This window comes from Chryseolinea sp. H1M3-3, from assembly GCF_029360725.1.
Lineage (GTDB): Bacteria > Bacteroidota > Bacteroidia > Cytophagales > Cyclobacteriaceae > Chryseolinea.
This window is the reverse complement of sequence record NZ_JARKMY010000002.1, coordinates 576714-807399: the sequence shown is the minus strand read 5'-3', so window position 1 is coordinate 807399 and position 230686 is coordinate 576714. Positions and strand designations below refer to the sequence as shown.

Genomic DNA, 230686 nt, shown 5'->3' with positions numbered 1-230686 from the left:
ACTTTAATAGAAGATTGGCGGTATTCCCTGCTATTTTTAAAAGCAACTACTCCCAATATCGACACTGCGGTTATTAGAAGACCAAACAGAAAGCCAATAATAAGTTTGAAGGAGAACATTTACTAAGTCAGCGCTGGTTATTGCTTTGCATACCGTTAAAAATACAGCCGATCGATATTCTCATTCAATGACGTTTATCAGTTTCTGGTTTTTTTTAGTCAGTATCACACGTTTTTATCATCATAGACGCGCAGGTGCCGTACCATTACAACCGGACCGTACTTTACCGCCGAAAGTCACCTACAAAAGGATATTATCGCTACTTAGGAAAAATCAGCAAAGGTTTAGTTGTATCAAATGAAACCTCAGCTGACTTGCTTGACAGGAATAATCGTTCGTACCAGTCACGATTTTGATTTGTAAAAAGTACTACGACGGAGGGTTTGAAGCGACTTGCTGCTTTTTTCAAATGTTCGTCAAGGGTATCTTCAATATTCAATTTCTGAAAATAGAATTTAATACCTGGCGACTCATGAGCCCGCGCGATCTTTTTCAACTTATCCTGGGTTTCATTTACCTGATAAAGATAGTCATAGTGCAAAACGGAAATTTTGGCTTTTATCGTTCCCGCAAACTTTTTTATAGTTTTTAATTCCGTTCTCAGATTATTCAAGTCTGTGGAGTACAGCAAGTGAGAAATGGATGCTTTGCGATAATTTTTAGGAACTGCAAAAACCGGAATCGGCGAATGTGTTAAGACTGAAGAAGTATGCGTACCAAAAATCCTTCGAAGCCTTCCTGCGCCCTGTGTACCAATGCAAATAAAGTCAGCTTTGATTTTTTTTGCATAAGCAATGATTAGCTCACCCACCGGTGAACCCACCTGCGCAACACAGTCGTATTTTCCCGGACGTACTCCAATTTGTTTATAAACATCTTTTACAAAGCGGGTTAATTTGGCTTTGGCCGCTTCCACCTCTGATCTCTCAAATTGTTCATACTGGCTAGTGTTCCACCGTGTGGGCCTTTGCAATTCAATCACATGAAAAAATATGAGAGATGATTTATTTTGAGAAGCCAATTGGATGGCGAACTTCATTCCAGCCTTCGAGTTAGCTGATAGGTCTGTTGTAACAAGGATCTTAGTCACGCCTTTTAGATTTAAGATTATCAAAAATAAATTTCTTGTGTTCCTGTTAGCATGATATTGGTAAGCTCAAAATATGAGTTTTGTCATATTTCCTGAAAGGTTTATTTCAGTTTTTCGGGCAGCAGTTTCCACAAACAAAAGACAGACATGGATACGGCTTTGTTCGGCAACGGCGAAATCTTAATGAAATTAACAGATGAAGTTTCAGAAAGTTTAGATAACCACAACTAGTTCCAGCACCTGATTTTCAATAACGTAGCAATCGCTCAAGCTTTTGTTGATTCAGAACGCGGATCCCTTTTCCAGACATTTCAATCAGACTTTCATCTTTAAAGTCAGAGAGTGTTCGATTTAACGATTCAAGTGCGGTTCCAACAATGTTCGCCATGTCTTTTCTCGCGACGCTGATAATTGCATCCTCCCGTAATTTCAATGCATTTTCATTCATCTTGATCAATGCACTGGCTACACGTTGCCGGATGGATTGATATGCTAAGTCGAGTAACCTTTTCTCCATTTCTTCCAAATTATTGGAAAGCATCGTGATGAATTTGCGGGCTACATCCTTGCTTGAATATATCAATGTGAGAAAATCCGTTTTCGGTACCAGCGAGACACGAACGTCCTCCAGTGCTACCGCGCTTTCGTTATAAGGTTTGTCTTCTAATAACGGAACATAACCTAAGAATTCGCCTTCATTATAAAAACCTGTGATGAGCTCTTTACCCTCGTAATTGACTTTGTACGTTTTTATTTTACCTTGTTCGATGAAATACAAATCATTAGGGATTTGTCCTTCCATAAAAATAATGTCCTTTTTCTTAAAGGCGCGAACAGGTCTATTCTCCGATAATTTTTTAAACTCCTTCAATTCCCTTGCCTTGTTAAAGAACGTCTGAAGATCCTGCGGTTTTTTAGTGAAGGTTGTTTTTAAGAGTTCATTTTTTTTCAGCCGCATTTCAATTACTCTTAAGAGTTCCACATCATCAAAAGGTTTGGTGATGTAGTCATCAGCGCCTAAGCTCATCCCTTTACGAAAATCTGACAGATCGGCTTTTGCCGTAAGAAAAATAAAGGGAATATAAGCCGTGTCGGGACTACTATTTAAAATATGCGCCACGCCATAACCATCCAGTTCCGGCATCATGATATCGCATAATATCAGATCTGGCGGGTCCTGTTTCACCTGATCAATTCCCGACTTTCCATTGGATTTGTGTACAACATGATATCCAGCCAATTGAAGAATGGTGGAAATATTTTCAGCCATCTCTGGGTTATCTTCAATCAGTAAAATCTTTGGAACCAGACCCGCTGTAGTATTACGATCCATAACTCGTGTCATTTTCTATCTCCGAAAAGTATGTTACTAAATATTCTATATAAACAATTCGCTCAATAGCCTTCCCTACGCAACATCAGCGGATTGATTTTTTATAAAAAAGAAAAATAGAATCATCCTATTACATTTGTGGCATTAGCGGTATTGGCTCTTTTTCTTTCTCTCTTTTCTTCGCGATAACACACTCTGTCGTCAACATCATCATGGCAACGGACGCCGCATTTTCGAGTGCAAGCCTTCCCACTTTTGTTGGATCGATGATTCCAGCTTGTAAAAGGTTCTCAAATGTTTCTGTTTTGAAATTGAAGCCGTAATCTCCTTTACCATCTTTTACCCGCTGCAGAATCTCGTTGGCATCTAACCCAGCGTTAACAGCTAATTGCTTGATAGGCTCCTCAAGGGATTTCCTGACGATAAATATTCCAATTTTCTCTTCTTCATTGTCAGCAACAAGCGACTCCAAGGCTGCCATGCATCGCAAAAAAGTAATCCCGCCGCCAGGTATAATTCCTTCTGCCATGGCCGCGCGTGTAGCATTCAGTGCATCTTCTACACGGTCTTTTTTTTCCGTCATTTCCATTTCCGTTGCAGCACCGACATAAATAATTGCGACACCACCAGCAAGTTTGCCTAATCTTTCCTGCAATTTTTCTTTGTCGTAGTCGGAAGTTGTCTTTTCGATTTCAGCGCGGATTTGTTTGATCCTTATCGCGATATTTTCTTTGTCGCCAGAACCATTGATAATGGTTGTGTTATCCTTATTGATAATGATTTTTTCACACCGACCAAGTTGCTCGACTTGCGCTGACTCCAGTTTATATCCGCGTTCTTCAGCGATAACCGTTCCACCGGTAAGGATGGCGATATCTTCAAGAAGATCCTTTCGCCTGTCTCCAAAGCCTGGAGCTTTAACCGCTGCAACTTTTAAAACACCCCGGAGATTGTTTACGACAAGCGTCGCTAAAATATCGGCTTCAACATCTTCCGAGATTATTAACAAAGGAGCGCTTGCCTGCGAAACTTTTTCCAGCAACGGCAGCAAATCTTTAATACCTGAAATTTTCTTATCGTGAATAAGTATAAAGGGATGTTCGAAGACGACTTCCATTTTCTCTGGCTCCGTAGCAAAATAGGGTGATAAATAACCACGGTCAAACCGAAGCCCTTCCACAGTCTCAATAGTCGTCTCCATGCCTTTAGCGTCTTCAATGGTAATGACACTTTCTTTGCCAGCTTTGCTCATGGCATCGGCTATGAGTTTGCCTATTTCATTGTCGTTATTAGCAGATATAGACGCGACCTGTTCAATCTTTGCGCGGTCATCGCCTATTGCAATAGATTGACGTTTCATATCCTCTACAACAACTCTAACTGCCTTCGTAATTCCCCGGCGTACCTCCATAGGATTGATGCCCGCTTCGATACGCTTGAGGCCAATATTCACCATAGCCTGCGCCAACAATGTTGCTGTTGTAGTTCCGTCACCGGCTGCTTCAGAAGTCTTTACAGCTGCCTGTCGAAGCATCTTTGCACCCAGATCCTCGATCGGATCATCCAACTCAACTTGCTTTGCCACGGTAACTCCATCATTGCAAACTTGTGGATCGCCGTTAAGCTTTTCAAATATTACGGTGCGCCCTTTGGGGCCTAACGTAATGACTACCGCCTGCGCCAACGCATTCATTCCCTCCCTTAACTTTCTGCGAGCCTCTATATCAAAATCAATAATCTTACTCATGATTTTGGTATTTATTTCTTGATAAATTCAAAAACACGCTTCTTAAAAATTCTAATAAGCATCTGAATCTCATATATCTCCATGAGTAGTCTACGATGTGCTTCTCTAAAATTCTCTTCTTCCTGAAGGGACGTGCTTTTAATAACTGAAGCTAGTGCGCGTTCGTGACTTTTGATTTCTAGCCTGACCTTGTCAAGTTTCTCACCATAAATTTTGATAAGATCTTTTTCCAAGAACGCCAGATCCAGCGGTGGGCATGTTTCAACCAGTTCTTTTTTGTGCAAAAGCTTATAGTAAAAAGCCATTTCATCTGTCCAGAAACTGATCTCACTCAGCCATGTTAGGCTCTCTGCATGCAACGACTCAAGGCTTGCGTCCAACAAGTACTCGGTCTTGGGGTAGGTTAATAATTCCATAGGCTCAGAGGTTATTTTTTGTATTCGCTGTGGCTTTCACCAAATATTATCTCAATCAATAATTGAATGCTAAAGTATACACGTTAACAAACGGAGTATATGACTAAAGTCAATGCTACATGTGATTTTGAACAGGGAATCGTTGCCTAATCGGTACTTGAGGATTACCTATGGTGTTCGTGGTCATTCGGCCTTATCATAAACCTCCAAGGCAAGCGGAAGACTTGTAGTGACTCCTTTTAGCCCACACACTGTTAACGTAATAAGAATCGTGTCTTTAATTTCCTCCCGCGATGCACCGGCCTTCTTTGCCATCGGCACATGAAAAAAGACAGCCGTTGTATCTCCTAATGCAGCTTTTATTCCTATGTATATGAGTTGTTTTGTTTTGTCATTCAAGCCCGTTGTATGCTTCAGGGCCTCGACCAGTCCGTCAAAAGCTTTTGCAACTTCCGGAGCTTCGCGGTAAAAAGTTTCTATGGGATTTGTTTGTTGTTTCATGGGGGTAAGAAGGTTAAAGTTTTGATTTCTCGTGACCAAATGACCGCATGCTATGTACCGGCGGTCATTTGTTTTCGGCGCCAACTGATACTTTGAAGTATGCCTCCAAAACCCATGCACGCCAATAAGAACATCACCAACGGACCAACAAAAGGTGTTAAAGATGCCAGCTTAAGCACTATAAAAATTCCAAAAGCTGCCAGAATTATTTTGCGGGAGCTCCAGGATGAATTATAATTTGTGTTATTGATCCAATGTGCGATCAGCAGGGCTACAATTACGGTGGCAAGAATAATTACCGTAATAAAGGTTATCATCAATAAAATACCCACTGGTAATCCAACAATGGTTATGAAACACACGATGACCGCTACCGGTACCACGATCAGGAATAAAAATCCAAGCCCCAATGACTTTAAAGAAGCATTCTTAATAATGTTAGCGGCTTTGCTGAAGGTTACTTTAAAAAGATACTGAATAAGGATTATCATAATCAACGCAGTACCTAAGTACCAGAGTCCCATCAGTAGTGAGCCAAAGCCCAGGTAATGCCATTTACCAGTCTCCATCTTGAGCGAGGAATCAAAAGTAGCCTTACCGTTGCGAACGGCATTTCCAAAATCAAGCGATTCAGCGCTGTTCCAATACCTGACATCGTCGTTAAATTGCGCCTGCGATCCTAACTGAATCTCGCGGGCTGCAAGGATTGAAGCCCCGGCAACTGTTCCGTTCATGATTAACGTGCCGCCCCTGCAATCTATATCTTTGCCTGCTTTTCCATTCAAGGTTAACGTTCCTGATGCACTTTTGATTTGACCGTTAACATCGCCGTCGAGAACAACTTCGCCACCGGCAATGTATAGATCTCCTAATATCGATACACCCTTTTCTATAGTAATATTCGAGCCCGCCGCTACCACATCGCCTTCCACATTCTTTGAAAGTCTTACCGTACCTCCGGCGCAACGCACATCATCTTTTACATACCCGTTTATCATGACCGTTCCACCGGCCACCATAATATCCTGGGTGATGGTATCATTAATCGTGACAGTGCCGCCGGTAACAATAAGATCTCCATCAATGGGTGCATTAACAGTAACGTTACTTCCGGCAACGTAAAGATCGTTGGGGACTTTCTCATTGATAATAACATTCTCGCCCGATCGCATTTGACAAAATGCATGAACTGCTGAAAGCAGTATACAAGCTAAACTAAGTAATGCTGTAAGTTTCATAATAGTTGGATGTGGATTGCTAAGCTTTATTGATAAGTTTTATGTCGGACTGTTTACTGAAACAACTGTGGAATCTTCAGCTTTCACGTTGAGTTCCTTCATCCACACATGTAAATAGTTTAGAACGGCATTTAAATCGGGACTGATTCCGTTTTGGATGTAAGCACCTGAAGTAGCCATACCCAGCATCACACACTGAGGCAACGAAAGCCCATACAATAATCCGAGACAATAACCTGCATTCAAATTGTCTCCACCACCCGTCAGTACCTGGGGTTTTCTGACCAACCTATTTTCCAATTCAATGGTATCATTCCGATAATACACAATTGTCTGATCTCTGGTGTGCACCAAGAGGTAATCAATATTCATAGCTTTATGGATATAAGCACCCGCATCGATGACGCGTGGAATTTTACTTTTAGCATCTAATAAATTTATATCCACTCCATTGATTGCAGCCCATATTTTAAGTGTTTCGCTTTCGTTAATACTCAGGGTCACTTTTCCATATGGAGAAAAACAGCTCATCAAGTCGAGTACTTCATCAATTTCCTGCGTTGATTTTTGCGCAGGATCACAGAGATCAAAATAAAATAAGAAGTCTCTCCGCCCGGATGGCTTAATAATATCGTGCAAGATGCCATCCCATATATCGCTGGCGTGTGGAAGGTTAACCCAATCTACAAACGCAAGCAACTGACTTGCCTGAACTGTCTTTTCAATTTTTTCGAGTCCCCATGTTTTCTTGATGGACGGCCAGTCGTAATCATTAAAAGCACTTAAATCTGATAGTATAATTTCTCCATCTTCAAATTCAATGATATCACGCCTCCCTGGATTCATTACATTAATGATGTGGGTATGTCTTGTTAATTCTGAAAACGCCGGGTGTATTTCAGGAATACCAAAGGATCCTGCACAAACGGTGGATACGCCGAGGTGACTCAATGTGTCGGCGAGGTTAGGTGCATTTCCTCCCGGCTTTATTCTTTCGGTTATAAGTTCTATTTCGTTTAGACAGCCAGCATTCATTGAAGCTACTCGCTTAGAGAATTCTGCTTGGGTTTTAAAATAAACCTTTCCACCATTCTCTTTTTTTCTCACCGCTCGTTTTAACGTTTCGACAAAACCGTCAAATCCTACAAAAGCATGGCTATCGAATGAAGCATCTTTGCGTTGTTGAAGTTCACGGATTAAATCAGAAAGTAAGTTGATGGATGGATTCATGTGCTACACCATGTATTGTATGCATTAAAAGTAAACGATGCGCGAGCCGAGAGAACTGATAAAGGTTATTAAAACGAACTGATGTTTATCAGTATAATCCTGCCATCTAGAAGAATTAAGATTCTGGAACACCTTAAAGTTGTCATTGCGAAATTTACAGGAGTTGGATTTAAGGCAATTCAATCACAACGTTTAACACGCGTAAACCTGGAAGAACTTGATGCTACGGAGGTTAATATGAAAGCTTAGAAGCTCTGTGGTACTTGAATGACAAATGTTGTGCCTTCGCCGGACTTACTTGTAAAAGAAATCTTCCCAGACATTAATTCAACATAACGTTTAACGATGGTAAGACCCAAGCCAGTACCCTGAATGCTTCCTGTATTATGCGCGCGAAAAAATTTGGAGAAGAGAAGCTGCTGTTCTTCTTCGGGAATTCCGATTCCGAAATCCTGCACTTTTACTGTTATGAAACCGTCTTTGTTTTCACAATGTACGTGAACATCGGCAGAGGAATATTTGAGTGAATTTGAAATCAAATTCACCATGATATAATAAAGCTTTTTTTGATCGAGGGAGACTTGGATTTCTCCTTGGTGTGATAGATTTACTCGTTGCTCTTTTTTCTGTAGTAAACTAACGTCTTCGATGACATCGTTCATAAAAACCTTAAGGTCAAAATTATCACATTCCACTTCCACTTTACCTTGTTCCAATTTATCGAGCGATAAAAAGTCATTTAAGATTGATCGAAGGCTGTTCACTGAATTTTTTATTCTTAACAGGTGCTTTTCAATTTTTTCATCTTTTTCACTATCAATATATTTTGAAATGAGTGCTGTGCTGGAAAGCACCACGCTCAAAGGCGTTCTGAATTCATGCGACGCCATCGACACAAACCTGGATTTCAATTCATTCAGTTCTTGTTCCCGTCCTAACGCAGCATTTAAATCGTTAGTGCGTTGATGCACGCGAAGCTCAAGCTCTTCCTGCATCATGCGTTGATCATGTATGTCGTTGCATGAACCTACATAACCTGTAAAGGTATGATCCGCCAAGTAAGTTGGTTTTACTACTTTCCGAATCCATCGATATTGGCCATCGTGCCGGCGCAATCTGAATTCCATTTCGAAGGGTTGTCTCGCATCACAAGCTTTATTGTAGTTAACAATACATTCTTCCATGTCTTCAGGGTGTACGCCTGTTAACCAACCTGTACCTAGTTCTTCCTCGAGCTGCCGGCCCGTAAACTGCAACCATGTTTTATTAACATAGGAACACATTTTGTTGATACCGGAAACACATATCATTACGGGAGCATTATCTGCCATATTGCGAAACCATTCTTCCCTTTCGTCAATAATTTTTTTTGCCTTTACCCGCTCCGTAATATCCGTTATAAACGCTACAGCTAACTTTTCTCCATCCAATTCGTAATGCGCTAGGCTTATTTCAACAGGGAAAGATTCTTCGTTTTTTTTTCGCGCATACAACTCCAAACCAAGGCCCATTGGCCTGGTCTTTGGTTTATGAAAGTATCCCTCGCGATGGTGAATATGCTTATGACTTAGGTGAATGGGTATTAGCACTTCGACTGTTTTACCTATTAATTCGGCGGGTTCGTAGCCGAAAAGCTTATCGGCACACGGATTCGACAGCTCAATATTACCTTTGTCATTGACTACCAGTATACCAATAGTAGCACTTTCAAAAAGTATTTTGAAGCCGGCTTCACTTTCTAAAGAAATGGCCTGCTGTTCTGACATATCAACGGAATCTTATTTGAATTTAATGAAAAATCTGAGGTGTTGGAACTTCATTGTCGACTACACGGAAAAAATTATGGTATAATAACAACAATCACTATTTATTGAATCAAACGTCATTGAGGTTAAACAATCAAAATTCTTACTTCGGTTGTTCTCTTTTGTAGTTTGCGAACTACAATATGTCATCCATTAATAACAAAAATGTTTATGAAACTACCAGAAATAAGCATGAACAACCTTGGATCGTTTTTGGGTTCCATCCATCCGCTCAATGTTGAGATTTCAAACGCCAAACTGGGCAAACCAGGGGAGGTACCTTTCCCTGATAAAAATCCTGAAATTATCCCTCCGGGGCCTCCGCCCATAACGTGGCCAAAAAAAGAACCGGAGATCCAACCCGAAAGAGAACCATTAACGATTCCTCCAACGGCTCCGCCAGAAGTACCCAAGCCACCACAAAGTGAAAGTGGCACCTTACATTTCTACAACTGGTTGTCTGCTAATAGAGGTTAATCAAGAAACTTGTTGTTCAGGTTCCTATTACAATATTTCGAAATAATTCTAGCTGAATAAGATATAAGCTACTACGAGTGTTATTAAAATGTTAAATGTCTGGGCAATAAGAAAACCATACAAAGGTCTCTTGCTGTTTTCATTAAAGATGTCGGAGAATTTCGTTTCCAAACCAATGCTTGTAAAAGCAAGTACAAACCATAGTGTCTGAATGCTTTTTAAACTTTCTTTCACTGTACTGACAGTTTCCTCATTTAAGACGAAAGAAAAAAGCATTGAGGCCAATATGAATCCAAGCACGAATTTGGGGAATCGTTCCCATATTAAGCCGAGCGTTGGTCTTTCAGCGCGTTGATTGTTTTTTCCATCGTGACTGTACGTCCAGTAGATGCTAATTGCAAAGGCAGCTAATCCCAACAATACATTCTGCGAAAATTTTACGATTGTACTTATCTTCAGGGCAGTGTCGCCCACCAACGAACCAGACGCGACCACCGCACCCGTTGTATCAATACTACCACCAAGCCAGGCACCTGTTACTGCCTCCGGAAAATTAAATTGCTTAGCGATGTACGGCATCACAATCATCATCGGGATTGCTGTAATTAATACAAGAGAGATCACATAAGATAACTTTTTAGTGTCTCCCTTAATTGCGCCTGCTGTTGCAATGGCCGCCGACACACCACAGATGGACACCGCACTGGAAATCATCATTGATAATTCTTCGTCTATTTTTAGCTTTTTACAAACCCAAAACGCAAAGTACCATACACTTATTACCACCACTAACGCTTGAATCAATCCTAAACCACCCGCCTTTAGAATGTCGGAAAATATCACGCCCGTTCCCAGCAACACCAATCCTATTTTCACAAATAATTCGGCAGATAAAGACTCGCGTAGCCGTGTCGGTAAATTAAATACATTGCTCACGAGCAACCCAATGGACAAGCTGAATATAACGGACTCGAGATTTAATGCCTTAATTTCACTATTGCCAGATATCACCAGCGCGATGAATGTTAGTATAAAGATGAGAGGAAATGTGGCAATGGCACTCTTAACCGATTTATTGATCAAATAAGCGGCAGCCAAAACCATCGCATAAAGGAACAAGAACTGTATAAATGCCTTACCTAAATTTCCAGATGACAAAACCTTTTGGAATAATTCATCGGGGGTGTTCCAAGAAAAGGAAGGCACAGGAACCAATATGCCGGCGAGAGAAATCAAGATGATTAAAAAACCCAGCACCACTACCGCCCAATCCTCATGAATGGAAAATCTTTTCTCACTTTCTACATCTATTGTTTTAGACATTCGCCTTTTGGTCTACGTTAATGGTATCTCCAGAACAACAAATATAAATAGTTCGAAGATAAATTATGAACAGGGCGCGACGCCATTGCTAAGTAATTACGTTTGATGAACAGTAGCAAATAAGTCACAAATTTCACTTTGACGTGCACAATTTTCTACGTTTTAGATATGATGAAGGTAATTATAAATTATGTCAAAGGAGAATTATCTCATTTCGGTGTTGGTACAAAATTTGGCATGGTAAGACAAACAAACCATTGCACCATGGAAAACAAGGAAGAAAAAAAACGTGGTCCAAAAGATCGGGACTATGTGAATAAATCAGAAAAGCATGAGGTAAAATACGAACCTAAGCGTAAGACGCCTGCAAAAAAATTCGGAGACAAAAATTAATGGCTTTAATCTCTCCGATAAGAAACCCGATGCACACCATCGGGTTTCTCTTTTTTCCGGCGCTGTACAGCCCGACGGGAAACATAAACTTTAAGTATAGCTCGTAACCAACACCAATGGTGTATGGAATTATTAGAGCGTTAAATAGCGCTAGCGTTGGTAATAGTATTGTGAATATTTTTACCTATTACGGTGGTGATGTATTGATTTGATTCTACAAGTTTAAATCAGGCACATATACGAAACGTTAGTGCATGGTTGCTTCCATTCTCTTAATTCCATCAAAATCTTCTCCAAATACAAGCTTTAATTTTAGACTGAGGGATAATCATGCTTTTCTTTGCGAGCATTTTATGAATTAAAACTTGTCACGCTTTTTGCAATTGCACTTTCAAACAATCAATTTTTTTAAAGTCACAGTACTTTTTGGATTTTTATTTAGAAACGATGTCGAAAAAAATAACGTTAGTTGAGGACGATAAAGATGCGGCGACGATGCTAACAAAAATGCTTTCTAATGCGGGATACACCGTTAACTCTTTGAACGAAGGCACTTCGCTTGTAGAAAAGGATACCACCATACCGGACATGTTTATACTTGACAATTTCATGCCGACTATCCATGGCGTTGCATTGTGTAAATATTTAAAGTTACAAGAGAGAACTAAGGCTGTTCCAGTCATTATTATTTCAGCAAATCAACAGTTAAAAAATAAAGCCACCGAAGCAGGGGCAACTTTATTTTTAGGGAAGCCTTTTCATAGCAGTGATTTGTTGCGAGTGGTGGAGGAGGTTTTTTCGGCAAATGGGAAGTAAGCTCAGTCCGATTCTACGATAATGTCAACAAAAAAAATGAAGGTTGCCCTTGGACAACCTCTGCACTTACCCTAACTACACTAATCATAAAATGATCAGTTTTTTAGGTTTTTTAAAGAGCAATTATTTTAGATGCTAACAACTCCTCTAACGCTTTTTCAACATCTTCTTGAGGCGCTTTACAAATTTTGTTTCGGCAAACGTAGACGATTGTACGCCCCTTTACCCTTTTATTTTTTAGCAACGGGAGATTTTCATCATCGCCTCCAAGAAAAATTGCTGTCGGCAGATAATGACGCTGGACTTGTTTGCTTTTACTACTTGCCTCCTTACCAACAATCGCTACTTCATAGGGTTTAGATGTTATCATGCCCAAAATAGTGGCCCAATTTGCGAAAAATGGGCCATTGCTTTCAAGGTTGCTAGCTATACTATTCAACATGCCATGGCTCATGTCGATGTAAGTTGACTCCAGGTAATACTCGCCCAGCAAATACAGAACTTCGGCCATCACTGAATTTGACGATGGCATCACATTATCGGTTAGTTCCATCTTTCTAGCGATAAGATTTTCGGACAAGTCAGAGGTGTAAAAAAACAGGCCACTTTGTTTGTCTCGAAAGTGATCAACCGCATATGACGCCATGGACCGGGCTTGGTCAAGCCAATGAATATCAAAGGTAGCCTCATAGAGTTTAATATATGCACGAGCCAATAATGCATAATCATCCAGAAAGGCTTCGGTACCGGGCTTTCCCCCATTGTAACTTCGCCATAACTGTCCATTGGCACGGATCATATTTTGTTCGATAAAGCGTGCATTTTTTAAGGCGATTTCCAAATAGCCATCGTTTCCGAAAGCAAAAAAAGCATCGAGATATCCTTTCAGCATCATCGCATTCCAGGAAAGCAAAATTTTCTTGTCTGTGGAGGGTCGTACACGTTTATTTCGTAAAGCCCGAAGCTGATTTTTAGTTTGTGATAATGCCTTATCAAAGGCCTCCTTGCTTAGACTTTTCGCTGTTGCGAATTCATTCCTTGTCAACGTCGTAAATAGAATATTCTTACCTCCCTCCCAGTTTCCGCTATCCGTTACATGATAGAAATCCGTCACTAACGCCGTAGCCTTTTGATCCAGGGCCTGCGTTATTTCTTTTTTAGTCCAAACATAAAATTTACCCTCCTCGCCTTCGCTGTCAGCATTAATAGAGGCATAAAATCCACCCTCCGCCGATGTCAATTCGTTTTTTATAAATAATAATGTTTCATCTACAATTTCCGCATACTCAGGATTTTTAGTTACCTGGTATGCATGGGAATAGAGGCTTACCAGTTGGGCATTATCATAAAGCATTTTTTCAAAATGAGGCACCCTCCAGTTGGAGTCCGTGCAATAGCGTGAAAATCCGCCGCCAATATGGTCGTATAATCCTCCTTTGCCCATCTGTGTCAACGTCGTGGTGACCATTTGAAGCGCTTCCTTTTTACCGGTCAAAAAATTAAATTGTAGTAAGAATTCCCAAACAACGGGAAGTGGAAACTTTTGAGAACCTTTCAGCCCACCCATGTCAAAATCAAAGTCGGACTGCCATTTTGAAAAAAGCTTGCTATACAATTCTGAATCTGATATTCCATCCGCGGCTTTGAAATTGCGCGCAACATCCTCCTGTAAAGTTCTGGTTAGTTCGGCGGCTTGTTTTGTTACACTATTGTACTGCTTTTTGTAAGCTTCGGAGACTTGTTGAAGTATAGTAGTCCATTGTTGTTTCGGAAAATATGTAGCTGCATAGAACGGTTTGCCATCCGGCAACGCGAATGCATTTAACGGCCAGCCACTATTACCCGAAATAAGCTGGGCTGCTTCCAAATATATCTGGTCAATATCGGGTCGTTCTTCTCTGTCAATTTTAATAGCGACGAAATTCTGATTCATTATTCGCGCCACGGCCGTATCCATAAAAGATTCTTCCTCCATGACATGGCACCAGTGGCATGAGGAATACCCAATGCTAATAATCAAAGGTTTGTTTTCCGCTCTTGCTTTCTCCAATGCTTCACTCCCCCACTCATACCAATCAACAGGGTTATCAGCGTGTTCTTGAAGGTAAGGACTGGATGCGTTGGCCAGACGATTTAGGCTCCCGTTACTTTCCTTTACTCGCTTATCACAATTGATCAGGAGTAGCATTAACAGTAAGGGCACCAATAATCTTCTTTTTTTCTTCATTAATGTTCTCTCCTAAATTTGCCTATTCCTGGGCCAGCGCCAAGTCCTTTTTAGGTGATGGATTAATCCCCGAAGAAAAAATCCGCATTTTATCATCATTAATTCCGACCAGAATTTTTAGCTCATTATTGACGCTAATGGGTTGTATATCCTTCACGTTGTATGGCACTGAAAAACCACTTTCGTAATGCTTCACGCATTTGAATTCCAATCCGCCCATTCCTTTCATAAAAAGTCCTGGGGAAGCATCTGCTGGCGTGGTCTCTACTTCTGTATCAAATTTATTTCCTGCAAGTAAGATATCTTTCCGGCCATCTTTATCAAAATCCCTAACGATGATTCCGTTCACCGCAGAGAGTTGCGCCTCTGTTGGAAGTTTTTTTATTACAAGCCTGCCCTTTTCGTTGATGAGGAGTATGCTGGAAAAAATGCGTGCCTGATAATGCATGGCATTTTCAATATCTTTTCCCAAAATCGTCGGCAGATCGGATTGCGCGAAAGAAAGATACGTGGGAAATTTTTCAGAGATAACGGGCATCTGCTGCGTTGAGCATTCTTTACCGCGGATAGGGACTAAAGAATTATCCTTATAATAACGCGCCAGGAAAATATCGTTTGTACCGTTCCCATCAAAGTCTTTCGCGAAAACCTGAAATGGTTTTTCAACACTGGCCTGGAACTTATAATTTTCCCCAATATTTCCAAGGATTAAATCCTGGTCGCCATCATCATCCAGATCGTCTGCGATTACTTTACTCCACCAGCCTTCAGTATTTTCTAATCCCATTTCAGTTGAAACGTCTTCAAATTTACCTTGGTTAAATTGAAAAACTTTTATGGGCATCCATTCACCTACCACTACCAGTTCCATTTTTCCATCGCCATTCAAGTCTACCGCTGTAGCAGAATGTACCATGCCTACTTCGCTCAATGCGGAGGAAACTTCCTGGGTTACGTCTTTAAACTTTCCTTTTTCATTCAATAACAAGTAACTTTTTGGAGGCTTCGGATAGGTGCCCGCCACTACTTGTCCGCCCCTGAACAAGTCGAGATCGCCATCGCCATCAAAATCCAAAGGAACAACGCAGGACCCACTGCTGGCAGTCTTGGGTAATGATTCCTTTTTAAAATTTCCTTTTCCATCGTTCATGTATAATCTGTCAGCGTACATATCCGATCCCTGAGAAAATTCACTACCTCCACTGACCACGTATAAATCAAGATCACCATCAGCATCTGCGTCAAAAAAAGTCGAACCCATATCTTCGAATGCTTTGTCACTTTCAAAAACTGTGTTTGCCTTCAGTTCAAATTTGCCATGCTTCTGCACATACAATTTAGCGGGTTGGCCAGCGGCACCTCCGACAAAAAAATCAGCTGCGTTATCATGGTTAACATCTCCAGTAGAAATAAACGGGCCGCTTTTCGAAAACATGTGCGGCAGCAGAATCTGTTCTCTGTATTCATTAAAGTTATTTTCCTTATGGACAAAAGGAATGACAGTCAATTGATTCGTTTGATCATTAAATAAAGTAGGTGGAGGTGTGATATCGCTTCCCTTACTTTGTGCTTCATCATATTTAACTTCTACTGTTTGATTGGCTTGAACAACCTTTATTATATTTTCTTTTCCATCATTCCAAAGCACCCTTACACTATCAATCTGTTTAATGTCTTTCAAACCAAAATGAACAATCGGTTCATTAGAGGACAGGTATCCTCGGACCACTTTATTTTCGAAGTATTGGATCTCACCATTGGAATACAAGGTGACTTTAGTCCCGATTCCATCCCTATTTCCATTCGGACCATTTAATTTTATTTTTAAATAATTGCTGTGCGACGCGGATGTGTTTTCATAAATAAAAGCTTCGTCATCGAGATTGTTGATAACCAAATCTAAATCGCCATCATTATCCAAGTCGCCCACAGACGCACCGTTTGAAAAACTCGGGGTATCGAAGCCCCATGAATCGCTTACATTTTCAAACTTCAAATCACCTTTATTCTTAAAGAGATAATTCTTTACCTTAATAGGACTATATACCTCAATAAATTCTTTAAAGCCTTTCTCCAGCATGTCTTGCGGTGACTTGTACTTGTGCATGTTGCTTCTGATGTATTGCGTCAGTTTTTCCTTGGCATCTCCATCAAAAACATCGCGTTTGTAACCGTTAGCAACAAATATGTCGCGCTTACCATCATTGTCAAAGTCGGATATCAAAGTGGACCAGCTCCATTCCGTTTTAGCCACGCCCGACATTTGTGATATCTCACTAAAAAAAAGGCCACCTTGATTCAGATGCAATGCATTGTGCATATACTGTTTGTGCATTCCGCTTTTTACGATGGCATTAAATCCTTCCACATCCATCGAGGGCATGGAAACCTTTGATCTTCTATAATCTTCCGGCAGCATTTCACTCACCATAATATCTTCCCAACCGTCGTTGTTGATATCGGCAACGTCTGTTCCCATAGAATACATGGAGATGTGATTTGTAGCTTGTTTTATCTGCTCTTTAAAAGTTCCGTTCTTCTGATTGATATACATGTAATCACCTTCCGCAAAATCGTTGGCAACGAAAATATCTGTATAACCATCATTGTTAAGATCAGCAGTAACCAGGCTTAGCGCATATCCGAAGTTGCTGGTGATCCCAGCCTTTAAACCAATTTCTGTGTACCTGCCTTTTTCATTTAGGTACAACTTATCACGGCTTTGGCTTGGAGAAAGTTTCTTTTGCCTTACCATTTGTGTCAGGGGAAGATCAAAAGAATCGGGACGATTAGTGACGTACAGATCAAGATCATTATCATTGTCCATATCAAAGAACGATGCATGGATGGAATAACCTGGTTCGTCCAGTCCATATTTACGTCCTTCCTCCTTAAATGTGAGGTCACCCTGGTTCACATAAAGAAGGTTTCTGCGTTGTTCTTCGGTATCTTGCCAACCGCCTTTGCACACATAAATGTCCAACAAACCATCACTGTTAATGTCTACCATAGTGACACCGTTGTTCCACTTTCCATTTCCTTCAACACCGGCTTCTCTGGTGATGTCTTTAAACTTTAAGTTACCTTGATTCAAATAAAGTTTATTGGAAACTTCATTGCCCGTGAAGTAAATATCCGGGAGGCCGTCATTATTAATATCCCCGATGCCAACACCCCCACCGTTGTATACATATGCAAAAACGTCAAAAAAGTTATCAGCATTTTCATTCACAATATTTCGAAACGTTACGCCGCTATGGCTGGAGGTAACGCTTTTAAAAACAGGTTGACTGACAACTGTTTGATCTTCAATTGGAGCCACTTCTTTTTTGTCGCCGCACCCGTAAAGTATGGCTGATAAGAAAAAAAGCTGATAAGAAATTTTTTTAACTAATTTTCTCATAAGAACAAATAAGTGCATTTCGGTTTAATTATAGCTGAGGCTCGTGTTATCCGCTCCCGTATGCTTCAAGTATTTTTTCCATACGGCCGAGGCAACCTTACGGCCAAGATTCAAGCCCTCCACATTATCAGAACGAATGTGGTATCCGCCCAATACCCTGGATAGGCCCGCCATGTTCGCAGTTTCGGTAAAGGTGGGAAATTTCAAGACAACGGTATCGCCAATGTTTTCAGGCTCAGTAAGCAGCCCCGGCACAATTTTTACTTCCTCTCCAAACTGATCATTTCCTGTGAATAAACGTAAAGCTTCAGAACAAGCGGCGCTTACACAACTATGCCCCGAAACATAACTTGGGAAAGGAGGGCATAAGAACGTATCGGGTGAATATGGGCGCCAGTCTGAGCCTTTCATTTCTACCATTCCAACGTCAGGTCCACCCCATCCTTTAATCAATTGTCCTTTATAATAATCGTGTACCAACGCATAAGGTCTTGCAAAGTCGTAATGCATCTTAGCATCCCAGGCAGCTATAAATGCATCCATTGCCGCTACCTCGATTAAAAAATACATTTTGACATCATCATCTAAACTATGATTGTCACGTACGGAAACGTTTTGAGCAAAAATGAACCAGTGACCTGCCTGTTGGACCGATTTAGGGCCGTCGCGCATAAATTCAACGAGTGCTTTTTGTTCGTCTGACAAGTTAGCTTGTAGTTCAACCACTTCCTTAATTTCATCTGCTAATGTTTGTGATCCGACAGCGGGTGGAGGACCCGGCCTGTACTGACTCGCCGACGCTAACGCAACAGGAGTTACTTTTCCCCAATGGGGTGTGAGGCAACCCGGCGCAAATTTTCCCCCTTTTCCATCCGAGAAATATTTTGGTTGCCACTTGCCAATTTCTTTTAAATGATCGGCATTGTTGACTGGAGTATATCCAGTGTAATCACTATAAGCCGCCGCGTTAGAATTGGAAGTGGTATCTTTTTGATTCGATCCATCGAAAGACCTGGACGCAATCACAGTTTTTGCCGCGAGGTTCCCAATACCAATAGCTGTTGAGGGATCTTCTGAATTGTCATCTGGGTCCAACCCAAATTCAATCATTTTTTTTCGTAACAATGTAGAGTCAGAGAAGTAATAATGCTGCATCGCCCGGTAAGCCGCATAGCTTATGGCAATCTCTTTATTCTGCAAAGTGTGCTCTACTGGAGGGCGCCGTTCGATCGAAGTCAAATATAGAGGAGTGGCCTTTTCATCATACCTGCTCCAAGCGTCAAAAACTGATATCCATATCAATGCTAAAATCCTGGAGGTTACGGTAGGTCTTGGTCTAAAATTCTCTGTATCGTTGGCTGTGCATTCGAGGGAAATTTTACCCCATTTGTAGGCCATGTTGTTTTTGCCGGTGGGATCATTTGGCAAGATTGACGTCTTATTCTGAGGAACAGAGCAGCCGGTTATGCAAAATAGCACCAGACAAAAAACACGAAATAGCTTCATCTTTTTAAAATTGAATCGCTAATGCAAATCACGTTGCATTTCTTGTAATCTGCTATTGCAGAGGAGAGGTTATTTTTACAAACAAGGTAGCCGAAAGATTCCGGCTACCTCTGTTTGAATGATTAATTGTCTAAAAAATCCACCTAATAGCCACTATTTTGCGGATAACCACCTTGAGTTCTATCAATTTGTGCCTGCGGAATCGGCCTATGAATATGATGATCCTTTATATTGGCTGCTCCTAGCGGATTATAGGCTTTTACATATTCGACTAATTTCCCCGTCCTTGCCAAATCAAACCACCTAAGCTGTTCAGCGTCCAACTCCAGTGCACGTTCGACTAGAATTCTATCAAGAGTAACATCACCAGCTGATATTTGCATTTCCGCGATTTTTCCCGGTTTTGCAGCCCTTGTTCTAACCACGTTTATATCATCCGCCGCGCCACTAAGGTTATTGCCATGGAAGCGAGCTTCGGCACGAAGTAAGTAGGCGTCTGCCAATCTCATAACAAACCAATCCCGTGAACCTTGCTCATATTGAATGGATGGCCTTTTGGGGTCAAAGAATTTAGCGATTGTTGGGAATAAACGTTCGTTGTAGAAGAAGGCGTCAGCAGGATAGTAGTCCGGATCGGTAGTAGGAAGGGTGCTAGCCGGATAAGATGCTTTCTGCCTTGTAATCACAGTGTATCTTACTTTTAACTTTTCATCACCCAACCATTTAGCATCTTGCCCAGGACCTGGAATAAAAAGGGCCGTGTCGCCAACTGCAAACCTTCGCTTGCCTTTGTCTGCAACAGTAACAAGACTGCCATCGGCCTTTCTAGCGCCCTTGTCTACGTGGATTTGTTTCCATACCGGAATGTTATTAGGGTTATTGCTAATCCAAACGTGCTTATAGGTGTCTTCATACCGCTGATCATTGGGACGAGCTTCAGCCCAAAGGTCGATTAAGTGATCAGTCGGCCTGAAACGTTTAAAAGGTCGACCATTGGCAATATCCCGTATCATTCCTGGCTGAATATCATACTCCATTCCGAAATATAAGTGGCCACGGTTACCCGCGTTTGGAATGGTTGGGTTAATGTACCCCGGAAGATTACCAGTACCTCCGTTTAATATAAGGTCAGTAGAATACTGGACAGCCCATATCACTTCACTGTTTACTTGTTTGTCTTGATTCCATAAATCTTTATGGGAAGGGACCAATGCAAAATTGTAATCTGCGATTACATTCGTCAATAATGTTTCTGCTTGATCAAAATCACCTGATTGTCCGAACTGCTGATAACCTCTTGTCAAATACACTTTTCCTAAAAGGAACTGTGCTGCAGGTTTTGTAACTCTGCCATAATTGGCTTGGGTATTGGGCAAATTTGCAATAGCAAATTCAAGATCGGGAATAATTCCTTCCGCATAAATAGTAGCTTGTTCCGTCTTGTTAGCAGTTACCTCAGCTCCGATAGTTTCCTCCAACGAAAAGTGGACATCACCCCAGGTTTGCACCAAATAGAAGTAATAGAATGCGCGTAAAAAGCGCACTTCAGCCAAACGTTGCGTTTTTACAGCTTCCGACATATCGGTCACGGCAGTAGAACGATTTATTACAGCATTCGCTTGGTTGATACCTTGATATAAAAATGTCCACTGCTGCAATAGTATATCTACCCCAGAATTTAACGTATTGTCGTAAAAGTTAAAACCTTTATAACCGCCATCGGCCCCATTAGTATGAGTATCAGTTCCGAAAACAGATAATGTATAAGCGCGTTCATTGCTATAAATTTCACGCAGGAAAAAATAGGTAGCATCAACCGCATCTTCTAACCCAGCGGCAGTTGTATAATAACTGGAAGCCGCAACACCGGCAATTAAGTCTTCATCCAGATAGTCTTTACATGACTGCGCGCTAAACGCTACTAGGGCCAGCGCCATTAATATTGATTTTGTTATTTTCATTTTCATGATCATTTCGTTTAGGTATTAGCCTTGATTAGAAGGAAATGTTTATACCGCCCAAAAACAGTCGACTAGATGGCATTTCGCCAGAAGTAACATTACCCGCTCTTTCAGGATCAAACAGCTTGTATTTGGACCATGTCGCCAAATTTTGTGCTGTAACGAAAACTCTAAGTTTTGTCATTTTCAGTTTCTCTGAAATGTTGGATGGTAGTGTGTAACCCAACGTAACGTTCCGAAGCTTTACAAAACCTCCATCAACATAGTTAAGGGATGATCCGTAAGTAATACTTTCCTGATTTTTATTAGGTCTAGGGTACGCGTTTGTAGGATTATCAATCGTCCAATAGTCAACCATAAGATTGTTATACCTAGCCTGCATAGTAGCCTGCCCGTTGTTAAACTCGCTGTTGATCATAAACCCAAGTCTATAGTAAAAGAAGAAGGAAAAATCAATACCCTTGTACTCAAATTTATTGTTCAAACCACCGTATGCTTTTGGTACATCGTTGCCCAATATTTTTCTGTCATTGGTTAGATCGATCCTGCCATCACCATTAACGTCTTCCACTTTTATCTCACCGGGAAACTGGCCATATGCTGCGGCCTGATCTTTTTCCTCGACTTGCCAGATTCCTAATTTATTATAGTCATAGAAGACCCTAACAGGTTGTCCAATAAACCAGCCATTCCCCCTATCATCAACAAGTTCTCCATTGGCACCTCTTAAGGCCAGATCAACAATTTTTTCCTTTAAAGTTCCAAAGTTAAAATCCGCTGTCCATTTCAAACTATTTGGCCTGTCAACAATGGTAGAATAAAGTGTCACTTCCAAACCGTCGGTTTCCGTACCACCGATATTTTGCAAAATGAAAGCATATCCCGATGTTGGCGGGAGCTGTCGGTTCAATAACAGGGAAGTACCGGTAGTTGTGTGATAAACGTCCACAAAGCCGGTTAGCCGACCATTAAAGAAACCAAAATCAATTCCCGCATCCAGCGATTCCGAATACTCCCAACTGAGGTTAGGGTTAGCAATCAGATCAAGCCTGAAACCTTTAGCATCGGTGTCATTCCAATCATAGAACGTGTTTGTCAAAGTTCCTTGTGTTTGATAAGGAGCCACAGCGGTATTTCCTACTTTACCATACGATGCTCTCAATTTTAGTTCGCTTACAAAATTGACACCCGACATAAATCCTTCGTCTTTAATTCTCCAACCTGCTGAAACACCGGGGAAGCCATTCCATTTATTTCCTTCCGCAAGTCGGGAAGAACCATCCCACCGCATGCTGGCTTGAAACAAGTATTTACCCTTAAAAGAATAATTGACACGGGCCATATAGGAAAGCAGTTGATATTCTGCAGCATTGGTACCATATGATGTAACGGTTCCTAAATCCAACCTATTCCACAGCGCTGACTCATAAGGAAGATTTTGGGCCCCTACAGAACTTGTCTGAAATTTTTGTTCCGCCGCACTTTGTAACAACGTAACGCCTATGTTGTGCTCTCCAGCAGACTTGTTGTAGGTAAGCAAATTCTCCAATGTATAGCCGGACTGTTCAAACTTTTCCAACGATGCGAAAGGTGTTCCATTTTTTCTCGTATTCGTGAATTGACCTTCAAAAATTCCGCGCTGGAAGTAATATTGATCTTGACCCAGTAAAAATTTATACGTTAAACCCTTCATGATGTTAACGTCAAGATATACGGAAGAAAAGACACGAGTAGTCTTCCTTTCGTCCACACGTTTGCCTGGAACCAGTTCGTTTAGCGGATTGGACCGGATTCCATCCGATATTGGCAAGAAGATAAGTTTACCTTCTGAATCATAAGGAAGTCCCAGCGGCGTTTGGTTTACGGCCTCGGAAATTACAGAGCCTGAACCCCAATTGTTTGTAACGTTAGAATAAATGGACGACACGCCAACCTTAAACCTCTTGCTTATTTCTTGATCAACGTTTATACGTCCTGTGTATCGCTTATAGTCTGTTCCCTCGATAAGACCATCTTCCTGAAAATTATTAAAGGCAAGAAATACTCTTGTCTTTTCAGAACCGCCAGATATACTGAGCTGGTTATTTAACTGAGAACCGTTTTGATAGATCAAGTCTTGCCAATCCGTTGACAATCCGTTTTGGACCGAATTCAATTCAACCGGATCATTAAACACAACGGCATCGTCAGGAATGACAGAACCTACATCACCCCAAGCAGTCCGTCCCGACTGGCCACTGCCGTTAACTCTGTTGGCCTCACGTTTTAAATCTGCAAACTGCGCCCCATTCATCATCGGGATCGTTCTCCACGGCTGCGTTATACCATATGTAGTTGTAAAATTAACGTTGGTAACACCTGGCTGCCCTCGCTTGGTTGTTACAAGAATTACACCATTAGAACCTCTGGATCCATACACAGCTTGAGATGCAGCATCCTTTAGCACTTCAACAGACTCAATATCCGCTGTATTAAAATCAGAAATTGTTGCTTGACCGGCTGTCATCGGAATACCATCAATAACCCAAAGCGGCTCGTTTGAAGCTGTGAGCGACCTTCTTCCACGAACGGTAACAGTAGGAGCTTGTCCGGGTCGTCCACCATTTTGTAAAACGTCCACACCGGCAATTTGCCCTTTAATGGCATCCATAGCATTACCAGTAGGAATCTTTGATATGGCTTCGCCGGACACAGTAGAAATAGATGAAGTAACATCTCTTTTCTCTTGTGTACCATAGCCAACGACAACTACTTCAGTAAGCTCTTGGACGTCAGCCGCCATTGTTACGTTAATGGTAGACCTGTTGTTTATTGGTTGCTCTTGAACAGTGTAACCGATGAAAGAAAATACAAGTGTTCCTGCACCATCGTTGCCCGAAAGACTGAGGCGGTAGACGCCTTCCGCATCTGTGGTTGTTCCATTGGAAGTACCTTTAACAATGACGTTGACGCCCGGCATGCCTTCGCCAGCCTCGTCGACCACTTTACCGGTGATCGTTGATGCTTGAAAATAATTGGTGGGAGTAAAATTTCGGGAATAGCTGCACAATGGTAGACTGCACATTGCTATACCCCATAAAAAAAGGAGTAGTAGTTTTCTCATAGGAGGTTGGGTTTAATGGGTATTTAATTTGGGTAGCGTTGGAATTTCTGGGTAAAGTTTTCAAATCATGCTTTTCGGGTTTAGTGTTTAAACTAACGTTACAATCCATGCGCAATCGATTGCGCACATTAAGTAAAATTATGGCCTGTCTACCATTTAGTATCCTGTACTGTTATGTGAGGGGTTAAACAGTGACCTAACGATCTGGTTTGCAATAGTTTACAGCGGTATATGTGCGATCATGCAACCGATTGAGAAACTTAAAATACTGTTTGAGCTATCGATTTCCCGAAATTATCATTCGGCCGCCCATAACTTCACAGGACCTATCAGCCCTGCCGGTCGCGGTTGCCAATGCGATGCATCGAATTGATTATTCTTTCTGTTTTCGGCTTTGCGGGCAGGAAAGTTAATGTTGTAAAACTTTTTCCAAAATACATGGCGCCGGTCTAAGTCAATGATTCGGTTAGCCATGCCGTTGCATACTCTGATCTCAAGTTCATTTTCTTTATTTAAGATGCTATCTGCTATTGTCACCTGAAAGGAAGGTCCGATCAAACTGCCAACCTCTTTACCGTTGATAAATACCTCAGCGCTTTCCGCTACATCACCTAAGTCCAACAGCCAGGCTTTCGCTTTTTTCTTTGGCTTGGAAAATTTAACAGAATAACTTCCACATCCGGAGAATACTTTATAGGCAGGATTATTTAATTCGGTCCATGAACCCAAGGATGATATTGTGGTTGGTGGAATACTGGGCCCACCATCAGTAGGCTTTAGTGTCCAGTCTCCTTTTATTATGAAGGGCTCGCCAATAATCCTAACATAAGGGTAACCCGCCCCTGTTATTTCTTCATCAGCGACTTCTATAAAGATAGTTTCATGTGGCTTCAATTGGACCAATACTTCAAACTTCCCATTACCGACTCTTGATTTACCGATTCCCACAGCACCCGTCATGGGGTTGTAAAGCTTAACCTCTTGCCCTTGTTTTTCTAATGTTATCCAACCTTCAAAAGCATTGTCCCTGTTTGAAATGAAATATAGAATTGTATTGCGTAATGTATGTTTCCTTAAGAATTGCAATCCGTGTTGTACCAATGCTTCTTTTCTAATATTTGCCTTGCGTAAATTTTTTTCAAGATCAGTTCCAATTATCACCTTACCTTTTCCATACACGGTCTCTCCAAGTTCATGCGTTGTCTGAAGCTTGGCTTTTAATTCATTAAAAGTTTTGCGGTTTTCTTCCAGCTTATTATAACCACTAATATCGTCGGGAAGACCTCCTATCATAATTACAGTCGCGCCATCTTCTGCTAAAGAAAGTATTTTAGAAAATGTACCGAGTGGAATGTATTTGCAATAAGGAAGTACAATAGTCTTGTAGATTGTGTTTCCTTTTGTCACCAGGTTTTGTCCTTGTACTTTTGTCGCCGAAATTTGTTTGTCGGAAATATAATCATAAGTATATCCTTGCGTCAGCATTGTTTCGGCGACTGACTTAAAAACCGTTTTTTCAAATTGCGCGCCTACCCCATCAAAATGTTCGATCATTTCGGGGCCTCTCGTCGCAAATCGATCATAAATAGGATAGTACAATAATATATCGTTGTCAGGAGTCGAGTTTTGTAAAAACGATTGCGTGCGCTCGACATATTTATTCAACGTGGAAAAATGGTTCCATAATGGGTTCCGAGGGTTAAGATGAACTGCTGCGTAGAACAACCACCCCGGCCAAGGCTCACCTGGAGGAGAATAAGCAGTACCGTGATAAAAAATGTGATTCACACCATTGATTAGGAAACGGTCAACGACTGTCTTTATATCTGCAAGATTTGATTCAAAATGTTCGTCTAACCACGTTGCCGATTCGGAGGAAATCAATTTCTTTCCGGTAACATTCCCTGCGGAAGATGCCATTTTAATTCTCAAAGCTTCTACCCCTTCAATTTCGGGTATATCTACCGTTGCATACAGGTCGAGTATATTGGCTGGCGATCCATGCGCCTGGTTTCTAACAACAGCGTCATTTGCATGCGCCCACTTTTTCCACTGACTTGTAAAATTCTCCAACACCAATTCAGAAATGGTCTCCCGATAATCGCTTAACACCCTGCTGTTTTGATCAGAAGAAGCGTGCCCAAACAACGCTGGGATATGCACCTTTAAATCATAACCTCTTCTCGTTCTGAATTCTTCAAAAAGCTGCGGCGTCCAATCAGCAGTGCCGCGTGCATCGTCTACTTCATATGAATCGTTAAAAAAAGCGCGCAAGGATCTAATATCATGTCCTTGGAAGGCATTGTCAAAGTGCGTCAAATAGTTTTTCAAAGCTGCGCCGGAAAAGTGGTCAATTACATTCCCCTCGCCACCTGGCCCAGCACGTTCTACCATCTTGCCATGCCATCCAGCGAATACAGCGTAAAGCTTCCAATGCTCGTCTGGAGCTGTCCATGCGAGCTCACCATTACTATCAACTTTGCTCGTAAGATCAATAGTCTTACCGCTTTCGCTGAAAGCCATTAGAGTTTGCAATGGAATTGGCTTCTCAAATTTTACCTGGTCGAGTGCCAGTGCCTGTAAATTTTTATTCGCGGCTATCGGTTCGACTAACTGACTGATTTGAATTTCCTCCCTTTTAAAAACCGGCGGTTCCTTCACCGTGCCTTTCGCACGTTCACTGGCGATGGTGCTGTCATGAACTTCATAAATTTGATTACCGACAGCTCTCAGATAAGGTTGTTGTATGCAAACGATCTTTTCGTTCAATCTTTGACCAGCCTGAACGTTGTATGTCTTAAATTCCAGATTTCGGCAAGCATCGGCTTCTGTAACCCAAGGACCCCCAAAAGGCCAACCCGTCCCGGTCGCCATATCAATTCCCATATCAAGTCGTTCTGCTTCTTTCAAGGTATACAGCAAAAGCTCAATCCAGTCGGCAGATAAATAATTTACAAACTGTTTCTCAGTTCCTTGTACACCGTATATAGGCGTTATCTCTAGTCCACCGAGTCCAGCTTTTTTATAGGCCTCCATCTCCGCCGTGATCCCTTGTTTAGTAACCGCACTCCCATGCCACCACCAACGTGTCCAGGGTTTCGTTTCCCGATGGACAGCCGGCCATGCTGTTTGCTGATGCTGAGAAAACAAATCTGTGAATAGAAATACAAAAACAATAGAAAGAATGATTTTTTGAGACTTCATAAGAACCTTCATTAATAGAATAGATTTGATGTCAACTTGGAGGCTCCTAAACGGGCGGCACGACGTGGTCATAGCCATAGTTTGTAATGCCATTTATTCCATTCTAAATACCTCCTTTAACGGTACGGATATGGGAGAAAAGTCGGTATTCGTCTCCATAATATCCGCCATATATCGCCACCATCGCTGAACAATTTCATTTCTTGCCAGGTCTTGGGATCCCGCTTTTGTTTCTGTTTTTTGAACCGCAAAGAGCGTGTTCGTTTCTCCATCCAGAAATATAGAATAATCCGAAATCCCTGCCTCTTTTAATAACTGCTTTAGATCTGGCCAGATTGCATTGTGCCGTTTTTCATATTCGCTGACGAAACCAGGCTTCAGTTTCATTTTAAAAGCTATTCGCTCCATACACATTGTAAAGGCGTTAAAGCTATTGATTAAAAAATAAAATGCAATCCTGTATTATCAGTCGCTTTCGAGCTAGGGCTTCCTCAACTTTTTAATTCTTGCTTGCAAAGAAGGTATTGGTTCGTGCGCCACGCGCCGCACCATCTCTTCATACTTTTCCTTCAACATTGGAAACTGGATCCCTAAATCATGAAGACCTTGCAGCGAGTTTACCCTTACGATTTTGCTCTCATTTGGATTTTGGACCCAGTAGGATAAAACAGACCAGACCACTTTCAACTCTTCTTCATTTAGTGGTAGTCTCGATACCAACAGCGCTAGATGCCATTTAAGTTCTTTGTTAACCGCGCTTTTCAACAAACTCAACAATTGACTTTTATGAGGAATCAGAAATTCGCGATGCACAAGTGTTATTTTCTCAATGGCGTCAGCAACCCGCATAACGAGTATTCTTTCATGATGCCATAACAACGAAAACAACGCATCAAAACTGACTTGATCATGAATCGATACGGCAACATCATTGCTTTTTGCGATAGAACGTATGTCTTTCCCAAGCAGAAGTTTTGCATAATCCGTCATGAGATGCTATCAATTGAAGATTGAAAATCGATAAACTAAAAAATATGGTAATCAAATTTAAGTAGACTTGAGGACATAAAAGAAGTATCTTTAAATCAATTCAAAGTGCCATCCTGTAACAAACTCAACATGACAAATTTTTCTGTAACGGCGACATACACCGATCTCTATCAAATTTCCATGGCGCAAGTCTATTACCTGTCGGGTAAACACAAAGATGAAGCTGTATTCGATTACTTTTTTAGGAAAATTCCCTTCAACGGTGGCTATACGGTGTTTGCAGGTTTAGGGGATTTGTTATCCGTATTACAGGACTTACATTTTTCACAACAGGATCTCAGTTATTTAAAAGAAGTAGTTGGTATCGACGCACAATTTGCAGAACATCTTAAGGATTTTAAATTCCAGGGTAAGATTTATGCCATGAGAGAAGGGGAAATTGTGTTTCCGAATGAGCCGGTGCTAAGGGTGGAAGGAAGTATCCTGGAAGCGCAACTGATCGAAACCCTTTTACTCAACATTCTTAATTTTCAATCTCTGATTGCTACCAAGGCCGCGCGTATCCGGACAGTGGCGGGTGATAGAATTTTAAGTGACTTTGGTCTAAGACGTGCGCAGGGTTTCGGCGGATATAGCGCTACCCGGGCAGCGATCGTCGGCGGATTCAACTCAACAAGTAACGTAATGGCTGCACGTGATTATAACATTCCTGCGGTAGGAACCATGGCGCATTCTTTTGTTCAAAGCTATGATGAAGAGTTAACCGCTTTCCGCGACTTTGCCATTCACAGACCAAACCAATGTGTTCTTCTCGTAGACACCTATAATACACTTAAGTCGGGAATTCCAAATGCAATCACAGTTGCAAAGGAAATGTCCCTGCGCTCGCAAAAAATCGCTGGTATTAGACTGGATAGTGGCGACCTTGCATACCTTTCAAAGCAGGCCAGGCGGATGTTGGATGAAGCTGGTTTGCACGACGTAAAGATCACCGCATCGAACCAACTGGATGAATATGTTATTAAGAGTCTCTTAGATCAACATGCTCCCATTGACGCTTTTGGTGTAGGCACAAGTCTTGTAACGGGTCCGCCAGACGCAGCTTTAGATGGAGTTTATAAACTTGCATTTGCACATGGCAAGCCAAGGATCAAGTTGTCCGAAAACCTGAAAAAAATCACTTTACCTGACAAAAAGCAGGTATTTAGAATAAAGAATAGTGCTGGAAATTTTTTCGGGGCTGACGTCATTGCTACACAACAAGAGAGCAAGCCACAAGTTATGTATCACCCTGCCGAACCAGACAAATCACTTCAGCTAAAAGGATTTGAACAAGAGGCCCTTTTACATAAAGTGATGGAGGATGGGAAAATCACGGATACTTTGCCGTCGTTATCTACTATTGCATGTTATTGTCATCAGCGACTGGCGATGCTCCCAGATGAGCATAAACGATTTGAGTATCCGCACATATACAAGATAGGTATTAGTGAGAAACTCAGAGATGAAAGGAATCAATTAAAAAATCAATACAAAAAGTAACCATGTTTGCACTCATTCTGGTAGACATTCAAAACGACTTTGTACCTGGCGGACAGCTACCCGTTCCGTTAGGAGATGAAATCATCCCCCTGGTAAATGACCTGCAGGATTCTTTTGATCTTGTTGTGGCAACACAAGATTGGCATCCGAGCAATCATAAAAGCTTCGCGAGCAATCATCCTGGAAAAAAAACATTTGAAAAGATTGTGTTGCATGGATTGGAGCAAGTGTTGTGGCCGAATCACTGTATCCAGGGATCTGGAGGTGCTGGGTTACACAGTAGGTTAAATCTAAATAAGGTTGAAGCCATTTTTAGGAAAGGTATGGACGCAGAAATAGACAGTTACTCGGCTTTCTATGACAATGGTTACAAAAAATCCACAGGCTTGGCGGGGTATCTTCGCGAGCGCAAAGTGCAAAAGGTTTTTGTTTGTGGCCTTGCAGCAGACTATTGTGTTTTCTTTACGGCAAAAGATTCATTGAAAGAAAATTTTGAAACCTACATAATAGAAGATGCCACGCGCGCAATTGATCCTAACGGTTATGTTAAAGCAAAAAATGAAATTCTATCTTCAGGCGGTCAAATTATAAAAAGTGAGATGCTTCACCGGCATTTATGAATCTTCGCGTTAGGTCGATTACATTCTGACCATCAAATAGTTACTAAGTGTTAATGCTACACCTGGGGTTTTTCGTGATGATAAAAATCTAGGTGGTACCTAACAAACGTCATGGAGATTCGTTTAAAAAGTGATTTTGTTTGTATACTGAATAATAAATCAAAGCCGCTCTTATGAAAACCAATAACGATTTACAAAAACAAGTACCAGTTGCTGAAAGTGTGGTAGAAAATAACCTTGTAAAAAAGGCAACGGAACCTATCACATCCGTTATCCCTTCCATAAATCGATTTATTGATGACATAAGAACGGGTTATCGTTCTGGTAGCCGCCTCGATGTACAATTCGACTGGACTACAGGCAGAATGGCAATTTCACATAGTTTATAGGCTGGACAAAAAATATGGTCAGGTTGTACCTGATCATATTTTAATTTCACGATTTCGCGGCATTAAATTTTTTAATCCTCCCTTATTTACTTCCTGAATATTTTGACAGCAATTCGCTGATTTGCTCGTCCCCGTTTACCGCATGGGAAGGCATAGGATGTCCGTCATCAAAAACGCGCAGGACTGGAGTTGGTTCTGTCTTAACAAAAGACTCATCAATCACACCATTTAAATCAGTTACCTCCTTTATTGACAGGTTTAAATGTTTAGCCAGAAATTGGTACGCACCTTTTCTTTTGTTTATTCCATAGTCATGGCCTTCGTCACGCAAATGAACATTCTCGACATAATTTTCCCGACCATACAGCCTGTAAATGTTTTTTATGTATGGGAATTCAACTTCAGGGGTGTTTTTTGTCCAATCCTTTCCATCAGAAATCAAAAGCATTGGACGAGGTGCGGCAAGTGCGGCAATTTCAACATTACTAGTTTGATGATCCTGGCTTTTATGAATTGGCATTCCACTTTCGCACGAACATCCGCCGAAAAAATGCGCGGATACCATCACAACAGGAACCGAAACTTTAACCCTGTTGTCCAAAGCGGTGAGTAAAAAAGTTTGTGTTCCACCGCCAGACTCGCCTGTGACGCCAATTCGTTCAGGATCAATTCCTGGAATGGTGAGCAAAAAATCAATTGCGCGGATACTATTAATCGTTTGCAAAGTCAACGCTTGGGGGTGCTTATGCTCGCATTGCTTGGAATCACCGTAACCAATCATGTCGTACGTGAATACGATCGCTCCCATTTTCGCGAACATTGCGCAGCGCCTCTGTACATTTTCCTGAAACCTGGGATCCTTGCCATGCCCATGAGGTGAAAGGATGCCAGCATAGGATGCCGCACTCTTTAATGGTTTGTATAAATTGCCGGTAACAAAAAATCCGGGCAAGCTTTCAAAGGCGATATTCTCAACGGTATATCCATCGTATACCCGTTTGCTATGTGCTATTACATTTAACGGTGAAACTATACGCGCCTTAGGAAGGTTCATACCTTTTATAATTCCCTCACGTATTTGAGAAGCTCTTTTTTTCCAACTGTCCAAATCGTGATATGCTTTAGCAAATTCTTCCAATGATTGCCGTCCTTCAGCCTCGGTGAAATAATTTCCTCGGCAGAGCATGGTGGTATCAACCAATTGACTAAATGCCTTGTCTGAAACACTCGTCAAAAAAAACGCTAGTAAAATACATTGCTTGAATGAAAGTTCAGGCTTTTTCATACTTCGAGGTTTAAAGATCCTATGGTTAATATGGCTGATGCCCATTTACAGCAAACAAGTTAGCGCTATTTGTTATTTTTTGAATCTGCGAATGAAGATTTTATCATCAAGGAATAATGTTGGTTCGTCGCTTAAAAAGTAATGATGTTGCTTTCACTCTCACCTAACCAAACTTTATATCATCTCTTTGGAAATACTTATTGTTCGAAATTAAGGCAGTGTTCTCTGTTTTCGGACGACTGTCATATGTCGTATCCGTGAATATGGCGTAAATACGTGATAGTCGTCCCTATAAATTTCTGGTAACATTTTCGCATAGGGCTATACGCCAGTAATCCAACTTGTGAGCGAGATAAGAAAGCGCAGTTATGTGTAACCCATTACCACAATTAAAGTAAATATTATATGTTGAGCAAAATTACAATCTTGTTGAGTGTCTTATATCTATTCATAGGCTCCCCGACTTTAGCGCAAGCGACAACCGGCAGAAATATTGATGACCACCTTCTCATCAAAGACGCGCAAAGGGCGTTAGGAGCGAAAGAGGAGAACATTGAAGGGACACCTTATCTGGACGACTCTTTTACACAAGGTGAAGTCTATTTCGCCAAAGGTAAACCAACAGTTGTACCAGTCAGGTACAATATCTACAAGGATTGGGTGGAGTATCAACAGAATAATCAAACATACATATTGGATCCGAATGAGCGGATTAAAAAAATAAAACTTGGTGAACGCATCCTCATCGTCGAAAGTTTTGAATCGCGTGGCAAAACTAAACAAGGATATTTTATATTGATTGATAGCGGAAAAGTGATGCTGCTATCTAAAAAAACAGTTACCTACAGAGAAAGAACGGAAGCTAAAGCTTTGGAAGCGGGAGCTACACCTGCCAAGTATACCCAAGGCCCCGATCGGTTTTTTTTCAAGGTCGAAAATGGCCAGGTGCAAAGCGTGGAAAATGTTAAATCTGTGATAGCCGCTCTTCCTAATAATCACGACGAGTTAAATCGTTTTGTAAAGGAAGAAAAAATTTCAGTCCGCAAGGAAAAAGATCTTGTCAGACTTATTAAGTATTATAACTCTTTATAGCAAACAGCATACGATCCGTATGACATTCTGCTTATCGGATTACTCCAATTATTCGGAATGGAAATAATAGAACGGCACTAACAAGTTTAAATATCACATCAAGTGTAAGTCCAACAATTTTAAAGGGAAGTAAAATTAGCCAGAATAGTGGAAGCAGGAAAATCATTAGCAAGGCCAAGGGCCAACACAAAACGAAAAGAATGCACCACAAAAAAATAGCAATTAAAGTCTTCATTAGAAATATTTTTCTTCTTCCATTCAAACTACAAACCAATCTAAAAAGTGTCAAATTCCTTATAGGTATGAATCCTTTAAGGAATGGGCGATTCATTCCTGAACACCACAATGTTCAATATTGTACATTGCAACACTGGCGGGCTACTTTAAACTTACACCTGGTTCACTAAAAATTCTGTGGTTAGCTTAGCTTTATAATACCAAAGGTCATCGACATGAGGATAATCCTGGAAGTAGTCGATATTTTTTTCTTTGTATTTCACGTGAGTCTTATTCTCTTTAATCTTTTTGGATGGACCTCAAAACGATTGCGAGGGTGGAATCTTGTGACCCTATCCATAACGGCTTTTTCGTGGTTCATCCTCGGATTTTTTTACGGTTTTGGATATTGTTTTTTAACAGATTGGCATTGGCAAGTCCGTGATGAACTCGGATATGTACCGGCATCAGATTCGTATATACATTTTCTATTGACTACTCTCCTCCCTCTTTCCATTTCAGAACAGATAGTCGATTGGCTGACCTTAATTCTGTTCGTGCTAGCGTTCCTTATGAGCATCATTACCAACCTGCGTGAAAAGAATCATAAAGCTGACATCCATCCTTAATAAAGTATGATAAAAACGATGCCCTTGAATGACTAAAATCAAGGTGGCCGTATAGGCATTGTTTTACTTTTACGTCGTAACAAAATTTTAATTATGGAAACGATAGTAAACTACGATGTGAAACTGACAACCTGGCCTGAAAAAACTTTCGTCACAAAGAGAGGCCGGATAAAGTTTGATGAGCTCTCGACGTTTTTCGGCGAAGCTTATGGAGCCCTATATGCAGTAATTCAAAAGTTGGGATTGACACCAGATGGGATGCCTTATGCAATTTATTATGATATTGATGAATTTAGCAAAGAGACTGATGTGGCAGCGGCAGTAGCTGTACAAGGAAAAGTCCCTGAAATAAAAGGATTCGATAAAGTAGTACTTCCTACCTCTAAAGTTTTGTCCACCACACATTATGGGGCATATGAAAATATGGCATCAGCTTACGACGCGCTTGATAAATACGTCAGACAAAATTCCCTCAAAAAAGAAATGGTGCTTGAGGAATATTTTTCAGATCCGGTACAAGAAAAGGATTCAAGCAAGTGGAAGACAAACATCCATTTTGTTGTCCGGTGATGCACTTATGGTTTGAAGGTCACTTCCTTAGGAATTCAAATATCGTGAGCAGGGTTAGAGCTATGGCCCTGCAGCGAAGGATCTGCCGTTTTAAAAGTGTACGCATGGGCATTACGTTAACCTGCAACAGATCCTTCGTTCGCGCTGGCCAGCACGCATCCACCGCTCAGTAAATTAGATTGAAGGAAACCTGATATAAATCATATTTACGATTAACCATTATCACTTAAAGACATCAGCTATCGTGGTAATATTGCTCACAAAATTTCAAACGCATGGAAAAAACACTTCAAAATAAAGTCGCATTTGTAACCGGAGCTGCCTTTGGTATCGGTAGGGCTACCGCAATTGCGTTTGCCAGCCGTGGAGCAAATGTTGTTATCGCAGATTGGATCGAGGACGACACAACATTAAACGAGATAAAAAAAATCGGTGGCGCTGCCATTTTTCTGAAGTGTGATGTATCGAAGGCGAGTGATATTGAAAGAACGTTAAATGAGTCTTTAAATAAATTTGGCAAAATCGATTTCGCCGTAAACAATGCTGGTATTGAAGGACAAAATGCACTTACGCATGAATGCACAGAACAAAATTGGGATAAGACGATTAACATCAATCTGAAAGGCCTTTGGCTTTGCATGAAAACAGAGTTGCCAATTATGCTTAAACAAGGTAGTGGGGCTATTGTAAACGTCGCGTCTGTGGCGGGATTGATTGGATTTCCCGGATTGCCTGCCTACGTGGTAAGTAAGCATGGTGTCGTTGGGTTAACTAAAACAGCCGCCTTGGAATATGCAAAGCAAGGTATTCGCATTAATGCAGTTTGCCCAGGAGTAATTAAAACTGAAATGGTTGATAGGGTGACAGGCAAAGATAAACTAGTGGAAAAACAATTTGAGGATATGGAGCCCGTTGGTCGCATGGGCACACCTGAAGAAGTCGCTGAAGCGATCGTTTGGCTTTGCTCGGATGCCGCCTCTTTTATTACAGGACACGCACTAAACGTCGATGGTGGCTGGTTAGCGAAGTAACAGTTGTTGTTATCACTGCCGAAGCAGATCACTAAGCAAATTGCTGAGCAACCCTTCGCTTCTCTGATGTTCCTTTGACGGCAACCATTGTGAGTATTGCTGATATTAACAGCGATCCCGCCATGAAAATGTAGGATGCCCCAAATCCACCGGTGGTAGCATTTAAATACCCCACCACATAAGACCCAATAAAAGACCCAAGTGCACCAAAACTGTTTATTATAGCCATGGCGCCCGCAGTTACATTCGAAGGCAAGATTTCAGGAATGATAGCGAAGAATGGTCCATACGGGGCGTACATCGCTGCACCTGCGATGGTCAATAAAATGAATGAAAACCAAAAATCATCTGTTCCCAACAAATATGATCCATAAAATGCCACGGCACCGACGAGCAGCAACGGCCAAACAAACGCTTTTCGGTTCAACGTCTTGTCGGAGAAATACGAAGCACTAAGCATTCCGATTATAGCGAATAAGTATGGAATGGAGGCTAACCATCCAGTGTCTACGATATTCATATTGGGCGCTGCTTTAATAATTGAAGGCAGCCACATCACAAATCCATACACTCCAATGCTCCACAAAGCATACTGCAGGCACAATAAAATAACAACCTTTGATTTGAAAGCCTCACCATAATTTTTTACAGGTTTAATACCTTGCTGTTCTTTTACCATTTGAGTCTCTAACGCCTGCTTATCCTCCGGTGACAACCATGCGGCATCTTTTGGTTTATCATCAACCAGACGCCACCAAAAGAAAGCCCAAATAATAGCAGGTGCGCCTTCGATAATAAACATCCATCTCCAACCTACCGAATTGATTAAGTAGCCTGATAAAATTGACATCCATAGTATAGTCGCCGGGTTGCCGAGAATAAGAAAAGTGTTTGCACGAGAGCGTTCAGCTTTTGTAAACCATCTGCTGAGTAAAATCAACATAGCAGGCATAACAGCACTTTCTACAACGCCCAGCATAAACCGTATAACAATTAGATAATTGATATTGCTAATCATACCGGTGGCCATAGCCAAGGCACCCCAGAGAATGAGCGACCAGAAGATTAGTTTCTTAGCGCTTTTATTCGCAGCATACAATGCACCTGGAATTTGAAAAAAGAAATAGCCAAGGAAAAAGAGCGAACCTAATAAGGAAGAAGTGGCAGCCGTGATATTTAAGTCTTTCTCCATACCACCTGCAACCCCAAAACTAAAGTTCGCCCGATCCAGATAAGCAAGGCTGTAAGTGATAAATGCAATTGGTATCAGGCGGTACCAGCGTGAAGGTGCAATAGTTTTTTCCATGTAATAGTAATTGTTGCTTTGCAAAAGAACCAACATGAGCTGCCCTCCGGGCAGACCATTGCAGCAATGTAATTTATCTATGCAACTTCTGCTAATCCTTTTTTATAAGTGCATAAGCTACCTGTCTATTCTAAGAAGAAGGTCATGAATTTCGTCACAAAAAAAACCGGCCGTCAATTAGACGGCCGGATACCAAACAGTTCCCCAATCTAACTCTATAAAGAATTATAGTAACGGATAAGTTTCAATAGCTCGGCTTCCTTCTTTGGACTAATTTTTTCTTGTCTTGCATACTGACTAAGTTCCTCCTGCTTATCAGGAAAAGTTGAAATCAGCTCTTTAAGATTTCCAACTTGTCTTAGTTCCCCGTCTCCGATCTTGTAAAAATAGGCATCAGACATTCGCGAATATTTCGCGGGTTGATCACCACCGTCAAGCGCTCTGCCTTTTAGTGCCTGCTGAAATTTTATCATTTTTTTGGAGAGCAACATAACTTTGCCACTATCAAGAACTGAGAGGAATCCATATTTTGTTTTGCCATTAAGTTCGTACTTCTCGACGACAAAAGTATTCTCACCGAGATGCACTTTTTTAATTTTATTGGAGGGATCCAACGCCAACGCTTTTCCATTTTGTTGGTACTCCATTAAGTCCTGATAAATATTATATCGTACCGGGACTTTGGTGTTCGCAACTTTGTTCGCTTCACCAAAGAAAATTTCTCCATCCACATATTTATCATCTAAATATGGAGAGCCTTCGATCTTAGGCGCTTCTGCTTGCTGAGCATTAGACGTAAAAAATACGAATAGTGCGAAAATGAAAGTGAAACAACTTTTGGTTAACATAGCTTTGTGTTTTGATTATATGATTACTATTGATTTATAATAGGGTTACAAAATTTGTTGGAACAATTTTACAACCCCGCAATAGCGTAAATCTGCACAGGTGAAGGTTCGGCACGTAGGACGAAGCATGCACTAGCTAATATGCTACCAATTTTTTTTGTGCTATAACAACTGCGTTTATAGGCAGTTTCCGCACATCTTGAAATTTAACGTGTTCGATAATAAAACAATCTTGCTTCAAAATCGCACAACGTCAATTACTAGCGCAGAATAGAGATGCATAGTATAGCGACATAGTTGCAAGAAATCGATTATTTTTTTTCAGAAGAAAATATGAAATAAAAAAAATCCCCTAGATAAGGGGATACTAAATAAGCAACCAACGGAGGTCTATTGTTCTTTGGGGCATACTGGTGTTGATAACAACAATTGGTAAAACTCAAGGTCAAGCCACTTCGAAAATTTATAGCCTGCATGTTTTATCCGTCCGCAAAATTCAAAACCGGACGATTCGTGCAATTGCTTGCTGGGGTTATTGAGTGAATCAATTCCGGCTATCAAGGTATGATATTCTTTATTCTTAGCGTCCTTGATGATTTCATTTAAGACAATTCTTCCATATCCTTTGCCGCGATGATCTTTATGCACATACAACGAGTGCTCAACTGTATATTTGTACGCAGGCCATGACCTGAAGGTGCCGTAACTTCCAAATGCCACCAATGTTTCGCCTTCGTCAACCAGACCAATCACTGGAAAATTATTCTTGCTTTTTACATCAAACCACGGCCCCATACTTTCCAATGGACGAGGTACATAATCGTAAAGCGCCGTGGAATTGACAATGGCTTCGTTCAGAATATCCAGAATAAGTTGAGAATGGCCTTTGTTGCATGTAATGATTTTCATAATGGATCTTATCACTTCGGTACACCAACCTATAAAAAAAGCAAATGGTCAGATATCTGATGTTTGTCTTTTTTCAGTTTCCATACACCACACCCCTTGCTTATTTGGTTAAGATCATTCGCTTGGTATCGGCGACTTTGCCGTCAACAATTAATGCGTACAAATACATACCTTGTCCGAGTTCATCGCCAGTTATGGTAATGGATGTTTCACCCCGACCACGAACCTCAAACGCTTTCAATTGCCTTCCTTCCATATTATAGACAATGACCTTTGCGTTTTGAGCACTTTCCGGAAGACTCATTTTTATTTCGGTATCGACAGTGAAAGGGTTAGGATTATTTTGAAACAGGCGGACATCATCCTTTGATAAAACATCTTCGGTGTTTACACCATATTTTTTCAAGTGATCAGCTAATGTTTGGATCATCTGTTGTTGGTCTTCTACAACCTTTTCCTGAGCTTCCATTTTTTCAGTTAACTCTTGCACAGCCTTTACCAGGGGAACAACAAATTCAGCGTAACGTATGCTATAATGGTCGTTTTCATTTTTGGGTGCTTCCACCCCGGCGAATGTATAGCCAGTTTTTTTAACCAACGATTCAACCTCTTGCGCAACAAATCCTGTTTGGCGTACAACTTTTTGTCGTGACTTAGCTCTTTGTGAGCGGAGACTATCGGGTACCCGTAAGAATTTATCGAATGCATTATAATCAACTGCATAGCTCACAGGCCGGAGTTGCCGAATAAACTCAAGCCCGGATACATCTTCTTTAATATCCCGTTTGAAACGGCCATCAGATAAGGTTGCCCATGAAACCTGACCACCAATGCTGGTTACCGACGAGTTTCCTATCCTGACCTGGTTTGAAGCCGTCACTGTACTTCCCGCACCAATTGCAGTCGTGTTTTCAAAGTTAGAACCGTCAGTCATTCCAGAACCTGTGCCTACCGCTACATTGTTCGAACCGCTTCCGAATCGTAAGGCGCCTGCACCAACAGCAGTGTTCCACCAACCACTGGTGTATTCTGACATCGCGTCTGAACCGATAGCCGTGTTTTGCACCCCTAGTGCTATTCGCTGAGCTGCATTGTTACCCATGGCTACATTACCCCCTCCCCTTCCGTTGTTACCCAAAGCCAAATATCCCACAGCTGTGTTACCACCTCCACGGTTGGAAACTAATGCGCTTGCCCCAACCGCCGTATTCTTATTTCCATATTGGAGAGCCACCCCTACTAAAGCATTCGCCCCAACCGCTGTGTTGTCGTATCCCCCTTTATTAAAATGAGCATTCACACCTATCGCGGTATTGGAACTACTGGACACAAACGAAATGAAATCGACTACCACGTAGGTATTTGTAGCAGCGGGATTTTTGGTTCCTGTAACCCTGATTTTGACAGTATGTCTGCCTTCACTAAGGGCTTCAAACTGGTATCCGTAAAACTCCTTGATGTGCTGTTCACTCTCATAAAGATCGAACAGCTTTTCGGGCTGACTGTCAACTGTGACGCCCATAATACCATGATGAGGTGCCGTGCTTACTGTCAACCGGAAATCATTTCCAGTGAAAGAAATTGTTGCATAAGCGGATGTTGTGTTTGAAAAAGAACAAGTTCTATTATAATAGAGATCTGTGGTACCTGATCCATGTGCCCAATTACCACTGTAACTGAATTGGTAATCAGATGTGCCTTGCAACGCGTCGTCGATATCTTGCTGACCTACGGGCAAAGGTCCGGACTGCGAATAAGCCGCAAATGATGAACATAAAATCGTTGAAATAACCAGAAGAATTTTTTTCATAACATTTTAGAATTTGAAAGCCTGACCTGCAACGAACTTAGAGGCAAGTTTTAGGAATTGTGTGGACAGGAATACAAACCTGGTGTACTCTGGTCCGCGTGGACACGAATGCACACAATGCGGACAATAGCCAAGAGGATAAGACTAATTCTAGAAGAAGGTAGAGCAGGCTAATTATGATAGAACCGGCACGGGAGCTGCGTTGTGATCTTTAAACAAAGTTATACCCCGTCGCCAAGCTTCCGTTTTGATTCCATCCAGCATGAGGAACAACAGAGCTAATACATCACAACAGGCGATGGGGTAAACTTTTATTAAAACAAACTTATAGTAAATGGGAGAAAACGGCGTGTGCTGTAGTCCGAAATGTGTGTTATATAGTCCAAACCATTTAAAAAACATGGATTTGGGATAGTCATTTTATTATTATCACAACTTTCTAACTGCGTGGCATGCTTTGATCCAGGCCTGAGTGCTCGTTCTGATAATGCGATGGAGAGACTCCAAAAAGTTTTTGAAAACATTTCGAAAAGTAATACCGGTCGTTGAAGCCTACACTATAGGCCACTTCATTCACTTGTAGCTGGCCTTTTGTCAAAAGTACAGCGGCATGTTTTAAACGAATAGTTTTTACAAATTCATTTACAGGCAAATCTGTTAATGCTTTTACTTTCGCATACAAATAAGATCTTCCGACTCCGAGTTCCTGGCATATAAAATCGGAATTGAAGCTTGTATTGGAAATATTCTGTTCGACTACGTTCAATAAATTCTTCATAAACTTTTCGTCCAACGAAGTAATGGTCATCTCTTTGGGTTCCAAATGAATATCGGTTGAGAAACGCTTCTTTGTACTTTGCATTCGCTCGATTAAATTCTTAACCCGGAGTAGCAGAATTTTTTCATGGAAAGGTTTTGTAATATAATCATCGGCACCTTCCTCAAGCCCTTTGAGTCTTGCATCCATACTTGCCCGTGCTGTCAAAAGGATTACCGGAATGTGACTGATGTGCGGATTCTGTTTTACCTCCCGCAGGAATTGATAACCATCCATAACCGGCATCATCATATCGCTAATGATCACATCCGGCTGAACCCTATACGCCAGCTTCAATGCCTCTTCACCGTTTGACGAAGACAGAACGTTGTATTCTGGTGAAAGAAGTTTGGAAATGAAGAGCCTCATGTCTTCATCGTCGTCGAGAATTAAAATAGTTCTCGCATGGTTTTGATTCAAAGTTGTTATCGATGGAGATTTGCCTACCGTATCATCTTTTATACCGAAGTTGGCGGTTGGCACGGGCAGTTGAAGAGAACCTGTCTGTAAGTTTTCCTTTTTTACCTCCAAAGAATTTGTTTGCACTGGTAACATCACCATGAACCAGGTACCTTCATTTTCTTCTGACCTTACCTCGATTTTTCCACCATGAAGTTCTACCAGACTCTTGGTTAGGGAAAGTCCAATACCTGTTCCATCGGAATAACTTTTCGTCCGGTAGAATCTCGTAAACAAATTCGGAAGTTCAGCCTTTGGTATTCCTTTACCCGTATTGAAAATTTCAATTTGCAACATGTTGCTGACGCCTTGTTCGCTATCTTGAAATATATCGATTGTCACAGAAATGCGTCCTTCGGGCGGAGTGACTTTAAAGGCATTGGACAATAGATTGTATAGTATCTTTTCAACTTTATCATGGTCAAAATTGAAATAGTACTGAGGTTCAGGCGAATAAAACTCTACCGAAATATTTTTTATGTTAGCCAAGTAGTTAAAAGAGGAGATAATTTCCTTAATAAAAGCTATGAAATCACCTTCCACAGTTTCTAAAGTCAGGTTACCAGCTTCTAACTTTGAAAAATCCATGATCTGGTCCACCAGCCGTAAGAGTCTTTTCGAATTCCGGTGGATCATTAACAAGCTTTCGTTCTCGTTCGCGACTTTACTTTCCATCAATCTGCCAATCGGTCCTATGATAAGCATCAGCGGTGTTCGAAATTCGTGTGAAATATTTGCAAAGAAATTAATCTTGGTCTGATCCGCTTCGTGCAATTGTGCAGCTTGTTTTTGGATTTCACTATTTTGCTGCTCAAGCAATTTCGTTTTACTTTCAATCACGGCTACGCGTTCCTGGGCTAATTTTTCAAACAACAATTTTTGTCTGCGTAACCCAGCAACCCGCATCCAATGCCACAAATAAAGCAGCCCCACACAAGCGACTACAGCCAACACAATAAACCAGGTGGTCTGCCAGATTGGTGGTATAATGTGGATTTTTAAAATTCTACCCTGATCACCGCCCACTGCGGTATTCCGCGCTGTCCTTATCTTCAACGTATAGTCACCGGGAGGGAGGTTTGAAAACGATAAAAAGCGGTTTGATGCATTGGCATAAATCCAATCATCGTTAAAACCTTCTAACATGTACGCGAAAATTTCCCGTTTTGGATTTCTAAGATTTAGCGCGGAAAAGTCGAACGAAATATTTTTTACTTTATATGAAAGCTCTATTGTTTCAAGTTCATTTACAGGTTTTTTCAAAATCACACTTCCATCGTACGACTCACCTGGGGAAATTGATTTATCAAATATTTTTACATCGGTTATAAAAATCCGAGGCGGATCTTTTTGAAACGATAAGTCACCCGGTTTAAAAACATCATATCCCTGACCGCTGCCGAAATACAATGTGCCATGACTTAAGAGTACAGCGTTCGGATTAAATTCCATGTGTTCCAGTCCATCATCTTCTGTATAGTTTATAAAAATTTTTTGTTGATCAAATTTGGATATACCTGACTTCGAACTGATCCATATATTTCCTTTTTCGTCCTGAATGATTGCCCGAATCGTGTTGCTTGGCAAATTTTGCTCTCCTTTTACAATCCAGTTTATTTTCCCGGTTTCCAAATCAAGGATATTTAATCCACCATCGCCGGTACCGATCCATAATTTCTTTTCGTTGTCTTCAAAAATAACGGAGACAAAATCGCTGCTGAGTCCCAGTTGAGGGGTAGTTTCCTGCGCATAAATTTTAGATTGAACACTATCTCCACTAATGCCAGTAAGGCGAATCAAGCCGGAATGAACCGTACCAATCCAAAGCTGATCTTTTTCCGCATCTACATGTAACGCCTGAACAAAATGTTCCTTTGTAGAATACTTTTCATATTTTTTCAATTCGCCATTGTCGGCATCAATGTTGTATAGTCCGCCCTGCCAGGTGCTCACCCACGTTAGACCACTGGTGTTTTTCGAAAATGATGTAAAGGCTGACCGTGAAGGATAGTTTGTTTCTTCATAGGTGTTTTTAAAATTCAATGGATTCACCCGTAGACGAACAACACCTTTGCCGGTTGCGACAAAAAGCCATTGGTCATTAATTAATTTTAAGTCCCAAATGTGATTCAGAAGCTTATTATCGGCATTAATCTTCAGGGCTCGATTATTTTTTTCATCTAACAAATACAAACCATCACGCCATGTTCCAATCCACAAATACTGACCTTGTCTTTCAAAAGCCATAACATTATCAGCATTAGGATCCTTAATCTTACGGAGCCTACGATGTGAAATTTTCTTTTCAACATGTTTGCCAATACCCTTGTAAGTTCCCAGCCAAGTGATATTCTGCCTATCGACAAAAACACTAAAAACCTGCCCCGAAAATTCGCAGATCGACTCAGGGCATTTAGCTATTGACCGTTTTTTGAGATTCAGCAGCCTGACGCCAAAATCCGTGGCTATCCATGTATTCCCATCCGCTGCGAAGACGGCATCGTAAATAGTACAATGTTCGACTTCTTTTATCCCTAACGGCGTAAATGAATCTGAACCTTGATCATATTGAAATACACCCCTTGTTACCGTTGCAATAAAAAAATCACCGTCTACAGGATCTGTAAACATAAACGGAATCACCAATTTTTTCGGGAGGTTATCGCCAACAGCATAGCGCTTAAAATTTATTTTCTTAGGGCTGATATTCGCGGCGTTAAGATTAAGCGCATTTAGACCCTCGTTCCATGTTGATATCCAAAGCAAATTATTTTTGTCGATCAGCAGGTCACTAATATCATCGGACAACAATCCCGTACCATCTGATTTTAAAAAGTGCTGAAATGTTTTTGAGGGAATATCAAATAGGTCGATTCCATGCTTGGAGAGGGCGATCCATAAGTTGCCCTGATTATCCTCAACGATGCTATTGACAATATTTCCATTGATGGATTCTCTATCGGCTGGATCATTTTTAAAGTTTACAAAAAGATCTTTTGCTTTGTTGTATGATAAAAGGCCACCACGTGTACCAACAAATAAATCACCATGCCTTGTAAAATATATCTTGGTGATGATAGAAGACCCCACCATCTTTGGATTGGCTTCATATAATTTTAGGTTGTAACCATCGTACCGATATAACCCTTCATTAGTTCCGATCCACAAAAAGCCCAAACTGTCCTGTTTAATATCGTTAACCTGGATTCCTGAGAGGGCCTCCAGGTCTGTCGCTGGATTTATGGTTGAAACCTGCGCCCATGTGGTATTAATAAAAATGACGCAAAACACGAAAGCGGATAGTAATTTCATTGCAGCCAATTGACAAGTTAATGTTACGCGGTTATTCAATGACTGGCAATACGTATTAAGAATATTTTTTCTTCAGAACGTCCAGACTTAAATTTACGATAACGGAATGATCGCATTTGTCCGAAATTGGAATGCGAAGTACAGTCTACCAGCAAGATCCCATTGTAGTTTTGCTACTACAAAATGAGTATCATAGATGTTCACGAATGTTATTGGCGAACTTTACTACGGGCCACCTATCTTAGTTATCTCCCAAAATAAACTTTTCTCATAGCGAAATTAAATTCTTTGGAAAGCCTATCGAAGGCGCATTAATATCGTCAACCACACATCAACAATATTGCTGTAGTCTCCTGGTTACCCGGTTAATGTAAAAATGAAAGTTAATCTTCGATCCGGTTATTGGGGTCGTCGAACATTTCATCAAAATTATCTTAGCTATCGCTATTAAATTGTATTGATGAACATGTAAGCATTAATTTTCATAACATCAAATGACTTTATGCCGACTTTGGATAAAGAAAACACAAAGCGCAGGATACCAAAACATTTAGCGAGTCTTAACTTAAAACCATTAACCAAAGTTTAACTTTCGATTGCTAAAATCAGTGCAACTTAAAAAAATGAGAACGACAATAGAAACAAAACATACGCAGCGTGTTTCATACCGGATTACCGGCGTGTTGTTATTACTTATATCGATAAATGTGTCTGCACAAAATATTCATTCTGACATTCTTGAAAAGAAATGGAAAGCTTTATGGGTCTCGGTGCCAGGAGAACCAGATGAGGACTATGGTGTTTATAAATTTCGAAAAGTGATTGAGCTTAAATCTAAACCATCTTCATTTATTGTTCATGTTTCTGCGGATAACCGGTATAAACTTTACGTTAATGATCAGGAAGTGTCTCATGGCCCAGCACGCGGTGATCTATTTCATTATAATTTTGAAACCATTGACTTGGCGCCATATTTAATAGAAGGCAAAAATGTTATTGGTGCATTGGTATGGAATTTCGGAAATGAGCGTGCGGAAGCGCAAATCTCCTATCGCACGGCCTTCATTTTACAAGGAAATACTTCCGCTGAGGAAATAGTCAATACAAATAAAAGCTGGAAATGTATTCGAGACGATAGCTACGAACCGTTAAGGCCTCAACTGATTTACACTTTTTACGTGTCAGGACCAGGAGAAAAAATTGATTTTAACAAACATGTAACCGGGTGGAATTCTTTAACATTTCAGGATACCTCTTGGAAAAGTGCGAATGAAATTTTTGCCGGTCTACCCAAAGGAGTTTTTGAATGGACCAATGGTTGGATGCTGGTACCCCGGTCCATTCCACCCATGGAGCTAACGCCTCAACGATTAGCAAGTACCCGTATGGCTACTGGAATTACTGTCCCAAAAATATTTCCTGCTCAAGCATCATCGCTAACAATTCCAGCCAACAAAAAAGTCACGCTTTTACTGGATCAAGGTTTCCTTACCAACGCCTACCCCGTGCTACAATTCAGCAAAGGAAAAAATGCGTTAATTGATATCCGTTATGCTGAGGCGCTTTATGTAATTGAAAACTCCTCAGATTGGAGAGCGGAGCAACAAAAAGGAAACCGGAATGAAATTACAGGCAAACGTTTTGTTGGCGTGAAAGATCAATTGATTAGTAGTGGCGCCAGTCATCAAAAATTTACATCGTTGGCTTGGAGAACTTTTCGTTACCTCGAACTCGCAATTGAGACCAAAAATGAGCCACTGATCATCGACGATTCACATGCAGTGTTTACAGGTTATCCATTTGAATTTAACGCGCAATTTGAAGCCAAGAATCCGGAGTTGAACAAAATATTGGAAGTCGGATGGAGAACGGCACGTCTATGCGCTGTTGAAACTTACATGGATTGTCCTTACTACGAGCAGTTACAATACATCGGTGATACGCGCATCCAAGCCTTAGTCTCTTTATTCAATAGCGGCGATGATGCCCTGGTGAAAAATGCTCTTCGTCAATTGGATAACTCACGCATGGCGGAAGGCATTACATTAAGTCGTTATCCATCTGCAAATGCCCAGGAGATTCCCACGTTCTCACTCTATTGGATTGGAATGCTCCATGACTATTGGCGGTATCGTCCAGACCACGAATTTGTAAAAAACAAGTTAGCAAGTGCCCGGCAGATACTGCATTTTTTTAACCAATATCAGCAGTCGGATGGATCGTTGAAGAAAGCACCTTATTGGGAATTTACAGATTGGGCGCAAGGTGAAGGTTGGGACAGAGGGGTAGCTCCTATTGGCAAGAATGGTAATTCTGCGGCCTTGGATATTCAACTTTGCTGGGCTTATCAGCTTGCTGCTGAATTGGAGGAAGCTTTGGGCATGAAGGAATTTGCTGAAAAATATCATGCCGCAGCTGAACAATTAAAACAAACTATCAAGTCAAAATACTGGTCTTCCAATCACCTATTTGCTGATACGCCGGAACAAACTTTGTACTCTCAACACGCAAATACATTGGCAATTCTGGCAGAGGTAATTTCAGGGGATGAAGCCACTCAATTAGCAAAGAAAATTTTGTCTGATACGTCACTCACTCAAGCAACGATCTATTTCAAATATTATGTACATCAAGCCATAGCTAAAGTTGGCCTTGGTGATAGCTACTTAAACTTGTTGGGCGACTGGCGTGCTCAATTAAGTAACGGCCTGACTACATGGGCGGAGATTTCGGATCATAACAATAGTCGATCAGACTGTCATGCATGGGGCTCCAGTCCGAACATAGAATTTTTCAGGATCATCCTTGGTATCGATAGTGATTCACCTGGATTTTCGAAAGTAAAGATCAAACCACACTTGGGCAGTCTATCTCAGGCGAAAGGAAAAATGCCACATCCGAATGGTCAGATTGCTGTCAATTACTTCCAGGTAAAAGGAAAATGGAAAGCTGAAATTACATTGCCTGAAAAAACGCTTGGTACCTTTTATTGGCAAGACAAAACATACCCTTTGTCCTCTGGTAAAACAACTTTGGATCTCTGATAGTCGATTGCAGTTACTTTTTGAGATCAGCGTAACTTATCAACTGTATTCCTTTGTTTTTGATAGCCTCTTTTACTCTTGGATCCGTCCATGCATCCGTTACACCTTGCCGATCCACAGCGACATTTTCATAACCGATATGGGAAATCGCTCGAAGTTCCGGCGTGTCAATTCCCGGATGATCAACAAACAAATAAGTCTCTCCTGCTTTTAATTCATCGAGCATTTTAATAAAGCTTTGCACTTTTTGTTCTGAAGTTTCCTTTGCTCCTGAATAACTGACGTACTTAACATCATATTCGCTAGGGTCTATGTCTATCTTGTATTCTTTTGCTAATTTTTTGGCTATGGCTTTAACATCTGGATTCATATTATAACATCCCATGTGTGAAGAAATGTGCGTTATACGCGGAATTTTTTTTATGGCGAGTTCAATCTGCGCACGGATTTCTCTTTCAATATCTTCAAGTGAAAATTTATTCTCCGTCAGTGCCTGGCCGGGATAATTCTTATTTGGGTATATAAAAGGATAGAAATATCCGTCTGCATCTGTAAGGCTTGGACTATGCGACACCGGACGGTATTTTACATTATCCCATTCGCTGGTCAATGCAATATGAATCCCTACATCGGCTTTTGGATTTTCTTTCAACAGTCGTACTGCCTCCGGAAACCAAGGTGACGGAACGATAATCTCAATTGAGGTTTGTACACCGTCTTTGTAACATTTAATAAGCGCTTCGTTTCCCGAATGACTAAACCCCATATCATCTCCTCTAACGATAAGCCTCGGCCCTGGTTTTTGTTGTGCTTCCGCAGTAATTGCTAACAGGAAAATAATAATTGAGCTAAGGATTTTTTTCATGGAGGATGGTTTAATTTGGTTATGCTTCTGTTTTTTAAGATGATTAGCTTAAGCCTGCTTCATTTGTCCCCGGATGAATGGAGGGTATTTTCTTCAAACTCTTATAGCGATATTCACTAGGCGTTATCTTCATAACTTTTTTAAACTGTTTGTGGAAATTCGAAAGATTATTGAATCCACTTGCAAAACAAACCCGTGTTACGTCCAGGTTCCCTTCCATTAATAACTCGCACGCATAGGCTATCCGCATTTCGGTCAGGTATTGAAAATAACTTTTACGTGTCCGTGTTTTAAAATATCTGCAGAATGCGGCAGGACTATGATTTGTAAGCGACGCTACTTGGTGAAGCGAAATGGGTTCTCGAAAGTGCTCAATTGTATAGTGATAAACTTTATTAATCTTCTGAGAAGATTTTTCATGCACATCACTAAAATAATTCGCTGCATTCAGTTCGATGAATTCGTCAGAACGGGCGAGTAAATCAAGGATGGCCAATAGTTCCAAAATAGACGCCGTAGTATTTATACTGTTGATCTTCTCCAGCTTTGCCGCAACGTCATTTCGTGTTTTCCCGAAAAATTTCAGCCCGATCCTTGCACGATGAAGAAGCTTTTGAATGTGAACAAATTCTCTTAATTCAAAAAAATGTTCACCTAAAAAATCTTCATGAAACTGAATGACTATTGACTCTGGATTTTCTTGAGGATGATCCAGATAATGTCGCCGGTCACGTTGCCGGGTATGTGGTAAATTCTTTCCCAACAATAACAACTCGCCCTCTTCAATGGTCCTGATGCTGTTACCGATAAAGTTGGTCCCTTTTCCCTTAATGCAATACAGGAGTTCAATCTCTGGATGATAGTGCCAAGGATTGTTCCAGGCAATATCATCCCCTTTAATTACAATGGATTTCTCCATTGGTGGAATGATCTTAAGCAATTGAGGCCTCTGAGAAAGCTGCTTAACCATATGTTCTAAATAAACATTTTATAACTTATCTGATTAAAGATATGCAAAAATAGCATTGATATTAAGCAAATCAGTGGATGCAATCGCTTGAACCTTCGCGTAACATTGTAAAAAATAAATCCAACATGGTTTTAGGCATCAGCAGTTTTACCTATGGATGGTCGGCTGGCGTAAATGGAAGTCATGCCCATTTAACTGAACATGATCTGGTGGCTCAAACTGTAGCCTTTGGTTTGAAATGTTTACAACTCGGCGATAATTTTCCGCTTCATAAAATTCCTGCGGAAAGATTATCCAGTCTCGCCACCTCCATTCACGACAATGGTATCCGGCTGGAAGTGGGAGCCCGTCGCTTAACAGAAGATCACCTGCATCGGTATATTGAAATCGCTGAGTATTTCAAATCGCCTTTACTTCGATTTGTTGTTGACGGGGATAATTATGAACCGGATGATAAAACTATCACCTCGATTTTAAGAAACGCGTTACCTGATCTGAAAAAACAAAAGATCACATTAGGCATTGAAAATCACGATCGATTCAGAGCAAAGGAACTAAGGGAAATCATGGACACGATTTCAGATGATCACATTGGTATCTGCCTGGACACAGTAAATTCAATTGGCGCTGGAGAGGGACTTCATGAAGTTACCGAATGGCTCGCACCCTTTACGGTAAATCTGCATATCAAAGATTTTACGATTCGTCGATTTGCTCATAACATGGGATTCACAGTTACAGGTACCCCTGCAGGAAAAGGAATGTTAGATCTTCCGTTCCTCATGGAAAAGCTGGAAAAATTTAGCAATTGCCAAAGTGCCATCCTTGAGCAGTGGGTTACACCCGAATCTAAATTGGAAGAAACAATTAAAAAAGAAAGGCAATGGGCAGATGAAAGCATTCGATACTTAAAGGATCAAATCTATTTTAAAACGAACACTTAATGGGAATAATATGGCAATGCAAACAGTAGCTTTAGTTGGTGCTGGCGGAAAAATGGGATGCCGCCTTACCGATAACTTAAAAAATTCGTCTTACAAAATGCATTACATCGAAGTAAGTTCAGTCGGTATAGATCGCTTGGAAAAACGGGGGATAAAGGTCTCTAATGCTGATGATATCATTCCAACTGCAGATATTGTAATTCTCGCTGTACCTGACATTTACATTGGCAAGGTCGCATCCGAAATGCTTTCCAAGTTTAAGCCTGGCGCGATTGTCGTTACACTGGACCCTGCTGCTGCAGTAGGTGGGCACTTGCCAACAAGAGCCGATATTTCTTACTTCGTTTCGCATCCGACGCATCCCTCGGTTTTCAATTATGAAGAAGATCCAAAAAAACATTTTGACTACTTTGGTGGAATCACCGCGCGCCAGGCAATTGTATGCGCACTCATGCAGGGACCTGAAGAGCATTATAATATGGGAGAAACGTTGGCTACCACAATGTATGCACCGGTAACCAGGGCGCATAGAATCACCGTTGAACAAATGGCGCTTTTGGAACCTGGTTTAGCCGAGACCTTCCTTGGTGCTGTTATGTTTACGATGCGAGAGGCAATGGACGAAGTGATCAGAAAAGGTGTTCCAAAAGATGCGGTGTTTGATTTCTTTATGGGACATATCAACATCGATCTGGCACTTTGTTTTGATCAAATTCCTGGTGGTGTTTTTTCAGACGCTTGTTATAAAGCCATCCAAATCGGTAAACCACTTATCTTCAAAGAAGATTGGAAAAAAGTCCTTGAGCCCGATCACGTCAAGTACCAAATTGAAGTGATGACAAAAATTCCAAAGACATAAGTAGTAATTCCGGTTGAACGGATAAAATATCTCGTAAAACAAAACACGAATTTCAAAAATTTATCAGTATGAAAGGTTTCAAAATTTTAATATCTACGTTGATCATCAGTATATTTTCAAATATGGTATTTGCACAGCTCCAGGTAAGTCCGAACAAAAGATTCCTCCAAACCGCTGATGGAAAACCATTCTTTTGGCTTGGCGATACAGCGTGGGAGTTGTTTCACCGGCTAAACCGCGAAGAAGCGACGATGTATCTTAAAAATCGAGCCGATAAGGGATTTACTGTTATCCAGGCCGTTGTGCTGGCAGAATTGGATGGGCTTCACGACCCCAATCCTTATGGTGAAAGACCGTTGGAGAATGACGATCCTACAAAACCGCGTGAAGCATATTTTCAACATGTTGATTTTATTGTTCGGAAGGCAGCGGAATTCAATCTGTACATTGGCATGCTTCCAACCTGGGGAGATAAAGTTTTCAAAGCACATTGGGGAGTAGGGCCCGAAATATTTACTGTCGAGAACGCGAGGGTATATGGAAAATGGTTGGGCAATCGCTATCAAAATGACAAAAATATTGTCTGGCTTTTAGGAGGTGATCGCAATCCAAGAAATGAGAATGACATAGCGCTCTGGAGAGCCATGGCCGCTGGTATCGAAGAAGCCGTTGGGAAAAATAATGCATTGATGTCTTTTCACCCGCAACCTAACGGGATTCAGGATGGTGGTACAGCCAAATGGTTTCATAACGACGATTGGCTTGACTTCAACATGTTTCAAACAGGACATTGTAGAGATCTGAGCTTATGGGAGAGAATGGCGTATGCATATAATCTCAAGCCCGTGAAACCCGTGGTCGATGGTGAACCGATTTACGAAGACCACCCTGTGTGCTTTAACGTTCAGGACCTTGGTACATCCAGCGCCTATGATGTGCGAAAGGCCGCTTACTTTGATGTATTCGCCGGAGCTTTTGGTCATACCTACGGGTGCCATGATATATGGCAGATGTATGCGCCAAACCGTGCCCCTCTTAACGGCCCTGGCCGGCCATGGTACATCGCGCTCGACCTTCCCGGGGCAGGTCAAATGAAGTATGTCAGAGCACTCATCGAATCGCGCCCGATGTTTGACAGAATCCCGGACCAATCTTTAATAACGGATGCCCTGGGCGCCCATGACCATGTCCAGGCGACGCGCGGCAATGACTATATTTTTGTATACAGTTCTCAAGGAAAAAAATTCACCGTCAACACCAATAAAATATCTGGAAAGGAGATCAACTCTTATTGGTACAATCCCCGCAATGGTGAAGTGAAAAATAATAACAAGTCGGTTAAAAATGCCCAACAGGAGTTTACACCACCGTCAACCGGATATGGACAGGATTGGGTATTAATTATTGACGATGCATCAAAAAATTATGCACCACCGGTTACTAAAAAATAACCCATGAATAGAAATCTTCGATTTGCAGTAATCGGAACAGGCTTCTGGGCAAATTATCAAATTCCTGCATGGATGGAACTTGAAGGCGTGGAACTCGTTGCATTATACAATCGTACCAAACCAAAGGCAGAAGCACTGGCGCATAAATTCAAGGTACCGCGTGTATATGAATACATCGAGGACCTTTTAAAAAACGAAAAACTTGATTTTGTTGATATCATCACCGATGTTGATACGCACGCACCTTTTACAGAAATGGCTGCCAAAAAAAACATCGCCGTAATTTGCCAAAAACCTATGGCATCCAAACTTCACATCGCCAGGCAGATGGTAGACGTGTGTAAGCAAACAAAAACACCTTTTTATATTCATGAGAACTGGCGATGGCAGGCTCCCATACGGAAATTCAAAGAAATTCTAGATTCAAACATCATTGGAAAACCTTTCAAGGCGCGAGTGACATTTTGTTCCCGTTTTCCAGTATTCGACAACCAGCCTTTTTTAGCAGAGTTAAATGAATTCATTTTAACAGATATTGGATCTCACATATTAGATGTATGCCGTTTTCTTTTCGGGGAAGCGCGTACCTTACAGTGCCATACTTCAACAGTTAATTCCAAAATCAAAGGAGAAGACGTGGCAAATGTTTTTATGAAAATGCATAACGGAATGACTTGTTATGCAGAGATGTCGTATGCGTCTATTCTTGAGTATGAACCATTCCCGCAGACGTTCATCTTGGTAGAAGGTGCTCAAGGATCTATTCATCTTACCAAAGAGTATGAGCTCCATGTCACTACGCAAAGCGGTACTGACGTAGTCACTGCCAACCCGACGTTATATTCCTGGGTAGATCCGAAAAATGCGATGGTCCATTCAAGTATTGTCGATTGCAACCGTAATTTATTAAATGCTTTAACGGGTAAGGCACACGCCGAAACAACGGGGGAAGATAATTTCGAAACCGTAAGGTTAGTACATGCTTCGTATGCTTCGGCAAAAACGGATTCTATCATAGATCTTCAAACATTCTGATGGCTTCCCTCCTGCTTGACGATATCTCAAAACAATTTCCCGGCGTAAAAGCGTTGAGTAACGTATCAATGGAAATTCAGGCGGGTGAAATCCATGCCTTGTGCGGAGAAAATGGTGCCGGCAAAAGCACGTTGATGAATATACTTTCGGGCAATCTTCAGCCCGACGGCGGACGGATTTTATTGAACGATAAAGAAGTGTTGTTGCACAACCCGCAGGAAGCATTTGAAAATGGCATTGCCATCGTATACCAGCACCTGAGTTTGGTCGATAGCCTTAGCGTTGCCGAGAACATTTTCGCCAACCTCCAACCCAGAAACCGGTACGGGATAATTCAATTTAATACGTTGTATGAAAAGACCAATGCGCTTTTGCGGAAGCTAAAATTGTTTGATATAAACCCAAGAACATTGGTGGCTAAACTTTCTCCAGCCGAAAAGCAGATGGTAGAGATTGCCAAGGCGTTGTCAAAGGATCCATCGATCCTGATTTTGGACGAGCCGACAGCTTCTCTCACGGACAGAGAAACAAAAACATTGTTTGAAATTATTCAAACGCTAAAAACTAATGGCGTTTCCATCATTTACATCTCGCATCGGCTGAATGAAATATTTCTGCTATCAGATCGCGTTAGCATATTAAAAGATGGTCAATACCAGGGAACATTCGATTCGAAAGGCCTCACTAAAGAAACGTTGATTAACAAAATGGTAGGCCGTGAACTGAAGATCTTAAAAACATCCAGCTCGAAAAATGACAAAGTCCTATTAGAAGTTAAAAATATTAGCGGAGCGAAATTCAAGGACATTTCGCTGGTCGTTCACCAAGGTGAAATCGTCGGCCTAGCAGGTTTAATGGGTGCGGGACGAACCGAAATTGCACGCGCTGTCTTTGGTATGGACGAAATAAAATCAGGCGAAGTTCGGTTACGCAACAAGCCATTTCATCCGAGACATCCTGCCGCAGCTATTCGAGACGGCGTGGGATATGTCACTGAGGAGAGAAAAAACCTAGGGCTGTTTCCAGGCATGAGCATTCAGGATAATGTTGTTGCCGCCGGTCTAAACCGGATCATGCCTTCAGGATATTATAACACTGAAAAAGTAAAGCAGCTTGCCACAACAGCCAAAGAAAAACTTGGTGTTGTTTCATATACTCTCAAACAACCAGTGATCAATTTAAGTGGCGGCAATCAACAAAAAGTAATGCTGGCCAAATGGTTGCTCACAAATCCTGATGTTCTGATTGTCGATGAACCAACACACGGCATAGACGTTGGGGCAAAGTCTGAAATCTATCAGATTTTAAAATCTCTTGCTGAAGAAGGAAAAGGTATTCTCATAATATCCAGCGAGCTTCCAGAACTTATCGGATTGTGCGACAAAATTATTGTCATCAAAAATGGAAAGGTCGCAGGGGAGCTTTCCGGAGATAAAAAGACGGAGGAACAAATAATAAAGTTGGCGACCTGATATAATTACAAACAATATTTAGGAGGAGGGTAATCACTCCCGAAAAACAAAATACTAAAATGATTCAAAAAATACTTGAAGAGCGTGTATACTCGCTTGGTATTCTACTGGTGATTACAGCGTTGATTACGAGTGCCGTTTTTCCGGGTACTTTTCCTACATTCGAAAATTTCAGCCAGATCTTGCTTAATCTATCAATCGACACGATCGTCGCCGTTGGCATGATGTTGCTATTGATTTCAGGTGCCTTTGATTTATCGGTAGGTTCCATTGTTGCTTTTACAGGATGCCTCACAGCATATCTCATGCATTTTTTCAATATACCTGTACCCATTGCGTTAGCTGCTGGTCTTGCAAGTGCTTTTCTGATCGGATGGGTTAATGGCTATCTCATTGCGTATCAAAATATAAATCCAATGATTCAAACGCTGGCAATGATGGGAATAGTAAGGGGTTGCGCGCTGCTGGTGAGTGGGTCAGGAATTCAAAATCTTCCTTATTGGTTTAATGCCATCGGCCAATCTAAATTGCTGGGTGTTCAAATGCCCATCTGGTACATGCTCGCTACGGTTTTTGCGTTTACATTCCTTTTCAACAAAACAATTTTCTTTCGTCGGTACTATTACATCGGAGGAAATGAAAAAGCTGCTGACTTATCTGGCATACAGGTAAAGAAAATGAAAATGACCGGGTTTATAATTACTGCCGTGCTGGCCGGGTTTGCCGGAATACTTTTATCCTCGCGGCTCGGCGCTGCACTACCCACCATGGGTCGCGGTCTTGAATTGCGCGTCATTACTGCAGTCATTCTTGGCGGTGCGACATTAAGCGGAGGGTTTGGTAAAATTCCTGGCGCGTTACTCGGTGCGCTTTTCATGGGATTAATCTCAAACATCATGGTCATCGCGCGCGTGTCGGGATACTGGCAAGACATAATCCTGGGACTGATTCTCATCGGGACACTTTGGGTAGATAAGTATCTTCAAAAAGAATACGCAGGAGTTGTTTGACGTTACTGTAATGAAATTTTTTACCTTACTTTCTATGAATGAAAAACAACGCTATATCGAAATGCTGGTGCGACGGATTTTTATTGGCGCTATCATAGTTTTGTTTGGAAGCTGTGAGCTGCCACCCAGAAATGAAAACATAACCCGACATGACCTTGGGACAGATTTTGACTCCGTTGACATAGTTAACGAAGAATATGTGATGATCACCACGGCGGTGACAATGCCAATGTACGTAAACCATGATCAGGCCGCGTTTAAACGGTGGGGAAAAAAGATGAATGTGAAAGTATCCATTCTTGGGCCCGCTGATTGGGATGTACCTGCTCAAATAAATACTATCGAGGAGGTAATCGGAACACATCCTACTGGCTTGCTAATTAACGGAACAGATCCTGCAATAGCTCAGGTTATAAATAAGGCTGTAGCAGCAGGTATACCAACCGTTGTTTATGATTCTGATATTCCAAACTCAAAGCGTCATGCATTCCTCGGAACTGATTGGTATGAGATCGGAAAGATGCAAGGCGAAGAAATGGTTAAGCTCATTGCAGGAAAAGGAAAAGTCGCCTACATGGGCATATTAGGACTCACGAATATGGAACAAGGCTTTCTGGGTTTGCTCGATGTTCTTAAAAAATATCCAGAAATAGAGGTAGTGGGAAAATATGATGACAAAGCGAACGTGGAAGAAGCCGCCCGAATAACTTCAGATATTCTTGCAGCACATCCGGACATAGCCGGGATCTGTGGTTTCGATTCCAATTCCGGGCCGGGAATAGCCTTAGCCGTTCGTGAAGCTGGAAAAACAGGAAAAATAAAAATCACAACCGTAGATTGGGAACCAGAACATCTACAGCTATTGAAGGATGGTGTTATTCAAATGCTGGCAGGACAAAAACGTGAACTGTTCACGTGGTACGGCGCTCAATTCTTGTATGATATGGTGCACCGGACAAACCCGCTGGCTCAAAATGATGCAAAGGCGGGCATCACCAGCGTTCCTTATATCATTAATACCGGGTTACTTAAAATAACGCCGGAAAATGTAGATCAGTTTATCAAACGTTAATTTTGAATATGATAAGTTCAACCTCCACTACTACCGCGCTCCGCGAACTCCAGACACTTAAAGCAGGTGTATTTTCACTTGGATATCTGAACGGATTCATTCGTCACATCCACTATGGCGATATCGAAGTTGTTCGTAGTGTATACATGGCGTTGCGTGATCAAAACTGGAATACTTTTGAACACACCATTGAAAATGAAATAATTGATGATCAGGGAGATCATTTCACAATCGAATACGATTGCTATTATGAGGTGCAAGAACAAAGAATATTTTCCTGGCACGTGTTGATTACTGGTTTGGCAAATAGTGTGGTAACCTTTGAAGTTCAAGGTAAGGCAATCACCGATGTATTGAAGAACCGCGCAGGTATTTGCGTTTTACATCCCATAAAACATACAGCAGGTAATCCATGCGAGTTGCTGCATCCAGACGGATCACGGATTAAGAAATTTTTTCCCACTACGATCTCTGCGGACAATCCTTTTAAAAATTTGAAAGGTTTTCGCTGGCGCTGCCAGTATGAATGGTATGTCCTAGAATTTGAAGGAGACATCTTTGAAACCGAAGATCAGCGTAATTGGTCCGATGCTTCCTATAAAACATTTTGCACGCCGCTGGACAAACCTTTTCCCGTTCAACTCAAAGCAGGCGACAACGTGCACCAAAAAATAACCTTCAAAGCAGAATCCGAATTATTGCCTATCCCCAATTTAAACAAGCCGGTGGAAATTATCGCCTTGGAGCGAAAGTCAAAACTACCTGCAATCGGTATTGCTGCCTCAACCGAAGTTGAGGTGCTTTCAGAGGAAATGCTGCAATTACTTCATGCCTTGAGATTAAGTCATTATCGTATAGAAGTGCGGCCTTCAGCCCCAGATTGGATTGAAAAATTTACACTGGATTGCCAAAATGCTACTGCCCTGAAGTTACCGCTTGAAATAGGTTTACACATAGCTGACATAAAAGAGTTAGGTCAGTTTTATCAAATGGTAAATCAACTCAAAGCCAGTGTGAAACAAATCATCTTGCTAAGTACAGATCAGCCAGCTACCGATCCGACACTCGTTCGCGAATTCACATCCATAAAAAACCATCTTCCTTCCACACTGATTGGCGCCGGTACGGATCACAACTTTCGTGAATTAAACTGCAATAGATTTGATGGGAATCTTCTTGACTTCATCAGCTACAGCATTGATCCGCAAGAGCACGCCACCGACGATTTGACGATAATCGAAAATATTGGCGCACAATCAGACACAGTTGAGTCCGCCCGTGCCTTATATGGACAAAGAAAGGCTGTGCATGTATCGTCACTAACTTTGCGCAAACGATTCAATCCTGCCGCGACCGTCAGCAAAGACAAATTCTTGTCTAATGATAAAAAAGCTGATCCCCGGCAACAAACACCTTTTACAGCAGCCTTTACGTTGGGAAGTATAAAAACACTGGCCCATGCAGATGCTAACTCGGTTACTTATTATCAGACAGTAGGAAGACAGGGGGTAATTTCTTCTGCAGGAAAAAAGTATCCGGTCTATGATGTTTTGAAAGAGATCTTATCAGACGAAAAACAAGAGATAGTTCATACCGAAAGCAATAATCCTTTGTATTGCGATGGCCTGCTATTAAAAAGCCAAAACAGTTTCAAACTTATTCTTGTGAATTACACCGATTCACCACAAAGAGTAATTTTTAGAAAAGACGAGTTCTTACTAACACCTTACGAAATTAAAGTTCAACATATTCACTGAAGGCAAGAGATAGGTCTAAGACATCAGTGTAATTTAAAAATTACCGTACTAGACTTTCTCCTTCCTAAACCAAATAGGCGCTGCCACAAACCAAAGGAAAGTCCCAGCAGTCATTAGCTTTTTGTGTAGATCCAATTCAATCGTTCCATTAAACACAAGGATGGATGGAACAATTGTAAGGCCTAATGCAATTATAGCAAGAACAGACATGAGCATTTTCATACGGCAGCTTCGGTTAATATTTTTCGTTGTAATGACTTACTCAGAGCGACGTACAAAATGATAGCGACGAACCATCCGGGCAACCCCAGGAAAAATATTTCTACACCCGCGAACATATTGAGGCCTAAACAAAATGCAAGCGTCAATGTCCAAGTAAGTGCAGCGGCAATGTTAAACTCCGTACCCGCGCGCCATGCATAGTCAGGCAAAAAACCAATTCGTTTCGCCAAATAGAAATCAGCAAAAATAATTGCTCCCATGGGCATGAGGATCAATCCATACAACGCTACAAAATCCAGTAGTCTCATTACCAATGCCGGAAAACAAGCCGCAATGGTTGTAACCAATCCAACCACGAGGGTAACTTTCCATGTCGTTGTTTTGGGCATCATTGCTTGTATAGCTAAGCCTGCTCTGTAGATAGTTGGATTCGCCGTAGTCCATCCGGCGATCACTACACACGCCGCTCCGGCAAAACCCGCGGCATAAAACGAAACGGGGCCAGGAGCAAATTCTCCTGTATTTTTTTGAAGGTATACAGCATAAAGGATTCCAGAAGCCATCCAAGCCAGAAAGTGTCCAACAAACATACCCGAGGCAGACGTAAATCCATGCGTCCACTTTTTAGCATAACGTAGTATCGACATGTCTGCCATACCGATGTGCATGGCCATGTTACAGAACCATGCGAAGAACATTACATGCCAGAAAGTAAATTTATCCTGGCCTTCGAGGGGAATCCCTGTCCAAATTACGCTCTTGGCAACTCCCCAAAAATCACCCGGCGACGTGACCCCGAGTTCGGGTAGCACAGCCAACGCTGAAGCCAAAAAAACACCAATCATCCACGGGGCCGCAACATTGGCGAATCTGGCAATGCGCTCATATCCTAGAATAGCAACAAGCGTAATTACTGTCCCTACAGCAAAGACCGTTAGTACCCATCCTATGCTGGTCGGGTACATATCGGTAAGTTTGGGCATTGGAAAATTAAATGGGATGCCAATTGCAGTCGCTGACACAGCAATCATTGAACCCGCCAAAAAGCAAAACATGAGGCCGTTCACCAAATTATAGATGCGCGTCAGATTAATACCGCAGATCTTCTCTAGTTGATAGTATAAGGTAAGCCTGACTTTCGTAGCAATGGGCGCACAAAGGAACGCCCAGCTTAGAACTGCAAGGAAATTGCCCACGAGCAAACCACCTACGAGGTCAGCGGCACCGACACCATGCGCTACAAACAGCGGCCCGATGACATATTCTGTGCCTGCAGTGTGTTCTCCGGCATACATGCCAATAAAACTTCCGGATGATTTAAGAGCTGAAGCAGGAATGGGCTCGCGCTCATATTCATTAACTTCCGCTAACTGCTGCTTTAAAGTTTTGGCCATAGGTAAATAATGGAAAATTAAGCTTCTAAGCCAAACTTTGGTGTCCTGTGGTTATACGCACGCATGTGTGCATGACAACACAGGACACCCCTTCGTGTATTAATATATTACTTGTTTATTGGTTAGGTACCTCCAGCCGGGGCCGCTTGTCTTTTTTAAGATGAGCGGTCAGGAGGTCCTTTCTTTATACTGAAGTCCGAAACTTCAGTTTTTTTTTGATCTTTCCCCAAACCTTCAAACATTGAACAGACAAGCCGCTACGCTGATATTTGATATTGGCAAAACCACTAAAAAGGTTCTGCTCTTCGATATAGATTTTCATGTGTTGGAGGAGGAAACCACAACCTTCAGTGAAATAAATGATGATGATAACTTCCCATCCGAAGACTTACCTGCGCTTAGTCAATGGGTAATTGAGAGATTGAATCATTTTCTAAGGCATCCGAAATACCTTATTACACATATTAATTTTTCAGCTTACGGCGCCAGCCTGGTACACATTTCAAAAACCGGTGATCCTATAAAATTCTTTTATAATTATCTTAAGCCTTTTCCAGAAGATTGTAAACGAGATTTTTTAGCAAAGTATAACACGGAGGACGACCTGTCCATAAATACAGCATCTCCCTTTCTTGGATTATTGAATTCAGGGCTTCAACTGTATTGGTTAAAATGCAAAAAGCCGGCACTTTTTTCAACTATTGAAACATCCTTGCACTTTCCTCAATACTTTACTTACCTGTTGACTAAAAAGAAGTTTTCAGAAGTAACGAGCATAGGTTGTCATACACTGCTCTGGGATTTTAAAAAACAAGGCTATCATCACTGGGTCAAGGCCGAACATTTACAGGAACTGTTTCCTGTTATTCACCACGCAGACCATACCACTGATTATGTTCAAAACGGTATGCATATAAAAGTTGGAGTGGGTGTTCACGACAGCTCAGCTGCATTGATGCCATATCTGGTTGTGATGAAGGAGAAGTTTCTTTTGTTATCAACCGGCACCTGGAATATTTGCTTCAATCCGTTTAACGATCAGTTACTTACCCATCGTGAATTGACGCAGGATTGTTTGTGTTATCTGACATTCGAGGGTAAACCAGTGAAAGCTTCCCGGATTTTTCTAGGTCATGAACACGAACTTCAGCAAAAAGCGCTGGCAGCACATTATAACCTTGACAAGGATTATTATAAGAATATCGCCTTCAATCCAGAATGTTATTCCCGCTTAAGAAATGCTAATTCGTTTGTAGACTTTCAGCCGCTGGGAATGGAGGGAACAGGGCCGGAGTTACATTCCTCGAACCTTTCCATTGATTATTCAAGGTTTAAAGATTTTGAAGAGGCTCAACATCAGTTGGTAAGTCAACTCGTACGGTGGCAAAAGATTTCAATCGATTTGATTGACCCGAACGGCCAGATACAAAATGTCATTGTAGTAGGAGGATTCACAAAAAGTAAATTATTTCTGGAAATCATGAAAAGGGAGCTTCCTGAAAGAAAAATATTAATTTCTGACCACCCTCGTGCAACAGCGCTCGGAGCCGCCTGGCTTGTAACCGGAAAAAATGCCTATGCGGGCAAAACGGCGCAGGTAAATGTAAATGCCGTCTAGTTTTTTAGGAAAATATAACTCTCTGATGTTTAGTGAAAACGATAGCACCGGCACTTGCAATCGTTAGAACAAGTTTGAATACCCAAAAAGTTTTTCCTATATTTTTGTTTTTAAAGGATCTTCTTTGACCCGGTTGTAACACCAAATTAAACCTAAGCTTATGTTTGAAGGATTTTTAACGATTGATGAAGGATCAAAAATTCCGAAGTATCAACAAGTCGTTGATACAATTGTATCAGATATTGAACTGGGAATTGTAAAGGTGGGCGACAAAATACCATCTATTAATGAGACCAGTGAAGAATATTATTTATCGCGCGACACTGTTGAAAAGGCGTATAAGATTTTACGCAAGCGAGGAATTATCACTGCTGTCCGGGGTAAAGGGTTTTATGTTTCGAGTACAGGCAAAAATGAAGAGCGAAGGGTTTTATTGATGTTCAACAAACTAAGCGATCATAAAAAAACTATCTACAACTCTTTCGTAAAGAATGTCGGAGAAGGATTTACGGTTGACTTGCAGGTGCATAATGCAGATAGCCGTACGTTGGAGAAAATAATTATTGAAAGCCTAGGGCGTTACGATTATTACGTGCTCATGCCCCACTTACGTCATGAAACAGAAAGTGTTAAAGCGGCCATCAATAAAATCCCTAAGGAACGTTTGATTTTATTAAACAAAGATATGGAGGGAATTGACGGAGACTACGGCTGTGTCTTTGAAGATTTTGAACTCGATATTCATCAAGCGCTTTACACGGGTATTGATAAGATAAAAAGATACAATAAACTTGTTTTAGTGTTCCCTACCGACAATTATTACTGTGCAGGTATATCCCAGGGGTTTGTGAATTTTTGTGAAGCTGAAGGTTTCAACTATGAAATCATTGAACGCGTGGGACAACGTGAATTAAGTGAGGGTGAATTATATATCGTTATCGAAGAGGTTGATTTGGTGGAGTTGATAAAAAAATCAAATGCACAAAATCTAAAACTTGGAGAGGATATCGGAACCATTACTTACAACGATACTCCGTTTAAAGAAATCCTGGCGGGAGGTATTACAGTACTCAGTACTGATTTTAATAAAATGGGCGAAACTCTTGCCGATATGATTAAGAACAGAAAGCGGACCAAAATTAAAAATCCGTTTACCCTTATTATTAGAAATTCGATCTAAAGAATTCAACGCTGGTAGTGGTTCCAAGAAGCCACTACCTCGTTTAAATGCGCGACCGGGATCCATTGCTTGCAGCGCAATGGTTTGTTAATCACTTTTGAACAAAGTCAATTTCCTAGCTGCGCCTCCCTACTATTTACAACTTGATCTGCCGCGGATTTCAAATCCCTTGCGTATCTTTGCAGCTTATTTTGTTTACAACATGATTGCTGCTAATAATCTTTCGCTCCAGTTTGGGAAAAGAGTCTTATTTGATGACGTAAATATCAAATTTACCGGCGGTAACTGCTATGGAGTTATCGGTGCCAATGGAGCCGGAAAGTCAACCTTTCTTAAAATTTTGTCCGGCGAAGTCGATCCTACCCGAGGTTCAATCAGCATCGAACCGGGAAAACGCATGGCAGTTCTTCGCCAAAATCACCACGAATTTGATGAAGCGCCTGTATTGGATACTGTCATGATGGGGCACTCCAAACTTTGGAGTATAATGAAAGACAAAGATGCCATTTACGAAAAGGCTGATTTCTCGGAGGCCGATGGAATTCGCGCTTCTGAGTTGGAAGCTGAATTTGCTGAAATGAATGGTTGGAATGCTCAATCTGATGCCGCAGCCCTTCTTAGCGGATTAGGCATTGATGAAGAAGAACATTTTAAGCTTGTAAAAGAATTAAATGGTAACCAAAAAGTCCGGGTGCTTTTGGCCCAAGCGATATTTGGTAATCCCGATATCTTAATCTTGGATGAGCCTACCAACGATCTTGACATCCATACAATCACCTGGCTTGAAGACTTCTTACTTGAATTTAAGAATACCGTTATTGTCGTATCTCACGATCGTCACTTCTTAGATACAGTATGTACGCACATTGTTGATATCGATTTTAGCGCCATCAAATTATTTACAGGTAATTATTCTTTTTGGTATCAATCCAGTCAGCTAGCACTTTCTCAACGTTCGTCTTCCAATAAAAAAGCAGAGGAAAAAAAGAAAGAGCTTCAAGAATTCATTGCTCGTTTTAGTGCAAATGCGTCCAAATCGCGTCAGGCGACAAGTCGTAGAAAGTTGCTTGAAAAAATTAACGTGGATGATATCCAGCCTTCTACGCGCCGGTATCCTGCCATTATATTTCAACAAAAACGAACGGCTGGAGACCAGATTCTGCATGTAGAAAATCTGGGATATTCCCTGAATGGAAATACGCTGTTTAAGAATCTAGACTTTTTTGTCAACAAAGGGGATAAAATTGCTTTTCTGAGCAAAGACAGCCTGGCGATAACGTCGCTGTTCCAAATTTTGGTTAATGAAATCAAACCAGAGAAGGGAACTTTTAAATTTGGTCAAACTATTACGACTGCTTATTTGCCTAACAATAACGAGCAATACTTCAAGTCGAATGACAACTTGATTGACTGGCTCAGGCAATTCGCGGAAGACGAAAATAAAGACGAGGTCTACATCCGCGGTTTCCTTGGAAAAATGCTTTTCTCAGGAGAAGAAGTTTTTAAAAAATGCAATGTTTTATCGGGTGGCGAAAAAGTTCGCTGCATGGTGTCAAGAATGATGTTAGCCGGAGGCAATGTGCTGATTCTTGACGAACCAACGAATCATTTGGATTTGGAATCGATCACCGCGTTTAACAATGCTTTAAAAGATTTTCCTGGTACAGTGCTCTTCACCTCGCACGATCATGAGTTCACCCAAACTGTTGCCAACAGGATTATTGAAATTACACCAAACGGCTTCATCGATAAGCTTATGTCGTACGACGAATATATTACCAGTGAGAAAGTATCAGAGCAGAAAGTGTTGCTTTACGCCTAATTATTTTGTGGTTGCAGTGAGTGACAATCCTTCACTGCAACCATAATAGATTTTGCGGAATGAATTGTTACTTATCTTCTCCTTCAGCTGCTTGTCCCGCCCGCGCATAAACGTACCTCGTCGACGGAGATGTTCCCTCTTTGGATTGCATAGTCAATATGCCATTTCTAATAGTGATATTGTATTCACTTAAGTTTGGCGTATTAACCGCTGAGGATGTCTCACTTTTTTGCTGACTTTCTAGATACAATACGGAATGATTTTCATTCAAGCGGTACGACCCATTATCTTCGTCCTCTGCCTGCAACTTATAAGTTCCGTCTTCATTAAACTCTATTGAAGATTGACGCTCAGCGTTAGGGTTGGCAGTGATTTCCCGGCTACCGGCATAAACTTTCTGCAGCTGCCATTTACCGACGATGCTCTCGATTGCCTTTTGCGGCCCTTCGGTGGATTGTTGAGCTGAAACTTTGAAAACAAGTAACCCCAAAATAAAAGGCAGAATAAAAAGGGACTTTTTGACTATCATAAAAGTATGTTAAGATGTTTGTAGTTATACAGGCGTAAAAATCATGCCTTGTTTTTTAAAAGCGAAATTGGAATTTCCAGCGCATATCTGTGGAGCATTAGTATCACTCACTTGCGTAATGATTCCACATGATGAAGATAAATTTTACCCTTGAATGTGGAGCTTGAGCCCCTCTACCAGAATTTCCTCAATGAGTTTCCCACCTCGCATTCGCAGAATTCGCTGGGTTCGTTGTGCCAGTTCAAGATTATGGGTTACAAGCACTAGTGTAGTACCTTTCTCTTTATTCATTCCAAAAAGTAATTCCGTAATGTGGGTTGCGTTTTCCTCATCAAGGTTTCCGGTGGGCTCATCTGCAAAAAGAATTTTGGGATCCGTAATGAAGGCTCGCGCCATGGCTACTCGCTGTTGCTCTCCGCCCGACAATTGTGACGGATAATGATGAAGTCTATCAGAAAGTCCTACGCGGGCTAAAAGATCCTTCGCTTTTTGATTAACATTTCGTTCACCTCTTAATTCAAGAGGAACCATCACATTTTCCACCGCCGTCAAAGTTGAGAGCAACTGAAAATTCTGGAAAACAAAACCTACATATTGATTACGGACATAAGCCCTGTCGTCTTCACTCATGGCATTAAGCTTAAAGCCCATTAACGAAACAACACCAGACGTGGCGGTATCGAGACCAGCGCAAAGCCCTAATAAGGTAGTTTTACCGCTCCCGGAAGGCCCGATGATAGCGAGCGAATCACCTTGTTCAACAGTGAATGAAACATTATCCAGCACGATAAGCTCTTTATCGGCGGAACGATATATTTTTGTTAGGCTTTCAGCTTGCAGAATTGGAGTTGACATGGTTTTTGTTTGAATCAATACTTTGGTGAAGACGTTAATACATCAAAAATGTTTCTGAGTTGGATAAAAGACGAAATTCATTGTTTCTATGGGGATAAAAACGCTTGTTATTGCTTTTCTTTTAAGTCTTTTCAGCTATGATCCGGCTCCAAAAGTAATTCTTTTTTATGGGGATAGCCTTACGGCGGGGTACGGTTTATCGCCGGAAGAAGCTTTTCCCGCCCTGGTGGAAAAAAAATTAAACCAACAAAAGAAAGTTGCGAGAGTGATAAATGCGGGACTCAGCGGTGAAACATCGGCGGGTGGTCTCAATCGCCTGGATTGGGTTATTCGCCAACCAATCGATGTTTTTGTTTTAGAACTCGGTGCCAACGATGGATTACGGGGCTTGCCGCTGGATCAAACAAAGAGGAATTTGCAGCTCATCATCGATAAGGTGAAGGCCAAGTTTCCTAACGTGAAAATCATAATTGCGGGAATGATGGTTCCTCCTAACATGGGACCCGAATACACTGCTAATTTCAGAAAAATATTTCCGGAACTCGCGAAAAAAAATAACGCTACCCTGATTCCATTTTTGTTGCAGGATGTGGCGGGCAACGAAAAGCTAAACCTTAATGATGGCATACACCCAAACCCGGACGGTCACAAAATCGTGGCTGAAAACGTAGTCAAGGTGCTAGAACCGTTGCTCAAATGACTTGCTATTTGATTTTTAGAAGTCCAAAGTCCATGGCATAAATCACAAATTCTGTCGGTGATTTTATGTTTAGTTTTCTTATAATGCTTTTCCGGTGAGTTTGCACGGTGTGTGGGCTTAAGAACAATTTTTCAGCAATAGCCAAGCTGGAATGGCCATGGGCAATTAATTTGAGAATTTCTGTCTCGCGTGTTGTCAGACCCGATGTTTCCATTTCCGGTTCGACTCCGAAACGTTTCTCCATGATAATATCGAGAATTTTATGGCAAAAGAACTTTTCTCCTTTGGCGGTGGATTGAACAGCCATTCCAACTTCCTGGAGGCTGCAGTCTTTCGTAATATAGCCCTTCACTCCTAATTGCAGCGCATCAAGGATAGTTGCTTTGTTATTATCCGCTGATAAAATAAGGACATTGGTCCTTGAAGAAACAGACATCGCGTTTCGGATGTCGTCTAGTGTCACATATCCAGGTATATTATAATCGACAATTAAAAGGTCGGGATGAGTTTTTTCCATCATGATCACGAGTTGTTCCCCGTGTGCCACCTTTCCCACAATTTTAATCTCCTGTTTGTCAAGAAGAAATGATTCTAAACCTGCGGCAGTCAAGGGTTGTTTATCAGCAAGCAAGGCATCAATCTTCATTGTATACTTGGAATAGACTACAAGTCTATTCGTTATTTAGAATTAATCCAAATAATATATTTGCAATGGTGGGGTTTTGACCTTTTCTGTTACCTTTAATTTTTAGACTGTCCTAACAAATTATAGCGATGAAAAAACAAACTTATACCCCAGCCCGCTCGATTACACCGGAAATTGAAGACATGCTCAACAAACAGATCGTGATGGAAGGCAAATCTTCAGCAGCATATCTTTCCATGGCTTCTTGGTGCGATACAAAAGGCTTCGAGGTGTCTGCAGAATTTTTGTACAAACACTCAGAAGAGGAACGCATGCACATGTTAAAACTTTTCCGTTATGTAAATGCAGCCGGTGGCCATGCCCTTCAACCCGAAATTGCCGGTATCAAACACACCTTTGGAACACTTCGGGAAGTATTTGAATCAGTGCTGACCCATGAAATTGAAGTAACAAAGTCCATCAACAACATTGTGGACCAATGCTTACAGATCAAAGATTTTGCAACATTTAACTTCTTACAATGGTATGTTAATGAACAACGTGAAGAAGAAACACTTGCACGCAGAGCTGTTGAAATCTTTGATATTATCGGCGAAGAAGGCGTGGGTCTATGGATGATTGATCAGGAAGTTGGCAAGCTCGAATCGTACGCTGCGCGAATCTCCGGAAAGTTATAAAGGCATTCCGACGTTCATATTTTAGATTGTGGTTTCAGGTTCCTTGGTTTATGAGTGCTTGCTTAGTGAGCCAGGACCTGAAACTACGATCCCATTATTTCTCTCAATATTAGTCTGAACTCATTCAGCATCATAGCCGTGGCGCCCCAGACAACTTCGTCTTCAATTTTGAAGTGAGGAGCTTGCATGCGGTATTGACCGGCGGCGAGGACCTCTGTTATCATAACAGCATCATCCTTTATCAATTCATTTACTGTGCCACTTAAGATCTTTGCAACTTCATAAGAATCCGGGATAAAAACAGGTCTGTACGGAATTGCCGCAACGACTGGCGTTATTAAGAAATTACTGGGTAGAACATGAAATTCAGTTAATCTGCCGAGAACATTAACGTCAGGGCTATACACACCGATTTCTTCATTTGCTTCCCGCAACGCTGTTTGAATAGAATCTTCACCTGGTTCAGTTTTTCCGCCGGGCAAGCTCACTTGTCCACCGTGGGCGCCCGCATACTCAGGTCGTTTTATCAATGGAAATTTGATTTCACCTTGGTCTTCATACAGTAAAATCAATACACTTCCGGATCTTGGCTGCTCATCGGTTTTGAATTTCGGTCGAACCGGGCCAACCGGAGTTGCCCGGAGTGGTTCATGTGCGAGTGCCGAGGGAAGCTCACGTTCCAACCGTTGAATAAGACTATTAATCAATCGCGAATACATGATACGATTTCATTTGCATTTAGATTCAAACGCATGTTTACTAAGTTCTTCGCGTTCCAATGCTTTTGAATAATAATCGCAAGCTTGTTTTGCGTCATTCTTTTTCAGAAACGCATCTCCTAAAAACAAGTTTACTTTTTCGATAAAAGGATCACTCGACTCAGCCCGTTTGAGAAGCCTGATTGCATCGTCATGATTACCAGACATGAGATAATAAACTCCCTTATTCCTGTAAGCCCAACCGTTGTAAGGATCAAGCGTAATGCTCAAGTCGATGTCATTCAGCGCCATTTCCATTTTATTTAATAGTAGGTAAACGTAGCCGCGGTTATTCAAAAAATATGGATCTTTTGGCTGAATAGAAAGTGCCTTAGCCAATAACGCTAGCGCCTCATCATAATTTCCCAGCTCGACTTCAACCATAGCAAGCGCATTCAGTGCGTTTGCTTCCTGTGGATTAATTTCAATGGCATGTTTCAAATAATGGCGTGCGCTGTCATACTGTCTTTTATAGTAATGCACGGTACCAATATTCACAAGAATTTCATTATTGCCTTTATCCAAGTTTTCCGCTTCCCGAAAGGAATGCAACGCGTCATCAAATTTACGCATACGAGTATGAATAAGTCCCTGTAAAAAATAGCCAGCCGCGGTATCTGGCTTATTTTTAAACACCGTCTCCAGATCTTTTAATGCATTGTAATATTCTTTCAACTCATAGGCTGTGTTTGCCCGGTTAAAATAACCATCGATGAAGTTAGGGTTACACCCTACAGCCGTACTATAGTATTCAAGCGCCTCAGCATACTTCATTTGATTGAAGTATAGTGTACCCAAATTATTCCAGGCATCAGCGAAACAAGAATCAAGCTTAATAGCCTCTTTCAAAAAGCGTTCAGCCTGTTCAACATTTTGTTTAGCAACCATGTCGTTACTTTGGATCAGGAAACGCTGCAGCTTTGTCTCCTTGCTATCGAGGCACGAAACGAGCACGATGCCGACTATCCAGTATAATTTTCTCATATCTGTACACGAACAATATCAGTACAATATTGAATGATCAATCGTTCGCGCTGGTAATTTTACCTTTTTATTATGTTTTTATAGAAGTAAATTTTGAGAATTTGAAAGCATTTGATTTATTTGTACCCGTTAAGACAATGAACAAAGTATCCAACATCGGCTTGCACCATCATCATCATGTAAATTGCATGTGTGGCAAGACTATGTTTTGATCTAACTATAAGAGATTTAAAAAAAGGCTTGTCGCGGTTTGTGGCAAGCCTTTTTTATTGCTGACTCTTGCCTAACGGTTGGCAGCTTGATGTCGGTATTAAAGTTAAACTAACTAAAATAAATCCTTGGCAATACAATAGCCAAGGTCAATACGTATGAGTACACTGCTTCGCATAGCAATTCAAAAATCAGGGAGACTACAGGAGGGTTCACTTGCACTTTTAAAGGAGAGTGGACTTTCGTTTAGCAATGGAAAAGATCAACTTAAAACTCAGGCCAGAAATTTTCCTGTTGAAGTACTCTTTCTTCGCGATGATGATATACCACAATACGTTGAAGATAAAGTCGCGGATGTTGGTATCGTTGGAGAGAATATCGTAGCAGAGAAACAAAAGAAAAATGAAATTGTAAAACGGCTTGATTTTGCCAAATGCAGACTCTCCATCGCCGTTCCACGTGCCGAAACGTACGCAGGAATACAATCCTTAAATGGAAAAAATATTGCCACCTCCTACCCCAACATTGTAAAAGCTTTTTTATCGAAGAATAACGTTACAGCAGGAATACATGAAATTAGTGGTTCAGTTGAGATTGCTCCAGGCATAGGGTTAGCAGATGCAATTTGTGACATCGTTAGCACGGGCAGCACACTTTTAAGCAATGGATTAAAAGAGGTTGAAACCGTACTCCAATCGGAAGCTGTCATCGTTGCTAATCCGGAATTAGATCCCGAAAAACAAAAAATTCTTGATAAACTTCTATTCAGGATTGAAGCCGTTAAAAAGGCGAAGAACAATAAGTATATTCTCATGAATTGCCCGGATACAGCCATTGAAAAAATCACGACAGTGATACCTGGTATGAAAAGTCCGACCATTGTACCCCTAGCCCGCAAAGGCTGGAGCTCGCTTCATTCTGTTGTCGACGAAAATGACTTCTGGGAAAAAATAGATCTGCTTCGAGAATGTGGTGCCGAAGGGATTTTAGTGATACCAATTGAGAAAATGATTGTCTGATTTAACAACGCTTCGAACTTCAACTCTTCCCTACATGAAAATATTCAACAATCCTCCTAAAGAAACATGGCCGGAACTTTCACAACGTCCTCAACTGGAGTTGGAATTTTTGGATAGCGCTGTAAGAAATGTTTTGAATCGTGTTAAGAAATCCGGCGATAGCGCATTGAGAGAATTGACGTTACAGTTTGACAAGGTTATTATTGAAAACCTCCGTGTTACAGACGACGAAATACAAGAGGCCATAAAATTAACTTCACAGGAGTTACAAAAATCCATTAAAACAGCGGCATCAAATATTGAAAAATTTCATGCAGCCCAACAAAGAGATTCTGTACCCGTGGAGACAACGCCAGGGGTACTGTGCTGGAGGAAATCTGTCGCTATTGACAAAGTTGGTATTTATATACCGGGAGGTTCTGCCCCACTTTTTTCAACCGTGCTGATGCTTGGTATTCCGGCTAGGCTGGCAGGTTGTAAGGAAGTCGTTTTATGTACGCCGCCAGATGCGTTAGGAAAAATTAATTCGGCCATTTTGTTTGCGGCACAACTTGTCGGTGTAACTAAGATCTTTAAGGTTGGTGGTGCGCAGGCCATTGGCGCTATGGCCTATGGAACCGAAAGTATTCCGAAAGTTTACAAGATCTTTGGTCCCGGAAATCAATACGTAACTAAAGCTAAGCAACTCGTAATGGAAGACGGCGTTGCCATTGATATGCCAGCAGGTCCGTCAGAAGTACTTGTAATGGCTGATGATTCGTCAAACCCCGCTTTTGTCGCTGCCGATCTGTTGTCTCAGGCGGAACATGGAGAAGATAGCCAGGTAATATTGGTTGTCGACAAAGAATCACTTATTGCGCCGATACGAAAAGAAATAGAAAAGCAAATTGCTAATCTTCCTCGTAAGGCAATTGCAGAACGTTCTTTAGTAAATAGTCGCGTCATTTTATTTGAGAATAAAAAAGAAGCCATTGCCTTTGTGAACGAATATGCGCCTGAGCACTTAATCATCAATACTGAAAATATCGACGAAATAGTGTCCGAGATTACAAATGCAGGTTCTGTTTTTTTGGGCAACTATTCCCCGGAAGCTATTGGTGATTACGCGTCAGGAACCAACCACACCCTACCAACCAATGGTTACGCCAAAGCTTTTGCAGGTGTGGCATTAGAGAGTTTCACCAAGTATATCACCTATCAACAGCTAACCCAGCAAGGCATTATGGCGCTTGGCCCAATCGTAGAACAAATGGCTGAAGCTGAACAGCTCATGGGGCATAAGATGGCTGTTAGCGTTAGACTGGAAAGTTTAAGAAATAAGTAAACTCAAAATGACAGTAAAGAAAGCACCGATCATGCGCAATAAACTCCGTGTTGAAGATGTTTTGAAACTGGTACGAAAAAACATCGTGCAGATGAAGCCTTATTCATCAGCACGCGATGAGTTCAAAGGTGAAGCTGAAATCTTTTTAGATGCCAACGAAAATCCATATCCTACTGGTTACAACAGATATCCTGATCCTTTGCAGTGGCGAATAAAAGAGAAGCTGTCACTATTAAAACATGTCCAGCCCGAACAGATTTTTTTAGGCAATGGCAGCGATGAAGGCATTGATCTGGTTATCCGCGCATTTTGCGAGCCTTACAAAGATTCCATCATAATTACAGACCCAACGTACGGCATGTATGCTGTTTGTGCAGCGTTAAATGCTGCACCGCTAATAAAAGTACCTTTAACATCTAATTTTGACTTAGATGTTGAATCGCTTTTAGATGCGGTAACAAACGAAACTAAGGTTATCTTTTTATGTAGTCCTAATAATCCCACTGGAAATTTATTAAGCCGTGAAAAGATTTTGCGAGTGTTAGATCAGTTTCCTGGCATTGTAGTGATAGACGAAGCCTATATTGATTTCACATCGTCTGCTAGTTTCACCGAACTAATAAATTCTTATCCTAATTTGATCGTGCTCCAAACGTTTTCCAAAGCATGGGGTTTGGCGGGATTGCGACTAGGGATGGCGTTCGGAGCCAAAGAGATCATCGGGGTCTTGAATAAAATCAAATATCCATATAACGTAAATATTCAAACGCAGGAGATTGTTTTGAAAGCGTTGGACAATGTCAACGTGAAAGAAAATGCTGTTAGGGAAATCATTGAACAAAGAAAACAATTAGCTCAAGAACTGCTGACACTTTCAATAACAGAGGAAGTATATCCATCAGATTCTAATTTTCTGCTTGTTCGTGTTAAAGATGCTCCTGCGACCTATCAATATTTAATGGAAAGAAAAATAATTGTGCGTGACCGATCTAAAGTAACACTGTGTAAAAATTGCATCCGCATAACAGTAGGTACGCCGCAGGAGAATAGAAACCTTATCACTGCCTTGAAAAACTTATGAAGAAAGTATTGTTTATTGACCGTGATGGTACGCTGATCATCGAGCCATCAGACAATCAGATTGATAGTCTGGAAAAGCTTGAGTTTTTCCCAGGTGTTTTTTCATGGCTGAGTAAGATTGCGTCAGAAACGGATTTTGAATTGGTCATGGTGAGCAACCAGGATGGCTTAGGTACCTCCAGTTTTCCGGAAGAAACTTTTTGGCCAGCCCACAATAAACTCATGAAGACGCTGGAAAATGAAAGCATTAATTTTGCTGCAGTCTTAATTGATCGTTCCTTACCGAGTGAGAATAAAAACACTCGTAAACCCGGGATCGGTATGCTCACGCATTATCAAACTGCGCAGTACGATTTAAAAAATTCATACGTCATTGGGGACCGCGTTACAGATGTGCAGCTTGCAAAAAATCTGGGAACAAAGGCGATACTTATTAATGACGGCACGCTGAGAAAAGACGTCGATGAAAAAGGTCTTGGTAAATATTGCGCTTTAATGACCACAAGTTGGAGGGATATCTATCAGTTACTTTGCAATCCTGCCCGTATCTCATCTGTTGTGCGCGTGACAAAAGAAACCGATATACAGATAGCCATCAACCTTAATGGACAAGGCAAGTCGAGCATCAACACTGGAATTGCTTTCTTCGATCACATGCTCGATCAACTTTCAAGGCATGGTAACCTGGATCTTAACATTCAAGTGAAAGGTGACTTGCATATTGATGAACATCATACTATTGAAGACACCGCACTGGCTTTGGGAGAGGCTTTTCTAAAAGCGTTAGGAGACAAACGCGGTATCGAGCGCTATGGCTTCTGCTTACCTATGGATGATTGCCTTGCACAAGTCGCCATTGATTTCGGAGGGCGTCCCTGGCTCGTTTGGGAAGCAGATTTTAAACGTGAGAAGATTGGGGAAATGCCAACCGAAATGTTTTACCATTTCTTTAAATCATTTTCGGATACCGCGAAATGCAATTTAAATATCAAAGCGGAAGGTACTAACGAACACCATAAGATAGAAGCCATCTTTAAGGCTTTTGCCAAAGCGATAAAAATGGCAGTGAAGAAAGAAGGGAATTTGTTACCATCAACAAAAGGAGTAATTTAATAGGACTGAGATAAGGAGTCCGAATCACTCTATAAAAACATTAGTGCCCAAGTATATTGCGAACCGTCAAACCTTAGCGAGATCTTGAACGAGAATGTTTAGAGTATAAAAATTTGTCGCAATTCATAACACTGACCTATGAAGCTCGCCATTATTAAATATAACGCCGGTAATATCCAATCCGTCTCATTTGCCCTTGAACGTCTCGGCATAGATTTCAATATAACAGATAACCCGGAGGATATTCAAAAAGCCGACAAAGTCCTTTTCCCAGGTGTAGGTGAAGCAAGTACCACCATGAATTACTTGCGGTCGCGAAAGTTAGATCAGCTCATTACGTCCTTAAAACAACCTGTTCTTGGAATTTGCCTAGGCATGCAGTTGATGTGTAAATATTCCGAAGAAAATAACACAACATGTCTGGGGATTTTTGGTGAAACCGTCAAACAATTTATTCCGCAAAGTGATATGAAAGTCCCACACATGGGCTGGAATAATCTATCGCTCACCAACGGCTGGCTTGATCCTGCTATTGAATCGCAGTTTGCTTATTTTGTTCACAGCTACTATGTTCCTGTAAATGAAAATACTTCCGCCATTACAGAATACATCAATCCATTTAGTGCTGCCATGCATCAAAATAACTTCTATGCAGTTCAATTTCATCCTGAGAAATCCGCAGCGACTGGTGAATTGGTATTAAAATCTTTTCTTAAAGTATGACCGGAAATGCGAATTGACCACTTATCGTTTTTAAAAGCATTCGACCAAAACTTATCATTCAGTGAAAATTTTTAGAAAATGAGAATCATTCCTGCCATAGATATCATTGATGGAAAATGTGTCCGCCTTACCCAGGGCGATTACAATCAAAAAAAAATCTACAACGAAAATCCTGTTGACATGGCTAAACAGTTTGAAGATGCAGGATTAAAATATCTTCACCTTGTAGACTTGGATGGCGCAAAAGCAGGTACGGTAGTAAACTGGAATGTAGTCGAGGCTATTTGCACCCAAACTTCTCTCATTGTTGATTTTGGTGGAGGTATTAAAACGGAAGATCAAATAAAGCAGCTTGTTAGTTATGGTGTACAACAAGTAAATCTTGGAAGTATAGCAGTCAAGGATCCCAATCTGGTATCTGAATGGATTGAGAAATTCGGAAACGAAAAAATTATCTTAAGTGCAGATGCAAAAAATGAAATGATCGCTATTAGCGGATGGGTGGAAGATTCCGAAATACTTATCACAGATTTTCTCAGAGATTATATTCATAAGGGTATAGAATATGTTACCTGCACAGACATCAGCACCGATGGAATGTTGACAGGCCCGAATGTAGAGTTGTATACAAAAATACTTCTGACGTTTCCACAACTAAACCTTATTGCAAGCGGCGGCGTCAGTTGCCTGGAAGATTTGCATGATTTAAATCAAATAGGGGTTGACGGCGTGATTGTTGGAAAAGCTATATATGAAGGAAGAGTCGAATTAAAAGAGTTGCGTAATTTTTAATAATGCTTACCAAAAGAATAATTCCCTGCCTGGATATCAAAGATGGCCGTACCGTAAAAGGCGTAAATTTCATTAACATTCGAGATGCTGGCGATCCTGTTGAACTGGGGGCAGCGTACGCAAAGCAAGGAGCTGATGAGCTTGTGTTTCTCGATATTTCCGCAACAAATGAACAACGCAAAACGCTCGCACATTTGGTAAAAGAGATTGCACGGCATATCAACATACCATTCACAGTCGGCGGCGGAATAAGTTCTGTTGCCGATGTCGCCCCGCTTTTAGAAGCAGGCGCAGATAAAGTAAGCGTCAATTCTTCAGCGGTCAAAAATCCAAAGCTTATTGACGAATTATCCAAGTCATTCGGATCACAGTGCATTGTGTTGGCAATTGACGCACGGAAGATCGATAATCAATGGACCGTGCATACGCATGGAGGAAGAAATCCAACGGACAAAAAACTATTTACCTGGGCAAAAGAGGGACAAGAAAGAGGCGCTGGAGAAATTCTCTTTACAAGTATGGATCATGATGGAACGAAAAATGGCTTTGCGAATGATCCGCTCGAAAAGCTTCATCGTTTGTTAACTATCCCTATCGTTGCATCTGGAGGCGCCGGAAACATGGGGCATTTTATTGATGCTTTTCTCCTGGGTAAAGCTGATGCCGCTTTGGCTGCTAGTATTTTTCATTTCGGGGAAATAAAAATTCCCGATCTAAAATTGTTCTTGCATGAGCGGAACATCAATGTACGTTTATGATAATCACAATAATCCAGTCATGACATAAACAGACGCATTTTCTTTTAAGTAACTTGATAACTTTCGGTAATTCCATAAAGAACGGGGACTAAAATTGAATTAACATGCCAGATATAAATATAAATTTTTCAAAATCCGATGGACTTGTTCCATGCATTGTACAGGACGTAGTAACGAACCGGGTATTGATGCTGGGCTTTATGAATGAGGAAGCTTACAACAAAACTATCCGTGAAAAGAAAGTGACTTTTTTTAGCCGAACCAAACAACGCCTTTGGACTAAAGGTGAAACGTCTGGAAATTTTTTAATGGTGTCAGAAATAATGGTTGACTGTGATCAGGATACTTTATTAATAAAAGCTCAGCCAGTCGGTCCGGTATGCCATACAGGGAATGACACATGCTTCAACGAAAAGAATAATACCTGGGACTTAAGTTCGCTTGAAGGCATCATCAAAGACAGAAAGATTAATCCGGTTAAAGGCTCTTACACAACAAGTCTTTTTGAATCGGGAATTAATAAAGTGGCACAAAAAGTTGGCGAAGAAGCTGTTGAATTGGTTATCGAAGCAAAAGACGACAATAAAGAATTATTTCTTAATGAGGCCGCCGATCTTATGTATCATTACCTTGTTTTACTGACACAGAAAGGTCATTCTCTTCACGACGTATTGGCAATTCTGAAAAAGCGACATAATAAGTAACTTATTATGCCAACATGTTCCAGAGAATTTCAACAGGATGAAGTGCTTTTCTTCCTGTTCCATCTTTGATCTGGTGACGGCAGCTGGTTCCCGCTGCAGCGATTATTACATTTTCAGGTTGCTTTCTTACCGTAGGAAAAAGAACGAGTTCACCAATTTTCATCGACAAATCATAATGCTCTCTTTCATAACCGAAAGATCCTGCCATTCCACAGCAGCCGGAGGGTATGAGATGAACCTCGTTATTTCCCAACCTTGTCAGAATTTTTTTAACCGGTACTAAAGATGAAAGGGCTTTTTGCTGACAATGCCCGTGGAGTTTAATCAGTGCTTTCTTTTCCTGGAACAACTTCAAATCAATATTATTATCATCGAGTTCTTTGGCCAGAAACTCTTCAATCATAAAAGTATGCAATGCTATTTTTTTTGCATTGACTTTTTCCTCACCCCGTAACAAGTCCGGATATTCATCACGAAACGTAAGAATGGCTGAAGGCTCTACACCAACTAGTGGGCTATCTGCAGAAATGATATCCTGGTACAAAGCCACATTCTTCTTTGCTAACTTCCGGGCTTCTTCCAGCATTCCCTTTGAAAGAAAACTTCGTCCTGACTCGACATGCGGAACAAATTTTATTGCATAGCCGAGTTTATCCAAAAGTCTGACGGTTAGTATCCCGATTTCCGCTTCGTTGAAATTGAGCAACTCATCAATGAAAATGTAAACAGTTTTCTTTGGATTCTTTACTGTAGGCCGGAAGTGACGTTTAAACCATTTCTCCCAGGTGATATTGGAAATACCTGGCATGCTTCTTTTTTTCGCAAATCCAATAATAGATTTGGCAAGGGGACCGGTCACATTGTTTCCGAATATTGCACGATATCCCCACGGCACTAGTGAAGCGAGCTTCATACCCAATGCAAAATTACCGATTAGTCGCGTTCTAAAAGGGATTCCTTTCTCTTTGTAATATTGGTACTGCCATTCTTGTTTCAGCTTACCCAAATCAACGTTAGACGGACATTCCGATTTGCATCCTTTGCAGCTTAGACAGAGATCCATTACCTCTTTTATTTCTTCGTGTGCAAAAGGGTTTGCTTTGTCAGACCGTGTGATCATTTCACGAAGTATGTTTGCTCGCGCGCGCGTAGTATCCTTCTCATTACGTGTAGCCATATAGCTAGGGCACATCGTTCCTCCACTTATTTCAGATTTCCGACAGTCGCCCGAACCATTACACTGTTCAGCAGTCCGTAAAATTCCATGTGTCTCCGAAAAATCAAGGATGGTATCGAATTCTTTTGTTCCCTGGTCCTTTTCATATCGCAAATAGGTATCCATCGGCGGCGTATCGACGATCTTTCCGGGATTAAATATATTTTTCGGATCCCAAGCTCTCTTTAATCCTTTGATAAGTTCATAATTATGGACACCGATCATTTTAGGAATAAATTCTCCACGCAATCTGCCATCACCATGTTCGCCGGAGAGTGATCCATTATATTTCTTTACAAGCGAAGCAGTCTCCTCCGCCATGGTACGAAATAGCTTTACACCTTTTGTAGTCTTAAGGTCAAGGATGGGTCGCAAATGAATTTCACCTGAGCCGGCATGCGCATAATGCACGCTATACAAGCCGTGCTTTTTCAGTAATGCATTGATATCGGCAATGAAGTCCGGTAAATCATTTACATCCACTGCAGTGTCTTCAATGACCGGAACTGGTTTTTCATCACCTGGAACATTAGAGAGTAACCCTAATCCAGCCTTTCGAAGGTTCCAAACTTTTTTAATGCTGTCACCTCCCACGATCGGGTAAGAATATCCCAAACCTTTGGACTTCAGGTCGGTCACCAATGCCAACGCATCTTCCTCGGCCTTTTCTTCCGTTGCCCTCGTGATTTCCGCTACCAGAATGGCTTGCGGATCACCCTCAACAAAGAATCGATTTTCAACCTGCCCTCTATTTCTTTTAGTAGCTTCAAAGATATAATGGTCCATAAGCTCCACTGCTGAAGGATTATATTGCAGTGCAACGAGGTTAGCACGCAACGATTCATCTATACTGCGGCAATGAATGCAAACCAACTTTTTATGCGGCGGTTCTAACGGAGTCAATTTTATTTTTGCCGAAGTAACAAATGCAAGTGTTCCTTCCGAACCTGCAATAAGGCTACAAAAGTTAAAACGCTCACCTTTCGCATTAAAGGGTTGCATCCTTGCCAACATGTCTATGGCATATCCGGTGTTTCTTCGCGGGATGGAAAATTTTGGAAATTCCCTTTCGATTTCAGCTACGTTTTTACTGTCCGACAGAACCTCAAAGGCATGCGCATACACCTTTGCTTCCAAACTGTTGCCTTTTACTTTACGCTGAAAGGTGTCTTGATCTACAGGACCGAAAATTACTCTGGACCCATCCGAAAGAAATGCATTTACTTCAATCAAATGCTCTCGCGTGCTACCAAAGACAACAGAATTTGAGCCGCACGAATTATTACCAATCATCCCGCCGATCATGGCGCGATTGGCAGTTGAAGTTTCAGGAGCGAAGAAAAAACCAAGTGGCTTGAGGTAATGATTCAAGTCGTCTCTTACAATGCCGGGCTGAACAACAGCCCACCCTTCTTTTTGATTTACTTCGATAACTTTATTAAAATATTTGGATACATCAACCACAATACCAGCGCCCACAACCTGCCCTGCCAACGAGGTTCCCGCCGTTCTGGGAATAAGTGAAGTGCCGTTTCCGTTTGCAAAACGAATCAACCGCTCTATGTCCTTTTCTGATTTAGGAATTGCTACTGCCTGTGGAATTTCGCGGTATGCCGAAGCATCGGTTGCGTATAGTCTGCGGTGGGTTTCGTCACTGAAAAACTCGCCTTCCAGCTCGTTTTCTAAAGATCCAAAATTCATGTGCCAAAACTAACTAAAAGGTGCCTAACTCGTCAATGTTGCCAGCGTTTGTCAATATTTTTTTTTGGAGGGCTTTAAACTAACGATTGAATTAATCTATTGGCACACATGATGGTTTTAAAGGAAATCTCACTCATTCTGATCACTTTGTAAAATGATTTTCCCTTTCATTACCTGATGGAGGCTACAATAGTAATCTGCACCTTCAGTCACAACAAGCGTCCATGAACTACCTGTTTTTAATGGTGCGGAGCTCCAAGTTTTCTTTGATGTTTCAGTAACATCATGATTCATAATGTCTTTGTTCACCCAGAGTATACGATCACCTTTATGAACTTTGATGGTGTCAGGCACAAATTGCATTTGGCGGATTTCAACGACATGAACCGTTTCCTCTTTTTGGGGACTTAACTGAGCGGGAATATCCTCTTCAACGGCATAAGGTTCCTCATTTGAGGCTGAGTCATTCTTTGATGTGTGTGTACAGGAATATAGGAAGAAGATTATGAAGATCTGTAGTATCAGATTCTTCATAATCCATTTCATATTACTTGTACATCTTTTGAACCATTTCTGCATGAGCAAGGTGTGTTTTTAAAGCAGGAACAACATTTTGCAGCAGCGCTTTGAGCTCACCATTCTCACTTTCAGGAATCAATAATCCCTCTACAGCATTGATAACCGCCTTGTGGTATGCAACCTCATTATCGATATAAGCTTTATTGAAGGACTTACCTGTTTTTCCCTGAAGCGCCTTCTTTGTTTGATCCGCATCAGTCAATAACTTCTTACTAACCGAATTTTCTTTTGGAGTAACACCAAGTTTTTTCACAAGATCGGATGCTTGATTAATGACGGCTTTATGGTCGTTCGCCATGGTTTCTGCAAATTTCAGAATGTCAGCGTCTTTAGATTTTTGCTTGGCGATTTCCGCATAGTCGATATCAATCTGATTCGCTACAACGGCAACATGGGCCACCTCTTCATCTGATAATTTCGGATTATCCTGTCCCAATACCGGCGCGAACAAGCCGGTCGATAGCCACAGCGCGGCGGTGAACATTGTGATTTTTTTCATAATAATTTCCAATTAGTTGTTTTATGGAAATTAGATTATGCGTTTACTGATTGGTTACAATAAACGGGTTAAAAATAGTGGGCGCCATTTTATAATTGCTATATCAAAAAAGATTGAAAAAGACAGATCACACCTTATCTTCTGTAATCCATTTTCCCACCATCGGTGCAATGTACCTTTGCATTTGCTGAAGCAAATCATCAATGTTTCCGCTAATCAAAAGCATCTTATAGTTGATGGCCTTCAAAAAGCCTTTAGCGACCATGTTTTGAAGCAACAGGTTTAAAGAATCATAAAAGCCATTAACATTGAGTAAACCAATGGGCTTTTTATGCAGGCCAAGCTGTGCCCATGTTAGCATCTCAAAAAGTTCCTCCAGGGTTCCAAAGCCTCCGGGCAAAGCAATAATACCGTCGCTAAGTTCATGCATTTTCATTTTGCGTTCATGCATGCTGTCTACAATTAGCAGTTCTGTCAGTCCTTCATGCGCAATTTCTTTGGATCTCAAAAAGTTTGGAATTACACCAATAACTTGTCCTCCATGTGCTATCGCCGCATCGGCAACGGCACCCATGAGCCCGACCTTAGCACCTCCGTATATAATTTGAATATTTTGTTGTGCTAGTTTTTCACCAAGTACTTTTGCTTGATCTATAAAAACGCCTTCTGATCCTGTGCTGGAACCACAGAAAATTGTTACTCGCTTCATACGTGTGAATTACCTTGTGTCATTTTCTTAAGCAATCCTAAAAAATTTTCTAACGGAATTTATACGCAGGACCACCGATATACTTTGTTTCCAAAAATTAGCTTTGAATCAAACGTTGTGTAATAAAATCAATTACCTCACTTGAATTAACGGCAACACAAATGTTTATTTTTGGCCGGTTCTTCCAGGGCACTAGTGCGTCACCTTCTTCATGATCGGAATCTCCTAGTGAAGGCCATGTCTTTCCTTTGCTTATGCATGCGGTGGTCTCAACCCTGACAGGACATTGTACCGTTTCAAAGAGATCAGGCTTGAGGCAATAGACTATGGCGCTTGAATCATGAACGTAGGTACCTTCAATTTTATTTGCCTTTACAAAAAAGTCTCTGTAAAACGGAAACGTTGACGCAACGTATGCATTAAGCGGCGTTCTATTTTCTGCGATCTTTTCAAGGACAGAATTATGCATGAACACTTTGTGTGTAACGTCTAAACCAACCATTGTAACCTGCCAATTCGCACCAAGGACAATATCTGCAGCCTCTGGGTCGGATAAAACATTAGCCTCCGCGGCAGGTGTTGCATTACCTGCGCAAAACGCGTTTCCTCCCATCAAGATTATCTCTTTTACAACATCTGCGATAGTCGGATTTAACTCAAGCGCTAATACCAAATTGGTTAACGGCCCGATCGCAATAAGCGTCACTTGCCCCGGATGGGCTAGTATTTGCTGGACAATAAATTCAGCAGCGGAAAGCTCAATAGGTTTCAGTGGACTTTTTGGTACCCATGTATTTCCTTGGCCATCATCGCCATGCACAAAGGGTACACCATATGTAAATGTCCCTTTCAATGGGTTTGCTGCGCCTATGGCAACCGGGATATTTCGGTTAGCGATATGTAACAATCGCAAGGTATTAATGGTAGCCAGTTCCACATCAACATTTCCAAAGACCGTGGTAAGACCAAGTATTTCAAATTCCTTGCTATTCAATGCAAGCTGAATTGCCATGCCATCGTCGACACCAGGGTCGGTGTCAATAATTATTTTTCTTCTATCCATGTGAATTAATCAGGTCTTTGTCCTTATGTCCTATGTTTTTATGAACTCTTGAGAAGATAATACTACATCAAAACCTTAAATCTGAATACACACCTTTAATATTGCAACGACAGGAAAGTTTCCCTTTTAAGGCATCGGGTTTGAACATGGATTTTCCCAATAACATCCTTACACATTCCTGAACACCTTCAGTGATAGATGGATGCGGATGAACACACTCCGACAATTCTTCAATCCCTTTATCCATAAAAATCAATAATGCGATAGCCTGTATCGCACTTGATGCCTGATTGCCGATAATTCTAACGCCGAGAATTTTCATCGGTTCAGAATTGGTCACCATCAATTTAATAAAGCCCTGCGTATTCCTTTTGGCAATTGCTCTTGGTATACAACTGTAATCGAGCGTGACGACTTTGTAATCCGATCCCTTCTCCCTCGCCTGCGTTTCATTTAGGCCAACACCAGCAACTTCAGGATTAAGAAACATGATGGTGCTGATGTTTTCATAAACAAGCTTTTTCTTTGGCTGACCGAAAATTTTTTCAACGGCGTAGCGTCCCTCGAGTTCCCCCACATTTACCAATGATATGTCGGCAGTGATATCGCCAACGGCATAGATATTGGAAATATTTGTTTGCGTATCATTGTCTTCGATCCCACGTTTCGAAATATGGATAGGGATGTCGCTGTTCCACAAACCCTCTAAATTAGGCGTCCGGCCGATAGCGATCAATGCTTTGGCTACATTGAAAGTTGCCTTTGCTCCATCATTGTATTGCAGCTCATATTCTACTCTCCCATTTTTTATTTCCATGCGTATCAGATGGGAGTTACGATGGATAAGAATACCACTGTTTTCCATGTTGCGTTCAATAACACGAACCACATCTTCATCTTCGAATGGAAGAATTCTGGAACCTTTATCTATCAGTGAAACTTTTGTTTTTCCAAAGCCCGAAAAAATCGTCGCATATTCACAACCGATTACTCCCGCTCCAACAATCACCATGCTTTCCGGAAAATCCTCCATGCGTTCAATGCCATCACTGGTCATGACAATTTTTTCATCGATTGGCAAATCGGGGAGATGTCGAGGATGGCTGCCGGTTGCCAGTATAATGTTGTCAGCCCATATTATTTCTTTTAGCCCTTCATCCGGCTCAATTTCGATTTCATTTTGGTTCAGTAGCCGCGCTTTACCTTTTTTGAACGATAGCAGGTTATTGAAATGAGAATCCTTCATTAGCTGCATGTGTTCTTCTAACATGTCTTTTCTTTCCTGTATGGCGGTCAGCACTGCCAACTGCATCTCTTTGTAATTAATGCTCGGTACCTCGATGTTAAATCGTTTTAAGTTTTTTCGAAACGATGCAGTTTCCCGCGACAACTCCCACCACGTTTTGGAAGACAGTGCGCCGTTCGTTACCCCGGCTCCACCGACTTTGTCTTTTTCAATGAGCAATGTTTTTTTCTTGAAATCAAGGGAACGCATCGCAGCAGCATATCCAGAAGGTCCCGCTCCGATTACAACAAGGTCAAATTTCTCCATACAGGTTTAAGGTCGGCGTAAGTAAATTACAATATAAAAGTAAGTTTTGGGTTTTCGTTTGAAGGTTTCAAGCAGCACAAGACAACCGAATACATCCTATCAGTTCATGTACATGAGTGTACCGGAATTTAGCCATGAACTACATTCATCTCCATAATAATTTGGCGACAGAGGTTTTCGAAGCCACTATTGTAACAATGATTACCAAAAGCCGTACAAGCCCTTGATTCAGACAATCATCGAAACTTTACTAGATTTTTGCCAATCATACGTTATGTTTGATATTTTACGAGTAAACTTTTCTTTATCGGCATGGACACCGATTGATTAAAGTCTAATCCCGATACGGTTAAAATTTGATCATGCGTAATTCAATAACTTTGACACTGGAATAATGGAGAATGGCCCTTTGACAAAGTTTTTTCATTCAATTATTCACTGCGGCACTATTTATTCGAAATCTTCCGCAGAAAAACGCGGCATCATTCTATCCAATGCCATCGGTCTCGTGCTGCTAGCCATCAGCCTGTTTCTGTTTAGTATGTATTATCTGTGGTATGGTTGGAATTTGATCACATTTGCCATTCCTGCTGCCGGAATGCTTTGTCTGCTGGTGATACCACTCAACTTGAAGGGTTTTAATGATTCAGCGCGGATTTGGATCAGCCTCATTATCCCCATTTTCGGCACGTTTCTCTCAGTCTATGCTAAAACAATTTATCCCGAATTTCAGCAGGCACTTGATTATTTCACTTTCAGGTTCATCATCTTATCCAGTTGTGTAATTCCCTGGGTCCTTTTTTCATTAAACGAGAAGAAATTCCTGGTGACCTGTTCGCTTATTGGGCTACTGCTACTCATGGCGTATGATCCACTGCACAATGCATTTGGTGTCCCCTATCACCAAGGAAATTTGAAAGCGACCAACTACTACTTTGCCAATGTTGTTATTTTCGTCGTCTATTGGGCGTTGATGGCGCATATCATCTTTCTGAAAAGGCTTTCAGAAAATACGGAGGGAAAAAACATTGAACTTATCAAACAACTCAATACTGCGAATGAAACGCTGCTTTTGAAAAATGCTGAAATTCAGTTAAAGAACGCTGAAATTTTAGAGCAAAGTCATGTCTTGCAAACCAATCAGGACAGACTATGGGATGCTAATCAAATTATTGAGGGACAGCGGAGACTTCTCCTTCAAAAAAATCAATCGTTACAATCAGAATTAATTGAAGCCAATAAGGTCCTAACAGAAACCAACACTGAACTTATAAAGCATAATAATGAATTAAGGCAGTTTTCATTTTCAGTTTCTCATAATTTACGGGGCCCTGTGGCCAGTTTGTTAGGGTTACTCGCCTTGATTGACCCAAAAAGCATTGTCGCGGAAAACGTGGAGATCTTTAAACACATCCAGTCATCGACAGAACAGCTTGACTACATTATAAAGGACCTCATCAAGATCATTGATATACGCCAGGATATCTTCCAAATCAGGCAGAAAATTTCTTTGTACGATGAATTCAAATCTATTCATGACATTCTGGAACACGAGATTTATTCACACCATGTGGCTTTTAGAAATGATTTCAGCAAGTGCGAAGTAATCTATTCGGTTAAGCCGATGATTCATAGCATTCTGTATAACCTGATCAGCAATAGCATCAAATATCGCTCGTTGGATCAGCCCCCTGTCATTGAAATTTCATCGGAAGAACTTGCCGACCAATTTGTGCTTACGGTAAAAGATAATGGGCTGGGTATCGATCTCAACACCCACCGCGACAATGTATTTAAACTTTATCACCGTTTTCACAGGCACGTAGAAGGAAGAGGCTTGGGTCTTTACCTGGTAAAGCTGCAGTGTGAAGCATTGGGTGGCACCGTCTTCGTAGAAAGCGAACTCAATAAATTCACAAAGTTTACGTTGCATTTACCAAAACCCGACAATTTGCAGATGCAATTGTTGTTGGATGAGCCTTATGCTAAGATCGTTTTCGATGCAACGATGAATTCCACTGGGGTGACGTGGCGGGGACCGGTTTCCAGTGAGCAATACCGTCAGGTTTTTTCTAAGGCCCTTGAATTCTTAACCGCGTACAATACCCCTACTTGGATTTCAGATCTGACTGATCAGGGTCACGTCGCCAAGGAAGACCAACTCTGGATGCTCACCACGATCCTGCCAGAGGCCGCCAAAAACGGACTAAAACGTATCGTATTGATTCAACCACTTGAAAGAGATCTGGAAGTACAGGAATACCTGGAGTCAATTGAACTGAATATCAATAAATTTGGTATTCGTTATAAATCCTTCCGAACTGTTCAGGAAACCGTAGAATGGCTGCGTAAGGAGAATCAAGGGACAACTTTATATCAAAATCATGATCGATCAGTTGATAGAGTATGACAAAGCCGCTTTACGGCTTTTAAACGGCTATCATACACCGTGGCTCGACCCCGTCATGCTTCTATTGACCGAAACAATTGCCTGGCTTCCTCTCTTCATTTTTTTATTGTACATCGTCTTTAAAGACTACAAAAAAGAAAGCTGGATTATTCTTGTCGGCATCGGCATTACAATCCTCCTGGCAGACCAAGTCACTGCAAGTATCATGAAGCCTTATTTTGCCAGATTACGACCGTCGAGAGAACCAACCCTGGAAGGGTTAGTCCATCTGGTAGAGGGCTACACAGGTGGTCAGTTTGGATTCGCCTCCAGTCATGCCGCGAATACATTTGGGGTCGCCACGTTTTTCTTCCTCGTCTTTGGTAGTAAAAGGCCATGGATTATTTGGCTATTCGTTTGGGCTGCATTCATGACTTACACGAGAATCTACCTCGGCGTTCATTATCCAGGGGATATTTTAGTCGGGGGTCTTATTGGGATGCTTAGTGGTTGGATTGGATTTAAATCTACCGGGTGGATAAAAAGCTGGAATGAGAAACGGAGGGCAATATCGACAGGGTAGTAAACAGCGTTATTTAACGCTAAGCAATCTTTTGACATATTTGCCAATTATGTCGAACTCCAGGTTAACAACGCTGCCCATTCCAAGTTGATTAAAGTTGGTATGCTGATGGGTATATGGAATTATTGCCACCGTAAATTCAGCGGGTTTTGAATTAAAGCAGGTAAGACTTACGCCGTTCACGGCAATAGAACCTTTCTCTACTGTGACATTCCCTACCCCTTCGTCATATTGAAAGGTATAAAGCCAGCTTCCTTCCATATCCTTGATGGATGTTACGATTGCCGTTTGATCTATGTGACCCTGGACAATATGGCCATCAAATCTTCCATTGTTTAGCATACATCTTTCCAGGTTTACAATATCACCTTCGTGCAACGCACCTAAATTCGTTTTCTGAATGGTTTCGTCAACAGCCACAACCCAATGAAAGTCCCCCTGGGTTTGAACAACCGTTAAGCATGCACCATTGTGAGATACACTTTGATCCACCTTCAATTCATTGCTTATTGCGCTCTCGATTTTGAACATGGTATTACCGCCTTGCTTTTCCAACCCGGCAACACGCCCTACTGTTTCAATAATTCCTGTAAACATATGTGCGTACTAATATTCAACGACGCAAGTAACACAACAATTTAAATTGCACCAATAAAGACTTCCTTTATGTAAGTGTACTCATGATTTGAAATATCATCTGATTTGAAGAGTGTTAAAAAGTTTCCCACTACAGAAGATCGCATAAAAAATGTATCACGCATTGGCTATACTATGATTTTAACATGAGTGAAACTGACGTTGAACCACCAAGTTAGATGCATGTAAGCACCACAAAATTGAATCAGAAATTCGCGAAATTGATATATTAAAACGAATTTAGCTGAATCTTGGGTATGACCATTGACCTTGCGTATTCAGGACATAGCATTCTAGATTATGGAATTTGGAAAAGTAGATTCTCCCGACTTAAACGGCATAGATTTCACCCTTCCACCCGATCCTGTCGAAACCAAACTATTATTAGACAAGCAAAAAAAACTTAATTCAAGAACTGAATTTTTTGTAGGATGTGCGAAGTGGGGTCGTAAAGACTGGATAGGAAAAGTCTATCCGCCAGGAACAAAAGAAGCTGATTTTCTTTCGCTGTATGCCAGGCACTTCAATTGCATTGAGCTGAATGCTACGTTCTATCGGATTCCAACAAAAAGCCAAACCGCTGCATGGGCGTCGAAAGTCGGAAAGGATTTTAAATTCTCCCCAAAATTCACGGATAAGATATCCCATTTGAAGCGTCTCAAGGATGTGAAAGAACTTACCGATCAATTCCTTGAGGGAATCAGTGGATTTAAAGATAACCTGGGTCCAGTATTTTTAATGCCCCATCCAGGAATGGGGCCTAAAACATTGGAGATAACAGAAGCATTCATTCAGTCATTGCCGAAAGACATTGAACTGTTCGTGGAATTTCGTAATCCACAGTGGTATGCTGACACCGACGCTTTCAAGAATCTATTTTCTATGCTCGAAAAAAATAACGCAGGCTCAATCATTACAGATGCGTCGGGCAGAAGAGATTGCGTCCACATGCGGCTTACTACCCCTACTGCATTCATTCGGTTTGTCGGCAACGGACTTCATCCCACTGACTACACGCGGGTGGATGATTGGGTGACGCGAATTAAATCCTGGATGGATCAGGGTATTGAAAAAGTCTATTTTTATATGCACCAACATGAGGAAATACATTCGCCAGAATTATGTAAATATGTAATTGAACAACTTAATAAGCGTTGTGGAACGAACATTCCGGACATAAAATTTGTAGAACAAACCGGTAGCGACGAGGTTATTGAAAAGTTAAGACCAGGAAAAAGTAGATTTAAAAGCTTCAATAGGACCTAAATGCCATTTGGTCGCCATTTTCGTGAGTTGCCCGCATAGTCATAAATGACTATTCCCTTAACATTTTTTGGTACTCGCATTTTCCTGGTGCCCTGTGAAAGAAATCCGGACCCATAGTAAAACTCCACACGCTGCGTTCGACCATCCGTAAATATCATTTCAGCATACGACTCCATGGGCTTTACATCTAAAATCGGCGCGGCTGGAGTCGTCTTCACAAATACCACAGCTGAGTCTCTATTTTGAGTGGCAACGAATAAATCATTTCCTTGTCCTTGAAGATTGACCAGCGCCTTCGCATTCCCAGGAACATAGAAACCACTTTTAGCTGATGGCACAACGGTAAAGTCACCCTTGCCATTCCCCAAAAGAATCATCCCCGTGAAAGCATCATATCGCCCCGCGAAAACTTCGTTACCATAGTCATTCCCTACCATTACAACATCTAAATTCCCATCTTCATCCAGGTCATTCGTAATCATTCCATTAACCGGTGCGATCTGGGTATACATGGGTAATGCAATAAGAGAAAATTTATTATTCCCTAAATTTTGTATATACGATGAAGCCATGTGATTAGCTTCAAGGATTAATGCATCTTTCAAATCTTCAGTCGAAAGAACCTCATCAATCGTTACTTTACTATATTGCTTATAGCGAGCAAATTTATTTCTGAATTTTGGACTTTGTGAATTCAATTCATCCCAAAAATGGATGGGGTATAACTTCTTAACATCTGCGTTCATAGATTCACGCATGTAGCATGCTAAGACAGGATCTACACTTCCGTTCCCATCAAAATCTTTCGCATATATCTTAAGAGGCAAATTTTCTTTTACCTGAAAATTATTGTTTAATCCCAGATTTCCGGCGATGTAGTCAATGTCACCATCGTTGTCAAAATCACCAGCGGTAATACTACTCCACCAGCCTATCCGTTGCTCGATTCCAGTGGATTTAATTCTTACAAGCTTGGCGTTCTCGTTAGTAAAAAATGTTATCGGCATAAATTCCCCGACAACTATTAAGTCAGGCTTGCCATCACCGGTAAAATCGGTCCAAAGTGCATCAGTAACCATTCCTACAGCAGCAAGTTCTGCACAGACATCTTTCGTTACATTCGTAAATTTCCCACGATCATTTCTCAATACATAATTTTCCGGTGGTAAAGGATAGCTGCCGGGCACTACCCTGCCACCCACAAATAAATCCAGATCGCCATCGTGATCATAGTCGGCTGCCCTGACACAACTGCCGCTGCTATTGACCTCTGGAAGTGCTTCTGCATTCAAAGTGAAATTTCCCTTGCCGTTGTTAAGATATAATCTGTCTTGATAGACAAATTGTCTTTGTTCTTCTATACCCCCACTAACGATATACAGGTCCAGGTCACCATCGTTCTCCACATCAAATAATAGCAGTCCTTGATCCTGTTGATACTTACCCGGGGCTTTAGCTGTCGTAAAATCAGATTCAAAGGTTCCGTCTTGGCGCTGTTTATAAACGGTAAAATCATGCCGCGCTGATCCGCCGATTACAAAATCTTCGAGACCATCGTTGTTAATATCGCCGACACAAATTCCTGGTCCAGTTTGGGAAAATTTATGCGGTAATGTTCGCTGAAGATTGAAGTCGATTTTATCATCTTCCTGGTGTATAAAATTAATCTTGAGCTTTGTATTTGCACGTTCGAATAGTGTGGTTGTGGCGACTGTAAATCTTTTTGGCTGTTCATGATTTTGTTGCGCTTTATATTCGATACTTAAGGCTTGATTAGCGTCTACATTTTTGAAATGATTGCGAGAGCCGTCCGGCCACTCAACAGCAATTGAATCGACCTTAGTGTTATTACCTAAACCAAAATGAATTATTTCATCGACGGAAGAAAGAAATCCACGAGAAAGGAATTGCTCATGATATTGGATCCTTCCAGAATCGTAATAGAGCAGCAATTTTGTACCAATAGCCTGTAAGTTATTATTGCTTCCTTTCAATTTTACATTTAAAAAATTATGGTCTTTTTGAGATGATCCGAGCAAATTATTTTCATACACAAAAGCGATATCGTTTATGTTGTTGACCACATAATCAAGATCACCGTCGTTGTCCAAATCGGCAAAAGCCGCACCATTTGAATACGATGGCGTGTCCATGCCCCATGATTTTGTTACATCAGTAAAAGTTAAATCGCCATTGTTTTTAAAGGCATAGTTGGGAATTTTAACTTCAGGAATTGAATCTAAAAGTAAACGTGTGCTGGCAATGTTACCTACATCAGCCCTGTAGTTGGCAAAGTCCTTATCAGTTATATCTTTTGGGAATCCGTTAGTAATAAGAACGTCCTTGTTTCCATCATTATCAAAGTCAGCCATCAACGGCGACCAACTCCACTCTGTTTGAAAAATACCGGCAAGTTGTCCGATCTCACTAAATTTGATCTGCTGATCAAGACCGTTATTAATATGTAGCATGTTGCGAACGTACTGATATTCATATCCGAATTTTTCGTTATTTATATATGTTAAATAACTTTTATTACCAATCGTAGTCTTTTTCCGGGCATTAGTTTCCGGGAGCATGTCCAGTGTAATGATATCGGGGAGTGCATCGTTATTAATATCTGCAGCATCATTGCCCATAGAAAATTGACTTTGATGCCCTATGAAATCCGCTGTCAGATTTTTGAAAGTGCCATTCTTGTTATTGATGTATAAAATATCATTAGACAAGTAATCATTGGATACATAAATATCAGGCCAGCCATCCTTGTTGAGATCTGATATCGCCAGCCCTAGTCCAAATCCTTCAAATAGAATTCCGGCTTCCAACGTGACATCTGTGAAAGTACCATTGCCTTCATTTCTAAATAATCTATCGTTATTAGCAGCAGATCCGTCTGCAATTTTTGGTCGGTAGTTGGTCGGTGCGTTCAACAGCTTTTGATTTTGCAGAACGTATAAATCTAAATCACCATCAAGATCATAGTCGAAGAAAGCTGCCATAACGCTATGGCCATCGTGATCAATTTTGTACTGCCCCGCCATTTCCTTAAATACAGGTTCACCCGCATCATTTAAGCCTTGGTTAACAAAAAGCATGTTTCGTCGATCTTCAGGATTAGGGTTTGTTGTGGCACAGACATATAGATCTTTCCAGCCATCATTATTTATATCGACTACCACTACACCCGAGTTCCAACGACCCGGAACGTTCACATTTGCCCTTTCAGTTACATCATTGAATTTAAATCCGCCTTGATTTAGATAAAGTTTATTGGGAACCTGATTACCGCTAAAGAAAATATCCTGCTTACCATCGTTATTGAAATCGGCAATACCCACACCCCCACCGTTGTAGATGTATTCGTAGGTTAAAATATTAAAGCTGTCAGATTCAACTACGAGGTTATTAAAATAAATGCCCGTGTCGTCAGCATCCTTTAGTTGAAACAATGTATTTGCTTTCTTATTACACTGGGTAAGGAGGGTTGAAAATGTCAGGACGCCTGCAAGAATAAGTGATCTGAATCGCATGGGTAAAAAAATAAGGCCAATTTACATTGGCCTTATTTAAAAGAGTAACGTTGCTAGGATTATTTAGAATCCTGTATTTTGTTTTAATATATCTGGTCCAACCAAGTCTATTTCAGCTTGAGGCAATGGAAGGAATCGATCTTTTGCTTCGAAGCTAGCACCTGCAAATGCGCCTGAAGGCAATTTTGGAGATTCATAAGTTAAGTAGCCTGTGATTACCCTTTCGATGTAGTCAGGTGTACTTGTCGGGGCACCATAAGCACCGCTCCAACGGGCTAGATCGTAAAAACGGTGACCTTCGCCGGAGAGCTCAAGTTTGCGTTCAAATCTGATTGCCTCAAGCGCAGTTGCGTCTTTTGCCCAAGGACCAGGATATTGATTAATTACATAGTTAGCAGCTGGGTTGCCACCTTTCATCACGAAGCCAGCCGGATTTGCTGCTCTCGCACGAACGTAGTTAACAAGTTCTCTTGCTCTTTCTGGGCTACCAACTTCATATTCTGCTTCCGCAGCCATCAATAGAACATCAGCAAAACGAATGATGGTGTAATTGATTGCTGTGTAACCAGGGGTCCATGAAGTGTTATCCTGTAAGCTTCCTTTATCAGTCTTGTAATAAGCATACTTTTTAGTTTGATAAGGTCCAGCGTTAGGCTGGTTACGGATCCAAGCTTTACCAGGGAAGTCCTGCCAGTCAAGATAAGGAATACCTCTGCGGCCGATAGAGTGGTCCAAACGAGGATCAACAGGACCAGCATCAGGCGTAAAGGGGTCGGCCGTTTCCTTTCCCATATCAGTCAGCAATTCATTAGCAGGCAAGTTATAAGCCGGGTCGTATGCGCCTGTTCCATCTTCTAAGAGTGGAAGACCACCTGATGTACGGAAAGAGTTACCCATTTCGAACGTAGGCTGGAAGAAAGAGCAGCAGTTACCAGGACCGTCAGCGCCAGTGTTATATGGCCAGTTCAAGTCAAACTCAGGGTTAGCGTTGTTAACACTCCCTGTGTTAGCTGCAGCCTGATAAGCCCATACTGATTCTTCATTGTTATCATTTGAAGCCTTAAAGATGTCAGCATAGAGCGGTACCAGTCCATAAGTTTTACCATTGGATGTTTTTCCGCTTCCTGTCCCACCGTAAGCAGCTGGAATGATCAATTCAAATAAATCCAAAGCTGCCTGGTATTTGCCTTGGTACATATAGATTTTAGCAAGGTATGAAGCAGCAGCCCATTTGTTTACGCGTCCAACTTGGGCTTGAGTTTCAGGCAGATTGTTATAAGCAAACAACATATCTGCTTCAATCATTGGCCAAAGTGATTTGTCATTTGGTACTTTCTCGATACCAGGTTCAACCCCAGCACCTGCTACGTCGATGTTTTCATCTACATAAGGTGTTTTATCGAAACCACGTGCTAATTCGAAATAAAAGTGCGCGCGGAGGAATTTCGCTTGAGCTTCAACACTCAATTTTTGAGCTGTTTGGGCGTTAGTTTCCCCAGGTGCGAGCGATACCAGCCTAAGTGTACGGTTAGCCCTGGATACACCTTCATAGTTGGCATTATACTTATCTCGAATAACTCCTTGTGAAGGCAGTGCTTCATAACGTTGAATCGGATTAATATCAGAAAAGTCTCCAGGGTCAGTTCCCTTGTTTGCTTCTCCACCACGAATACTTCCCCAAACCCAGTTTGAAGGAGAACCCATACGGTTATCGCGTCCATTTACCTGAGAATAAACCGCTAAAAGAGCGGCTTCAATACCAGGGCCGTTTGAAAGCAATTCTTCATTAAGAGATCCAGGAGCAGGCACCTCCAGAAAACTGTCCGAGCAAGAATACAGTAGGGAAAGGGTCACGAACACTGACCACATCACCTTACTTTTAAGTGTTCTTTTGATGTTATATTTCATAATTGATTTTCTTAAAATGATTTGTTAGAACCCTACGTTTAAGCCAGCTGTGAAGCTTCTCGTGATTGGGTAATTTCCCACGTCAATACCAAAATTAGTATCGGCATTACCACCAACTGAAGGATCCAAACCATCATATCCACTGATTGTAAATAGGTTATTGGTAGCTACGAAAATACGCAGCTTAGTCATCTTAGCTCTGTTCAACACCGCCGTTGGCAAGTTATAACCTAAAGTTAAATTCTGGAAGCGTAAATAAGAACCGTCTTCAACATAGAAAGAGTTCGATTGAGTGTTTGTACTGAAATTTGACGCACTCTCGAAGATAGGAATTGAAGCGCCTCTATTTTCAGGTGTCCACGATCCTTTCACACGCTCGCTGATAGCTGCACCTTGGAAAGAAGGGTAGAAATCAGTAAACCATTTCGATACGTTGAAAATCTTGTTCCCTAACGAAGTGTATAAGTATCCTTCTAAGTCAAATCCTTTGTAACGAAGAATGAATTTGAAACCTCCGGTAAATTTAGGTACCGGGCTTCCAAGATAAGTTCGATCTTGGTCATTGATTATATTATCTCCGTTGAGGTCCTCATATCTGAACCTCCCTAACCCTTTTCCTGATTGTTCGGGAGCAGCATTCACTTCTTCAACAGTTTGGAATAAACCAAGCACTTTGTAACCATAGAATGCAGAAATAGAGTGGTTAAGTTGATTTCTGATTGGGTTAATTCCTCTAAATCCAGGATTTACAGAAGTCAGATAAGTAAGACCAGGGGCCAAACTTGTGATTTCGTTTCTCAACCAGCTACCATTTAATTCAAATTCATATTTCAAATCTTGAGTGAAATTACCTTTTGTTCCCAACATCAGATCGATCCCCTCATTTAACATTGTACCAATGTTAACAGACGGAACGGTAGCCCTATATCCAGCAGTTGCAGTAACTGGCACTTGTATTAGCAAATCTTCAGTTTCCTTTCTCCAGAAGTCTACTATCAAATCCAATTTTCCATCAAAGAACTGACCATCGATACCAATGTTTTTTGTAACACTGGTTTCCCACTTAGCATCTTTGTTTCCGATACGTGTACGGTAGAAACCTGTAGTAGCTTTACTGTTACTTCCGCTGATGTCATATGAAGACTGCGCCACACTTCCGCCGTACAAAAAGTATTGGTTGGAAGGGTCAACATTGTTTGAGTTACCCATTTCGCCGTAACCGCCACGAATCTTCAGGTCGGTAACGAATGGCAGGTTTTGCATAAAGTTTTCGGATGAAATTCTCCATGCAACTGACACAGCAGGAAATACACCATAACGGTTGTTAGCACCAAATCTTGATGATCCGTCGCGGCGTATCACACCACTAATAATATATTTCTCATTGAATGTATACTTCACCTGACCAAATAATGACGAGAAGTTAACACCTAAGAACTGATCGCTGTTTGGCGGGTTTCTTGAATCCAGATTAGACATGTTAACGTAGTCAGGATCCCAAGAAAATGGATTCAAACCGGATTGGCTCATATTCCAACCCTTTCCATTATTTAGTGCTTCTTGGCCAATTAAAATTTCAGCTGAATGTTTGCCAAAAGTCTTCTTGTATGTTGCCGTATTGGTAAATACCCATGCGAAATAATACTGCTGTGACTGGTTGAATCCAAAAGCTGAATTATTTTCAGAGTTTTCATATTGCCAGCGTGTATATCCTTTTTGGAAAGCGCTTCCATAATTTCCTCCGATGCTTGTACGAAGTGTCAAGTCAGGAATAGGATCCCACTCTAAATAGACATTTCCGAAGGCTGCTGTTTGAAAGGCACCATTGTTTTCTTGGCCCTCTCTGTTAGCAACTGGGTTTCTGGGGTTGTTAAAACCCTTTGCAGCAGTACCCGCATAACCACCGAACACATCACGAACCGGAATAATGGATGGCATCCGGAAAGCTTGCAGGATATCATTTTCATCCGCAGCTACGCCTTGTCCATTTCCAGCTCCACCCTGTCCTACAACAGACCTGTAGGTAACTTGAATGCTTTCACCTATTCTCAAATTCTTTAAAACATCAAATTCAGAATTTACCCTGAGTGCGTAGCGCTTAAAGCTATTATTTAGAAGAATACCTTTCTGATCCTGACCACTTAAACCGATATAGAAACGGCTATTTTCACCTGCGCCTGAAAAACCAAGCGTCTGTCTAATAATTGGAGCTGTACGGGTTACTTCTTTGTACCAGTCGGTTCCTTCCTTATTAGCAGCAATAACCTGGTATGCCGAACCATTCCGTGGGTCAACATTATATTTCAATCTTTCAGCTGCCAAATCAACGTTACCACTTACACCTGGAGTACCCCCAACTGATAAATAATCTGGAATGACTGGATTAGCGCCAATTCCAAACTGAGGATGTTTAAAGTCGATGATTTGTTGAAGTGGATCTTTTCCGTTTTGCGTGGCGGTATTGCGTTGAGCCTGCCATGTCCATTCAGCAAAATCGGTAGGGTTCATCATAGGCTGACCGTTTCCAGGGTCTGTAAAACCAAACATACCGTCATAGGTAATATTTAATTTTTGATCCTTCTTGCCTCTTTTTGTTGTGTAAACGATCACACCAGCAGCCGCTCTGGCTCCATAAATTGAAGCGGCAGCCGCATCCTTCAAAACTGTTGTGGTTTCTATGTCATCAGGATTAAGAAAGCTAATGTCGTCTGTGGGTACTCCATCAACGATGTAAAGCGGATTATTACCAGTAAACGCTCCAAATCCACGCACGCGAATCTGGCTGGCAGTTCCCGGCTGTCCATTTGTAATAACGGTAACCCCTGGAACACGGCCCTGTAACATTTGTTCAACGTTACCGGTAGGCACAACAGTTAAGTCCTTCGCCTTCACGGTGGAAACCGATCCAGTTAACTCACGGCGTTTATCAACACCATATCCTGTTACTACGACTTCATCCAAAGAAACTGCATCTGGTGCTAAACTTTCTTCAATGTTTGTTCTACTGCCAACGGATACTTCTTTGGTTGTATAACCAATAAAAGTGAATACTAATACGGCGTCATCTCCCGGAACGGAGATACTAAACTTTCCGTCTGCATCCGAGGCCGTACCTGATGCAGTGCCTTTCACCAGGATGTTCACACCTGGCATCGATTCTCCATTTTCATCTTTAACAGTACCCGTCACCACTCTTTCTTGGGCTAGTACTGCTGATGAAAGCATTAGCAACAGCGCTAATGATAAACTCAACCTCTTGTAGAGTTCTTTCATAGTCATAAGTTTGGGTTAAATAATTTGGTTTATAGTACATACCCAATAAAACTTGGGCTTTTTTAGAAGGTATGTGTGTTCGAATGTAGTGGAATTCTATTTGAAGCTATCCTAAAATCGAGATTTTTTTTTAGGAATCGTCACCGCAAACGTTTTCTGCAAATTTAGTTTACTTATCTGGGGCGGCCCAATTGCAACTAAAAATGCTCAAATTCCGCAATATTATGTTAATTTGGCAGCTTTTTAAAAATGAATCATTACGAAAAATACCCCCTTCACCTGACAAATTCCCTCAGCGGTAAAAAGGAACTGTTTACCCCCGTTAATGCAGGCCACGTTGGAATGTATGTTTGTGGACCTACTGTATACAGTGACGTTCATCTTGGAAACGTTCGCACCTTTCTTTCGTTCGATGTTGTCTTTAGATTCTTACTTCATTTGGGTTATAAAGTCCGGTATGTAAGAAATATTACGGACGTTGGACACCTTGAAAATGACGGTGATGAGGGTGAAGATAAGATTGCAAAAAAAGCTCGACTTGAAAAACTTGAGCCCATGGAGGTTGTGAAACACTATACAGATGATTTTCACGAGGTACTCCGGCAATTTAATCTCCTTCCCCCGAGCATTGAGCCCTCGGCCACCGGGCACATTGTAGAACAAATCGAAATCACAAAAAAGTTAATCGATCAAGGCTTGGCCTATGTGGTTAATGGTTCTGTCTATTTCGATGTTCTAAAATACAATGAACACCATAATTATGGCGTTCTTTCCGGGCGTGTAGTGGAAGAGTTGATGGAAAGCGGGCGCAAGCTCGACAGCCAGGATGAGAAAAAGAATAAAGTAGATTTTGCACTTTGGAAAAAAGCCTCACCTTCTCATATTATGCGTTGGCCTTCACCCTGGAGCATAGGATTTCCAGGGTGGCATATCGAATGTACGGTGATGAGTACCAAATACCTTGGTGAAACTTTTGATATTCATGGCGGTGGCATCGATTTGAAGTTCCCCCATCACGAATGTGAAATAGCACAATCCGTGGGAGCAACTGGCAAACCACCCGTAAAGTATTGGATCCATTCCAATATGCTTACTGTGAACGGTCAGAAAATGAGTAAATCTCTTGGCAATTCATTTCTTCCCAGAGAATTATTTAGCGGTACGCACTCGTTACTTGACAAAGGTTACGGGCCCATGACCGTTAGATTTTTCATGCTTCAATCGCATTATTCCAGTACATTGGATTTTTCGAATGAAGCACTACAAGCTGCAGAAAAAGGTTTTAGAAAACTTTCAAATGCCTTAGTGCTAATTAAAAAGCTCGTTCATCCTGGTGGGTCGATAAAACATACTGCCTTGGATGACGCACTGCTTAAGCTTGTTGATGAACTCTACAAAAATATGTGCGACGATTTTAATACAGCCAAAACTCTGGCGGTGTTATTTGAAATGTCCGCCCGTATTTATGATTTCAAATCGGGTAACACATCATTGAGCGATGTCGGTAGTAATACTTTCGAGGGATTCAAAGAAGGATACATTACATTTATGGAAGCTGTGTTAGGCCTAAAATCCGAAGAAGAGCATAACCAGGAATTGCTTAGTGGTGTGATTCAGGTGCTGATAGACTTGCGTAAAAAGGCCAGAGAAGACAAAAACTATAAGCTCTCAGATAAAATTCGCGACGATTTAAAAGCAATGGGCGTGCAATTGATGGATGGAAAAAAAGGAGAAATGAGCTATACTATTGAGTAAAAAATGACCTCTTGATAAGAAAAATTTTTATACTCCCCATACGTTTATATCAGCTCACACTTTCCCCGCTGATTGGGGCAAACTGCAGGCACACTCCTACATGCTCTCAATATACTATTGAAGCGATTTTGGAATGGGGTGTAATTAAAGGTATTTGGCTGGGTGCGAAAAGAATATCACGCTGCCACCCCTGGGGAACGCACGGTTATGATCCTGTGCCCAAGAAAAAGTCTCCTTAAGAAATAAAAATTCATTTTGAATTGCATGCCAACATCGTGTTTGTGATTAACTCTGCCCGGGCGCCTCTTAAACAAGATTTTTTTGTCATTCATCCGGAATGTGCCAACGCACGCATAATTTTTTAAAATGTTTGCGTAAACAGCGCTATCATCTAAAAAGAAAACAATTACTTTAGTCAAACTTATAAAACTCTATGCCCGATTTTCAAATTAAAAAAACTGCCAAAGCTTATGATGTTTGTATTGTAGGTTCTGGTGCAGGTGGAGGAATGGCTGCTTATGTACTGGCGAACGCTGGAATAAAAGTAGTGCTGCTGGAAGCAGGTCCGCTCTACGACCCTGCAAAAAATGTAACTCAATTAAAGTGGCCATGGGAATCTCCTCGCCGAGGTGCGAGCACTCCTTATAGGCACTTCGGCGATTTCGACGCCGCCTATGGCGGGTGGGAACTAGAAGGCGAACCTTATACCCGAAAAGATGGAACCAAGTTCGATTGGTTTCGCTCGAGGATGGTTGGCGGTCGGACCAATCACTGGGGTAGAATTTCGTTACGTTTTGGCCCAAAGGATTTCAAACACAAAAGCGTAGACGGATTAGGAGATGATTGGCCAATCGCATATGAAGATGTGGCCCCTTTTTATGATAAAGTGGATCAATTGATAGGTGTATTCGGATCCAAAGAAAATATGCCGAACGAGCCTGATGGAATTTTTCTTCCACCTCCGAAACCACGCTTGCACGAGCTCTTTATTAAAGACGCGGGCACTGCCCTAAACATCCCGGTTATACCTTCGCGCTTATCCATACTTACCAAGCCAGTTAATAAAGAAAGAGGTGTGTGTTTCTACTGTTCTCAATGCAATAGGGGCTGTACTGTACACGCAGATTTTTCTTCATCTTCTGTTTTGGTTAAACCAGCGATCGCTACAGGTAATGTAGATATTATTCCAAACGCAATGGTTCGAGAAGTGCTTACCAATAGTGATGGCAAAGCAACCGGTGTTTCTTTCGTCAACAAAGACGACCTCCAGGAATACACTGTGAACGCAAAAGTTGTGATATTGGCCGCCAGTGCTTGTGAATCGGCGCGATTGCTGCTGAATTCAAAATCATCACAGAATCCAAACGGACTAGCCAATGCTAGTGGTGTTGTAGGTAAATATCTTCATGATTCTACCGGTACGGATATGGGCGGAATTCTTCCTAAACTGATAGGAAGGAAAAGATATAACGAAGATGGTGTCGGTGGTATGCATGTATACACACCGTGGTGGCTTGACAACAAGAAATTAAACTTTCCTAGAGGTTATCATATCGAGTATTATGGTGGTATGGGGATGCCAGGATATGGTTTTGGTTTTGGTATGCAAGGTACAAATGGCAAATACCCTGGACGTGATGGCAAAGTAAAAGATGCCGGAGGATATGGCGCTTCCTTAAAAGATGACTACCGCTATTTCTATGGTGCTCATTTTGGTATGTCAGGCCGAGGCGAAGCGGTAGCCAGAGAAGACAATTACTGCGAAATTGATCCAAGCACGGTTGATAAGTATGGTATACCGGTTTTAAGATTCCATTACAAGTGGAGCGATTATGAAGTTCAGCAAGCCAAACATATGAAGGAAACCTTTGCTGAAATTATTACAAAGATGGGAGGCGTTATCACCTGGGGTAATAATGGAACTCCTGAAAACCAATACGGACTGGAAGCACCCGGCCGAATTATTCACGAAGTAGGAACAACACGCATGGGGAATGATCCAAAAAAATCGGTTGTAAACAAATTTAATCAGGCCCATGATTGCAAGAATCTTTTTGTGGTAGACGGTGGCCCGTTTGTTTCGCAAGCTGATAAAAATCCAACGTGGACGATACTCGCTTTATCGATGCGAGCGTCCGAATACATTATCGATGAATTAAAAAAACAAAATCTATAAGCCTGAACTCAAACCTTTTAATTTGAAATTATGGACAGAAGAAAATATTTAAAAACCCTTGCGGTAAGTTCGGTTGGCGCAGCCACCCTTCTCCAGTCGTGCGAAACAAAACCTAAGGTAGAAGCTAAAGAACCGGAGGTTGCATTTACGATTGATCGTACACCAGCAGAACTTGCCCGAGAGAAAAAGCTTCAAAGTGAAAAATTCTTTGATGAGCATGAAATGAAAACCATAACCATCCTCAGCGATATCATTATTCCAAAGGATGAAGTTTCAGGAAGTGCAAGCGAAGCAGGCGTTCCTGCCTTCATTGAATTTATCGTGAAGGATCAGCCGCGCTATCAAACTCCTCTTCGCGGTGGTATTAAGTGGTTGGATATGCAGAGCTTGAAGCGATTTAATACTGACTTTGCATCCAGTAGCTCACAACAACAAATAGAAATCATTGATGATATTGCATTTCCAGAAAAAGCTAAACCGGAGTTACAACAGGGTGTGGCATTTTTTAACACCATGCGCGATCTCACAGCGTGTGGCTTTTTCACCAGTGAAATTGGTATAAAAGATTTGGGGTATGTGGGCAACCGTCCCAACCAGTGGGATGGCGTACCCGAAGATGTCTTGGCGCAATACGGTGTGAAATATGACGAACGAACTTTGGCTGAGAGCGTAAAGTTCGATAGCTAGCCGAAGCCTTTATTGAACGTTAATCGTTATTCAACTGGATAACGATTAACATTTTTTTTAGCCTCGCATCTTGCCCGAATACCGCCACGTTTGCTTCCCATAATCAACATGCGATAGAATAAAAACGAATAACTCACAACCAGATAATTGAATCAGAATGGAAAAGAAAAAAAAATCGAGTTCAGGCTCTATATCCAGAAGGAAATTCATTCGTACAGCCGGACTAACCGCTTCGGCGTTTACAATAGTACCACGCTTTGTCTTAGGAGGCATTGGCCACCGGCCACCGAGTGACATGCTATACGTAGCAGGCATTGGGGTAGGTGGAAAAGGTGAAAGTGACCTTTCAAGTTTTGCGAAAAGCGGCAAGGCTGAAGTAGCATACCTGTGTGATGTTGATGACCGCCGCGCTGCAAAATCGGTTGCTGCTTATCCAAAGGCAAAATACTACAAAGATTTCAGGATCATGCTTGATAAAGAGCATAAACACATTGATGCAGTTTCTGTGTCGACGCCCGACCATAACCACGCCGTCCAAGCCATGGCTGCCATGCAACTTGGAAAACATGTGTACGTGCAAAAACCGTTGACACATGATATCTATGAGGCGCGGATGCTCACCGAAGCTGCAAAAAAATATAAGGTCGTTACCCAAATGGGAAATCAAGGGGCTTCGGGCGATGGCGTACGCCAACTTCGCGAGTGGTACAACGCTGGCACTATCGGCGATGTCCACACGGTATACTGCTGGACCAACAGACCCGTTTGGCCACAGGGAATTGCATGGCCAGACAAGGCTGCGCCAGTACCAAAAGAATTGGATTGGGATTTATGGTTAGGTACAGCGCCAAATAAAGAATACGTGGAAAAGATTGTTCCGTTCAACTGGCGTGGATGGTGGGACTATGGAACCGGTGCCCTCGGCGACATGGCGTGCCACATTGTTGAACCTCCCTTTCGTGTGCTGGGATTGAATTATCCAACAGAAGTGACGGCTAGTGTAGGTAGTGTGTATGTAGATGAATTTAAACGCGGCTACTTTCCCGAAAGCTGCCCTCCTTCCTCTCACATCATATTGACCTTCCCTGCACGGGATGGAAAATCTCCTGTTAAAATGCATTGGATGGACGGTGGAATTCAGCCGGAGCGGCCCGATGAATTGGGAGCAAATGAAGTGATGGGTGATGGCGGCAATGGCGTAATTTTCATAGGTACAAAAGGTAAGATGATGTGTGGTACGTATGGGATGTACCCAAGTCTGTTGCCAACTTCTAAAACACAGGAGGTAAAAGTACCACAAAGTATTAAGCGTGTGCCAGACGGTGCGAACGGACATTATGCTCAGTGGGTTGAAGCCTGCCAGGCAGGATACGGTAAAATGGAAGTCAGTTCACCTTTTGAAATAGCCGGCCCGTTGACTGAAACGATTTTAATGGGAAATCTTGCCATTCGAAGTCATGATATTCGTAAACCGAAAAAAGATAAGCCTACCGAATTTGACTATCCTGGAAGAAATATTAAACTCTTATGGGATGGGGCAAACATGAAGATTACCAATTTCGATGATGCGAATCAATTCGTGAAACGCGAATACAGAAGTGGATGGAAACTAGTTTAAAAGTAAAAACGGGTTGGATCGAAAAAATTAAATCGTATGGCACGAAAAGAAAAGAATAATAAAACGGCAGTAATTTCCCGAAGAAAATTCATTCAGAATGCAGGACTGGCAGCAGCGGGATTTACGATTCTCCCACGGTTTGTATTAGGCGGGAAGGGTTTCGTTCCTCCTAGCGATACGTTATACATAGCCGGTGTAGGCGTTGGCGGAAAAGGCGAAAGTGATCTCACAGGATTCGCCCAAAATCCAAAAGCTAAAATTGCTTTTCTCTGTGATGTGGATGATCGGATGGCTGTCAAATCAAAGACAAATTTTCCACAGGCAAAGTATTACAAAGACTTTCGCGTAATGCTTGATAAGGAAGGTAAAGGAATTGATGCCGTTTCGGTGTCAACCCCCGACCATACCCATGCCGTTGTAGCAATGGCTGCCATGCAACGCAACAAACATGTGTATGTGCAAAAACCGCTTACTCATTCAATCTATGAAGCACGCATGCTTACAGAAGCAGCTAAGAAATACAAAGTGGTAACCCAAATGGGGAATCAATATGCTTCTGCAGATTACGTGCGCGTAGCAAAAGAAATGATCGACGCAGGCTTGATTGGTGATGTTACCAAAGTAACAACATGGACGAACAGACCTGTTTGGCCGCAAGGGGTCCCAACACCCACAGGGACACATCCTGTGCCCCCTGAAGTTGATTGGAATCTATGGCTGGGTCCTGCAAAATACATCGACTACAACCCTGCATACCTTCCCTTTAATTGGAGAGGATGGTGGCCTTTTGGAACGGGTGCCTTAGGCGACATGGCTTGCCATATCATGGATGCTGCTTTCCGAATTCTGCCTATCGACTATCCTACAGAAGTTGAGTGCAGTTCAACAACAGCCTGGGCGGATTTCTTCAAAGAAGCAAACTATCAGGATAGCTGCCCGGCCTCTTCCATTATTCATTTGAAATTTCCACGCAAAGACGGTAAAGGCAATATCAAATTCACCTGGATGGATGGTGGATTACTTCCGGAAAGACCAGAAGAATTGCTTCCTGAAGAACGCATGGGTGAAGGAGGAAATGGGTACATATTCGAAGGAACCAAAGGAAAGCTGATGGGTAATTATTCGATCATGCCAACCTTAATCCCATCCACCCGAATGAAAGAGGTAACACTTCCAACCCCCACGATCCCTCGTGTTATAGGAGGCGAGGCTGGGCATTATACCCAATGGGTGGACGCTTGCCTTAAAGGGTATGGAAAAATGGAGGTTAGTTCTCCTTTTGAATACGCAGGGCCATTTACCGAAGCCGTCTTAATGGGTAATCTAGCGATTCGTAGCTACTCAATGCGCGGCCCTGAAGGAAAAGGTTATCCTGGAAGAAAGAAATTATTGTGGGATGCAAAAAATATGAAGATCACAAACTTTGATGAAGCAAATCAATTTGTGAGAGATCAATACCGTGAAGGATGGACGCTTTAGTTCATCCTCTGTTAATAAGTTTGCTTCTTGGCACTTGTTAATCATCTGAAGCCAGCGTTATTGATTATGCGGGCCAGCAGACACTCTTCTACAAAAAAATAAAGGCCTTGTGGTCGTCTACCACTAGGCCTTTAATTATTCTTGCAAACCTAAACCCTAACCTAAATCGCAAGAAATTCTACTATCCGAGGGTAAAGGTATGGTAGAAGAGACTATCTGCCGACCTAAAACGATTAGCTGGATGGTTTGAATTAGTATCTGGATGATTGGTTTAGTAAGTGGAAGCGTTTTCATTCCACAATAAAAACCATAAAAAAAGTCCTGGCATAACCAGGACTTTTTATATACGAGAAATGCCATCAATTCTGTTTTATTTTCCAATTCCACATTCCGATCCAGCGAATGAGTTCGTTTTCATTCCGTCCGTAAAATCCTTTAGTAAGGGTTTCACGATCTTCGTGTGTTGATGGCGCGAACCACTCAACGGCAACGGAGCCCACCGTACTGTTTACGTAAATTTTAATACATTCACTTTTAAATTTTTTCTTACTCATTTTGTCTTGGTCTTAAAAAATCGCAGGCCTTAAACTACAAGTCCTATTTGGACGAACTTTGATCTTGGATCAAAAAATACTACTTCTATGAAAAAGTAGACCGCGTTCAACCGTTGGTTAATTCGTGCTTCGAACACCAATTCTGTTTAAAAAAGCTTCTTTTTTTCGTTTAGAGACATCCAGCGATATATTGTTATTTAATACGACATAGCCGCCTTCTCCTTTTACATATTTTTTTATTGAATTAATATTGATCAGATATGAGTTATGGATGCGGAAAAAATTATGGTCCGATAACAACTCATCGTATTCTTTCAAAGTCTTGCTAACTAAATACTTTTCTTCTGTGGTAAAAATCTGTGTGTAATTACTTGAAGCTTCACAGTAAAGGATGTCTTTTACATTGACAAAAACTAATCCTTCTAATGTTGGTAAAGCAATTTTAAAGTTTTCTGATGAACCATGTTTCAAGTTTTGAACAAGTTCTGTCAAGCGGCTGGTCATATTGTTACCAACACGCTTTTCTACTTTCCCCACCGCCTTGATTAGTTCATCAATGTCAATGGGCTTCAGCAAATAATCAATCGCGGAAAATTTAAAAGCCTTGATTGCATATTCGGTGTAAGCCGTTGTGAATATCACCTCGAAATTTACCTCCTTCAATTTTGTTAAAAGATCGAAGCCGGTTTCACGCTGCAACTGAATATCAAGAAATACAACTTGTGGAGCATGAACAGCCACAGCCTCTACAGCTTCAGCAATATTCTGGCATAAGGCAACTACTTCGACACCTTTGACGAAATCCTGTAAAAGTAACTGGAGATTTTCCCTGGCTTTTGCCTCATCATCGACAATTATCGCTTTCAACATAGAGGGTCTGTTATCCACGCTCAAACGTAATTAAAGACTGCATTCCAAGTTGTTAAGAAAGCTGTAATTTCTTACATAGCTACCCAAATCTTCACTAACGTGCCCGCCGGCAGTTCATCTTTGAAAAGATCTATAATTTCGAAAGAAGCTTTTTCTTCGAGGTTAATTAGTCTTAACCGTTCTTCTGTCAAAATAGTGCCCATGGATTTGTGCTGAGGAAAATTTTGCTGACGCAGTTTTTGAGCCGTTTCGCGTCCGACGCCGTCATCTTCGATTTCAAAAAGAAGGAAGCCCTGATCCTCATGGACCGCGATACGGAGAGTACCTTTTGTTGGTTTATTATATAGCCCATGAAGAATGGCGTTTTCAACATACGGCTGAATTAACAGGGACGGAATTTCAATGTTATCGATTTCGAGTTCAGGTCCGATAGTAAGTATAAAATCAAATTTGTTTTCAAACCTCAGCAGCTCAAGATTCACATAATGTTTTATAAGTTCAATTTCTTCTGAAAGCTTAACTTTATTACTTACTGAATTTGTTAAAATGCCGCGTATCAATTTTGAGAATGTCGACAAGTAGTTAATTGCATTGAGCCTGTCATTTTTTGCTATAAAATATTGTATCGAATTAAGTGCGTTAAAAACAAAGTGAGGATTCATCACTGACCGTAACGCCATTAATTTCAATTCACCAATTGTTTTGTTCGCCTTTGCAAGTTCTCTTTCCTTCTGAATTCGTTCCGTAACATCTTCTGCAAAAACAGAAACACCTGTAATACCATTTCGACCAATAATTGGACTCAGTGAATAATCCATATATCGGTCGTTGTTTTGTTGCGACTCCTTAAATACTTCTCCACTCAATGCGCGATTATAACGGCTTGCCCATTTTTTTCGGAGGCGTATCAACTCAGAATCAGTCGTGTCATCCTTAATCATCTTTTCGCCTTGCTTCAGCTCAAGACCATAATTAGTTTGGAAATAATTCTTAACTGGCTCATTGAAGGCAATCAATGTATAATCTTTATTCACTGACCATACTAGTAAAGTTGTATTGTTGATCGTCGCATTTAAATTCGCTTCACTTAACATCAACTGCTCATTCAAGTTCCGTTGATATTGAAGTGCCTTTTCCAACACCTGCTCACGGGTCCTCTCTCGGGTAATATCCATCCAGCCGCCTAACGCTCGTACAGCCTTACCGTTGACATCACGAATAATAGTAGCTTGATCCATCATCCACGCATATTTTCCGGTTACTTTTCGAACTCGATAAACGTCAACAAACCTACGAGCACCTGATGTTATGATATAATCAAAATACCGAATGACCCGCTCACGATCCTCCACATGGATAGACGCTTTCCAATCCTCATGTGTATAGTCCTCTTTGCTAAGGCCAAATTCTTCCAACGCGTTACTTCCTGCAAACCAATTTATTCTTCCAGTGGCAAAATCCTGCTCCCACATGGCCGCATTTGACATTTCCGAAATCAGTTTAAACCGAGATCTGTCAATCTCCATCGCACTGTTGGTGCTTTCCAGCTTAACTTGCTTCTGAACAATGTCAGTGATGTCTTTCCATACGCCGATAGCGGTTTTTACTTTGCCACTGGAATTTCTAATAAATTTTAATTTATCCAGCACATGGTAGTACGTCTCATCACGGCCTTTAAACCGGTATTCATGCTGAAAGAAAACAGTTTTCTTATTTTTAATCGCTTCACTAAAACCTTTTACCACGCGCTCTTTATCCTCCGGATGGATCCTCGACAACCAAAAATCAACAGTCACGGGCTCGGGAATTCCAAATTTGGATTTTTGTTCTTGAGATGCGTAACAAGCATATTCATTCCCATGCAATACCCAGGTAACTTCAGATGATAACTCAAAAATTGAGAATATTACCTGTGGATCTATATTCGTTTCCAAAAGATTTAATCCTTTATTCACCGCTTCGACGAAATCGCATGTTAGTTGTTGAGGACAATTACAGCCACGAAATTCTTATGCTTCGAATTTAGCAATAAATAGAATTGGAATATGGAATAAGTCATTGGCATTAAAAAGTTTCAGCTTCCTTGTTAGCGTTTTAAATAATAATCGCGATTATTATCCCATGTCCTCACGGTTCTTTCAGTTCAAAAATTCGAAGCTTCATTACAAAACGCTGGGAAACGGACCGCGGAAGTTAATAATGTTCCATGGGTTTGGACAGGATAATTATAGTTTCCATTCCTTATCCAGCTTGCTTATGGGCCATTATACGGCTTACATATTTGATCTCTATTTCCATGGTCAGAGTACCTGGGGATATGGCGAATCGCCTCTGGAGAAAGGGCATTGGAAGGAAACGATGCAAGAATTTTTAAAAGAAAATCAGATTGAGAAATTTTCAGTTGTCGGGTTCAGCATGGGCGGAAAATTTGCGTTAGCCACCTTGGAAGCTTTTCCGCACAGGATAGAAGAAATAATTTTGTTAGCGCCTGATGGAATTAAAACAAGCTTTTGGTATAGCTTGGCTACATATCCGTTGTTATTTCGAAAATTTTTCAAAAGCATGATCCATCATCCGGAGAGATTTGAGTCGATTTTAAAGACGCTTAATGCTTTAGGATTAGCAGATAAGGGGTTATTGAAATTTGCAGCCTATCAAATGAATTCAGAAGAAAAGCGAAACCGAGTATATCACACATGGGTCGTGTTCCGGCATTTACGTTTTGATATCAATCAACTTGCATCATTAATCAACCATTATAAAATTAGTTTAACAATGATTGTTGGGCAGTACGATAAAGTGATCCAGCCAAAAAATATGGAATCCCTATTAAATAAACTTAATCATTACACCTTCGAGACACCTGCGGTTGGACATACGGGGCTCATTGCCGAGAGTGGCCGGATTTTGTTAAATAAGCTGCGCTGAGACAACGTCAACGGTTTCATCCTGATGTTACGGTACATATGCTTATTATTTGCAAAAATTCTCTCCGATTCCTGTGAAATGCGTGTATTTTTGCGGCTCAATTTAACTCACCCATGATTCAATTTTTTCGTTCAAAAGCCGACAAGCTCTACGCGGTTGGAATGGCACAACCTTTACAAAATTCTGACATCCAAAAGCTTACCTGGCTTTTTAGTGGTGCGGAGCCGCTTGCCGATAAAAATTTGAACGGAAACTTCATCGGCCCACGGAAAGAAATGGTAACACCGTGGAGTACCAACGCAGTTGAGATGACGCAAACAATGGGAATTGCAGGCATTCAGCGAATCGAGGAGTTTAAAATTGTTGGCTCAGCAACTATAAAATATGATCGGATGCTTGAAGTGCTTTACACTTCCCTCAACCAGGAAATCTTTACCATTTTACATGTGCCTGAGCCTATTCTTGAAGTTGATGATCTCGCCGCCTACAGTAAAGCGCAGGGGCTTGCGCTTAGCGCAGAAGAAATTGAATATCTCGAAAACGTTAGCAAACAACTTGGGCGTAAACTTACCGACAGTGAGGTGTTCGGTTTCTCACAAGTAAATTCGGAACATTGCCGGCATAAAATTTTTAATGGAACATTCATTATAGATGGCCAGGAAAAAGAACTCACTCTTTTCCAATTAATAAAAAAGACCGCGAAGGAAAATCCAAACTTGCTCGTTTCAGCTTATAAAGACAACGTTGCTTTTATAAAAGGCCCCACAATTGAACAATTTGCACCTGCCCGGCAGGATATACCGGATTATTTTCAAGTCGAAGACATTGATTCAGTTATTTCAGTAAAAGCCGAGACGCATAATTTTCCCACTACTGTCGAACCTTTTAACGGAGCGGCCACTGGTTCTGGAGGAGAAATCCGTGATAGACTTGCAGGTGGAAAAGGATCTTTGCCGCTGGCAGGAACAGCTGTTTACATAACCTCCTACCCTCGCCTCGAAGGTGAACGGCCGTGGGAAAAAAAATTCAGGGAAAGAAAGTGGTTGTATCAGACACCCGAAGAGATTCTGATTAAAGCTTCCGATGGCGCATCCGACTTTGGTAACAAATTTGGTCAGCCGTTAATCTGCGGCAGCGTTCTTACCTTCGAACATTTTGAAGCCGACAAGAAATTTGGATTTGACAAAGTCATTATGCTGGCAGGCGGTGTTGGATTCGGAAAAGAAAAAGATTCAAAAAAAGAACACTTGAAGTCTGGCGATAAAATTGTCTTGCTCGGTGGAGATAATTATAGAATTGGTATGGGGGGAGGCGCTGTGTCGTCAGTCGCCACAGGTGAATATGGAAATGCGATCGAGCTGAATGCTATTCAACGATCCAATCCTGAAATGCAAAAGCGTGTAATGAATGCAATTCGTGGCATGGTAGAATCGGATGTCAACCTCATCGTATCCATTCATGATCACGGCGCAGGTGGCCATTTGAATTGCCTTTCGGAATTATTGGAAGAGACCGGCGGGGTAGTTCATATTGACAAACTACCCATCGGCGATCCAACTTTATCTGACAAAGAAATCATCAGCAATGAATCTCAGGAGCGGATGGGCTTAGCTATCTCGGAAAAGGACGCCGCTACACTTCAAAAAATCTCTGAACGGGAACGTGCGCCTTTTTATGTTGTGGGAGAAGCGACCGGCGATCACAGACTAATTTTTGAAAAGAAAAATCAAAGTAAAAAACCATTTGATCTTCAGGTAAATCATCTTTTTGGTTCATCCCCAAAAACGGTTATTGTAGACACAACGCAGCCTATACCCTACGCCGCAGTGCACTACGATATCAAAAAACTGCATGATTATGTAAAACATGTTTTACAACTTGAATCAGTAAGCTGTAAAGACTGGCTTACTAACAAAGTTGACCGCTCTGTTTCAGGAAAAGTTGCAACACAACAAACTTGTGGGCCTATTCAACTGCCGTTAAACAACGTAGCCGTTATGGCATTGGATTTCTTAAGCAACAAGGGCATAGCAACAGCGATTGGCCACGCGCCGGCTGCTTCTCTTATCGACCCGGTGGCAGGCAGTAAACTTGCCATTGCAGAATCTCTTACAAATATCGTCTGGTCTCCACTCACCCACGGATTGAAAGGTGTGTCGTTAAGCGCGAACTGGATGTGGCCATCTAAAAACAGCGGAGAAGATGCGAGACTCTATAAGGCGGTGGAGGCTGTAAGCAATTTCGCCATTAACCTCGGTATTAATATTCCAACAGGAAAAGATTCCTTATCGATGACTCAAAAGTATCCCGATGGCGATGTTGTGTATGCTCCCGGAACAGTAATCATTTCTGCTGTTGCAGAAGTCAACAATCTTCGACAAACAGTTTCTCCTGTATTACAGCCGCTCGGCGGCTCAAAAATAATTTATGTCGATCTCTCAGGCGATAGTAAAAAACTTGGTGGAAGCAGCTTTGCGCAAATCCTGAATTTGTTAGGGAATGAAGTTCCTACTATAAAAGATGATGCTTATTTTGTTAAGTCATTTGAGGCGATTCAGAACCTGATCCAAAACGACTTGATTTTGGCTGGACATGATATTTCTGAAGGCGGAATGGTTACTACATTACTGGAGATGTGCTTCGCAAGACCTGATACTGGCTTAACCCTCGATCTTCAGGTACTGGGGGATGATCTGGTTAAAATTCTTTTCAGTGAAAATCCAGGTGTTATCTTCCAAACTTCAAACGAGAATGAAGTCATGGCGTTGCTCACACAACGGGGTGTCAAGGCGCAAATTCTCGGTCATGTTTCTGATGAGCGGAAAATATCAATCCATCATCGCAACGAACTGATCATTTTTGATATTGATGAACTGCGTGACACCTGGTTCAAAACTTCTTACTTGCTAGACGCGAAACAACGCCCCGTAGCACACGCAGAAAAACGTTATCATAACTATAAACATCAAATCCTGAAGTATGCTTTTCCAGCAAGTTTTGATGGAACATTTAAAACCTTCGGCATTGACCCATCACGACGAAAATCATCCGGGCTACGCGCTGCCATTATTCGGGAAAAAGGCGTGAACGGCGACCGTGAAATGGCGTACACACTTTATCTCGCAGGCTTTGACGTAAAAGATGTTCATATGACCGACCTGGTATCTGGCCGTGAAGATCTTACTGATATCAACCTGATTGTATTTGTTGGTGGTTTCTCCAATTCAGATGTGTTAGGATCGGCAAAGGGATGGGCAGGGGCGTTTCTTTATAATCCTAAAGCGAAACAATCGCTCGAGAATTTTTACAATCGAAAAGATACTTTGAGTTTGGGTGTATGTAACGGGTGCCAGTTGATGATGGAACTCGGATTGGTATACCCTGAATGGAAAGACCATCCCCGCATGAACCATAATGGCTCTGAGAAATTTGAGTCAACCTTTATTAATGTCACTATTCCTACCAACAACTCGGTGCTGTTAAAGAGCATGGCCGGAGCAAGGCTAGGCATTTGGGTAGCCCATGGTGAAGGAAGATTCCGTTTGCCATCCGACAAATCTTTATACCAGGTGGCTGCCGAATTTTCCTATGCTGAATATCCTGGTAATCCAAATGATTCTGATTATGCAGTAGCCGCTTTGTGTTCAAAAGATGGCAGGCATTTGGCGATCATGCCGCATTTAGAAAGATCACTCTTCCCCTGGAACTGGCCATACTATCCTTCTGCAAGAACGGCCGATGAAATTTCTCCCTGGATAGAACCGTTTGTCAACGCCAGAGATTGGATAAAAAAACATTTTCAAAATGTCCAACAAAAGGTTAATACCTAATGTTGTACCGGATGATGAATAACCTTATCTTCATCCTAAGTTAAACGAGTCGGACCTATGAAGAAGATCTATCCTGCCTTTGTCACCCTCATTTTATTTACTTCCTGCCTTGGCTATAAGGAGTTGCCTGTGGAGTATGATTATAGCTATAAAGGGAATTTCAAAAAGTATCGAACGTTCGATATCATGAAGCCAGCAGGCCCCGGCGACTCAACCATGACAAATGATGTTATTGAAAAATCTATTGTAGCCCGGATGAAATTTCTCGGTTATAGGCAAAATTCAAATAAGCCACATTTGATTGTCGGTTTTAAAATGTTCGACGACAGTCTTAAATTCAATGGATACATTCAACCTGAAATTGAAGACTGGGTAAGAAATCAAAATGAAAATGTGGATTATGATCCACAAAAATTCAATTTAAACCAAGGTACCCTGCTGATTCAATTCTACGATCGACGTCAGAATCGGTCTATCTGGCAAGGTTACGCAACTACCCAATACGGTTCAATCGATTTCCAGAACAGCCGTCACCTTCGAAACGCGGTAATTTCCATTCTCGACAAATACCGCTTCTGGGCTGAAGGATTTATGGATAACGCAACAGCCACAGTTGAAGAAAAAGACCTCTAAAATTCTTCAAGGGGTTAAAGTTTCTGAAAAATAATTCTACATTTGCATCCCAAATTAAGGGGTCCCGGGTTAACTACGGGACTTTTTGTCCGATGGTGTAACTGGCAACACGCCTGATTTTGATTCAGGAAAGTCCAGGTTCGAGCCCTGGTCGGACAACTTAGATTCAGAATCCCGCTGGAGCGGGATTCTGCGTTAAATGTTGATCCGCAGATTAACGTTTTAACGACCACAGCACCGGTCCTTTACCCATTTAGGGCGGTGACAAAACCAAAAATGGAATAAAACCATGGCTGTTAAAATTTTCAGCGGAAGAGCAACAATTTACCTGGCAGAAAAAATTGCCAACGCTTATGGCGAACCACTTGGCGAGGTAGATTATCAACAATTCAGCGATGGCGAAATGTCTCCTTTTATCGCAGAATCTGTGCGAGGACATGAGGTATTCATCATTCAATCCACCTTTGCACCTGCTGACAACTTATTGGAATTGCTTCTGATGGTTGATGCCGTAAAACGAGCAAGCGCTTCAAGTATTAATGTTGTAATTCCTTATTTCGGTTACGCACGACAAGATCGTAAAGATCGGCCGAGAGTCGCAATTGCCGCCAAACTTATCGCGAACCTTATTTCGGCAGCTGGTGCTACCCGTATCATGGCATGCGATCTACATGCGGATCAGATTCAGGGATTTTTTGATATTCCCGTAGATCACCTGGACGGCTCATATATTTTCGTTCCCTATCTAAAATCCTTGAAGCTTGCTGATATCATGTTTGCTTCTCCGGACGTTGGGGGAATAAAACGAGCCCGGAGCTTTGCTAAATTTTTTGATGCAGAACTGGCTGTGTGCGATAAGTACCGAAAAGAGGCCAACAAGGTGAGCTCCATGCGTTTGATCGGCGAGGTCGAAGGCAAAGATGTAGTATTGGTAGATGACTTGGTTGATACGGCGGGTACAATTTGCAAGGCTGCCGTGCTTTTAAAAGACAAAGGTGCAAAGTCGGTTAGGGCCGTGTGTACCCATCCTGTATTATCTGGAAAGGCCTATGAAAATATTGAGAATTCCGTTCTGGAAGAACTTGCAGTTTCTGATACCATTCCATTGAAACAGCCGAGCAATAAAATAAAAGTGCTTAGTGTTTCAAATTTATATGCCAAAGCAATACGTAAGATTCATGACAATGAATCGATCAGCTCGTTGTTTATCAAACTTTAAGCGTAAATATTTTAACTAAACAATTATATAATTATGAAGACCATTGAGATTATAGGGTATCGAAGAGCAAATCTCGGGAAATCCGGTTCACAAAAACTACGCGACGAAGGGCTGGTTCCTTGCGTGTTGTATGGTGGTAATGAGCAATTGCATTTTTATGCACCAATGATTCTTTTCAGAGAGCTGGTTTATACAAATGAAGCTCACTTTGTTCATTTGAACATAGAAGGCGAAGAAAGTGAAGCTATTCTCCAGGAAGTACAGTTCCACCCGGTAAGCGAAATTATTTTGCACGCCGATTTTTTGAGAGTTAGTGAAAACAGAAAAATCAAAATGAATATTCCGGCACGTCTGGTAGGCCAAGCTCCTGGTGTTGCTAAAGGTGGTGCATTGGTTCAAAAAAGATCTTCATTGAAGGTTTATGCTTTTCCCAAGGACATGCCTGATCATATTGACGTAGATGTTTCAAATCTTGATTTCCATCATGCCATTAAAGTGGGTGATATCAAAGTTGAAAAACTTGAGTTTGTTGATCCTAAGCAAGCCTCAGTTGCCGTAGTAGAAGTACCGCGTGCCGCTAAGATGGCTGCTGAAGAAGCTGCTGCCGCTCCTGCTGAAGGTGCTGCTGCCGCGGCTCCTGCTGCTGGTGATGCTAAAAAAGCTGAAGCGCCAAAGAAAGAAGAAGGCAAGAAATAATCGTAGCCAGACTAAAAATATAAATCCCTCGGCGTTCATGCTGGGGGATTTTGTTTTTTTAAGTGTTGAAGTGTTGGAGTTCGAAGTATGGAGTGACTGCTCACTAGCACCACTTTCAAATCCAACGTACTCCCTACTCCAACACTTCGAATTCAACACTCCAACACTATTAACACGCAAATGAAATACCTCATTACCGGTCTTGGCAATCCTGGCGCACAGTATGAGCTTACGCGACACAATATTGGTTTTCTTGTACTTGATCAGTTGGCCGATAAACAGGGCGCATCATTTAAGGTTGACCGGCTCGCCGAGAAAGCCGAATTCAAGTATAAAGGCAGAAGCATTCATCTTATTAAGCCTAATACGTTCATGAACTTGAGTGGGAAAGCAATTGCTTACTGGCTGCAGGAATTAAAAATTGAAAAAGAAAATCTATTGGTGATTGTTGATGACATTGCATTGCCTTTCGGGAGCTTGCGCTTGAGAACCAAAGGAAGCTCTGCAGGGCACAACGGACTCAAGAATATCGAGCTGTTATTAAATGGACAAAACTATTCGCGACTTCGGTTTGGAGTGGGTGATGCATTTCATAAAGGACAACAAGTGGATTACGTGCTGAGTAACTTTACTCAAACAGAATTTGAAGCAATGCCGCCGCTCATTGAGAAGGCGAATGAAATGATTTTGTCCTTTTGTACCATCGGCGTTGAAAGGACCATGAATCTTTTCAATGATTAATTATCCTAAGTCGCTGCCCCATTCATCCTGAATTTTTTTCCGACCAAGGGCCCGCGAACTAAACCTTTTGAAAGGTCAATAAATCAGTTCCACCACCACCGCCACTTACATGTCTTAGTTCAATTTTAGTATCGTTAATCGAAACTATTTCCCAGTCTTCCGATAACTCTTCGAAATCCGGAGGAGTGGTGAATAAAATATTAAAATCTATATCTGCATAATCAATTGAATCATCCGTTCCGCTATCATCCGTCACAGACCATACGCCCGTATGCGAAACAGATGCTTTTGTTGCCGTCAGCGTGTTGCCTGACTTAAATTCAAAAGTATATCCATCAAAATTGTCGGTTTCATCTTTATCCGTATCGAAAAAATAAGTGATCCGCCATATGCCTGAAGTGGCTGTCTGTTTTACATCCTCCGCCTTGCTTTTGGTGTTATCATCATCACAGCCTCCGAAAACCAGAAGTAAAATCACAAAAACATATTTTGCATTCATCATAAAATTTAGATTTAGTAGATCAAAGGCTAGAAAATTTATGGTGTGGTTTGATTATGTCGTTTCCCCGCGAATAGTTTCTTATGATCAGATAGCAAAAAGACAGCGGCTAAAATTCCAAAAATAAACAAGCCATAATCTTCGACGACGGAAAGTCTGGTAGCAGCAGAAAAACCTACCAGCGACCATAGCAGTGGAATAATAAATACATACCACGGCACCCGTTGAACAGAGAATAACAAAATACCAAAAGTAAATATAGTGGTAGGACAAGGAACGCCAAATGTGGGTGCCTTTGGAAACAAGTGCCCCTGATAATGACCGATCATCCGGTAGATCAGGAGGCTATACAAAACCAATACAACGCCCAGAACATGCGCGGCGCGAGGCATGAATCCTAACTCAATTTGACTACGAATAACACCTACGTAAAAGAAGATCGCACCTTGCAATAGAAATATGGCACCGAAAAAATAAGCTATAGGGTTAATGGTCGCGAAATAGTTGATATGATAAATAAGTCCTGACCACGTCCAAAAAATTGTAAGAATAAAAAACACTATCTGACTTGTTCTTCGTCCTCCCTTTAATGCAAGGATTACGGCTCCTATCGCCAATGCATAAAGCACCAATTGAAAAGGCCAAATAGAAAGATTATACACCTCGAAAATGTGAAAGAATTCATCCACTGTGAACGGAATTTTCATGATGTCTGATTATGGAGGTTTACATCTTCAAGCGACACGCCCGCATTTAGTTAGAATTTAAAGTGCAATGTAAAGGTTGAGGTTAATATGGCCTTAATACTATGATGTTTGTCACCTAAGTGGGTGTTGTTTATCACTCCGAATCTTTTAGCGACCGTGCGGCCACTTATGCCTGGTGTAATCGATAAGAATCAGCGGAAACGATTGGAGGGACAAAAGACCGTGCCGCTGGCCAATCTTGTAGCAATTTTTTATGTTTTTCTCCTTGGAAGAGGTAAATAAATCTTGTTACCTTAAAAGATTAACCTAAACGCAGAGAAAATGATTAAGTATGTACACACCAACATCATCACTGATGATTGGCGGAGACTCGCTGAATTTTACGTCACCGTTTTTGAATGTCAGCCTGTTTACCCGGAACGCGACCTGCAGGGAGAATGGCTTGACCGCGCAACGTCCATCAAGGATTCTCACCTCAAAGGAATTCATTTAAGACTACCTGGATTTGACGAAACGCTCCCTACCCTTGAGATCTTTGAATACGACAGCAACGAAAACGGCTCAGTCCCTAAAACAAATCGTAAAGGCTTCGGGCATATTGCCTTCCATGTAGATGATGTTCAAAAATATCTTAACAAAGTATTACATCATGGCGGCAGCCGCGTAGGTGAAGTCGTGGAAACCGAAGTCTCTAACGTGGGCAAGCTCACTTTTGTGTATGCAAAAGATATTGACGGGAATATTGTAGAGCTTCAACATTGGAGGAAGCAGTGAGTAGCTGGAGCGTGCCCAAGAGTTGGAATAGTATCAGTAATTTTTAAAACAGATAACGTAATAGAAAGTGTGGCGTGAGTACATTACAGAAATGTTGCTCTGAGCAACGTGATAACTACATGAACTTTAGAAAAGCTACAAAGGCCGATGTACCTCATATAGTAAGGATGCTGGCAAACGATCCACTCGGTGCATTACGGGAGGATTTAAAACATTTCAGTATATATGAAAAGGCCTTCGAACTCATTAGCAAAGACGAACACCAGGAACTGATGGTAGCTGAAAGTGATGATGGAGAAGTTATAGGCACTTTTCACCTTACCTTCATCCAATACCTCACCCATCAGGGAAGTATCCGGGCGCAGATCGAATCAGTACGGGTAAGAGAGGATCATCGTGGTAAGGGTATTGGAGAAAAGATGTTTACCTGGGCGATACAACGTGCAAAGGACAAAGGGGCCAACCTAGTACAATTAACCAGCGATAAAAAAAGACCGGATGCCATCAGGTTTTACGAGCGGCTTGGATTTGTTGCTTCCCATGAAGGATTCAAGCTTTTCATTTGATTTCACACAAAATTCAGTTCCGAGTTTACAACGTTTGAGATGCCCTTCGTGTCTATATGTAACTTCTTTGTCCCGAAAACCTATTCGTTATGAAATCATCCGTTTGCCCATTATCGGCAAAGACCGACAAGGCTGTTATCATCTTCCTATTCGTAACCTTAATTACAAGCTGTGTCGATCATAATATTGAATACGATCCCTGCGTCAAGTTCGATATACACGGAACCTACGAATATCCAATTCCATTTCAGTCGGATGCATGGTTTGAGTTAAGATCTCTCGAGGAACGTGTCGACGCTTGCCAGATACCTCAGCAGGTTCTTGACACCATTACGACGGAAGCATTGTTAGAAACGTTGCTCAATTACCCACTGCTTTTTGAATACACCGCATTTGACGTTATGCAAAATGGGTTTGAAAGAATTAAAGGTGAACAAAAGGGTTTCGCTGAATTCTATAGCAGAAAGGATGCCTTTGAAATCGCTCTGGACCGATACACCAAGATGAGCGTACGTTGCGATAATTTTTATCCACCTTTCCTCAACGAAATTAAGACGCCAGCATCAATTTCATTTGCGAATTTCGAATTCGTGATGTTTCAGGATGAATTCATGAACGCATTGGACGAAAAAGAGGTACAAATGTTTTTCGAACGGATCCTTCAGAAGCTCGAATTAAAATACCAATATGGCGAGGAGTATAAAGAATATGGAGTATGGATTTCGTGCGCCATACTCGGAAAAATCATGCTTAAAAACGATTTCCAACCATTCAAAGACTTTTGCGTTAAAGAGCCCTTTATGGAATTCTTTGTTCAGCGTGTTCCCGTCTTCAGACCCGAGAACGTTGATGTCACGGGCGAAATTTTTCAGTATGCCAAACAGTATGCGAAGGTAAAGGGCTAGTGTATAAGAAGCAGGTGATAAGAAGTAAGCGCACAATAGGAAAGTAGGATATTAGCCATGGCCTGATAACGCTTCGTCTATCTGCAACATGAGAACAGTTTGTTCAGCAAGATCCAATAAATGTTCCAATTCGCTATAAGTTACATTGAAGAAAATACATAGGTCACGTGTTGGAATAAAAATATCCCGGCAATCAGGATTTTCCGAACCTTGTAGTTTACATTCAACGACAGCGTCCGCAATATATTCCGTGAAATCATTAAGTTGTTGTTTGCTCAGCAGCAATGATACATTACCGAAAATAAGATGCACCGCGTTGTGACAGCTACACTTCCGTGTGCAACCCAACTTGTTCTGATGATAAATTCTTTCTGAGCACTCCATTATACCTTGTGATTTACAACATAAAATTAGGGATGGGTGTGACCACTATCAATCGCCTTGTGGAGTGAAATGTTATACCTTCGAGAAGGTAGATAAAAGTTGGATTTGGGTCTTTGAGATGATTATCCTTTGATGGTTGGAAAACGACGGTAACGTGAACCAAGCAACAGTATCATCAAGGAAACAATTGTGTCTTCAAACACTAACAATCCGTCGCCAGTATGCGTAAAATATCGCTCACGCATCATTACCTTTTTATGACTAACACGATATACTCCGGAATTGAACTGGTATCATCTAATGCGACATTAATAAGTTACCAATCCACTCAAAATCCCTATTTCTTACTTATTTATAACCTTCCATGATGCTCACCTGTTGCATGTATAAAACCGGGCATAACGCTCCCAACTATGACACGTATCGTAATCATCAGCATGGCTGTTCTATTTTTTAGTTGTACAATGAAGGAACAGCGAGGCGATTCTAAAACCGATTTTTATACATCATCTCTTTTCCATGATGTACAGTTAAAAGCTATTTTTCCCGACTCCAAAACCTTTGCCGACTGTACACCCAAAAGGGACCTAACTGAGATTGTTGCAGATTATGATAAAATGCAAGGTACGCCCGACTTTGACCTTAACGAATTCGTTCACCTTAATTTTGATCTTCCCGTGCGGCCCAAATCAAACTATGCCACCGATACAACCCTATCGATGGAGGAACATCTTACTAGACTATGGCCCGTACTCACGCGGAAGGCAGATGAAGTCGAGCCAAGATCATCCCTTATCCCTTTGCCGTACGATTACGTTGTGCCCGGCGGCCGCTTTTCGGAAATATATTATTGGGATAGCTACTTCACCATCCTCGGATTAAAATCGCAGAAGCGTTACGACCTGATCCAGAATATGGTAAAGAACTTTGCCCACTTGATTGAAACTATCGGCTTTATTCCCAACGGTAACCGGAACTATTATTTAACACGCTCGCAACCACCGTTCTTTTCATTGATTGTAAATGAATTGCAAGACTATGATTCGCTTGCCTCCTCAAACTACCTGGAGGCTATGCTTAAAGAATATCAATTCTGGATGCGCGGTGTCGACTCTGTAAAGCAACCCGGTGATGCCGCGCAACATGTGGTCATGCTCAGCGACGGTACCATCATGAACCGTTATTATGACCAAGGTGAAAGCCCAAGGCCAGAAGCTTACAAAGAAGATTATGCACTTGCTCAAAAACACCCGGGAGCAGAAAAAAGAATTTACAAAGATTTACGATCAGCAGCCGAATCAGGATGGGATTTTAGCAGCCGTTGGTTCCGCGATGGAAAATCCCTTGAGACGATTCACACAACCGACATTGTCCCGGTGGACTTAAACTGCCTGCTCGCCCACTTGGAGAAAATGATCGCGCGCGGATATGCCATCCGTGGCAACAAGAATGCTGGCGATCCATATTTGCAACGCGCCAATGCCAGACGAAGGGCGTTGCTTACCTTCTGCTGGGACACCAATGCCAACATTTTTATGGATTACGATTTTAAAGAAAACAAGCGCACCGGAATTAAATCATTAGCAGCGGTTTATCCACTATTCTTTGAAATGGTCCAACTTGATATTGCTGAAAAAATTTCTTCCTCCCTCCAAAAAGAATTTCTGAAAGAAGGAGGACTGGTCACCACCGTTGCCGATACCGATCAACAGTGGGACGCACCCAACGGCTGGGCGCCGCTGCAATGGATGGCGTATAGGGGATTGAAAAATTATCACCAGGATAACCTTGCCAATGATATCCGGCACCGGTGGCTGCGTCAGAATGAGCGCGTTTATGAAGCGACAGGTAAAATGATGGAAAAATACAACGTAATGGATACTACTTTAATTGCCGGAGGCGGTGAATATCCGAACCAGGACGGTTTTGGCTGGACGAATGGTGTGGCGCTGGCATTCAGGAATGAGGTCGCTTTTTCACTTGAGAAACGAGGAGGGCATTAGGTGTTTGGGTGTTTAACTGTTTGGGTGTTTAGGTGTTAAGGTAAGCTCTGAAGTAAATGTGTGTGTCGTCACAATAACTGCAATGACATTTTTCTTGCCGGCCTGAAGTGTTAACGTACAAGTCTAATATCAATTCCTTTCCTCAATGTATTGTGAATTTCGGCGACCTCGTCGGTGTACTCAATCAATTCTTCAATTACTTCAGGTGGCGCGTCGGAGACAACATTCGTCTCATATTGAAAATTGAAACCCGGTTCTCCTTCCCCACCAAACTCGCCGGTGACAACAACATCTACTTCTGTGACTGAAATATTTCGCTTCTTGGCTTCGCGGTAGATATCATTGCAGAAGCAGGTAGCCAGCGCAAGCAATAATAGCTCTCCCCCATTGACAGATGAGCCATACCCTGAAGATTTAGGTGCAATCTTCACTTCCTGCGAAGCATCATTAGTTTGCACTGTTGTGACGTGTTCATTATACCTGCTGCTGACGGATGCGGATATTTTCATGTGATTGTTAAATAGAAATACCTTTTCAATATAAGAATCCTCGTCATCCATCCCAAATCTCGCTCTGAACATGGTTCAATAGAGGTAACGCAAAAGGAAATGGTAACGTATAGAATAATGGTTTTGATGTATTATTCTACAATGGAAAAAATCATTTACGCTTGGTCGAGTATAACATGCTGAGCGTAGCCGAAAATTTATCTGTGACATTGTCCATTTTTGCAATGTATTGCAGGGCCACAGGATCATTCACATCTTTTAGTCCCACCGAGCATAATCCCTTTATTGTAGCCATGGAATTTCTTATATCATTTGATGTTTTATCGATTAAGATATCACGTTCCTCACAAGCACGTTGCAGTGCATCGCGGTTGTTCTCTAATTCCTGGGTTCTTTCCCTCACCTTCATATCCAGCAGTTGATTGATTTTTTGTTTCTGTCTATTGCTTTTCACCAACATGGTTATCAAAGCAATGAATAACAATGCAACAATGCCGATGAAAACATTGATATACTTTTGACGGAGCATGACTTCCTGGTTTAAAGCGAGAACTGCATTTTGCGCTTCTATCTTAGCTTTGTTTTCTTTTTCAAGGTGTTCGGCTTCGATTTTCATGAGGTTGGTGGCCAGGTCTTCATTAAAAATGCTGTCGCGGAGGGAGATATATTTTGCTTGATAAAAGGATGTCTTTTCAATATTGTTTAATTTTCGGTAAGCCAAAATAAGTCGAAAGTACATATGACTCATTTCATAACTATACAGACTTCCGATTTTCGCTAGCATTTCGGCTTCTCTTAAATAATCTTCTGCAGACTCCAATTCATCAAGATCCGTATGGATCACAATCAGATTGATTAAAGAAATGATGTGATTCCTTTTATATTGAGAGTTCCTTGACAACTCATACGAATGCTGATACCTTGCTTTGGCAAGATTTAGATCGCCCTCTTGTAGTGAAATTAGTCCTAATGTTTGATATCCGGTAATTGGAATATTCTCTGAACAATTTATGCAATCTGAAAGAACTTTGCCGATAACTTTCTGTGCCTCCCGATAATTTTTTTGACGAACTAAACACATACTTTTATTTATCAAAGCGAGGTATAAATCATCGGCTATCCTTCCCGCATCAATTTTTAGTTTGATTGCTCTATCAAAGTAATGTATCGCATTGTCATAGTAATCCAATCCAAGATAAACCAATCCAATATTGGCTAACGCAACACTTATTTCCCATTTATCCTTGTCTTCTTCTCTTAATTCAAGTGAACGAAGGAAAAATTTCAGTGCCTCATCATATTTTGCTCCGTCTAGGTATGCAACACCCAAAGCATTTAGAATGGTCTTCATCTCCGTTCGATAAGCATGCCGGCTCGCAACTGTTAATAATTTTTTCAACAATATCTGTGCTGAATCAAGTTTGCCAATCCTCCTAAGACCTTGTGCATAGACTCTTCCCGTTTTAACAATTCTCATTGAGTCCCCAAACTCCTTCGCATCAGAAAATGCTTCTTTTGCAAAATATAAACCTCCGGCCTGATTAGAATTTAAATATTGCCGTGAAATCTCAAATAGAATATCTATTCTTTCCCCGCCACTGTGATGGGGCAGCAAAGATTTCAACGAATCAATTTTTTGTGTTTGAGAAAAGACATCGACTTGGATTGAAAATAAAACAAGGATTAGCACTACCTTAATTGAGGCATCTAACATTTTCATCGTATATAATTTTGATGGGTAGAAAAGGGCGTTTTACTATTATAAGAAAGCTTATTTATAACATCAGAAACTGCGCCGGATATAACGCCTACCTTTTCCAGGTAATGTCGCGCCTCATCGGCGTCTTGTGCTCCCAACAGGCACAATCCTTTGATCGTTGCAAGAGACCTCTTTAAATCAGAGGTTGCTCTTATCATTACAATATCTCTTTCCTCACATGCACGTTGCAATACATCGCGACTTGATTCGAGTTCTTGCGTTCGTTCTTTTACCCTCCTATCAAGCAACAGGTTGAGCCTTTGTTTTTGACGATTACTTCGGAACAAAACAACGGCTAGGGCAACCAGTAATAAGGCAACAATACCAATAAATACATTCACGTATTTCTGACGGAGGATGACTTCTTCATTGAGGACCAGGACTGCATTTTGAGCTTCGATCTTAGCCTTGTTTTCTTTTTCAAGATGTTCAGCCTGAATTTTCATAAGGTTCGTGGTTAGCTTATGATTGTAAATACTATCCTTGAGAACTACATATTTATTCTGATAGTAATACCCTTTTTTGAAATTTTGAAACTTCGCGTATAATGAATGCAACTGCTCATAAATTTGAAGGATCTCTTCGTTATATGGGGACCCAGACGAAATTAATTTTTCTGCTTCCTGCAAATATTTTTCTGCTTTACTTAGCCCATTAGTAGCCATGCAAATCTTAACTAAGTATTTTATATTTTCCAGTTTATAACGTTCGCTGCCTTTTTTATTAGATAATGAATAAGCCTTTAAAAATTGAACTTCCGCGTGCTTATAATTTTTTTTAAAATACGAAATGTAACCTAAGGTCTGATACGCGATGATCAATGTTTCGTCAATACAATTTCCACCACACGTTTTAAGCCCACGATCGACATAGTGCAATGCTTCATTAAACTTGAATTGAAGTGCATAACACTGGCTCATATTGAGTAAAAGAGCATCTAAATCAGTAGTGTCCTTAATCAGCTTCTTTAAACGCAATGACTCTTTATAGTAATAGAGGGCTCGTTCATAATCATTTAGATGGTGATAAAATAATCCGATGTTGTTTAAGGTCACCGAAACTCCAACCGAATCACCATCTTTCTTTTTTAAATCAAGACATTCAAAATTAAACTCTAAAGCCTTATCATAGCGGCCCATAAAAAAATGAATCAATCCTAACCCGTTCAATATATATTTAACTTCGTCATTGTAATTTTGCCGCTTTGCCACAGCAAGTACCTTTGTGTAAACCATCAATGCTGAATCCATTTTACCTAATCTTCGAAGACCTTGAGAATAGATCCTTCCCGTCTTGACAATTCTGAAGCTGTCGCCTAAGTCTTTTGCTTTAATGAAAGCTATCCGTCCGTAGGCCGCCCCTAACACATTATTAAAATCAAGGCATTCCCGGGAAAGTTGAAATAGTATATCAATCTGTTTACCACCGTCAGCCTCTATCTTCAATAGAGATTTTAACGAGTCAATCTTTTCGTTTTGACAATTAGCAAAGAAAGGAATCAAAACAAGCTGCATAACAAAACATCTTATTGCCCATAGTCTTGCACAATTCGATCTTCTTTCCATATTTACTGCTTTCATCGTTTAATACTTACCTTTTAAATTAGCCATTTTATATCTCCACGCAATGCCTGTCATTTTCACTTCTCGAAAAAAATTTGAACTCGAAATCTCCAAGCGAGCAGCTGAAATCTGTGACCAGATTATTCTCGAAATGGGGGCCGAGTTGCATGATGATTTAATTCAAAAGCTTTCGATCTTCAGACTCTACCTTGATCGCTTGGAACGGTCTGCACATAATCCAGCGGAAACAGAAGCGTTGCTTATCAATATGCGCACGGATTTTGAAAGCGTGATTCAATCGGTGCGGAGAATATCCCGAAAACTTCTTCCCGAACAGACCGTTAATGATTCCCTCAATACAAGTATTGATATGCTTTGTCAGTCGCTCGAAAGGCCGGGTTTTGGAAATATTTACTATGAGTGCACGGGCACAGAGCGAACTATTCCTGATCTGAATCGAATGTATCTCTATCGAATTATTCAAGAACTCATTCATAATGCGTTCAAACATTCCTCTGCCTGGCATGTATGGGTGCGACTAAAATGGAAAAATGAAAACTTGGTTATCGAAGTAGAAGATGACGGTAGCGGGTTTAACAAAATTTCAGAATTTATTGAAAGGCTAAGAAAAAAGAACAATACACTCAAGCTAAGGTCACAAGCTATTGGCGCCTCTATCCAATATCATCATGGCGAAAAGGGATTGCTGGCCAAAGTAGATTATAAATTGTGATTACAAAATTCCATTTCGGTACGCATATGCAATCAACCCTGCAGTATTTAATACACCCATTTTCTTAATGAGACGAATCCGGTAAGTCTCAGCAGTAGAATCTGACATTTTCAACAGCGAGGCAATTTCCTTTGTCGTATAGCCGCTCGCGATAGCTTTTAAAAGATCGCGTTCAGGCAAACTCAAGACAACCGGAGGAACCTGGTCCCATCGGTGAGCATTAGTTTGAATGAGGTTTAGAATTTTTGGTGAAAAATAACTCCCTTTCTCCAAAACCCCGTTGATTGTATTCAGTATCTCTTTATAGCCATCTAACTTATATACAATACCATTAACCCCGGCTTTTAATAAGTTCATCAGCAACTCCGTGCCCTCAAGACCTGTTAGCATAATTACTTTCGGTTGTTGAGATTCTTTCTTCAGAAGTGCAAGAAGACTCAGTCCATTTGTATCTGCAAGACGAAAATCCATCAATACAAAATCAATTTCATTCTTCAACTGCTCTTTGAATTCTCCTGCGTTTGAAGCTTCGCGGATTTCCTTTATGAAATTTTCTTTCTCCAACAACGATCGAAGGCCTTCTCTTATCAAGGCTTCATCTTCTACTAATAAGAAATTTAATTTTGTCATTGCGTTATACTTTTAGAAATCTTCCTTAATGAGTCATGTAAAAGTAGGCAGTAACAACATAAACCTGACAAATTGTTTGTCTGGTTTTCCTGATAAACTAATTAACGATGTTGATAGCGGATGTTTGTTCATTAGCTTTCGAAAAAAACAAAGTAATTGAATGGAAGATAACATTCGTCATATGAAGAGAGGGCTACAAAAAGCCAAACGAATGAATTTTATTTTGATGGTATGTGTCCTACTCGTCTCTTTAATACTACTCATCTATGTAACCAATTCGTGAATATACGGACACCGTTGTCGGCAACTTTGTTAAGTGTTGTTCGAGCCAACTGCAGGGCGTAAAAAAACTTTTCTTTTGTGTGCTATCCCCCCAGAAAAGTTTGCCCTGTCAGTTGGCTTTTTTTAACATAATGATATAATATTTTATCACATTCCATCGAAGTGCCCACATCTAATCACCTGTAGTGTCCTGTTTATTTACAAATCTCATTTTGTTAACTATCGATGAAAGACGAGTTGACGTCATATTTAGTTCACTCCAATATTCAGAAGCCTTAGGATGATCGATTTCCCGCTCACCTAAGGATGAAAGGCCTCTAATCGTAGCAATGGAACTTTGGATACCTTCCGACGCTTTTTTTATGAGAACATCACGTTCATGCCACGCCCGTTGCAAAGTATCTTGATTCATTTCCAGTTCTTTAGTTCTTTCTTTTACTTTTTTATCAAGAAGCGCATTCATCTTTTTTCTCTGGAGATTGTTCTTTGCGAGAAGGATTGTGAGAAGAACAAGTAGAAATGCCGCTCCGCCAAAAGAAACGTTGGCTATTTTTTGTTGATGGATTACTTCATCATTAAGAGCCAAGATTTTGTTTTGTGATTCTATACGGGCTTTGTTTTCTTTTTCAAGATGTTCTGCATGAATTCTCATTAAGTTGTTTGTCATTGCTTCGTTATAAACACTGTCTCTCAATTGGATATATCGGTTCTGATAAAATGACATTCTTTTATAATCGTTGGATTTACTATAAAGAAAAACTAATCGGGCGTAAATCTTAATAAGTTCTAGGTTGTAAGGTGACCCCTCAGAAATTGTTCTCTCAGCATCACGTAAATACCCTTCGGCTTCATTAAATCTATTTTGCTGAATGGATATTTCTGACAATAAGATAATATTATCTAATCTAAGTCTCTCATCCTTCACTTGGTTTGCAAGGGAATAGGATTCTAAAAATTGAGCCTTTGCGTCAATGTTCTTTCCTTCCTTCATCAAAACAATACCCAGGGCGTTGCAAAATAACATTTTCACTTCAGGCGGTAACTCTTGACTACGCCAACTCTTTGCCTGATTTAGATATCGTTTGGCTTCAGCAAGACTGTCTAGATGCGCATAACACAGACTTGTATTAATTAACTCCATTTCATACCCAAAATATCTGTTATTCACTACTCTTATTTTCAATGCATCCTTAAAATAGGTTGCTGCTTTGTGATATTCCTGGAGCTTATAATATACTATGCCAATGTTTCCTAATACTGTCTCTTCAGTTACGCCTTGAGCACCTAAAGGGAATTCAAGTATTTCGAAATAATACTTTAATGCTTGATCGTAAGATGCTTTTACGGTATGACAGACAGCTATGCCATTTAAAATAAACTTGATTTCCTCCACATATTTATTCCCCTTAGCTAAAGGTAAAATCCTCATTAGTAGATTTAATGAAGAATCAATTCTATTTAAATTTCTAAAAGCGTGTGCCTTGAGACGAACCATCTTCACCAGGGTCAAAGTGTCTCCGGAAGAATTAGCAGCTTTTATTCCATCATGTGTATATTTTAAGACCTTATCAAGATCACCACTATCGAAATGCTCATAGACAAGCTTCACTAAAATTTCGGACGTTTGAGGATGGGAACTATGCAACAACGCTTCTAACGAATCGATTGTGCGATTCTGCGCCAATGACTTATTCATCAGCATAAAAGTCAAAATGAAAATGCATTGCGTAATGCGCACAACTAGTGGCTTAAGATTTTTCATTTTCCTCATTTGATATGTAAATATATGCATCTCGTGTAAGGTCTTTTTGGAAATGCTCTCTGTTAGGCGAATACAAAATTGTATTGAGTATACACCCCAATTGGTCCGATGTTAAGTTCATTTTTTGAAGGTACTCCGGCGCTTTGGGATGGTCAATGTCTTTAAGCCCTGCAAAACAAAGTCCTTTCATGGTTGCCACGGAACTTCTAATGTCTGTCGCTGCCTTAGTGATCAGTGCATCCCGTTCCCGCCAGGCGCGCTGTAGTTCGTCTCTGTTAGTTTCCAATTCCCGTGTTCTTTGCCGAACTTTTTCGTCAAGCAACGAATTGATAAATTGTTTTTGCTTGTTACGTTTTGCCAGGATTAATGCAAGGATGGTCACAAGGACAGCAACAACTCCAATAAAAAAATTTACAACCTGCTGGCGAAAAATTACTTCTTCTTTAAGTGTCACTATCTTATTTTGATCCTCCATTTTACTTCTGTGTTCACGCTGAAGGTGAGCCGCTTCAGCTTTCATAAGATTATTAGTCATTTCGTCATTAAATGTGCTGTCCTCCAATGCGAGAAGTCTATCCTGATAGAAGACAATTTTTGAATAATTTTTAGACTTATGATAAAGTTCGGAGAATGTTCTATAGATACCCGCTAATTCTAACTTGTATCGGGAATCCTCGGCGATTAGAATCTCCGCCTTCTTGAGATACTTTTCTGCCATTCGTAAGTCATTCTTGTGAAGATATATTTGTGACAAAGCATCTATATTATCCAATTGATATCTGATGCTATTTCTTTTCACCGATTCTGAATATGACCGTAGAAATTCTGGCTCAGCGTTCAAAAAGTCGTTTTGGTTAAAAAACATAAAACCTAAACCATAATGGGCAGTCATTAGAAAATCAACAGACAAATCTCTACCGCTAAGTAAAAAGGCTTCATCTAAATATGCTTTTGCTTTAACGAAATTCTTGCCATTACTGTAACACAGACTCATATTTACCAAAAGAATATCCCTACCCTCGTTGTTCCCGATTTCTCTTCTTAATCCATTGGCTCTTTCATAAAAAGAAATGGCCTTTTCAAAATTTCCTAGTTTATAATATACAAACCCGATATTTTGTTGTACGATGCTGATGTCATACTTAACACCACGTTTTTCCCGTATCTCTGATGATTCCAAGAGATACCGTAAAGCCTTGTCATAATTACCTTGATAAGCATATAATAAACCAAGGCTATTTGTAATATTCATCCATTCTGTCTCATAACTATTTCTTTTGACGATGGGATAAATTTTATTGTACAACAACAGCGCTGAATCAATAAAGCCTGATCGCCTCAGTAACGACGCATGAATCGCTAAACCACGCGTAAGCTGTAAACTGTCTGATCCCTCCGTTCCCACCGAGATTAATTCATTACTAAGCTTCATCGCATTATCATAGTCATTTGCGACCAGGTACTGATATCCCAACTCCGTTAGAACCTCATAATATTCCTGGCCAATCTTCGATGGGAGCAACTTTCTAAGCGAATCAATTCCATGCGACTGGCTGACTCCCTTATGGTGGGAAAGTATCAACCCAAAAATCACAAAAGCCAAGAAATTTGTAAAACGAATGGAAGAAGTGAACCGATCGAACACAATATAATTTTTCATATTTAGCAAAATGCAACCTGACAAATTAGAATTTTTATTGTGATGAAAGATGTGCCGATATCAATAATTTTCTTTGTGTGTCGGATGATGAAGAAGCTCACTAAATGTCAACTCAGAAATGAATGCGCCAACGTTAAGAAAGTGTGCGTGAACATCTACTAAACTGTAACATCGTGTCTACTTGAACAATTGATTTTTTTAAGTATTGAGGCAAGACGAATTGACGTAATATTTAGTTCACTCCAATATTCAGAGGCTTTAGGATGATCGATTTCCCTCTCACCTAAAGATGAAAGGCCTCTAATCGTAGCAATCGAACTTTGGATACCTTCCGATGCTTTTTTTATGAGAACATCGCGTTCATCCCACGCTCGTTGCAAATTATCTTGATTCATTTCCAATTCTCGGGTTCTTTCTTTGACTTTTTTATCGAGCAGCGCATTCATTTTTCTTCGTTGGTGATTGTTTTTAGCGAGAAGGATTGTGAGAAGAACAAGCAGCACCGCGACTCCTCCAATAGAAACGTTGGCAATCTTTTGTTGATGAATTACTCCTTCATTGAGTGCTAAAATCTTGTTTTGGGATTCTATACGGGCCTTGTTTTCTTTTTCAAGATGGTCTGCATGAATTCTCATCAGATTTGTTGTTAACTGTTCGCTATAGATGCTATCCTTCAATTGTATATATTTCTGCTGGTATAAAGTCATTTTCTCTGTATTGTTAGATTTACTGTAAAGGGAAATTAACTGTGAATAAACCTTAATTAATTCACGGTTATATGGAGAACCCTCGGAAATAATATTTTCAGCATCACCTAAATAAAACTCTGCTTCATTCCAACTATTCTGACGAATGCATATTTCGGACAACAAGATAATGTTGTCCAGCTTCAAACGCTCAGAATTCGTCTCCTTCGCCAGGGAATAGGATATCAAAAAATGTTGCTTTGCCGTAAAAAGACTTTCCTCCTTCATAGAACAAACACCCATTGCATATTGATAACTCAATTCAGTCTCTTTAGAGCATAGAATTTCACAACGTTCCTCAACCTCTCTAAGATATTTTCGAGCTTCAGCGGTGTGACCTATTTGAGCATTACAGAGGCTTATATTAATTAGTAATTGTTCATAAAATGTAAATCGTTTATCTTTTTTTGTTACCCACAAAGCGTCGTCCAAATACTCCAACGCTTTGCGATATTCTTTTAACTTATAATACACGAACCCAATATTTAATAGTCGCACTTCTTCCGTGATGCCGCCCGACCCTGCGGGATATTCTAACATTTCAAAATAATATTTCAAAGCCAAATCATAATGTGCTTGAAGATTGTACGAAATACCTAATCCGTTCAGTATAAATCCTATTTCATCGAAATACCTTTTTTTCTTTGCTATCGGCAAAATGTCATGCAACAAGATCAACGAGGAGTCAATTTGATTTAGTGTTCTAAATATTCTAGCCTTTAACCGCACGGTTTTTACAAGCTTCAGAGTATCTGCAGTGGCCTGAGCGATTTGTAGTGCTTCATTCGCATAGTCGAATGCCGTCAGACTAATCCCTTCCCCGAAATACGCTATAGAAAGATCTATCAATACATCACACCGCTGACCACCAACAGAACTATCTAGCTTTAATTTTAATGAATCTATTTTATGATTTTGAGCGACGACCGAATTATTGAGAGTGAAGGATACGATGACAGCAAATAAAATAAAACGAGTAAGGAATAACGGGGTGGTTTTCATATTAATATTTCAACTTAGAATTAAAGGAGATTTTGAATTTAATTGATCAATATATTATAAAAGCAGAAGCTGTTCCAACGCCGGAATTCTCGGTGGCTAATCCACCGCCTTCTTGAGAAACCTCTCCCCATTATTAAGAGGCCAAAATCGAAAGCCAAGAAATTTGGAAAACGGAAGGAAGAAGTGAACCAATCAAACACAATATAATTTGTCATATTTAGCAAAATGCAACCTGACAAATTAGAATTTTTATTGTGATGAAAGATGTAACATCATCAAGAATTTTCTTTGTCTATCGGATTATGATGAATCTCATTAAATATCGATTCAGAATGAATGCGCCAATGTTAAGAAAGTGTGCGTGAACAGCACGAAGTAAGGCAGGTTACATGCTCAATCACCTTTTATCCTGGAGATCAATTTCTTTGGATGAAAACGACAAAATAGGGATTGATTTTTCCATTCCGTCCTTCTTAAGGAAAGACCGTGAAAGGTGCCCCAAACAAGATTGATAATTTTTCAGGCCACTTATGATCGTGAACTTGCTACCCGTCAATTATCAATGACATCAACACATCGTATAACTTTTTATTAGCAACGGCGCTGTGCTTCAGCAACAACGACCAAAGTCACTAATTACTATAGCCTCCTGAACGGCGAGTTTCTGGAAAACGGTGCAAGTGATTTGTTTATAATAATATCCAACAAGAGAATTCTTAATGCTCATCTAAAGTGATCAAGGGAATTGCGCAGTATGAAAAGCAAAAAAGATTTTATATGTGTCCGACAGATCTAGTACCCTTACTGAAGCCAGTGACTTTAAATAGCAGCAATGCGAGACACAAACCCCTATATAAAAACGTGGACATCTGCAAAGTCGACAGGTGTGTCATACAAAAATGTACATGAATGCATCTTACTTTTTACAAAAGAGTAATTAATTATTGAGCTGCGAATTTTATTATAAGAGACGTTTGAAAAACTGTCTTAAGGTCGTCTTAATAATTCAACAATCCTTCCATACCAGAAAAGTCCTTCGATTTCTCCAAAAAAATACCACTGGGTTAAAATTCCGGAAGCAAGCAGCATAGTTCAGGCTGGTTAACCATAAAATTTTACTTTCATTCGTAAAGGTTATGCTCATTCGCTAATCGTCAAACGCAATTTAAAGTAAAGAATGCGTACAGACGCTGCTTCGGTGAAGCTTTAAACTTCCTTCTTGCTGAGCGCAAGGAAAGTTTAGTCTGAGCGATATTTTGTTGAGGTGTAAGGGATAACATCAAGGATGGAATGGACGATGTGATTATTAGAAAAGATGTGATCAATTAGAAAAGAAATAAGCCCAGGCCCGGAACGCCCTTCATTCCGGGGTTGAGATTGAATTTTTCGGCGGGTGTTTGCAGGGAATAATTCGATGTTATTTACTCCTGTAATTACACAATTTCGAAAAGGTAAAAATTTCTATAAGGAGCAATACGAATAAAACCCATCTGACGTATGAAAACAGACTACGGATAGGCTATACAAAAAGGAAGCCGGAGGTGTTCCACCACCTCCGGCGAAGATCCATTTGCCTGTGGGCAAATGGAAAAATAAATGTTTGTAAAAAACCCCTAAATCTATGAAAAAATCTCAACCGTATGATGTGAGATACCTCCCTCATTTTACGCTATTTAACAAAGAAAATATTCACGTAAAGTTCATGTTGGCACTGGTGCTATTGGCTGCCAGTTCATTTCAGGTTCAGGCCCTCGGACCCATTCCAGCTTTCAGCGTAAGCGGCCGTGTCGTTGATGAAAACGGAGAGGCCGTCCCTGGCGCTAACATCCTGGAAAAGGGTACGACGAATGGAACAACTACAGGTTCAAATGGCGACTATCAATTAAACGTTTCCGATGGCAACGCTACGCTTGTAATTTCATTTATTGGCTATGCCACACAGGAAATAGCGGTTAATAATCAAACAGTAATTAATGTCAGTTTAGTCCTGGATACCCAAGCCTTGAGCGAAGTGGTTGTGGTTGGATACGGCAGTCAGTTAAAAAAAGAAATCACAGGATCCGTCCAGACCGTAACCAGTAAAGACTTGAAAGACATACCTGTTTCCCAGGTAACGCAAAAATTACAAGGACGTTTAGCGGGTGTTCAAATTAACCAAGCAACGGGCAAGCCTGGTCAAGGTATGTCCGTCAGGATTCGTGGGCAGTTGTCTGTTACCGGAGGAAGCGATCCTTTGTTTGTTGTTGACGGCTTTCCTATTACAGGAAACATCGGGTCTATTAATCCAGATGAAATTGAAGATATCACCATTCTAAAGGATGCCGCTTCTACTTCGTTATATGGATCACGGGCCGCGAATGGTGTGGTGTTGATTACTACGAAAAAAGGAAAAAGCGGACAAACAACGGTCAGCTTCAATACCTTCGTCGGTTTTCAAAAAGTCCCAATGAAAGGCCGGATACAAATGATGGATGCGGTTGAATTTGCGCAGTTCAAAAAAGAATATTACGAGGATGCAGGCCAACCTGTCCCCGATGTTTTTCAGGACCCTTCACAATATGAAGGTAAGAACAACGACTGGTATGATGCGTTGTTAAGAACTGCACCGGTTCAAAGCTATAACCTGACCATTGGTTCTCACAGAGATAAAATAAGTACCGCTCTGGTGGCCGGTGTGTTCAATCAGCAAGGAGTGGTGCTGAACAACGAATACAAAAGATACTCGCTTCGCATGAATACTGAGTATGAGATATCTGACAAAGTGAAAGTCGGGTTTAACATAGCGCCATCTTATGTTTTCGATAATACACCAAGGACAGATGGAGATCGGGGAACAGGAATTCTTTTCAACGCATTACATACCTGGCCGATCATGCCCATCTATGATGAGAACGGCGAACTGACTATGTTCAACAGATTCCCGGGTAACACTGGAAATATTTTTGCGTATGCCAACTGGGTTAGATCTGCTGAAGAATTGGTGAACGAAACCAAAACTATCAACCTGCTGTCGAATGCTTTTCTCGAGTACAGTCCTATTAAAGGATTGGTATTAAAATCCACTTTCAATGCGGAATTATTAAGCTCCAAATTTTTCTTTTTCAATCCTTCGACAGCAACAAGCAGTATCAATGTTCCGCTGCCTACCACAGCGGTTTCCATTCGGGAAAATGTTGACAATGTTGCATGGCTAAACGAAAATCTGGCGACATATTCCAGGACATTTAATAACAACCACAACTTTGAACTTCTGGCAGGATTTACCACACAACAGTTTCGGCAGGAAGTTAGCAGGATTATGGCCGATACTTACGCTGATGACCGCCTGCCTACCATACAAGGTGCCATCAACATTAACAGGGCCACCAATACGGCAAATCTTTTTACTGCAAGGACTAGTGTCGGGGCCAACACAGGAAGTGGTGTGCAGGAATGGAGCCTGACATCATTCTTATCGAGACTTACTTACAATTACAAGGGAAAATATTTATTAACGGCTGCCGTACGAAGCGATGGGTCTTCCCGCTTTGGTTCTAAAAACCGATGGGGAACTTTTCCATCTGCATCGCTTGGATGGCTTGTGTCTGATGAAAGCTTCCTTAAAAATGTCGATAAAATATCTTTCGCGAAAATCCGAACCAGCTATGGTGTAACGGGGAACAACAACATCGGTAATTATACCCAATATGCACTCATCAATAATACCGTCAATGCAGTGTTTGGTAGCAACGTGGCACCGGGTTCAGTAGTCACTTCGTTATCCAATCCTAATTTAGGATGGGAAACGACCAAGCAATTTGATGTGGGTATGGATTTGGGTTTGTTTAATGACAGGGTTCAATTGGTTTACGACTACTATGTGAAGAATACTACTAATTTACTTTACAGCGTACAGATTGCACAAGAATCCGGTTTCACCAATTACAATGACAACATAGGGGAAATTAAATTCTGGGGACATGAAGTTGCACTGACTACACAGAATACAACTGGAAAATTGAGATGGACTACGAATGCAAATATTTCTTTTAACCGAAATAAAGTGATTGCGCTGGCTGATGGTATTGACCGTGTATATGGCACTTTCAACATAACAAAAGTAGGACACCCATTCGGCCAGTTTTATGGTCACCAGGCTCAAGGGGTTTACCTGAACGCAGCAGACCTTGCTAATTCTCCCCAGGTACCTGGACGTTCAACTGTAGGCAGCATCAAATTAACGGATCAAAATGGCGATGGAATCATTACCAACGGTGGCGATAATGACGATCGTGTTATCCTTGGCAATCCTTTTCCAAAATTCATTTACGGAATTACCAACACTCTGAATTATGGAAAATTTGATTTCACCATTGTGGGCTCTGGCTCCTATGGAAACCAACTTCTGGCGCGACATTTATACAGTACCGCCAACCTGGATGGTGTTTTTAACTTGTTGAAGGAAGTAAAATACCGCTTCCGCTCTGAAGACAATCCTGGAAAGGGATTTTTTGGTACAACTGTCGGTGGAGGCAACGTAACGGGTATTGAAAGAGATTGGATGAATAGCCGTTACATCGTAGACGCTTCATTTTTCACCATTAAAAATATCACGCTTGGATATAATATCAGTGCTGCCAATAAATTTTTCAAGTCAGCCCGTATTTATGCGTCGGTTCAGCAAGTTTATGTGTTTACAAACTATTGGGGTGGTCCCAATCCTGAAACCAGCGCGCAAGGCGATGGCCAGGGAGATGGAGGTAATTTAAGCCAGGGATTAGACCTTTCAAATTACCCTGTTCCTCGTACGTATACGCTTGGGGTTAATCTCAATTTTTAATCACCAGGCCATTGGAAAGAATTATCCATTAACACCTTATCCACAAACATGAAAACGAAAATCATATTTATATGGCTTGTGACTTTTTTACTTACAAGCTGCCAAGATGAATTCCTAACAATAGTCCCTGAAACCGCTTTGAGTTCGGCTACATTTTTTACGAAAGAGGCCGACTTTCAACAAGCTGTCAATGGTGCATACGTTCCGCTTCGAAGCATTGTTAACGACAGAGCCTGGCTCTTAGGTGAGATGCACTCTGATAATACTTACTATGCCAGAAATATCCTTTTTGGTGCCACAGAGCAACAAGAGGACATTGCTGATTTTGCTATTCCTGTAGCTGGCGGTGTTACCTCCAATACACACGTATTGAATCAATACCGGTTGGACTACCAAATTATATCACGCACAAATCAGGTCTTAGCGCTTATTGACGATGTGGAATTTGGTGAGGCCTCGAAGAATAACTTAAAGGGACAAGCATATTTTCTGAGAGCCTTCGCTTATTTCGAGCTTGTCCGTTATTTCGGAAAAGTACCTTTACATTTGGAGCCTGTAGAAAATCGCGAAGGTGCTGCTTTACCATTGGCTTCGGAAGAAGAGATATATGCGCAGATCATAAACGATGCAACAGAAGCAATTAATTTGTTACCGCTCAAATCTGCACAAGAAGCAGGCCGGGCTACATCAGGTGCAGCCAGAACGTTATTGGCCAATGTATACATCGTACAAAAAAAATGGGCTGAAGCAGAGTCTCTCTTGATGGAAGTTGTTAATAGTAATGAGTATCAGTTGATACCCAACTACGCTGAAGTTTTTTCCACCTCTACTGGAAATAAAAACAATATGGAATCGGTGTTTGAAGTTCAGTTTCTGGAAGGATCCGCGGGGCTTAACGGAACGTTCATATATAATTTCTTACCGCGCCCGATGACCTCCGATGAACTTAAAACGATAACCGGGACTTCCAATGCGCAGCCACTTACTGGAGAGGGAAATAATATTCCAACACCGGATATCATTGCCGCTTATGAACCAGGAGATGAAAGAAAAGATGCGTCCATCGCTTATATTACCTTAAGCGGAAGTTTGCGGGATGATAAGGTGTATCCTTACATTAAGAAATTTGCTAAAACCCATGCTTTGCATAACAACCACGGTACCAATTGGCCGATATATCGCTATTCAGAAGTGCTCCTCTTTTTGGCTGAAGCTTTAAATGAGCAAGGCAAAGACGGCTCTATGTATCTGGATCTCGTGCGTGAGCGTGCAGGTCTAGGGGCTGCGCAGGGTGATATGCGTGAAGCGATTTATCATGAGAGAAGGGTTGAATTAGCTTTTGAAAATAAACGCTGGTTTGACCTGGTTCGAACAGGCCGGGCGGTTGACGTTATTACTGCTTATGGGGCACGGATCAAATCAAATCCGCTGGACTACTATTATCCTGCCGGCGCTGTTCCCCGGAGTCATGCGTTTACTAATATAGATTTGTATTACGCACTTCCGGCGGATGAAGCTGCATTGAGTCCTTATTTTTAATTTTAGATATCTCGGCGATGAGTATTTTTTAAAATGATGTGATCAAGTTTTCGCAACGCTCTTCCCGGATAAAAGTTAGTTTATTACAGTAAATTGTATGGAGCACTACAAGATGTAATGCTCCATACAATTGCACTCCAACAGTTAATTCAGTTTTACATAAAGCTTCGTCATTATGTTTTTGATCAAGTCGTTGACGTTGTCTTACCCCTTGTAAAATCTCATCTGTACTAATTTCAGTTTTTTAAAATCACTATTTGACATAGCCTATGCGTGATTCAAAGCATCACCACTTTGCTGTGGTTGTGTTGTGTATCGAATCAGTGTTAAACAAAAATCATCAATGCATGTTATGTCTAAAACACTTAGCGATGGAAATCCTGTATATTGAAGATGACGATGATGATATTGAATTATTTCAAGAAGCGCTCTCCCGTATGGATGCGAACATCAAACTTATTTCCGCTTATAGTTTTTCAGACGCTTTAACGAAGCTCAGCGGAGATGTTTGTCGGCCCGATGCAATCTTCGTTGATTATCATTTACCAGGCCTCGATGGTTATCAATGTGTGAAGGATTTAAAAAATGATGAGGCTTTGAAATACACACCCATTATCCTCATCTCTTCAACCATAACAAGTCGCCAAGTGGATGACTTTAATAAACTTGGCGTGTATTATTTTTTATCGAAGACTGCTTTGTTATCAGACCTGGAACCGGCGTTAAAAGTAATCATCGACTCTTTGTGTAAAGGGCAGGAAAACAAGTAGATGCAAGGTGCTGACATGGTTTGAAATTACCAATCTTACCACGCGTTTGCAAGATATCAGCGACCTGAAAAGTGTGTTTAGCATCCACAAAAAATAACACGCTACATCTGGCCCGCATTGTGTTTTAGTGATTTTACAACCGATTCGCCAGTTTTAATTTTCCAAATCTTATAACTAAAACTAACTTAACGCCTCCAATTCAATATCTAAAATAATTCATTCTATGACCTCTAAAATAAAGTCATTGCGCGTACTGGTTGTGGGATGCGGAAATATGGGAACTTCTCATGCTACTGCATATCACACCATGGATGGTTTTCAAATTTGTGGCATCGTGTCAACCGGAAAAAGCAAGGACGTACTAAACGACAAACTTGGTGGCAGCTACGAATTATTTAGCAGTTATGATGAAGCTCTCGAGAAAACGCAACCGGATGCCGTCTGTATATCAACCTATCCGGATACACATGAAAGTTTCGCCATTAAAGCCTTTGAGAAAGGCTGTCATGTATTTATTGAAAAACCGGTAGCGGATTCTGTGGAAGGCGCCGAACGGGTGGTAAGGGCGGCAACAAAAGCAAAAAAGAAATTAGTAGTGGGATACATCCTGAGACATCATCCTTCCTGGGAGCGGTTTATACATTTGTCGCGCGAGCTGGGCAAACCACTGGTCATGCGAATGAATCTCAATCAGCAAAGTCACGGATATATGTGGGACGTTCATCGTAATCTCATGAAAAGTTTAAGCCCGATCGTTGATTGTGGTGTGCATTATATTGACGTAATGTGTCAGATGACGCGAAGCAAACCTGTGCAGGTAAGTGCCATCGGCGCGCGGCTCACAGATGACATCCCGGTAGGAAATTATAATTATGGTCAGTTACAAATTCGTTTTGAAGATGGATCGGTCGGCTGGTATGAAGCCGGATGGGGTCCAATGATCAGTGAGACTGCTTTTTTTGTGAAAGATGTAATTGGCCCAAAAGGCTGTGTTTCTATCGTTGCAAAAGATGCCGGTGGAAGTGGTAAATCCGATTCTGTAGATTCGCACTCCAAAACAGAATCCCTTAGATTCCATCATGCAGAACTTGATAAGAACAATGAATTCGTAAAAAAGGATACATTGATTAACCTGCAGGACGAACCGGACCATCAGGAATTATGCAACCGCGAACAACGATATTTCCTAAAAGCTATTCAGGAGAATATTGACCTGACTGATCATATGCAGGATGCGGTTAACAGTTTACGAATAGCCTTTGCGTGTGACGAATCTGTGCGCACCGGAAAAGTGGTGTCACTGCTTTAGAGTTTACTAAATCCTTTTGGTTTGGTAATGGTGAAGACTCTTGCTATTGTAAAACCGAAATGAATGTCACCGTCGAAGAAGTTACCCGTGGTTTCTGATATAAATGACCGTTCTGTTAGGCCTGTTGAGTTCGTAAAATTTAATTGGAATACATGGCCGCCAGTCTCAATATCAAAGCCTATAGCAATTGAGTTCTGAGTTCCTTGAAACCGAAACTGCGGAAGCTGATAATAATATTCAGCGTTAATGCTAATTCGTTTACTGATTTTAAGCCGCCCCCCGGCACCAATCGCAAAAATATCATTTGAATCATTAGCACCCTTCACCAAATTGTAATGAATGAGGGTCGGCATGAGCTGAAGCGATAGTCCTTCGCTGAATTTCCGGCCCACCAGCAGTTGGCCTGTATAGGATAAGTTGGATGATAAATAATTTTCACGCGTCTGATCTTCAAATTTTAGTGACTTATACATCATGGAACCGACGATGCTTAACGTAATGGGCATACGTTCTTGCGCTTGCCTTAAGAGTTTGAATTTGGTAAAGCCATCAAATTGTTTTTGATATGTACTTCGCCCAACGCCAATCATCCATCGCTTCGACAATCCATAATCTAAACCAAGTCTCATGGTAGCTTGATCAAGTCCAAAAAGTTCGTAGGACCCACCATTGATATAGCCAAATCTGTGAGAGATGCGCAAATCCAGTACCCCTTGCGCAACATTCTCAACGGAGTGGCCATTGATGATACGCGTGGTTTTAAATGTCGCTGCAGTAAAATCGGGTTTCTGATCCTGTCTGGCTTCCTCTTCCAACATTTTCATCAAATCCTCCTGAGCGAAAGCCGAAATAGAAAAACCAAGAAGAACCACTGTCATTTTAAATGTTAAACTAGATCTTGGCCTCATAACGACAATCAATTTTGACTTCTACGGATTCAGCGATTTTTTCCGCAACAAGGGCGGGCCTTTCGATATTGTAATCAGCAAGCTTGACAGGGAATGTTGATTTGACTGTAACTTTTCCCTTATCAATAATAAGTGTACCGGAAGGTGTAATATGTTTTTTAACACCATGAATGGTGAGGTCACCATCTACCTTTACCGGATAAGTTCCATCCTTGGTGAAATCAATCTCAGCAAGATTAATGATCTTTCCCTGAAAGGTCGATTTTGGAATCTTATCTGACTGCATGTAATTCTCATTAAAATGTTCTTCCATCAATGCCTTTTCAAATCGAAAGCCTTTAACCAAAACAGCAAAAACGATTTCACCTGTTATCGGATTGATCATGCTGTTGACTTCATTATTGACAGCTTCAATATTTTCCATAGGCGTATTCGAAAAGAAAAATGCCTGGCCATTACGTGTCTTATAAATGCTTTGACCATAACACATTATATTCATCAACGTTATAATCACCAGGGTTCCTATCGTTTTCATGCTTGATTAAAATTTATTATACTTATTAATTACTTCCCGCACCCATCGTTATCCAATCCTGAATTTTTTGAATATCACATGACGACATTTTACTGCCATTCTTCGGCATGGGTGAAAAACCTGAGGCATGGTTAATACTTCCCGTAAGTGTACCATTGTTCACGTATTTAATAACTTCATTAAAGGAATCTAATCTTATCCCCGCCGATGCAGATGAGCCTGCGTGACAGTTGTTGCATTTCGCGTTTAATAGCGGAAGCACATCGGTAGTAAAAGTTGGGTTAGCGATGGGCGTACAGTTAGCGCTTTGCGGATAAAGAATTTCCTCCTTATCGTAGTAGCAGCCCACTAACAATAATGCACCCACTACCCCAAGGAATTTTATAATGCCTGCATTCACGAACGTTGCTATTCGAACCGGCAAATGGAAAATACTAAAGTATTGTTTGTTTCTAAAACACCGTATTGTCTTTAGATTCGTCATGGCAAATCTTTTAATTGTTAGGCGCTCCTGAATCAATCCATTGCTTTATTTGGGTAATCTGACAATCCGAAAGCTTTCCTCCTTGCGGCATCGGTGAGTACCCAACTGCATGCGTGATACTACCCAATAACTTTCCGTTCGCCACCTGAACTTTCACGTCAGCGTACGTTGACAAATCGATATTCCCTCCCAATGAACCTGCTTTATGACATCCCGTACAACTCCTATTTAGAATTGGTTGAATAGCAGCAGCATATGTGAAACTAGAAGCATCACAAAAACAATTACAGTTTGTTGTGTTTTTTGCACCTTGGTTGATCCATGCGGCAATGGAATCTTTTTGTGACTGAGATAAAGGAGCGTCAGGCGGCATTTGATCCTCTCCGCTGGCAAAAAGCACTTTGTATAACTTGCTTTCCCCTGCATTTCCTGGGGATATTCCCTCCCTTACTATATGAGCATAACTATCGAGAACATAACCTTCTTCTGCGGTCTTTGAATCATGACAATTACTTCGTGCGCAAGAAGATAAAAAGATTGGAAGAACACTGCTTTCAAAACATACATCACCACCACTGACGCAACCGGGAACTGTCGGTCCTTCGCCATCCAATAGACTTGGATCGGTAAATGGGTCATGTACACATGCATCAAGAAAAAAAGAAACATAAATCACCACTACAAGAAATGATGTGCTTCTTCCGCCTTGCAAAAAATTTGATTGCTGTTGCATAAAAATTAATCTACTCCGACAGTATTCCTTGCGTAATGACGACGTCGGATAAATATCCGGTACAAATTCCCTTTATTGAAACCTGCATACCGCGCCGAACATTAGCTTTACCATTTGCCATGGTACAGCTAACTCCATAAAGTGGATTATCAGTCTCCAATAAAAGTACGGACGCACCCATCTGATTGGTCATCACTTCGGATACTTCGCCGCTTACCTCTACTACCTTGTCGAGATACTTCAGATTGGCAGTGACTTCATCAGTTTCGAAAGATTTAAAGAGCTGCACCGCATCTATCCGGATTGATTGTTCTTTTTCCACCGATCGGTGTTCCTTATTGTAAAGTCTATACCCCACAATTATCACCCCCGCAATGGAAATGATAAGTATGATAACCGTCGTTCGCATTGTTAACGAGTGATTAGCCGCTCCCAACAATAACTTTTGAAGATAAACCATATTGTTCACCATCCCTTCTATTTTTTAATACCGGCTTCACTGCCTATTGCTTATCGCAAAAGAAAACTAAGATTCTGAATTTTTTCTGAATCTATTTTGGCTTTTCGAATTGATTTTAAATTTTTTTCTATTGAAACGAACCAGATTTAAGAATATTTTGTTTTGGACCAATGCCCGAGTATTGCAGTTAATTTTTGTATATAGCCATAAGGTTGCAAATAGCTAAGATCCCTTGTTATATCCACTGTTTTAATAAGTGCATCTCTTCACTTTTCAACTTGTCATCTGTGATTCTTAAGATGAGAAATATAATGGCGCAACAAATACTGCGTCAGTTTAATTTAGGCAAATCGTAGATTATAGTTTTAATAAGACGGCCACATTATTAAATCAAATGATGCCACCTTAAAATCTCGTCGTCCACCAAACGTAGCACCGAGTCGTCGCGTCAAATCTAAACGATAGAATTCTTCAAGGCGCAAACAAACAAAAAACTTAGCGCAGATGGGATAGTGAACACATATTTCTATATTATTCAATATTATCGCTGTTGTAACAGGTTCCATCAGTGTCGTTTGGTATGAGTCGGTAAAAGCTTTCTAAAGAAAGAGAGATCAAAATAATATCGAACGCGTGTGACTTGCTCCAAAATGAAAATTAGAGCCTGGTAACGCGCCTTTACTCGAAAACCTTCTGGTATCTACCTCCGTTCAAATAAAAGATTGATTAATCTCGATAGCATGGTCGGATATTCAGAATTTAAACCAAATGTATCGCTTCAGCCTTTCATCGAATGCATTTGGTCTTTAAAGTCGACCAGTACGTTCTTCAGCAAACGCGAACGCATTATACCCGGCGGGCGGATTGAAATGTTTTTTAATTTAGGCAATCCTGCTACGTGGATCGATTCCAAGTATCCTTCAAATTCCCAACACTACGCCGGAGCGTATTTGCTTGGCCCAAGAAACAGGCACTTCTTTGTTGAAATGAGTGGTACAATCGACATGATTGGCGTGCGACTCAGACATGGCGCAATCGCCGCATGTACAACGATGCCGGCACACGTTTTATTAAACCAGGTAATCCCGTTAAATCAACTCTTTGGAAAAGATGCAGATCATTTGGTAGACCAACTTATTGAAAGCAAAGATGAGCGTCAACAAGTAAACATGATAGAAAGATTTTTATCAACAGTGATCCAGGCAGATTCGACGATATGTAAAACGCTTGAGTTGATTTCCTGGGTTAAAAAAGGTGAATCCACACCTATCAATATGTTAAGTGACAAAACGGGGATACACTACAAAAAGCTCGAACGTACTTTTTCTCAATACACAGGTTACACCCCGAAAAATTTTAGTCGCGTCATACGATTTTATGAAGCGCTGCGTCGGTTGAAAAAGTCAGGTTCATCGCTCACATGTGTGGGATTGAATGCTGGTTACTACGACCAGTCACATTTTATACGGGATTTTAAAGCATTCACAGGAAAATCACCAACGCAGTTTCAAGAGGAGAATCCCACGATCGCGAATTTGCTGCTTCAAAGTCCGCATGTCTAAAATATACAAGTTCCGGAAGTAATCACTTTGTTAGTTTGTAAAAAATGGAGCGCTATGAAACGAATTTCCTTCCTTTCCAATATTGTTATTATTTACCTGTTAACCATGGGAAATGCCTTGGCACAGGTGGGGCAACGTACCATCTCCTACGAGGATAAAAGCAGGGAGCGAAAACTGATCACCGAAATATGGTATCCGACAAATCAAATCGCTACCGACAATAACGAATCACCTTTTATCCGACTATCAACGGTACGAGACGCTCCAATATCAAACGGAAAATTCCCATTAATCCTGTTTTCGCATGGCACTGGTGGCGGGCGACTTACCGTTGAATGGTTTTGTGCCGGGTTAGCGGCTAAAGGTTTCGTCGTCGCTGCGGTAGATCACTTTGGAAATACATTCGATAACCCAATTCCCGAAGCTTTTGCAAAATTCTGGGAACGTCCACAAGACCTTCACTATGTACTGGATCAACTCATCACTTCGGATATTGCTTCGTCTATAAATCAAAGCGCTATCGGCGCTGCCGGATTTTCTCTTGGTGGATACACCAGCCTCGCGCTCGCGGGAGGAAAACTGGACTATCAATCGCTCGTGAATTATTTCAAAACTGAAGATGGTAAAAAAGAAGCCAATATTCCAGAAATGCCCGGCCTGATTTCCTTCTTCGACAGACCAGAAATTCAAGAGTCGTTTAAGAAAGCACCTTCCCTTCACGATCCACGGATTAAAAGTGTTTTTGTAATGTCTCCAGCGCTTGGTCAAGGGTTTCCTTCCAAAGAAAATTTCAAAGATCTAACCGTACCGGTTTTTATTGTGGCCGGGGGTAATGACCAGATCTGCCCGGTAAAAACAAATGCTTCACATTATTCAAGCCTGATCTCCAAAGCTCAATTTAAGATCGTCGGAACCCATGCTGGCCACTATGTATTTTTAAATGAAGCAAAAGAAGGATTAAAAAATGAAGCTCCTGTGTTCTTTAAAGATATCGATGGCGTCGATCGTCGACAAATTCATGATCAAACGCTTAGCTATGCCGTTGATCATTTTATAAAAACTTTGAAGAAGTAGGTTTAATATTATCGAATGAACACATTTAGTGCCGGGTCGAGAGCATCTACAAGCCAATTTGGATTAACTAAGTCAAGTTCGGGTAATTGATCGCCGGCGAAATAAGCAAATTCTTCACTCTCGGAGTTTGTAAGTCCATCCTCGATCTTTCCCAGTAACCTTACTTCAAAATACGTTACTACGTAGTGCACCGTGCGTTCTGGATATTTGTATGTAGCATAGGGAGGGTCGGAATAAACACCGATCAGGCGTACAATTTCACTTCGCACACCTGTTTCCTCCAGCACCTCGCGAAGGATTGCTTCTTGAACAGTTTCACCAAATTCGACATGACCTGAAATGATACACCACTTTCCGGTATCTTTTCTTCGTTGCAACAAAATCTCTCCACGTTCATTAAATACGACGGCAGAGACAGCAGGTAAAATTTCTTTTTGCGTCACTTTATTTTGGATAGTGGTGATGGTGCTTGGCTTACCGCGAGCGTCAAGTGAATTTGAACGCCCATCAAGCCATTTTTAAATTTACCTCGTATCAGGGAAATTAACACCTGATGTCGACTTTTTTTATTCAGTTAAAGATACTGGGTGATGATTTCCAGCGGCCAGCGACGGCTGACGATATATTGTGGTGTTCAGCAATGGTATTAACATTTGAGAGTCATGTAATGTAATAATGATTACACTGCAAGTTTAACCTTCCGTGGAATGATAATCTTGTTGTCTTTACTTTTCAATAGCATGTATGTGGATGCTATTTGGTCAACCAGCGCTTCTCTCTTGTTTACCAGTTCCTGTTTTATCTCATACAACTTGTCGATTTCCGGCTGATCAAACTGCGAAGAAAAAATTGCCTTTCTCAAGTGCTCAATCGTCATTTGTTCATCATGCCAAATACCTAGTAGCTCAACAAATTTATTCCAGGGACCGGGGATGACCAAATCAGGATAGGTAGTTTTAGCGATGAAATAAAAAGTCTTTAACCTTGTCCGGATCTCATGAAGATTTTGCTCGCAAAATATTTCCATGTCCATCAAGTTTGCCAACTTTTCAGCTTCCTTTTTCAGGAATCTATTTACATGCTTTACGTCAATAGAATTAAGTATAGGCATCATTCCTTTCTGACCACCTTTAAAGACATCTTTTTTATCGGCCCATTCATCAATCTCTTTGCGTTTTTCGAGTTCCAGGTTTTCGAGTGTCTGGATGTAGATATCATCGTTACCCGGAATATATTTTTCTAACAATGCTCGCTCAATTTGAATGCTTCGTATCTCACCGGCTTTCTCGAAGATCGATTTAAATGGCTTGAAATATTTACGGGCATTAAAGTTTTTTGTCGTGTGAGAGGCTACCAGAAATAGCGCCTTTATTCTTTTTATTTCTATTCTCAAACTGTGAATTTTTTCCGCTGAAAAATCGGATGGAAGGTTTCGCAGTATCTGACGGATTTGCTTTACCCTTTTTTTTAAATCCTTTTTGGCAAACCCCAAACTATTTTTCCTGGAGCGCCCAGTTTGTGCCAGATTATACATTTTTTAGTTTTTGTTGTCTCCAGATTCACCCTATCTCCTCACCAATATTCAAGTTTTGAATTTTATTTGTTACCCGGTATGACGACTGTCAATCAGTAAAATGATTTTTGTTAATCCAGTAATTCTCAACATTGATGGATGATTAATCCAGACAGATAACTAAGAACTCGCCTTGAACAGAACTAAAACGGAAAACGACCATAATAAAAAAAACAGCTATGAACCGGAAACGGTATAGGCGTTTTGATACGATAAATTGATTAATTGTTTATAGAGAAAAGGATAGTATTCATTTGGCTCACCGACGCCGCCAAATCAAAAAGATGATAATTGAAGTCCAAAGAATTAAACTTAACAGCCACGTCTTTTTCTTTAACAGACTGATCTTTTGCCGAATCTTTGCCCCCAATTTGGTACTTCCAGTAACATGTGTGACACCATTAACAAACGTGGCGATTATTTCTTCTTCATCTGCCATGATCTTTTGCTCCCTTAATAAGCAAGCTCCTTTAATAGAAATATTCTGGTTTATTATGACTTTTACAATCGAACAACGATAATTATTTTTCCATTTGACATTTCTGAAAAATCCCTGGCTTCTACCAGTTGGAATCAGGCCTTGTAAGAAATCTTAGTGATCATATTCCTACCGGACCGCTAGATTACCTATGCAAACAAGTTCAAGTTCATCACTGGAAACAGTTTTTTTGGGTCGCTTATTATCAATAACTTTTGGTCATATCGTCAACAATACATAAAATAAAATCAGCTTTTCCATGGTGAGCGCTATCGAGGGTATTGATGGAGGTTTGCTCAGCAACATGAACCGAAACAATTTTCAGATCCGGTTTCAGCTTCAAAAAATAAGTAATAATACCTTGATAATCCTGTGTATGATAAGCACCATTAACATGGAAAAATCTATTTCCTTTCTTTTGGTGCATAGCAATGAAGTGAGCCATCGTTGCATCCTTTAGTGCTTGTGATGCTACAAGGTTCTTCCCTGAACCACTCCCATGTTGTCCCATTTGTTCCATCATGGATTTATAGCTAGTCAAAGAATAATCCACTTGCAGGGGAAGCGGCGTCATCCATTTTTTACTTTCCAGCTGAAGACTATCCAACGACTCGACGCCTTTGCGATAAACCATATTAGCATACCGGCGAGGCACGTTCGTGGCTATAATAGGTATTTTCTTTTGACGTGCAAAATCGACCAACGGCCTGTAATCTGTTTTATAATTATCCCACAATTTTGCTTCGGCAAGCAATTGCTTTTCTTCGATCAGATTATCGATATATTCATCAATGATAATCTGGTCGTCGCTTTCAAACATCTCCATGCCGAGTGTTACCTGATTGTTTAACGCATACAAGTCTTTCAACAACTGAAGTTCAAGCCAGTGCGCAAGCGCATTATCATGTAGCTCTCCAAAGAAGACCACTTCAGCTTTTGACAATGCACTCACCATTTTCTCATAAGATGCAGTTTTACCGTCACCAGTGAAAATTGAATAATTCTCCTTGACCTGAGCAATCGTCGAAAGCGGAAGAATAAAAATGCTTAGAAGAAAAAATCTAATCATGATGATTTTTTTTAAACAGAAAAAAGGTCACCCTGAATCCAGGTGACCTACAAATTTATGCTTTCCTAATTAATGAATAATGGATCTTAGGCCTTCCCCGTTCACCGTTTTGCGTAAGCGCCGTAAATTTTAATTTATAGATATTTCCATCTGCATCTTTTACCAGGTAAAACCTATCTTCTTTTAAAGCTGGACCGCTACCCGGACCTCCCCCTGATCTCCATTTTGATCCAATGTTAACCTGACTTGTACTGAATGTAACATTGGCAAGGTCACTTTCATCAAAGTCATCATACGAGCCTCCATTTGACACTAATATTTCGGCCGTTTCTGTAGCATAACGATTTTGAATAACAACATCATTAAATACATAAGGCACAACCAATCCGGGGCCAGCCGGGGTTGTGTTGGTAAACACCGTAAACGCGATATCCCATTTATCTTTCTTGGGTTCTATCTCAACTGCGCCGCTTTCAAATTTCACAAAGTTAAAAAGGTAATCAGTATCCCTTGTTATTTCAACAGTGGTGAAGCTTGTGGAAGTGATGTCCGCATGCTGTAAGGTATAGTTGTTACCATTCCTTAACACACGCATTTTCTTCCAACCCCGTTGTGTACCATCCGGATTTTTTCCCCTGTTGACGATATAAACTTTATTTTGGACAGCATCCATTGAAATCTCTGCGATAGCAGTTGCTGTCATATCTCCGGATGGAGCATCAATCCAGGCAGCTGCGTTTGAAACCCAGGCCGGAACTGGATCAGCAGTGATCGCAGCAAAGACCGCATCGGTGGAAAGTTGCAAGCTCCAGCCGATGGTATCCGCAGCCGTTACGGCATTGAGATCGGCTTTATCAAGAGCCCGCGCCATCATGGAGGAGGACGAATTCAATAGCACATCGAAATGCCCTTCAGCAGCATAGAACGCCAGGTCCCAATCACCGCGATTAAAGGAAGTTTGACGACTAGCACTAAGATCGATAAACACTTTGTTCGGTTGAAGCTGCCCGCCGACATTCGGATCCATAGAACCCTGTACCGCGAGTATTTCAGAGAAGCTGATGACAAGTGTGGATCGGTGTCCTAACACAAGGCCGGCCCCAACATTGCTCACAACAAAAGAAATGGTTTCATCTCCGTCAAGTAGCACACCTTCTTTTTTGGCGATGTCGAAAGAACCCTGAGACGCTCCCTTTGGGATAGTAACGGTGAGGCTATTATCACTGCTCTCGGGGAGCGTGCTGACTTCCTCGTCATACGTTAGTCCGGTGAATGTTGTAAGAATGGTAATATCGGTATCTTGATTTACTGCTCTTGAAAGAGAAACGTTAACGGTCATCGTGTTTTCATCCGCATCGAACGCCAATGCTTTAGACTCAAACTGAACAACATTATCCGGAAGTGGTGGGTCTTCATCATCACAGGCGGAGAGAACTGCAAAAATGATCATAGCTGAAAGGGTGAGAAACTGTTTAAACGAAGTGTATTTAGTTTTCATATTTTGTTTAGCTTTTGTCTAAGGATTATTTCGTGAGTTGAAAATTTATCGCTATAAAATAGGACCGGCCGTAGCCGATGGGCTTTGTAGTACCTGATCCACTATGCGCCGCTCCCGAGGAAGCAGAAGAGTTCGTGATACGTGTAACGTTGAATACATTTCTTGTCCCGGCCGAAATACTCAAATACTTCGCGAACGATTTCTTCACTGAGATATCGGCCCAGTGAAAACCGGATGTCTCGGATAGTATTACTGTGTTATCTGTTGGATGGATAACATAACTTGGTGTTTTTCCCGTATACTTATAAAATAAGGATGTTTGAAAACTTTTATCGAAATGATAGATCAATGATCCATTCAGTTCTGGCGACCATGTGAATTCAGGGAGATTCCTGTCAGCCTCCGTTAACGCATTATAACGCCCGGTATAGGCAAAACCTACGCTTAATTCGGTCTTACTACTTCTTACCGTATTGTTTAGCGTGATGCCTTGCGATTTGTAGTTGTTGATGTTGATATAAGTCGTTGCACTGTTTCCGGTCTTTACACCGTAGTCGATCATATTATCTACATGATTATAAAAAGTCGACAACGTGCTGGTAAGTTTCAAAACATCCGTCTCCAGTAAGCGAGCATTCCACGATACATTGAAACTGTGCGATAGTTCAGCCTCTAAGTCCGGATTACCCTCAATAGAATGGCTCGCATCATAGAAATTAAAATACAATTCGCGAATGGATGGCGCTCTGAAACCTCTTCCATAGGAGAGCCGGAGATCATGCTTTTCGGAAAACGTTACCTTCGCATTTATCGATGGAACAAAAGGTGGTGCATGATAAACAGAATTTTTGACCACGCGTATTCCTGGCTTTATACTGGCAAAAGAGGACAGCTTTAACTCAGCGGATAGAAAAACAGCATAATCTGAAATTGAATTTTCACCATCCTTTAATCGCGAGCCTCTCCCCTTTTCTGTATTTATATCATAACCAGGTTGAAGGTTGATGCTATTGGAAATTTTATACAGAATTGAACCGCGTAAAGTCATTCCAACAAACTGATCCGTATTTTGCAAAGCACTGTTGGCAATCGTCTCTCTTCCTGTTTCTTTGTCCACGGCAATGCTCTGCGTTCGTCTTTCAAAATCGGTATATCCAAATGCAGTATTTAAATTTAGCTTTTCAGAAACGTTTGCGCTTAGCTGTAACTGATGCATCACTCGCTTGGTAATGTAATTCTGATCGATGGCCTCTAAGCCCTGAAATTGCGCCGGGTTATAGATCTTCTCGTGCAGGTAGTCAGTGCGGTAGTAGGCGTTAAGCTTTTCAGTCCGATACCCCATCACTGCCCCTGTCATCCATTGCGTTTTGGGGTGCCATTCTTTTTCACGGGCAGCAGAATCACCTTGCCACCCCCGAAAATTATTTCGATTCAGATTACCTGAGAAATAAAATGATTTATGCTTATAACCAACACTTATATTTTGATTGTGGATTCCTTTGGAAAAACCATATTCATCACCGGCGCTTTCTTCATGAATCCCTGCGGAGATATTGATCTTGTCGTCGAGCGATTTTTTTGTAATAATATTGATCACACCTGCGAGCGCATCGGCGCCATAAATGACCGCCATAGGTCCTTCTACAATTTCTATGCGTTCAATAGCATTAATATTGATCTGATTAAGATTGATTTCGTTACCGGTTCCCTGACGTCCAACCAGGGGAACACCATCGATCAGCACTTTTACATTTTGTCCGGGCAGACCCATCATGCTAAGGTTTGATCCGCCTAATGCCAGGTCCTGAGAAAACCGGATGTTCAACTCTGTGTTCAATACATCCTGAAGTCTTGTTGCGCCCCGTGACTGCAGCCTTTCCATAGGAATGATGCGAACATTGTAAACCGATTTCTGAACCGATTGCGGCTCGACTTCACCAGTTACAACAAGCTCCTTTAGCTCCACCGTTTTCAGTGAGTCTTGCGCATGGAGCGAATTCATGATCATCAATAGAAATATGCCTGATATGAAAGCTCTCATTTCAGATCCTTGGTAAATCACTTACAAGTTTGCGCCAGGTCTCCAGTTCGCGGATCCCGGGTTTTCGCAATCCAAAAAATTGAACAATCATAGTTCCGCCGCTATCGAATACCTCGATGCCTGTTACAATGCCGTCCGTTGTGGGCTTCTTCACAACCCATGCGGTATGCACATGATCTTCTCGCAGATGCATGTTGAAATCAGGATCCAGGATGTTAAGCCATGCATCCATAACACGAATCGTTTGTACTTTTCCTTGATGGATCTGAAGGTTACCGCTGTTGCCTGCAAAAATCATGATAGGGAGTTTTTCGGTGGAGGCCATTTCAAGAAGAATCCGCAGCGATCCTTTATCAATCTGGTAAGTGAACTGATCCTTTGCGAGGTGGAGTGCATCCAGACGGTTTACATTATATTTCCTTATCATACCAAAGAAGTCATGGGTGTCTTTCATTGCACCCCAATCCTCGAGTAGCGCGGTCTTATTCACTTCATCAATTTTCTTGGTGGGTGCTTGCGAGATCTTTGTCACCTCTACAGACATAAACTGATCGGCGGCCTCGAAATCTTTGACGATGCAGTCAAATGCATCCTGATTACTTCCTGTTTTATTGCCTGTAGGTTGTTGTAGAAAAATTTTGGTGATGGCAGTGCCTGAGGCATCAAAAAATTGCAGGCTTTGCTGCAATCCTTGCGGCGTCTGTTGTCTTACGGCATATCCAAACTTCCAAGCATTGAAAAAGATTCGTGTCTCAATAGGGCCGACAACAGTAGCCATGGCTTGCGGCAGAGAACCCATCACATCAATTTTCTGAAAAGGACCTTTATGCTCCAGGACGCAACTATCATTTCTGGTCAGCGACATCACCCTACCCAGTTCCGGTAGTCGTTGCACCAATTTGGTCCAATCGCCTTCCAGGCGTGTAGTGTAGTCGTTAACAGTCGTGGCGAGTAGTTCAGCTTCACTGCATCCGAGAGCTGCTGCCGCGTCCCTTATGCGGATGCCAGGTTTTGCTTTCTGAATTCCGAGCCAGGCTTGTCTCAGTGTAGATTGTGCTTCTATCGTTGTATTCATAATCTTGCGATGTTTAAGTAGTGATTGCGATTCTATTGAAGGACGCCTGTTCAGCGTCGGGTATTATGAAAGGGCAATTGGTACAAGGGTCGTAGAAGATATTCACCTTACAATAAAATGTTTTCTCAATATTGTTCTTCGTGAATACTTCATGTGCGTGACCCGATTCAATTACTTCCCCGTTTCGCATCATGCAAATCTGATCGGCAAATTGCACAGCAAGATTCAGGTCGTGCACGATGGCCAGGACACCAATATTTCTGGAACATATTTTTTTTATAATACCAAACATGGATTGCTGCTGTGCGATATCCATGCTGGACGTTGGTTCATCCAGTAAAATGTATCGCGGGTACAATGTCTCGCCCCACACCTGTGCAAGCACTCGCGCAAACTGAACACGCTGCTTTTCTCCACCCGATAGCGTTAGATAATTTCTCTCCGCAAACTTGCTAACCCCTGTAATATCCATGACCTCTTCCACTATTATGTGGTTCTCGTCACTGGAAGACCGATGTGCATGGCGTGCAAGGGCAACGACCTGTCGAACTGAAAAAGCAAATTGTAGATTGGAATGTTGTGCCATCACTGCCCTGATTGCCGACAACTCCTTCGTCTTGTAACTTGTTATCCAAGTTCCATTGATGACTACGTTCCCGCAATAGTCCTGTTTTTCGTTGCTAATGATCTTCAAAAGAGAACTTTTTCCAGCGCCATTGGGACCGACGATTGCCACCAGGTGTCCCGGCTGAATGCTTAGGAAAACATTCTTAAGGATGTGCTTTTGTCCGGCACGCAATGATATGTCAATAGCTTCGTACATCACAGATCATGTCTTTGTTTTGCCTTCAGCAACAAGGCAATAAAAAATGGTGAACCGATGAGTGCCGTGACAACGCCTATTGGAAGTTCTGCAGGGCTGACAATAGTTCGTGAAATAACATCGGCTATCAACAGTAGCAACGCGCCGCCTAGAGCGGACGCTGGCAGTACTAACATATTGTCGGGCTGGAATAACGTACGAACAAAATGGGGTACGATCAATCCAATAAATCCAATGATCCCCGCGAGTGAAACACAGACTCCAACCCCTAAAGCTGAAAGTAAAATCATTAGTCGCTTGACCTGCTCAACGTTCACTCCCATGTGATACGCATCTGATTCCCCTAATGCCAGAGCATTTAAGGATTGAGCAAAAAACAATAACGCGAATGTTGACGATAAAAGGACCGGCGCCGCAAGAATGAGTTTATCCCAGTTAGCACCGCCAAGATCGCCTAAGGTCCAGAACATAAATGTACTAAGCTGATTTTCGTCTGCGTAAAATATTGCTAAGCCGATAATTGCACCGGTAAGCGCATTCACCGCTACGCCAATTAAAACCAACACTGCAATATTGGTACGGCCAGTATCCATACTCAACCGCAGAACGAAAAAGGTTGCTACACATCCACCGGCAAATGCCGCGGCGGAAAGAAATGAATAATAAATCCATACTGGAGCCATTGGGAGTAAAGGACCTCCAAAAACAATTGCCAGGACAACGGCTGCAGCTGCTCCACCAGACACGCCTACAAGACTCGGTTCCACCAATGGATTTCGGAACAACCCCTGTAGCGAAGCCCCGCTTATTCCAAGTGCGGAGCCAATCAGTATCGTCATGAGAATTCGGGGCAGGCGAATAGTATTCAGAACCGCTTCATATGTTTCATCGACAACAGCATTTTTTAATAGTCCAATATTTTTTAAAAGGATAATTATTGTCTCAGTCAATGGAATATGAACAGCACCAACAGTAAGTGACAATAACGTAGTGGCTAGCAGTAACAAGGTAATAGCAAATATGACCAGCACATATTTTCTTTTACTATGCGACAATGTTAGCTCCATAATTATTTTGCAACAAGCTCTGGATGGATTTGGAGCACCACTTCCCTAACAGCTTCACCTAAGCGAGGACCGAAATTGGTAAGCTTAAGACTTTCTACAGCGACGATCTGTTTTTTCTTCCCAGCTGTAGTTAACAAAATCCCCGGAAGTTTCGATACGCCCTCTATGCCACCAAGACTTTCTAACCCGCTTGAAACCATGAGCAGGAAGTCTGGGTTTGCTTTGATCAACGCTTCGGTGTTAAGTGGCTTGTAGCCTTCAATATCATTGAAGGCATTTTCAGCACCGGCATATTTCAATATCTCCGCAAAAGTTTCACTTCCAGCCGCGCTAATGGTGGCGGTCCCGCGATTATAAATGCAAAGAACACTTGGAGTTATAGATTTTTTCTGCAGAAGCAACTTAATCTCAGCAAACTCATTTTCGATCCTGTTAATCAGCTTTGTGCCCGCTGTTACTTTGCCTAACGTAGTAGCTATTTGTCGAATCATCTTTTTTGTGTCTTCAACATTTAACTTTCTATCGACGATAATAAGTTTTACTGGCGTGTTGGAGAGCAGATCTAAAACGGATGCCTCCACGTAACCTTTCTCGACAATGACCATGGTTGGTTTAAGGCTCAAAATCCCTTCGGCATTGATGCCACTGCGATACCCTATCGAGGGTAGGTTTTGTATTGCTACAGGGTAAAGACTCGTCTTATCGGAAGCGATGATTTTATCGCAGTCGCCTAATGCACATACTGTTTCTGTAATAGCACTTCCGGCAGTGATGATACGCTCGGGTGATTGCGCGTAACAAAAAGTGATGGATGTGATTATAACTAAAAACTTGATTGAGCTTTTCATATCAGATATTTCTGACACAAAAGTAGCTGGCACCAGCTACGTGCGTCAATCGCCTGTGATAGCCATTTTATATCTACCCTGCGGGAGGTAGTGAGCGCGATGGAAGGGTAGTCGAGACTACCTATCAAAAATTATTTCGCAATTTCCCGAACGTGCAAACAGCAAACGTCCCCGCGTATTACACACGCTCAAGTTTAACGGGATAGGTCTTGTTCGCATTCCATTGGCAGACATAGAGATTTTTATCGTTGTCAACGCAAACATCATGGCAATGATTAAAGATGGGTTTTTCCTGAACGATAAGTTGCAACGCCCCATCCTTATAGACAGGTTTTGTTCCACCAGGGTTGGATATGACAATATCCTTACTGTTTAAAATCGTAACGAAACCAGAGTTTGCCGTCTGGTTGAGATAACGTAGCCGCGACCAGCAGACACCTGCATAAATATTTTCACCATCCATGACGGGCCGGCAAACGTAAGCACCCGGAAGAAAAATAGTGGAAAGATATTTTCCATCCAGCGTAAACCGTTTGAATGCATTGTGTGCTCTCGACGTGCAGAGCAAGGTGATATTTTTTTTATCACGTGTATCGATGCAAACGCCGTGAGCGGTGCTGAAGTTCGCGTCCTCATCTCCAGGTCCACCGAATTTCCTGATCAATTCACCTTTGCTTGAAAACTGAAGAATGTATTGTGACCCATAGCCATCCGCCACATAGATATCACCATTTGGAGCAATTGCCGTCTCGGTCGGTTTGTAAGCTTGCGTACTTTCGTAAGCACCCAACGTTTTTGGATGAGGAAGTTCTAACAAGATCTTTCCATCAAGCGAAGTTTTTACAACGCGTCCTGTTTCAGGATCACAGATGAACAACACTTCTTCACCGCCTTCATCAAACAAAGTAAGCCCGTGGCCGCCCGGGAATTCATGTCCCCAGGTAGTAAGGAGTTTGCCGGATTTGTCATAGATAAGGATGTTGTTCTTCGTTTCGTCAGTGATCATGATGAGTCTTCCTTTTTTATCCATCACCATTTCATGACAATTCTTTACCGGAGTCTTTTCCGGATCTAGATTCCCCCATGCTTTGTGAACCTTATAGCGGAAGTCGCCATGACCGATAACTTCTTGCGCTACTTCCGGCTTGCTTATAATATTAAAGACAGGAAGACTGAATGCAATGCCCGTCAGAGTTGATTTCTTTAGAAATTCCCTTCTTGATTTTAGTATTGACTTTTTCATATGTTTAATGTCTGGTTCGATGAAGCACGTCCGAACTATTATATCGGCTGATGCGGTTTTTTTAAGCCCGTCGTTGAATTGTACGACACGACCATTCCATCATGCGTTCCACTCAAGGTTTTCAATCTAGTAAAAATTAATGGAGGCCGTAGCTACGAGTTCTAAAAATTTAAGTCAGCTTGAAGGGATAGGTTTCGTAGGTAGTTGATCGGAAGCATTTCAGCGAACGATAGTTTATTGCCGCGAATGAAACAGCACACACCTAAAGACGCACATACTGCACAACCCTCTGGATAATCCTAAGGCCCTCCAATCCGAGGCCTACCTAGGAATAATGTGGAGGGGGTATGGAGCGAGTGTGGAGGAAGAGTGCAACCAAAGAAGGCATCATTCAAGACCTTCTCATATAACAAGTTGGCCCTGGCTATCTACCAAAAATACAAAAAAAGGCGCTCACAGAAAGGGTGTCAAAATCACCATAATGTTATCTCAAAATAGAACAGCTAAGCTGCATTGATAAAAATACACATCACATTTAAGAACATTCATGCATAAGGTTGGCGTACGCTCACTATTGCAACTCCGCTTTACCAAAAAGAACAGAAAATTCCTGACACCAAACCAGTACGAATTTATACTCGGCCAGATCAGGCATTTCTGTAAGAACGTATGACTGCTTACCCATAGTAGACTTAAGCGCACCAAGACTTATATATTGTGTTGCATTTGCATCCTTGCTTAAATAAACTTTCAAGTCGGGTCCATTCTGTGAAGAGAAAGGGTCCAGTACCACTACCGTTGTACCAGCATCGTCATAGACCTTTACTGTCCCGTTTACTGTATGGCCAACTCCTATAAGTTCACCCTCACGCAGAAGGGTGGCCATCACTTCGGCAGGATCAAATGAATCATTGATAGGCGCACTAGGTGTGTTGTCCTCTTCTCCACTACACGAAAAAATTGCCAGAATTAATAACAGTGAACATAGTGTCTTCATAGATATAAGTTTAAAGTTTATATGATAAACCTGCGGTAAACATCAGAGACTTGTTTCTAAAACGGTCGTTGGCTTCCGGAAACTGTTGCACCTGCGTATCGGTGGTGTACTCCGTAAAATGAAATTGAATGCCTGCCTTCACTGCCCATTTCTTATTGAACAGGTACCGTCCAAAGAATTCGGAGTTCAAGCTCCCTCTGTCGTTGTCGCTGACGAGCAATGCATTCCATGTTGTCGGACTAGCTGCTTCAATTGCACCCCGGGAGCCATTGATATAATTACCTTTTGTGTTTTTACCAAAGGAAAGCCCGATAGCATCGATATTAAACCGAACCATTAATTTTTCGGAAAAATTGTAACCTAGGGTAATCAGCACATTCAGCGAATTTACTTGCGCGGTTTTGATCAGGAACGTATCAATGTTTGCCGCAATATTTTCCTTAAAGATGACCTGCGGTCCCGTGCTGCCTGAAGTAAGCCTGGCAGGTGCAGTTTCGTAATACTGGTTTTTTCCGAGATAGGATGTTAAACGTCCGCCAACCCCTACAACAATTTTCTTTTTCTTACCCAAGCCTTTGTCAACGTTGAACGAGAGAGCCATGCTGCCTTCTGCATCCCCAACCGCAAAATTAGCATCGATAAATTTTATTGTCCGTGAATAAGTTTGGGCTACGGAAAATGGTGTCGCCAGAAAAACAAAAATTATTAACGCCGCGCCAACAGATATTTGTTCTTTACTCATGCATCGAATTTACGATCACTACGGTCGGCAGAAAGTCGTCTATCCGACAATTAACATCATGTTAGCAGACGCCGGTTTTATTGAATCGCGACATTTTAAACCTCAAATCCGAAGCATCTTATTAAACTAACCCTGCACTCATTTGTTTATTCATAAATTCAGCCTCCATGCAAATGATAGATAGCAAAAGCTTATTTTACACCGCACACCACTTACTGAAGCAAGTTCAACAATTAGGCAATCCGGAAAACTGGATCGTTAGAAAAGAAAATGTACAGTGTATTCATATGAATGAAGAGAAATTTACACTGATGGTCGTTATAAGGCCTGAAAGCGGAACCGAAGGTACTGATCTAAAAAATTTGCAGGGCCTCGACCAGGAATCCCTCGTGAACGCTGCGCATGAATTGACTCGTGCAGAACCTAAACCGACGGGTTATGACTTTTTTAAAAAAGATGTACAATTGTTCACAGATCAGCAGGGAAACAAATTTGTTCTTGGCGTAGCGCTAGGCGTATTTGAAAATCAGTCAGCCATTGAGTTATAATACAGAACACGTTGATTAGCCATACAAGCCGAAATCATATACAACGAGTGGGCAAAATATAGTACACTTCATGACTAGTCTTAAATAAAGCGTGTAACAGACAGACTAAACTCACCTCAAAAAATTGAAATGCTGATTATTCGCTTCACAAAAGCTGTCACCAAATTTTTAAGAGAGAAATTCAACTCTCAAAACGAAAACCTTCCCTTCTATATAACCATTATCATTGCTTTCATCATTTTTATCATTTGTTTAAATGCTTTCATTGAACTAACGGATGAGTTAAGCGAAAATGAACTTGAAGGTTTTGATAGTAGTATTTCAAAATTTATTCATTCATTTCGAAATGATACGTTAACGGCATTTTTTCGGGTCACAACGCATTTTGGCGATCGCCTGGTTTATTTTATTCTGATCATTCTACTTGCCGCTTACTTTTTCATCGGGCATAAAAGCTGGAAATTTATTATACAAACAATGCTAGTTCTCGGGCTCTCAAGTTTAAGCAACATTGTTTTGAAAAAATACTTCAATCGATCCAGGCCTTCGCTGGATCATCTCATCCCTGTTCATACACTCAGCTATCCCAGTGGCCATGCGATGAGCGCTATGGCTTTTTATGGATTTTTGATTTATCTCTCATTGCGTTATGTAAAAGGAAACACTTTGAAAATCACAATGTGTATTTTTCTTTCGGTAATTATTTTAATAATTGGACTTAGCAGAATTTATCTTGGCGTACATTATCCCTCCGATGTTTTGGCAGGATTTATCGGAGGAGGTATCTGGATTGCATTCTGCGCACTGATCTTTAATGTCATCGATCTTTGGATGAATAAGGGGAAAGGCAAGGCTGGTGGTTCCACATTATCGGATTAATCTCATTTCCGATTCATCAATCTCCCAACCTTATTCGGTCGGCTGTGACAAACGTCCGTTCATTCCGGCCTTCTATCGCGGACTACTTCTGACTCACGGTTGATTCGTCTATCAATCATATGGTGCGCGTCTTCTTGTCATTAGCGACCAATGCCCAAAACCCTTCTGCTTAATACTTTGAAAAGAAATTGCTACGGCGTGAGGGAAAGCATGATGAAATTATAAAGGTAATTTGCCTCGAACATCGGTGGGGCAGATGCCGCAACTTCGTACTTCGATAAATGAAGAGTGATTACAGATAAAACTACGCCTATATAAATATTGGGAGCCAAGAACTTATCTCAGCGAATCCCATATGGGACAAATTGGCAAGAGAATTTCCCGATTTTGTAACTCCCCTCTTATTGTAACCTGAGATTGAATTATATGATACTTGCCAGAATGAAATACCGCGTATATTATTACTTCTCTACCTTCATTTGTGCAACTATTTCACACGTCTTTCCCAAACCAAAAATCTCCTAAAACAAAGGAAATAACAACTTTTCTCCTGCCACCTTGAATCTCTGATGTCTATTTTTTCTCTAAATCAATAAAATTAGTACATGCCTCCCGATTGTAATATTATCATCACGGTACATGGTAAAAAAATTGGCGACATTTTTACTTACTATCCAATCTAATGAAGGTGGAACAAAAGCAATGGAACCGCACACACGGCTGGTCCCAAACGGGATATCAACTCAAGGAAAAAGCCGCTGTTGTCCTGGCGTTTGGAAACTGCCAAGTATTGGGTGATCCCCAACGTTATCATGAGTTAAAACAATTTTATCCAGATGCTCACATATTAACTTGCACTACGGCGGGTGAAATTATTGGAGCAAAACTATTGGACAACTCTATCGTCGTCTCGGCAATTCATTTTGATAAAACAACAGTTAAAGCAGCTGCTGTTGATATTGCATATCCAGGCGAGAGTTATCAAAAAGGATACGAGCTTGCTCAAAAATTAAAAAGTGACGGGCTGGCGCATCTCTTTGTCATTTCAGATGGACACATCGTAAATGGAAGCGATCTGGTCAATGGGTTGAACCATGGTTTGCACAAGCAGATACCCATAACGGGTGGCCTGGCAGGCGATGGTATTTTATTTAAAAGAACATTAGTAGGTATAGACACACCCCCCACAGAAGGAAAGATCGCCGCCATTGGATTCTATGGAAAAAATCTGAAGGTCGGTTATGGATCCAAAGGGGGCTGGGATGCGTTTGGTCCCGAGCGCATTGTCACGCGATCGGAAGGAAACGTTCTGTATGACTTAGACAATAAGTCTGCCTTACAGCTTTATAAACAATATCTCGGTCCACTATCCGGCCAACTCCCTTCTTCTGCGCAATTCATGCCAATAGCCTTACGGTTGCAGGGTAGCGATCATATAGCCGTCAGAACAATACTGGCTGTTAATGAGGAAGATCAAAGCATGGTATTTACCGGTGATCTACCAAGAAATTCAAGAGTGAGATTGATGAAGGCAAACCTCGACAGGCTGATTGAGGAGGCGGTATCGGCAGCAGATAATTCGCTTGCTGTGATGGGGAGTTTTCAGGCTGATTTTGCCGTCTTAATTTCCTGTGTAGGCCGAAGACTGGCGCTGACACACAGAACTGAAGAAGAAATTGAAGAAGTAACCCATATGCTAGGCAAAAATACGGCAGTATCGGGTTTCTATTCGTATGGTGAAATTTCCCCGGTGGTTAACTCTACCGCCTGTGAATTACACAACCAAACCATGACTGTTACCGTTTACCGAGAAGATTAAATATGGAAGGTTTTCATAAATTACTCGAAAGGCAATTGCGCAAACACGCACAAGAGCAAATTCTTCAGCCTGAACTTTTGGAATTATTTAAAACCATCAGTGACTCATATCACTATTACGAACGTGACCGGCAATTTCTTGAAAGGGCTATGGAGATAAGTTCTAAAGAACTCCTGGAAACCAATCGAAAGCTAGCAGCCGAACTGAAAAATAAATCCATCGCAGAACAAACCATTCTTGAAAAAAACCAGATCATCCGGTCAATCAATGAAAATTTGCGCGAAGCCGTTTTCAGAACATCTAAAAACAAAGTCATTTATATAAACCAAGCATTCCTGGAATTATTTGGATATGACTCTGAAGAAGAGGTTTTGAAAGAACCCCCAGGAAAATTTTATTTTAGTGCTAAAAGTCATAAACAATTATTGCGTAAGCTGATTAAATACCGGTCTGTAAAAAGCGAAGAGATCTTATTTAAACGAAAGGACGGTACATCGTTTTGGGGCCTCATCAGCACCATGGTATCTTATAACAATGATGGTGATAATTTTTTCGATGGTGCTATCATTGATATCAGTACCCAAAAACAGAACGAAGAAAATCTAAAGAATACTAACTCGAAATTACAAAAAGCAAATTCCGAGCTCGACCGGTTCGTATATAGCGCTTCGCATGATCTAAGAGCACCTTTAAAATCAATGCTTGGATTGCTGAATCTGATCGAAATGGAAAAAGGTTCGGATATCACTTTATATCTTGATCGTATGCGGAATAGTGTTGTGAAACTCGATAATTTCATTACCGATATTATTGACTACTCACTGAATTCCCGTATCGATGCATCGTATGAAGCCATCGATCTGACTGATTTAATTGAAGATTGCTTTCTACACTTTAAATACCTGCCTTTTTCCGATACCATACATAAAAGTGTCGAAATGAAGAGCACCGTACCATTTTACGGTGACAGAAAGCGCCTTCAAATTATATTCAACAACTTGATATCAAATGCGATTAATTACAGAAATCCAGGACAAGAACAGCCGTTCATCAAGGTGGAAGTAGTCACTGAACCGGATATATCTTGTATTGTGATTCAGGACAACGGTATGGGTATTGAAGAACACCACATCGATAAAATTTTTAATATGTTTTATCGGGGAACCACGAATTCTAATGGGTCAGGTTTGGGTTTGTACATTGTAAAGGAAGCATTAGAAAAAATGCACGGAAATATCCATGTTGCCTCAAATAAAAATTTTGGAACGAAGTTTACCATCGAAGTTCCCAATCATTACCATAAAGTGATGGACGAACGTCAGTTGCGTGATTCTGCCTAGTTTATTCACATATAGAAACTAACTACTTAATCATCACTCACTATCATGGCGACCAGCAACCATGATAGTGCCCGATGCATCGTATCTTAACTATGATTCGAGAAGGTTATTGTAACTTCTCCTTCACTTCCCCACATGTCAACATTTTATCTCCAAAATATGGGTTTCTAATTTTTTCCTGATCACTTAGCCAATATGCACCTTCGTTGTTGAATGCCATCGGACAGTATTCATAGAATGCATCCTTACCGCCTAATCCAAATGCTTTAATGCTTTTATATAAATTGTCGGATAACGTACTGAATGACTTGCGTTGTTCTTCGATGTCGGAACTCGACTGCATTTCTTTCAGGGAATTTTGAATGGGGGTGAGAAAAGTCATCCAGTCGTTGTGAGCAGCGCCCGTTAACAGCTTCATGTCAACAGATGCAACGGATTGGCTGGCACTATTTGCCTCAGCCTTTACTTTTTCAGCATTGGAAGAAACAAATGCTTCTTTCAAAGAAACGTACGATTCAAATACATTTCCCAATTGCTCTTGAAACTTTGGATCGACTTCAAACTGCGGCGCGCTGGCGTCTGCCACTTTCTTTTCTTCAGCAGGGGCTGCCGCTTCGTCCGAATGAGATTCATGAGTTTCAGTAGTTGCGTCCTCTTTTTTGCTGCCTGAACAATTGATGAGCAATGCGAAAGATATCGCCGCGAATAAAAGTGAAAATAAAATTGATTTGGTTTTCATGTTTATATGTGTTGAAGTGTTGGAGTTCTAAGTGTTGAAGTTTGTCGTAATTTGTAATTATCCATTAAAATATTAATGGTTATGTCCGGCCATTGGATCTGATCCTTTCTTAAGAACAATTTCTGAATATAAAAGATATGCACCTGTAACGGCAACTGTATCACTTTCAGTGAGGCCTTCAGTGATTTCTACCTGTTCAAATCCTTCGATCCCAGTCTTAACCATTCTCGGCCTAAAAGTATTACGTCCCGATTGGACATACACATGCGATCCTTTTCCATCGCGAATTACGGCATCTACGGGAAGGGCAATCGCCTCACGTGAACCACGCGTAAATAATACCTGTACCTGCTGCCCAGGCCTTAATTGCATACCTGGATTATTAATCATAGCGCGCATTATCAGGATTTGTGTTCCCGCCCTGAATTCCGGACTTAGGAAGGTCACTTCAGCCTCTGCGCGCGTGGACTCCGATCCGTTTACATTTACGGTAATCTTATCACCTAGTTTTACGATGGAAGCTTCGTTAGGATATAATTCTGCCTCCACCCAAAGAGAAGAAACATCTTCTATCCTGTAAAGTAAGGCACCTTCTTCCACGTATTGGCCTTCCGTTGCTTCTATGGTGACAACAATTCCAGTGGATGGACTCAAAAAAGTAATTCTTGGTTCCATTGAATTTCTGTTGAGCTGGTCAATTTGACTTTGCGTTAATCCGTAGCGTAACAGTTTACGGGTAGCTGCATCTAAAAATGACTTGTAACGTAACTCTGTTTTTCCAAGGGACTCATATTGATCTTTTGCGAGCAGATATTCCTGTTGTAAGGTTAGCAGTTGTTCACTGTACAGCACATATAGGGGCTGACCTTTTGCAACGGGTTGACCAGACTCCTTTACAAATAATTTCTCAATTCTTCCTGGCGCCCGGCTGCTGATGGCTTCACTTCGCTCCTCGTCGACGGCCAGTGTTCCATTGATGAACATCGTTTCACCTACTGACCTTTTACCAGCCCGTCGTGTAGTGATATTAGCCAACCGCATTTGTGTATCATTTAACATTAAGTCGTTGCTTTGGCCCAACGTTGATACTTCCACCAGCGTCATTCCACAAATCGGGCAGGTCCCCGGCTTGTCCTGCACAATTTGAGGGTGCATGGCACAGGTATATTTAGTCGTCGATGTCGACTTCGCATGTTCCGAATGCTCACCTGATTTCCCTTTTTGCTCACATGCCGCGAATAAGAACAACACGAATACAAAAATTAATATTTTTTTCATCCTACTGAATTGGTTTGATAAAGCTTTCACTATCGACCAGGTATTGAGCATTAAATGCGACTTCTTCTGACGAAGATAAGCCACTCACTACTTCTGTCAGTCCATCTGCATCTATGCCAGTCACGACTTTCTTCGGGGTCAGAACTTCTCGATTTTTGACAAACACTATTTTATCAGTCCCAAGATCCAGCACTGCCTCTTTTGGAATCCAAAGGGATTCCCTTGGCTCTAGTTCGATATTTGCTCGAACGAGCTGACCAATATAAAGGTCCCGGATCTTCTTTGCATACACGCGAATTTTTAGGAAGGTTTGACCCTCGTTAAAAAAAGGCTGAACAAAATTAACCGAAGCATGCTCAGTTTTTCCATTACCCAGATCTAGGGTAATTTTGTCGCCAACTTTTACCATTGCATTTTTTCCACCTGCGAGATCAAGTTCAATACGAAGCGCATTGGTGTTAACCAGCTTCAACAACGTCTGGCCTGATGAAACATAGTCGCCCTCACGAACAAGGCGCGCAGAAGCGACATTTGAATTAATGGAAGCTGATGGCGATGAACTTGACGATTTCGAACCCATCCCTCCCATTTCTCCGTCCGTTGAAGGGGTCTGAGTCATAACTTGCGAACCCGAAGGTACGGCGTCATTGATAATTACATATCCCTCATACGGGCTGTACACCCCCAAAACATCCGTCGGCCGCTGTTGCCTGATCAATTCCTCGAGTTGAGAGGATGATAATCCTAATAGTTCAAGCTTACGTTTTGCCCCCTTTACCAGGATATCGTTTGTGCTGTCATTTTTCATCAGGTAAAGCAGTTCACGCTGGGCTGTAATTATTTCGGGACTATAAATCTCTGCGATCTTTTGACCTTTGTGTACCCGTTGAAATTCATACTTTAAAAACATTTTTTCAATCCGGCCACCGAATCGTGCTGGAATCGTGTAGATATTCCGGGTATCATAAGTAACAATACCCACAGCTTCCAATGAGACTGGAACCGTCTTGTATGCGGGTTTTACAGTTTTAATGGAAGACACAACGGACTGGTTGGGCGATTTCATCAGCCTTGCCAAATCCTCCGTGATTTTTATCTCCTCACCGGGACGGGCCTTTCGTACGAGATCCATTCCACATACCGGACAGGTTCCAGGCTGGTCAGAAACAACAGTTGGATGCATAGGACAAGTATACACATCGGCATGGTCGGTGTGGTTATCACTTTTATTACATGAAGCAAGTAACAACAGCAGCAATGCTATTACTTTTATAAAACTATTTCTCCAGCGCTTTCTCATAACTTATGATCATATTGTAATAGGATTCAAGTTTGTTCAAATATTCCATTTGCGTCATGTTCAACGCTTCCCACCCGTCAATGACAATTGGTAATTGTTCGCGATTCTCTTCGTACGCCAATATCAAAGTCTCGTAATTTTTGCGCAACGCAGGAATAATTTTAGTATGATAGTTAGCTAGTTGCTTTTGCATGCTGCTCAATTGTGTTGCCATGCCTGCCAGCATGCCACGACTTTCTATCAGCACAGACTCTCGCTCTTTCCTCATGGCCTCAATATCATATTGCATTCCGCGCACTTCTGATTTATACATTTTAGATGACCACGGTGCAATCGGAATTGTTACCATCGCCATGGCTGAAAACTGGTTAGGCATACCCTGACCGCGTGGGTCCATGTGTTCCAGGCGAATTTTAAAATCAGGCTTTGCCTGAACCCGTTGAAATTGTTGATTGAGACGCATAACTTCAATGGACTGATTAATTTGTTTGACATCGCTTCGCCGTTCTCTTAAGGATGCCGTATCGTATGCAATCTCGTTGGGGTCAAAATGTACCGAGGTGGTCGTATCCACCATCATCGAATCGGTGGGATTAAGATTCATTAAAGATTTCAGTCGGTAACTACTCTCTTGTTTATCAGCGGCAGTCATCAGCATCATGTTTTGAACTTCATGCAGGCGTCCTTCAACTTTGTAAATGTTCCCTAAGCTACCCTGGTTGTACGGGTAACGTATGCGCGCAAGCTTCAACATCAATTCAATAATTCGCTCATTCTCTTTCAATACACTGTGCTTCTTTTCGGCGACCAACCATTTGTAGTAAAATGTTTTTGCTTCAGACCGTAAGGCATTATATTGAACGGCCCTAGCCTGTTGCTCTACTTTCGCTTTACTCGCATAATAATTGCGCTTTGCCTTTAACTTTGCCGGATTCGGAATATCTTGTTCAAGGTTAATCATAAACATTCCTTTTTCGGCCTCGCTCATTACAGTCTTGCCCGGATAAGGATACCAGTAAGGACCAACGCCTACCATAGGCGCCATCCAGCTTTTTGCGCCTTCAGCGTAGGCATCCAAGGCACGTACTTTATAATCATACTCCTGGAGCATCGGGTTTTGCCTGTCAATCACGGCAAGCAAACTGTCCAGCGTAACTACTTGTGCCTTTGCCTGAAATGTTAGTAAAACCAAAGTCGCCGAAACGAGTTTTACAAGGCGGCTGAATACGGTGAGCATATGAATTTCACCGCTCCTCCTTTCAATCTCTGCCTTCTGCTTCATGAGTATTTTCATAAACTTCTATTTTTCCAAATTTTCTTAATTCATATTCCTTCGTCATCAAAAAAATGAGTGGCGTTACTAATAAAATGTGAGTCGACGAGGTAAGCACGCCCCCGATCATGGGAAGAACAATGGGTTTCATCACATCGCTCCCTACACCGGTAGCCCACAATACAGGCACAAGACCAAATAAAGCGACACTTACCGTCATAAGTTTCGGCCGCAATCGTTTAGCTGCACCTGCAATTACAAATTCTCTAAGATCATCTCTTGAAATTTTTTCTCTTGAATTACCGCGAAGCTTCACTAACTGTTGCATGGCATCATTCAAATAGATCACCATGACAACGCCCGTTTCAACGGCAATACCAAATAAAGCTATAAACCCAACCGCTACGGCTACGGATAAATTGACACCATAAAAATAAACCATGTATGCACCGCCTATCAAAGCAAACGGCACCGTGATCAAGCTGAAAAAAGCTTCACGAATTGATTTGAATGCCAGATAAAGTGAAACGAAAATAATCAACATGACCACCGGAAGGATAACAAGCAATGTTCTTTCGCCGCGAATCAAATTTTCATATTGTCCACTCCATTCCAGATAGTAGCCATTGGGAAGTTCACCCATTTGTGAATTCAATTTTTCCATGGCTTCCTTTACCGTGCTCCCCAGATCACGATCACGAACGTTAAACAGCACGGCACCGCGAAGCATGGCATTTTCAGAAACGATCATTGGAGGGCCATCTTCAAACTTTATCTCAGCAACGGCAGATAATGGAACGGTGCCTCGATCAGGTGTCTGAATAGGGATACGTTTGAGTGATTCAATACTGTTTCTAAAATCCTGTGCGAGTCTGACATTGATGGAAAATCGTTGTCGCCCTTCAACAGTTTGGCCAACAGATGCACCTCCTATCGCCGATTCAACGATCATGTTAACATCATTGACTGAAAGTCCATAGCGACCGATCGCCTCCCGGTTGACATTGATAGAAAGGTACTTGCCTCCTGTAATCGGATCGACATACAAGTCTTTCACACCTTCGATTCCGCTTAAGGCCAATTTTACCCGTTCAGCTAAATGAGCAATACTATCGAGATCCTGGCCGTAAACTTTAACGCCTACATCGGTACGGATACCTGTTGCAAGCATATTGATTCTGTTAATAATAGGTTGTGTCCATCCATTGACAACCCCGGGGATTTGCATTTTAGCGTCCAGTTCATTGATGATATCTTTCTTAGTGAGTCCTTCCCGCCATTCTGATTTTGGTTTAAGCATGATAATCGTTTCAATCATGCTCAATGGTGAGTTATCTGTGGATGTACTTGCCCGCCCGGCTTTTCCCAACACCTTGTCAACTTCAGGCACTGACTTAATAATTTTGTCTTGCACCTGAAGGATTCGTTTTATTTCCTTGTTCGAAACATCTGGTAAAGTAACGGGCATAAAAAGAATAGACTGTTCATCTAATGCCGGCATAAACTCTCTACCCAAACTCATCAACAACGGCACACTGATCAATAATGCGAGTATGTTGACACCAATTGTTGTTTTTCTCCACTTCATACAAGCACGTATGATGGGTTCATATATGCGCTCCAGAAATCTGTTGATGGGATTTTTGTTTTCACCCGTAAATTTTCCTTTCATAAAAAATGAAATGATGACCGGCGCAAGCGTAATCACTAGAAATGCATCCACCAGCATAATGAACGTTTTCGTATAAGCCAACGGATGAAATAGCTTTCCTTCCTGACCTGTAAGCATGAAGACTGGTAAAAATGAAGTGATAATAATAATGGTGGAATAAAATACGCCACGCGAAACTTGCTTCGAAGATTTTTCAATAATCGCCAATCGCTCGGCCTCATCGATACTTGTGTAGTTCCTTGAAAATATTTTTTTAATCATAACTTATTTTCTGTTTCCGGATTTAATTCTGCAAAACGTGTTGATAAATTCTTATAAGAATTTTCGGCCATAATGATTCCGTTGTCAACAATTACCCCAATTGCCAGGGCAATACCCGTTAACGACATGATATTGGATGTGATACCGAAAGCATTTAACAAAATGAAACTCGTAGCAATGGTGATCGGAATCTGGATGATGATGCTGGCAGCGCTCCTCCAATGAAAAAGGAAAATGATTACCACTAGTGACACCACGATCATTTCTTCTACCAGCGTTGTCTTTATAGATGAGATCGATTCCTGGATGAGTTCACTTCGATCATAGATGACGTTGAATTTCATTCCTGAAGGGAAGCCTTTAGCGACTTCCTCCATTTTCTTCTTTATACCAGCAATCACCTCGTCTGCATTCTCACCGTAGCGCATGACAACGATACCACCCACGACTTCACCTTCTCCGTCGAGATCGAATATTCCAAGCCTACTTTCGCCTGTCATTTGTACGGTGCCGACATCGCCGATGCTTACGGGAGTAGCATTGACCGTCTTCACGGGAATATTTTCAATTTCCTCAACTGAGTTGAGATAGCCAGTGGTTTTGATAATGTAGCCGATGTCACTCAACTCGAACTTTCTGCCGCCGGCTTCATTGTTATTACTTCTTACGGATTGAATTACTTCTTGCGTGGATAATCCATAGTAGCTGAGTTTATTGGGATTGAGCGTTACCTGATACTGCTTTTGAAATCCCCCGAAGGAAGCGATTTCACTTACACCCGGTGCGTTTTGAAGGGCAAACTTTACATACCAATCCTGAATAGCGCGCTGTTCACCCAGATCCATACCAGGTGCATCGAGGGTATACCATAAGATATGACCTACACCCGTACCGTCAGGGCCAAGGGTTGGCGTTGCGCCTTCGGGTAACAATTTTGTGGCATAATTAAGGCGCTCTAAAACACGTTCTCGTGCCCAATAGACATCCGTATCGTCATTGAAGATGATATAAACGAAACTCATTCCAAACATCGAAGCACCCCGAACATATTTAACCTGAGGCAGACCTTGCAGGTTGGTAACCAACGGATAGGTTACCTGGTCTTCAATAATCTGGGGACTTCTACCCATCCACTCGGTAAAAACAATCACCTGGTTTTCAGAAAGATCAGGTATAGCGTCAATTTTGTTAATCTTTATGGAATAGACACCCCAGGCAAACAATCCCGCGGCAATTAGCAATACCAAAAATCTATTGCGCAGAGATATAGAAATTAATTTCTCAACCATAACTTAAATTCAAAACAATAAAAGGAATAAAGATCGCTGGAAAGAAAGCGATTAGAAGGAGCGCAGATGACTCCTCATACGGATTGACAAATCAAATAAGAAATACTTGGTGTGTAACGGTCAGATCATACGATCTCAGCGGTGGATCATAATCATGGTAGAATAATTTCGCTGAAGGGGCCTCTGGAATAATTTCCGATACCATCACTGAAGGAATTTCCAAATCTAAAAAAGGACCTGGAGAAATAGTAATATCTGAAAATGATACTTCAAAACCATCCCCCTCGTGTACAATGGTTTCATCATCGCAGCAGGGAGCAGTCTGATGTTTATGACAAGGTGGGAGCTTTTTTTCCATCGCACATTTCTCCACCTCGGAAAACAATGCCATATCTTGTATATCACCTGCACATAAATGAATTCCAAGTTTAAAGCTGCTGGAGGAAACCAACACCAATAAGGTCAGAGAAACAACCGATATGGTTTTAAGGAATTTCATTTATTTTCAAATATACGGTTTTGGGGCCAAACATGATTTATACTTTAAGCATAAGGTTTTACAAAATTCCATTTTCCGCTCATTCTCCCAATAAATTGTACTTTAAATGACCTGTTTTGCGTAGTTCCCGCTCCCGGATGTATCCGTAGAGCACCGGCAATACGATCAGTACAAACAGTGTGGATGTCAATAAACCAAACACAAAGGGAATGGTAATTGGTTTCATGATATCACTGCCTGCACCAGTCGCCACCAGGACTGGCAACAAACCAAAAATATCGACCAACACCGTCATGAGCTTGGGTCTTAAGCGTTGCACAGCGCCTTCATAAATTGCCTCTTCAATATGCTCTTTAGTAACGCTGCCGTCAATACCTTTTACTTTAAAATACAATGCATTGTTCAGGTAGACCAACATTAAAACACCGGTTTCAATGGCTACGCCAAACAAAGCGATAAAGCCGACGGCAACGGCAACGGAAAAATTCACATGAAAGAAATGCAAGGAATAAGCACCGCCCACCAACGCAACGGGGATACTGGTTAACACAATCAATACCTCACGCATACTCTTAAATGTAAAAAACAGTATGATTAAAATGATGATCAATACTACGGGAATAATAATCTTCAACCTGTTTTCTGCACGCACCTGGTTTTCATACTGGCCACTCCATTCCACATAATAACCATTAGGCAACTGTTTAACTGCTTCTTCCAGGCGATCTTTTGCATCCGCCACTGTATTTCCCATGTCCCTCCCACGAATATTAAATAGCAGAGTACCTCTTAACATAGCGTTTTCCGAATTAATCATGGGTGGCCCTTCCGTCAAAGTTATCTCTGCTACGGCCGACAATGGTATTGGTCCTAATGCAGGTGATTGAATTTGCAGCCTATGCAGTTGTTGAATGGTGCTTCGAAAGTCTTGAGCAAAGCGGACATTTACAGAAAAGCGTTCACGGGCTTCGATCGTCGTAGTGGCATTCATTCCGCCCAAAGCAGTTTCGACAAACATGTTAATGTCGTCTGCTGAAAGGCCGTATCTTCCAATTACATCTTTCTTAATTTTTATATCAATATATTTTCCGCCGACTATTGGTTCAACGTATAAATCGGCAACACCTTCAAGACCTTCAAGATGTTTTTTAAATTCCTGGGCAAGAACATTAATCGAATCGAGACTTTGCCCGTAGATCTTTACACCTACGTCTGTTCTAATGCCGGTTGAAAGCATGTTGATTCTGTTTACAATCGGCTGCGTCCAACTGTTGATGACTCCTGGAATAGTAAGCTGCTCATTCAATTCACGAATGATGTCGTCTTTTGTAATACCGCTGCGCCATTGATGCTGTGGTTTCAGAATAATAATAGTTTCAATCATGCTGATGGGTGCGTTGTCCGTTGCCGTATTTGCACGACCTGCTTTTCCCAACACGTTTTCGACCTCAGGATGAGACTTAATGATTTTATCCTGAACTTGCATGAGGCGCTTGGCTTCGTTGTTCGAAATGTCTGGCAACGTCACGGGCATGAACAACAAGGACCCTTCGTCCAATGGCGGCATGAACTCTGTTCCAAGATTTAACACGAGGGGAAGACTACCCAACACCAACGCCAACGCAAACGCCAGGGTCAGTTTCTTCCATCTTAAACACCACCTGATCACCGGGCCATAGATCCAGGTAAAAAACCGGCTAATCGGGTGTTTGCTTTCAGGGCGGATTTTTCCTTTCAGCAACAATACCATTAACACGGGCACAAGAATCACAGCGACAAGTCCCGAGCCGATCATGGCAAATGTTTTTGTCCAAACCAGCGGAGCAAATAATTTATGTTCCTGTCCCGTTAAAAACAATATCGGACTGAAAGAAATCAGCGTAACAAGAATAGAACTCACAACCGCCTTGCCAATAAGTTGTGACGATCGTTCAATTCTTCTTATCCTTTCTTCTTCGCTCATATCAGGTAGATTCCGTTTCCCCGCTCACAGATTTCATTGCATTTTCGACCATCACAATTCCTGCATCCACCAAGTCACCCACGGCCAATGCAACGCCAGAGAGCGACATGATGTTCGATGTGATTCCAAACCAGTTCATCATCATGAAGGCAAACAACACCGAAACCGGTATTGTGATCACAACGATCAACGCACTCCGTGCGTGCAGCAGAAAAATAAAGAGGACAACGGACACGACGATAATTTCCTCTGTCACTGCCTCACGCAAGGTGCCAATAGTTGCATCAATTAAATCAGACCGATCGTAGGCAGCCTTTATTGACACACCTGCAGGGAGCCCTTTTTTTACATCCTTGATTTTTTCTTTTACGCGATCAATAACGGCCATGGCGTTTTCGCCATATCGCATAATGACGATTCCTCCAACTTTCTCACCTTCGCCGTTTTCATCGACGATACCCAGCCGCAGTTCACCACCCATTTGAACGGTGCCTACATCTTTTATCTGGATTGGTGTTGTGTTTACTGTCTTAATTGGAATATTCCGAATCTCTTCGATATTTTTAATATAGCCAGTACTTTTAATAATGTACCCGATGTCCGACAATTCGAATTTGCGCCCACCCACTTCGTTATTATTCGCGCTGATAGCTTCTGTGACATCTGTTAAAGCGATGTTGTAATAACGAAGCTTAAGGGGATCTACAACAACCTGATATTGTTTTTGATATCCGCCGAAAGAGGCAACTTCACTTACCCCCTCTACTGTTTGAAGGGCAAAGCGTATATACCAATCCTGCAAAGCCCGAAGTTCACCAAGGTCGAATTCAGGAGCATCCAGTGTATACCAATATACATGCCCTAAGCCGGTGCCATCGGGGCCTACTGTTGGAACTACATCTGCAGGTAGCAGTCGCGTTGCATAATTTAATCGCTCCAGGACACGTGCACGCGCCCAGTAGATATCGACGTCGTCCTGAAAAATCACAAAGATGAAACTCATTCCGAACATGCTGGCTCCCCGGATGTTTTTGATTTTAGGAATACCTTGCAAGTTGCTCGTCAGGGGGTAAGTCACCTGATCTTCTATGATCTGTGGATTGCGACCCATCCATTCCGTAAAAATGATTACCTGATTTTCAGACAAATCGGGAATGGCATCCACAGGCGTATTGATCACCGAATAAATTCCATATATGGTCATGGAGAGGTAAAGAATGATCACAATCATTTTATTACGAATTGACCAATGGATAAGCTTGCTGATCATTACATTTTTAAACGTGCTATGATTAAAGGACTTAAGTCAATCTGGTTCGAAACATGTGGGATAGCGTTACAAGTGACAATCTGACCAGCACCGGCATTCTTCAATTCAACAAACGATTCCTCACAAAATAAAGCATGCACTCCTACGCAAACGGGCGCCTCATATTCGCTTCCCGCAAATGTTTAACAGCAGCAATCATGGTACGTGCCGTTGAAATAATATCATCCACCAACACAGGTGTATGACTTCGAAACGGAGCCACATCCGGGAAGGATACTGACACACTTCGATCTCCATACCGTTGCTTCTCCAAAACAAGGTACGGAGCATTTGCATTCTTTGCTACGATAGAAACCCATTGCTCGCTCTCACTGTCAGGTCCAATTAAAACGGGCAACGGAACAGATGCTCTTATCCATTCCGAAATCAGTGGTGCTGCATGCAATGCGTGGCACGGTACGGCGTAAATTTCTGCCATAGAGCTTCTTCGGTGAAGATGCGGATCAATCGTAATAAGTTCATCAATACATGCAGAAAGAAATGCTGCAAAATATGTTGAAGTAACAGCTTCACCGGGTTGAAACTGTTTGTCCTGCCGCATGTACGCGAGATATGGAGAAACCAAAGTGATTTTTTTTGCGCCCGAATCTCTCAACAGGCGTAACAGAAAAACCAAGGCAAGAAATTTCGTATCCGGCCGATCCAAAGCGGCAACCACAATAATTTCCTTCCCATTCACATCAGTTAATACGCGAACATATGATTCTCCATCGGGAAAATTTCGAATGGTGATTGCAGCTCTTTCAATTTTCAGGGCCGCACCTATTTTATCCGTCATCAACTCATTACCGGGAAAGGAAATCAAAAGCCGGCTCATATAATGCTAATGATGTGATTAACAGATTCCGCGTAATTTCTAGCGTATAACAATTCACCTTCGGACTCCGCATGAATGGTGTACAATACATCGCCTTTGTCGACATGCTTACCAAGCGGAGCATAGAATTCTAACCCGGAGGCTGGTGATTTGGGGGCACCGGCCAGCTTTGCAACTCTCGCCAGCGTACGGTTATCGATTGAAGCAATCATTCCCTTGTGATCTGCTAAAACATCGTATTGAAATTTTGCACGGGGTGGCAATCTAAAACCACCTTGCGCTTCGCATATCCTCATAAATTTCTGATATGCCTTACCTGATTCAAGTACTTCAACAGCTTGCGCCAAGCCTTTTCCTTCCGACCATTGGCCACTGAGTTCCAGCAAAGCTCCCGCTAGTTCAAGCGAGCGTTCCCGAAGGGTGTGGGAGGCAACCGTATTGTTTTTTAGCACGTCCAGAATATCGTGCGCTTCTAACGCTGGGCCTATGCCTTTTCCAACAGGTTGTGAGCCATCAGTAATAATGGTTTTAACTATTAGACCGATGGCTTTGCCAACACTTTCCATCTGGTGTTGCAAGTACTCTGCTGATTGGCGGCTTCTCACTTTAGCAGTCTCACCCACCGGGATATCGATGATAACATGTGTCGAACCTGCCGCGGCTTTTTTGGAGAGGACCGACGCGATCATTTGCCCTTCACTGTCAACATTCAGCGCTTTCTCCACCGAAATCAGGATGTCATCAACTGGGCTTAACTGTACCGTTCCACCCCATACAACACAACCACCTTCAGCCTCTACGACCTTACGCATCTGATCAATTGTTAATGCAACAGGCGCCATCGTTTCCATGGTGTCTGCGGTACCAGCGGGCGAAGTAATTGCACGCGACGAGGTTTTTGGAATCATCAATCCACAAGCTGCAACAATACTCACGACGATCGGCGTGGTTCTATTTCCGGGCAAGCCTCCTACGCAATGTTTATCAAATACAAGACTGCTGGACCAATTTAATTTTTCCCCTGTGTTGATCATCGCTTTTGTGAGTCCGGTTATTTCATTCAGCGAAAGATTTTTGTTAACACATGAGGTTATAAACGCCGCTAACTCGATGTTTGAGTACCGCCCTCCGGCAATATCATTCACAATTTCAGCGAGGGATGCTTCGTTCAATTCATTGCCATACATTTTTGCCCTTACTTTTTTAAACGATTCTATAGGATTGAGGTGTGAAACGCGAATGCTATCGCCCGTTTTCACGCCCAACCGTTTCATTGCTTCTATAGATAATCCGGCTTCCCCATGGGAAATGATTTCAGACGTAACCACATTTAGTGTAGCGATGATGCTCTTTTTTCCGTTAGTAACAACGATACGGGTAAGCGCCGTAAATCCTTCTGAAAGGCATACTTCGCAATCATAACGCATGAAAAGTATATTTTCCCGGTAGGTATCAATCCCGATATTTTTTACACGGAGTTGATTTAAGTTCTGGTTTTCCTTTGTCATTCTAGGATAGCGTGCCATTTCAAGGCACAAAAAATATCTAGCGCCAATTTAAAAACGAATGTAACAAATGAAATGAATAGAATGACAGGCGAAAAAATGATTATTATCAGCTTGTAAGAAATAGGAGGCATGAAATTGAATAGGCTATAATTCCCTATTTTTGCTCCATGACATATTATGCGACACTTTCGGAAGCTTTGAATGCGTTAAAGAACCGCGGTTATCGCGAGGATTTTAATTTGAAACCCCATTGCATTGAATGCGCATCGTTGTCGCTGGAATTACATCCTGAAAATTTTACTGTGGACGAATTCCATCGGTTTGAGGGAATGTCAAATCCTGACGACAATAGCATTGTCTTCGCCATATCTTCCAAGGATGGCATTAAAGGAACGTTAGTTGATGCTTATGGCATGTACGCCGACAATCTATCAGAATCGATGATAAAAAAATTGGCTATTAAACGTTGACACTATCCTTAAGGAATTGAGTAGCAACATCCGTGAGACTAACAAAAAAGCCAAAGGGAATTTAATCTCTTCGGCCTTTTAGTTCTTCCAAATCGCTAAGACTAAACTTTTTCGATTTTATATCCCGCTTTTTCGACAGCGTCTTTGATCTCGGATTCGCTAGCTTCACCCGATACACTCAATATTTTTGAAGGGTCGGCAATGTCAACCTTCCAATTGTCCTTTCCTGCCGCCTCATTTAGATATGGTGTTACTTTCTCTATACATCCCGAGCATTTAATGTTCGTTTTAAACTTAATTGTTTCCATTTTTATATTGATTAAGAATCTATCCTGTTTATTCCTCGACTTTGTATCCAGCTTTTTCGATTGCCTGAATAACTGCCGCACGTGTCAATCCATTTTTCAACTCAATTTCTGCACGCGCAGGCTCTATACGCTTCAAAGACGCGCCTAAATTTTTTAGGGTGTTTGTAACCGTTAGTTGACAATGTGAGCTCTTCATGTTCGGGATCTTTAAACTTATTGTTTCCATAATTAATGATTTTAATTCTACCCATATAACGCATTACTACCCGTAAAAGCTTTACAAAATCCCTCGTAACATTTACATGATTTAGTATTTTGTTTACAGAACAATTGTCAGGCATATGGAGGCAATCATAACGCCAACAGCTAATAATAATATCCGGTTCCTGTTTTTCATAGCTGATTTTTAATGAAAACAAAGGTAGCCGTTACGGCGGGTGTACATGTTATACTTTAACAAGGTTTGATTATAACATTACCAGTTCGAGGCTCTTTCAATCGACACGTTACTTTCAACCAGAAAAGGTTAATTATATTTTTGCCACCCGTAATCGCAGACTATTTCCTACCACACTCACCGAACTCAACGCCATGGCAGCACCGGCAATCATTGGATCAAGTAGAAATCCATTCACGGGATATAAGATGCCTGCTGCTATGGGTATTCCGATTACATTGTAAATGAAGGCCCAGAATAAATTCTGCCGAATACCCCTGACTGTTTTTGTCGAAAGATTAAGTGCCTTAGGTATCGATTGAAGGTCGGAAGTGATTAACGTCATTTTTGCAACATCCATCGCAATATCTGACCCTTTCCCCATGGCAATGCTAACATCAGCCTGGGCTAACGCATGCGAATCGTTTATGCCATCACCAACCATCGCTACGATTTTTCCGGCATTTTGGAGTTGTTTAACAAAATCAGCTTTATCAGAGGGAAGTACTTCAGCCTTATAATGTTTCAGTTCCAACTGTTCCGCTACTGCTCGTGCCGTTTGTTCATTATCACCCGTGAGCATGTAAACGTCAATACCTTTGTCTTGCAAAGATTTAATTGCTGCCTTTGAAGTAGTTTTAATTTTATCGGCGATGGCTATGATTGCCAATACCGTTTCACTGTTCGTAAAGTAAACAACTGTTTTCGCTTCGTCTTGTAATCGTGATGCCACCGTTGTAAGATCGGGGGTTAACAGAATGGAATTTTCATCCAACAGTTTTTTATTGCCGATGAAATAATTCATTCCATTAACATAGCCTTTCACCCCACGAGCAGTCAGGCTCTCGAACGATTCGAGCGCAACTCCTTTTATACCTTCTTCTTTTAATCGTGATACTACCGCTTCTGCCAGCGGATGTTCCGATTGTGCTTCCAGTGTATATAAAATGTCTTTATAAAGTTTGACGTCGCCTTGACCTTGCCATACGAAATCGGTAACGACAGGTTTACCTTCGGTGATTGTGCCGGTTTTATCGAGAATAACGGCCGTCACCTTATGCGCCAGTTCTAAACTTTCGGCATCCTTGATCAAAATATTATTTTCAGCTCCTTTTCCAACGCCAACCATAATGGCCGTTGGCGTTGCTAAGCCAAGCGCACAAGGACATGCAATGACCAGTACCGTTACCGAAGTTAATAGTGCATGCGTAAAAGCATTGTCACCACCGAAAATCATCCATGTAATAAAAGTAAGGACGGCAATTCCCATGACGACCGGGACAAATATTCCAGCTATTTTATCCACAAGTTTCTGAACGGGAGCTTTACTTCCTTGCGCTTGCTGCACCATCTTGATGATCTGCGCCAGTATCGTATCTCCACCTACTTTTTCAGCTTCAAATTGAAAGCTCCCTTTTTGGTTGATCGTCCCCGCAAATACTTTTTCCCCCGCTGTCTTTTCCACAGGTATTGGTTCGCCGGAGATCATACTCTCATCAACATACGATGAGCCACTCACAACGGTACCGTCAACAGGGATTTTCTCACCGGGCCGCACCATAATCGTGTGCTCTACTTTTACTGCTGAAATTGGTACTTCCTGTTCCGTACCTTCCACCATTATCCTTACGGTTTTGGGTTGCAATCCCATCAGTTTTTTAATGGCCGAAGATGTATTGGACTTCGCTTTTTCTTCCAAAAGCTTTCCAAGCGAGATAAAAGCAATTACCACTGCCGCCGCTTCAAAATAAACGTGTGCATGTAAACCACGTGCATGCCAAAAGTCAGGAAAGAATGTATTAAAGGTGCTGAACAGAAACGCGATACCGGTTGACAAAGCTACTAACGTATCCATATTTGCCTTGCGGTGGCGAGCCTGTTTCCACGCGTTGATAAAAAAGCTTCTGCCAAAATAAAACACCACCGGCGCCGAAAGTATCATGGAGATGTAATTGCCATATGGCATATCCATAAAAAACATCCCGATGATTACTACCGGTAGGGCGAGAATAGAAGACCAGATTGTTCTGCGTTTGACTTCTTCGTAATGCTTTCGTTGAGATTCCTCCTGAACGGCCTGTGGATCTTCAACATCGACTACCAAATCGTAGCCGATAGATCGTACCGAATTTTGCAGATCAACCGGTTTGGCAATGGCGCTATCATATTCAACCCAAGCGGTTTGATTGGCAAAGTTGACGCCAGCGTCCTTGACCCCGGCCGTTGCCTTTAACATGGACTCAACGCTTACTGCACAAGCTGCACAAGTCATCTCCAGCACTGGAAAGCTTTCCCGCACAATATGACTTTTTCTAATTTTACCGGATGTTAGCGTGGCTGTAGTCATAGTTTCAAATTTATGATTCTGTGTACTACAATTATACACTATCCGCAGCCTTTTAGTTTTACACTATTCAGGCATTCCTTTACAAGATTCATGGGGGAGCAATGGCGCTCTGAGAATTCAAAAAAACGAAAAAAAAGCGCCGGAGACTGAGAATACTACATTCTCTGCTTCTCCTGACGCTGGGGTCAATCATTATCTGGAACTGCCTATTCGGTTTTCATCTGCGGAAACATCCGCAAGTATCAGTAATACAAATATACCGCCGTTTCACTGGTTTGTTTACCAGTCGCTGTGCGTTTGCCTACGAGTCCATCGGCTCTGAATTCATAGGATAACTCATAGAGAAGGTCGACGCCATTTTCTTCTACCCTATAGGTTGATGGAAGCTTGGTCTGCGTCTTCACGGTAGGTAGAATGTCGACCATCGGGAATGGATTAGCTGCATCGATGTATCCTTCATAGGTACGTGTGGATAGCAGGATTGGTTCGTCTCCATCTGGAGCAGGGACATAGGTCAATGCTCTGTACAAATTGCCGTCGGTAAAGTAAAGGTATCCCAGTAATGTACCCAGCTTAAACTGTCCATCAGGCTGCTTATAGTAGGTTGCTGTTGCTGAAACGTTTCCAAAATCGTCGTAGTCATATTCGGTGTAAGATTTCAATTCACCATAATTTATATTTTCAGATTTTATAATACGGTTGTTCTGCCACGTAAAAACTTCATCGATGTTAGGGTATTTGTTGATTTTCTCCACCTCACCTGCCGCATTATAAAAATAGGTTTCAGTTCGTGTGCTTTTTGCAGGTGTAGCACTTTCAACATGCACTTTGTGAATTCTTCCTAATGCATCGTACTCGATCGATCTTTTCAGACCCCAGGTACCAGCAGCTATTTCGTATCCCTTTGGTTTGTTTTCGAGTTCATCATCACTGATCTTAAAAATCTCTTTCACTTTTGTTCCCTTCTGAATATTTCCTTCTGTTTGAGCAATATTGAAATCAATTTCAAATTCTCCATTAACCGTACCGTTGTCCACCGGAATTACTTTGAACGAAATTACACTAGCTCCCGGAATTGCAGCCAAGGATAACCTCCCATTTTCTAAGGCCGGTTCCGTAATGTAATGTTGGCCATATATCGCTTTTTCTGAATGTGATGTGATAAATATCTGGCCGTCCGCACCAGCAGACTCGGACACATGTAACTGAAGGGTGTAACCATCTACATTGGTTTCTTTGATGGTAACGTTCACAGGGATAAAATTAACAACACTTAACGGCGATGTTGATTCATCATCTTGTATAGTCAGGGTCAATTTGCTCTGGTTTCCTATCAAAAAATCTCCAAGAACTTCTTTCAAGGTAAAATCAACCTGTTTGCTTGCGTTTACAGCAAAATCATTTTCAGGTTTTAAAGTGAAGGATGCTGATGAATCATTTTTCTCTACATACAACGATACCACGCCATTCACAGCTGCTGGTACCGTATTGAAATACTTTGCGTGTTCTGTGTCGACGGCAATTTGAATTTTACCATCCTGGCTCGCCGGCCTGTTAAAATCTATTACAATTTTTCTTTCGTTGGAGTTTTCAGGAATGGTTAATCCGGAATCGGCAAATTGGACTAATACTTTGGAGGGATTTTCCTGTTCATCGTCAGAACAGCTTACCATAGAAACCGAGAAGGGAATGATTAGCAAAAGCCTTAATAATAAATTTTTCATGAGTGATAGATACTTGGAGTTGTAATTGACTTCGTTCGTCCGGATTAGTTTTAAGAATAAATTGTTGGCGGTTTTTCTTTAATACTTATTACTATATTTTTTTTTGTATTTCCACGCAAAAAACAAAAGGTGGTTTTATACTTGACCAACTTTTGTTTTCATATTGACAAGGCTAACAGAATTTCCAAAGAGGGCATCTCCGGAGTTAAAAATTCCGGGAAGGTTTAGTGATAGAAAATATCTCAGATAGTTATCCTAAACGGACACCAATTATTGCAAAAAGCAATGTTCTAAATATTTTTATGACCATTAACGGGAAAGATTGAAACAGGTTGTAAGGGTATTTACGGATACGCGATATTCATTATGCCACTGAATCGAGAGGCTTGCGATTGTGGTCCAGGTCCCGGGACCTTTTCATCTCAGACGGCGTTAAGCCAGTAACTTTCTTGAACTGCGCGGACAGATGAGCTACACTGCTATAACCCAGTCGGCTGGCTATCTGACTTAGGTTTAACTCGTCATAAAAAAGAAGTTCTTTTGCTTTTTCTATTTTTTGCCGAATAATATACTGCTCCAGCGTAATACCTTCAACGCTTGAAAATAAATTACTCAGGTAATTGTATTCATAGTGCAATTCTTCTGACAATACGCTGGACCAGTTAAACCTCAGATCGACTTTATCCGCATGGTGAATCATTTTAATAACTTTATTTTTTATCGACTCTATCAATCTGGCTTTACGGTCATCTATTCTTTCGAATCCTAAGCCAGTAAGCGTCGCATCCAGTTTTTCCAGCTGAGCCCCAGACAAGTGCTCTTCCTCCAAGGTAACTTCCCCCAATGTAACTTTTTCAGGATGTAGCCCTTGATTTTCCAGCGCCTGCTTTACAGCCATTATACACCGGTTGCACACCATATTTTTTATGTAGAGTGTCATCATAGCGCAAAGATGATCATTTGTGATGCATCGTTATTATATAATTTGATGAAACTATTATACAATTTTCACCTCAATAAAAAGAACCATTTGTGAATGAAGAGAGTTCGGAAACGTAACTCTCAACTCCGTCCAAGCTCTTCTTATTGATGTAAAACTAAATAATGCACGAGAATGCTATTTATATAGCGTAAATGCTGATTTTTTTCGATTTTGCCGCACCTAGGCACTATGATTCTAATTGTTGACGATAATCAGGAAAATATATTTTCACTTAAGTCATTGCTCACCCTCCACAAATTTGAGGTTGATGCAGCTTCTTCGGGAGAAGAGGCTTTAAAGAAAATTCTGCAAAAGACTTACTCGCTGGTCATACTTGATGTACAGATGCCTGAAATGGATGGCTTTGAAGTAGCAGAAGCCATCTCGGGTTACAGCAAATCAAAAGACATTCCGATCATATTCTTGTCCGCAATTAATACTCACAAGCGATACATCGCCAAAGGATATGGCTCGGGCGGAATTGATTATGTAACGAAGCCTTTTGACCCTGATATTCTCTTGTTAAAGATCAAAACATTTTACAGGCTCTCAGAACAAACCCGCAAGCTAAATGAACTTGAAAAAAGTCTTCGGGAAGAGCTCGCGTTAAAAAAGCAGGCAGAACTTCTGCTCGAGAAAAAAGTTGAGGAAAGAACCATCGAGTTAAAACGATCTAATCAACAACTAGAGCAAAGCAATAAGGAGTTGGAACAATTTGTATTTATTGCTTCTCACGATTTACAAGAGCCCCTTCGGAAAATTCAAACCTTTAGTAATGTTGCTCTGGAACGATATCTTGACGAGAAACCGAAAGTTGAATTGTACCTTCGGAAGATTTCATCTTCAGCCAATCGGCTACGTGAGCTTATCTCAGATCTCCTTAATTATTCCAAAATAAATGCTGACGGACTGTTCAAAAAAATAGATCTCAATGCACTCATTGAAGACACACTTTCGGATCTTGAATACAAAGCGAGTATACATGTAGATCCGTTACCGGAAATTGAAGTTATTCCATCACAAATGCGGCAGGTATTTTTGAACCTGATCAGTAACTCACTGAAGTTTAGCCGGGAATCCATTCCTTGTCATATCATCATTAAAGGTGAAATAATTTCGAAAAAGGAGTTCGACTCCCCTGCGAGTGTTAGTGGCCAGTACTGCCGAATAACATTAAGCGACAATGGAATAGGATTTAACAACGAATACAATAACCGCATTTTCGAAATCTTTCAACGATTAAACCATGATGATATGTATGAAGGCAGCGGAATCGGATTAGCTATCGTAAAAAAAATTATTGAACGTCATGAAGGCCTTATTTGTGCTACCGGAGAAGAAGATCATGGGGCCACATTTATTATCGTCTTGCCAATAGAGCATCGTAAAATATCCTCCTAGCAGACTAACTGTTTTTTTTAATGGACAAAGATTTTAAAAGGAATTTGGTATTAGGGTTTAGTGCATCATTGTTAATACTGATCGTCACTTCGGTGGCGTCTTTTGTAAGCATACGCAACCTGCTGGAAAGCGCTGGCCTGGTAAATAATACAAATCAGGTTATCGTCGAAATGAATGCCATTCATGTTGCCCTGCTGAATGCGGAAACGGGGCAACGTGGATATTTATTAACTGGAGAAGAAGAATTTTTGGCTCCTTACCACAGCGCTCGGGAAAGAGCTTTTAATGCGCACGCCAGGGTTAAATCGCTCACCGCTGATAACCAACTTCAGCAAGATGACCTGGCAAAACTGAGCAAATTAATTGAAGATCGATTTCATTATCTGGACATCAGCATTAATGCGAAAAAGAAAGGAGAGCCAATTCTAGCTGCAAATCTTCAAACCGGGCAAAATATCATGACTAGTGTACGCGAAACGGTCAGGATAATGGAAGAGCGTGAAAAAGAATATCTCATTACACGGTCAGAAACGATGAATCGTTTTGCCTCATTTACACCTCCGTTAATTATTGCCGCTGCCATGATTGCGCTGTTCATCACCGTTCTCTTTTATGCACGGGTGAGAAAAGATTTCGAAGAACGTCTTGAATTACAAAAGGCACTTGAGGATAAAGACAAGGAGATCTCCAATCGCATTAGTATTATTCGAAGCATTGCCGATAAGATTGCGCAAGGAAATTACAATATCCGCATAGATGATAGGCAAAGCGACGCGTTAGGAAGCGTTGCCCTCTCACTCAATAAGATGGCTGAGTCCCTTCATTATTCATTTGGCTTATTGTCTGATAAAGATTGGCTGCAGACCGGCCTTGCACGACTAAACGATACCATGATCGGCGAAAAGGAAATTGAAGTCCTAAGCCGAGAAATAATCGAAACCATTGCTACATATACCAATAGTAATGCAGGGGCGTTCTATCTCTTGGAAGGTGGCGAGTTACATGCTGTGGCCGGTTTCTCCTATTTACCCGGACCCGCCAGAAAAGTCATAAAACCTGGGGAGGGATTATTAGGTCAATCGGTAATCACAAGAAAACTTGTAGAACTAAAAAATTTACCCGCTGACAATATTACCGTCAGTTTTGCATTGGGCGAAGTGAAGCCCAATCATGTTGTCGCTATTCCGGTAATGGATGGGTATACCATTAAGGGTGCTGTTGAACTGGCGAGTGTTGCCTCGTTCACCCAACGTGAAGTTGAATTCCTTACAGCCGCTACCCCGAACGTTGGTATAGCGATCAGTACCGCGCAAAACAGGCGTAAGCTTCAGGAGTTGCTGGAAGAAACCCAAGCGCAGTCAGAAGAACTGAGAACCCAGCATACTGAACTTGAAAATTTAAACGGTGAGTTGGAAATTCAATCAGAGAAACTGCAGGCTTCCGAAGAAGAATTAAAGGTACAGCAAGAGGAATTGAAACAGGCCAACCAGGAGTTAGAGGAACGTAGCCGGCTCCTCGAGGAAAAAAACCAGGTTATTTCGGAGAGTGTCGCTGAAATCCAATCAAAAGCCGATCAACTTGCACAGAGCACAAAATACAAATCAGAGTTTCTGGCAAATATGTCTCACGAGTTGAGAACACCCTTAAATTCAATACTGCTGCTTTCACGTTTGATGTCTGAAAATCAGGAGAAGAATTTGAGCGCGGAACAGGTTGAATATATGAAAGTAATTCAAAGTTCCGGTAACGGGCTTCTTTCATTGATTGATGAAATCCTCGACCTATCAAAAATAGAGGCAGGTAAGATGAAGCTGGAATATCAATCCGTTAGCATAGCCGATATTGTACGCGATATGCAAGCTTTATTTAAGCCACTTGCTGACGAAAAGCGTATTGAGTTTCGAACGACGATTGAGACTGGAGTACCTGAAACCATCGACACAGACAAACTAAGGTTGGAACAAATTCTCCGGAACCTCATTTCCAATGCGATTAAATTTACCAGCAAGGGATACGTTAGCATGACGATTGAACCCCATCAAAAAAATAATGCCCTGCTAAAATTCATCGTAAAAGATACAGGTATTGGTATCCCTAAAGAGAAACATGCTTTAGTTTTTGAAGCTTTCCAACAGGCGGACGGTTCAACGCGAAGAAAATTCGGAGGTACCGGTTTAGGACTTTCAATAAGTCGCGAACTGGTGAAACTGTTAGGCGGCAGCATCACACTCAGAAGTGATGTAGGTGACGGTAGTGAATTTACCGTTGCGATACCACTTGCTCCCACCAGCGTAGCACACGAGAGTTCAAATGTACTGACTGATACTCACAATGAGCAGCCGACACGCTCGCCAATCATAGAGAAAAAGTATATCAGTACGCATATACCGGAAAATATCCCTGATGACCGCGATCAAATTGAGAAAAACGATAAGGTTATTTTAATCATTGAAGATGATGTGAATTTTGCAAAATCACTGATAGAGTACACGCACAAACAAGGCTATAAAGCAATCGTAAGTGTGCGCGGTGATGAAGGTATAATGCTGGCACAACAATTTTTGCCGCTTGGAATTCTTCTTGACATTCAATTACCGGTAAAGAGTGGATGGGAAGTGATGGAAGAATTAAAACAAAATCAAGAAACGCGTCATATCCCGGTCCATATCATGTCGTCGCATGAGGTTAAGAAAGAAAGTCTTGTGAAAGGCGCAGTTGATTTCATCAGCAAACCAATGGCATTCGACCAGATGTCGGAGATTTTTAAGAAGATAGAATACGTGCTCACGCATCATCCTAAGAAAGTGTTAATTGTTGAAGAAAACGCCAAACATGCCAAGGCGCTTGCTTATTTTCTTGAATCCTTTGATGTAAATTTAGATATCAAGAGCCGTGTTGATGATGCAATTGAATCGCTGAAAGGAAACAAATCGGATTGTGTTATTCTTGATATGGAAATACCCGATCAGCATTCGTACACAATTCTTGAAGCAGTGAAGAAAACTCCAGGATTAGAAAACTTACCAATCATTATATTCACCGGAAAAAGTTTGTCGCAGACAGAGGAGCTTAAGATTAAACAATACGCCGATTCGATCGTTGTTAAAACGGCCCAATCTTACAAGCGCATTCTTGATGAAGTTTCACTGTTCCTTCATCTGATGGAAAAAGTTGAAAAAGATTCGGCATTAAAATATCAAAAGCTTGGTGCGTTGGATGAAGTGCTGAAAAACAAAACTATTCTAATAGCCGATGATGATATGCGCAATATTTTTTCCCTCACCAAGGCTTTAGAAAAATTCAAAATGAATGTGATTGCTGCCGTAGATGGAAAAGATGCTATCGAAAAATTAAAAGCTAATCCAAATGTGGACATTGTTTTAATGGATATGATGATGCCGGAAATGGACGGGTACGAATCAACGATGGCTATTCGCAAAGATCCGGCCTATCATAACTTGCCGATCATTGCCGTCACGGCGAAAGCTATGATGGGCGACCGGGCGAAATGCATAAATGCCGGCGCATCTGATTATATCACCAAGCCAGTAGACCTTGACCAATTGTTCTCCCTGCTCCGGGTTTGGCTTTATGAAAAAGGAAGAAAAGAACGCGCATGACTACCACTTCCTCAAAAGATATTCTGCTGATCGATGATGACAACAGAAATATTTTTGCACTCAAGGCAGTTTTAAAATCCAAAGGTTTCAATTGCCTGACGGCGACTACCGCAGAGGACGGCTTCAAAGAACTTTCACGGCAAAATAATGTTGGCGTAGTACTATTGGATATGATGATGCCTGAGATGGATGGTTATGAAGCAATTCATTTTATCCGGCAGGATCTGAAAAGCACCATTCCCATTATTGCCGTTACCGCGCAGGCCATGCATGGCGATAAAGAAAAATGTCTTGCGGCCGGCGCGGACGCGTACCTACCAAAACCTGTAGATGTTGATCAGTTGCTGCTCCTCTTACAACGATACTTGAAATAATATGGTATCGCACGACATTCAATTGACCGATACAGAGCTTGACATCATTTTAAATGATCTCCTGGAGTTGTATGGATATGATTTTACAAACTACTCCAAGGCTTCATTGAAGAGGCGCATCACTATGTTAATTTCTAATGACAGGTTCCCCAGCTTTGCTGAATTCCGCTTCAAGCTTCGACATGAAAGAGATTATTTTAACAGGTTCATTGAAAAAGTGACGGTCAACGTTACGGAAATGTTCCGGGATATTTCTTTTTACAAAACACTTCGAAATGACATTATCCCGGTGTTGGCGACCTGGCCGATGATCAGGATATGGCATGCCGGATGTTCTACCGGCGAGGAAGTATATTCGATGGCGATTTTACTCCAAGAAGCAAACTTGTTACACAAGTCATTGTTATATGCTACTGACATTAATCCAGCCGTATTGGAGAAGGTCAGGGGCGGAATTTTTCCGCTTAGCCAAATGAAACAATACTCGGAAAATTATATTTTGTCTGGTGGCCGAAAAGATTTTTCGTCCTACTACACGGCTAAATACAATGCTGCAAAATTTGATAGCTCACTGGGTAAAAAAATTGTTTTGGCAACACATAACCTGGTTTCGGATAGCTCCTTCAACGAATTCCAACTCATTATGTGCAGAAATGTTATGATCTATTTTGATAAACCCCTGCAGGATCGTGTCCTTCATCTTTTCTATGATAGCCTGGAAATGTTGGGCTACCTGGCACTGGGCTCGAAAGAATCGTTGAAGTTCACAGATATCAACAAACATTTTACACAGCATGAAAATCGGGAAAAAATCTGGAGAAAGATTAGCTAACGGTCGGTATGGCGCACAAAAATAATACAGCTTTGTTGGTGATAGGCGGGTCTGCCGGAAGCCTTGCTGTTGTGTTAAAAATTATTCCATTACTTGAAAAAGATTGGAATCTTTCCGTCATTATCATTTTTCACAGGAAGGCCTCTGAAGAAACAACACTGGCAGAAATGCTTTCAACTCGAACGGCATTTAATGTCAAGGAAGCTGATGATAAAGATGAACTTGTACCAGGAACCATATACCTGGCTCCCCCAGATTACCACGTTCTGATCGAACGAGAACAGGTTATTACCCTGGACGATTCGGAAAAGGTCAATTTCAGCAGACCCAGCATCGATGTCACCTTTGAAAGTGCAGCACAGATTTATGGGAACAAATTGACCTGCATACTTTTGTCTGGTGCAAATGCTGATGGTGTGGAGGGCCTCAAGATCGCCAGAAGCCGTGGTGCATTCATTATTGTTCAGGACCCCGCGTGTGCCGAGATTCCATACATGCCGAAAGAAGCAGTTAATAATGTAGCCATCGATTTTTTATTAACCGACCAAAATTTTGAAGTTCTCAAAAATATTCTAAACCGATAGTGCTTAACTTTTTAACCAAACCCGTGTTAACTACATACAAACTTCTATCGTAAGACCTGCCCATTAAACTTATTTTTAAGTGGACAAAACTTCAACAATAACCACCGTAAATTTTTTATCGGGTGGAGGTGAAATGGGTGAACGAATCCGCTCCTATGACTGGGGTTTGACGTCCCTTGGCCCCGTTGATTTATGGCCGCGCAGCCTGAAAACTTGTATTCAAATCATGTTAACCTCCCGGCAGCCAATTTGGATAGGCTGGGGTAAGGAGCTAATCAAGTTATACAACGACCCCTATAAAACGATTGTAGGAGGAAAACACCCGGGGGCACTGGGAAGCCCAGCATCTGAAGTATGGAGGGATATCTGGGAAGATATTAGTCCTATGCTTAAAAAGGTGATGGAAGAAAATGAGGGTACCTATGTGGAAGCCCAGTTGTTAATCATGGAACGTAATGGCTATCCGGAAGAAACATATTATACCTTCTCCTATACGCCCATTGCCGGCGATGATGGTAATACTGAAGGAATGATTTGCGCGAATACAGATGATACCCATAGAATTATTACCGAGCGTCAATTACAAACGTTAACCCAACTTGGCAAATCACTAACGGATTCAAAAAGTAATCGAGAAGTTTTTGAACAATCGATCAAAACGATTCAGCAAAATCCATATGACTTTCCATTTGCGCTTTTTTACCAGCTTTCTGGAAATAAGCTTTCGCTTGCCCAAGCCACTGAATTAGGAGATTCGGCAAGCCAAGTGCCAGCGCACATTGACCTTCTTGCTCAAGATGATATTTCCCAATTATGTGTCGAAGCGCTCGGACAACGAAAATTTTTGCTGGTGGATAACCTCCAAGAGAAATTTGGTGTGATGCCGGCGGGTGCATGGAAAATACCACCCAATAAAGCTATCATTCTTCCCATAGCACAACGCGGCCAAAAAGAAGCGTATGGCCTGCTGGTGATTGGCGCAAATCCATTCCGGATTTTGGATGAGAAGTACTGCAGCTTTTTTGAGTTAGTGGGTGATCAGATCGTCACAAGTCTTGCAAATGTCCATGCGATGGAGGAGGAGCGCAAGCGGCTGGAAGCGTTAGCAGAGATAGATCGTGCCAAAACCATTTTCTTCTCTAATATCAGCCATGAATTTCGAACCCCGCTCACACTTTTTCTCGGACCCCTTGAAGACCTTTTGAACGATCGGGAAATACAAGGAGTTAAAAAAGAAAAGGTGGAAGTAGCATTCAGAAATGCTTTGCGTATGCAAAAAATGGTGAATCTGTTGCTGGATTTTTCCAAGATTGAGGCTGGTCGCATGGAATCTAATTTTTCTCCCGTCGATATTGTTGCCCTTACAACCGACCTTGCAAGCAACTTCAGGTCAGCCATCGAGAAAGCTGGAATGAAATTAAATATTCTCGTCGACGAAATTCATGAACCTGTATTTGTTGATGTAAATATGTGGGAAAAGATTATTCTCAATCTCCTTTCCAATGCATTCAAATATAGTGAAGCAGGCACCATTGACCTGACTATAAAAAAAATCGATGACACGGTACGGGTATCCGTCAAAGATACAGGCGTGGGAATTCCCGAGACCGAAATGGATAAAATCTTCGACCGCTTTCACCGCGTGCAAAACGTGAAGGGAAGAACGCAGGAAGGCACTGGCATAGGACTCGCTATGGTGAAAGAACTGGTGAAACTTCATAATGGTACCATTGAGGTAAAGAGCAAAATAGGGGAAGGGTCAGAATTTACTGTTTGCATACCTCAACAGCAAAAGGTGGGATCCAATGGCGAATTGAAAACTTCTTTAGGAAAGACCTCCACGCAGTTGTCTACCTACGTTGAGGAAGCACTTCAATGGATTCCTTCCAAGGACACGACGCACGGCGAGTCATCCGATGTTTTACCGTCTTCTTCAACAAATGGGACAATCCGAAAATATACCATACTGCTCGCGGACGACAATGCTGACATGCGTACCTATGTTGAACGCCTTTTACAAAAGCAATATCATGTTATATTGGCAGCAGATGGCGAAGACGGGTTAGCCAAGGCCTTAAAACATACACCCGATTTGATACTGTCCGATATTATGATGCCAAAACTGGACGGCTTTGGATTGCTAAAAAGACTTAAAGACAATTTAACGACCAGAAACATACCTTTCATATTTTTATCAGCCAGGGCAGGTGAAGAATCAAAGGTAGAGGGTATTCAAGCGGGTGCGGATGATTATCTTATCAAACCCTTTTCATCCAAGGAATTAATTGCCCGAGTAAATAATCATATCTCTATATCAACGGCAAGGCGACACGCTGAAAAAGAATTTTTTAATCTATTTCTTCAATCGCCAGCACACATTCATGTATTTAAAGGTCCTGATCATGTGGTAGAATTTTTTCATCCACTGGGCATCAGTTTTACAGGGCGGGATGTAACAGGAATGAAAATACGGGAAGCCTTTCCCGAAGTAGAAGGACAGGGCTTCTTTGAAATGCTTGACAAAGTATATCATGAAGGCATTACGATCAACGCCCGCAATTCAAAAGCGGTAATTACGGACAAGAACGGCAAAGCCAATGAACACTATTTTGATAGCACCTATTTACCGTGGAAGGATTTGGAGGGGAAAACACAAGGCGTACTGCAATTTACAATTGAGGTAACGGAAGCCGCGCAGTTGCGATTGATGGCCGAAGCCAATGAATTAAAATTCCGTTCCATAGCCCAGCAAGCACCGGTAGCCATGGCGTTATTAATGGGCCCCACTTTCATAGTAGAGGTAGCGAATACGCGGGTGTTAGAAATGTGGGGGAAAACATTGGAAGAAGTAATTGGCCAGCCTGTCTTAAATATCTTTCCTGAAATTATCGCACAAGGCTTTCAGGATATATTGACCGAGGTATTTAAGACCGGGAATTCTTACACGGCAAATGAAGTCGCTGTAACATTCATGCGTGGTGAAAGGAAAGAGCAAATCGTTGTCAATTTGTTGTATGAGCCTTTCCGAAATGCGAAAAATGAGATTGAAGGAATTGTAGCGGTGGGAACAGATGTAACCGAGCAAGTTAAGATTAGAAATAAAGTTGCCGAAGCGGAACTCAAATTCCGGACGATCATCGAACAAACTCCTTCGCCACTTTGCATTTTCAAAGGCGAAGACATGGTTTTGGAAGTTGGTAACGATGCGGCGCTTGGCGTGTGGCAGGTTGGAAAGGAGGTTATTGGGAAAAGACTCGTTGACATCGTACCTGAAATGCTCAAGCAACCTTTTCTGGCGTTGATGCAGGATGTCTATCATAATGGCGTAACCCGGTATGGATACGAAGCACCGGCATTTTTTATCAGAAAAGATGGAACTGCTGATCACAGGTTTTTTAATTTCATTTATGTTCCTTTCCGTAATGTAAATGGGATAATCGAGGGCGTTCTGGTTTTGGCGACCGATGTTACCGAGCAGGTTCAAGCAAAAAAACAATTGGTGGAAAATGAGGAACGCCTTCGGATAGCAACGGAAATATTAGAACTTGGAACCTGGGAATATGATATTGTCAACGACGCAATGCACTGCTCGGATAAGACTTTGGAATTATTTGGGTTTCCTAAAGACGCTAAAATTAAATTGATAGATCCAATAAATGCCATCGTCCAAGAGGACAGGCAAAGAGTAATAGATGCAATCGAGTATGCGTTTAAACCTGAGTCGAACGGTAAATATGATGTGGAGTATTCTTTGATCAATATCAATGACAAAAAGAAGCGGTTGTTGCGTGCCAACGGACAAGTTTTTTTTGATGCTGATAGCAAACCTTATCGATTTATTGGTACTGCCCTTGACATCACTGAACGGAAAGAAGCGGAAGAAGAACTCAAAGCAAGTGAAGCCCGATTTAAATTACTTGCGAACAGCATTCCTCAAATCGTATGGACGAATGATAAATACGGGAAAACCAATTACATCAGTACGCAGTTCGAAAAATATACAGGACAAAAAGCGGAGAATTCACACGCCTTATGGCACAACTCGATTCACGCTGACGACCAGGAAAAACTTTTGACCAAAAGGCAAAAAGCACTTCAACGAGGTCAAGGCTGGCAAGAGGAATTCCGAATCAAAACCAAGGAAGGAAATTATCGATGGTTTTTGGCTGACTCCAAACCGCTAACCGATGCGGATGGAAACATTGTAATGTGGGTTGGATCGGCCTCAGACATTCAGGATTTGAAAGAACAATCAAATTGGTTGGAGCGCCAGGTTCAGGAACGAACACGTGCGCTAAAAGAATTGAACGAATCACTGAAGCTTTCAAATGAAGACCTCCAGCAATTTGCGCATGTGGCCAGCCACGATTTAAAAGAACCCATTCGGAAAATAAAAACTTATAGCAATCGTCTATACGACGATTACAAAGAACTATTGCCAGAAAAAGGAAACAACTTTTTAACAAAGATTTTAAGTGCTACAGACAGGATGTATTCTATGATCGATGGTGTTCTCTCCTATTCTACTATGGCGGCGCTTAGTCAACCTACACAACAAGTTAATCTCAACGAGGTGCTACATCACATTCAAAATGACCTTGAGGTTCTTACGCTTGAAAAGAATGCAACCATTATTTCAGATCGTCTGCCAACCATAGAAGGCGCACCCGTGCTTTTATATCAGCTCTTTTATAACCTTGTTAATAATTCGCTAAAGTTTTCGAAAAAAGAAGAACCTCCTGTTATTAAAATTAAGGCATTCACAGAAACCATCGACGGAAATCCATTTGTCAAAATTATTCTTAGTGATAATGGAATAGGCTTTGACGAAGAAGATGCTGAAAGAATATTTACTACATTCACTCGGTTAAATTCCAAAGACAAATACGACGGTACAGGCTTAGGACTTGCCCTTTGTAAAAAAATTGTTCACCGACACAGCGGTCTCATATCTGCAAAAGGAACAAAAAATGTCGGGGCTGAGTTTACTGTTTTACTTCCCATAATCAAATGAACGGAAATAGCTTTTTCCTTTTAGCTGACGACGATCGTGACGATGCTGAATTGTTTAGTGAGGCCTTAGTTGTCGTTGATCCAGCTATTAAATTTCACCATGTAGAAAATGGCCATGAGGTTTTTCATTTTTTATCTAAACAAAACGAAGGAAAACCAGACCTGATTTTTCTAGACTTGAATATGCCGGCAATGAGCGGCTGGCAATGCCTGGCTAAATTAAAAAATGATACTACCTTAAAAGAAATTCCGGTGATCATGTATTCCACGTCATCCAATCCCCGTGAAAAAGAAATAGCCATAGAGTTAGGCGCCGTGGGATTTATTACTAAACCAACGGACTTTAAAGTGTTGAAAAGAATTCTGGAAACTATCAGCGACAATATTCATGGTGACCTGAGGAAGATTCTCAAAGAAATGGTGGTCGTATAGCTAGCGGCCCGAGGTACCCTCGCCGAAACGCGTTGATGATTAAAGATAATCTTTAGTTAAACGCTACTTTATTCTAACATAAATTCCGACGTTTCCTTCTACAACTCCAGCGACAACTGATCGGATGCCTCTGCCTTTTTCACTTTTATGTCATGGAAATTGGAAATCGAAATACCCAGTAACCGAATTTTTTTCCCATCGAGATCAGTCGCATTCAAAAGCTTTTTTGAAAATTCGCTAATGGTTTTAAAATCATCAACGGGGTCTACAAAAGAAAGACTGCGCGTTACACGTTTGAAGTCATGATACTTTATTTTTAATGTTATGGTCCGTCCGCGCAATCCATGACGTTGTAAACGATCATGCACTACTTTTGCAATTTTGTCCAACTCCTCGTGCATGTCCTCCAGTTCTTTAAGGTCATAGGGGAATGTATCCTCTGCACCTACCGACTTAGTTTCACGGTATGGCTGTACTTCACGGTTGTCAATACCCCTTACAATCTGATAGTAAAACTTACCAGCTTTGCCGAAATGTTTTACCAATTGTCCTTCTGTCAACTTCTTTAAATCTAAACCGGTATGAAGGCCCATCTTTTTCATTTTTTCGGCTGTAACTTTTCCGACACCAAAAAATTTCTCTACGGGTAATGACTCCATGAATCGTTCGATCTTTGAAGGGCCAATGAAAGTCATACCATCTGGCTTATTCATATCTGAAGCGATCTTTGCCACAAACTTATTAATGGAAACACCAGCGGATGCGGTTAATTGCAATTCTTCTTTTATGGCTAGTTTAATTTGTTTGGCAATTTCCAATGCTGATCCGATCTGTTGTTTGTCTTCGCTAACATCAAGAAATGCTTCATCGAGTGAAAGGGGCTCTATAATGTCGGTGTATCGCAGAAATATATTTCGAATGCGCTGAGACACTTCCTTATATACATCGAAGCGTGGCCGCACAAAAATTAAGTGTGGGCAAAGTTGGACAGCCATTTTAGACGACATCGCAGAACGCACTCCGAATTTTCTCGCTTCGTAACTGGCTGTCGCCACAACACCTCCCCTCCCCTGGGGCGAGCCCCCCACCGCAATGGGTTTTCCACGGTAAAGTGGATTGTCACGCTGTTCAATAGAAGCATAAAATGCATCCATGTCGATGTGGATGATCTTTCGCTTTTTATTGTTTTCCTTTTCCATAGGGGCGTGCTCTGTAAATATACGGCGTTCGGATATTCTACTGACACGTCAAGCTACATCACGGGAAGTGACAAGCGGATGTCAAGAGGATAATAAAAATGTATAACTTCATGTTAAATATGTAAATCAGATTAGTAGAAATACTTCCTGACTTGTTAAGTATACATGTTTAATATTCCATTTATGAAATCTACAACACTGTTCTTATTATTTATTACGTCTTTCCTTACAGTCATCGGCCAACGCGCCGCACCTGACAAAATAGAAACTAGCGCCGGACCACTAACGATTCAGCCTATCTTGCACGGTTGCCTGGTACTAAGCTGGAACGATAAAACTATCTATGTCGATCCGTATGGCGGCCTAAAGGCCTTGGCGGGTATTGCAGCGCCGGATCTGGTCCTCATCACAGATATTCACGGCGACCATTTAAATCCGGAAACATTAAATGCTATTGAAACCTCCAAAGCGAAAATTGTGGTACCTCAGGCGGTAGCCGATCAGTTGCCTGAGAATCTAAAAAGCAAGGCTGTAATTCTAAATAATGGAAACAGGATCACAGAAGGCGGCATTTCCATCTCAGCAATGCCGATGTATAATTTACCAGAAGCGCCTGACTCAAGGCATACCAAAGGAAGAGGCAATGGTTATATTTTGAATCTCGGTGGAAAAACGGTTTATATTTCCGGTGACACAGAAGATATTCCTGAGATGCGCGCGCTCAAAAATATTGATATCGCTTTTGTCTGCATGAACCAACCTTACACCATGGACATTAACCAAGCTTCAAGCGCAGTATTGGATTTCAAACCAAAAATCGTTTATCCATTTCATTTCCGTGGACAAAACGGCCTCAGTGATGTAGAGGGATTCAAGAGGCTGGTGAATGCTGGGAATGCTTCCATTGACGTTAGGATAAGAAACTGGTATCCGGAATATTAACCCTGCTCGATTTAGTTTGCCGTACAGAGTTATATGAAGTAGGGCACCCTAAGAACTGAAGCTTTTGAACCGACGATGAATTAGGAAACACCAGTGCCGTTCTTAAATACATTCAGTTGAGTAAATTATTGACAGCCAATCATATATTACCGATACGTCTCTTTTTTAGCAAAAAGTTACTATTGCTTTAACATTGTGAATGGGATTTCCGGCTAGATTGCATCCCGAATAAAAGGTTTTATGTTCGAATTGGATTTCGCCCACTCGGTTCTGCTCGTTATTTGTCTCCTTGCAGCCTGTTCGTTTGAATTTGTTAATGGATTTCATGACACAGCAAATGCAGTTGCTACGGTAATTTACACCCATTCGCTAAAGCCTTGGATCGCTGTTATCTGGTCGGGAGTGTGGAATTTTCTTGGTGTTTTTGCCGGGGGAATTTCAGTAGCGGTAGGAATCATCAACCTGCTTCCTGTTGAAACTTTAGTCGACCAGAATATCGCCCATAGCCTTTCCATGGTTATTGCCTTGTTGCTTACAGCCATCTTTTGGAATCTGCTGACCTGGTACCTGGGTATTCCGTGTTCAAGCTCGCATACCTTAATTGGATCAATATTAGGTGTTGGTCTGGCATATTCGCTTTTACCTGAAGCTGCCAGTGATGCTGTCAATTGGGGCAAAGCGCAGGAAATAGGGCTATCGTTATTAATTTCGCCGCTGTTTGGTTTTTCTGTAACGATTATTTTAATGTACGTTATCAGGTCGCTTACCAAAAAAACTTCTTATGGCGATAGTTTATTCAAAGAGCCAAAAAAGGACAAGGCGCCACCAACGTGGATTCGTGGTATTCTAATTCTTACTTGTACGTTAGTGAGTTTTTTTCATGGATCTAACGATGGACAAAAAGGTGTGGGATTGGTGATGTTGATTTTGATTGGAATAGTGCCTGCCTATTTTGCATTGGATAATACATTTAATCCCTCCAAATTATCTACACCGCTTTCTAAGATTGAACAAGTTGCAGCTTCAATCGACCCCATGGTTCTTTCGGCGTCCGACAGAGCTAAACTTTCTGAAGCTATCGAGATGAATGAACGTCTTCAAAATCGTTTTTCAACATTGGCGAATGTGGAAAGTCTTCCAAAGCAGGAGCGGTTTCTTGTCAGAAAGGATATTATGGTAATGGATAGAAACTTAACTGCTATCTCGAAAAATGATGATGTAAAAATGAGTGCAGCCGAAAAGAAAAATCTCAAAGAGGAATTAAAAAAAGTACGAAATCTTACGGATTATTCTCCAGGTTGGGTCATCCTGATGATATCTCTTTCGCTCGGGCTTGGTACCATGATCGGCTGGAAACGAATTGTAAAAACCATTGGTGAGAAAATAGGAAAAGAACATTTAACCTATGCGCAGGGCGCAAGTGCCGAAATGGTCGCTGCCAGCACCATTGGATTATCGACCTATTTCGGGTTACCCGTAAGTACCACACATGTTCTTTCATCGGGAGTCGCCGGTAGCATGGTTGCGAGTAAAGGCGTAAAAAATCTTCAACCCGATACGGTTAGAAATATTCTCATCGCTTGGTTCCTTACCCTCCCCGTTGTGATGATCATGGCTGGAACGCTATTTCTACTATTTAGATCCATATTCTAAAAGAAGAATCAACATCCAGGGAAAAAAATCATTTTGATAACCAATTACCAGATTACTTGATTACCCGATTCCCTACTACTCCGCATACTGAACCGCCATCCGCTTAATTCTGTCTTCCAATTTTTCGGAGGTTAATTTCTCCCGCATACCATCAACCATGATGGGGAAACCAAAAGGCGTTGGCTTGTCGGGTTTAGTCAGGATAATTTTTTGACTGGCAATTCTTTCTAACGCCCGGCGCAGACGCGCTTCCTCTAACTGAAAATCCATGACCTCCTCGAATGCCTGGCGAAGTAAAAGGTTGTGTGCATCATAGTCGTGGAAAACATCAAAAAATAATTGCGACGACGATTGAAGATGACGGTCTTTTACTGGTTTCCCTGGGTAGCCTTTAAAAACCAAACCTGAGATGGCCGCAATATCACGGAATTTCCGGCGCGCCATTTCCGTCGAATTTATGCTAGCCTGAATATCTTTCATTAGATCGTCAATGCCCAATATATTTGTTTCAATAGCTTCCTCTATTGGAATGGGCTGATCAGAGAGCAATTCAAAACCATAATCGTTCATTGCCAATGAAAAAGTAATAGGCTGAATTTGTGCAATGCGATATGCCATTAGAGCAGCCATTCCTTCGTGAACAAATCGGCCTTCAAAAGGATACATTGTAACATGATATCCTTCTGTACTTTGAAAGTATTCAATCAAAAATTCGTTCTTGCCCGGTAAGTGAGAACGATATTTTTGCAGATCAAATAATGGTTTAAGGAATTTCATTTCTTCATCGTATTCCCTCCCTTCAACTACTTCAGCCAACTTAAAACGGATCATGGCACTCATTTGAGAAGACAGCGGCATTCGCCCTCCCTGCCACGACGGTACGGCACCTGATTTTCTATTTGATTTCCGTACCTGTACCTCCATTTCTTTTATGCGAACAAGCTCCAGGTTTTTACCGGCGAACCAAAATACATCACCAGGATTAAGCCGCGAAATAAAAGATTCCTCTATTGTGCCCAAATATTTTCCGGAGACAAAACGAACAAACAAAGAACTGTCTCCTACAATTGTACCTATGGATAATCGATGACGCATAGCAATCGCCCGGTTTTCGACTTTATATAATCCATTTTCTATTATCACTTTTCGATATTCATCGTATGCCTGAAGTGAGTCTCCTCCTGTCGTAATGAAATTGAGCAGCCAGTACCATTCGTCATCGGTAATGCTTGCGTAACAAAATGTACTTCGAATTTCCGAAAGAATCTCATCAGGATTAAATCCGTCGGACACCGCTAATGTCATCAGATATTGTATGAGCACATCAAAAGATCGAATGTAAGGCAACCGGTCTTCGACAATTTTTTGTTTAATTGCTTCGCGTAATGCGGCTGCCTCCATTAACTCCAGCGAGTGCGTTGGAACAAAATAAATCCTGCTGGTAGCACCGGGCTGATGGCCGCTCCGGCCTGCACGTTGTAAAAAACGCGCGACGCCTTTCGGGCTTCCAACCTGCACAACGGTTTCAACCGGCCTAAAGTCGACACCCAGGTCAAGACTTGAAGTGCAGACCACTGCTTTCAATTTGCCAGCATGCAACTGATCCTCTACCCAATTTCTTAATTCCTGACTAATTGAACCATGATGCATAGCGATCAAGCCTGAAAGCTCCGGCGCCTTGTCCAATAATTTCTGGTACCATATTTCCGCAAATGACCTGGTGTTAGTGAATATTAACGTTGATGTACTTCGTTTTACAATTTCAACCACACGTTCCAATAGGTGAATTCCTAGATGGCCTGACCATGGCATGCGTTCAACGGAATCAGGCATGACTGAAACTACTTCAACGATTTTTTCCAGTTCAGCTTTTATTACTGTGTACTTTTTTTGATGATAATAATCACCAAGCAACGCCTCGATTGCTTGCCGCATGTTGCCAATGGTTGCTGAGATACCCCACACTTTTAATCCCGGGACAATTGCTTTGAGCCTTGAAAGGGCAAGCTCAACTTGAACGCCGCGTTTCGAACCCATCAGTTCATGCCATTCGTCAGCAATAATGGCTTTTAGGTTTCCAAAAAATTCGCGATACCCTTTTTGAGCCAACAACAGGTGCAAACTTTCCGGTGTTGTTATTAATAACTCCGGAGGCTTTAGTTTTTGCTTTGCCCGCTCATTGAGTGAAGTGTCGCCAGAACGTACTCCAACTTTCCAGGACAGCCCCAATCCCTCGATTGCGCGCTTGCCCGATAATTCAATTTCTTTCGACAATGCCCTTATAGGAGTGATCCAGATAACCTGGAGCCCACTGTTCTTCTGAGATTTATACTTAGGGTTGTTGCGAATAAATTCCAACAATACGGGAATCATCAACGAGTAAGTTTTCCCGCTTCCGGTAGGTGCGTTCACTAAACCACTTTCACCGTTTAGGTAGGCATCCCAGGCTTCAGTCTGAAACTGAAATGGATTCCATCCTCTGGAAGCAAACCAATCTTTTCCTATTTTTATGGGATCATCAGGCATGAGCCCGAAATTATCAGTTCCCGCAGTGTTAAAAAACAATTTATAACCGCTCCTGTTAAAAAAGATTAAAGAAAGATGGGGCAGTATTCGATCAAAGAGCTAGAACAGCTTTCAGGCATTAAGGCGCACACGATTCGAATGTGGGAAAAACGTCACAAGATCATTGAGCCCTCAAGAACTTCAACCAACATACGTTACTATTCTGACCTTGATTTAAAAAAAATAATTAACGTTTCGCTCTTAAATACTTACGGCATTAAGATTTCAAAAATTGCCGACATGTCATTGGATGACATGAACAAGAAGGTACTTGAATTGAGCGAGCTTCACAATAACAAAGATATTCACATCGATCAGATGGTAGTTGCCATGATCGACATGGAAGAAGAACTGTTTGAAAAAATTTTAAATCACCTGATACTTCGCTTCGGATTTGAAAAAACGATCACGGAGATCGTTTATCCTTTCCTTGAAAAAATTGGAATTCTCTGGCAAACTCAAAACATTACTCCTGCACATGAACATTTTATATCGAACCTCATCAGACAAAAGATAATTGTGGCTGTGGACAGCTTGCCGCTTCCTTCAAAAACCGCTGACAAAATTTTAATCTTTCTGCCCGAAGGTGAACTACATGAACTTGGGTTGCTCTTTTACCACTATTTAATCCGGAAGGCTGGATTTCGAACATATTATCTTGGGCAAAATGTGCCACACGAAGACCTGGTAAGTGTGTATAAAGTTCACCAACCCGTGTTGATGATTACCTCAATCACTTCCACGCCCTCCATTCCGCTCGAATCCATCTTTGAACGGTTCGAAAACGACTTCGGACAAACAAAAATTCTGGTTTCCGGTTACCAGGTGCAAAAATTTAACGGTTTGGTGCCTCACAATGTTCAAATTTTTTCCACAGCACTTGAGCTGAACCAATATTTGCCGTAAATGAACAGATTGTCTGTAAATCAATATGTTATAAATATTGCCCAATATTTTGTTTAATGTTTTGTAAAAAAAGTTAAACAAAATGGATCGTGGTTTTCGGTTAAGCACTATATTTGTTTAACGATAGGGAAATAATGTTAAACACTATTAAACCATTAGACCAATGACTGCAATAGAATTTACCCATCAGATAGCAGGACTACGGGGTACCCTACAGACTTTTACTAGAAGATTCACACATGACAAAGATGAATCTTTAGACTTGGTTCAGGATACCATATTGAAAGCTTTAACCTATCGTGATAAATTTCGTCAAGATACCAACCTGAAAGGCTGGCTTTTCACGATCATGCGAAACACCTTTATCAATAACTATCGCAAAAACCAACGCGCTAAAACTTCTAACGACACGACAAAGGATTTATACTTTTTGAATGTGGAAGAAGAACATACGTTTAACCGTCCCCATGAAAGTTTAGAATTTAAGGAGATCTGGAAAAACGTCGGTAACATAAAAGAAGAACTGTTAGTCCCTTTTAAGATGCACACCACTGGATATAAGTATCATGAAATTGCTGAACATCTTCGCATTCCTATCGGAACGGTGAAGAACAGAATTTTTCATGCACGAAAAGAAATCCAAAAGAGGTTGCAAGGATATTGAGTAACCTCCTTTAACATTTTTGGATGACGCACATTGCCATTATTGGTGCTGGATTTTCAGGATTATCGGCAGCGTGCTTTCTGGCCAAAGAAGGATATAAAGTAACAGTATTTGAAAAGAATGCTACTGCGGGCGGCAGAGCAAGAAAATTTGAGGCGGCGGGTTTCACATTTGACATGGGGCCAAGCTGGTATTGGATGCCTGATGTATTCGAAAGATTCTTTCAACATTTTGGTAAATCGCCGTCTGATTATTATTCACTTGAAAGATTGGATCCATCTTATCGTATCGTATATGGTAAAGATGATATGCTCGATGTCCCGGCGAGTTTCGACGGTTTATCTGCAATGTTTGAACAGATAGAGCCCGGGAGCAAAAAGTACCTTAAGAAATTTTTAGAAGAAGGAAGATATAGATATGACATCGGTATTCAAAAGTTGGTTTACAAACCCGGTCTCTCACTCATTGAACTTTTGGATATCGATGTCATCAAGAACGCATACAGACTAGATCTGTTTGATTCGATTTCATCGTATATAAAAAAAAATTTCAAAGCACCACGGTTAATTCAGTTGCTTGAATTTCCGGTTCTTTTCCTGGGAGCAAGACCCGAAAAAACGCCGGCCTTATACAGCCTCATGAATTACGCCGACATGGCGCTAGGTACCTGGTATCCAAGGGGCGGTATGTATAAGATTATCGAAGGGTTGACATCGCTAGCTAATTCTCTCGGAGTGGACTTCGAATTCAACAGTAATGTTCAGACATTGACTGTAACTGGCGCCCGTGTAGCTGGATGCATCGTAAATGATAACTTTAGATCCTTTGACTATGTTGTCGCGTCTGCAGATTACGAATATGTAGAGCAACATTTACTCCCTTCATCTCACAGAACTTATTCTGCTAGTTATTGGTCAAGCCGCGTAATGGCTCCCTCCTGCCTGATATTTTTTCTAGGCATTAATAAAAAAATTAAGAACCTCCTCCATCATACACTTTTCTTCGATCAGGATTTTAAAAAACACGCTGATGAGATTTATGTAGATCCTCAATGGCCATCTTCGCCTCAGTTTTACATTTCATGCCCATCCAAAACAGACTCTACCGTAGCGCCCCCAGGTCATGAAAATATTTTCATTCTGATCCCGGTCGCATCTGGGCTGCAAGACAACGAATCGATAAGAGAAAAGTATTTTGATATTGTAATCTCCAGACTTGAAAACATGATCGGCGAGAACATTCGCGATCATATTGCCTTCAAGAAGAGTTACGCACACAATGATTTCATTTCCGATTATAATGCTTTTAAAGGAAATGCATACGGCCTTGCCAATACGCTTCGGCAAACCGCAAATCTAAAGCCTTCCATTGCCAGCAATAAATTGACTAACTTATTTTATACCGGGCAATTAACTGTGCCTGGACCTGGGGTTCCACCTGCATTGATCTCAGGTGAAGTGGTGGCTAAGGAACTTATTAAAAGACACAAAACCTTTAACTATTCGGTATGATGGAATTATTTGATGAAGTTTCCATTCGTTGCAGTCGCATTACGACGCGTTTGTACAGTACTTCGTTTTCTTTGGGAATCCATTGTATCCACAAGCGGCTGCGGGATCCAATATATTCCATCTACGGATTTGTTCGGTTTGCAGATGAAATTGTCGATACCTTTCACGGTTTCAACAAAGAAGATCTGTTAAAGAGATTTAAGGAAGATACCTATCGCGCGATTCAGGAAAAAGTAAGTCTTAATCCAATACTTCAAAGTTTTCAGTCTGCAGTCAATCGATATAAAATCGAAAAAAGTCTTATTGACCAATTTTTACACAGCATGGAAATGGACTTGCATAAAACTACCTACGATGCAGACGAAATAAAGGAATATATAATTGGCTCAGCAGAAGTGGTCGGTTTAATGTGCCTGAGGGTGTTTTGTGAAGGAAATACTGAAGTGTTTGATAAGCTGTCTCCTTATGCCAGAAACCTCGGTTCTGCATTTCAAAAAGTAAATTTCTTACGCGATCTTAATGATGATTTTACCGGACTTGGCCGGATCTATTTTCCAAGTATCAAGATGAATCAATGGAATACATGTATTAAAATGGGAATTGAGAAAAGTATTGAAGATGATTTTGATGAAGCCCTGAAAGGAATTAAACAACTTCCTAAGTCGTCGAGATTAGGAGTGTACGTTGCATATGTGTATTATCGTTCTCTATTTAAGAAGATAAAAAATACCTCAGCCGAATTAGTTTTTAAGAAACGAATCAGAATTCCAAATGGAGATAAAGCAAGGTTACTGGCATACTCTTATGTAAAACATCAATTAAATTTGATCTGATGGATAAAGTTATTTTGGTAGATGCACAGGACAATATTGTGGGGTCCATGGATAAAATGGAGGCGCACCAAAAGGGCGTGCTGCACAGGGCATTTTCCATTCTGATATTTAATTCAAAGGGAGAACTCCTGTTGCAAAAAAGATCCAAAGGCAAATACCATAGTGGTGGACTGTGGACGAATGCGTGTTGCAGCCATCCGGCTCCCGGTGAACAAATGAACGTTGCAACCCGCAAAAGGCTTATGCATGAAATGGGAATTGACCTGCAGCCTGAGTTCGCCTACAAATTTATTTATCGAAGCAAGCTTGACAAGGATTTGACTGAGCACGAACTGGACCATGTATTCAAGGGTATTTTTGACGGAACACCTGAGGTGAATATCAACGAGGTCGAGGATTGGAAATTTGTCGACGTAAATTACTTACGCCGTGACATGAGAGAGCACCCGGAAAATTATACCATCTGGTTTAGGTTGATTATGAACCATCCGGAACTGAAGGAAATCGCTGCTTAAGTTGTTGTGCCAGCTCATCTCAACCCTCCATCAGCGGCGCATTATATCAACAACGATACCGCTATATGGTGGATTCGTCGGGACATCAGGTTGGAGGACAACACTGCTCTGTTCCATGCATTAAAAGAAAACAAAAAAGTTCTTCCCCTTTTTATCTTTGATTCGAACATACTCGGTTTACTGGAAGATAAAACAGACAAACGAGTAGACTTCATCCATCAGTCTCTTGCCCTGCTAAAAAATAAACTCGAGAAGTTAAGCAGTTCGCTTTTAGTTCTGTATGGCAACCCGGTAGACATCTTCAAAATAATTACTCCAACAGCAGTCTATGCCAACCACGATTATGAACCTTATGGTATCAAACGGGATGCGGCAGTAGCCAGTGTACTCAATAAAAAAGATGTGCTGTTTAAGACATATAAGGATCATGTGATCTTTGAAAAAGAAGAAATTCTAAAACCGGATGGAACACCGTATACCATCTTCACTCCTTACGCCAAAACATGGAAACAAAAGCTGTCGGAGTTCTATTATAAAAGCTATCCATCTGAAAGATATTTGAAAAATCTTCAGAAAGTAAAATCACTTTCGATGCCAACGCTTGCCGACCTTGGATTCATAAAGAGCGTCGTAGATTTTCCTGAACGTGTAATAAAAACCGCTACTATAGAAAAATACCATCTCCAAAGAAATTTTCCATCGATTAAAGGAACAACGCGCCTATCAGTTCATCTTCGATTTGGAACTGTGAGCATTCGAAAGCTGGTACAGGTTGCATTGAAAAAAAATGAAACTTGGTTAAATGAGCTTATCTGGAGAGAATTTTTTCAAATGATTCTTTGGCATTTTCCTCACGTTGTAGACCATGCCTTTAAGCCCGCATACGATCGGGTTGAGTGGAGAAATAATCCTAAGGAATTTGAAGCATGGTGTGAAGGTAAGACTGGTTACCCTATTGTTGATGCCGGCATGCGAGAGCTTAATGCAACAGGCTTTATGCATAACCGCGTACGAATGATTGCCGCAAGCTTCTTAACCAAACATTTGTTGATCGACTGGCGGTGGGGTGAAGCGTATTTTGCAAAGAAACTATTGGATTATGAGTTGGCTTCCAATAATGGTGGATGGCAATGGGCGGCGGGTTCCGGGTGCGATGCAGCACCTTACTTTCGCGTCTTCAATCCACAATTACAGACAGAAAAGTTCGATCCCGATTTTAAATACATAAAAATATGGGTTCCGGAGCTTAACACATCTAAGTACCCCCTTCCCATCGTCGATCATAAGATGGCCCGTGAACGAGTGATTAAAGTTTACAGATTAGCGCTACAAGGAAGCTAGTAAAAAAATACTTCATCTAAGAAGAACCAACCTTTCTCACCTTTTGAATTGTGCCACGCCGGAAGCTTAGCAAGAGGCTTGGCTACTATCTTGTAAAACCTGTAGGGCACCTTAGCGTTTATTGTTATGGGAAGCGCTTCGACAGTATTCGGCGTGTAGCCTGTAGGTAAGGATGGATTTGCCTTGGTCAAAAGGGTCAAGTCGTTTAGGCTTTTGCCGGCCCATACTTCGACGGCCTCCGGAGGAAAAATATAACCACCAATATTTTTACCGTAACTGATTACAATCTTGTTTAATGATATTTCTTTTCCAAAATCAAAAGCAGCAGCGAAGGGCTGATCACGATATCCCAGCCATGATGATTCTTTAAAAATATCCGCAAACCCTTTTTGCAAATCAATTAGTCCTTCACCTCCTTTTCCTTTGTATTGAGGATCGGCAGGAGACAGCAACTCCGCATTAGTCGGTGAAATTCCTTCGACAAAACAAGTTACTTCCAACACATCGCTACAATACCAGCCTTTTTTGCAAGCTTTGGCTTTCAATACAAAAGTCTCTTCGGCAGTAAACGGTGCTTTATATAGTTCTCCGTTTATAGAATCAGGTTCGCTGCCGTTCTTTCCCAAACTTACTGCAACACCAGGCATGTTATGCTTTAGCGCGATAAGATCTCCCCTGCGTATAACCCCATCGTTCTCGACGCGAGGTTTACCAAGCTTCAATATTTTTTCTTCAGAAAAAAGCTCTCCTACTAATTCAACATCAGGATACTTTTTCGAAAGGGCCACACGATCCGCTTCTGTAATTTGCGTGTTCCAAATATATACTTCCCTCAAGTTGGATAAATTCAGTACGTGTTCAAGATCATCAGTCTTAATGGATGTTCCCGCGAGGGATAACGACCGGAGGTTCTTTAATTTTTGAAGATCTTTCAAACCGGGACCTTGCACTTTCGTGAAATTCAAATTCAAGGCTTCGACATTAATGAATCCACTTATAATGGCCAGATCTTTGTCGGTTACCGGCATCTTGGATAAGTTCAGAACAACTAACTGTTTGGCTATGGTCTTTAGTTCTTCCAACGCACTTGTTTGAAAACTTTCTTTTAAAAAAAAATCCACTTGCAACGCCGGGCTGTTTTGGTGCAGCGGAAATACGGAACGAAATGGTGTATTAAGATTTTCCACGACGTCTAATGACACAGCAGGAAAATCGTACTGCTTTTCAATTTCGGTTGCAGTCACATTTGATGCCGCGAAGGAAGCAACAATAAATTTCAATGAGTCCCCATCGGCAAATTGATCTAATCTCTTTTCAAAATCAGCGCCCGACTTGATCCACGCTTCAATCGTGGCGCGTTCAACAGAAGTCAACTGAGGTTTCCCATCGGGTGGCATATGTTCATCATGATCCATCGGCAGGTACAATGCTTTTATCATCCTACTTTCACTTGGTTTTCCCGCTATAAAAGCCTCGCCGTTCTTTCCACCCTTTTGAAATTTTTCAACTGAAGTCATTACCAAGCCACCTTTCGCTTTTGCCTCGTTGTGACAGGAAAAACATTTTTTATCTAAGATCGGCTGAACAGCAAATTCGTAAACAGATGCGTTCTCCATGGTCAATTTCGGAGCTGATGATATTGGGGCCAACACAAAATTTTCGCCATGGGTTAATTCAGCGCCCGTATGCCCTGCAACAATCAATGCTAAAAAAGTAATTGCTCCAAGTCCGTAAAATAGTTTTTTATTTCGTTGTTGACGATTCCAAATTAATAATGTATAACAAAACCAGCTTAGCAATACACCCGTTACCTTGTGATTCGTCAACGCATCGTTTCCATAATCATCCTGAAGACTAAGAAAAAACCCGAACAGCGCTGCCATTGAAGCAACAAAGGATGTGAATAATAATCCTAAATGAATGATCCTTTCGGCTGACTTAGCTTCCAGTTGGTTTTTAAAAATGATTATTACAGCAAGAAAGATAAAAAAACCAATAGGTAGATGAAGTACTAATGGATGTAACCTTCCGGCTACCTGTAACCAAGGGGGAAGTGCAATTCGATCTTCGAAGAATAATAAAAACGTCAGCAGAATCTGAATGCAAAAAATAACATTTACAAAAATCCGGGCCACCCTTTCCATGATGCCTAGGCTACTATATCCTGTACTACTTTTCCGGCTACATCGGTGAGGCGATATCTCCGGCCCAGATGTTTATAAGTAAGTTGTTCATGATTCAGGCCCATGAGATGCAAAACAGTCGCGTGAAAATCATTGACATGAACGGGGTTTTTAATAATGTTATATCCGAAATCATCCGTTTCACCATAAACTAACCCTGGGCGGACTCCGCCTCCTGCCATCCAAATGGTGTAACTCCTTGGATGGTGATCACGGCCATAATTATTCTTCTTCAAATTTCCCTGACAATAATTTGTTCGTCCAAATTCTCCACCCCAGATGATGAGCGTCTCATCCAAAAGTCCACGCTGTTTCAGATCTGTAACCAGGGCGGCCGTTGCGCGATCCACATCTTGTGCTTGCAGCGGCATTTCACCTACCATGTTATCATGCTGATCCCATCCTTGATGGTACAGTTGAACGAAACGAACGCCCGATTCAGAAAGTTTTCGTGCCAACAGGCAATTCGATGCGTATGTGCCTGGTGATAAACAGTCTGCACCGTACATTTTGATAATGTGATCCGGCTCACTGGACAGATCCGATAGCTCGGGGACAGCCGTTTGCATCCTGTATGCCATTTCATACTGCTGTATCTTTGCTTCTATTTCAGGGTCACCAAATTCTTTGTAGTTAATTGAATTAAGCTGAGCAAGATGGTCCAGCATTTTTCGTGTGCTTTCCCGATCTCTGCCTGCCGGATCTTTCAGGTACAACACACGTTCCTCGCTGCTGCTAAACTGAACACCCTGATGAACGCTATCTAAAAATCCATTAGACCAAAGCTTTGAATAAACACCTTGTCCATTTCCCCGGCCTCTTGACAATAAAACACAATAGGCTGGCAAATTTTTATTTTCGCTTCCCAAACCATAACTAAGCCATGCACCCATGCTGGGCCTGTTACCTTGCTGTGCACCCGACTGCATAAAGGTTAATGCTGGATCATGATTAATCGCTTCGGTATGCATGGTTTTGATGAAGCAAAGTTCATCAACGATTTTTGCTGTGTGAGGAAATAATTCACTCACCCAAGCCCCCGATTGGCCGTATTGCTTGAAGCTAAAGTGTGACCCAACCAACGGAAATTTATCCTGCCCGGAAGTCATACCTGTAAGCCGTTGCCCCATGCGGATGGATGCTGGCAACTCTTCACCGGTCATTTTATTAAGCAAAGGTTTGTAGTCAAAACTTTCCAGCTGCGAAGGAGCACCATTTTGAAAAAGATAAATGATCCGTTTAGCTTTAGGCGCAAAGTGTGGTAGCCCACTGATTTGTGGAACGCCATCCTGACCAGACTTAAGCAAATCCGGAATTAACAAGGAACCTAATGCGACAGAACCTAATCCGAGGCTAAGCTTTCCCAAGAAATGCCTCCGCGTAACATGGAACCTGTTTTTTAAAAATTCGTTTTCCATCATTAGCTTTTTATGATTGACTCCTCCATGTTGTAGATTGTATGTACGACCTGCATCAATGCGGCGAGCGATACTTCATCTTTTATTACAGCGTGTGGATATTCTCCAGTGCGGATAAATTCTTTTGCCGTATCCGGGGAAGCGGTAAACTTCTTTTTCTCTTCTTCAAAATAGCTCAGCAAGATTTTGAGTTCCTCTTCATTTGGATTTCGGCAAGCAATGGAACGAAATGCCTGTAAAATTTTTTCTCGTACAGAAATATTTTGTTCCGTCAATTTTTCAGCAAATACCCGTGAAGCTTCAAGCACCAATGGGTCGTTCAACATCACCAATGCTTGCAGGGGGGTATTAGTTCTCAAGCGATTAACTTCACACTGATCTCTGTTACTGGCGTCAAACACCAACATGACCGGTGGTGGAACTGTGCGTTTTATAAAACTATATAAACCACGACGGTACAATTTGTCACCGTGATCCTGCGCATATCGGGCAAGGACTCCCCGTCCCGATGTAGCCAATTCCCAAATGCCTTTTGGCTGATACGGTTTAACGCTGGGGCCCCCAATTTCTTTAACCAAAAGGCCACTGCTAGCCAGTACCATATCACGAATTGTTTCGGAACTCAACCGTGTCCGAGGGCCGCGTGCTAAATAGATGTTTTCAGGATCAACAGATAATTTCTCCTTTGTCGCAACAGTCGATTGCCTGTAGGTGGACGTCATGACGAATTGTTTTACCAACCGTTTAATATCCCATCCATGATCCATGAAATCAATCGCGAGCCAATCCAATAATTCCGGATGCGAAGGCATTTCACCTTGCATTCCAAAATCACCAGAAGTTTTTACCAGGCCTCGGCCAAAAAATTCCTGCCACATCCTGTTCACAAAAACTCTTGCGGTTAATGGATTTTTCTTTTCTGTTAACCATTTGGCTAATCCCAACCTGTTATTACCATATTTCAACGTATCGTAAGGCATTATTGCGGGTGGCAAGCCAACGTATACTCTATCTGCCGGAGCATCATACGCGCCGCGTTTCAGCAGGAATGTAGGTCTTTGCTTTGGACCATCTTGCATGACCATCACTTCGACAGCGGTCGTATCTTTTTTATTGATGAAGGTTAAAATCTTATCGACTTCTTCCGAGGTAATCTTCATTTTAGGCGGATCAGCCAGAGACGCAAGCATGATATCTCCTACGAAGCCCTTTTCAGGGACCTGGTTAAAGAAAGCAAATGCGCTGTAATAATCTTTTTGCAGTATCGGATCGTACTTATGATCGTGGCATTTTGCACATTCAAAAGTGAGTGCTAAAAAAGTTTTACCAAAAGTATTGGTGCGATCAGTAACGTATTCAAGGCGATATTCTTCATCGATGACGCCACCTTCCTGGGTTATTTTATGGTTGCGGTTAAATCCGGTGGCAAGCAATTGTTCTTTTGTGGGATTTGGCAACAGATCTCCCGCAAGTTGCCAGGTTAAAAACTGATCATAAGGATAATTTTGGTTGAACGCATGGATTACCCAATCCCGCCATGGCCACATGGTCCGAAGTCCGTCATCCTGATAACCATGGGAGTCAGCGTATCTCGCAACGTCCATCCAATATGCAGCCATTTTTTCACCGTACTGTGGTTGGGTCAAAAGTTCATCGACGATTTTTTCATAGGCTTGTTCTGTGTTGTCGGAAAGAAAACGTTCCTGCAACGCTATAGATGGAGGCAATCCAGTGATATCGAAACTCAACCGCTTCAATATTCTTTCTTTATCCGCCATTTCATTGGGTAAAAGATCCTTCTCTTCCAATTTTGCCAGAATGAAATTATCGATTTCATTTTGCGTCCAATCGTCTGTATTTACTGAAGGAACGGCCGATTGTTTTGGCGGAATAAAAGCCCAGTGCGGTTTATACTTAGCACCCTGTGTGATCCATTTTTTTATTAGACCAATTTCATGTTCCGTCAGCTTAAGGTTTGATTTCACCGGAGGCATTACTTGCGAAGTATCCGTAGTTGAAATGCGGAGATATACTTCTGATGACTCCGGGGCGCCAGGAACAATTGCATGCGCTGATGGATTATCTTTTAAGGCAGCAAATGCTCCTTCTGCATTATCTAAGCGAAGATTCGCTTTACGCGCATTGCCATCGGGTCCGTGACAGATAAAACAGCGATCAGACAAAATTGGACGAATATGGAGATTGTAATCAACCGAGTCTATAAAAGCCGTCTGGTGTTGTTTTTCCTGGCAAGAAAAAACAGTAAAAACGGTTAAAATAATAAATCCATAAACAGCCCGTGTCACGCTTCGCATCATTCTCAAAAGATTACTTAAGTTACCGGATTTTGATGAGTTTCAAAACTCTTTCCATCCCTAGTATGTTATTGGATCAGCCATTGTAGCGCAAACGCTAAATGCTACTTTTGAGAGTCAGTATAATAATACTTTATAAGCTATAGATCGTAAGTATGCAGTTTTTAACAATTGTGTTTTGTGTGCTTATTGTCATTGCCACATTTCTTTTCTGGGAGTTTATTGCCTGGTTCACTCACAAATACATTATGCATGGATTTTTATGGCGCTGGCATAAATCACACCATACCATACATGATCACACGCTCGAACGCAACGACCTGTTTGCGATTGTATTTAGTGTTCCTTGTATTGGCATCCTTTATTATGCTACTTTAGTGAATTATAATCCTTATTGGATTTCGGTGGGAATTGGAATTTTCTGTTACGGTGCGTTCTACTTTATTTTTCATGACATTATTGTCCATCAAAGAATTAAATGGAGACCCGGCAAGAGAAGCAAATATCTGCAACGGATCATTAACGCACATTACATTCACCATAGCAAACACTCAAAAGAGGGTTGTGAAGCTTTTGGTTTTTTGATTGCTCCAAAGAAATATGCCCCCAAGAACTTTTCATTTAAAGTAAAACGACAAGAAACCCAATAGTTCCATTGAAGTCGCAATATCTGTACCTTCTCATTAACCTGCTTTGTATCCTTGTTCCTTTATTAGCCAGCTTCTATTCAAAGGCTCCATTTTATAAGAAGTGGAAAGATGTAGGAATTGCGATATTGTTTCCTGCTCTGCTTTTTATCGTTTGGGACGAGATCTTTACACGCATGGGCATTTGGGGATTTAATTCACAATACGTTAGCGGATGGAGTATTGGTTCATTACCTATCGAAGAGATCTTGTTTTTTGTTTGTATACCCTATGCGTGTATTTTCACCTATTTTGCTGTTCGGTACTTTATTCAAAACGAATATTTCTTTTCAAACCATGAATTATTGTCGTTTTCAATTATCATAGCGCTCCTTGTCGCAGGAATTTATAACATCGACAAACCCTATACAGCGGTAACCTTTATCAGCTTGTCTTTTTTTCTGGCTTATCTCACGTTAAAAATCCGCGCTCGCTTCGTAGGCCACTTTTATGCGGCGTTTGGCATTATTTTAATTCCATTTTTTATTGTGAATGGAATACTAACAGGATCACTCATTGAAGAGGAAGTTGTTTGGTACAATGATGCCGCAAATTTAGGAATCCGATTGGGCACAATACCTTTGGAAGATGCTTTTTATGCTATGCTCCTGTTACTGATGAACGTTTCGCTATATGAATGGAGGCAAAGCAAAGCATAAAAATAAAACCCTTGATGCTGAAAAGCTTTTTCACAATTTCAACATCAAGGGTAATATCAAACTAACGACGCTAAGCGCTTACGGCTTCTTTGTCGTGCTTAGCCAATTTAACCTCTTTTAATTTCTTTTCTTTTTTTGCTTTTACTTTTCCGCCGTCTTCCATAAACTTTTCAGCTTTCTTAATCTTTTTGTTTTCGCGCCTAATCATGTCGGCGAAAAGAGAAGCAAGCTTTTTGGAATTGCGCTGCAATAATTTGTTTACCTTTTTTGTTGGCTTTGGCAATTCAAGTGTGCCGATGGCTTCCTTCATCGAATCTTCTATCAGACTTCTGAGAGCCTTTTTAGATGTCTTTGTTTTTTCCATAAAATTTATGATATGATGCTAAGGTAAGAAATGTTAGCTGTAGATTAACGTCTTAACATAAACTTAACATGGCATTAAAAAAGATTCGATTCTAGAGAAATTTCGAAGCTTTTTTGCAGGCAAACCGCCCTTCTTTCTTCTGCAACAAGTTGCGGCTTATTTCCTGAATTAATTTTTTTTTACACTATCGATTGCATAACCATTGTCTTATTCAAGATATCATTCATACCGAAGTGACTTTACAGGATTTGATGTTGCGGCTTTTATCGATTGAAAGCTTACTGTTATCCATGCAATGATAATTGCCATAATACCACTCAATATGATTACGAATGGGCTGATAGGAACCCGATAAGCGAAACCTTGCAACCATTGATCTGAGATGTACCACCCTGCAAATGCAGCGGGGATAAATGCGATTAAAACCAGTTTTGTAAATTCTTTCGAAAGCAACACGGCTAGGCTAGGCACAGAAGCGCCCATTACTTTACGGATTCCGATTTCTTTGGTACGTTGTTCAGAAGTAAATGCTGCCAGCGCAAATAACCCAAGGCAGGCGACAAAAATTGCAAGACCTGCAAAGATGCTAAAGATCTGACCCATGCGTTGTTCCGACCGGAAGAGTTCGTCAAAACTTTCATCTAAGAACGCATATTCAAAAGGTTCATTAGCGGCATGTTGCTTCCATAAATTCTCGACCTTGTTCACTATTTCATTTGCACTCCCTTCATAACGTATCAACAGCGAATTGGAGTTTGGAGTTAGTAAAATTGACAGTGGACGAACCTCATCTTTGAAGGATTCAAAGTTAAAGTTTTTCATAACGCCAATGATTTTCAAACGCTTCACACCGGTCGAGCTACCATCATTGTACAATAACTCTTCCCCGATGGGGTTGGTAAAATTAAATTCCCGAACAGCTGCCTCGTTCAGGATAATCGCCATCGAATCTATTGGAAACTCTTTTGAAAAAAATCGACCTTCTTTCATTTCAAATTTCATAACATCCTGATGGTCATGGTCGGCATAATAAACTCCCATAATATGGTCCTGTTCGGAGCCAGCTTCCTTAAAAACAGTTGTATTGTTTACACCAGGAAAATTATTGTTTGTATAACTCATCTTTAAAACTCCTGTTTGCTGACTTAATGTATTTCTAAACGCTTCTTTGTTTTTGTCGAGGCGGTATGTGTTTCTTAGTATCAGTATATTTTCTTTATCAATCCCGAGGTTTTTTTCCTGCATGTATTTAATCTGCTGATACACTACTATGGTAAAAATCATCAGAAAAATAGAGATAGAAAATTGAAGCACGACCAGAAAGCTCCGCACCCCTTTGCTTTTCATCCCCGCTCTTACTTTTCCCTTCAATACATCTACCACATTAAATGAAGTAAGATAAAAGGCAGGATAACTACCGGCTACAAATCCCACAAAAATGATCAAGCCAATAATTGCCGCGATAAACCACGGTTGAATGAATACCATCATGCCCAGTTCCTTTCCTGATAGTTCATTAAAAGATGGCAATAGAAAATAACAAGCGATCAAGGATATGACTACAGCCACCAAACTATACATCATAGACTCGGCCAGAAATTGTCCAACCATCTGTTCACGCAATGAACCGAGGGTTTTTCTTAAACCAACTTCTTTCGCGCGACCTGCAGCACGCGCTGTTGAAAGGTTCATAAAATTGATACATGCAATAACAAGAATGAAGAGACCGACGCCTCCAAAGAAATAGACATACAAAATATTCCCCTTAGGTTGTGGATCGCCAATTGAAACTGAACGTAAATGAATGTCGGTGAGTTTTGTGGTATAATAACCGTACTCACCACCCTGCTCGCGCAATTGCTTTAATGTTGTACCCATGAATTTTTCAACCTCAGGACCGATGTACTTCTCAACCAACTCCTCGAATTTTTTGTAAACACCATTTAGCTGGGCATGCTCACGCAGCAAAAAATAGGTGTACATATTGTTGTTCAGCCATTCTTTTTGTTTGAGTCGCTGCCCTGTCTCTGCTGAAATCAAAACATTAAAATCAAAATGGGAATTGGTTGGCGGATTTTCAGCCACACCGGTAACTTTATAAGTTTGATTTTGATTGTCCACCACGACGAGTTTACCGATAGCGCTTTCTTGGCCAAAATATTTGGTTGCAATTTCTTTTGTCATCACTAAGGTGTTCGGTTCTTTTAGTACCGATTTTGCGTCACCTTCGAGAAGTTTATAATCGAAAAATTCAAAGAAGTTTGAGTCGACAAAAAACACTTTACTTTCCGCAAAGACCTTCTCTTCAAATTTGATTGAAGGCTGTCCAAAGTAATCTGCAACGCGGAGGGAGGATTCCACTTCCGGAATTTCAGCTACTAACGCAGGCCCCATGGGCGGGCAGGTATTGGCGACCATCAAGTCCTGTCCACCGATTTTGCCATGCAGTCCAACTTGATAAATACGGTCTGCGTTTCGATGGAATTTATCATAGCTTAATTCATCGGCGATGTATAAAATAATAATCAGACATGCGGTAAGCCCTATCGTCATGCCTAAAATATTTATTGCCGAATAAAACTTATACCGAGTGATATTGCGTAGCGCAACCGTCAAATAGTTTTTAAACATAAGATTTTAGTATATCATGAATACAAAGAGAGACAGTTTTTAAATGCCCGCATTAGACTTTAGGACTACGCAACCTGCAAAGCGAATAAGTTCAATATTTCTATCTGTCTTTTATATCCTTGCCTATTCATCACGCAATGTTGTTACTGGATTCATAGAAGCGGCTGAAAATACTTTGTAACCTACGACCAAAGCCGATACGATAAACATTACAGAGATTGATATGACGAAGGTCAGGGTGTTTGTTGCACGATAATAATCCCATATACTATCCATCAAAAGATCCACTGCAAAGTAGCTCAACACAGAACCTGCTGCGGAGGCTAGCAAGAGAATTACAAAAAATTCTGTATTGATAATTCGTGTGATATTCGTAATGGAAGCACCTAACACTTTTCGAACACCAATCTCCTTGGTCCGTTTGATGATGTTCAAAGAAACTAAAGTGAATAACCCGGTAGCCGAAAGCATTAACGCAATCACACCTAAAAAGGTATACATGGTAACAATGTTTGCGTTTACTTCGTAAACTTCGTTTGTGTTTTCCACCAGCATATAACCATTGTATAATCGGTTTGGAAAAATCTCCTTCCACCTTGCTTCCATATACTTATTAATTGCAGAAGCATTGGATGATTTGGTGTTAACAACGATCTGACTATACTTTTCTGGTCCGATATAACGAATCATGAGCGGCTCCATAGCACGCCAAAGTCCCTGCGTATATACATCTTTTACCACTCCAACGACGTAAAGTTTAACGGTATCCTTCCAAATGATTTCTTTTCCCAGCGGTTTTTCCCACCCAAACAAAGATGCCATCTTTTGAGAAATGATGATAGACTCCCTTTTATCGGTTTCAGAATCTTGCCTAAAATCTCTCCCTTCCAGAAGCGTAAGATTCATTGTCTTTAAATAATGATCACCGATATCAATGATGTCCACTTCCACTTGCTTCGACTCATGTTTAACGGGTTCGTGAGCACGATTTGAGAAAATGCCACTGGCAGCACCAGCCATCGAAATTATTTCAGGGTTTCCCTGCAAAGAATTCCTATAGGTTTCAAATTCCTCTTTGCTGTTCAGCCACGCTATAACCGAACCTTTTTCATCAAAACCCAGATCATATGCTTCCTGGTACTTCGCATTTTGCAAGAAAGCAATGGCACTCACGATGGCCATTAGTGAAATGGCAAATTGAAGTCCAAGCAATATCCTGGTAAAATAATTCGTGCCGCCAAATTTCATTTTACCTTTGAGAATACTGATTGGCTCAAAATTACTGATGTAAAACGCAGGATAACCTCCAGCCAATAAACCGGTAAAAATTAAAACACCAAATATGAAGATGAGAAACTGAGGATTATCCAGATAGTGTGGCGTTATTCGCATGTACTCCCACATGTTGTTCCATCCTTCCGTTAAGAACTCTGCGACTATTAGACCGACAAGCAATGCAAAAAAACAAATTAATGTTGTCTCGCCGATGAACTGTATAATTAATTGTTTTCTAAGTCCACCCATTACTTTACGAATACCAATTTCTTTTAACCTTCTGGAAGAGATCGCAATCGCAGTATTGGTAAGGTTAAAACATGCGATCAATAAAATTAAAATACCCATTGTAGCGGTACCAACGACTCCTGCAATAGGGGGCGCATGCCATGTCCATGAATCCACTTGTCCTGCCCTATCCTCTTTGGCCATTGTTGAAAAAGGATCAAGTGCCAATTCCTTGATGATAAAATCTTCCCGGGCTTTATTATTGTTCTCCTTATAGGGCTGAAGTTGCTGATGAACGCTCGCGACCCGACTTGGGTCCGCGATTTGAAGGAACAGGGTGGCTTCTCCTTTCCAGTTATCATCGGTAATATCTTTGTGTTCGTCCTTGCAGTTTTCAAAATTCATGTAGGCTTCCCGTGAAAAGAAACTGGAGTTTTGAGGTGGTGTTTTAAAGATCCCCGCTATTTTTATTTCTTTCAACGCTGCTCCATATACTTGTGTAATCATTTTACCGAAGGCTTCTTCCGGTGAACCATAAAGGCGAACAGCCATCTTATCATCAATGAAAACACTGCTAATATCTTTCAGACCTTTAGGATCACCTTTAATGAATTCAAAGGAAAACATTTCAAAAAAGTCGGGATCAACGTAACTCAGGTGCGAGGGGAACAGATCATCCTCGCGCTTGAAGTTAGACCATGAAAAAAAATAACGGGATGATCTTTCAACATCCTTAAAATTCTGATCTACAATTCCTCCCAGTGGCAAAGGCGCAAAACCAAATTTGGAAACATTGTTATCAAACTCACGAATAGCGCTTACCCGGTAGATTTGATTACCGTTTTTATGACCTGCATTAAAAGTTGCATCATATTCGTAGGTGAAGTAAGCAACAATGCAGCAGGCAATCGCTACCCCCATTCCAAAGACGTTGATGAAAATAAACAGTTTATTCTTCATCATATTGCGAAGCGTGATAAGCAAAAAATTCTTGAACATACTTTGAATGATTAGAGGATAGCCTTAAGACTGTAAATTCTCCTGCAGGGTTGCATTTAAGTTGTAAAATAATGTCACGTACCTGTAATTGCCAGACATAAAAAGACCTTCCAGGCAATGCAAGCCGGGAAGGTCTTTCTGCTATAGATGATAGCAATTATATATGAAACTGTTCTTTGATATTCTCCGTCACAACTTTTCCATCAAACAAGTTGATAATTCGGTGCGCATAATTCGCATCATAGGGTGAGTGGGTAACCATGATAATGGTTGTTCCCTCTTCGTTCAGCTGCGACAACAGCTTCATCACTTCTTCGCCGTTAGCGGAGTCAAGATTACCTGTAGGCTCATCGGCAAGTATCACTTTAGGTTTGGCAACTATCGCACGAGAGATTGCTACACGTTGTTGCTGACCACCCGACAACTGTTGAGGGAAGTGATTTCTACGATGCATAATATTCATGCGCTCCAACACTTCTTCAACTCTTTGCTTTCTTTCGCTTGCAGGCACTTTCATATACAATAATGGAAGCTCCACGTTCTCAAATACAGTAAGCTCATCAATCAAATTAAAACTTTGGAATACAAATCCTATAGAGCCCTTACGAAGCTGCGCACGCTGGCGTTCGGAATATTTAGCTACTTCATGTTCGCCAAAATAATACTCGCCTCCGGACGGATTGTCCAGCAAACCAAGGATGTTTAACAAGGTAGACTTTCCACAACCAGACGGGCCCATTATGGCAACGAACTCACCTTCCTTAATCTCAAGGTTTATGTTGTTTAGGGCGGTGGTTTCTACTTCTTCAGTCGTATAGACCTTTTCAAGATTCTTAAGTTTGATCATGATGCTTTGATTTATTATTTGATGGTTGGAGGACTTAATTAGTTTGATTTATATTACTGAAATATGCTTAAATAGTTACGTTAGACGTTCATTTAAATTCAGCGGTTACACTCAGTTTAAAAGCAGAACCTCGTTGGTTCCAAAGTTTTCGTAGGATGAAGTAATAACTTTGTCACCCGGTTTTAATCCTTCAAGCACCTCAAAATTTTCCGCCCCGCTCTTACGACCTAACTTAATATCCCGCTTTACAGCACGGCCGTCTTCTTCCAATACGTATACCCAATTACCACCTGTATCTTTATAAAAGCCGCCCACTGGTAACAGAAGTTCTTCAGAGGATTGTCCCAGCTCAATTCGCAACCGTAATGATTGACCTCTGCGAATTCCCGGAGGAGCATCCCCAATAAAGTTCATGTCGACTTCAAAGCGGCCATTGGTAACACCGGGATAAATGTACATAATCTCCAATTCGTAGTCTTTGTTGTTAAATGTCGTGGTTGCGTGTAGTCCGGTAGTGATTCTAGGCAAATACAATTCGTCGATCGGAACCTTTACCTTATAACTTCCTACAACATCAATCCATCCCAAACGTTGACCTGCGTTTACACTTTGACCAGGATCCAGTTGAGGGCGTGAAAGTTGGCCATCAATCGGCGCGCGGATAACAAGGTTGTCAAGAATTTTTCCTGCACCTTCAAGACTTTGCATCATTCTAAGTTCAGAAGCCATGATATCTTTAACCTGCCTGATTCTTTCAATGGAATCTGCTTTGTATGTCGTATAGGTTATCTCACGTCTTTTCAAGTTAAAAAGATAATCTGCCTCTACACTTTCAAATTCCTGTCTCGAAACCAACTTTTTCTCGAATAATGCTTTTTGTCTTTTATACTGAGGAATCAATTTGGCTAATTCCTTGTCCACTTCAGCGAGCGTTTGTTGCTGTTGCAAATCATTTTGTGTTAAAGACAATCGTGTCTGCCTAAGCTCGTTCACACTTTGGTTTAAGCTTGCTTCTTGGGATAAGACCTGGATCTCCCGGTTAAGGTTGCTTAACTCAAGAACAATATCTCCTTCTTTCAGCATGGCACCGCTTTCAGCCACAACGCGTTTGATGGTACCACCTTCTACGGCATCCAGATATACGGTTCGACTTGGTTCTATCGTTCCGGTTTGAGGGATAAACTCCTGAAACACGCCACGCTTCACTTCCGATATTGTAATTTTATCTCGGTCAATTTTAAGTTTGGATCTTCGGTCGGCAAAAATGAATTGATAGCCTATAAAAACTACAAAAAGAGCAATTCCCCCATAAGTAGCTACCTTTTTTACCGTCCACTTCTTTTTCTTTAATTGCTTATCCATTCAAGTTATAAGTTTGAGTGCAGTGAATGCCTGCCGATACAAGCAGCACATCTTGTGATGCCTCCATGCCAACAAATATGCCAAGTGACGGAAGGGCAATTCCGTCGCAGTTTTGACTTATCCCTTTAAAAATTCAGTTCAGATGTGAACGCCATTGTCCGCATTCGAACGGCTATATTGTGAACAAAACAGGGTTTCTGGTAAAATTAAGCGGTGTATCGCTTCGGTATACACTTTGCCCGTTAGCGGACAACCTCAGGACAAATTAATATAACCAAGCCTTAAAACCGAATCGTTAAATGGAACACAAAAGCGGAAAAATTTTAATCGTAGACGACAATGAAGATCTCCTGAAAGCAGCGAAGATGCACCTGAAGCGTCACTTCTCACAAGTGGATGTCGAAAAAAATCCTGAAGCAATCCCGGCCCTCATGAACAACGAGGATTATGATGTTATACTTCTCGATATGAATTTCACAAAAGATGTGAGCAGTGGTAGCGAAGGGTATTATTGGCTCGAAAGAATCCTTCAGTTAGACCCTTCCGCCGTAGTTGTTCTGATTACAGCATACGGAGACATTCAAATGGCAGTGAAAGCTATAAAAGCGGGTGCTACCGATTTTGTGGTGAAACCCTGGGAAAATGAAAAGTTGCTAGCAACATTGTATTCGGCTATGCGTCTTCGGGAATCTCGTGACGTTATTGAGAATTTAAAGATTAAGAACCAGGAAATTAATCAGGCATTAAATGATCGATACAGCGAAATTATCGGCCAAAGCAATGCCATGCAGAAGATATTCCAAACCATCGATCGCGTAGCAAAAACGGATGCCAATGTTTTAATTCTCGGCGAGAATGGAACAGGTAAAGAACTTATCGCCCGGGCTATACACAGAAACTCTTCCCGCAAAAATGAAAATTTTGCCAGCGTCGATTTGGGATCTATCACGGAGACATTATTCGAAAGCGAATTATTCGGTCATAAGAAAGGATCATTTACCGACGCAAAAGAAGATCGCCCAGGAAGATTTGAACTTGCTAACCATGGCACGCTCTTCCTGGATGAAATTGGAAACCTGTCCATGACGTTGCAAGCCAAGCTGCTTACTGTTCTTCAAAACAGAAAGGTGAGCAGAGTCGGGTCAAATAAAGACACGCCTATCGATATCAGGCTGATTTGCGCTACGAATATGCCCTTATATGAGATGGTGAAAGAAAATCGTTTTCGTCAGGACCTGTTATACAGGATCAATACCATCGAAATAGAAATTCCACCTTTGCGAGATCGCTTCGAAGATATTCCACTTCTTGCCAATCACTTTTTAAAACACTATGCAGGTAAGTATGATAAGAGTGTAACGAAGATCAGTGAAGCGGCGATGTCGCGAATGCATAAACATCCTTGGCCCGGTAATATTCGCGAATTGCAACATGCTATTGAACGCGCTATCATTTTAAGTGGAAGCAGTGTGCTTCAGCCTGAAGATTTCAATTTTACGCCTTCGGCTGGGAAGGATGACGGGCAACTCAGCCTTGAGCAATACAACCTGGAAGAAGTAGAAAAATTACTTATTCGCAAGGTCCTTAAAAAATACAATGGCAACATCACGCAAGCCGCTTCCGAATTAGGGCTCACACGTTCTTCCTTGTACAGACGGCTGGAAAAGTATGGGCTATGATGTCAGCTTTCAAGACGGTTGGCAGCGAAAAGAACTAGAGAGCTTAAATATCTGCACGTGCACCTGACCACCAGCCAGTTGTTTTCCATCTGATAAAGCCGGAACTTTGAAGCTTGACTTTTAAACATTGAAATTAGGATTTAATGACTTTCGGGCCCGGGTAATTATCCGGGTAGTGATACTCGGATTGACGATGGCTTTGTTTATCTATATGATTTCAAAGCCCAACATGTTGTTTGCGGCCATGCTCATGGGAATCATCATCATCGTTGAACTGGTTGATATATTCAAGTTTATTAGTCAAACGAATCGTAAGTTAACGCGTTTTCTTGAGTCGGTTAAATATTCAGATTTCATTTCGGGTTTTACTGCCGACAACCGTTTGGGAAAAAGTTTTAAGGAACTGAACATTGCTTTTAACGAAGTGCTTGAAGCTTTTCGAAGGGCGCGGTCAGAAAAAGAGGAACACTGGCAATACCTCAATTCTGTGGTGCAGCAAGTTCGCACAGGGATTCTTTCATTTGATTCTGAAGGGAATGTCCAGCTCATAAATGCCAACGCTAAAAAATTCCTGGGAATCACAAACATTAAAAATATCCGGGATCTCATCAACACCAACCCAAAACTTTATCATGCGATCAATAGTGTCGAACTGGGTAAAAGTGAATTGTATAAAGGAACCAACGAAATATATTTGACGATACAGTCAACGGAACTTCGTATCCGGGGCACAGACGTGAAGCTTATCACGCTGCAGAACATTCAGCCTGAACTACAAAAGCAAGAGCTTGAAGCGTGGCAGAATCTTACCCGTGTTTTGCGACATGAAATCATGAATTCCATCACGCCGATTTCATCGCTTACTTCAACTTTGCGAGAAATACTGGACCATGACATGGAGAAAAAGAATTCGCACTACGAATTAAAAGAAGAAGGCGCGGATGATCTAAGAGAAGGTTTGAGCACGATTGAAAACCGCAGTCGCGGCCTGATCAAGTTTATAGACGCTTACCGCGAATACACTTCATTACCCAAGCCTAAGATATCAACGGTAAGGCTAAAGGACCTGATTGATCATGTGGCGCAATTGATGAGGACTGAATTAAAAAAAACTGCCATCAGCTTCCACTACGAATGTAGTTCTGAATATTTGACCATTCAGGCCGACGTCGAAATGATTGAGCAGGTACTTATCAACTTGATGAAGAATGCTATTGAGGCTTTGGCAGAAACCGAAAATCCCAAACTTGAGTTGATCGGGTCGTACGATGAAAATGCAGTTAAAATCGAAATAAAAGATAACGGATCTGGCATCATTAAAGAAGCTTTAGAACACATCTTCGTGCCATTTTACACGACAAAAAGAAGCGGTTCCGGTATTGGATTAAGTTTGTCTCGGCAGATC

Annotated in this window: 180 protein-coding genes and 1 tRNA gene (1 of these 181 running past the window's edge); 84 read left to right on the top strand and 97 right to left on the bottom strand. The window is 41.3% G+C overall.

All coding sequences use genetic code 11. The annotated features are described in order from the left end of the window. Positions 1–319 precede the first annotated feature (319 nt). From P2W71_RS10925 to P2W71_RS10895, 7 genes are all read right to left on the bottom strand, one after another. Positions 320–1150: a universal stress protein gene (locus P2W71_RS10925; RefSeq protein ID WP_276370763.1), complete on the bottom strand. Its 831-nt coding sequence runs from the start codon at positions 1148–1150 to the stop codon at positions 320–322. Positions 1151–1397: 247 nt separating this feature from the next. Beyond that, the gene (locus tag P2W71_RS10920; RefSeq protein WP_276370761.1) at positions 1398–2483 is read right to left on the bottom strand and encodes a response regulator; all 1086 of its coding nucleotides are present in this window, start codon (positions 2481–2483) and stop codon (positions 1398–1400) included. Positions 2484–2613: 130 nt separating this feature from the next. After that, positions 2614–4230: a chaperonin GroEL gene (gene groL / locus P2W71_RS10915; RefSeq protein ID WP_276370759.1), complete on the bottom strand. Its 1617-nt coding sequence runs from the start codon at positions 4228–4230 to the stop codon at positions 2614–2616. An 11-nt stretch (positions 4231–4241) separates the two neighbouring features. After that, positions 4242–4646: a hypothetical protein gene (locus tag P2W71_RS10910; protein ID WP_276370757.1), complete on the bottom strand. Its 405-nt coding sequence runs from the start codon at positions 4644–4646 to the stop codon at positions 4242–4244. A 183-nt stretch (positions 4647–4829) separates the two neighbouring features. Beyond that, a complete protein-coding gene (locus P2W71_RS10905; protein ID WP_276370755.1) occupies positions 4830–5147 on the bottom strand; it encodes a carboxymuconolactone decarboxylase family protein in 318 nt (105 codons plus the stop codon). A 50-nt stretch (positions 5148–5197) separates the two neighbouring features. After that, on the bottom strand, positions 5198–6385 hold the full coding sequence (locus tag P2W71_RS10900) for a polymer-forming cytoskeletal protein (protein WP_276370753.1): 1188 nt from the start codon (positions 6383–6385) through the stop codon (positions 5198–5200). 39 nt (positions 6386–6424) lie between these two features. Then, on the bottom strand, positions 6425–7615 hold the full coding sequence (locus P2W71_RS10895) for a hypothetical protein (protein ID WP_276370751.1): 1191 nt from the start codon (positions 7613–7615) through the stop codon (positions 6425–6427). Positions 7616–7696: 81 nt separating this feature from the next. Between P2W71_RS10895 and P2W71_RS10890 the strand changes: the two genes are divergently transcribed. Further along, positions 7697–7864, top strand: a complete 168-nt coding sequence (locus P2W71_RS10890; protein ID WP_276370748.1) for a hypothetical protein — start codon at positions 7697–7699, stop codon at positions 7862–7864. Here the strand turns inward: P2W71_RS10890 and P2W71_RS10885 are convergent. Then, on the bottom strand, positions 7861–9381 hold the full coding sequence (locus tag P2W71_RS10885) for a PAS domain-containing sensor histidine kinase (RefSeq protein ID WP_276370746.1): 1521 nt from the start codon (positions 9379–9381) through the stop codon (positions 7861–7863). The two genes, P2W71_RS10890 and P2W71_RS10885, sit on opposite strands and share 4 nt — an antisense overlap. Before the next feature lie 210 nt (positions 9382–9591). Between P2W71_RS10885 and P2W71_RS10880 the strand changes: the two genes are divergently transcribed. Then, positions 9592–9897, top strand: a complete 306-nt coding sequence (locus P2W71_RS10880) for a hypothetical protein (RefSeq protein WP_276370743.1) — start codon at positions 9592–9594, stop codon at positions 9895–9897. Positions 9898–9945: 48 nt separating this feature from the next. Here P2W71_RS10880 and P2W71_RS10875 read toward each other — a convergent pair whose 3' ends face one another. Continuing rightward, entirely contained in the window at positions 9946–11220 is a 1275-nt protein-coding gene (locus P2W71_RS10875) for a putative sulfate exporter family transporter (RefSeq protein ID WP_276370741.1), read from the bottom strand. Between the two features lie 168 nt (positions 11221–11388). Between P2W71_RS10875 and P2W71_RS10870 the strand changes: the two genes are divergently transcribed. Both P2W71_RS10870 and P2W71_RS10865 read left to right on the top strand, forming a co-directional pair. Continuing rightward, the gene (locus P2W71_RS10870; RefSeq protein WP_276370738.1) at positions 11389–11613 is read left to right on the top strand and encodes a hypothetical protein; all 225 of its coding nucleotides are present in this window, start codon (positions 11389–11391) and stop codon (positions 11611–11613) included. Positions 11614–12060: 447 nt separating this feature from the next. Then, complete coding sequence (locus P2W71_RS10865) at positions 12061–12429, top strand: response regulator (RefSeq protein ID WP_276370736.1); 369 nt, start codon at positions 12061–12063, stop codon at positions 12427–12429. Positions 12430–12541: 112 nt separating this feature from the next. Here the strand turns inward: P2W71_RS10865 and P2W71_RS10860 are convergent, their stop codons facing one another. The 8 genes from P2W71_RS10860 to P2W71_RS10825 all read right to left on the bottom strand — a co-directional run bounded on the left by P2W71_RS10860 (position 12542) and on the right by P2W71_RS10825 (position 28823). Beyond that, positions 12542–14656 (bottom strand): thioredoxin domain-containing protein, encoded by a 2115-nt coding sequence (locus tag P2W71_RS10860; protein WP_276370733.1) that lies wholly within the window; start codon positions 14654–14656, stop codon positions 12542–12544. Between the two features lie 22 nt (positions 14657–14678). Beyond that, positions 14679–18059, bottom strand: a complete 3381-nt coding sequence (locus P2W71_RS10855) for a VCBS repeat-containing protein (protein ID WP_276370731.1) — start codon at positions 18057–18059, stop codon at positions 14679–14681. Positions 18060–18083: 24 nt separating this feature from the next. Next, positions 18084–19565, bottom strand: coding sequence for a vanadium-dependent haloperoxidase (locus P2W71_RS10850; RefSeq protein ID WP_276370729.1), 1482 nt, complete (start codon positions 19563–19565; stop codon positions 18084–18086). 143 nt (positions 19566–19708) lie between these two features. Further along, a complete protein-coding gene (locus P2W71_RS10845) occupies positions 19709–21532 on the bottom strand; it encodes a RagB/SusD family nutrient uptake outer membrane protein (RefSeq protein ID WP_276370727.1) in 1824 nt (607 codons plus the stop codon). A gap of 28 nt (positions 21533–21560) precedes the next feature. Continuing rightward, complete coding sequence (locus P2W71_RS10840) at positions 21561–24629, bottom strand: TonB-dependent receptor (protein WP_276370725.1); 3069 nt, start codon at positions 24627–24629, stop codon at positions 21561–21563. Between the two features lie 297 nt (positions 24630–24926). Next, entirely contained in the window at positions 24927–27833 is a 2907-nt protein-coding gene (locus P2W71_RS10835) for a glycosyl hydrolase (protein WP_276370722.1), read from the bottom strand. Positions 27834–27926: 93 nt separating this feature from the next. Next, positions 27927–28241, bottom strand: coding sequence for an L-rhamnose mutarotase (gene rhaM / locus P2W71_RS10830; protein WP_276370719.1), 315 nt, complete (start codon positions 28239–28241; stop codon positions 27927–27929). Positions 28242–28313: 72 nt separating this feature from the next. Continuing rightward, positions 28314–28823, bottom strand: a complete 510-nt coding sequence (locus P2W71_RS10825; protein WP_276370717.1) for a hypothetical protein — start codon at positions 28821–28823, stop codon at positions 28314–28316. A gap of 129 nt (positions 28824–28952) precedes the next feature. On the opposite strand from P2W71_RS10825, the gene P2W71_RS10820 reads away from it, so the two are divergent. From P2W71_RS10820 to P2W71_RS10810, 3 genes are all read left to right on the top strand, one after another. Further along, complete coding sequence (locus P2W71_RS10820; RefSeq protein ID WP_276370716.1) at positions 28953–30365, top strand: nicotinate phosphoribosyltransferase; 1413 nt, start codon at positions 28953–28955, stop codon at positions 30363–30365. Positions 30366–30367: 2 nt separating this feature from the next. After that, a complete protein-coding gene (gene pncA, locus P2W71_RS10815; RefSeq protein WP_276370714.1) occupies positions 30368–30985 on the top strand; it encodes a bifunctional nicotinamidase/pyrazinamidase in 618 nt (205 codons plus the stop codon). A 173-nt stretch (positions 30986–31158) separates the two neighbouring features. Continuing rightward, a complete protein-coding gene (locus P2W71_RS10810; protein WP_276370712.1) occupies positions 31159–31374 on the top strand; it encodes a hypothetical protein in 216 nt (71 codons plus the stop codon). 82 nt (positions 31375–31456) lie between these two features. Here P2W71_RS10810 and P2W71_RS10805 read toward each other — a convergent pair whose 3' ends face one another. Further along, positions 31457–32659, bottom strand: a complete 1203-nt coding sequence (locus tag P2W71_RS10805; protein WP_276370709.1) for an acetylxylan esterase — start codon at positions 32657–32659, stop codon at positions 31457–31459. Positions 32660–33064: 405 nt separating this feature from the next. Here P2W71_RS10805 and P2W71_RS10800 point away from each other — a divergent pair, with 405 nt between their 5' ends. The 4 genes from P2W71_RS10800 to P2W71_RS10785 all read left to right on the top strand — a co-directional run bounded on the left by P2W71_RS10800 (position 33065) and on the right by P2W71_RS10785 (position 36197). After that, the gene (locus tag P2W71_RS10800; protein ID WP_276370707.1) at positions 33065–33751 is read left to right on the top strand and encodes a hypothetical protein; all 687 of its coding nucleotides are present in this window, start codon (positions 33065–33067) and stop codon (positions 33749–33751) included. Positions 33752–34203: 452 nt separating this feature from the next. Next, complete coding sequence (locus tag P2W71_RS10795) at positions 34204–34596, top strand: DUF2784 family protein (protein WP_276370704.1); 393 nt, start codon at positions 34204–34206, stop codon at positions 34594–34596. A gap of 93 nt (positions 34597–34689) precedes the next feature. Next, positions 34690–35166: a GyrI-like domain-containing protein gene (locus P2W71_RS10790; RefSeq protein ID WP_276370702.1), complete on the top strand. Its 477-nt coding sequence runs from the start codon at positions 34690–34692 to the stop codon at positions 35164–35166. Between the two features lie 275 nt (positions 35167–35441). Then, positions 35442–36197 carry an SDR family oxidoreductase gene (locus tag P2W71_RS10785; protein WP_276370699.1) on the top strand — a complete coding sequence of 252 codons (756 nt, stop codon included), beginning with the start codon at positions 35442–35444 and terminating at the stop codon, positions 36195–36197. Positions 36198–36228: 31 nt separating this feature from the next. Here P2W71_RS10785 and P2W71_RS10780 read toward each other — a convergent pair whose 3' ends face one another. The 5 genes from P2W71_RS10780 to P2W71_RS10760 form a co-directional block, all read right to left on the bottom strand. Then, on the bottom strand, positions 36229–37503 hold the full coding sequence (locus P2W71_RS10780; RefSeq protein ID WP_276370697.1) for an MFS transporter: 1275 nt from the start codon (positions 37501–37503) through the stop codon (positions 36229–36231). A 215-nt stretch (positions 37504–37718) separates the two neighbouring features. Further along, positions 37719–38351, bottom strand: coding sequence for a hypothetical protein (locus P2W71_RS10775; RefSeq protein WP_276370694.1), 633 nt, complete (start codon positions 38349–38351; stop codon positions 37719–37721). 390 nt (positions 38352–38741) lie between these two features. Next, positions 38742–39260 carry a GNAT family N-acetyltransferase gene (locus P2W71_RS10770; RefSeq protein WP_276370692.1) on the bottom strand — a complete coding sequence of 173 codons (519 nt, stop codon included), beginning with the start codon at positions 39258–39260 and terminating at the stop codon, positions 38742–38744. Positions 39261–39360: 100 nt separating this feature from the next. After that, positions 39361–41070: a tail fiber domain-containing protein gene (locus P2W71_RS10765; protein WP_276370689.1), complete on the bottom strand. Its 1710-nt coding sequence runs from the start codon at positions 41068–41070 to the stop codon at positions 39361–39363. 439 nt (positions 41071–41509) lie between these two features. Further along, positions 41510–45658: a hybrid sensor histidine kinase/response regulator transcription factor gene (locus P2W71_RS10760; protein ID WP_276370687.1), complete on the bottom strand. Its 4149-nt coding sequence runs from the start codon at positions 45656–45658 to the stop codon at positions 41510–41512. A gap of 623 nt (positions 45659–46281) precedes the next feature. Here P2W71_RS10760 and P2W71_RS10755 point away from each other — a divergent pair. Beyond that, positions 46282–48702 carry an alpha-L-rhamnosidase C-terminal domain-containing protein gene (locus P2W71_RS10755; RefSeq protein ID WP_276370685.1) on the top strand — a complete coding sequence of 807 codons (2421 nt, stop codon included), beginning with the start codon at positions 46282–46284 and terminating at the stop codon, positions 48700–48702. Positions 48703–48715: 13 nt separating this feature from the next. On the opposite strand, the gene P2W71_RS10750 is transcribed toward P2W71_RS10755, so the two are convergent. Together P2W71_RS10750 and P2W71_RS10745 are read right to left on the bottom strand one after the other, a co-directional pair. Continuing rightward, the gene (locus P2W71_RS10750; protein ID WP_276370682.1) at positions 48716–49567 is read right to left on the bottom strand and encodes a polysaccharide deacetylase family protein; all 852 of its coding nucleotides are present in this window, start codon (positions 49565–49567) and stop codon (positions 48716–48718) included. 43 nt (positions 49568–49610) lie between these two features. Continuing rightward, complete coding sequence (locus tag P2W71_RS10745) at positions 49611–50486, bottom strand: AraC family transcriptional regulator (RefSeq protein ID WP_276370680.1); 876 nt, start codon at positions 50484–50486, stop codon at positions 49611–49613. 128 nt (positions 50487–50614) lie between these two features. Between P2W71_RS10745 and P2W71_RS10740 the strand changes: the two genes are divergently transcribed. The 8 genes from P2W71_RS10740 (at position 50615) to P2W71_RS10705 (ending at position 60137) form a co-directional block, all read left to right on the top strand. Then, a complete protein-coding gene (locus tag P2W71_RS10740; RefSeq protein WP_276370677.1) occupies positions 50615–51481 on the top strand; it encodes a sugar phosphate isomerase/epimerase family protein in 867 nt (288 codons plus the stop codon). A gap of 10 nt (positions 51482–51491) precedes the next feature. After that, a complete protein-coding gene (locus tag P2W71_RS10735; protein ID WP_276370674.1) occupies positions 51492–52340 on the top strand; it encodes a phosphogluconate dehydrogenase C-terminal domain-containing protein in 849 nt (282 codons plus the stop codon). 122 nt (positions 52341–52462) lie between these two features. Beyond that, positions 52463–53791, top strand: a complete 1329-nt coding sequence (locus P2W71_RS10730; protein WP_276371731.1) for a glycoside hydrolase family 140 protein — start codon at positions 52463–52465, stop codon at positions 53789–53791. Between the two features lie 3 nt (positions 53792–53794). After that, on the top strand, positions 53795–54826 hold the full coding sequence (locus P2W71_RS10725; protein WP_276370673.1) for a Gfo/Idh/MocA family oxidoreductase: 1032 nt from the start codon (positions 53795–53797) through the stop codon (positions 54824–54826). Beyond that, positions 54826–56298, top strand: a complete 1473-nt coding sequence (locus P2W71_RS10720; RefSeq protein ID WP_276370670.1) for a sugar ABC transporter ATP-binding protein — start codon at positions 54826–54828, stop codon at positions 56296–56298. The genes P2W71_RS10725 and P2W71_RS10720 overlap by 1 nt, the downstream gene beginning before the upstream one ends. A 59-nt stretch (positions 56299–56357) precedes the next feature. Then, positions 56358–57308, top strand: coding sequence for an ABC transporter permease (locus tag P2W71_RS10715; RefSeq protein WP_276370668.1), 951 nt, complete (start codon positions 56358–56360; stop codon positions 57306–57308). Positions 57309–57342: 34 nt separating this feature from the next. Next, entirely contained in the window at positions 57343–58380 is a 1038-nt protein-coding gene (locus P2W71_RS10710; RefSeq protein WP_276370665.1) for a substrate-binding domain-containing protein, read from the top strand. 8 nt (positions 58381–58388) lie between these two features. After that, complete coding sequence (locus P2W71_RS10705) at positions 58389–60137, top strand: hypothetical protein (protein WP_276370664.1); 1749 nt, start codon at positions 58389–58391, stop codon at positions 60135–60137. Positions 60138–60355: 218 nt separating this feature from the next. On the opposite strand, the gene P2W71_RS10700 is transcribed toward P2W71_RS10705, so the two are convergent. Next, positions 60356–61753 carry a hypothetical protein gene (locus P2W71_RS10700; protein WP_276370663.1) on the bottom strand — a complete coding sequence of 466 codons (1398 nt, stop codon included), beginning with the start codon at positions 61751–61753 and terminating at the stop codon, positions 60356–60358. A gap of 241 nt (positions 61754–61994) precedes the next feature. Between P2W71_RS10700 and P2W71_RS10695 the strand changes: the two genes are divergently transcribed. The 3 genes from P2W71_RS10695 (at position 61995) to P2W71_RS10685 (ending at position 66373) form a co-directional block, all read left to right on the top strand. Further along, positions 61995–63371 carry an FGGY family carbohydrate kinase gene (locus P2W71_RS10695; RefSeq protein WP_276370662.1) on the top strand — a complete coding sequence of 459 codons (1377 nt, stop codon included), beginning with the start codon at positions 61995–61997 and terminating at the stop codon, positions 63369–63371. Positions 63372–63531: 160 nt separating this feature from the next. Then, complete coding sequence (locus P2W71_RS10690; protein ID WP_276370661.1) at positions 63532–64551, top strand: GntR family transcriptional regulator; 1020 nt, start codon at positions 63532–63534, stop codon at positions 64549–64551. A 202-nt stretch (positions 64552–64753) separates the two neighbouring features. Then, complete coding sequence (locus P2W71_RS10685; RefSeq protein WP_276371730.1) at positions 64754–66373, top strand: ATP-binding cassette domain-containing protein; 1620 nt, start codon at positions 64754–64756, stop codon at positions 66371–66373. A 67-nt stretch (positions 66374–66440) separates the two neighbouring features. Here the strand turns inward: P2W71_RS10685 and P2W71_RS10680 are convergent, their stop codons facing one another. Then, positions 66441–66902 (bottom strand): DUF5004 domain-containing protein, encoded by a 462-nt coding sequence (locus P2W71_RS10680; protein WP_276370660.1) that lies wholly within the window; start codon positions 66900–66902, stop codon positions 66441–66443. Positions 66903–67046: 144 nt separating this feature from the next. Then, positions 67047–67757: an ABC transporter ATP-binding protein gene (locus P2W71_RS10675; protein WP_276370659.1), complete on the bottom strand. Its 711-nt coding sequence runs from the start codon at positions 67755–67757 to the stop codon at positions 67047–67049. A gap of 88 nt (positions 67758–67845) precedes the next feature. On the opposite strand from P2W71_RS10675, the gene P2W71_RS10670 reads away from it, so the two are divergent. Beyond that, on the top strand, positions 67846–68457 hold the full coding sequence (locus tag P2W71_RS10670; protein WP_276370656.1) for an arylesterase: 612 nt from the start codon (positions 67846–67848) through the stop codon (positions 68455–68457). 4 nt (positions 68458–68461) lie between these two features. Here P2W71_RS10670 and P2W71_RS10665 read toward each other — a convergent pair whose 3' ends face one another. Continuing rightward, positions 68462–69103, bottom strand: a complete 642-nt coding sequence (locus P2W71_RS10665; protein ID WP_276370653.1) for a response regulator transcription factor — start codon at positions 69101–69103, stop codon at positions 68462–68464. Between the two features lie 128 nt (positions 69104–69231). Between P2W71_RS10665 and P2W71_RS10660 the strand changes: the two genes are divergently transcribed. Continuing rightward, positions 69232–69780 carry a ferritin gene (locus tag P2W71_RS10660; protein WP_276370650.1) on the top strand — a complete coding sequence of 183 codons (549 nt, stop codon included), beginning with the start codon at positions 69232–69234 and terminating at the stop codon, positions 69778–69780. Between the two features lie 83 nt (positions 69781–69863). Here the strand turns inward: P2W71_RS10660 and P2W71_RS10655 are convergent, their stop codons facing one another. After that, the gene (locus P2W71_RS10655) at positions 69864–70499 is read right to left on the bottom strand and encodes a CoA pyrophosphatase (RefSeq protein WP_276370647.1); all 636 of its coding nucleotides are present in this window, start codon (positions 70497–70499) and stop codon (positions 69864–69866) included. 9 nt (positions 70500–70508) lie between these two features. Beyond that, on the bottom strand, positions 70509–71522 hold the full coding sequence (locus P2W71_RS10650; RefSeq protein WP_276370644.1) for a tetratricopeptide repeat protein: 1014 nt from the start codon (positions 71520–71522) through the stop codon (positions 70509–70511). A 368-nt stretch (positions 71523–71890) separates the two neighbouring features. On the opposite strand from P2W71_RS10650, the gene hisG reads away from it, so the two are divergent. The 8 genes from hisG to hisIE all read left to right on the top strand — a co-directional run bounded on the left by hisG (position 71891) and on the right by hisIE (position 79245). Beyond that, entirely contained in the window at positions 71891–72751 is an 861-nt protein-coding gene (gene hisG, locus P2W71_RS10645) for an ATP phosphoribosyltransferase (protein WP_276370641.1), read from the top strand. Positions 72752–72785: 34 nt separating this feature from the next. Then, positions 72786–74075, top strand: coding sequence for a histidinol dehydrogenase (hisD, locus tag P2W71_RS10640; protein ID WP_276370639.1), 1290 nt, complete (start codon positions 72786–72788; stop codon positions 74073–74075). 7 nt (positions 74076–74082) lie between these two features. Further along, positions 74083–75156: a histidinol-phosphate transaminase gene (gene hisC / locus P2W71_RS10635; RefSeq protein WP_276370637.1), complete on the top strand. Its 1074-nt coding sequence runs from the start codon at positions 74083–74085 to the stop codon at positions 75154–75156. Then, positions 75153–76268, top strand: coding sequence for a bifunctional histidinol-phosphatase/imidazoleglycerol-phosphate dehydratase HisB (gene hisB, locus P2W71_RS10630; RefSeq protein ID WP_276370635.1), 1116 nt, complete (start codon positions 75153–75155; stop codon positions 76266–76268). The genes hisC and hisB overlap by 4 nt, the downstream gene beginning before the upstream one ends. A gap of 138 nt (positions 76269–76406) precedes the next feature. After that, positions 76407–76991, top strand: coding sequence for an imidazole glycerol phosphate synthase subunit HisH (gene hisH / locus P2W71_RS10625; protein ID WP_276370633.1), 585 nt, complete (start codon positions 76407–76409; stop codon positions 76989–76991). Positions 76992–77069: 78 nt separating this feature from the next. Next, the gene (gene hisA / locus P2W71_RS10620; RefSeq protein WP_276370631.1) at positions 77070–77783 is read left to right on the top strand and encodes a 1-(5-phosphoribosyl)-5-[(5-phosphoribosylamino)methylideneamino]imidazole-4-carboxamide isomerase; all 714 of its coding nucleotides are present in this window, start codon (positions 77070–77072) and stop codon (positions 77781–77783) included. 2 nt (positions 77784–77785) lie between these two features. Then, positions 77786–78541, top strand: coding sequence for an imidazole glycerol phosphate synthase subunit HisF (gene hisF, locus P2W71_RS10615; RefSeq protein WP_276370628.1), 756 nt, complete (start codon positions 77786–77788; stop codon positions 78539–78541). A gap of 104 nt (positions 78542–78645) precedes the next feature. Then, positions 78646–79245: a bifunctional phosphoribosyl-AMP cyclohydrolase/phosphoribosyl-ATP diphosphatase HisIE gene (hisIE, locus tag P2W71_RS10610; RefSeq protein WP_276370625.1), complete on the top strand. Its 600-nt coding sequence runs from the start codon at positions 78646–78648 to the stop codon at positions 79243–79245. Between the two features lie 4 nt (positions 79246–79249). Here hisIE and P2W71_RS10605 read toward each other — a convergent pair whose 3' ends face one another. The 6 genes from P2W71_RS10605 to P2W71_RS10580 all read right to left on the bottom strand — a co-directional run bounded on the left by P2W71_RS10605 (position 79250) and on the right by P2W71_RS10580 (position 86564). Next, a complete protein-coding gene (locus P2W71_RS10605) occupies positions 79250–82162 on the bottom strand; it encodes an FAD-binding and (Fe-S)-binding domain-containing protein (protein WP_276370623.1) in 2913 nt (970 codons plus the stop codon). Positions 82163–82291: 129 nt separating this feature from the next. Then, a complete protein-coding gene (locus tag P2W71_RS10600; RefSeq protein WP_276370621.1) occupies positions 82292–82708 on the bottom strand; it encodes a plastocyanin/azurin family copper-binding protein in 417 nt (138 codons plus the stop codon). A gap of 1 nt (position 82709) precedes the next feature. Continuing rightward, positions 82710–83240: a DUF4142 domain-containing protein gene (locus P2W71_RS10595; protein WP_276370618.1), complete on the bottom strand. Its 531-nt coding sequence runs from the start codon at positions 83238–83240 to the stop codon at positions 82710–82712. 127 nt (positions 83241–83367) lie between these two features. Next, complete coding sequence (locus P2W71_RS10590) at positions 83368–83949, bottom strand: TIGR00730 family Rossman fold protein (protein ID WP_276370616.1); 582 nt, start codon at positions 83947–83949, stop codon at positions 83368–83370. A gap of 97 nt (positions 83950–84046) precedes the next feature. Further along, positions 84047–85012 carry a nucleoside hydrolase gene (locus tag P2W71_RS10585; RefSeq protein ID WP_276370614.1) on the bottom strand — a complete coding sequence of 322 codons (966 nt, stop codon included), beginning with the start codon at positions 85010–85012 and terminating at the stop codon, positions 84047–84049. A 67-nt stretch (positions 85013–85079) separates the two neighbouring features. After that, positions 85080–86564, bottom strand: coding sequence for an NAD(P)/FAD-dependent oxidoreductase (locus P2W71_RS10580; protein ID WP_276370612.1), 1485 nt, complete (start codon positions 86562–86564; stop codon positions 85080–85082). A gap of 409 nt (positions 86565–86973) precedes the next feature. Between P2W71_RS10580 and P2W71_RS10575 the strand changes: the two genes are divergently transcribed. Further along, positions 86974–88974, top strand: coding sequence for an ATP-binding protein (locus tag P2W71_RS10575; RefSeq protein WP_276370610.1), 2001 nt, complete (start codon positions 86974–86976; stop codon positions 88972–88974). Beyond that, positions 88949–89536 (top strand): phosphatase PAP2 family protein, encoded by a 588-nt coding sequence (locus P2W71_RS10570; RefSeq protein WP_276370608.1) that lies wholly within the window; start codon positions 88949–88951, stop codon positions 89534–89536. Before P2W71_RS10575 ends, P2W71_RS10570 begins: the two co-directional genes overlap by 26 nt. Positions 89537–89545: 9 nt before the next feature. Here P2W71_RS10570 and P2W71_RS10565 read toward each other — a convergent pair whose 3' ends face one another. After that, positions 89546–90133 (bottom strand): riboflavin synthase, encoded by a 588-nt coding sequence (locus P2W71_RS10565; RefSeq protein WP_276370606.1) that lies wholly within the window; start codon positions 90131–90133, stop codon positions 89546–89548. Positions 90134–90472: 339 nt separating this feature from the next. Here P2W71_RS10565 and P2W71_RS10560 point away from each other — a divergent pair, with 339 nt between their 5' ends. After that, positions 90473–91438 (top strand): DUF72 domain-containing protein, encoded by a 966-nt coding sequence (locus P2W71_RS10560; RefSeq protein ID WP_276370604.1) that lies wholly within the window; start codon positions 90473–90475, stop codon positions 91436–91438. On the opposite strand, the gene P2W71_RS10555 is transcribed toward P2W71_RS10560, so the two are convergent. The 3 genes from P2W71_RS10555 to P2W71_RS10545 all read right to left on the bottom strand — a co-directional run bounded on the left by P2W71_RS10555 (position 91435) and on the right by P2W71_RS10545 (position 100158). After that, on the bottom strand, positions 91435–94971 hold the full coding sequence (locus tag P2W71_RS10555; RefSeq protein ID WP_276370602.1) for a VCBS repeat-containing protein: 3537 nt from the start codon (positions 94969–94971) through the stop codon (positions 91435–91437). The genes P2W71_RS10560 and P2W71_RS10555 overlap by 4 nt on opposite strands. Before the next feature lie 63 nt (positions 94972–95034). Then, positions 95035–96879 carry a RagB/SusD family nutrient uptake outer membrane protein gene (locus P2W71_RS10550; protein ID WP_276370600.1) on the bottom strand — a complete coding sequence of 615 codons (1845 nt, stop codon included), beginning with the start codon at positions 96877–96879 and terminating at the stop codon, positions 95035–95037. 24 nt (positions 96880–96903) lie between these two features. Further along, entirely contained in the window at positions 96904–100158 is a 3255-nt protein-coding gene (locus tag P2W71_RS10545; protein ID WP_276370597.1) for a TonB-dependent receptor, read from the bottom strand. Positions 100159–100401: 243 nt separating this feature from the next. Between P2W71_RS10545 and cysS the strand changes: the two genes are divergently transcribed. The 6 genes from cysS to P2W71_RS10515 all read left to right on the top strand — a co-directional run bounded on the left by cysS (position 100402) and on the right by P2W71_RS10515 (position 107867). Beyond that, on the top strand, positions 100402–101907 hold the full coding sequence (gene cysS / locus P2W71_RS10540; protein WP_276370594.1) for a cysteine--tRNA ligase: 1506 nt from the start codon (positions 100402–100404) through the stop codon (positions 101905–101907). 11 nt (positions 101908–101918) lie between these two features. Continuing rightward, positions 101919–102146, top strand: coding sequence for a membrane protein insertion efficiency factor YidD (gene yidD / locus P2W71_RS10535; RefSeq protein WP_276370592.1), 228 nt, complete (start codon positions 101919–101921; stop codon positions 102144–102146). Positions 102147–102340: 194 nt separating this feature from the next. Continuing rightward, the gene (locus P2W71_RS10530; RefSeq protein WP_276370590.1) at positions 102341–104083 is read left to right on the top strand and encodes a GMC family oxidoreductase; all 1743 of its coding nucleotides are present in this window, start codon (positions 102341–102343) and stop codon (positions 104081–104083) included. Between the two features lie 30 nt (positions 104084–104113). Further along, positions 104114–104770: a gluconate 2-dehydrogenase subunit 3 family protein gene (locus P2W71_RS10525; protein WP_276370588.1), complete on the top strand. Its 657-nt coding sequence runs from the start codon at positions 104114–104116 to the stop codon at positions 104768–104770. A gap of 157 nt (positions 104771–104927) precedes the next feature. Further along, positions 104928–106388, top strand: a complete 1461-nt coding sequence (locus tag P2W71_RS10520; RefSeq protein ID WP_276370586.1) for a Gfo/Idh/MocA family oxidoreductase — start codon at positions 104928–104930, stop codon at positions 106386–106388. A gap of 36 nt (positions 106389–106424) precedes the next feature. After that, positions 106425–107867 (top strand): Gfo/Idh/MocA family oxidoreductase, encoded by a 1443-nt coding sequence (locus P2W71_RS10515; RefSeq protein ID WP_276370584.1) that lies wholly within the window; start codon positions 106425–106427, stop codon positions 107865–107867. A 359-nt stretch (positions 107868–108226) separates the two neighbouring features. Here P2W71_RS10515 and P2W71_RS10510 read toward each other — a convergent pair whose 3' ends face one another. The 3 genes from P2W71_RS10510 to P2W71_RS10500 all read right to left on the bottom strand — a co-directional run bounded on the left by P2W71_RS10510 (position 108227) and on the right by P2W71_RS10500 (position 111225). After that, on the bottom strand, positions 108227–108421 hold the full coding sequence (locus P2W71_RS10510) for a hypothetical protein (protein WP_276370582.1): 195 nt from the start codon (positions 108419–108421) through the stop codon (positions 108227–108229). Positions 108422–108538: 117 nt separating this feature from the next. After that, complete coding sequence (locus P2W71_RS10505) at positions 108539–109291, bottom strand: LytTR family DNA-binding domain-containing protein (RefSeq protein ID WP_276370580.1); 753 nt, start codon at positions 109289–109291, stop codon at positions 108539–108541. Between the two features lie 71 nt (positions 109292–109362). Next, positions 109363–111225, bottom strand: a complete 1863-nt coding sequence (locus P2W71_RS10500) for a PAS domain-containing protein (protein WP_276370579.1) — start codon at positions 111223–111225, stop codon at positions 109363–109365. Between the two features lie 187 nt (positions 111226–111412). Here P2W71_RS10500 and P2W71_RS10495 point away from each other — a divergent pair, with 187 nt between their 5' ends. The 7 genes from P2W71_RS10495 (at position 111413) to pth (ending at position 119338) form a co-directional block, all read left to right on the top strand. Beyond that, complete coding sequence (locus P2W71_RS10495; RefSeq protein WP_346659955.1) at positions 111413–112219, top strand: alpha/beta hydrolase; 807 nt, start codon at positions 111413–111415, stop codon at positions 112217–112219. Positions 112220–112332: 113 nt separating this feature from the next. After that, a complete protein-coding gene (gene purL, locus P2W71_RS10490; protein WP_276370577.1) occupies positions 112333–116049 on the top strand; it encodes a phosphoribosylformylglycinamidine synthase in 3717 nt (1238 codons plus the stop codon). Between the two features lie 57 nt (positions 116050–116106). After that, positions 116107–116682, top strand: coding sequence for a DUF4136 domain-containing protein (locus P2W71_RS10485; RefSeq protein ID WP_276370574.1), 576 nt, complete (start codon positions 116107–116109; stop codon positions 116680–116682). Positions 116683–116768: 86 nt separating this feature from the next. Next, a tRNA-Gln gene (locus P2W71_RS10480) sits at positions 116769–116841 on the top strand. A gap of 130 nt (positions 116842–116971) precedes the next feature. Beyond that, entirely contained in the window at positions 116972–117901 is a 930-nt protein-coding gene (locus tag P2W71_RS10475) for a ribose-phosphate pyrophosphokinase (protein ID WP_276370572.1), read from the top strand. Positions 117902–117934: 33 nt separating this feature from the next. Then, on the top strand, positions 117935–118597 hold the full coding sequence (locus P2W71_RS10470; protein ID WP_276370570.1) for a 50S ribosomal protein L25/general stress protein Ctc: 663 nt from the start codon (positions 117935–117937) through the stop codon (positions 118595–118597). Between the two features lie 180 nt (positions 118598–118777). Continuing rightward, entirely contained in the window at positions 118778–119338 is a 561-nt protein-coding gene (pth, locus tag P2W71_RS10465) for an aminoacyl-tRNA hydrolase (protein ID WP_276370568.1), read from the top strand. Between the two features lie 58 nt (positions 119339–119396). On the opposite strand, the gene P2W71_RS10460 is transcribed toward pth, so the two are convergent. Next, entirely contained in the window at positions 119397–119840 is a 444-nt protein-coding gene (locus tag P2W71_RS10460; RefSeq protein ID WP_276370566.1) for a hypothetical protein, read from the bottom strand. Between the two features lie 35 nt (positions 119841–119875). Beyond that, positions 119876–120544, bottom strand: a complete 669-nt coding sequence (locus P2W71_RS10455) for a DUF6064 family protein (protein ID WP_276370563.1) — start codon at positions 120542–120544, stop codon at positions 119876–119878. Positions 120545–120865: 321 nt separating this feature from the next. Here P2W71_RS10455 and P2W71_RS10450 point away from each other — a divergent pair, with 321 nt between their 5' ends. The 3 genes from P2W71_RS10450 to P2W71_RS10440 all read left to right on the top strand — a co-directional run bounded on the left by P2W71_RS10450 (position 120866) and on the right by P2W71_RS10440 (position 122789). Next, a complete protein-coding gene (locus P2W71_RS10450; protein WP_276370561.1) occupies positions 120866–121318 on the top strand; it encodes a VOC family protein in 453 nt (150 codons plus the stop codon). Positions 121319–121437: 119 nt separating this feature from the next. Continuing rightward, positions 121438–121884, top strand: coding sequence for a GNAT family N-acetyltransferase (locus tag P2W71_RS10445; RefSeq protein WP_276370558.1), 447 nt, complete (start codon positions 121438–121440; stop codon positions 121882–121884). 89 nt (positions 121885–121973) lie between these two features. Further along, entirely contained in the window at positions 121974–122789 is an 816-nt protein-coding gene (locus P2W71_RS10440; RefSeq protein WP_276370556.1) for a hypothetical protein, read from the top strand. A 51-nt stretch (positions 122790–122840) separates the two neighbouring features. Here the strand turns inward: P2W71_RS10440 and P2W71_RS10435 are convergent, their stop codons facing one another. Beyond that, positions 122841–123173, bottom strand: a complete 333-nt coding sequence (locus P2W71_RS10435; protein WP_276370554.1) for a DUF6686 family protein — start codon at positions 123171–123173, stop codon at positions 122841–122843. A 413-nt stretch (positions 123174–123586) separates the two neighbouring features. Here P2W71_RS10435 and treF point away from each other — a divergent pair, with 413 nt between their 5' ends. Then, the gene (gene treF, locus P2W71_RS10430) at positions 123587–125176 is read left to right on the top strand and encodes an alpha,alpha-trehalase TreF (protein WP_276370552.1); all 1590 of its coding nucleotides are present in this window, start codon (positions 123587–123589) and stop codon (positions 125174–125176) included. 110 nt (positions 125177–125286) lie between these two features. On the opposite strand, the gene P2W71_RS10425 is transcribed toward treF, so the two are convergent. The 3 genes from P2W71_RS10425 to P2W71_RS10415 all read right to left on the bottom strand — a co-directional run bounded on the left by P2W71_RS10425 (position 125287) and on the right by P2W71_RS10415 (position 128958). Beyond that, positions 125287–125757 (bottom strand): OsmC family protein, encoded by a 471-nt coding sequence (locus P2W71_RS10425; RefSeq protein WP_276370550.1) that lies wholly within the window; start codon positions 125755–125757, stop codon positions 125287–125289. A gap of 79 nt (positions 125758–125836) precedes the next feature. Further along, on the bottom strand, positions 125837–127405 hold the full coding sequence (locus P2W71_RS10420; RefSeq protein WP_276370548.1) for a tetratricopeptide repeat protein: 1569 nt from the start codon (positions 127403–127405) through the stop codon (positions 125837–125839). After that, positions 127402–128958 carry a tetratricopeptide repeat protein gene (locus P2W71_RS10415; RefSeq protein ID WP_276370545.1) on the bottom strand — a complete coding sequence of 519 codons (1557 nt, stop codon included), beginning with the start codon at positions 128956–128958 and terminating at the stop codon, positions 127402–127404. Before P2W71_RS10415 ends, P2W71_RS10420 begins: the two co-directional genes overlap by 4 nt. Positions 128959–129070: 112 nt before the next feature. On the opposite strand from P2W71_RS10415, the gene P2W71_RS10410 reads away from it, so the two are divergent. Further along, entirely contained in the window at positions 129071–129739 is a 669-nt protein-coding gene (locus P2W71_RS10410) for an ATP-binding protein (RefSeq protein WP_276370543.1), read from the top strand. Here the strand turns inward: P2W71_RS10410 and P2W71_RS10405 are convergent, their stop codons facing one another. The 4 genes from P2W71_RS10405 to P2W71_RS10390 form a co-directional block, all read right to left on the bottom strand. After that, entirely contained in the window at positions 129740–130369 is a 630-nt protein-coding gene (locus P2W71_RS10405) for a response regulator transcription factor (protein ID WP_276370541.1), read from the bottom strand. Positions 130370–130823: 454 nt separating this feature from the next. Then, positions 130824–132413, bottom strand: a complete 1590-nt coding sequence (locus tag P2W71_RS10400) for a tetratricopeptide repeat protein (protein ID WP_276370539.1) — start codon at positions 132411–132413, stop codon at positions 130824–130826. Beyond that, entirely contained in the window at positions 132400–134073 is a 1674-nt protein-coding gene (locus tag P2W71_RS10395) for a tetratricopeptide repeat protein (protein WP_276370538.1), read from the bottom strand. Before P2W71_RS10395 ends, P2W71_RS10400 begins: the two co-directional genes overlap by 14 nt. A gap of 158 nt (positions 134074–134231) precedes the next feature. Continuing rightward, positions 134232–135821 carry a tetratricopeptide repeat protein gene (locus P2W71_RS10390; RefSeq protein WP_276370537.1) on the bottom strand — a complete coding sequence of 530 codons (1590 nt, stop codon included), beginning with the start codon at positions 135819–135821 and terminating at the stop codon, positions 134232–134234. Positions 135822–137442: 1621 nt separating this feature from the next. Between P2W71_RS10390 and P2W71_RS10385 the strand changes: the two genes are divergently transcribed. The 4 genes from P2W71_RS10385 to P2W71_RS10370 all read left to right on the top strand — a co-directional run bounded on the left by P2W71_RS10385 (position 137443) and on the right by P2W71_RS10370 (position 144258). Then, on the top strand, positions 137443–140640 hold the full coding sequence (locus tag P2W71_RS10385) for a TonB-dependent receptor (RefSeq protein ID WP_276370535.1): 3198 nt from the start codon (positions 137443–137445) through the stop codon (positions 140638–140640). A 48-nt stretch (positions 140641–140688) separates the two neighbouring features. After that, a complete protein-coding gene (locus tag P2W71_RS10380) occupies positions 140689–142179 on the top strand; it encodes a RagB/SusD family nutrient uptake outer membrane protein (protein WP_276370533.1) in 1491 nt (496 codons plus the stop codon). Positions 142180–142550: 371 nt separating this feature from the next. Beyond that, complete coding sequence (locus P2W71_RS10375) at positions 142551–142949, top strand: response regulator (protein ID WP_276370531.1); 399 nt, start codon at positions 142551–142553, stop codon at positions 142947–142949. Positions 142950–143172: 223 nt separating this feature from the next. Then, positions 143173–144258: a Gfo/Idh/MocA family oxidoreductase gene (locus tag P2W71_RS10370; RefSeq protein WP_276370529.1), complete on the top strand. Its 1086-nt coding sequence runs from the start codon at positions 143173–143175 to the stop codon at positions 144256–144258. Here P2W71_RS10370 and P2W71_RS10365 read toward each other — a convergent pair. The 5 genes from P2W71_RS10365 to P2W71_RS10345 are packed head-to-tail and all read right to left on the bottom strand — an operon-like array spanning position 144255 to position 147390. After that, positions 144255–145136, bottom strand: coding sequence for a DUF5777 family beta-barrel protein (locus tag P2W71_RS10365; protein ID WP_276370527.1), 882 nt, complete (start codon positions 145134–145136; stop codon positions 144255–144257). The genes P2W71_RS10370 and P2W71_RS10365 overlap by 4 nt on opposite strands. 13 nt (positions 145137–145149) lie before the next feature. Next, on the bottom strand, positions 145150–145701 hold the full coding sequence (locus tag P2W71_RS10360; RefSeq protein ID WP_276370525.1) for a YceI family protein: 552 nt from the start codon (positions 145699–145701) through the stop codon (positions 145150–145152). A 25-nt stretch (positions 145702–145726) separates the two neighbouring features. Then, positions 145727–146185 carry a hypothetical protein gene (locus tag P2W71_RS10355; RefSeq protein WP_276370523.1) on the bottom strand — a complete coding sequence of 153 codons (459 nt, stop codon included), beginning with the start codon at positions 146183–146185 and terminating at the stop codon, positions 145727–145729. Between the two features lie 10 nt (positions 146186–146195). After that, complete coding sequence (locus tag P2W71_RS10350; RefSeq protein WP_276370521.1) at positions 146196–146918, bottom strand: c-type cytochrome; 723 nt, start codon at positions 146916–146918, stop codon at positions 146196–146198. Between the two features lie 10 nt (positions 146919–146928). Further along, positions 146929–147390, bottom strand: coding sequence for a hypothetical protein (locus tag P2W71_RS10345; RefSeq protein WP_276370519.1), 462 nt, complete (start codon positions 147388–147390; stop codon positions 146929–146931). Between the two features lie 728 nt (positions 147391–148118). On the opposite strand from P2W71_RS10345, the gene P2W71_RS10340 reads away from it, so the two are divergent. Then, positions 148119–148940 (top strand): helix-turn-helix domain-containing protein, encoded by an 822-nt coding sequence (locus P2W71_RS10340; RefSeq protein ID WP_276370517.1) that lies wholly within the window; start codon positions 148119–148121, stop codon positions 148938–148940. Between the two features lie 54 nt (positions 148941–148994). Next, positions 148995–150014, top strand: coding sequence for an alpha/beta fold hydrolase (locus tag P2W71_RS10335; protein ID WP_276370515.1), 1020 nt, complete (start codon positions 148995–148997; stop codon positions 150012–150014). A gap of 8 nt (positions 150015–150022) precedes the next feature. Here P2W71_RS10335 and P2W71_RS10330 read toward each other — a convergent pair whose 3' ends face one another. The 12 genes from P2W71_RS10330 to P2W71_RS10275 all read right to left on the bottom strand — a co-directional run bounded on the left by P2W71_RS10330 (position 150023) and on the right by P2W71_RS10275 (position 163468). After that, positions 150023–150457, bottom strand: a complete 435-nt coding sequence (locus P2W71_RS10330) for an NUDIX domain-containing protein (protein WP_276370513.1) — start codon at positions 150455–150457, stop codon at positions 150023–150025. A gap of 236 nt (positions 150458–150693) precedes the next feature. Continuing rightward, positions 150694–151548, bottom strand: a complete 855-nt coding sequence (locus P2W71_RS10325) for a hypothetical protein (RefSeq protein WP_276370511.1) — start codon at positions 151546–151548, stop codon at positions 150694–150696. A gap of 722 nt (positions 151549–152270) precedes the next feature. Then, positions 152271–153134: a ChaN family lipoprotein gene (locus tag P2W71_RS10320; protein ID WP_276370509.1), complete on the bottom strand. Its 864-nt coding sequence runs from the start codon at positions 153132–153134 to the stop codon at positions 152271–152273. A gap of 55 nt (positions 153135–153189) precedes the next feature. Beyond that, positions 153190–154632 (bottom strand): HmuY family protein, encoded by a 1443-nt coding sequence (locus tag P2W71_RS10315; protein ID WP_276370507.1) that lies wholly within the window; start codon positions 154630–154632, stop codon positions 153190–153192. A 25-nt stretch (positions 154633–154657) separates the two neighbouring features. Further along, a complete protein-coding gene (locus tag P2W71_RS10310; RefSeq protein ID WP_276370505.1) occupies positions 154658–156673 on the bottom strand; it encodes a TonB-dependent receptor in 2016 nt (671 codons plus the stop codon). 1 nt (position 156674) lies between these two features. Beyond that, the gene (locus P2W71_RS10305) at positions 156675–157748 is read right to left on the bottom strand and encodes a ChuX/HutX family heme-like substrate-binding protein (RefSeq protein WP_276370503.1); all 1074 of its coding nucleotides are present in this window, start codon (positions 157746–157748) and stop codon (positions 156675–156677) included. A 13-nt stretch (positions 157749–157761) separates the two neighbouring features. Next, complete coding sequence (locus P2W71_RS10300) at positions 157762–158571, bottom strand: heme ABC transporter ATP-binding protein (protein ID WP_276370500.1); 810 nt, start codon at positions 158569–158571, stop codon at positions 157762–157764. Further along, the gene (locus P2W71_RS10295; protein WP_276370498.1) at positions 158571–159638 is read right to left on the bottom strand and encodes an iron ABC transporter permease; all 1068 of its coding nucleotides are present in this window, start codon (positions 159636–159638) and stop codon (positions 158571–158573) included. The genes P2W71_RS10300 and P2W71_RS10295 overlap by 1 nt, the downstream gene beginning before the upstream one ends. A 2-nt stretch (positions 159639–159640) precedes the next feature. Further along, positions 159641–160486 (bottom strand): ABC transporter substrate-binding protein, encoded by an 846-nt coding sequence (locus P2W71_RS10290; protein WP_276370495.1) that lies wholly within the window; start codon positions 160484–160486, stop codon positions 159641–159643. Positions 160487–160664: 178 nt separating this feature from the next. Beyond that, on the bottom strand, positions 160665–161729 hold the full coding sequence (locus P2W71_RS10285; RefSeq protein ID WP_276370494.1) for a 6-bladed beta-propeller: 1065 nt from the start codon (positions 161727–161729) through the stop codon (positions 160665–160667). A 571-nt stretch (positions 161730–162300) separates the two neighbouring features. Beyond that, complete coding sequence (locus P2W71_RS10280) at positions 162301–162726, bottom strand: DM13 domain-containing protein (protein ID WP_276370493.1); 426 nt, start codon at positions 162724–162726, stop codon at positions 162301–162303. 10 nt (positions 162727–162736) lie between these two features. Further along, entirely contained in the window at positions 162737–163468 is a 732-nt protein-coding gene (locus P2W71_RS10275; RefSeq protein WP_276370492.1) for a hypothetical protein, read from the bottom strand. Positions 163469–163635: 167 nt separating this feature from the next. Between P2W71_RS10275 and P2W71_RS10270 the strand changes: the two genes are divergently transcribed. The 4 genes from P2W71_RS10270 to P2W71_RS10255 all read left to right on the top strand — a co-directional run bounded on the left by P2W71_RS10270 (position 163636) and on the right by P2W71_RS10255 (position 168054). Continuing rightward, positions 163636–164016 (top strand): hypothetical protein, encoded by a 381-nt coding sequence (locus tag P2W71_RS10270; RefSeq protein WP_276370491.1) that lies wholly within the window; start codon positions 163636–163638, stop codon positions 164014–164016. Positions 164017–164145: 129 nt separating this feature from the next. Continuing rightward, positions 164146–164895: a phosphatase PAP2 family protein gene (locus tag P2W71_RS10265; protein ID WP_276370490.1), complete on the top strand. Its 750-nt coding sequence runs from the start codon at positions 164146–164148 to the stop codon at positions 164893–164895. Positions 164896–165577: 682 nt separating this feature from the next. Then, a complete protein-coding gene (locus tag P2W71_RS10260) occupies positions 165578–166714 on the top strand; it encodes an FIST N-terminal domain-containing protein (protein ID WP_276370489.1) in 1137 nt (378 codons plus the stop codon). Between the two features lie 2 nt (positions 166715–166716). Continuing rightward, complete coding sequence (locus P2W71_RS10255; RefSeq protein ID WP_276370488.1) at positions 166717–168054, top strand: PAS domain-containing sensor histidine kinase; 1338 nt, start codon at positions 166717–166719, stop codon at positions 168052–168054. Between the two features lie 106 nt (positions 168055–168160). On the opposite strand, the gene P2W71_RS10250 is transcribed toward P2W71_RS10255, so the two are convergent. The 11 genes from P2W71_RS10250 to P2W71_RS10200 form a co-directional block, all read right to left on the bottom strand. Next, complete coding sequence (locus tag P2W71_RS10250) at positions 168161–168793, bottom strand: DUF3347 domain-containing protein (protein WP_276370487.1); 633 nt, start codon at positions 168791–168793, stop codon at positions 168161–168163. A gap of 72 nt (positions 168794–168865) precedes the next feature. Further along, the gene (locus P2W71_RS10245; protein WP_276370486.1) at positions 168866–170071 is read right to left on the bottom strand and encodes an efflux RND transporter periplasmic adaptor subunit; all 1206 of its coding nucleotides are present in this window, start codon (positions 170069–170071) and stop codon (positions 168866–168868) included. A gap of 1 nt (position 170072) precedes the next feature. Continuing rightward, complete coding sequence (locus P2W71_RS10240) at positions 170073–171371, bottom strand: efflux RND transporter periplasmic adaptor subunit (protein ID WP_276370485.1); 1299 nt, start codon at positions 171369–171371, stop codon at positions 170073–170075. Continuing rightward, the gene (locus P2W71_RS10235; protein ID WP_276370484.1) at positions 171349–172665 is read right to left on the bottom strand and encodes a TolC family protein; all 1317 of its coding nucleotides are present in this window, start codon (positions 172663–172665) and stop codon (positions 171349–171351) included. Before P2W71_RS10235 ends, P2W71_RS10240 begins: the two co-directional genes overlap by 23 nt. After that, complete coding sequence (locus P2W71_RS10230; protein WP_276370481.1) at positions 172631–174577, bottom strand: efflux RND transporter permease subunit; 1947 nt, start codon at positions 174575–174577, stop codon at positions 172631–172633. Before P2W71_RS10230 ends, P2W71_RS10235 begins: the two co-directional genes overlap by 35 nt. Next, a complete protein-coding gene (locus tag P2W71_RS10225; RefSeq protein WP_276370478.1) occupies positions 174574–175866 on the bottom strand; it encodes an efflux RND transporter permease subunit in 1293 nt (430 codons plus the stop codon). Before P2W71_RS10225 ends, P2W71_RS10230 begins: the two co-directional genes overlap by 4 nt. A 91-nt stretch (positions 175867–175957) precedes the next feature. Then, on the bottom strand, positions 175958–176365 hold the full coding sequence (locus P2W71_RS10220) for a hypothetical protein (protein WP_276370476.1): 408 nt from the start codon (positions 176363–176365) through the stop codon (positions 175958–175960). 79 nt (positions 176366–176444) lie between these two features. Further along, positions 176445–178328: an efflux RND transporter permease subunit gene (locus P2W71_RS10215; protein ID WP_276370473.1), complete on the bottom strand. Its 1884-nt coding sequence runs from the start codon at positions 178326–178328 to the stop codon at positions 176445–176447. A 1-nt stretch (position 178329) separates the two neighbouring features. Beyond that, positions 178330–179598 (bottom strand): efflux RND transporter permease subunit, encoded by a 1269-nt coding sequence (locus P2W71_RS10210; RefSeq protein ID WP_276370470.1) that lies wholly within the window; start codon positions 179596–179598, stop codon positions 178330–178332. A 142-nt stretch (positions 179599–179740) separates the two neighbouring features. Further along, positions 179741–180475 (bottom strand): ribose-phosphate diphosphokinase, encoded by a 735-nt coding sequence (locus tag P2W71_RS10205; protein WP_276370467.1) that lies wholly within the window; start codon positions 180473–180475, stop codon positions 179741–179743. After that, positions 180472–181983 (bottom strand): thymidine phosphorylase family protein, encoded by a 1512-nt coding sequence (locus tag P2W71_RS10200; RefSeq protein ID WP_276370464.1) that lies wholly within the window; start codon positions 181981–181983, stop codon positions 180472–180474. The genes P2W71_RS10205 and P2W71_RS10200 overlap by 4 nt, the downstream gene beginning before the upstream one ends. 167 nt (positions 181984–182150) lie before the next feature. Between P2W71_RS10200 and P2W71_RS10195 the strand changes: the two genes are divergently transcribed. Next, positions 182151–182453: a phosphoribosylpyrophosphate synthetase gene (locus P2W71_RS10195; protein ID WP_276370462.1), complete on the top strand. Its 303-nt coding sequence runs from the start codon at positions 182151–182153 to the stop codon at positions 182451–182453. A gap of 101 nt (positions 182454–182554) precedes the next feature. Here P2W71_RS10195 and P2W71_RS10190 read toward each other — a convergent pair whose 3' ends face one another. The 5 genes from P2W71_RS10190 to P2W71_RS10170 all read right to left on the bottom strand — a co-directional run bounded on the left by P2W71_RS10190 (position 182555) and on the right by P2W71_RS10170 (position 188166). Beyond that, positions 182555–182761 carry a cation transporter gene (locus tag P2W71_RS10190; RefSeq protein WP_276370460.1) on the bottom strand — a complete coding sequence of 69 codons (207 nt, stop codon included), beginning with the start codon at positions 182759–182761 and terminating at the stop codon, positions 182555–182557. A 28-nt stretch (positions 182762–182789) separates the two neighbouring features. Beyond that, positions 182790–182987, bottom strand: a complete 198-nt coding sequence (locus tag P2W71_RS10185; RefSeq protein WP_276370458.1) for a heavy-metal-associated domain-containing protein — start codon at positions 182985–182987, stop codon at positions 182790–182792. A 304-nt stretch (positions 182988–183291) separates the two neighbouring features. Then, positions 183292–185544, bottom strand: a complete 2253-nt coding sequence (locus tag P2W71_RS10180) for a heavy metal translocating P-type ATPase (protein ID WP_276370455.1) — start codon at positions 185542–185544, stop codon at positions 183292–183294. A 242-nt stretch (positions 185545–185786) separates the two neighbouring features. Next, positions 185787–187268 carry a hypothetical protein gene (locus P2W71_RS10175; RefSeq protein WP_276370453.1) on the bottom strand — a complete coding sequence of 494 codons (1482 nt, stop codon included), beginning with the start codon at positions 187266–187268 and terminating at the stop codon, positions 185787–185789. A 364-nt stretch (positions 187269–187632) separates the two neighbouring features. Continuing rightward, positions 187633–188166 (bottom strand): AraC family transcriptional regulator, encoded by a 534-nt coding sequence (locus tag P2W71_RS10170; protein WP_276370450.1) that lies wholly within the window; start codon positions 188164–188166, stop codon positions 187633–187635. A gap of 273 nt (positions 188167–188439) precedes the next feature. Here P2W71_RS10170 and P2W71_RS10165 point away from each other — a divergent pair, with 273 nt between their 5' ends. From P2W71_RS10165 to P2W71_RS10135, 7 genes are all read left to right on the top strand, one after another. Next, entirely contained in the window at positions 188440–189651 is a 1212-nt protein-coding gene (locus P2W71_RS10165; RefSeq protein ID WP_276370448.1) for a response regulator, read from the top strand. Between the two features lie 20 nt (positions 189652–189671). Continuing rightward, positions 189672–193271 (top strand): response regulator, encoded by a 3600-nt coding sequence (locus P2W71_RS10160; RefSeq protein WP_276370446.1) that lies wholly within the window; start codon positions 189672–189674, stop codon positions 193269–193271. Then, positions 193268–193645, top strand: coding sequence for a response regulator (locus P2W71_RS10155; RefSeq protein ID WP_276370443.1), 378 nt, complete (start codon positions 193268–193270; stop codon positions 193643–193645). Before P2W71_RS10160 ends, P2W71_RS10155 begins: the two co-directional genes overlap by 4 nt. A 1-nt stretch (position 193646) precedes the next feature. Continuing rightward, positions 193647–194477, top strand: coding sequence for a protein-glutamate O-methyltransferase CheR (locus P2W71_RS10150; RefSeq protein WP_276370440.1), 831 nt, complete (start codon positions 193647–193649; stop codon positions 194475–194477). Positions 194478–194485: 8 nt separating this feature from the next. Next, a complete protein-coding gene (locus tag P2W71_RS10145) occupies positions 194486–195061 on the top strand; it encodes a chemotaxis protein CheB (RefSeq protein WP_276370437.1) in 576 nt (191 codons plus the stop codon). Between the two features lie 79 nt (positions 195062–195140). Beyond that, positions 195141–200075 (top strand): ATP-binding protein, encoded by a 4935-nt coding sequence (locus P2W71_RS10140; RefSeq protein ID WP_276370435.1) that lies wholly within the window; start codon positions 195141–195143, stop codon positions 200073–200075. Then, positions 200072–200506, top strand: coding sequence for a response regulator (locus P2W71_RS10135; RefSeq protein ID WP_276370432.1), 435 nt, complete (start codon positions 200072–200074; stop codon positions 200504–200506). Before P2W71_RS10140 ends, P2W71_RS10135 begins: the two co-directional genes overlap by 4 nt. A gap of 98 nt (positions 200507–200604) precedes the next feature. Here P2W71_RS10135 and dinB read toward each other — a convergent pair whose 3' ends face one another. Next, positions 200605–201705 carry a DNA polymerase IV gene (dinB, locus tag P2W71_RS10130; RefSeq protein ID WP_276370429.1) on the bottom strand — a complete coding sequence of 367 codons (1101 nt, stop codon included), beginning with the start codon at positions 201703–201705 and terminating at the stop codon, positions 200605–200607. 183 nt (positions 201706–201888) lie between these two features. Here dinB and P2W71_RS10125 point away from each other — a divergent pair, with 183 nt between their 5' ends. Together P2W71_RS10125 and P2W71_RS10120 are read left to right on the top strand one after the other, a co-directional pair. Beyond that, entirely contained in the window at positions 201889–202647 is a 759-nt protein-coding gene (locus tag P2W71_RS10125; protein WP_276370426.1) for an MBL fold metallo-hydrolase, read from the top strand. Positions 202648–202887: 240 nt separating this feature from the next. Beyond that, positions 202888–204300: an inorganic phosphate transporter gene (locus P2W71_RS10120; RefSeq protein ID WP_276370424.1), complete on the top strand. Its 1413-nt coding sequence runs from the start codon at positions 202888–202890 to the stop codon at positions 204298–204300. Between the two features lie 75 nt (positions 204301–204375). On the opposite strand, the gene P2W71_RS10115 is transcribed toward P2W71_RS10120, so the two are convergent. After that, positions 204376–206826 (bottom strand): ligase-associated DNA damage response DEXH box helicase, encoded by a 2451-nt coding sequence (locus tag P2W71_RS10115; RefSeq protein WP_276370422.1) that lies wholly within the window; start codon positions 206824–206826, stop codon positions 204376–204378. A 75-nt stretch (positions 206827–206901) separates the two neighbouring features. Between P2W71_RS10115 and P2W71_RS10110 the strand changes: the two genes are divergently transcribed. The 6 genes from P2W71_RS10110 to P2W71_RS10085 all read left to right on the top strand — a co-directional run bounded on the left by P2W71_RS10110 (position 206902) and on the right by P2W71_RS10085 (position 212635). Then, the gene (locus P2W71_RS10110) at positions 206902–207771 is read left to right on the top strand and encodes a MerR family transcriptional regulator (RefSeq protein ID WP_276370419.1); all 870 of its coding nucleotides are present in this window, start codon (positions 206902–206904) and stop codon (positions 207769–207771) included. Positions 207772–207934: 163 nt separating this feature from the next. Further along, positions 207935–208435: an RNA polymerase sigma factor gene (locus P2W71_RS10105; protein WP_276370417.1), complete on the top strand. Its 501-nt coding sequence runs from the start codon at positions 207935–207937 to the stop codon at positions 208433–208435. Positions 208436–208458: 23 nt separating this feature from the next. Beyond that, entirely contained in the window at positions 208459–209946 is a 1488-nt protein-coding gene (gene crtI / locus P2W71_RS10100) for a phytoene desaturase family protein (protein ID WP_276370414.1), read from the top strand. Further along, a complete protein-coding gene (locus P2W71_RS10095; RefSeq protein ID WP_276370411.1) occupies positions 209943–210779 on the top strand; it encodes a phytoene/squalene synthase family protein in 837 nt (278 codons plus the stop codon). The genes crtI and P2W71_RS10095 overlap by 4 nt, the downstream gene beginning before the upstream one ends. Further along, positions 210779–211294, top strand: coding sequence for an isopentenyl-diphosphate Delta-isomerase (gene idi, locus P2W71_RS10090; protein ID WP_276370408.1), 516 nt, complete (start codon positions 210779–210781; stop codon positions 211292–211294). The genes P2W71_RS10095 and idi overlap by 1 nt, the downstream gene beginning before the upstream one ends. 6 nt (positions 211295–211300) lie before the next feature. Continuing rightward, positions 211301–212635, top strand: coding sequence for a deoxyribodipyrimidine photo-lyase (locus tag P2W71_RS10085; RefSeq protein WP_276370405.1), 1335 nt, complete (start codon positions 211301–211303; stop codon positions 212633–212635). Here the strand turns inward: P2W71_RS10085 and P2W71_RS10080 are convergent. From P2W71_RS10080 to P2W71_RS10070, 3 genes are read right to left on the bottom strand one after another with little or no spacing between them, the layout of a single operon-like run. Continuing rightward, positions 212632–214779 (bottom strand): c-type cytochrome domain-containing protein, encoded by a 2148-nt coding sequence (locus P2W71_RS10080; RefSeq protein ID WP_276370402.1) that lies wholly within the window; start codon positions 214777–214779, stop codon positions 212632–212634. The genes P2W71_RS10085 and P2W71_RS10080 overlap by 4 nt on opposite strands. 5 nt (positions 214780–214784) lie before the next feature. Further along, positions 214785–216236 carry a DUF1501 domain-containing protein gene (locus P2W71_RS10075; protein WP_276371728.1) on the bottom strand — a complete coding sequence of 484 codons (1452 nt, stop codon included), beginning with the start codon at positions 216234–216236 and terminating at the stop codon, positions 214785–214787. A 2-nt stretch (positions 216237–216238) separates the two neighbouring features. Beyond that, positions 216239–218554, bottom strand: coding sequence for a PSD1 and planctomycete cytochrome C domain-containing protein (locus tag P2W71_RS10070; protein ID WP_276370399.1), 2316 nt, complete (start codon positions 218552–218554; stop codon positions 216239–216241). Between the two features lie 152 nt (positions 218555–218706). Between P2W71_RS10070 and P2W71_RS10065 the strand changes: the two genes are divergently transcribed. Both P2W71_RS10065 and P2W71_RS10060 read left to right on the top strand, forming a co-directional pair. After that, complete coding sequence (locus P2W71_RS10065) at positions 218707–219201, top strand: sterol desaturase family protein (RefSeq protein ID WP_276370396.1); 495 nt, start codon at positions 218707–218709, stop codon at positions 219199–219201. A 5-nt stretch (positions 219202–219206) separates the two neighbouring features. Then, positions 219207–219896 (top strand): lycopene cyclase domain-containing protein, encoded by a 690-nt coding sequence (locus P2W71_RS10060; protein ID WP_276370393.1) that lies wholly within the window; start codon positions 219207–219209, stop codon positions 219894–219896. A 70-nt stretch (positions 219897–219966) separates the two neighbouring features. Here P2W71_RS10060 and P2W71_RS10055 read toward each other — a convergent pair whose 3' ends face one another. The 5 genes from P2W71_RS10055 to P2W71_RS10035 form a co-directional block, all read right to left on the bottom strand. Further along, positions 219967–220260, bottom strand: a complete 294-nt coding sequence (locus tag P2W71_RS10055; protein ID WP_276370390.1) for a hypothetical protein — start codon at positions 220258–220260, stop codon at positions 219967–219969. 219 nt (positions 220261–220479) lie between these two features. Then, a complete protein-coding gene (locus tag P2W71_RS10050; protein WP_276370388.1) occupies positions 220480–222891 on the bottom strand; it encodes an ABC transporter permease in 2412 nt (803 codons plus the stop codon). A gap of 123 nt (positions 222892–223014) precedes the next feature. Then, positions 223015–225393 carry an FtsX-like permease family protein gene (locus P2W71_RS10045; RefSeq protein WP_276370385.1) on the bottom strand — a complete coding sequence of 793 codons (2379 nt, stop codon included), beginning with the start codon at positions 225391–225393 and terminating at the stop codon, positions 223015–223017. A 157-nt stretch (positions 225394–225550) separates the two neighbouring features. Further along, positions 225551–226240, bottom strand: a complete 690-nt coding sequence (locus P2W71_RS10040; protein WP_276370382.1) for an ABC transporter ATP-binding protein — start codon at positions 226238–226240, stop codon at positions 225551–225553. 111 nt (positions 226241–226351) lie between these two features. After that, positions 226352–227602, bottom strand: a complete 1251-nt coding sequence (locus P2W71_RS10035; RefSeq protein WP_276370379.1) for an HlyD family efflux transporter periplasmic adaptor subunit — start codon at positions 227600–227602, stop codon at positions 226352–226354. A gap of 299 nt (positions 227603–227901) precedes the next feature. On the opposite strand from P2W71_RS10035, the gene P2W71_RS10030 reads away from it, so the two are divergent. Further along, positions 227902–229281 carry a sigma-54 dependent transcriptional regulator gene (locus P2W71_RS10030; protein WP_276370376.1) on the top strand — a complete coding sequence of 460 codons (1380 nt, stop codon included), beginning with the start codon at positions 227902–227904 and terminating at the stop codon, positions 229279–229281. 127 nt (positions 229282–229408) lie between these two features. Further along, positions 229409–230686 carry the 5' portion of an ATP-binding protein gene (locus tag P2W71_RS10025; protein ID WP_276370374.1) on the top strand. 75 nt of this gene lie beyond the right edge of the window, so the window shows 1278 of its 1353 coding nt (coding positions 1–1278); its start codon is at positions 229409–229411; its stop codon lies beyond the right edge, outside the window.

Coding starts and splice junctions, on each gene's coding strand:
- hisIE (WP_276370625.1), top strand. CDS start 78,646: ATGCCAGATATAAATATAAATTTTTCAAAATCCGATGGACTTGTTCCA.
- groL (WP_276370759.1), bottom strand. CDS start 4,230: ATGAGTAAGATTATTGATTTTGATATAGAGGCTCGCAGAAAGTTAAGG.
- P2W71_RS10105 (WP_276370417.1), top strand. CDS start 207,935: ATGACTGCAATAGAATTTACCCATCAGATAGCAGGACTACGGGGTACC.
- P2W71_RS10285 (WP_276370494.1), bottom strand. CDS start 161,729: ATGAAAAAGTCAATACTAAAATCAAGAAGGGAATTTCTAAAGAAATCA.
- hisF (WP_276370628.1), top strand. CDS start 77,786: ATGCTTACCAAAAGAATAATTCCCTGCCTGGATATCAAAGATGGCCGT.
- treF (WP_276370552.1), top strand. CDS start 123,587: ATGACACGTATCGTAATCATCAGCATGGCTGTTCTATTTTTTAGTTGT.
- P2W71_RS10655 (WP_276370647.1), bottom strand. CDS start 70,499: ATGTATTCGCGATTGATTAATAGTCTTATTCAACGGTTGGAACGTGAG.
- P2W71_RS10745 (WP_276370680.1), bottom strand. CDS start 50,486: ATGGAGAAATCCATTGTAATTAAAGGGGATGATATTGCCTGGAACAAT.
- P2W71_RS10460 (WP_276370566.1), bottom strand. CDS start 119,840: ATGATGAATGCAAAATATGTTTTTGTGATTTTACTTCTGGTTTTCGGA.
- P2W71_RS10650 (WP_276370644.1), bottom strand. CDS start 71,522: ATGAGAAAATTATACTGGATAGTCGGCATCGTGCTCGTTTCGTGCCTC.
- P2W71_RS10760 (WP_276370687.1), bottom strand. CDS start 45,658: ATGAAATTACTATCCGCTTTCGTGTTTTGCGTCATTTTTATTAATACC.
- P2W71_RS10530 (WP_276370590.1), top strand. CDS start 102,341: ATGCCCGATTTTCAAATTAAAAAAACTGCCAAAGCTTATGATGTTTGT.
- P2W71_RS10185 (WP_276370458.1), bottom strand. CDS start 182,987: ATGGAAACAATAAGTTTAAAGATCCCGAACATGAAGAGCTCACATTGT.
- P2W71_RS10410 (WP_276370543.1), top strand. CDS start 129,071: ATGCCTGTCATTTTCACTTCTCGAAAAAAATTTGAACTCGAAATCTCC.
- P2W71_RS10680 (WP_276370660.1), bottom strand. CDS start 66,902: ATGATAGTCAAAAAGTCCCTTTTTATTCTGCCTTTTATTTTGGGGTTA.
- P2W71_RS10795 (WP_276370704.1), top strand. CDS start 34,204: ATGAGGATAATCCTGGAAGTAGTCGATATTTTTTTCTTTGTATTTCAC.
- P2W71_RS10515 (WP_276370584.1), top strand. CDS start 106,425: ATGGCACGAAAAGAAAAGAATAATAAAACGGCAGTAATTTCCCGAAGA.
- P2W71_RS10470 (WP_276370570.1), top strand. CDS start 117,935: ATGAAGACCATTGAGATTATAGGGTATCGAAGAGCAAATCTCGGGAAA.
- P2W71_RS10895 (WP_276370751.1), bottom strand. CDS start 7,615: ATGAATCCATCCATCAACTTACTTTCTGATTTAATCCGTGAACTTCAA.
- P2W71_RS10270 (WP_276370491.1), top strand. CDS start 163,636: ATGCAAATGATAGATAGCAAAAGCTTATTTTACACCGCACACCACTTA.
- cysS (WP_276370594.1), top strand. CDS start 100,402: ATGAATCATTACGAAAAATACCCCCTTCACCTGACAAATTCCCTCAGC.
- P2W71_RS10345 (WP_276370519.1), bottom strand. CDS start 147,390: ATGGTGAACAATATGGTTTATCTTCAAAAGTTATTGTTGGGAGCGGCT.
- P2W71_RS10570 (WP_276370608.1), top strand. CDS start 88,949: ATGATCGATCAGTTGATAGAGTATGACAAAGCCGCTTTACGGCTTTTA.
- P2W71_RS10715 (WP_276370668.1), top strand. CDS start 56,358: ATGATTCAAAAAATACTTGAAGAGCGTGTATACTCGCTTGGTATTCTA.
- P2W71_RS10690 (WP_276370661.1), top strand. CDS start 63,532: ATGTTTGAAGGATTTTTAACGATTGATGAAGGATCAAAAATTCCGAAG.
- P2W71_RS10325 (WP_276370511.1), bottom strand. CDS start 151,548: ATGTATAATCTGGCACAAACTGGGCGCTCCAGGAAAAATAGTTTGGGG.
- P2W71_RS10835 (WP_276370722.1), bottom strand. CDS start 27,833: ATGAAGTCTCAAAAAATCATTCTTTCTATTGTTTTTGTATTTCTATTC.
- P2W71_RS10135 (WP_276370432.1), top strand. CDS start 200,072: ATGAACGGAAATAGCTTTTTCCTTTTAGCTGACGACGATCGTGACGAT.
- P2W71_RS10350 (WP_276370521.1), bottom strand. CDS start 146,918: ATGCAACAGCAATCAAATTTTTTGCAAGGCGGAAGAAGCACATCATTT.
- P2W71_RS10070 (WP_276370399.1), bottom strand. CDS start 218,554: ATGATGCGAAGCGTGACACGGGCTGTTTATGGATTTATTATTTTAACC.
- P2W71_RS10115 (WP_276370422.1), bottom strand. CDS start 206,826: ATGCCTGATGATCCCATAAAAATAGGAAAAGATTGGTTTGCTTCCAGA.
- P2W71_RS10735 (WP_276370674.1), top strand. CDS start 51,492: ATGGCAATGCAAACAGTAGCTTTAGTTGGTGCTGGCGGAAAAATGGGA.
- P2W71_RS10785 (WP_276370699.1), top strand. CDS start 35,442: ATGGAAAAAACACTTCAAAATAAAGTCGCATTTGTAACCGGAGCTGCC.
- P2W71_RS10555 (WP_276370602.1), bottom strand. CDS start 94,971: ATGCGATTCAGATCACTTATTCTTGCAGGCGTCCTGACATTTTCAACC.
- P2W71_RS10395 (WP_276370538.1), bottom strand. CDS start 134,073: ATGAAAAATTATATTGTGTTCGATCGGTTCACTTCTTCCATTCGTTTT.
- P2W71_RS10160 (WP_276370446.1), top strand. CDS start 189,672: ATGGACAAAGATTTTAAAAGGAATTTGGTATTAGGGTTTAGTGCATCA.
- P2W71_RS10240 (WP_276370485.1), bottom strand. CDS start 171,371: ATGAGAAAGCGCTGGAGAAATAGTTTTATAAAAGTAATAGCATTGCTG.
- P2W71_RS10485 (WP_276370574.1), top strand. CDS start 116,107: ATGAAGAAGATCTATCCTGCCTTTGTCACCCTCATTTTATTTACTTCC.
- P2W71_RS10450 (WP_276370561.1), top strand. CDS start 120,866: ATGATTAAGTATGTACACACCAACATCATCACTGATGATTGGCGGAGA.
- P2W71_RS10790 (WP_276370702.1), top strand. CDS start 34,690: ATGGAAACGATAGTAAACTACGATGTGAAACTGACAACCTGGCCTGAA.
- P2W71_RS10505 (WP_276370580.1), bottom strand. CDS start 109,291: ATGTTGAAAGCGATAATTGTCGATGATGAGGCAAAAGCCAGGGAAAAT.
- P2W71_RS10705 (WP_276370664.1), top strand. CDS start 58,389: ATGATAAGTTCAACCTCCACTACTACCGCGCTCCGCGAACTCCAGACA.
- P2W71_RS10425 (WP_276370550.1), bottom strand. CDS start 125,757: ATGTTCAGAGCGAGATTTGGGATGGATGACGAGGATTCTTATATTGAA.
- P2W71_RS10215 (WP_276370473.1), bottom strand. CDS start 178,328: ATGAGCGAAGAAGAAAGGATAAGAAGAATTGAACGATCGTCACAACTT.
- rhaM (WP_276370719.1), bottom strand. CDS start 28,241: ATGGAGCGAATAGCTTTTAAAATGAAACTGAAGCCTGGTTTCGTCAGC.
- P2W71_RS10275 (WP_276370492.1), bottom strand. CDS start 163,468: ATGAGTAAAGAACAAATATCTGTTGGCGCGGCGTTAATAATTTTTGTT.
- P2W71_RS10860 (WP_276370733.1), bottom strand. CDS start 14,656: ATGAAGAAAAAAAGAAGATTATTGGTGCCCTTACTGTTAATGCTACTC.
- P2W71_RS10050 (WP_276370388.1), bottom strand. CDS start 222,891: ATGTTTAAAAACTATTTGACGGTTGCGCTACGCAATATCACTCGGTAT.
- P2W71_RS10810 (WP_276370712.1), top strand. CDS start 31,159: ATGAAAACCAATAACGATTTACAAAAACAAGTACCAGTTGCTGAAAGT.
- P2W71_RS10095 (WP_276370411.1), top strand. CDS start 209,943: ATGATGGAATTATTTGATGAAGTTTCCATTCGTTGCAGTCGCATTACG.
- P2W71_RS10230 (WP_276370481.1), bottom strand. CDS start 174,577: ATGATTAAAAAAATATTTTCAAGGAACTACACAAGTATCGATGAGGCC.
- P2W71_RS10080 (WP_276370402.1), bottom strand. CDS start 214,779: ATGGAAAGGGTGGCCCGGATTTTTGTAAATGTTATTTTTTGCATTCAG.
- P2W71_RS10770 (WP_276370692.1), bottom strand. CDS start 39,260: ATGAAAATCATTACATGCAACAAAGGCCATTCTCAACTTATTCTGGAT.
- P2W71_RS10730 (WP_276371731.1), top strand. CDS start 52,463: ATGGTATTTGCACAGCTCCAGGTAAGTCCGAACAAAAGATTCCTCCAA.
- P2W71_RS10405 (WP_276370541.1), bottom strand. CDS start 130,369: ATGACAAAATTAAATTTCTTATTAGTAGAAGATGAAGCCTTGATAAGA.
- P2W71_RS10765 (WP_276370689.1), bottom strand. CDS start 41,070: ATGAAAAAAATTCTTCTGGTTATTTCAACGATTTTATGTTCATCATTT.
- P2W71_RS10235 (WP_276370484.1), bottom strand. CDS start 172,665: ATGAAAATACTCATGAAGCAGAAGGCAGAGATTGAAAGGAGGAGCGGT.
- P2W71_RS10660 (WP_276370650.1), top strand. CDS start 69,232: ATGAAAAAACAAACTTATACCCCAGCCCGCTCGATTACACCGGAAATT.
- P2W71_RS10600 (WP_276370621.1), bottom strand. CDS start 82,708: ATGAAATGGATTATGAAGAATCTGATACTACAGATCTTCATAATCTTC.
- P2W71_RS10820 (WP_276370716.1), top strand. CDS start 28,953: ATGACAAATTTTTCTGTAACGGCGACATACACCGATCTCTATCAAATT.
- P2W71_RS10525 (WP_276370588.1), top strand. CDS start 104,114: ATGGACAGAAGAAAATATTTAAAAACCCTTGCGGTAAGTTCGGTTGGC.
- P2W71_RS10445 (WP_276370558.1), top strand. CDS start 121,438: ATGAACTTTAGAAAAGCTACAAAGGCCGATGTACCTCATATAGTAAGG.
- P2W71_RS10740 (WP_276370677.1), top strand. CDS start 50,615: ATGCAATCGCTTGAACCTTCGCGTAACATTGTAAAAAATAAATCCAAC.
- P2W71_RS10780 (WP_276370697.1), bottom strand. CDS start 37,503: ATGGAAAAAACTATTGCACCTTCACGCTGGTACCGCCTGATACCAATT.
- P2W71_RS10295 (WP_276370498.1), bottom strand. CDS start 159,638: ATGGAGCTAACATTGTCGCATAGTAAAAGAAAATATGTGCTGGTCATA.
- P2W71_RS10310 (WP_276370505.1), bottom strand. CDS start 156,673: ATGAGAGCTTTCATATCAGGCATATTTCTATTGATGATCATGAATTCG.
- idi (WP_276370408.1), top strand. CDS start 210,779: ATGGATAAAGTTATTTTGGTAGATGCACAGGACAATATTGTGGGGTCC.
- P2W71_RS10280 (WP_276370493.1), bottom strand. CDS start 162,726: ATGAAGACACTATGTTCACTGTTATTAATTCTGGCAATTTTTTCGTGT.
- P2W71_RS10220 (WP_276370476.1), bottom strand. CDS start 176,365: ATGAAATTCCTTAAAACCATATCGGTTGTTTCTCTGACCTTATTGGTG.
- P2W71_RS10040 (WP_276370382.1), bottom strand. CDS start 226,240: ATGATCAAACTTAAGAATCTTGAAAAGGTCTATACGACTGAAGAAGTA.
- P2W71_RS10210 (WP_276370470.1), bottom strand. CDS start 179,598: ATGATCAGCAAGCTTATCCATTGGTCAATTCGTAATAAAATGATTGTG.
- P2W71_RS10385 (WP_276370535.1), top strand. CDS start 137,443: ATGAAAAAATCTCAACCGTATGATGTGAGATACCTCCCTCATTTTACG.
- P2W71_RS10750 (WP_276370682.1), bottom strand. CDS start 49,567: ATGAAAAAAATCCTTAGCTCAATTATTATTTTCCTGTTAGCAATTACT.
- P2W71_RS10710 (WP_276370665.1), top strand. CDS start 57,343: ATGAATGAAAAACAACGCTATATCGAAATGCTGGTGCGACGGATTTTT.
- hisG (WP_276370641.1), top strand. CDS start 71,891: ATGAGTACACTGCTTCGCATAGCAATTCAAAAATCAGGGAGACTACAG.
- P2W71_RS10700 (WP_276370663.1), bottom strand. CDS start 61,753: ATGGCCAAAACTTTAAAGCAGCAGTTAGCGGAAGTTAATGAATATGAG.
- P2W71_RS10335 (WP_276370515.1), top strand. CDS start 148,995: ATGAAACGAATTTCCTTCCTTTCCAATATTGTTATTATTTACCTGTTA.
- P2W71_RS10200 (WP_276370464.1), bottom strand. CDS start 181,983: ATGACAAAGGAAAACCAGAACTTAAATCAACTCCGTGTAAAAAATATC.
- P2W71_RS10340 (WP_276370517.1), top strand. CDS start 148,119: ATGGTCGGATATTCAGAATTTAAACCAAATGTATCGCTTCAGCCTTTC.
- P2W71_RS10670 (WP_276370656.1), top strand. CDS start 67,846: ATGGGGATAAAAACGCTTGTTATTGCTTTTCTTTTAAGTCTTTTCAGC.
- P2W71_RS10415 (WP_276370545.1), bottom strand. CDS start 128,958: ATGCAGCTTGTTTTGATTCCTTTCTTTGCTAATTGTCAAAACGAAAAG.
- P2W71_RS10870 (WP_276370738.1), top strand. CDS start 11,389: ATGATGAAGGTAATTATAAATTATGTCAAAGGAGAATTATCTCATTTC.
- P2W71_RS10170 (WP_276370450.1), bottom strand. CDS start 188,166: ATGGCTGTAAAGCAGGCGCTGGAAAATCAAGGGCTACATCCTGAAAAA.
- hisH (WP_276370633.1), top strand. CDS start 76,407: ATGAAGCTCGCCATTATTAAATATAACGCCGGTAATATCCAATCCGTC.
- P2W71_RS10565 (WP_276370606.1), bottom strand. CDS start 90,133: ATGTTTACAGGAATTATTGAAACAGTAGGGCGTGTTGCCGGGTTGGAA.
- P2W71_RS10580 (WP_276370612.1), bottom strand. CDS start 86,564: ATGGAGAAATTTGACCTTGTTGTAATCGGAGCGGGACCTTCTGGATAT.
- P2W71_RS10725 (WP_276370673.1), top strand. CDS start 53,795: ATGAATAGAAATCTTCGATTTGCAGTAATCGGAACAGGCTTCTGGGCA.
- P2W71_RS10545 (WP_276370597.1), bottom strand. CDS start 100,158: ATGACTATGAAAGAACTCTACAAGAGGTTGAGTTTATCATTAGCGCTG.
- P2W71_RS10850 (WP_276370729.1), bottom strand. CDS start 19,565: ATGAAGCTATTTCGTGTTTTTTGTCTGGTGCTATTTTGCATAACCGGC.
- P2W71_RS10360 (WP_276370525.1), bottom strand. CDS start 145,701: ATGAAAACGATAGGAACCCTGGTGATTATAACGTTGATGAATATAATG.
- P2W71_RS10120 (WP_276370424.1), top strand. CDS start 202,888: ATGTTCGAATTGGATTTCGCCCACTCGGTTCTGCTCGTTATTTGTCTC.
- P2W71_RS10440 (WP_276370556.1), top strand. CDS start 121,974: ATGAAATCATCCGTTTGCCCATTATCGGCAAAGACCGACAAGGCTGTT.
- P2W71_RS10510 (WP_276370582.1), bottom strand. CDS start 108,421: ATGAGTAAGAAAAAATTTAAAAGTGAATGTATTAAAATTTACGTAAAC.
- P2W71_RS10495 (WP_346659955.1), top strand. CDS start 111,413: ATGTCCTCACGGTTCTTTCAGTTCAAAAATTCGAAGCTTCATTACAAA.
- P2W71_RS10205 (WP_276370467.1), bottom strand. CDS start 180,475: ATGAGCCGGCTTTTGATTTCCTTTCCCGGTAATGAGTTGATGACGGAT.
- P2W71_RS10110 (WP_276370419.1), top strand. CDS start 206,902: ATGGGGCAGTATTCGATCAAAGAGCTAGAACAGCTTTCAGGCATTAAG.
- P2W71_RS10455 (WP_276370563.1), bottom strand. CDS start 120,544: ATGAAAATTCCGTTCACAGTGGATGAATTCTTTCACATTTTCGAGGTG.
- P2W71_RS10475 (WP_276370572.1), top strand. CDS start 116,972: ATGGCTGTTAAAATTTTCAGCGGAAGAGCAACAATTTACCTGGCAGAA.
- P2W71_RS10855 (WP_276370731.1), bottom strand. CDS start 18,059: ATGAGAAAATTAGTTAAAAAAATTTCTTATCAGCTTTTTTTCTTATCA.
- P2W71_RS10030 (WP_276370376.1), top strand. CDS start 227,902: ATGGAACACAAAAGCGGAAAAATTTTAATCGTAGACGACAATGAAGAT.
- P2W71_RS10905 (WP_276370755.1), bottom strand. CDS start 5,147: ATGAAACAACAAACAAATCCCATAGAAACTTTTTACCGCGAAGCTCCG.
- P2W71_RS10125 (WP_276370426.1), top strand. CDS start 201,889: ATGAAATCTACAACACTGTTCTTATTATTTATTACGTCTTTCCTTACA.
- P2W71_RS10590 (WP_276370616.1), bottom strand. CDS start 83,949: ATGAAGCGAGTAACAATTTTCTGTGGTTCCAGCACAGGATCAGAAGGC.
- P2W71_RS10380 (WP_276370533.1), top strand. CDS start 140,689: ATGAAAACGAAAATCATATTTATATGGCTTGTGACTTTTTTACTTACA.
- P2W71_RS10825 (WP_276370717.1), bottom strand. CDS start 28,823: ATGACGGATTATGCAAAACTTCTGCTTGGGAAAGACATACGTTCTATC.
- hisC (WP_276370637.1), top strand. CDS start 74,083: ATGACAGTAAAGAAAGCACCGATCATGCGCAATAAACTCCGTGTTGAA.
- P2W71_RS10365 (WP_276370527.1), bottom strand. CDS start 145,136: ATGACAGTGGTTCTTCTTGGTTTTTCTATTTCGGCTTTCGCTCAGGAG.
- P2W71_RS10250 (WP_276370487.1), bottom strand. CDS start 168,793: ATGAAAACCAAATCAATTTTATTTTCACTTTTATTCGCGGCGATATCT.
- P2W71_RS10720 (WP_276370670.1), top strand. CDS start 54,826: ATGGCTTCCCTCCTGCTTGACGATATCTCAAAACAATTTCCCGGCGTA.
- crtI (WP_276370414.1), top strand. CDS start 208,459: ATGACGCACATTGCCATTATTGGTGCTGGATTTTCAGGATTATCGGCA.
- P2W71_RS10880 (WP_276370743.1), top strand. CDS start 9,592: ATGAAACTACCAGAAATAAGCATGAACAACCTTGGATCGTTTTTGGGT.
- P2W71_RS10675 (WP_276370659.1), bottom strand. CDS start 67,757: ATGTCAACTCCAATTCTGCAAGCTGAAAGCCTAACAAAAATATATCGT.
- P2W71_RS10400 (WP_276370539.1), bottom strand. CDS start 132,413: ATGAAAAATCTTAAGCCACTAGTTGTGCGCATTACGCAATGCATTTTC.
- P2W71_RS10175 (WP_276370453.1), bottom strand. CDS start 187,268: ATGAAAAATTTATTATTAAGGCTTTTGCTAATCATTCCCTTCTCGGTT.
- P2W71_RS10370 (WP_276370529.1), top strand. CDS start 143,173: ATGACCTCTAAAATAAAGTCATTGCGCGTACTGGTTGTGGGATGCGGA.
- P2W71_RS10315 (WP_276370507.1), bottom strand. CDS start 154,632: ATGAAAACTAAATACACTTCGTTTAAACAGTTTCTCACCCTTTCAGCT.
- P2W71_RS10165 (WP_276370448.1), top strand. CDS start 188,440: ATGATTCTAATTGTTGACGATAATCAGGAAAATATATTTTCACTTAAG.
- P2W71_RS10260 (WP_276370489.1), top strand. CDS start 165,578: ATGAAGGTGGAACAAAAGCAATGGAACCGCACACACGGCTGGTCCCAA.
- P2W71_RS10290 (WP_276370495.1), bottom strand. CDS start 160,486: ATGAAAAGCTCAATCAAGTTTTTAGTTATAATCACATCCATCACTTTT.
- P2W71_RS10300 (WP_276370500.1), bottom strand. CDS start 158,571: ATGTACGAAGCTATTGACATATCATTGCGTGCCGGACAAAAGCACATC.
- dinB (WP_276370429.1), bottom strand. CDS start 201,705: ATGGAAAAGGAAAACAATAAAAAGCGAAAGATCATCCACATCGACATG.
- P2W71_RS10190 (WP_276370460.1), bottom strand. CDS start 182,761: ATGGAAACAATTAAGTTTAAAACGAACATTAAATGCTCGGGATGTATA.
- P2W71_RS10520 (WP_276370586.1), top strand. CDS start 104,928: ATGGAAAAGAAAAAAAAATCGAGTTCAGGCTCTATATCCAGAAGGAAA.
- P2W71_RS10180 (WP_276370455.1), bottom strand. CDS start 185,544: ATGACTACAGCCACGCTAACATCCGGTAAAATTAGAAAAAGTCATATT.
- P2W71_RS10055 (WP_276370390.1), bottom strand. CDS start 220,260: ATGGAAAAAACAAAGACATCTAAAAAGGCTCTCAGAAGTCTGATAGAA.
- P2W71_RS10775 (WP_276370694.1), bottom strand. CDS start 38,351: ATGTTAACCAAAAGTTGTTTCACTTTCATTTTCGCACTATTCGTATTT.
- P2W71_RS10065 (WP_276370396.1), top strand. CDS start 218,707: ATGCAGTTTTTAACAATTGTGTTTTGTGTGCTTATTGTCATTGCCACA.
- P2W71_RS10885 (WP_276370746.1), bottom strand. CDS start 9,381: ATGTCAGAACAGCAGGCCATTTCTTTAGAAAGTGAAGCCGGCTTCAAA.
- P2W71_RS10045 (WP_276370385.1), bottom strand. CDS start 225,393: ATGTTCAAGAATTTTTTGCTTATCACGCTTCGCAATATGATGAAGAAT.
- P2W71_RS10225 (WP_276370478.1), bottom strand. CDS start 175,866: ATGGTTGAGAAATTAATTTCTATATCTCTGCGCAATAGATTTTTGGTA.
- P2W71_RS10550 (WP_276370600.1), bottom strand. CDS start 96,879: ATGAAATATAACATCAAAAGAACACTTAAAAGTAAGGTGATGTGGTCA.
- P2W71_RS10595 (WP_276370618.1), bottom strand. CDS start 83,240: ATGAAAAAAATCACAATGTTCACCGCCGCGCTGTGGCTATCGACCGGC.
- P2W71_RS10155 (WP_276370443.1), top strand. CDS start 193,268: ATGACTACCACTTCCTCAAAAGATATTCTGCTGATCGATGATGACAAC.
- P2W71_RS10840 (WP_276370725.1), bottom strand. CDS start 24,629: ATGAGAAAACTACTACTCCTTTTTTTATGGGGTATAGCAATGTGCAGT.
- P2W71_RS10265 (WP_276370490.1), top strand. CDS start 164,146: ATGCTGATTATTCGCTTCACAAAAGCTGTCACCAAATTTTTAAGAGAG.
- P2W71_RS10035 (WP_276370379.1), bottom strand. CDS start 227,602: ATGGATAAGCAATTAAAGAAAAAGAAGTGGACGGTAAAAAAGGTAGCT.
- P2W71_RS10375 (WP_276370531.1), top strand. CDS start 142,551: ATGGAAATCCTGTATATTGAAGATGACGATGATGATATTGAATTATTT.
- P2W71_RS10245 (WP_276370486.1), bottom strand. CDS start 170,071: ATGAAAAAAATATTAATTTTTGTATTCGTGTTGTTCTTATTCGCGGCA.
- hisD (WP_276370639.1), top strand. CDS start 72,786: ATGAAAATATTCAACAATCCTCCTAAAGAAACATGGCCGGAACTTTCA.
- P2W71_RS10420 (WP_276370548.1), bottom strand. CDS start 127,405: ATGAAAATGTTAGATGCCTCAATTAAGGTAGTGCTAATCCTTGTTTTA.
- P2W71_RS10890 (WP_276370748.1), top strand. CDS start 7,697: ATGTTTATCAGTATAATCCTGCCATCTAGAAGAATTAAGATTCTGGAA.
- P2W71_RS10805 (WP_276370709.1), bottom strand. CDS start 32,659: ATGAAAAAGCCTGAACTTTCATTCAAGCAATGTATTTTACTAGCGTTT.
- P2W71_RS10075 (WP_276371728.1), bottom strand. CDS start 216,236: ATGGAAAACGAATTTTTAAAAAACAGGTTCCATGTTACGCGGAGGCAT.
- P2W71_RS10875 (WP_276370741.1), bottom strand. CDS start 11,220: ATGTCTAAAACAATAGATGTAGAAAGTGAGAAAAGATTTTCCATTCAT.
- P2W71_RS10845 (WP_276370727.1), bottom strand. CDS start 21,532: ATGAAAATGAAAATAACAAAATCAATATTAATGGCGCTGGCCCTAGTA.
- P2W71_RS10865 (WP_276370736.1), top strand. CDS start 12,061: ATGTCGAAAAAAATAACGTTAGTTGAGGACGATAAAGATGCGGCGACG.
- purL (WP_276370577.1), top strand. CDS start 112,333: ATGATTCAATTTTTTCGTTCAAAAGCCGACAAGCTCTACGCGGTTGGA.
- P2W71_RS10320 (WP_276370509.1), bottom strand. CDS start 153,134: ATGATTAGATTTTTTCTTCTAAGCATTTTTATTCTTCCGCTTTCGACG.
- P2W71_RS10435 (WP_276370554.1), bottom strand. CDS start 123,173: ATGGAGTGCTCAGAAAGAATTTATCATCAGAACAAGTTGGGTTGCACA.
- P2W71_RS10685 (WP_276371730.1), top strand. CDS start 64,754: ATGATTGCTGCTAATAATCTTTCGCTCCAGTTTGGGAAAAGAGTCTTA.
- P2W71_RS10305 (WP_276370503.1), bottom strand. CDS start 157,748: ATGAATACAACGATAGAAGCACAATCTACACTGAGACAAGCCTGGCTC.
- hisA (WP_276370631.1), top strand. CDS start 77,070: ATGAGAATCATTCCTGCCATAGATATCATTGATGGAAAATGTGTCCGC.
- P2W71_RS10800 (WP_276370707.1), top strand. CDS start 33,065: ATGTTGAGCAAAATTACAATCTTGTTGAGTGTCTTATATCTATTCATA.
- hisB (WP_276370635.1), top strand. CDS start 75,153: ATGAAGAAAGTATTGTTTATTGACCGTGATGGTACGCTGATCATCGAG.
- P2W71_RS10255 (WP_276370488.1), top strand. CDS start 166,717: ATGGAAGGTTTTCATAAATTACTCGAAAGGCAATTGCGCAAACACGCA.
- P2W71_RS10150 (WP_276370440.1), top strand. CDS start 193,647: ATGGTATCGCACGACATTCAATTGACCGATACAGAGCTTGACATCATT.
- P2W71_RS10755 (WP_276370685.1), top strand. CDS start 46,282: ATGAGAACGACAATAGAAACAAAACATACGCAGCGTGTTTCATACCGG.
- P2W71_RS10560 (WP_276370604.1), top strand. CDS start 90,473: ATGGAATTTGGAAAAGTAGATTCTCCCGACTTAAACGGCATAGATTTC.
- P2W71_RS10585 (WP_276370614.1), bottom strand. CDS start 85,012: ATGGATAGAAGAAAAATAATTATTGACACCGACCCTGGTGTCGACGAT.
- P2W71_RS10920 (WP_276370761.1), bottom strand. CDS start 2,483: ATGGATCGTAATACTACAGCGGGTCTGGTTCCAAAGATTTTACTGATT.
- pth (WP_276370568.1), top strand. CDS start 118,778: ATGAAATACCTCATTACCGGTCTTGGCAATCCTGGCGCACAGTATGAG.
- P2W71_RS10355 (WP_276370523.1), bottom strand. CDS start 146,185: ATGACGAATCTAAAGACAATACGGTGTTTTAGAAACAAACAATACTTT.
- P2W71_RS10910 (WP_276370757.1), bottom strand. CDS start 4,646: ATGGAATTATTAACCTACCCCAAGACCGAGTACTTGTTGGACGCAAGC.
- P2W71_RS10900 (WP_276370753.1), bottom strand. CDS start 6,385: ATGAAACTTACAGCATTACTTAGTTTAGCTTGTATACTGCTTTCAGCA.
- P2W71_RS10665 (WP_276370653.1), bottom strand. CDS start 69,103: ATGAAGATTGATGCCTTGCTTGCTGATAAACAACCCTTGACTGCCGCA.
- pncA (WP_276370714.1), top strand. CDS start 30,368: ATGTTTGCACTCATTCTGGTAGACATTCAAAACGACTTTGTACCTGGC.
- P2W71_RS10390 (WP_276370537.1), bottom strand. CDS start 135,821: ATGAAAACCACCCCGTTATTCCTTACTCGTTTTATTTTATTTGCTGTC.
- P2W71_RS10605 (WP_276370623.1), bottom strand. CDS start 82,162: ATGAATTTTGGATCTTTAGAAAACGAGCTGGAAGGCGAGTTTTTCAGT.
- P2W71_RS10145 (WP_276370437.1), top strand. CDS start 194,486: ATGGCGCACAAAAATAATACAGCTTTGTTGGTGATAGGCGGGTCTGCC.
- P2W71_RS10195 (WP_276370462.1), top strand. CDS start 182,151: ATGACATATTATGCGACACTTTCGGAAGCTTTGAATGCGTTAAAGAAC.